Source organism: Acidimicrobiales bacterium, from assembly GCA_035531755.1.
Taxonomy (GTDB): domain Bacteria; phylum Actinomycetota; class Acidimicrobiia; order Acidimicrobiales; family UBA8190; genus DATKSK01.
This window is the reverse complement of sequence record DATKSK010000030.1, coordinates 1-181,100: the sequence shown is the minus strand read 5'-3', so window position 1 is coordinate 181,100 and position 181,100 is coordinate 1. Positions and strand designations below refer to the sequence as shown.

At 72.9% G+C, this 181,100-nt stretch carries 160 protein-coding genes, 1 tRNA gene, 1 pseudogene and 1 riboswitch; of the genes and pseudogenes, 109 read left to right on the top strand and 53 right to left on the bottom strand.

Annotation, left to right across the window (positions count from 1 at the left end; all coding sequences use genetic code 11):
* Together VMV22_06850 and VMV22_06845 are read right to left on the bottom strand one after the other, a co-directional pair.
* The coding region (locus VMV22_06850; protein HUY22042.1) for a hypothetical protein at positions 1 to 540 on the bottom strand (540 nt) is incomplete at its 3' end.
* Between the two features lie 728 nt (positions 541 to 1,268).
* Positions 1,269 to 1,535 carry a hypothetical protein gene (locus VMV22_06845; GenBank protein HUY22041.1) on the bottom strand — a complete coding sequence of 89 codons (267 nt, stop codon included), beginning with the start codon at positions 1,533 to 1,535 and terminating at the stop codon, positions 1,269 to 1,271.
* 368 nt (positions 1,536 to 1,903) lie between these two features.
* Here VMV22_06845 and VMV22_06840 point away from each other — a divergent pair, with 368 nt between their 5' ends.
* The 3 genes from VMV22_06840 (at position 1,904) to VMV22_06830 (ending at position 5,941) form a co-directional block, all read left to right on the top strand.
* Positions 1,904 to 2,710: a hypothetical protein gene (locus tag VMV22_06840; GenBank protein HUY22040.1), complete on the top strand. Its 807-nt coding sequence runs from the start codon at positions 1,904 to 1,906 to the stop codon at positions 2,708 to 2,710.
* A 291-nt stretch (positions 2,711 to 3,001) separates the two neighbouring features.
* Entirely contained in the window at positions 3,002 to 5,032 is a 2,031-nt protein-coding gene (locus VMV22_06835; protein HUY22039.1) for a right-handed parallel beta-helix repeat-containing protein, read from the top strand.
* Positions 5,033 to 5,443: 411 nt separating this feature from the next.
* Entirely contained in the window at positions 5,444 to 5,941 is a 498-nt protein-coding gene (locus tag VMV22_06830; protein HUY22038.1) for a VOC family protein, read from the top strand.
* 77 nt (positions 5,942 to 6,018) lie between these two features.
* Here the strand turns inward: VMV22_06830 and VMV22_06825 are convergent, their stop codons facing one another.
* Both VMV22_06825 and VMV22_06820 read right to left on the bottom strand, forming a co-directional pair.
* Positions 6,019 to 7,218, bottom strand: a complete 1,200-nt coding sequence (locus tag VMV22_06825; protein HUY22037.1) for an aminotransferase class V-fold PLP-dependent enzyme — start codon at positions 7,216 to 7,218, stop codon at positions 6,019 to 6,021.
* Positions 7,187 to 7,933 (bottom strand): helix-turn-helix domain-containing protein, encoded by a 747-nt coding sequence (locus tag VMV22_06820; GenBank protein HUY22036.1) that lies wholly within the window; start codon positions 7,931 to 7,933, stop codon positions 7,187 to 7,189. Before VMV22_06820 ends, VMV22_06825 begins: the two co-directional genes overlap by 32 nt.
* Before the next feature lie 73 nt (positions 7,934 to 8,006).
* Between VMV22_06820 and VMV22_06815 the strand changes: the two genes are divergently transcribed.
* The gene (locus tag VMV22_06815) at positions 8,007 to 9,197 is read left to right on the top strand and encodes an Mrp/NBP35 family ATP-binding protein (protein HUY22035.1); all 1,191 of its coding nucleotides are present in this window, start codon (positions 8,007 to 8,009) and stop codon (positions 9,195 to 9,197) included.
* Here the strand turns inward: VMV22_06815 and VMV22_06810 are convergent.
* On the bottom strand, positions 9,184 to 10,341 hold the full coding sequence (locus VMV22_06810; protein ID HUY22034.1) for an HD domain-containing protein: 1,158 nt from the start codon (positions 10,339 to 10,341) through the stop codon (positions 9,184 to 9,186). The two genes, VMV22_06815 and VMV22_06810, sit on opposite strands and share 14 nt — an antisense overlap.
* Positions 10,342 to 10,421: 80 nt before the next feature.
* Between VMV22_06810 and VMV22_06805 the strand changes: the two genes are divergently transcribed.
* The 5 genes from VMV22_06805 to VMV22_06785 all read left to right on the top strand — a co-directional run bounded on the left by VMV22_06805 (position 10,422) and on the right by VMV22_06785 (position 13,943).
* Positions 10,422 to 10,658 (top strand): DUF3107 domain-containing protein, encoded by a 237-nt coding sequence (locus VMV22_06805; protein ID HUY22033.1) that lies wholly within the window; start codon positions 10,422 to 10,424, stop codon positions 10,656 to 10,658.
* 13 nt (positions 10,659 to 10,671) lie between these two features.
* Positions 10,672 to 11,652: an ArsA family ATPase gene (locus tag VMV22_06800; GenBank protein ID HUY22032.1), complete on the top strand. Its 981-nt coding sequence runs from the start codon at positions 10,672 to 10,674 to the stop codon at positions 11,650 to 11,652.
* Positions 11,652 to 12,851, top strand: a complete 1,200-nt coding sequence (locus VMV22_06795; protein HUY22031.1) for an ArsA-related P-loop ATPase — start codon at positions 11,652 to 11,654, stop codon at positions 12,849 to 12,851. The genes VMV22_06800 and VMV22_06795 overlap by 1 nt, the downstream gene beginning before the upstream one ends.
* A 100-nt stretch (positions 12,852 to 12,951) precedes the next feature.
* Positions 12,952 to 13,161, top strand: coding sequence for a hypothetical protein (locus tag VMV22_06790; GenBank protein ID HUY22030.1), 210 nt, complete (start codon positions 12,952 to 12,954; stop codon positions 13,159 to 13,161).
* 56 nt (positions 13,162 to 13,217) lie between these two features.
* Positions 13,218 to 13,943 (top strand): DUF4232 domain-containing protein, encoded by a 726-nt coding sequence (locus tag VMV22_06785; protein HUY22029.1) that lies wholly within the window; start codon positions 13,218 to 13,220, stop codon positions 13,941 to 13,943.
* A 145-nt stretch (positions 13,944 to 14,088) separates the two neighbouring features.
* On the opposite strand, the gene VMV22_06780 is transcribed toward VMV22_06785, so the two are convergent.
* Together VMV22_06780 and VMV22_06775 are read right to left on the bottom strand one after the other, a co-directional pair.
* Positions 14,089 to 14,589, bottom strand: a complete 501-nt coding sequence (locus tag VMV22_06780) for a nuclear transport factor 2 family protein (protein HUY22028.1) — start codon at positions 14,587 to 14,589, stop codon at positions 14,089 to 14,091.
* Positions 14,590 to 14,659: 70 nt separating this feature from the next.
* On the bottom strand, positions 14,660 to 15,901 hold the full coding sequence (locus VMV22_06775; protein ID HUY22027.1) for a diguanylate cyclase: 1,242 nt from the start codon (positions 15,899 to 15,901) through the stop codon (positions 14,660 to 14,662).
* A gap of 715 nt (positions 15,902 to 16,616) precedes the next feature.
* On the opposite strand from VMV22_06775, the gene VMV22_06770 reads away from it, so the two are divergent.
* The 6 genes from VMV22_06770 to VMV22_06745 all read left to right on the top strand — a co-directional run bounded on the left by VMV22_06770 (position 16,617) and on the right by VMV22_06745 (position 22,624).
* Positions 16,617 to 17,207 (top strand): hypothetical protein, encoded by a 591-nt coding sequence (locus VMV22_06770; GenBank protein ID HUY22026.1) that lies wholly within the window; start codon positions 16,617 to 16,619, stop codon positions 17,205 to 17,207.
* Positions 17,208 to 17,307: 100 nt separating this feature from the next.
* Positions 17,308 to 17,973 carry a class I SAM-dependent methyltransferase gene (locus tag VMV22_06765; GenBank protein HUY22025.1) on the top strand — a complete coding sequence of 222 codons (666 nt, stop codon included), beginning with the start codon at positions 17,308 to 17,310 and terminating at the stop codon, positions 17,971 to 17,973.
* 42 nt (positions 17,974 to 18,015) lie between these two features.
* Positions 18,016 to 18,903 carry a histidinol-phosphatase gene (locus VMV22_06760; protein ID HUY22024.1) on the top strand — a complete coding sequence of 296 codons (888 nt, stop codon included), beginning with the start codon at positions 18,016 to 18,018 and terminating at the stop codon, positions 18,901 to 18,903.
* Positions 18,903 to 20,495, top strand: a complete 1,593-nt coding sequence (locus VMV22_06755; GenBank protein ID HUY22023.1) for a histidine kinase N-terminal domain-containing protein — start codon at positions 18,903 to 18,905, stop codon at positions 20,493 to 20,495. Before VMV22_06760 ends, VMV22_06755 begins: the two co-directional genes overlap by 1 nt.
* Before the next feature lie 250 nt (positions 20,496 to 20,745).
* On the top strand, positions 20,746 to 21,267 hold the full coding sequence (locus VMV22_06750; GenBank protein ID HUY22022.1) for an RNA polymerase sigma factor: 522 nt from the start codon (positions 20,746 to 20,748) through the stop codon (positions 21,265 to 21,267).
* Positions 21,257 to 22,624 carry a hypothetical protein gene (locus VMV22_06745; GenBank protein HUY22021.1) on the top strand — a complete coding sequence of 456 codons (1,368 nt, stop codon included), beginning with the start codon at positions 21,257 to 21,259 and terminating at the stop codon, positions 22,622 to 22,624. Before VMV22_06750 ends, VMV22_06745 begins: the two co-directional genes overlap by 11 nt.
* 29 nt (positions 22,625 to 22,653) lie before the next feature.
* On the opposite strand, the gene VMV22_06740 is transcribed toward VMV22_06745, so the two are convergent.
* The 3 genes from VMV22_06740 to VMV22_06730 form a co-directional block, all read right to left on the bottom strand.
* On the bottom strand, positions 22,654 to 23,355 hold the full coding sequence (locus VMV22_06740; protein HUY22020.1) for a response regulator transcription factor: 702 nt from the start codon (positions 23,353 to 23,355) through the stop codon (positions 22,654 to 22,656).
* Positions 23,356 to 23,554: 199 nt separating this feature from the next.
* Positions 23,555 to 26,407: an ATP-binding protein gene (locus VMV22_06735; GenBank protein ID HUY22019.1), complete on the bottom strand. Its 2,853-nt coding sequence runs from the start codon at positions 26,405 to 26,407 to the stop codon at positions 23,555 to 23,557.
* Positions 26,408 to 26,585: 178 nt separating this feature from the next.
* Positions 26,586 to 26,867 (bottom strand): WhiB family transcriptional regulator, encoded by a 282-nt coding sequence (locus tag VMV22_06730; GenBank protein HUY22018.1) that lies wholly within the window; start codon positions 26,865 to 26,867, stop codon positions 26,586 to 26,588.
* Between the two features lie 192 nt (positions 26,868 to 27,059).
* On the opposite strand from VMV22_06730, the gene VMV22_06725 reads away from it, so the two are divergent.
* From VMV22_06725 to VMV22_06700, 6 genes are all read left to right on the top strand, one after another.
* Positions 27,060 to 27,815, top strand: coding sequence for a glycerophosphodiester phosphodiesterase (locus VMV22_06725; GenBank protein HUY22017.1), 756 nt, complete (start codon positions 27,060 to 27,062; stop codon positions 27,813 to 27,815).
* Positions 27,816 to 27,899: 84 nt separating this feature from the next.
* A complete protein-coding gene (locus tag VMV22_06720; GenBank protein HUY22016.1) occupies positions 27,900 to 28,679 on the top strand; it encodes an electron transfer flavoprotein subunit beta/FixA family protein in 780 nt (259 codons plus the stop codon).
* 83 nt (positions 28,680 to 28,762) lie between these two features.
* Positions 28,763 to 29,734: an electron transfer flavoprotein subunit alpha/FixB family protein gene (locus VMV22_06715; GenBank protein HUY22015.1), complete on the top strand. Its 972-nt coding sequence runs from the start codon at positions 28,763 to 28,765 to the stop codon at positions 29,732 to 29,734.
* Positions 29,735 to 29,898: 164 nt separating this feature from the next.
* The gene (locus VMV22_06710) at positions 29,899 to 31,323 is read left to right on the top strand and encodes an MBOAT family protein (protein HUY22014.1); all 1,425 of its coding nucleotides are present in this window, start codon (positions 29,899 to 29,901) and stop codon (positions 31,321 to 31,323) included.
* A gap of 80 nt (positions 31,324 to 31,403) precedes the next feature.
* Entirely contained in the window at positions 31,404 to 32,951 is a 1,548-nt protein-coding gene (locus VMV22_06705; GenBank protein ID HUY22013.1) for a DUF459 domain-containing protein, read from the top strand.
* Between the two features lie 14 nt (positions 32,952 to 32,965).
* On the top strand, positions 32,966 to 33,493 hold the full coding sequence (locus VMV22_06700) for a histidine phosphatase family protein (protein ID HUY22012.1): 528 nt from the start codon (positions 32,966 to 32,968) through the stop codon (positions 33,491 to 33,493).
* A 4-nt stretch (positions 33,494 to 33,497) separates the two neighbouring features.
* Here VMV22_06700 and VMV22_06695 read toward each other — a convergent pair whose 3' ends face one another.
* The 3 genes from VMV22_06695 to VMV22_06685 are packed head-to-tail and all read right to left on the bottom strand — an operon-like array spanning position 33,498 to position 35,319.
* On the bottom strand, positions 33,498 to 34,184 hold the full coding sequence (locus VMV22_06695) for an SCO1664 family protein (protein ID HUY22011.1): 687 nt from the start codon (positions 34,182 to 34,184) through the stop codon (positions 33,498 to 33,500).
* Positions 34,181 to 34,678 carry a DUF3090 family protein gene (locus tag VMV22_06690; GenBank protein ID HUY22010.1) on the bottom strand — a complete coding sequence of 166 codons (498 nt, stop codon included), beginning with the start codon at positions 34,676 to 34,678 and terminating at the stop codon, positions 34,181 to 34,183. The genes VMV22_06695 and VMV22_06690 overlap by 4 nt, the downstream gene beginning before the upstream one ends.
* A complete protein-coding gene (locus tag VMV22_06685; protein HUY22009.1) occupies positions 34,675 to 35,319 on the bottom strand; it encodes a histidine phosphatase family protein in 645 nt (214 codons plus the stop codon). Before VMV22_06685 ends, VMV22_06690 begins: the two co-directional genes overlap by 4 nt.
* Before the next feature lie 25 nt (positions 35,320 to 35,344).
* Here VMV22_06685 and VMV22_06680 point away from each other — a divergent pair, with 25 nt between their 5' ends.
* A complete protein-coding gene (locus VMV22_06680; protein ID HUY22008.1) occupies positions 35,345 to 36,028 on the top strand; it encodes a uracil-DNA glycosylase in 684 nt (227 codons plus the stop codon).
* Between the two features lie 95 nt (positions 36,029 to 36,123).
* Here VMV22_06680 and VMV22_06675 read toward each other — a convergent pair whose 3' ends face one another.
* Complete coding sequence (locus tag VMV22_06675; protein HUY22007.1) at positions 36,124 to 37,245, bottom strand: Coenzyme F420 hydrogenase/dehydrogenase, beta subunit C-terminal domain; 1,122 nt, start codon at positions 37,243 to 37,245, stop codon at positions 36,124 to 36,126.
* A gap of 25 nt (positions 37,246 to 37,270) precedes the next feature.
* Here VMV22_06675 and VMV22_06670 point away from each other — a divergent pair, with 25 nt between their 5' ends.
* A complete protein-coding gene (locus VMV22_06670; protein ID HUY22006.1) occupies positions 37,271 to 38,062 on the top strand; it encodes a DNA-formamidopyrimidine glycosylase family protein in 792 nt (263 codons plus the stop codon).
* A 23-nt stretch (positions 38,063 to 38,085) separates the two neighbouring features.
* Here VMV22_06670 and bcp read toward each other — a convergent pair whose 3' ends face one another.
* Positions 38,086 to 38,562: a thioredoxin-dependent thiol peroxidase gene (gene bcp, locus VMV22_06665; protein ID HUY22005.1), complete on the bottom strand. Its 477-nt coding sequence runs from the start codon at positions 38,560 to 38,562 to the stop codon at positions 38,086 to 38,088.
* Positions 38,563 to 38,707: 145 nt separating this feature from the next.
* Positions 38,708 to 38,817: riboswitch (TPP riboswitch) on the top strand.
* On the opposite strand from bcp, the gene thiC reads away from it, so the two are divergent.
* From thiC to VMV22_06630, 7 genes are all read left to right on the top strand, one after another.
* Positions 38,808 to 40,604, top strand: coding sequence for a phosphomethylpyrimidine synthase ThiC (gene thiC, locus VMV22_06660; protein HUY22004.1), 1,797 nt, complete (start codon positions 38,808 to 38,810; stop codon positions 40,602 to 40,604). Its footprint overlaps the riboswitch before it by 10 nt.
* A gap of 209 nt (positions 40,605 to 40,813) precedes the next feature.
* Positions 40,814 to 42,052: a DEAD/DEAH box helicase gene (locus tag VMV22_06655; protein HUY22003.1), complete on the top strand. Its 1,239-nt coding sequence runs from the start codon at positions 40,814 to 40,816 to the stop codon at positions 42,050 to 42,052.
* Between the two features lie 46 nt (positions 42,053 to 42,098).
* On the top strand, positions 42,099 to 43,373 hold the full coding sequence (locus VMV22_06650) for a C69 family dipeptidase (protein ID HUY22002.1): 1,275 nt from the start codon (positions 42,099 to 42,101) through the stop codon (positions 43,371 to 43,373).
* Between the two features lie 34 nt (positions 43,374 to 43,407).
* The gene (locus tag VMV22_06645) at positions 43,408 to 44,169 is read left to right on the top strand and encodes a PIG-L deacetylase family protein (GenBank protein HUY22001.1); all 762 of its coding nucleotides are present in this window, start codon (positions 43,408 to 43,410) and stop codon (positions 44,167 to 44,169) included.
* A complete protein-coding gene (locus VMV22_06640; GenBank protein HUY22000.1) occupies positions 44,166 to 44,846 on the top strand; it encodes a type 1 glutamine amidotransferase in 681 nt (226 codons plus the stop codon). Before VMV22_06645 ends, VMV22_06640 begins: the two co-directional genes overlap by 4 nt.
* Before the next feature lie 236 nt (positions 44,847 to 45,082).
* Positions 45,083 to 45,445, top strand: coding sequence for an EthD domain-containing protein (locus VMV22_06635; GenBank protein HUY21999.1), 363 nt, complete (start codon positions 45,083 to 45,085; stop codon positions 45,443 to 45,445).
* 438 nt (positions 45,446 to 45,883) lie between these two features.
* Positions 45,884 to 47,545, top strand: a complete 1,662-nt coding sequence (locus tag VMV22_06630; protein HUY21998.1) for a diguanylate cyclase — start codon at positions 45,884 to 45,886, stop codon at positions 47,543 to 47,545.
* 33 nt (positions 47,546 to 47,578) lie between these two features.
* Here the strand turns inward: VMV22_06630 and VMV22_06625 are convergent, their stop codons facing one another.
* From VMV22_06625 to VMV22_06615, 3 genes are all read right to left on the bottom strand, one after another.
* Entirely contained in the window at positions 47,579 to 49,336 is a 1,758-nt protein-coding gene (locus VMV22_06625) for a family 43 glycosylhydrolase (GenBank protein HUY21997.1), read from the bottom strand.
* Between the two features lie 64 nt (positions 49,337 to 49,400).
* Positions 49,401 to 52,094 (bottom strand): aconitate hydratase AcnA, encoded by a 2,694-nt coding sequence (gene acnA, locus VMV22_06620; protein HUY21996.1) that lies wholly within the window; start codon positions 52,092 to 52,094, stop codon positions 49,401 to 49,403.
* A gap of 63 nt (positions 52,095 to 52,157) precedes the next feature.
* Complete coding sequence (locus VMV22_06615) at positions 52,158 to 53,612, bottom strand: PQQ-binding-like beta-propeller repeat protein (protein HUY21995.1); 1,455 nt, start codon at positions 53,610 to 53,612, stop codon at positions 52,158 to 52,160.
* 126 nt (positions 53,613 to 53,738) lie between these two features.
* Between VMV22_06615 and VMV22_06610 the strand changes: the two genes are divergently transcribed.
* Entirely contained in the window at positions 53,739 to 54,476 is a 738-nt protein-coding gene (locus VMV22_06610; GenBank protein ID HUY21994.1) for a hypothetical protein, read from the top strand.
* Between the two features lie 44 nt (positions 54,477 to 54,520).
* On the opposite strand, the gene VMV22_06605 is transcribed toward VMV22_06610, so the two are convergent.
* From VMV22_06605 to VMV22_06590, 4 genes are all read right to left on the bottom strand, one after another.
* Complete coding sequence (locus tag VMV22_06605) at positions 54,521 to 55,522, bottom strand: NADP-dependent oxidoreductase (GenBank protein ID HUY21993.1); 1,002 nt, start codon at positions 55,520 to 55,522, stop codon at positions 54,521 to 54,523.
* Entirely contained in the window at positions 55,519 to 56,547 is a 1,029-nt protein-coding gene (locus VMV22_06600; protein ID HUY21992.1) for an LLM class F420-dependent oxidoreductase, read from the bottom strand. Before VMV22_06600 ends, VMV22_06605 begins: the two co-directional genes overlap by 4 nt.
* 89 nt (positions 56,548 to 56,636) lie before the next feature.
* The gene (locus VMV22_06595; protein ID HUY21991.1) at positions 56,637 to 57,407 is read right to left on the bottom strand and encodes an SDR family NAD(P)-dependent oxidoreductase; all 771 of its coding nucleotides are present in this window, start codon (positions 57,405 to 57,407) and stop codon (positions 56,637 to 56,639) included.
* Positions 57,408 to 57,455: 48 nt separating this feature from the next.
* The gene (locus VMV22_06590) at positions 57,456 to 58,298 is read right to left on the bottom strand and encodes a M15 family metallopeptidase (protein ID HUY21990.1); all 843 of its coding nucleotides are present in this window, start codon (positions 58,296 to 58,298) and stop codon (positions 57,456 to 57,458) included.
* Positions 58,299 to 58,335: 37 nt separating this feature from the next.
* Here VMV22_06590 and VMV22_06585 point away from each other — a divergent pair, with 37 nt between their 5' ends.
* The 7 genes from VMV22_06585 (at position 58,336) to VMV22_06555 (ending at position 65,970) form a co-directional block, all read left to right on the top strand.
* Complete coding sequence (locus VMV22_06585) at positions 58,336 to 59,235, top strand: L,D-transpeptidase family protein (GenBank protein HUY21989.1); 900 nt, start codon at positions 58,336 to 58,338, stop codon at positions 59,233 to 59,235.
* 10 nt (positions 59,236 to 59,245) lie between these two features.
* On the top strand, positions 59,246 to 59,854 hold the full coding sequence (locus VMV22_06580) for a nitroreductase family protein (GenBank protein ID HUY21988.1): 609 nt from the start codon (positions 59,246 to 59,248) through the stop codon (positions 59,852 to 59,854).
* On the top strand, positions 59,836 to 60,441 hold the full coding sequence (locus VMV22_06575; protein HUY21987.1) for a hypothetical protein: 606 nt from the start codon (positions 59,836 to 59,838) through the stop codon (positions 60,439 to 60,441). Before VMV22_06580 ends, VMV22_06575 begins: the two co-directional genes overlap by 19 nt.
* Before the next feature lie 211 nt (positions 60,442 to 60,652).
* Positions 60,653 to 61,057: a PaaI family thioesterase gene (locus tag VMV22_06570; GenBank protein ID HUY21986.1), complete on the top strand. Its 405-nt coding sequence runs from the start codon at positions 60,653 to 60,655 to the stop codon at positions 61,055 to 61,057.
* Between the two features lie 168 nt (positions 61,058 to 61,225).
* On the top strand, positions 61,226 to 62,233 hold the full coding sequence (locus tag VMV22_06565; protein HUY21985.1) for a lysophospholipid acyltransferase family protein: 1,008 nt from the start codon (positions 61,226 to 61,228) through the stop codon (positions 62,231 to 62,233).
* Entirely contained in the window at positions 62,230 to 63,234 is a 1,005-nt protein-coding gene (locus tag VMV22_06560; GenBank protein HUY21984.1) for a hypothetical protein, read from the top strand. Before VMV22_06565 ends, VMV22_06560 begins: the two co-directional genes overlap by 4 nt.
* Before the next feature lie 243 nt (positions 63,235 to 63,477).
* Positions 63,478 to 65,970, top strand: a complete 2,493-nt coding sequence (locus tag VMV22_06555) for an ABC transporter permease (protein HUY21983.1) — start codon at positions 63,478 to 63,480, stop codon at positions 65,968 to 65,970.
* 28 nt (positions 65,971 to 65,998) lie between these two features.
* Here the strand turns inward: VMV22_06555 and VMV22_06550 are convergent, their stop codons facing one another.
* The 8 genes from VMV22_06550 to VMV22_06515 all read right to left on the bottom strand — a co-directional run bounded on the left by VMV22_06550 (position 65,999) and on the right by VMV22_06515 (position 72,447).
* Positions 65,999 to 66,196 carry a helix-turn-helix domain-containing protein gene (locus VMV22_06550; GenBank protein ID HUY21982.1) on the bottom strand — a complete coding sequence of 66 codons (198 nt, stop codon included), beginning with the start codon at positions 66,194 to 66,196 and terminating at the stop codon, positions 65,999 to 66,001.
* Between the two features lie 230 nt (positions 66,197 to 66,426).
* Complete coding sequence (locus tag VMV22_06545) at positions 66,427 to 66,636, bottom strand: ferredoxin (GenBank protein HUY21981.1); 210 nt, start codon at positions 66,634 to 66,636, stop codon at positions 66,427 to 66,429.
* Between the two features lie 11 nt (positions 66,637 to 66,647).
* Positions 66,648 to 67,979, bottom strand: coding sequence for an NADH-ubiquinone oxidoreductase-F iron-sulfur binding region domain-containing protein (locus VMV22_06540; protein HUY21980.1), 1,332 nt, complete (start codon positions 67,977 to 67,979; stop codon positions 66,648 to 66,650).
* 16 nt (positions 67,980 to 67,995) lie between these two features.
* On the bottom strand, positions 67,996 to 68,598 hold the full coding sequence (locus VMV22_06535) for a ferric reductase-like transmembrane domain-containing protein (protein HUY21979.1): 603 nt from the start codon (positions 68,596 to 68,598) through the stop codon (positions 67,996 to 67,998).
* The gene (locus tag VMV22_06530) at positions 68,595 to 69,587 is read right to left on the bottom strand and encodes an FAD:protein FMN transferase (protein HUY21978.1); all 993 of its coding nucleotides are present in this window, start codon (positions 69,585 to 69,587) and stop codon (positions 68,595 to 68,597) included. The genes VMV22_06535 and VMV22_06530 overlap by 4 nt, the downstream gene beginning before the upstream one ends.
* 45 nt (positions 69,588 to 69,632) lie before the next feature.
* Entirely contained in the window at positions 69,633 to 69,923 is a 291-nt protein-coding gene (locus VMV22_06525; protein ID HUY21977.1) for a hypothetical protein, read from the bottom strand.
* A gap of 157 nt (positions 69,924 to 70,080) precedes the next feature.
* On the bottom strand, positions 70,081 to 71,769 hold the full coding sequence (locus tag VMV22_06520; GenBank protein HUY21976.1) for a HAMP domain-containing sensor histidine kinase: 1,689 nt from the start codon (positions 71,767 to 71,769) through the stop codon (positions 70,081 to 70,083).
* Positions 71,770 to 72,447 carry a response regulator transcription factor gene (locus tag VMV22_06515; GenBank protein ID HUY21975.1) on the bottom strand — a complete coding sequence of 226 codons (678 nt, stop codon included), beginning with the start codon at positions 72,445 to 72,447 and terminating at the stop codon, positions 71,770 to 71,772.
* Between the two features lie 561 nt (positions 72,448 to 73,008).
* On the opposite strand from VMV22_06515, the gene VMV22_06510 reads away from it, so the two are divergent.
* Positions 73,009 to 73,569: a hypothetical protein gene (locus tag VMV22_06510; protein ID HUY21974.1), complete on the top strand. Its 561-nt coding sequence runs from the start codon at positions 73,009 to 73,011 to the stop codon at positions 73,567 to 73,569.
* Positions 73,570 to 74,080: 511 nt separating this feature from the next.
* The gene (locus VMV22_06505; GenBank protein HUY21973.1) at positions 74,081 to 74,902 is read left to right on the top strand and encodes a hypothetical protein; all 822 of its coding nucleotides are present in this window, start codon (positions 74,081 to 74,083) and stop codon (positions 74,900 to 74,902) included.
* 34 nt (positions 74,903 to 74,936) lie between these two features.
* Here VMV22_06505 and VMV22_06500 read toward each other — a convergent pair whose 3' ends face one another.
* Positions 74,937 to 75,263: a hypothetical protein gene (locus VMV22_06500; protein ID HUY21972.1), complete on the bottom strand. Its 327-nt coding sequence runs from the start codon at positions 75,261 to 75,263 to the stop codon at positions 74,937 to 74,939.
* A gap of 384 nt (positions 75,264 to 75,647) precedes the next feature.
* A tRNA-Arg gene (locus VMV22_06495) sits at positions 75,648 to 75,719 on the bottom strand.
* A 159-nt stretch (positions 75,720 to 75,878) separates the two neighbouring features.
* Between VMV22_06495 and argS the strand changes: the two genes are divergently transcribed.
* The 10 genes from argS (at position 75,879) to VMV22_06445 (ending at position 87,218) form a co-directional block, all read left to right on the top strand.
* Positions 75,879 to 77,615 (top strand): arginine--tRNA ligase, encoded by a 1,737-nt coding sequence (argS, locus tag VMV22_06490; protein ID HUY21971.1) that lies wholly within the window; start codon positions 75,879 to 75,881, stop codon positions 77,613 to 77,615.
* 50 nt (positions 77,616 to 77,665) lie between these two features.
* Complete coding sequence (lysA, locus tag VMV22_06485; protein ID HUY21970.1) at positions 77,666 to 78,997, top strand: diaminopimelate decarboxylase; 1,332 nt, start codon at positions 77,666 to 77,668, stop codon at positions 78,995 to 78,997.
* Between the two features lie 74 nt (positions 78,998 to 79,071).
* Positions 79,072 to 80,463, top strand: coding sequence for a homoserine dehydrogenase (locus VMV22_06480; GenBank protein ID HUY21969.1), 1,392 nt, complete (start codon positions 79,072 to 79,074; stop codon positions 80,461 to 80,463).
* Positions 80,460 to 81,500 carry a threonine synthase gene (gene thrC, locus VMV22_06475; protein ID HUY21968.1) on the top strand — a complete coding sequence of 347 codons (1,041 nt, stop codon included), beginning with the start codon at positions 80,460 to 80,462 and terminating at the stop codon, positions 81,498 to 81,500. Before VMV22_06480 ends, thrC begins: the two co-directional genes overlap by 4 nt.
* A gap of 304 nt (positions 81,501 to 81,804) precedes the next feature.
* A complete protein-coding gene (gene rho / locus VMV22_06470) occupies positions 81,805 to 83,589 on the top strand; it encodes a transcription termination factor Rho (protein ID HUY21967.1) in 1,785 nt (594 codons plus the stop codon).
* 37 nt (positions 83,590 to 83,626) lie between these two features.
* Positions 83,627 to 83,854 carry a 50S ribosomal protein L31 gene (rpmE, locus tag VMV22_06465; GenBank protein ID HUY21966.1) on the top strand — a complete coding sequence of 76 codons (228 nt, stop codon included), beginning with the start codon at positions 83,627 to 83,629 and terminating at the stop codon, positions 83,852 to 83,854.
* Positions 83,855 to 84,054: 200 nt separating this feature from the next.
* On the top strand, positions 84,055 to 85,137 hold the full coding sequence (gene prfA / locus VMV22_06460) for a peptide chain release factor 1 (GenBank protein ID HUY21965.1): 1,083 nt from the start codon (positions 84,055 to 84,057) through the stop codon (positions 85,135 to 85,137).
* Positions 85,134 to 86,072: a peptide chain release factor N(5)-glutamine methyltransferase gene (prmC, locus tag VMV22_06455; GenBank protein ID HUY21964.1), complete on the top strand. Its 939-nt coding sequence runs from the start codon at positions 85,134 to 85,136 to the stop codon at positions 86,070 to 86,072. Before prfA ends, prmC begins: the two co-directional genes overlap by 4 nt.
* Entirely contained in the window at positions 86,069 to 86,698 is a 630-nt protein-coding gene (locus VMV22_06450) for an L-threonylcarbamoyladenylate synthase (protein ID HUY21963.1), read from the top strand. Before prmC ends, VMV22_06450 begins: the two co-directional genes overlap by 4 nt.
* Positions 86,699 to 86,807: 109 nt before the next feature.
* Positions 86,808 to 87,218 (top strand): limonene-1,2-epoxide hydrolase family protein, encoded by a 411-nt coding sequence (locus tag VMV22_06445; protein HUY21962.1) that lies wholly within the window; start codon positions 86,808 to 86,810, stop codon positions 87,216 to 87,218.
* Positions 87,219 to 87,221: 3 nt separating this feature from the next.
* On the opposite strand, the gene VMV22_06440 is transcribed toward VMV22_06445, so the two are convergent.
* A complete protein-coding gene (locus tag VMV22_06440; GenBank protein HUY21961.1) occupies positions 87,222 to 88,742 on the bottom strand; it encodes an acetyl-CoA acetyltransferase in 1,521 nt (506 codons plus the stop codon).
* A gap of 68 nt (positions 88,743 to 88,810) precedes the next feature.
* Between VMV22_06440 and rpiB the strand changes: the two genes are divergently transcribed.
* The 13 genes from rpiB to atpC all read left to right on the top strand — a co-directional run bounded on the left by rpiB (position 88,811) and on the right by atpC (position 99,997).
* Positions 88,811 to 89,251, top strand: a complete 441-nt coding sequence (gene rpiB / locus VMV22_06435) for a ribose 5-phosphate isomerase B (protein ID HUY21960.1) — start codon at positions 88,811 to 88,813, stop codon at positions 89,249 to 89,251.
* Positions 89,252 to 89,288: 37 nt separating this feature from the next.
* Entirely contained in the window at positions 89,289 to 90,641 is a 1,353-nt protein-coding gene (gene glyA / locus VMV22_06430) for a serine hydroxymethyltransferase (protein ID HUY21959.1), read from the top strand.
* 4 nt (positions 90,642 to 90,645) lie between these two features.
* Positions 90,646 to 92,019: an MraY family glycosyltransferase gene (locus tag VMV22_06425; GenBank protein HUY21958.1), complete on the top strand. Its 1,374-nt coding sequence runs from the start codon at positions 90,646 to 90,648 to the stop codon at positions 92,017 to 92,019.
* Positions 92,020 to 92,223: 204 nt separating this feature from the next.
* Complete coding sequence (locus VMV22_06420; GenBank protein ID HUY21957.1) at positions 92,224 to 92,427, top strand: AtpZ/AtpI family protein; 204 nt, start codon at positions 92,224 to 92,226, stop codon at positions 92,425 to 92,427.
* A 31-nt stretch (positions 92,428 to 92,458) separates the two neighbouring features.
* Positions 92,459 to 92,911 carry a hypothetical protein gene (locus VMV22_06415; GenBank protein ID HUY21956.1) on the top strand — a complete coding sequence of 151 codons (453 nt, stop codon included), beginning with the start codon at positions 92,459 to 92,461 and terminating at the stop codon, positions 92,909 to 92,911.
* Positions 92,908 to 93,666: a F0F1 ATP synthase subunit A gene (atpB, locus tag VMV22_06410; GenBank protein ID HUY21955.1), complete on the top strand. Its 759-nt coding sequence runs from the start codon at positions 92,908 to 92,910 to the stop codon at positions 93,664 to 93,666. The genes VMV22_06415 and atpB overlap by 4 nt, the downstream gene beginning before the upstream one ends.
* 63 nt (positions 93,667 to 93,729) lie before the next feature.
* Entirely contained in the window at positions 93,730 to 94,002 is a 273-nt protein-coding gene (locus tag VMV22_06405; GenBank protein ID HUY21954.1) for a F0F1 ATP synthase subunit C, read from the top strand.
* 128 nt (positions 94,003 to 94,130) lie between these two features.
* The gene (gene atpF / locus VMV22_06400; protein ID HUY21953.1) at positions 94,131 to 94,661 is read left to right on the top strand and encodes a F0F1 ATP synthase subunit B; all 531 of its coding nucleotides are present in this window, start codon (positions 94,131 to 94,133) and stop codon (positions 94,659 to 94,661) included.
* Between the two features lie 31 nt (positions 94,662 to 94,692).
* Positions 94,693 to 95,613, top strand: a complete 921-nt coding sequence (locus VMV22_06395; GenBank protein HUY21952.1) for a F0F1 ATP synthase subunit delta — start codon at positions 94,693 to 94,695, stop codon at positions 95,611 to 95,613.
* Positions 95,613 to 97,136 carry a F0F1 ATP synthase subunit alpha gene (atpA, locus tag VMV22_06390; GenBank protein ID HUY21951.1) on the top strand — a complete coding sequence of 508 codons (1,524 nt, stop codon included), beginning with the start codon at positions 95,613 to 95,615 and terminating at the stop codon, positions 97,134 to 97,136. The genes VMV22_06395 and atpA overlap by 1 nt, the downstream gene beginning before the upstream one ends.
* Before the next feature lie 3 nt (positions 97,137 to 97,139).
* On the top strand, positions 97,140 to 98,060 hold the full coding sequence (gene atpG / locus VMV22_06385; protein ID HUY21950.1) for an ATP synthase F1 subunit gamma: 921 nt from the start codon (positions 97,140 to 97,142) through the stop codon (positions 98,058 to 98,060).
* Between the two features lie 10 nt (positions 98,061 to 98,070).
* Positions 98,071 to 99,528 carry a F0F1 ATP synthase subunit beta gene (gene atpD, locus VMV22_06380; GenBank protein ID HUY21949.1) on the top strand — a complete coding sequence of 486 codons (1,458 nt, stop codon included), beginning with the start codon at positions 98,071 to 98,073 and terminating at the stop codon, positions 99,526 to 99,528.
* Positions 99,529 to 99,553: 25 nt separating this feature from the next.
* Positions 99,554 to 99,997, top strand: coding sequence for an ATP synthase F1 subunit epsilon (atpC, locus tag VMV22_06375; GenBank protein HUY21948.1), 444 nt, complete (start codon positions 99,554 to 99,556; stop codon positions 99,995 to 99,997).
* Here the strand turns inward: atpC and VMV22_06370 are convergent.
* On the bottom strand, positions 99,994 to 100,830 hold the full coding sequence (locus tag VMV22_06370; protein HUY21947.1) for a methyltransferase domain-containing protein: 837 nt from the start codon (positions 100,828 to 100,830) through the stop codon (positions 99,994 to 99,996). The genes atpC and VMV22_06370 overlap by 4 nt on opposite strands.
* Positions 100,831 to 100,853: 23 nt before the next feature.
* On the bottom strand, positions 100,854 to 101,849 hold the full coding sequence (glpX, locus tag VMV22_06365) for a class II fructose-bisphosphatase (protein HUY21946.1): 996 nt from the start codon (positions 101,847 to 101,849) through the stop codon (positions 100,854 to 100,856).
* Between the two features lie 136 nt (positions 101,850 to 101,985).
* Between glpX and VMV22_06360 the strand changes: the two genes are divergently transcribed.
* The 7 genes from VMV22_06360 to VMV22_06330 all read left to right on the top strand — a co-directional run bounded on the left by VMV22_06360 (position 101,986) and on the right by VMV22_06330 (position 111,280).
* A complete protein-coding gene (locus VMV22_06360; protein HUY21945.1) occupies positions 101,986 to 103,671 on the top strand; it encodes a methylmalonyl-CoA mutase family protein in 1,686 nt (561 codons plus the stop codon).
* A gap of 17 nt (positions 103,672 to 103,688) precedes the next feature.
* On the top strand, positions 103,689 to 104,993 hold the full coding sequence (gene murA / locus VMV22_06355) for a UDP-N-acetylglucosamine 1-carboxyvinyltransferase (GenBank protein HUY21944.1): 1,305 nt from the start codon (positions 103,689 to 103,691) through the stop codon (positions 104,991 to 104,993).
* A 48-nt stretch (positions 104,994 to 105,041) separates the two neighbouring features.
* Entirely contained in the window at positions 105,042 to 106,079 is a 1,038-nt protein-coding gene (gene meaB, locus VMV22_06350) for a methylmalonyl Co-A mutase-associated GTPase MeaB (protein HUY21943.1), read from the top strand.
* A 68-nt stretch (positions 106,080 to 106,147) separates the two neighbouring features.
* Positions 106,148 to 106,939 carry an enoyl-CoA hydratase-related protein gene (locus VMV22_06345; protein ID HUY21942.1) on the top strand — a complete coding sequence of 264 codons (792 nt, stop codon included), beginning with the start codon at positions 106,148 to 106,150 and terminating at the stop codon, positions 106,937 to 106,939.
* Positions 106,940 to 107,039: 100 nt separating this feature from the next.
* Complete coding sequence (gene treS, locus VMV22_06340) at positions 107,040 to 108,920, top strand: maltose alpha-D-glucosyltransferase (GenBank protein HUY21941.1); 1,881 nt, start codon at positions 107,040 to 107,042, stop codon at positions 108,918 to 108,920.
* Positions 108,917 to 110,221 (top strand): hypothetical protein, encoded by a 1,305-nt coding sequence (locus tag VMV22_06335; protein HUY21940.1) that lies wholly within the window; start codon positions 108,917 to 108,919, stop codon positions 110,219 to 110,221. Before treS ends, VMV22_06335 begins: the two co-directional genes overlap by 4 nt.
* A 9-nt stretch (positions 110,222 to 110,230) precedes the next feature.
* The gene (locus VMV22_06330; GenBank protein HUY21939.1) at positions 110,231 to 111,280 is read left to right on the top strand and encodes an ATP-dependent 6-phosphofructokinase; all 1,050 of its coding nucleotides are present in this window, start codon (positions 110,231 to 110,233) and stop codon (positions 111,278 to 111,280) included.
* A gap of 51 nt (positions 111,281 to 111,331) precedes the next feature.
* Here VMV22_06330 and galT read toward each other — a convergent pair whose 3' ends face one another.
* On the bottom strand, positions 111,332 to 112,312 hold the full coding sequence (galT, locus tag VMV22_06325; GenBank protein ID HUY21938.1) for a galactose-1-phosphate uridylyltransferase: 981 nt from the start codon (positions 112,310 to 112,312) through the stop codon (positions 111,332 to 111,334).
* 239 nt (positions 112,313 to 112,551) lie between these two features.
* On the opposite strand from galT, the gene VMV22_06320 reads away from it, so the two are divergent.
* From VMV22_06320 to VMV22_06275, 10 genes are all read left to right on the top strand, one after another.
* Positions 112,552 to 113,106, top strand: coding sequence for a hypothetical protein (locus VMV22_06320; GenBank protein ID HUY21937.1), 555 nt, complete (start codon positions 112,552 to 112,554; stop codon positions 113,104 to 113,106).
* A gap of 9 nt (positions 113,107 to 113,115) precedes the next feature.
* Positions 113,116 to 114,261, top strand: a complete 1,146-nt coding sequence (locus VMV22_06315) for a cysteine desulfurase family protein (GenBank protein ID HUY21936.1) — start codon at positions 113,116 to 113,118, stop codon at positions 114,259 to 114,261.
* Between the two features lie 253 nt (positions 114,262 to 114,514).
* The gene (gene mnmA, locus VMV22_06310; GenBank protein HUY21935.1) at positions 114,515 to 115,693 is read left to right on the top strand and encodes a tRNA 2-thiouridine(34) synthase MnmA; all 1,179 of its coding nucleotides are present in this window, start codon (positions 114,515 to 114,517) and stop codon (positions 115,691 to 115,693) included.
* 20 nt (positions 115,694 to 115,713) lie between these two features.
* Positions 115,714 to 117,855, top strand: a complete 2,142-nt coding sequence (ligA, locus tag VMV22_06305; GenBank protein HUY21934.1) for an NAD-dependent DNA ligase LigA — start codon at positions 115,714 to 115,716, stop codon at positions 117,853 to 117,855.
* A 77-nt stretch (positions 117,856 to 117,932) separates the two neighbouring features.
* Positions 117,933 to 119,870, top strand: a complete 1,938-nt coding sequence (locus tag VMV22_06300) for a PASTA domain-containing protein (protein HUY21933.1) — start codon at positions 117,933 to 117,935, stop codon at positions 119,868 to 119,870.
* A 46-nt stretch (positions 119,871 to 119,916) separates the two neighbouring features.
* A complete protein-coding gene (locus VMV22_06295) occupies positions 119,917 to 120,240 on the top strand; it encodes a hypothetical protein (protein ID HUY21932.1) in 324 nt (107 codons plus the stop codon).
* Positions 120,237 to 120,926: a phosphoribosyltransferase gene (locus VMV22_06290; protein HUY21931.1), complete on the top strand. Its 690-nt coding sequence runs from the start codon at positions 120,237 to 120,239 to the stop codon at positions 120,924 to 120,926. The genes VMV22_06295 and VMV22_06290 overlap by 4 nt, the downstream gene beginning before the upstream one ends.
* A complete protein-coding gene (locus tag VMV22_06285; GenBank protein HUY21930.1) occupies positions 120,923 to 121,990 on the top strand; it encodes a DNA adenine methylase in 1,068 nt (355 codons plus the stop codon). The genes VMV22_06290 and VMV22_06285 overlap by 4 nt, the downstream gene beginning before the upstream one ends.
* Positions 121,991 to 122,103: 113 nt before the next feature.
* The gene (locus tag VMV22_06280) at positions 122,104 to 122,982 is read left to right on the top strand and encodes an SDR family oxidoreductase (protein HUY21929.1); all 879 of its coding nucleotides are present in this window, start codon (positions 122,104 to 122,106) and stop codon (positions 122,980 to 122,982) included.
* A 130-nt stretch (positions 122,983 to 123,112) separates the two neighbouring features.
* Positions 123,113 to 124,660, top strand: a complete 1,548-nt coding sequence (locus tag VMV22_06275) for an MFS transporter (protein HUY21928.1) — start codon at positions 123,113 to 123,115, stop codon at positions 124,658 to 124,660.
* Here the strand turns inward: VMV22_06275 and VMV22_06270 are convergent.
* Positions 124,650 to 125,057, bottom strand: a complete 408-nt coding sequence (locus VMV22_06270) for an SCP2 sterol-binding domain-containing protein (GenBank protein ID HUY21927.1) — start codon at positions 125,055 to 125,057, stop codon at positions 124,650 to 124,652. The two genes, VMV22_06275 and VMV22_06270, sit on opposite strands and share 11 nt — an antisense overlap.
* 123 nt (positions 125,058 to 125,180) lie before the next feature.
* Between VMV22_06270 and VMV22_06265 the strand changes: the two genes are divergently transcribed.
* The 7 genes from VMV22_06265 to ilvD all read left to right on the top strand — a co-directional run bounded on the left by VMV22_06265 (position 125,181) and on the right by ilvD (position 132,869).
* Positions 125,181 to 125,933 (top strand): alpha/beta fold hydrolase, encoded by a 753-nt coding sequence (locus VMV22_06265; GenBank protein HUY21926.1) that lies wholly within the window; start codon positions 125,181 to 125,183, stop codon positions 125,931 to 125,933.
* Entirely contained in the window at positions 125,930 to 126,241 is a 312-nt protein-coding gene (gatC, locus tag VMV22_06260; GenBank protein ID HUY21925.1) for an Asp-tRNA(Asn)/Glu-tRNA(Gln) amidotransferase subunit GatC, read from the top strand. The genes VMV22_06265 and gatC overlap by 4 nt, the downstream gene beginning before the upstream one ends.
* Complete coding sequence (gene gatA / locus VMV22_06255) at positions 126,238 to 127,695, top strand: Asp-tRNA(Asn)/Glu-tRNA(Gln) amidotransferase subunit GatA (GenBank protein ID HUY21924.1); 1,458 nt, start codon at positions 126,238 to 126,240, stop codon at positions 127,693 to 127,695. Before gatC ends, gatA begins: the two co-directional genes overlap by 4 nt.
* 16 nt (positions 127,696 to 127,711) lie before the next feature.
* The gene (gatB, locus tag VMV22_06250; GenBank protein HUY21923.1) at positions 127,712 to 129,148 is read left to right on the top strand and encodes an Asp-tRNA(Asn)/Glu-tRNA(Gln) amidotransferase subunit GatB; all 1,437 of its coding nucleotides are present in this window, start codon (positions 127,712 to 127,714) and stop codon (positions 129,146 to 129,148) included.
* Between the two features lie 80 nt (positions 129,149 to 129,228).
* A complete protein-coding gene (locus VMV22_06245; GenBank protein HUY21922.1) occupies positions 129,229 to 130,458 on the top strand; it encodes a hypothetical protein in 1,230 nt (409 codons plus the stop codon).
* An 84-nt stretch (positions 130,459 to 130,542) separates the two neighbouring features.
* Positions 130,543 to 131,130 (top strand): hypothetical protein, encoded by a 588-nt coding sequence (locus VMV22_06240; GenBank protein ID HUY21921.1) that lies wholly within the window; start codon positions 130,543 to 130,545, stop codon positions 131,128 to 131,130.
* An 11-nt stretch (positions 131,131 to 131,141) separates the two neighbouring features.
* On the top strand, positions 131,142 to 132,869 hold the full coding sequence (gene ilvD / locus VMV22_06235; GenBank protein HUY21920.1) for a dihydroxy-acid dehydratase: 1,728 nt from the start codon (positions 131,142 to 131,144) through the stop codon (positions 132,867 to 132,869).
* Between the two features lie 100 nt (positions 132,870 to 132,969).
* Here the strand turns inward: ilvD and VMV22_06230 are convergent, their stop codons facing one another.
* A complete protein-coding gene (locus tag VMV22_06230; protein ID HUY21919.1) occupies positions 132,970 to 133,731 on the bottom strand; it encodes a class I SAM-dependent methyltransferase in 762 nt (253 codons plus the stop codon).
* Between the two features lie 262 nt (positions 133,732 to 133,993).
* On the opposite strand from VMV22_06230, the pseudogene VMV22_06225 reads away from it, so the two are divergent.
* From VMV22_06225 to VMV22_06205, 5 genes and pseudogenes are all read left to right on the top strand, one after another.
* Positions 133,994 to 135,760: pseudogene (locus VMV22_06225) on the top strand (acetolactate synthase large subunit).
* Positions 135,761 to 135,786: 26 nt separating this feature from the next.
* Positions 135,787 to 136,416, top strand: a complete 630-nt coding sequence (gene ilvN, locus VMV22_06220) for an acetolactate synthase small subunit (protein HUY21918.1) — start codon at positions 135,787 to 135,789, stop codon at positions 136,414 to 136,416.
* A 1-nt stretch (position 136,417) separates the two neighbouring features.
* Complete coding sequence (gene ilvC, locus VMV22_06215) at positions 136,418 to 137,443, top strand: ketol-acid reductoisomerase (protein ID HUY21917.1); 1,026 nt, start codon at positions 136,418 to 136,420, stop codon at positions 137,441 to 137,443.
* Between the two features lie 11 nt (positions 137,444 to 137,454).
* On the top strand, positions 137,455 to 138,975 hold the full coding sequence (locus VMV22_06210) for a TldD/PmbA family protein (protein HUY21916.1): 1,521 nt from the start codon (positions 137,455 to 137,457) through the stop codon (positions 138,973 to 138,975).
* Between the two features lie 2 nt (positions 138,976 to 138,977).
* The gene (locus VMV22_06205) at positions 138,978 to 140,393 is read left to right on the top strand and encodes a metallopeptidase TldD-related protein (GenBank protein HUY21915.1); all 1,416 of its coding nucleotides are present in this window, start codon (positions 138,978 to 138,980) and stop codon (positions 140,391 to 140,393) included.
* Here the strand turns inward: VMV22_06205 and serC are convergent, their stop codons facing one another.
* Complete coding sequence (serC, locus tag VMV22_06200) at positions 140,394 to 141,593, bottom strand: phosphoserine transaminase (GenBank protein ID HUY21914.1); 1,200 nt, start codon at positions 141,591 to 141,593, stop codon at positions 140,394 to 140,396.
* Here serC and VMV22_06195 point away from each other — a divergent pair.
* The 5 genes from VMV22_06195 to VMV22_06175 all read left to right on the top strand — a co-directional run bounded on the left by VMV22_06195 (position 141,568) and on the right by VMV22_06175 (position 148,343).
* Complete coding sequence (locus VMV22_06195) at positions 141,568 to 142,785, top strand: pyridoxal phosphate-dependent aminotransferase (GenBank protein ID HUY21913.1); 1,218 nt, start codon at positions 141,568 to 141,570, stop codon at positions 142,783 to 142,785. The two genes, serC and VMV22_06195, sit on opposite strands and share 26 nt — an antisense overlap.
* A 17-nt stretch (positions 142,786 to 142,802) precedes the next feature.
* On the top strand, positions 142,803 to 144,371 hold the full coding sequence (gene serA, locus VMV22_06190) for a phosphoglycerate dehydrogenase (protein HUY21912.1): 1,569 nt from the start codon (positions 142,803 to 142,805) through the stop codon (positions 144,369 to 144,371).
* Between the two features lie 18 nt (positions 144,372 to 144,389).
* Complete coding sequence (locus VMV22_06185; protein HUY21911.1) at positions 144,390 to 145,151, top strand: sigma-70 family RNA polymerase sigma factor; 762 nt, start codon at positions 144,390 to 144,392, stop codon at positions 145,149 to 145,151.
* Positions 145,148 to 146,161 carry a zf-HC2 domain-containing protein gene (locus tag VMV22_06180; protein ID HUY21910.1) on the top strand — a complete coding sequence of 338 codons (1,014 nt, stop codon included), beginning with the start codon at positions 145,148 to 145,150 and terminating at the stop codon, positions 146,159 to 146,161. Before VMV22_06185 ends, VMV22_06180 begins: the two co-directional genes overlap by 4 nt.
* 550 nt (positions 146,162 to 146,711) lie before the next feature.
* Entirely contained in the window at positions 146,712 to 148,343 is a 1,632-nt protein-coding gene (locus VMV22_06175; GenBank protein HUY21909.1) for a 2-isopropylmalate synthase, read from the top strand.
* Between the two features lie 37 nt (positions 148,344 to 148,380).
* On the opposite strand, the gene leuD is transcribed toward VMV22_06175, so the two are convergent.
* Genes leuD through greA form a run of 3 tightly spaced genes read right to left on the bottom strand, consistent with a single transcriptional unit; the run spans position 148,381 to position 150,864 of the window.
* Positions 148,381 to 148,977: a 3-isopropylmalate dehydratase small subunit gene (gene leuD / locus VMV22_06170; GenBank protein ID HUY21908.1), complete on the bottom strand. Its 597-nt coding sequence runs from the start codon at positions 148,975 to 148,977 to the stop codon at positions 148,381 to 148,383.
* Positions 148,974 to 150,386, bottom strand: coding sequence for a 3-isopropylmalate dehydratase large subunit (gene leuC, locus VMV22_06165; protein ID HUY21907.1), 1,413 nt, complete (start codon positions 150,384 to 150,386; stop codon positions 148,974 to 148,976). Before leuC ends, leuD begins: the two co-directional genes overlap by 4 nt.
* 1 nt (position 150,387) lies before the next feature.
* Entirely contained in the window at positions 150,388 to 150,864 is a 477-nt protein-coding gene (gene greA, locus VMV22_06160) for a transcription elongation factor GreA (protein ID HUY21906.1), read from the bottom strand.
* A gap of 324 nt (positions 150,865 to 151,188) precedes the next feature.
* Between greA and VMV22_06155 the strand changes: the two genes are divergently transcribed.
* The 7 genes from VMV22_06155 (at position 151,189) to VMV22_06125 (ending at position 159,270) form a co-directional block, all read left to right on the top strand.
* Positions 151,189 to 152,223, top strand: coding sequence for a 3-isopropylmalate dehydrogenase (locus tag VMV22_06155; protein HUY21905.1), 1,035 nt, complete (start codon positions 151,189 to 151,191; stop codon positions 152,221 to 152,223).
* 4 nt (positions 152,224 to 152,227) lie between these two features.
* Positions 152,228 to 153,157, top strand: coding sequence for a branched-chain amino acid transaminase (locus VMV22_06150; protein HUY21904.1), 930 nt, complete (start codon positions 152,228 to 152,230; stop codon positions 153,155 to 153,157).
* Complete coding sequence (gene cimA / locus VMV22_06145) at positions 153,147 to 154,934, top strand: citramalate synthase (protein ID HUY21903.1); 1,788 nt, start codon at positions 153,147 to 153,149, stop codon at positions 154,932 to 154,934. The genes VMV22_06150 and cimA overlap by 11 nt, the downstream gene beginning before the upstream one ends.
* A complete protein-coding gene (locus VMV22_06140) occupies positions 154,858 to 155,385 on the top strand; it encodes a hypothetical protein (protein HUY21902.1) in 528 nt (175 codons plus the stop codon). The genes cimA and VMV22_06140 overlap by 77 nt, the downstream gene beginning before the upstream one ends.
* A gap of 11 nt (positions 155,386 to 155,396) precedes the next feature.
* Entirely contained in the window at positions 155,397 to 156,272 is an 876-nt protein-coding gene (locus VMV22_06135) for an alpha/beta hydrolase (protein ID HUY21901.1), read from the top strand.
* 31 nt (positions 156,273 to 156,303) lie between these two features.
* Positions 156,304 to 157,455 carry an acyl-CoA dehydrogenase family protein gene (locus VMV22_06130; GenBank protein ID HUY21900.1) on the top strand — a complete coding sequence of 384 codons (1,152 nt, stop codon included), beginning with the start codon at positions 156,304 to 156,306 and terminating at the stop codon, positions 157,453 to 157,455.
* Positions 157,456 to 157,677: 222 nt separating this feature from the next.
* Entirely contained in the window at positions 157,678 to 159,270 is a 1,593-nt protein-coding gene (locus VMV22_06125) for an IPT/TIG domain-containing protein (protein ID HUY21899.1), read from the top strand.
* A 225-nt stretch (positions 159,271 to 159,495) separates the two neighbouring features.
* Here VMV22_06125 and VMV22_06120 read toward each other — a convergent pair whose 3' ends face one another.
* Positions 159,496 to 160,878 (bottom strand): hypothetical protein, encoded by a 1,383-nt coding sequence (locus VMV22_06120; GenBank protein HUY21898.1) that lies wholly within the window; start codon positions 160,876 to 160,878, stop codon positions 159,496 to 159,498.
* 60 nt (positions 160,879 to 160,938) lie between these two features.
* On the opposite strand from VMV22_06120, the gene VMV22_06115 reads away from it, so the two are divergent.
* Together VMV22_06115 and VMV22_06110 are read left to right on the top strand one after the other, a co-directional pair.
* A complete protein-coding gene (locus VMV22_06115) occupies positions 160,939 to 161,715 on the top strand; it encodes a glucosamine-6-phosphate deaminase (GenBank protein HUY21897.1) in 777 nt (258 codons plus the stop codon).
* Positions 161,716 to 161,725: 10 nt separating this feature from the next.
* Entirely contained in the window at positions 161,726 to 162,829 is a 1,104-nt protein-coding gene (locus tag VMV22_06110; GenBank protein ID HUY21896.1) for a hypothetical protein, read from the top strand.
* A gap of 7 nt (positions 162,830 to 162,836) precedes the next feature.
* On the opposite strand, the gene VMV22_06105 is transcribed toward VMV22_06110, so the two are convergent.
* Both VMV22_06105 and VMV22_06100 read right to left on the bottom strand, forming a co-directional pair.
* Positions 162,837 to 163,919 (bottom strand): alpha/beta hydrolase family protein, encoded by a 1,083-nt coding sequence (locus VMV22_06105; protein ID HUY21895.1) that lies wholly within the window; start codon positions 163,917 to 163,919, stop codon positions 162,837 to 162,839.
* On the bottom strand, positions 163,909 to 165,387 hold the full coding sequence (locus tag VMV22_06100) for an ABC transporter substrate-binding protein (protein ID HUY21894.1): 1,479 nt from the start codon (positions 165,385 to 165,387) through the stop codon (positions 163,909 to 163,911). The genes VMV22_06105 and VMV22_06100 overlap by 11 nt, the downstream gene beginning before the upstream one ends.
* 158 nt (positions 165,388 to 165,545) lie before the next feature.
* On the opposite strand from VMV22_06100, the gene VMV22_06095 reads away from it, so the two are divergent.
* Positions 165,546 to 166,391: a TauD/TfdA family dioxygenase gene (locus VMV22_06095; GenBank protein ID HUY21893.1), complete on the top strand. Its 846-nt coding sequence runs from the start codon at positions 165,546 to 165,548 to the stop codon at positions 166,389 to 166,391.
* 15 nt (positions 166,392 to 166,406) lie between these two features.
* On the opposite strand, the gene VMV22_06090 is transcribed toward VMV22_06095, so the two are convergent.
* The 8 genes from VMV22_06090 to VMV22_06055 all read right to left on the bottom strand — a co-directional run bounded on the left by VMV22_06090 (position 166,407) and on the right by VMV22_06055 (position 177,460).
* On the bottom strand, positions 166,407 to 167,258 hold the full coding sequence (locus VMV22_06090) for an ATP-binding cassette domain-containing protein (protein ID HUY21892.1): 852 nt from the start codon (positions 167,256 to 167,258) through the stop codon (positions 166,407 to 166,409).
* Positions 167,255 to 169,300 carry an ABC transporter permease gene (locus VMV22_06085; GenBank protein HUY21891.1) on the bottom strand — a complete coding sequence of 682 codons (2,046 nt, stop codon included), beginning with the start codon at positions 169,298 to 169,300 and terminating at the stop codon, positions 167,255 to 167,257. Before VMV22_06085 ends, VMV22_06090 begins: the two co-directional genes overlap by 4 nt.
* Positions 169,297 to 171,537, bottom strand: coding sequence for an ATP-binding protein (locus tag VMV22_06080; protein HUY21890.1), 2,241 nt, complete (start codon positions 171,535 to 171,537; stop codon positions 169,297 to 169,299). Before VMV22_06080 ends, VMV22_06085 begins: the two co-directional genes overlap by 4 nt.
* Positions 171,538 to 171,602: 65 nt before the next feature.
* The gene (gene larA, locus VMV22_06075; GenBank protein ID HUY21889.1) at positions 171,603 to 172,895 is read right to left on the bottom strand and encodes a nickel-dependent lactate racemase; all 1,293 of its coding nucleotides are present in this window, start codon (positions 172,893 to 172,895) and stop codon (positions 171,603 to 171,605) included.
* Positions 172,892 to 174,412: an FGGY family carbohydrate kinase gene (locus VMV22_06070; GenBank protein HUY21888.1), complete on the bottom strand. Its 1,521-nt coding sequence runs from the start codon at positions 174,410 to 174,412 to the stop codon at positions 172,892 to 172,894. Before VMV22_06070 ends, larA begins: the two co-directional genes overlap by 4 nt.
* The gene (locus VMV22_06065; GenBank protein ID HUY21887.1) at positions 174,409 to 175,203 is read right to left on the bottom strand and encodes a hypothetical protein; all 795 of its coding nucleotides are present in this window, start codon (positions 175,201 to 175,203) and stop codon (positions 174,409 to 174,411) included. Before VMV22_06065 ends, VMV22_06070 begins: the two co-directional genes overlap by 4 nt.
* Before the next feature lie 11 nt (positions 175,204 to 175,214).
* Positions 175,215 to 176,102 (bottom strand): NAD(P)-dependent oxidoreductase, encoded by an 888-nt coding sequence (locus VMV22_06060; protein ID HUY21886.1) that lies wholly within the window; start codon positions 176,100 to 176,102, stop codon positions 175,215 to 175,217.
* Positions 176,103 to 176,113: 11 nt separating this feature from the next.
* Positions 176,114 to 177,460 (bottom strand): hypothetical protein, encoded by a 1,347-nt coding sequence (locus VMV22_06055; protein HUY21885.1) that lies wholly within the window; start codon positions 177,458 to 177,460, stop codon positions 176,114 to 176,116.
* A gap of 150 nt (positions 177,461 to 177,610) precedes the next feature.
* Between VMV22_06055 and VMV22_06050 the strand changes: the two genes are divergently transcribed.
* Both VMV22_06050 and VMV22_06045 read left to right on the top strand, forming a co-directional pair.
* Positions 177,611 to 178,771 (top strand): steroid 3-ketoacyl-CoA thiolase, encoded by a 1,161-nt coding sequence (locus VMV22_06050; protein HUY21884.1) that lies wholly within the window; start codon positions 177,611 to 177,613, stop codon positions 178,769 to 178,771.
* A 75-nt stretch (positions 178,772 to 178,846) separates the two neighbouring features.
* Positions 178,847 to 181,081 (top strand): PQQ-binding-like beta-propeller repeat protein, encoded by a 2,235-nt coding sequence (locus VMV22_06045; GenBank protein ID HUY21883.1) that lies wholly within the window; start codon positions 178,847 to 178,849, stop codon positions 181,079 to 181,081.
* Positions 181,082 to 181,100: the final 19 nt, after the last annotated feature.

Genomic DNA, 181,100 nt, shown 5'->3' with positions numbered 1-181,100 from the left:
CAGCGAGCGGTCGTCTCCCCAGTGCAGTTGGCGCAGCCGGTGGAGCAGGAAGCCGCACACGACCACTTCCTCCAGCACCCCGTTCTCCACGGCGACGAGGACGAGAACGGGGATGCGCCACCACACCGCCGGCAGACTGGTCGGCACGACACGCACGTTCAAGCCAGCGTGATATGCGCCGATGTACAGCGCGAGCCCCACGCCGCCGACCCCCGCGGCCAGAGCCGATCCCCACAGCACCTCTCTTCCCACTCGGGCCGTGTCGATGCCGATGTTCGAGACCTGCTCGCCCGATCGGGCGAGCAGGTACACGACAAGCGCCACCGGCACAAGGGCGACGAGGATGCCCACCACCTGGTAGGCGAGGTTCAGCAGTGAGCTGTTGGCCACGGCCGGTGCGTTGATTACGGCACGCTGTGAACGCAGTGGGATGCCGATCGTCAGTGAGTGGAGCAGATCGAGCACGGCGTAGGCGGCAGACGCGCCGAGAGACAGTGCCAGGACGATCCAGACCTCCGCCACCAGGGCCCTGCGGCTCACCACCTGCGATGGTGGCGAAGCCGACGAATCCAGCCGCGTGTCAGGGGCATCGAGCGTCTCGCGGCTCGTACCGCGCTCGGATTCTTCGCTATAGGCCATTCCGTCACCCACGGCGGTCGACGCTAATGCGAGGGAGGGAGCCTCGACCTGTCGTGTCGCCACAAACCGGGGGACATCGCCGGGGTGTCCCTCCGAACAGGGCAGCCCGGCCCGGGAGCAGACAACCCGGCCATCACCAGCTGCAGTGATAGCCCGTCCAAATCGATGCACGAGGGGCCAACGTAGGATTGTCCAGGACGCCCGATGCAGCCATGCGGCCAGTGGGCCGCGCCCGACCAGAGGCGTCGGGGCTCAGGAAGAAGACGACGTGGTTCATGAGGGAGAGGAGTCGAAGCGGGTACTCGGGATACCCCAGCTCCCGGGCGGCTTGCGCCGTGCGGACTACCAAACCCGTGTTCTCGGGATCCCCCGAGTCTGGATCGGCCCTCGTACCTTTGACGTCCGTCGGATTGCCCATCCCGCGCGATGGTGGAGGTGGCGTCGTCAGGTCCACCGCCTGGGGCCATACGCACCCGACTTCGACGACCGTGTTGCGTGCCCTGAAGCGTGCCCTGAGGCGTAGACAGGGACTCGTTCGGGACATCGGCCAGACCCGCGGGCCCGCAACGGATGGAGGGCCGGACCGCTCGCATCGAGCGCTCAGATAGGACTGCACACCCGTTGCGAACTCACGGGCCGATTTCCGAGACGATGGTGAGAACCAGCCATGCCGCCCCCGCAACTGCCCCGATGACGACGGGGATCAGCGCCCGCCGGGCCCCGGCCCGCTTGGCCTCGGCGCCGAAGATCACCGCTGCAACGCAAGGGACCAGGACCACCGCGACGGCAGCGAGGTCGGAAAGCAGGCTCACCCACCACGGATAGTCACCGCCGACCGGATAGCCGAGCCCGGAGATCGTGCCCTCACCCGCGGCCATGGCGACCACGAAGAACACCGGTATCAGCGCAATCGCGGCCCACGCACGAGCCAGAGAGCTCGTCGGCTTACGAGGAGCCTCGACAGGCTGGCGTCCCTGCTCGATTGTTCTCATGGTCCACCTTCCGCTCCACTTCCAGTGTTCGCCGGCCCTGTTGGGCGTGCCAGGGTCGAACGTCCTGGTTCGGGGCTCGGGAGCGACCCGGAGACGGTGGTCGACGGGCGTCTCACGCTTCATCGGAACCGGCATCGTGCTGGCTGTCCCACTACCACACGTCGGGAATCGGGCACCGATCGTGGGTGGCCCGAGCCTCGGCGGGACTTCCGGCCCTGCCGTCAGAGGCGCGCCTGACAGACGATGGGTCCTGCGGCGGAAGAAGGTTCGCGGTGCGCAGAGCAGTCGTGGCGATGGTGCTGGCGGTCCTCGTCGGTGCTTCGTGCACGAGCACGTCTACAACGAGTCCGAGTCGCACCGGCTCGACTTCGGCGAGTACGACATCTACCACCCGACCGCCGAGTGCACTGGACGATCTCACCGCGTTCTTCACCGCCGCAACCGACATCGACCAGAAGCTGAAGGCCGCGGCGACCGATGCCAACAGGGCTATCGGGACGACCGAGATCACGATCAGCCAGTCGACGCTCGACGCCATCGCCGCCGCCGACCCGACCCCGACGGCGCAGGACATCCCCGCCGGGCTCCCGCCGGACGTGTTGCTGCCCGTGCTGACAGTCCAGAGCGACCTGGTGTCGCGCTACTACGCCTTCCGTGGTTTCGTCGAGGCCCGGCCGGGAACGACGATCCCCCGAGCCAATCCCATGCCCGGCTCCCTGTCCGCCGCCGACTACCTGCTGACCTGCCTGGGCAGCGGGAGCACGGCAGCCGGCTCCTTCTCGGCCGACATGGCCGCCGCTCGCATAGCCGCGTCCCACGCACAACCCGTCGCCCCCGTCGACCCCGGCTCGCAGGCTGCCGCCGATCTCGCCATATGGCTGCGTCACATTCTCGAGGCCAACTCGGGATGTGGAGAGTGCGGCGGTTCCCGGTTCATCGCCCTTCTGCCGATCACCTGGCACCACGTCGCACCACTGGCTCCGGGAAGCGGCGCGTGGGACGGCGACATCGGGGGACTCCTGTTCGCCGCCCGATACACGCAGGCCCAGGGCTGGACCGTTCAGCTCAACGCCTGTTGAACTCCACGCCTGTTGAACTCCATGCCGACCTCACCTCGTCGAGCGCCCCTCGTATGACCGCTCTACGGGTCGCCTTCAGCACGTCGAGCGAGATCAGGTTTGCTCGCCGGGCCGGACGTGGAGCACAAGGGTCAAATGGCCCTAACGCGTGGGGCGCGAGGAGTCCTAGGGTGCCGCTACAGTGACCAGCCGGCCGACGGCTCGGGAGAATGCCACCGCGAAAGCGGGCTGCACCCCGACGCCCAATGACATCGGCTCGACGTGGTGAGAGCGAAGCGGAGGATGAGTGGTATGAACGAGAAACGATCGCGCCGAGGCATCTTGAGTGTCGTCACCGGACGCCGACTGGCCGCCGTGCCGCGCCGTTCGCCCGGACGGGCGTCGAGGCTCGTCGGGACACTGGCCATGGCGCTCGGCCTCCCGTTGCTCGTGGGCGTGGCCCTGACCGCCTCACCCGGGGTCGCTGACGCTGCGGTCTGCACGGCCAACGCGGGTGGCACCGGCCTGAGCGCGGCGCTCGTGGCCACCGCCTCGCAGCACATCACCGCGAATGTCGATGCCACCGGCTGCGACGTGGGGATCTTCGTCGGGTCCGCTGCCACGAACGTGAACATCGACACCATTACGGTGTCGGGCGCGAACGACCACGGCATCCTGGCCGTGGACACCACCGGCCTCACCATCCAGAACTCGACCGTAACGGGTAACGGGGTCGCGCCCACGAGCGGGATCGCCGAGAACAAAGGCATCGAGCTGGCCGGGACCAGCAACTCGACGATCACCGGCAACACCGTCACCGGCAATCTCGCCGACGGCGGCATCGGCATCGCCGACGACGCGGCCTCGCCCGGCATCGATCCCGGTGCGCCGAACCCCGGGACGAACAGCCCCGCCACCAACGACGTCGTGACGAACAACACCGTCTCGGGCAACTACGGCGGCTGCGGCATCGTGGTGGCTTCGTACAACCCGAGCGGAGTGAGCAACATCACCGTCGGCGGCGCCTCGGCCGGGACCGCGAACACCCTCACGGGCTCGCCGGGCCAGTTCGGCCCGCACGGCCCGGTCATCGGCGGCATCGTGGTGGCGGCGGACGCCCCGGGTGGCAACGTCGCCAACGTGACCGTGCAGGGCAACAGTGTCACCGGCTCGGGAATCCCGGGCGTCGTCGTCCACTCCAACGCCCCGGCGGCCGGACCCCTCGCCGCCGACCTGGTGACGGGCGTCAAGGTCCTCGGCAACACCATCTCCGGCAACGACTGGCTGGCCACCGACGGGCCTCCGCAGCCGGCCGGCATCATCGTCGCCGCCACGGCGGTCCCGCCGCCGGCCGGGCCGAAGCTGACCGCCACAGTGGTCAGCGGCAACACCGTCACCAACGAGTTCTACGGGGTGTGGGTCGCCGGTGCCCCCGACACCAACGCCACCACGGCTCAGAACACGATCACGGTGACCCCCGGGGGCCAAGCCGTCTTCTTCGTGCCCGACGCGGGCACCGGCTACTGGATGACCGCAAAGGACGGAGGCGTCTTCAACTACGGGACGGCCGGCTTCTACAACTCGCTGCCGGGCTTGGGCGTCCACCTCAACAACATCGCCGGCATGGTGCCCACCGCCGACCAGGGCGGCTACTGGATGGTGGGTTCCGACGGTGGGGTGTTCGCCTTGGGCGACGCCCCCTTCGTGGGCTCGATGGGCGGAAAGGCCCTCAACACCCCGATGGTGGCCATGGCCGGCACTCCCTACGCACCAGCCGTCCCGCCGGAGCAGCCGGTCACCCAGGGCAAGGGCTACTGGCTGGTGGGAGCCGACGGCGGTGTGTTCGCCTTCGGCGACGCCAAGTCCCACAACTCGCTGCCGGGGCTGGGCATCCAGGTCAACAACATCGTGGGCATCACCCCGACGTCGACCGGCCTCGGCTACTGGCTGGTGGGATCCGACGGCGGCGTGTTCGCCTTCGGCGACGCCAAGTCCTACAACTCGCTGCCGGGGCTGGGCATCCACGTCAAGAACATCGTGGGCATGGTCCCGACGTCGACGGGCAAGGGCTACTGGCTGGTGGGATCCGACGGCGGCGTGTTCGCCTTCGGCGATGCCGCCCAGCACTTCTACGGGTCGATGGGCGGCAAGAAGCTGAACGCCCCGGTGGTGGGCATGGCGGCGATGCCCGGTGACAGCGGCTACTGGCTCTTCGCCACCGACGGCGGCGTGTTCAGCTTCTCGGCCTCGTCGCCCAGCCCGTTCTTCGGGTCGCTCGGCGGGACCAAGCTCAACCAGCCCGTGTCGGGTGGCGGGGCGGTGGGAGTGACCACGGCCGCTTGACGGCACGCAGGCACCTGGCCGCAGCGCCCGGGCGCAGTGAGAGAACCTCTCAGGCGCCCGGGCGTCTGTGGCCCGGCACGTCGTTCTCCTTCGGTCACGCCCCACCCTCGAGGCCACGTGGCTCGTGGTCGGCAACCCCTCGGCATCCGCAGGCTGGTGACCCACGGTCGGGCTCAGGCGATCAGGCCGTGACCCTTCGGGCAGTGCGGACCACTCCGGTGCTCGACGATCTGCCCGACCCGGATGCGCAGGATCGCAGTGCCGTTGATCGTCACCCGCCCCCGAGCGAGTCGGCACCGACCTGCGCGGGGTCGGCGGGGTGGCAGCATCCAACGAGGTCGTGCATCGCCGGTGCCCGCTCGACCTCACGGCCGTCCCACTGAGTACAGTCCGGGGAATGCAGGCGAGCCGATGACCGAGCACGGGAGCGACATCGACCGAGGCGAGGAGTGGGAGGCCTTGAAGGCCCGCCACCTCCGGCCCCGGGGCGAACGACCAGCCTCAGCAGCCAGGGGTCTGCACCACTTCGCCCTGCTCTGTAGCGACGTCGAGCGGACCATCACCTTCTACCAGGATCTCCTGGAGTTTCCTCTGGTCGAGCTGTTCGAGAACCGCGACTACCGGGGGTCCACGCACTTCTTCTTCGACGTCGGCCACGGGAACTATCTGGCGTACTTCGACTTTCCCGGCCTGGACGTGGGGGAGTACCGCGAGGTGTTCGGGGGCCTGCACCACATCGCCATCTCGGTGACCCCCGAGCAGTGGGACCGGCTCGTGGCCAAGCTCGAAGCATCCGGGATCGAGACGCACATCGTCGGGTCCTCGGTCTACTTTCCCGGGCCCGACGGCGAGAGGCTCGAACTGCTCTCGTACCCGCTCAACGACATGTACGGCACGGTCGTGGGCTGAGCACCGCGAACACGGGAGGTCCTGGGCGATCCGCCTCGGGCCGGCGGTCGACCGCCGACCGCCGTACGCAGGGCGCGTCAGGACCGTAGGGCGCGCAGCTGGTCGACGACGCGTGGGAACGCGGCGGCGAACGCGTCGACGTCCGCGTCGGTCGTCGACCAACCGACCGACAGTCGCAGCGAGCGCTCGGCGTCGGCCCCCATGGCCTCGAGGACCGGGGAGGGCGCCAACGACTCGGACGAGCACGACGAGCCCGAGTGCGCGGCGATGCCGGCCTGGTCGAGCGCGAGGAGGACGGGCTCGGCCTCGACGCCGCCGACGGCGATGCACACGACGTGCGGCACCCGGTCGTCGGGGTCGCCGAGCACCGTGACGTCGTCGACGGACCTCGCCACCTGCAGGATCCTCGCCGTGCGGCGTCGGGCGTCCGCGGCCTCGCGGCCGAACCGGCCGGGGTCGGCCAGGACCTCGGCGGCGGCCCCGAAGCCGAGGATCCCCGGCACGTTCTCGAGGCCGCCGCGTCGGGCGCGTTCCTGCTCCCCGCCCACGAGCAGGGGGTCGACGCGCGTGCCGCGCCGGACCACCAGGGCGCCGATCCCCGGCGGCCCCCCGAGCTTGTGCGCGCTCACCGACACCAGGTCGGCGCCGAGGTCATCGAGGGCCAGGGGCACGTGCCCGGCCGCCGCGCAAGCGTCGACGTGGACGACCACGTCGTGCCGGCGGCAGACCTCCACGACCTCGGCGACGGGCTGGGTGGTGGCGACCTCGTGATTGGCGGCCTGGCAGTGGGCGAGCGCGGCACCAGGACCGTCGCGCCGCGCCCGGTCGAGCGCCTCCTCGACGACGGCCGGGTGAATGCGTCCCGTGCCGTCGACGGCCACCGCCACGACGGGCCCGGCCCGGGCCGAAGCCTCGCGCACGCTGGAGTGCTCCACGTCGGCCAGCACCGTCGGGCGCCCCGGTCGGGCCCGGGTGGCGCCCCACACCGCTGCGTTCACCGCCTCGGTGCCCCCGGACGTGAAGACGACCTGGCGCGGGCGGGTGCCGAGCAGCGCCGCCACCTGCTCGCGTGCCGCCTCCACCGCGGCGCGCACGGCGCGCCCTTCGCTGTGGACGCGGCCGGGGTCGCCGACGAGCCCGCCGGAGGATTCGAGCCAGCGCATGACCGCCGCCACCACCTCGGGGCGCGGCGGCGAGGTCGAGGCGTGGTCGAGGTAGTGGCGCGGCAGCGTCGGACCAGCTGGGTCAGACCAGCGCGGCGCAGGCGTCGTCGCCACGGGCCCTCGACGACAACACCACGGGGATGGGCCCCTCGGTCGTCGAGCCGCACAGCCCCGCCAGCAGCCCCCGCACCATGCCCCGGTCCACCGCGCAGATGACAGGGTGCGCGGTGGCCGCCTCGCCGAAGGGGCAGTGCTCGGCCACCACGGCGGTCGAGTTGCCGCGGTCCTCGGCATGGGCGGCGAAGCCGTGGGCCGTCAAGGCGTCGGCGATGGCATGCATGGCGGCGCGCAGCGACCGCTGCCCTTCGCCGGGCTCCATGCGCTCGGCCAGGACGCGCCCGTAGTCCTCGCCCACGCGCTCGGCCATGCGCTCCGCATCGGCGGGCCCCAGGAGCTCGAGGGCTTCGGCGAGGAGGGACACCAGCAGGTCGTCGCGATGCGTGACCAGGTCGAGGGTGGGGTCCCCGCCGGGCCCGTCGGCGGCGCGGAAGCGCTTGGAGGGCCGGCCCGCGCCGGCCGAGGGCGAGCGCTCGAGGCTCACCTCGAGGTAGCCGCCCGATGCCAGGCGGTCGAGGTGGTGACGGGCGACGTTCGGGTGCAGCGAGAAGGCGGCCGCCACCTCCGACGCCGTCACGCCGGGGTGCGACCGCACGTGCAGGTAGATCTCCCGACGGGTGGGATCGCCGAAGGCGGAGGTCACGGCCGCCACCGCGGCGGAGAACCGGCGGTCCGCGGGCGCGCCGGGACCGAGGTCGGGTGCGGTGTGCACACGGCTAGTCTACCTGGTGAGCCGGCCGAAAACCCCTGGTCGCGCCGCCCGACCCCCTTCGGAGAGACGCCCCGTGGCCCCCAGCGAAGCCGAAGTGCGCGACGCCGCGGCCGCGGTCGAGGACCCGGCGCTTCGGCGCAGCCTCGGCGAGCTCGGCATGCTCCGCTCGGTGCGGGCCGGGCGGCGGGAGACCTCGGTCGTCGTGGCGCTGCCCGTCGACGCCTGGCCGGCCGCCGACGACCTGGTGGCGCTGGTCGGGCAGGCCGTCGGCTCGGTCGCCGGGGCCGGCCCCGTCCGGGTCGAGCTCAGCGTCATGACCACCGACGAGCGCGCCGAGCTGCATCGCCGGCTGGCGCTCGGGCCCGGCGGCGAGCCTGTCGAGCACCTCGTGCCGGCCCGGGGGGGCCACGTCCACGGTGCCCCGGGCGGGCCTCCGGGGCCCCTCGGCCACGAGGAGGGCCGGCCCAACCGGTTCATGGCGCCCGGCTCGCGTACCCGCGTGGTCGGGATCTCCTCGGGCAAGGGGGGCGTGGGCAAGTCGTCGGTCACGGTGAACCTGGCAGTGGCCCTCGCCGCACGCGGCCACGACGTCGGGCTCCTCGATGCCGACGTCTACGGATTCTCGGTGCCGAAGATGCTCGGGGTCGGCCGGCCCCCCACGGCCATCGACGACCTGTTGGTGCCGCCCATCGCCCACGGGGTGCGCTGCCTGTCGATGGGCTTCTTCGTCCCCGACGAGCAGCCGGTGATCTGGCGCGGGCCCATGCTGCACAAGGCGCTCGAGCAGTTCCTCGTCGACGCCTATTGGGGGGAGCCCGACTTCCTCCTCGTCGACATGCCGCCGGGCACCGGCGACGTGGCCCTGTCGCTCGGGCAGTACCTCCCGCGCACGGAGATCGTGGTCGTCACCACGCCGCAGGCCGCCGCCCAGCGCGTCGCCCAGCGATCGGCGTACGCGGCCCGCAAGCTGAAGCTGTCGGTCCGGGGCGTCGTCGAGAACCTGTCGTGGTTCACCGGCGACGACGGCCGGCGCTACGAGCTCTTCGGCGCCGGCGGCGGCCAGGCGCTCGCCGACGACCTCGAGGTGCCGCTGCTCGGCCGGATCCCCCTCGTGCCCGCGGTGCGCGAGGGGGGCGACGTCGGGGTCCCGGTGCTCGTGTCGGAGCCCGGTGGGGAGGCCGCCGCCGCCTTCGACGCGCTGGCGCAACGCATGGAGGAGCTCGGGCCGGCGCGCATCTACCGGCGGGAGCTCAACGTCCGCTGACAGTGCCGATCCCGCGGGGCAGGCGCTCGGGGTCCCATCCGAGGTCCGACACGGCGATGCCCAGGGCGAAGCGGTCGGTCATCCCCGCCACGTAGGCGACGGCTTCGACCACGGCCGCGTCGCTCCCGCCGGCGAGGCCTCCGACGCCGCTGACGTCGGGGATGCGGTTGGGGTGGTCGGCGAAGTGCGACACGAGCGCCCGCAGCACCGCCACGACGGAGGCCCCCTGGGTCACCGATGCGGGGCGCAGGTAGACGTGCTCGTAGTTGCAGCTCCGGAACGCCGCCAGGGCCTCGGCGAGGTCCTCGTCCATCCCCACCCGCCCCGTCTGCAGCATCGCCCGCACCATGCCGTCGATGAAGCTCCCCAGCTGGCTCGACCGGGTGTCGCCGCAGCGGCGCAGCACCACGTCGGGGAGCAGGGCCGGCGTGACGATCCCGGCCGACACGGCGTCCTCCCAGTCGTGGCACACGTAGGCGATGCGGTCCGCCCAGCTGACGACCTCCCCTTCGGGGGTCCGGGGGGCGGGGCGCGACCACGAGTGGTTGCGGATTCCGTCGAGGGTCTCGTCGCACAGGTTGAGCCCGCTGAGCGAGACGTCCGCGCCCCACACGGCGTGGTCGAACCCGCCGGGCAGGAACACACCCAGGGCGTCCTCGCTCATGTGGCCGCCGGGGCCGTGCCCGCAGTCGTGGCCGAGGGCGATGGCCTCGGTCAGCGCCACGTTGAGGCGGCAGGCCCGGGCGATCCCCGTCGCCACCTGGGCCACCTCGAGGGCGTGGGTCAGGCGGGTGCGTTGGTGGTCCGCCGGGAAGATGAACACCTGGGTCTTGCCGGCCAGGCGGCGGAAGGAGGACGAGTGGAGGATCCGGTCCCGGTCACGCTCGAAGCAGGTGCGCAGGGCGTCGGGCTCCTCGGGCAGGGTGCGCCGGCCCCCGCCCGCCGCCCGCGTCGCCCCCGGGGCGAGGACGAGGTCCTCGACCTCCTCGCGGGCCTCCCGGCCGTGCGCGGGGACGGGGCCGTCGATGCCGAGGGTCGCACCCGAATCGGCGTGCGCCGTGCGGACGCCCTGGTCGCCGTGCCCGGCCATGGTGGCCGCCCACCGGCGGGCCCGCTCGGTCGTCGTGACCGGAGTCGGCTCCATGGGCTTTAGTGTGGCCCACAGTTGTATGGTCGGTCGCCACCCGGGCGGGGGCATGGTCAGAGCGGAGGAGCGAGGCACAGGTGGACGTGCGCATCGGGATCGTGCAGAGCGCCAAGGAGCTCGAGGTCGAACTGGGCGAGGACGCCGACCGCGACGCAGTCATCGCGCAGATCGAGTCCTCCCTGAGCGGGGACGACGCCGTCCTGTGGCTGACCGACCGCAAGGGCCGGCGTGTGGCGGTGCCCGTGGCCAAGGTCGCCTACATCGAGGTCGGGGCACCCACCCACGAGCGCCGGGTCGGCTTCGGCGCCCCTTGAGCCCGACCGGTCGGTGCCTCGACCGGTGACCGGCGCGGCGCGCCCCATGGTGGGGCTCCTCGACCGCAGGCTCCTGTTCGTCACCGGCAAGGGGGGCGTCGGCAAGACCACGGTCGCCGCCGCCCTGGCGCTGCACGCCGCCGAGCACGGGCGCCGCACGCTGCTGTGTGAGGTCGACGCCAAAGGCGACGTCGCCGCCTACCTCGAGACGGGCCCCACGAGCTTCGCGGCTCGCGAGGTGCAACCGTCGCTGTGGGTGATGTCGATGGACACCGAGGCTTCCCTGCGCGAGTACCTGCGGCTCAACCTGCGGATCCCGGTGGTGGGCCGCATCGGGCCACTGGCGAAGGCGTTCGACTTCGTGGCCACGGCCGCCCCCGGGGTCCGCGAGATCCTCACGGTGGGGAAGTTCTGCTACGAGGTCCGCGAGCGCCACTACGACCTCGTGGTCGTGGACGCCCCCGCCACCGGGCACATCGTCGGGCAGCTGTCGGCCCCCCAGGCGATCAACGAGCTCGTCAAGGTCGGGCTCATCCGGTCGCAGACCGACTGGATGCTCGACATCCTGTCGGACCCCGCCACCACCGGGGTCGCCATCGTCACCACGCCCGAGGAGATGCCGGTCAACGAGACGATCGAGCTCGCCGGCCGGGTGGCGGCGGAGACCACGGTGCAGCTGGCCTCGGTGATCGTCAACCGCGTGCTGCCCGAGCTGTTCGGGCGCAGCGAGGAGGAGGTGTTCACCGAGCTGTGCCGCCCGGAGGTGTCCGCCGAGCTCGGGCGACTGGTGCAGGGCGACGCGTCCCCCGTCCTCGACGCCGCCCGCCTGGCTGTCACCCTCCGGCGGACGCGTGCGGCGCACCTCGAACGGCTGCGCGCCGGCATCGACCCCGCCGTGCCCATGCTGTACCTGCCGTTCCTGTTCACGCGCCTGCACGGGCTGCGCACGATCCGCCAGGTGGCGCGCTCGCTCGGTGAGGAGCTGGGATCCTGATGGCGACGCGCCGGGGGAGGGCGCCCGACCATCGGGGGGCGTCGCTCGACGGCCTGCTGGCCTCGAAGGAGATCGTGGTGGCCTGCGGGCCCGGTGGTGTCGGCAAGACGACGACGGCGGCGGCGGCGGCGGCCATGGCGGCCGCCCGGATCGGCGGGAAGGTGCTGGTGCTCACCGTCGACCCCGCTCGGCGGCTGGCGAACGCCCTCGGCCTCGAGGGCATCGGCAACACCGAGCGCCGGGTGCCCGACGCCGCCTTCGTGGACGCCGGCGTGAAGCCGATAGGCGAGCTGTGGGCGGCGATGCTCGACACCAAGGAGTCGTGGGACGCGCTGGTCCGCCTGCACGCGCCGGACGAGCGGACCCGTGACGAGATCCTGTCGAACCCCCTCTACCGCAACATCTCGGGGCGCTTCGTCCAGAGCCACGACTACATCGCCATGGAGCGGCTGTTCGAGATCCACGCCGAGGGGACCTACGACCTCATCGTCGTGGACACGCCCCCGACGCGCAACGCCCTCGACTTCCTCGACGCACCCGAGCGCATGGCGGAGTTCTTCTCGAGCCGACTGCTGCGATGGCTCATCGTGCCGTACCGGTCCAAGCTCGTGAACCTGGCGTCGAGGCCCTTCTACCAGGTCGCCGACCGGATCCTCGGGACGCAGTTCCTCGAGGACATCGCCCAGTTCTTCATCCTCTTCCAGTCCATGTACGGCGGTTTCGTCGAGCGGGCGCGCGCCGTGCACCGGCTCATGGCCGACCGCCGGACGTCGTTCATCGTGGTGTCGACGCTCGAAGCCGTCCCGCTGCGCGAAGCGGAGTTCTTCGCGCAGGCCCTCGTCGACCGGCGCCTGCACCTCGGGGCCATCGTCCTCAACAAGGTGCTGCCCGACTACCTGCGCGACCCGACCGGTCTGGTCGTGGCGCAGAGCGTGCGCGATCGGGCCGACGAGCTCGCCGCCGCACTGGCGCCCGAGGTGGGCGGGGGCGACGTCGACCAGATCCGGCGCGTCCTCACCGAGATCGGCCAGAGCTACCTCGACTACCGCATCGTGGCCCAGCGCGAGGACGAGCAGCGGTCCGAGCTGGCCACGGTGCCCGAGTCGCTCGTCAGCGTCCCCTACTTCGAGACCGACGTCTACGACCTCGCCGGCCTGCTGCGCCTGGGTGCGCAGCTGTGGGGGCCGGAGATCGCGTGACGCCCGCGACCGGACCTGCGGACGCCACCGCGCCCGAGCTCCCGGTCGACCTCGGCCGCTCCCCGGTCCCTCGGGCGTCCCGTGGGCCGTCGCCGACGACGTGGTCCCCGCCCCCCAGGTCGACGACCTGCCGGTGTTCGCGTCCGGTGGGGTCGACCCCGAGGCGGAGGCCGAGGAGCCGGCCTCCGAGAACCGCCGCCACGCCACCCGCCTCGCCCTCGACCAGGGGCGCCCTCGGCGCCCGCCGCCCGACCACCTCCCGGCCGTCGCCGACCCACCGGAGAACCCCCTCTTCCGTTCGTCGCGGTAGCGGCGTCGACACCGTGGTCGCGCCCGAGCCGCTGATGCGGCACTCTGGTGTACCCCATGGAGCAACGCAATCCCCTCGTCACCCAGCAGAGGGTCCGCCGCATGGTGCGCCATCGCCGCCGGATCCGCCGGGCCAAGGTCACCACGCTGACGGTCCTGATCGTCGTCGCGCTCGGTGCCGCCGCGTTCGGGATCGACCGCGGCGTGGTCTTCGCCCACCACCTCTGGGCCGAGCACCATCGGCCGGTGGCGCAGCCGGTGGCGACCACGACCGCCCCGACCACCACGACGATCCCCGGACCGCCGCGCTGCACCACCGCACAGCTCAACGCCTACCTCTACAACTGGCGGATCACTGCGGGAACCCTCTACGAGGTCGTGGCGATGACCGACACATCGGCGGCGCCGTGCACCCTGGCGGGCTACGTCGGCCTGTCGGTGACGGCCCCCGGGGGCGGAACGCTGGCCGCCCCGGTCCACGACGACCCGACCGTCGGCAGCGCGGCGGGGGCGGCGACCGCGCCGGTCCCCATGACCAGCGGGCAGCGGGCCTGGTTCGAGTTCACCTACCCGGTGACCTGTACCTCGGTGCTACCCGCGGGCCAGCAGTCGTCGGGCACCCCGGGCGAGTGCTACCAGGGCCTCTCGCTCGGCGTCGTGGCGCCCCAGGCGGCCACGCCGATCCTGGTCGCCCAACCGCTGCGTTTCACCTTCGGGACCGCCGGGTTCACGGTCGGGCCCTTCGGGCCCGGGACCCCGCCGTCCTCGCCGCCGGTGGGCTAGCGACACCCATCAACCCGACCGGGTCGGCGCGTACGGCACGGCGCCGGGCGACGGTCGGGGCCACCGGACCGAGGATCAGGCGGTCGGTGTGGATGCACCGTGCGGCGGGCACGCCCGCCTGCGGGCGCAACGGGCGGTCCGGCGGCTACGGCAGCGCCCAGTTGCGATCGGGGTGCTGGGGCGGCAGGTTCATGGGCTCGGTGGGCGCCCACCCGCTGGCGGCCACGTCCTCAAGGACGTGAGCCATGTTGTACGTGTCCTCCTCGTACGAGAACCTGCCGTCGCCGGCGTAACGCAGGCGCGAGTACGCCGACTGGGTGTACGGCGAGCCGTCGGCGCGGGTGCCTGGGATGATCTGGGTCCATTTCACGACGACGTCATCGCCGTCGATGGCCGTGAACTCGACGGGGAATTTCCAGTCCCCCAGGCCGACCATCGAGTGCTCGAGCCAGTGGGCGATGGCCGCCCTGCCCTCGATGCGCCCCCAGGCGGCGTCCACGTAGACGGCGTCATCGGTGTAGAAGTCGGCCAGGGCCCCGAACCCGTCGGGCTCGAGGCCCTCGTCGATGCGGCGCCGCAATTCGTGGTACCGGTCGACGGCGGCCTGGATCTCTTCACGCGGATGGGGACGAGCGCGGGACGTCATCCCAGCGAGGGTAGTCCGGGGCGACGGCGAGGTCCTCCCGGGGCACGCCGAGGACGTCGGCCGGGGCGCCCTACTGCTCGGTGTAGCTGCCGCCGCCCTCGGAGTGGTGCTTGGCGATCGACATGGCGGCGTCAGCCCGGCCGAGCAGCGTGGCGGCGGTGTCGCCGGGCCCGGGATAGGCGAGCCCGACGCTGGCGCTCAGGCAGAACGTGCCCTCGGGCAATTCGACCGGCTCCTCGATGCCCCCGGCCAGCCGGGCGGCGAGTGCTTCGAGCTCCGCGGGGTCGCTGATGGCGGCCACCACCACGAATTCGTCGCCGCCGTAACGCGCCACGACGTCGCCCTTGCGCACCGACGACTCGAGGCGCTTGCCCAGATGCCGCAGGATCTTGTCCCCCGTGGCCTGCCCGTACTGCTCGTTGATGGGGCGGAAGCCGTCGAGGTCGAGGAAGACGACGGCCGTGAGGGGATTGTCCAAGCAGCGTTCGAGGTGGGCGCGAAGCGTCGCCCGGTTGGCGAGCCCGGTGAGCGGGTCGAAGGTGGTGAGCTCCTCGAGCGCGTCACGCGTGGCGCGCAGCTGCGTGATGTCGTGCCCCGACACCACGAGGCCGCCGACCGTGGGGTCGTCGAGGAGGTTCACGATGCTGAATTCGAAGGGCACGCCGTCGGTTCCCCCACGGCGGAGGAGCTCGACCTCGACGACGGTGGGGGAGCGGCTCCACGACGGCTCGTCGACGGAACGGGCCAGCGCTGCGGCCATGGCGCCGCGGTCATGTGCCGTCACGAACTCCACGAGCGGCCTGCCTTCCACGAGCTCCTGGTCGTGGCCGAGCAGCCTCGTGATGGCGGCGGAGACGGACTCGATGCGGCCGGCGGCGTCGAGCAGCATGATGACGCTGGCGGCGTTGTGGACGAGCGACCGGAACTTGCCGATCTCGTCGGAGGCGACCTCCCACCGACGGCGCTCGGTCAGGTCGCGCAGGCTCAGCACGAGGCCCTTCACCGACGGCCGGTCGAGCAGGTTGGCCCCGATGACCTCGACCAGCCTCCAGCCGTCGGCCGCCCGCACCCGGATCTCGATGGGCGTGCCGACGGTCTTGCCCTGGATGCTGGTCATGGCGACGGCCGCCACTTCCTTGTCGTCGGGATGGACGAACATCAGGCAGTCGGTGCCCGTCAGGTGCGAGCTGTCGACCCCGAAGAGTCGCTCGGCGGCCTCGTTCGCCCAGATCAGCTTGGCAGTGTCGTCGATCACGACGACCGCGTCGGGGAGCCAGACGGCGATGTCGAGTAGGCCCCGGGATTCGATCATCAGGAGTCCATCGGCCGCCGCCGACCCGCGCCTTAGTTCTTTGGGCCTTCGCGCCGGTGCACACGGGCCCAAAGAACTCAGGCACCCGGCGGCCCGGCCCCGACGCTCGCGGGAGCAAGCGCACGCCGGCGGGGCGCGGGCAGGGCCTGTCCGCGCGGCGTCGCATGCGGACGCTGGCCGGGGCTCGCCCGATCAGCCTGGTGCACGGGGGGTACTCCGCACCGAGCGCCGCCGGGGGGTGGCGCGCCCGAACGCCGTCCTGAGGCGTGCACCACCGAGGGCTCGGGGCTTCCAGGGGTGTCGTCGTGTGCGACGGCGTCCGGCCCACGGGTGGGCCCGTCGTTGCGTCGTGGACGGTGCCGGAGGATTGTGCAGTCCGCGATGAAGTCCGGCACCGTCGATGCCGACATCATGGCGTGAGGAAGCGGAAGCGAGGCGGACGAGAGGGGCTCGACCCGGCACGGCCATGGTGACGACGGCGAGAGCGTGCGGCTTTGCGTTCACGACTACCGGTCGGCCCTGCGCCAACCGCGTGGGCCCCGGCGTCCCATGGTGCCGGGCGGGCCATCCGTGCCCGACTCCCGGTGAGCGCGACGACGAGCTCGAGGACGCCCTCGACAGGTCGGGCGTGCGTCAGCCGGTGACGCCGCGCGCGGGGTGCGGGCGACGGGCGGCGAGCCGCCACCGGCGTGCCACCGAATTGCTCCGGCAGGCGATGGCGAGTGAGGACGCCGAACAGCTCGGTCTGCGTGCCGAGCACATGATCGCCGATGTCGCCACTGCGCTGACCCTGTTGGGCGACCCCGACGCCTCGCCGACGGCACGCGCCGCGGTGGTACAGCGTTTCGGCCGGGTCGGCGCCATCCTGGTGCTCGGCTACGAGGACCGGTGGTCACGGTGCCGACGCCTCCGGGGCGGCGGGCAGGCCGGCTCCGACGATTCCGTCGGTCCCGACGATTCCGTCGGTCTCGCCGATTCCGTCGGTCCCGACGGTGCGGCCGGTCCCGACGGCGCGGCCGGTCAGATCGAATTCGCCGACGTCGCCAGCGTCGCCGGGGAGGACCGGGATCTGGAGCGGATCGTGCGGGACTTCGCCCGCCTCGATGCCGCCTGTCTGTACGAGCTGCTGGGCGAGATCGACCGGGAAGAGGGGGTCGGCGCCGAGGACGACAACGCTGCCGCCCACCGCTGGCTCCATGCCACCTACGCGGTGGCGGCACGGGACGGGACCCCCGCCGCGCACTACGCCTACATGCGTGCGCTCGACGACGTCATGCGCCTCGTGCGACCGCTGGTGCCCTCCTAGCGCCGCTCGCGCCGCCGCCCGCGCCGCCTCCGCGCCGCCTCCGCGCCGCCTCCGCGCCGCCGCCCCGCTCCGGGGGCCTACGATGCGCCCGGAGGACGACATGACCGACATCGCAGACCCCGTGCTCGAGGCCTACGCGCACGCGCACACCACACCCCCGCCGGCCCACCTCGCCGCGCTCGCCGAGGAGACTCGCGCCACCCTGCCTTCCCCCCAGATGATGGTGGGCGCGCTCGAAGGCAGGTTCCTCGAGATGCTGGTGTACGCGCTGCGGCCGCACTGGGTGCTGGAGATCGGGACATACAGCGGCTACTCCTCGCTGTCGATGGCCGCCGGCCTGCCTCCCGGGGGCCGCATCACGACGTGCGAGCTCAGCCCCGTCCACGCCGCTGCGGCGCGGTCGCACATCGCGTCGAGCCCCTACGCGGATCGCATCGAGGTCGTGGAAGGGCCGGCACTGCAGACCGTCGAGCGCCTCGCGGGGCCCTTCGGACTGGTCTTCATCGACGCCGACAAGTCCAACTACCTCGCCTACTACCAGGCCGTCCTGCCGAAGCTCGCCCCCGGCGGGATCATCGCCGCCGACAACACCCTCTGGAGCGGGCGTGTCGTGGACGAGGGTGACACTTCGACGGACACCGTCGCCCTGCGGGCGTTCAACGACGCCGTGGCGGCCGACCCCCGCGTGGTGTGCGTGCAGCTCACCGTGCGCGACGGCGTGACCCTCGTCCGCCGGGCCGACGACACGCCACCGACCGGCGCCTGACAGCCCGCGCCCGAGCCCGAGCCCGATCCCGATCCCGATCCGATGCTCGATTACCACCTCCATCTGTGGCCCCACGGCCAGCGCGACACCGCGCCCACACTCGAGCAGGTGGCCGACTACTGCGAGCGGGCCCGGTCGGTCGGCGTGGGGGAGATCGCCCTCACGGAGCACCTCTTCCGGTTCTCGCAGGCGGACCGGCTGCTGCGCGGCTTCTGGGACGACGAGCCCGACGAGGCCCTGCGGGCGTCGATGGCGGCGTACTGGGACGACCATGCCCGCGCCGACCTCGACGCCTATGTCGAGTGCGTGCTGGCGGCCAAGGACGCCGGCCTCCCCGTGGTACTCGGGCTCGAGGTGGACTACTACCGCGGCCGCATGGACGATGTGGCCGCACTGCTCGCCGGGTACCCGTTCGACGTCCTGCTCGGGTCGGTCCACTGGATCGGCGTGTGGCGGTTCGACGACCTCGGCGACCCCGTGTCCATGGCGCAGTGGTCGACACGTGACGTCGATGCCGCCTGGGGCGCCTATGCGGCGGCGATCGAGGAACTGGCCGCCACCGCCACGTGCGACGTGCTCGCCCACCCGGACCTGATCAAGGTCACCGGCCACCGGCCCGTCGCCCCCGAGGAGTGTTGGGACCGGCTCGTCGAGGCGGCCGTGACGTCGGGCATGGCCGCCGAGGTGTCGTCGGCGGGTTGGCGCAAGCCCGTGGCCGAGGCGTACCCCGCCCCGCAGCTGCTCGAGCGGTTCGTGGCACGAGGGGTCCCGCTGACCACGGCGTCGGACGCCCATCGCCTCGCCGACGTGGCGGACCGGTCCGCCGAGCTCGCCGCCATGCTCGACCGCCTCCACGTGTCGACGCTGCGGGCGTTCCGCGCCCGGCGCGGGGTCGACGTCCCCGTGGCGTCGCCCGCCCTCGAATCGTGATGACGACGCCCGGCGAGGCGGCCGCACGGCACACCGGGCTCGATGCCGGCAGCCTGGCCCACCTGCAGCGGCTGCTGGGGTCGTGGGGCGTGCTCTCCGACCTGTCGTTCTCGGACCTGCTGCTGGTGGCGCCCGTGGCGGGCACGGACGGCGCCCGGCTCGTGGTCCTGGGCCAGATCCGCCCCACCACGTGGGCGACCCTCCTGCGGGCGGACCTGGTGGGCCAGATGGTCGAGGCCGCCGACTGGCCCGTGGTGGGCGAGTCGATGGCGAGCGGCTCCGTGGCGTCGGGGTTCGCCGTCATCCCGGTCCCCGTGCACGCCCGCCTGACGTCGGCCGACCCCGACTCGCGGGACACCGGGGAGGTTCCCGCCGTGCCCGACACCGCCCAGCTCGAGTGCATCCCCGTGCGCCACGGCGGCGACCCCATCGCCGTCGTCGTGCGCGTGGCCCCCCTCGAGGACCGGCGCCCGGGGCGCCTCGAGCGCGTCTACCGCGACCTGTACACGCGGCTGGCGGGCATGGTGGCCGCCGGGGACTTCCCGTTCGCGGGCGAGGAGTACACCACCGAGGACGCTCCACGTGTCGGGGATGGGCTCGTGCTCATCGACCCCGACGGCTTCGTGCGCTACACGTCACCGAACGCCATGAGCGCATTGCACCGCATGGGCGTGACCGACGTGGTCGAGGGTCGCCGCCTGTCGGATCTCGGCATCGACGACACCGCCGTCGACTACGCCTTGCGCGCCGGGTGCCCCGTCACCGAGGAGGTGGAGCGGCGGCCGGACGTCATCGTGATGCTGCAGTGCACCCCGCTGCTCGAGCAGGGGACCGTGACGGGCGCCATGGTGCTGTTGCGCGACGTCACGGACCTGCGCCGCCTCGACCGGCTGCTGCTGTCGAAGGATGCCGCCATCCGCGAGGTGCACCACCGGGTGAAGAACAACCTGCAGACCATTTCGTCCCTCCTGCGGTTGCAGGCGCGACGGCTCGAGCCCGGCAAGGGCCAGGAGGAGCTGCGCGAGGCCGAACGACGGGTCCGGTCGATCGCCCTCGTCCACGAGATCTTGTCGCGCGAGCCCGGCGACCAGGTCCCCTTCGACGAGATCGTGGGATCGCTGGTGCGGATGGCGGAGGACTCGGTGGTCTCACAGGGCGACATCGTCATCCGGGTCACCGGGGACGTGGGGGAGGTGGCCGCCGACGTCGCCACGCCGCTCGCCGTCGTGCTGGCGGAGCTCCTCCAGAACGCGGTGGAGCACGCGTTCCCGTCGATCGGGGCGGACGCCGACGCCACCGACGGCGCAGGCGCCGCGCCGGGCCCCGGCGACACCGGGCCGGAGGCGATCGGGCACGTGGACCTCGTGCTCGTAAACGACGGCGAGCACCTGACGCTGCAGGTCCGTGACGACGGGTGCGGCCTGCCGCCGGGCTTCGACATCGACCGCACGACCAGCCTGGGGCTCTCGATCGTGCGCGACCTCGTCACCAGCCAGCTCGACGGCTCGATCTCCATGCAGAGCACGCTCGGCACCCTCGTCACGATCGTGCTCCCCGTCCGGGACCCCGCCGGCGGCAGCCCCGCGCCCTGAGGAATCGGGTGACGGTGCAAGGTTCGCGCCCCGTCGTGCGTCTGACCAGGCGATGGCACCTCACGGCGCGACGGCAGGGTTCGGCGGGGTCGTCGTGACCGGGTCCGGAGCCGGGCCCGCGTCGTCCCCCGATCCGGGGCCGGGCCCCGCACCCCGCACCGGCGTCCGCCCCGGCCCGGGGGAGCACGACCGCGATGGGTCCGGGACGCCGGGGACGGCGGCGGCGGCCCCGGGTCGTGGCGACGCCCCCGTGGCTTGCGCCTTCGGCGACCTGTACCTGGGGTCGTTCGCCGACATGGTGCGCCTCGCCCGCGTCCTCGTCGACTCACCCGAGACGGCCGAGGACCTGGTCCAGGACGCCTTCGTCCACCTGCACCGCCGCTGGGACGGCGTCCGCGACCCGCGCGCCTACCTCCACCGCTCGGTCGTGAACGCCTGCCGCTCGCACCACCGCCGGGCCTGGCGCGAGCGCCCGCGCCCGCCCGGGGAGGACCACCACCTGCCGCCGCACCGCCGCGGCTCGGGGGCGGCCGGCGACCCCGAGGCCGCCGCCGCCGAGGCCGAGCAGGCCCGGGCCGACGACGCCGGGGTCCTGGGCGCGGCCCTGGGCACGCTCCCGTACCGGCAGCGGGCGGCACTCGTGCTCCGGTACTACGCGGACCTGCCCGACGCCGAGATCGCGGTGGCGCTCGGGTGCCGTCCCGGCACGGTGGCGTCGCTCGTGCACCGTGGGCTCGAGCGCTTGCGAGGAGTGGTTGACGATGGACGATGACACGGCGATGACACCGTCGGGGGCTCCCGACATCGAGGCCCGCCTGCGCCAGGCGTTGGCGCAGCGCGCCGGCGGCACGCCCGTGACCGCCGCCAACTGGGGGGACCTGGCAGGCCGGCTGGCGGCGGCCACGCGCCGACGCCAGCGGCTGCTGGCCGGGGCCGCGGCGCTGGCCCTGGTGGTCGGGGCGGCCGGTGGGTACTTCGGCGAGGCGGCCGCCTCCACCGGGACCACGGCGTCGCGCGCCGGCGCCGGCCCCGTCTCCTCCACCACGGTGGTGGGCGGGAAGGCATCGCCCTCCGTCGCGGCGCCGGGCACGGCCACGATCTGCCCGGGCGGCGCGGGCACCGGCGGCGAGGTGGGCTCGGCCACCAAGGTCTTCAGCCGGACCACCGCCGACGGCGTGACCGTGCGCGTCTACCGCCTCGCCCCGTCGGGATCCCCGTGCGTGCCCTCCCCGTCGGCACCCGTCGCGGGAGGCTCGACCGACCCGTCGCCGGCGACGACGCTGGCCCCGAACCTGCCCGTGTCCCCGGGCTCGCCCGGATCCACCGGGACGACGACCACCGAGGTGTCGCCCTACGTGTCGGTCGGGCCCTCGTTCAGCATCGAGCTCTCCGACGACAGCGCCGTGGGACAGGGGGTCGTCTCGTCGCCCGTCTGCGTCGGGTCGCCGGCCGCCGGCGCCGGGACGGGGATCGGAGCGGCGTCCGGTTCGGCCGGGGGCACCTCCACGGGGCCGGCCGAGACCGCACCCGAGCCGGTGACCGTGCCCGGGTCGATCCTGCCTCCCGTGACCACGATCGTGCCTCCCGTGACCACGACCACGGCGCCGACAGGCGGCGGCAACGCCGCACAGGAGCCGCAGCAACTGTCGGCCGGGGCGTTCGGCGTGGTCGAGGGCGATCCGGTGTGGTGGGTGGCCGTCGAGGTCGGCAGCGACGTGGCGTCGGTCCGGATGACCTTCGCCGACGGCTCGGTCGACCAGATGGCGCCCGTCGACGGCATCGCCGTCGTGGCGCACCGCGTCAGCGCGGCGACGGCGTCGACGGGCACGGGCCCGTACGACGTGCGCGGCACCCTCGACCTCCTCGGTGCCGACGGTGGGACCGTGGCGACCGCGGGCCTACCGCAAACCCCGCCCCCGACCCCGACCCCGACGCCCACACCGGTCCCCGTCCCGCTCCACTCGGTGGCGCCGGGCACGGCGGTCCCGGGCGGCACGGGCAGCACGATCCCGGGCGGCACGTCCTCGGGCTCGGCGTCCTCTGGCTCGGCGTCCTCGGGCTCGGTGTCCTCGGGCTCGGTGTCCCCGATCGTCGTCTGCCCGCAGCCGTCGTCGACGACGGCCCCGTAGGCCCAGCCGTCGACGGCTGGGCCGCAGCCTCAGTCCCCGGCCATCACCGAGAAGCGGTAGCCGATTCCCCGCACCGTGTGCAGCCAGCGCGGCGTCGCCGGGTCGGGCTCGAGCTTGAGCCGGAGCCTGCGGACGTGCTCGGTGACCGTGGCCGGGTCCTGCCACTCCTGGGTCGAGCCCCAGACGTGCTCGAGCAGTTCCTCGCGTGTGAAGACCTGCTCGGGGGTCGCCGCCAGGAACACCAGGAGGTCGAACTCCTTGGGCGTGAGGTCGACGCCGCGGCCGTCCACCTCGACGCGGTGCGCGGCCCGGTCGATCACGAGGCCGTCGTGCTCGATGCGGTTCGCCGGCTGCGTCGGCTGGCCGCGGCGCAGCACCGCCCGGATGCGGGCTTCGAGCTCGGGGAGCGAGCACGGCTTGACGACGTAGTCGTCGGCGCCGAGGTTGAGGACGCGGACGCGTTCGGACTCCTCGGAGCGACCGGTCAGGACGATGACCGGCAGCGCGCTGTCGCGACGCAGCCGGGCGAGCACCTCCTCGCCGTCGAGACCGGGGAGCCCGAGGTCGAGCAGGACCAGGTCGTAGCGGCCGAGGCTCGCCTCGCGCAGCGTGGCAGGCCCGTCGGTGGCCTCGCCGACGCGGTACCCCACCCGTTGCAGGAAGAGCCTGGTCGCGGTGCGGCTGGCCGAGTCGTCCTCGGCCACGAGCACCATGTGGTCTTCGTCGGTCAAAGTCACGGACCTACCTCCGGGTCGTCCTGCGCCCGCCTACCGGTCGTGCTGCCCCCCACCACCGCACGTGCATTGTTGTCGTTGTCGACCCGGGCGCGGGTCGCGGGGCTCTGCCCCGACGTCGTCCACCCCGGGTGACGGGGCGACGCCCACCCCGGGCTCGTGGGCACCTGCGTGCCCTGCGACCTCTGGTCGACGTTCACCCTTGCTTCGCTCCGATCTCGTGGTCCACGAGCCGCAGGAGTGCTCCGACATCCACGGGCTTGGTCAGGTATCCCTCGACACCGAGGTCGAGCATCTCCCTGATCCTGCCCGGAGTGGCGTCCGCACTCACGACGACAATCTTGGTGTCGACCAATTCGGGCACTGCCTTGAGCCGGTGCAGGAGCTCGTCACCGGGGAGATCGGGCAGGTGGAGGTCGAGGAGGACCAGGTCAGGGCGGTGCTGGCGGGCGAGCTCGAGCCCGGAGCGGCCCTCGGCGGCCCCGATCAGCCTGACCCCGGGGCGCTTGGCGAGCACCTGCTCGACCAGCGAGGCGTTGGAGGGGTTGTCCTCGATGTGCAGCACGACGATGCCCCGGTGCCCCTCGTGCCCGGCCCCGCGCCCGTTCCCGGTCGGCGTTCGAGGACGTCCCGGCGCCGGTGCGGCGGTCGCCGCCGCCCCACCCGTCGCGTCGGCGCTCCGCACCGCACCGCCGTGGCCGTCGGGCTCTGCGGGGGAGGGGACGCGGGTGAGCTCGACCCAGAACGTCGACCCGTGGCCCGGGGTCGACTCCACGCCGATGGCGCCCCCCATGACCTCGACCAGCTGCTTGGACAGGGCCAGGCCGACGCCCGTCCCCTCCACCGCGGAGCGCTCCGCCCCCAGCCGCGAGAACGGGATGAACAGCTGGTCCTGCTGCTCGAGGGGGATGCCGGGCCCCGTGTCCCTGACCTCGAACCGGATCCGGCCCTCCCCCCGGGCATCGGTCCGGAACGACACCGCGCCGCCCCGGTTGTTGTACTTCAGGGCGTTGGACCCCAGATTGAGCAGCACCTGCAGGAGGCGCTGGCGATCGGCGCGCACCCGCAGGGCGCGCCCGGCGCCGACGTCGACCGACAGCTCGATGTCGGCGGCCTCGGCCACCGGTGCGAGGAGCGTGGTGACCTCGTCGAGGACCTCGCCGACCTCGACCGACTCCGTCGACAGGCTCAGTCGTCCGGCCTCGATGCGCGAGATGTCGAGCACCTCGTTGATGAGCGACAGCAGGTGGCGTCCCGCCCGCTGGATCTGGTCGATGCTCGACGCCTGGTCGTCGGGGAGGTCGTCGAGCTCGAGCAGCTGGGCGAAGCCGAGGATGGCGTTGAGCGGCGTGCGCAGTTCGTGGCTCATGCGCGACAGGAACTCGCTCTTGGCTTCGCTGGCGCGCTCGGCATCGCTGGAGGCGAGGCGCAGGGAGTGCTCGAGCCGCACCTGGTCCGTCACGTCGCGTGACACCGTGACGGTCCCGGTGACGTGGCCCGACCGGTCGAACACGGGCCGGGCTCGGGTCTCGAAGGTGCGGACCTCGCCGGTGGCCAGGCGCGCCGTCGTCACGACGGGCTCGGGGATGCGCTCGCCGGCGATGCAGCGGGCGATCAGTTGGTCGAGCACGGCGCGCTCGGCGGCCGGGACGCTGCCCAGGCGGTCGGCGCGCTCGATCAGGTCGTCGGGCGAGGGGCCGCTGCCGGGCCGGTCGGCGGCGCCGATCACGCCGGCCAGGTCCGAGCTGGCCAGGACGACGCGCCCGGTTGTGTCGCGCACCACGATCGTGTCGGGAGAGGCGTGGACGATGGACTCCAAGAGGAACCGGCGGTCGTCGGCGGCGCGCTGCGCCACGTGGCGTTCGGACACGTCCACGAGGTAGGCGACGATCGCCTCGATCCCGCCCCCGGGGCCGGTGTCGACCGTGTACACCCCGTCGACCTCGTGCCACTCCTGCGATGCCGGGTCGCGGCGGAACCGCAGCAGGATCTCGAGACGGTCGCCGCCGCGCCCCGCGCCCGCCACCAGCGCGTCGCGCAGCTCGAGGGCGGAAACCGGATGCAGCCGGTCCACGATGGTGCGGGCGTCGGCGAGGACGTCCGCGGCGGAGATGCCGAGGAGGCGCTCGATGTTCGGGCTCGCATACGAGAAGCGCCGGCTGCCGACGTCGTAGCGCAGTGACACCACGGGGCTGGCGGTCAGGATGTCCTCGAGCTCGCGCCGCGCCCGGTCGCGCTCTTCGACCCGGTCTCGCATCTGGGTGGTGGCGTCGAGGAGCCTCGCCGACAGCCTGCCGATCTCGTCGCGACCGGTCGGCACGTCGACCGGCGTCTCGCCGCGCTCGAGTGCCTCGGTGGCGCGCTCGAGGCGACGCAGCCTCGTGACGACACCGGCGGTGAACAGCTGGGACACGATCACGCCACCGGCGAGGGCGAGGACGACGGCGGCGATGGCGATGGCGGGCAGCACGGCGTTGGAGGTGCGGATGGCGACGCGCTGGTCGGCGATGACGGCGGATTCGACCGCGGTCAGCGACGAGACGTCCGCACGCAGCTGGACGGTCTCGGCCTGGCTGAAGCGCAGGAGCGTGCGTGCCACCGCCGACGGTGCGGGCCGCACCGTCTGCAGCGTGAGCTGGGTCATGTCGAAGAGCAGGCGGTTGGTGTCCCGGTCGATGGCACGTCCCCACCGCCGACCGACGGGCGTGTCGGCGGTCAGCGCCCTGAGCCCGCCGAGCTGGGCGGGGACCATGGCCTGGGCGCGTGCGTATGCGGCCTGGAACGCCGGCTCGCCGGTCAGGAGGTACCCGCCCACCCCGGTCTGCGCCGAGAGCAGGCCGTTCTCGAGCGTGGTGGCGGCGTCCACGATCTGGCGGGCGTGGCTGGCCACGTCCTGGGCCCGGTCGTCGACGTGGGTGAACCAGAAGGTCGACGCCAGGACGACCACGAGAATCGTGATCGGTACGGCGATGACGACGAGACCCTTCGACCCGATGGAACGGTCGACCCACCTGGTGGCGAGCCGCCGGCCCACCGGTGCGTCATCCATGGCGGCACCTCTCGCCGAGGCAGTGAGAGGGAAGAAGAATTGCGTCCCGCCTCGGGAACGAGGATATCCCCCGGCTCGCCGGGACACGCCCGCGACGGGTGACGGGACGCGCAACGGCCCCGGAGGGATCTCCGGGGCCGGGTCGGTGATCGGGGGCGACCGGTGTGCGGGGGAGCGGCTAGGAGGCTCGACGACGGGCGGCCAGCCAGGCCTTGCGGAGCTTGCGGCGCTCCTCCTCCGAGGTGCCTCCCCAGATGCCCGACTCCTGGTTCGTGGCGAGGGCGAACTCCAGGCACGGCTCGATGGCCTCGCACGCCCGGCATACCCGCTTGGCCGCCTCGATCTGCTCGATCGCCGGGCCGGTGGTGCCCACGGGGAAGAAGAGGTCAGGCTCGGTGTGCCGGCAGGCTGCCAGCTTGCGCCAGTCGTCCGCGTCCCATTCGACCGAGCGGTTCCACATGAGTGCCACGACTACCTCCTCCGGTACCGTGCAGCGTTCGCCGTCCGCCCACTTGTGAACCCGTTCACTTGGCTGGCCACGAGGGTTGACCGCCAGGAGTGATCGGTGAATGTGAAGCTACTCCCAAGCGCTCACCCCCGCAAGCGCGAAGATTCGTTCGATAGGCCTCAGAAGGCAAGGAAGAACAAGGAAATGACCGAAGAGCAGTTCGGGTGGCCGCGCCGGGGCGAGGGCGCCCCGGTGGCGGTCCTGGCCCACCGGGGCGGGACCGGGCCCTGGCGCGAGAACACCCTCGAGGCCTTCACCGGCGCCCTGGGGGCGGGGGCCGACGGCGTCGAGCTCGACGTCCGTCGGAGCGCGGACGGCGCCCTCGTGGTCCACCACGACGCCGAGGTCCCGGGCTCGGGCGCCGTCGGGGCCACACCCGCCGACGCCCTCCCACCGTGGCTGCCCACGTTGGGGGACGCCCTGGCCACGTGCGCCGGCGCCCTGGTCAACGTCGAGATCAAGAACCTGCCCACCGAGCCCGGGTACGACCCCTTCGAGCAGGTGGCCACCGACGTCGCCGTCGTCCTGGCCGCCGGCGGGCCCGCGTGGCCGGCGCACGTCGTGGTCTCCTCGTTCTGGCCGGGGACCCTGACGGCGCTCAGAGACGCCGACCGCGGACGTGCCGCGGCCGGGGCGGTCGAGCTCGGGCTGCTCGTGCACCCGTCGCTCGACCCCCTGCCGATGCTCGAGGTCGCCTCCGGCCTGGGGTGCGCGGCGCTGCACCCCCACCACTCGCAGGTGACGGCGTCGCTCGTGGCCCGGGCGCACGATCTCGCCATGGCCGTCGTGACGTGGACGGTGAACCTCCCCGGGGACCTCGACGCCGTGGTCGCCGCCGGCGTCGACGGGGTGATCACCGACCGGGTGGCCGACACCCTCGGCGCCCTCGGCCGGGCCTGACGCCGTCGCCGCCCCGGCCGCGGCGCGGGCGACCACCCTGCACGGATTGGTCGAGGGGCGGGGTTCTCGGGAACAATCGCGCCCATGAACGTCGTCGTCTGTGTCAAGCAGATCCCCGATCCGGCCGCGCCCCAGGCGCTCGACCCGCAGACCCACACCCTGGTCAGGGAGGGAAAGCTGATCCTGGACGACTCCGACGCCTACGGCGTGGAGATGGGCCTCCAGCTCGCCGAGCAGGCCGGCGGCGGGGAGGTCACCCTGGTCTCGATGGCGCCCGCCGGGGAGACCTCCGGGCTCCGGACCGCCCTCGCCATGGGCGCGGCCAAGGCCATCCTCGTGAGCGACGACGCCCTCAAGGGCTCCGACGCGCTGTCGACGGCCAAGGTCCTCGCCAAGGCCATCGAGCGCGCCCAGCCCGACCTCGTCATCGCCGCCACCGAGTCCACCGACGGCTACACCGGGACGACGCCGGTCCAGATCGCCGAGCTGCTGGGCCTGCCCTCGGTCACGTTCGCCAAGAAGGTCTCGGTCGGCGACGGCCGCATGCGGGTGGAGCGCCAGACCGAGGCCGGCTACGACGAAGTCGACTGCCCGCTGCCCGCCGTGGTCACCGTGACCGCCGGTGTCGTCGAGCCGCGCTACCCGTCGTTCAAGGGGATCATGGCGGCCAAGTCCAAGCCGGTGGAGCAGCTGACCGTGTCGGACCTGGGCCTCGACGCCGGCCAGGTCGGCGCGGCGGGCGCGCGCCAGGAGGTCTCCGAGGTCACCCCCGCCGACGAGCGCAAGGCCGGCGAGATCGTCGTCGACGAGGGTGACGGCCACGAGCACGTGGTCCGGTTCCTCGAGCAGCTGAAGCTCGTCTGAGCCCGGCACCGCCCGCACTCCGCACCCCCCGCCCACCCGCGCACCGGCCCCGCCACCGAAACGCACGGCTCCAGGAGAAGAGAATGTCGATCGACAAGGTATGGGTCCTCGCCGAGAGCGCCGAGGGAAGCCCCACCAGCACCACGCTCGAGCTGCTCACCCAGGCCCGCTCGATGGGGACCACCACCGAAGCCGTGACCTGGGGCCCCGGGACCGCGGCGGTGGCCGCCGAGCTCGGCAACTACGGCGCCGCCACCGTCCACGACGTCGGCGACATCGGCGACGCATTGCCGGGGGCACCGGTCGCCGCCGCCATGGCCGCACTGATCGGCTCGGGCAACCGCCCCGACGTCATCCTGGTCCCCGCCAGCTACGACGGCCGCGACATCGCCGGTCGGCTGTCGGTCCGGCTCGACTCGCCGGTGATCACCAATGTCGTCAACCTGGTCACCGAGGGCGACGACGTCCGCTCCCAGCACGGCATGTTCGGGGGCGCGCAGGTGGCGACGGCCCGCTTCACCGGTGAGCGGCCCTGGATCTTCGTGGTCCGGGCCAAGTCCTTCTCGGCCGAGCCCGCCGGCGGCGGCGGCGCGCAGGTGGTCCCCGTCCCGGTGCCCGAGCTCGGTGCCAGCAACGGCGCCACCGTCGTCGCCCGCCACGCCGAGGAGCGCAGCGGGCCCAAGCTCGACGAGGCCGCGGTCGTGGTGTCGGGAGGCCGCGGCCTGGGCGGGGCCGAGCACTACGCCCTGATCGAGGAGCTGGCCACGCTGCTCCGGGGAGCGGCGGGCGCCAGCCGGGCCATCGTGGACGCCGGCTGGGTCCCGTACTCCCACCAGGTCGGGCAGACGGGCAAGACCGTGAAGCCCACCGTCTACATCGCCTGCGGCATCTCGGGCGCCACCCAGCACCTCGTGGGCATGAAGGGCTCGAAGAACATCGTCGCCATCAACAAGGACCAGGACGCGCCCATCTTCTCGGTCGCGGACCTCGGCATCGTGGGCGACGTGCACAAGGTCGTCCCGAAGCTGATCGAGGCCCTGAAGGCGCGCCGCTGATCCCGGCGGGCCCCTCCGGGCCCGCCACCCGCTCCCGTGCGCGCGCCCCGGCGCGCGGGTTCCGGAGGTGCGGCGCGCCGCGTCGCGTGCGGTAGCCTGCGCGGGGTTCGGTCGGCCGTGCGATCCGGGGGTGCGACCGCGCCGGACAACGGGTGATCGCACACATGCTGTTCCCCACCATCGACTTCGCGATCTTCTTCGCCGTGGCATTCACGGCGAACTGGCTGCTGAACCCGTACCCGCGCGCGTGGAAGGCCGCCATGGTGGCTGCGAGCTACGTCTTCTACAGCTGGTGGGACTGGCGGTTCGTGTTCCTGCTGGGTGGGGTGACGCTCGTCGCCCATGTCGGCGCCACCGCGGTGCAGCGGTTCGAGGACGATCGCCGGCGACGCCTCGCTCTCGGGACGAGCGTGGTGGCGCTCCTCGGCATCCTCGGATGGTTCAAGTACTACGGCTTCCTGGCGGTCAACCTCGACAACCTGCTCCACTCCCTGGGCGGGGGGCGTGTGGCGCCGCTCCTGGCCGTGACGCTGCCCGTGGGTATCTCGTTCTTCACGTTCATGGCGCTCAGTTACGTGATCGACGTGTACCGGCGCACCATCGAGCCGGCCCGGCCCGTCGACCTGGTGGTGTACCTGTCGTTCTTCCCTCATCTGGTGGCCGGCCCCATCGTCCGGGGGCAGGAGCTCCTCCCCCAGATCCGCCGCCGGCGCGACCCCGCCGGGATCGACTTCGGCCGGGCCGCGTGGCTCGTCGCCGCCGGCCTCTTCAAGAAGGTCGTGATCTCGTCGTACGTCGAGTCGGCCATCGTGCGCCCGGTGTTCTCCGCTCCGCACCAGCACTCGGCGCTCGAGGTCCTCTTCGGCATCTACGGGTTCGCCGTGCAGATCTACGCGGACTTCAGCGGGTACACCGACATCGCCATCGGCCTGGCGCTGTTCCTCGGGTTCCGCTTCCCGGACAACTTCGATGCGCCGTACACGGCCCGCAACCTCCAGGACTTCTGGCGGCGCTGGCACATGACCCTGTCGCGGTGGTTGCGTGACTACCTGTACATCCCGCTCGGGGGCAGCCGGGGGTCGCGGTGGCGGGTGGCCAGGAACATCATGGTCACGATGGTCCTCGGGGGCCTGTGGCACGGTGCCGCCTGGACCTTCGTCGCCTGGGGGGCGATTCACGGGTTCGGCCAGGTGGGAGGCCATGTCCGGCGGGCCCGCCGGACGGCCGCCGGGCTCGAGCCGCTCCCGGGGGGCACCCTCCGGGTGGCCCTGCAGCGCGTCGTCACCTTCCACATCGTGTGCCTGGGCTGGGTGTTCTTCCGAGCCGACTCGTTCTCGACGGCGACCACGCTGCTCGGGCGACTGTTCACGGCGTGGGGCCGCGCTCCTCTCGTCACGCCGCTCCTGGTGGTCGCGATCGCGGGCACCATCGCCCTGCAGTACCTGCCCACCGATGCCGTGGGCCGGACGCAGCGCGTGTTCGCGCGTCAACGGCTGGGTGTGCAAGGGGCCATACTGGGGGTGGCGCTGCTGGTGATCACGACGCTCGGGCCGCAGGGCGTGGCGCCGTTCATCTATTACCGGTTCTGAGGGCGAGTGCGAGGCACGACCCGAGACGACCAGATCCCGCTGACCAGATGACCGAACCCACTGCCGGTACCGACGTATCCGTGGCCACCGAGGAGCGCGACGCCTCCCGTGCCGGCGACGCCTCCCCCCGCACCTCCACCGGTGGGCCCTCGACGGGCGGCGCCAACGGGCACGGCGCCAACGGGCACGGCGCCAACGGAGTCCGTGGCGCCAACGACAGCTCGGGGGCGAACGGCAACTCGGGCGCGAACGGACGTGTCGACACCGAGGGAGGCGACAGCGCGTCCGCGGGAGGCGACAGCGCGTCCGGCGACGGGGGCGTCCGGGTCGTGAGCCGCGGTGCGCGCGTCACCGGCCGTCCCACCCGAAGCGTCCGTTCGACGCACCGTCGCCAGCGGACACGCGTGCGCCCACCGGCGCGCATCGGTCCGCCGACGCGCATCGGTCCGCCGACGCGCGTCGACCGACCCTCCAAGGCGCCACCCGCGCCGGGCCCGACGGCCGTCACCTCCCTCGACCCCACAGACCTCGGTGCGGCGGAGCCCGGCCTCGTGCTGCGGACGGCGCGGGCCGTGGCCCCACGCCGGCACGCGCCCGATGGCGCGGCGCCGGGGCAAATCCGTGTCACGTGGCGCCACGCGCTCGCCGCCGGCCTGGTGTGCTTCGGGACGTGGCTCGTCCTCGACGCGCCGTCGCTCATGCGATCGGCGCAGGCCGGACCGCTCGGCACCCGCCGCTCCGTGGCCATCGCACTGCTGCGGCCCATCGACGAGGTCTCCAAGGCGCTGGGCCTGTCGCACGTCGTGGGCGCCGCCGACCGGGTGATCGGGCGGACCGGCAGCGGCGTGCTCCAGGTCGGGGGCCCGGTCCCGCACGGGCGGGTGGCTATCGGGGTCCGGGGCCGGACGGTACCGCCAGTGGCCATCCGGCCGGTCCCCACAACCCCGGTCACCGCTCCCGACGGCCTGGCGCCGCTGCCAGCGCCCACGGCGGCGGCGCCGCTGCAGCTGCTCACGGTGGGCGACTCCCTCGGCATCGACTTCGGCCAGTCGTTCGTGAACGACCTCGCCGCCACCGGCGTGGTCCACGCCGTGCTCGACGGCCGGATCGACACCGGCCTCTCCCGGCCGGACTACTTCGACTGGCAGGCCGAGCTCCGAGCCGACCTCTCCCAGTACCACCCCCAGGCCGTGGTGGTGTTCATCGGGGCCAACGACCCCCAGAATTTCATCGACGGCGGCACGGTGTTCACCTACGGGTCCCCGTCGTGGAGCGCGGCCTACGCGTCGCGCGTCGGCGCGTTCATGAAGGCCGCCACCGACGCCGGCGCGCGCGTGCTCTGGGTCGGCATGCCCCCCATGGCCGATCCCGCGTCGAACGCCAAGATGCAGGTGCTGAACGGCATCGACCAGGGCCAGGCGGCGCTGCACGCGGGAGTGACCTTCCTCGCCTCGTGGCCGGTGCTCTCCGACCCCCAGGGCCGCTACACCGCCTTCCTCCCCGACGCCGCTGGCAACGAGGTGCAGGTCCGGGAGCCCGACGGCACGCATATCTCGACCCCGGGGGCCGAGCGACTGTCCCGGACCGCCGTCGCCGCCATGGACCACGCATGGGGCCTCGGCCTGTAGCCACCGGCCGGGCGGTGTGGGTGCTGCGTCACGCCAAGGCGGCGCAGCACGCCGATGACGACCACAGCCGCCCGCTCACGTCCCGCGGTACACGCCAGGCCGCCGAGCTGGCCCGCTACCTTGCCGCGTCCCCGGTGGCGGGTGTCGCGCTCCCCGGGACGGTGGTGTGCTCGTCGGCGCGGCGCGTCGTGCAGACCGCGGAGCTGGTCGCGGTGGGCCTGGGGCCGGACGTCGAGCTGTTCGTCGAGGACGCGCTGTACCACGCCGATGCCGACGACGTCCTCGACCGCCTGCGCGCCCTGGCCGACGACGGCGCCTCGGTCATGGTGGTGGGCCACAACCCCACGCTCCACGACGTGGCCCTGCTCCTGCTGGCCGGCGCGGACGACGCAGGCCGTTCCCGACTGGAGCAGGGGTTCCCGACGGCGGCCCTGGCGGTGGTGGCGCTGCCCGCGGTGTCGTGGGGAGCGGTGGCGCCGGGCACCGGAACCCTGCTCGACCTGTGGACGCCGGGCCGCGCCGAGCGCGGCCGGCCGGAGTGACGGGTCAGACGAGCGGCCAGGGGTAGTGGTGCTGGTCGGGGTCGGGTACCGGGAACCGTCCCACCGCCACCAGCTCGGCGGCGCGCCGGCGCAGCGCCTCGACCTCGCGCCCCGACAACAGCGGCCGGATCGTGGCAGGCACGGCGTCGGCGATGCGGGCCACGTCCTCGAGCAGCGCGGCCGGGACCGGCTCCCCTGCGAACTCCCAGATCACCGTGCGGAGCTTGGGCTCGACGTGGAAGCACAGCCCGTTGTCGATGGCCCACACGCTCCCGTCCTCGCCGAGGAGGCAGTGCCCGCTCTTGCGGTCGGTGTTGTTGGCCACGACGTCGAACGCGCAGATCGTCCGCAGGCGGTCGTGGTGCTGCTCGTCCTCGACGAGGGTGAAGTGGTGCTGCGAGAAGTCGGCCGGGACGAAACGCTGCAGCGAACCCGGTCCGAGGGGCGCGTCGTCGCGCTCGACCGTCTCGGGGACGATGCCCCATCCGAGCGCGCTCGACAGCTCGTAGGCGGCGACCTCGCGCCGGTAGATGCCTTCTGGGAAGTCCCACAGGCGCCGCTCGCCCTGCACGGGCTTGTAGACGGCGCCGATCTCCTCGTCGCCCAGCACGCACGTGGCGAGGAACGTTCGGTTCGAGCTCCACGGCAGGCGGCCGACGACCTCGACCTCGCCCTCCGTGAGGAGCCTCACGTAGTGGGCGGCCGGTGGCCGTTGGTCCTGGGGCACTCGTGTCCGGACGGGTCGAGCGGCCCTCCGCACAGCGGGCACGGCGGCCGGCCCGCTTCGACGAGGGACGTGGCGCGGATGGCGAACGCGGCGGCCTGGGCGCGCGTGATGGTGAAGCGCGCCATGTCGCCCTCCTCGTCCTCGGCGACGAGCTCCTCGGCCACGAGGACGATGCGGTCGAGGGCGTCGTCGTAGCTGACGCCGAGCGTGCCGACGACCCAGTGCGGCTCCGTGGGCTCCTCGAGCTCGAGGTCGACCGGGAGGTCCTCGGGGCGGTCGAGGTCGGCGAGCAGTCGACCGAGGTACTCCGACAGCACCGACACCTGCTGCTTCTCGGCCTTGAGCGTGACGAGCGTACCGCCGCTGCGGCACTGCAGGAGGAAGACGCGCTGGCCGACGGGGCCCTGCGCGCCGACGGTGAAACGGTCGAGGTCGCCGAGGTCGAGGGCGGGGCTCATGACAGCGAGAGCTCCGACAGCGAGGCCGTGACGTTGAGGCACAGCACGTGGGCGGCGGCGTCGCCGCGGACGAGCGCCGTCACCGAGCACGGGGACACCACCAGCCGCTGGAACAGGTCGAGCGGCACGCCCGCCGTCGCCGCCACGGCGGCCTTGATGGGATCGGCGTGCGACACGGCCACGAAGGTCTCGCCGGGGTGGCGCTCGGCGAGGCGGTCGAGGGTGGACAGCATGCGCGCCTGCATCTCCGTGAACGACTCGCCGTCGGGGAAGCGGAACGAGCTCGGGAAGGTCACGACGCTGCGCCACTCGCGCCGGCGCCGCAGGGTGCTGAGCTTGGCGCCGGTCCACGTGCCGAAGTCGCACTCCAGCAGGCCGCGCTCGACGCGCACCCGGAGGCCGAGTCGCCGGGCGATCGGCCTGGCCGTCTCCACGGCCCGCTCCAGGGGCGAGGCGTAGACGGCGACGGGTGCCTTGCCCAGGGACGCGATGCGCTGCGCGGCGCTCTCGGCCTGGGCCCGGCCCTCGTCCGACAGATGGAGCCCCGGGGCCCGCCCGGGGAGCACGGACCCCGTGGTCGGCGTGCGCCCGTGGCGGACGAGGAGCGCGACGGCAGGGGCCGGAGAGCGGCGGGAGGGCACGGCGCGCCATCGTACGCTGTCGGCCGTGCGCCGCCCGCCGCTCCAGGTCCTGACCAGCGAGATCGTCGGCTGCCGGCGTTGCCCGCGACTGGTGGCGTGGCGTGAGCAGGTGGCGCACGACCGGCGGGCGGCGTTCGCCGACCAGGAGTACTGGGGTCGGCCCGTGCCGGGTTTCGGCGACCCCGCCGCCAGGATCGCCGTCGTGGGGCTGGCACCCGCTGCGCACGGCGGCAACCGGACGGGTCGGGTGTTCACCGGCGACCGGTCGGGCGACTGGCTCTTCGCCGCCCTGTGGCGGGCGGGCCTGGCCAACCAGCCCACGAGCGTGTCGGTCGACGACGGCCTCGCCCTGCGCGGTGCGTACGTGCTGGCGGCGGTGCGGTGCGCTCCCCCCCGGAACAAGCCGACGCCGGTCGAGCGCGACACCTGCCTGCCGTTCCTCCGGCGCGAGCTCGCCCTGCTCGACGAGCTCCGGGTCGTCGTCGCCCTCGGCCAGTTCGCCTACCAGGTGGTCGCCGACGAGGTGGGCGTGCGCCCGCGTCCGCGGTTCGGCCACGGCGTGGAAGTGCCTGCCCCCGGTGGCCGGACCGTCGTGTGCTCGTACCACCCGAGCCAGCAGAACACCTTCACGGGGAGGCTGACCGAGCCCATGTTCGACGCCGTGTTCACCCGGGCGTGCACCCTCGCCGACGCCCCGCCGGGCGGGTGAACCGCAGGGGCCGTCGGGTGGAGCGGTGGCAGAGAGCGCGCCGGGCGGACGGGCGGGCGGGCGCGACCGACCGGCGCGACGCGGTGCGGGGCGGGTCAGACCGCTGAGGAGGTGCGCTCCGGCCCGGCGACTGCGGTCCCGGGCCAGCGGCGCCGGCTCACACGCGCGAGCTTGCGCAGCAGCTCGAGCGCCCCGGGGTCGTCGTCGCCCGGCCTGGTCTCGACGGCCCCGTCGGCGGCCATGCCCGCCATGATCTCGCGCCCCTGGTCGGTGCGCACGATGGTGAGCGTCCAGTCACCGAAGGCGCCGATGCCGCCGGTGGAGATGTCGGCGTGCTCGGCCGAGAAGTCCGGGCAGGCCTTGCAGCCCTCGCGCGTCCAGGCGTGGCCCTCCTTGAGCGGGACCTCGTGGTACCCGCCGTCACTCGTCCAGATCTGGAACACGCCCTTGATGTTGATCTTGGTGATGGCGCTGCGCTCCAGGCCGTACTTGGCCTCGAAGAGCTCGGGGAAGATGGCGTCGTCGAAGGTCTTCGAGCACAGTAGGCCGATGGTCAGCGCCAGGCGCCGGGCCACCTTGCCCGCCTTGCGTGCCGACATCACGGCGGGGACCGAGGCCTGGCAGCTCATCCCCACGAGGGCGATGCGCTCGGCCCCGTCCTCGATGGCCCGGGGGTAGGCGAGCGTGTTGGCGCTGTAGGTGTAGCGCGACCCGGCGGCCGCCAGGACCTCGTCGCGGGTGCGGGCCACGGCCGGCACCGCCTTCCACGTCCCCTCGCCCTCGAGGGCGGACACCAGGGCGGCGTCGATGCGGTCGTGCTCGAGCGCCCAGATGAGGATGGCCGACACGAGGCCGCCGTCCTGCCCGGTATCGCGGACCACGGGGTCGGTCGCCCGGGCCAGCACGATGTCGCCGGTGAGGCCGGCCACTTCGTCCGGCGTGCGCTCGCGCCCGAACATGAAGGTGTCGATCTCGCTCTCCCAGGTGCGAAAGCGGGGGCAGGCGCGGGTGCACATCGTGCAGCCCTTGGCGCCATGGGTGCAGTCGACCGGGCCGCCGTCCTCGTCGACCTTCCACGGGCGGTAGGCGCCGTCCTGGTCGTTGTACTTCAGGACATCGTGCGGGCAGGCGATGATGCAGCCGGCGCACCCCGTGCACAGCCCTGACGTCACCACCTCCTGGTACAGCTGGGCCCAGTGGGGCTTCTCGGGAGGCACGGCGCCCACAGTAGCGTCGGGCACCGTGCCCGAGTTGCCCGAGGTCGAGGCGTACCGGCGGCTGGCCGAGGGCGCGCTCGGGCGGCGGGTCAGGCGCGCCGAGCTCGGTGACCGCCGGTACGTACGGGGCCAGGCGTCGCCCGAGCACCTCCTCGCCGCGCTCGATGGGGCCTCGTTCACGGCCGCCCGGCGCCACGGCAAGCTCCTGGTGCTCGACATGGGCGACGCCGGGGATGGCCGCCGGCTGGGGCTGCGGTTCGGCATGACCGGCCGGCTCCTGCTCGACGGCCGCGCCGGCGTGGACCGGCTCGTCTACTCGAGCGACCGCGAGGAAACCGTGTGGGACCGCTTCCTCGTCCGGTTCGAGGACGGCGGCGCCATGGTCGTGCGCGACCCGCGGCTGCTCGGGGGGGTGGAGCTCGACCCCGACGAGTCCGTGCTGGGCCCCGACGCTCTCGTCGTCACCGCCGCCGCCCTGCGCCGGGCGCTCGACGGCAGCGAGGTCGCCGTGAAGGCGCGGCTCATGGACCAGCGCCGCCTGGCGGGCGTGGGCAACCTCATCGCCGACGAGGTGCTGTGGCGCGCCTCGCTCGCCCCGCAGCGGCGTTCCGGTTCACTGACGCCCGCCGAGCACCGCCGCCTCCACCGCCACCTCCGGGGGACCCTGGCGCTGCTCATGGCCCGCGGCGGGTCCCACCTGGGCGACCTCATGCCCGAGCGGGTCCCCGGCGGCCGCTGCCCTCGCGACGGCACCGAGCTCGTGCGCAGCACGGTGGGCGGCCGCACCAGCTGGTGGTGCCCTCGCCACCAGCGCTGAGCGCAGACGCGGGCGGCCCCGGCTCAGCCCCCCAGCTCGGCGAGCACCTTGTCGGCGTGGCCGTCGGCCTTTACGTGGTACCAGGCGCGTCGCACCGTGCCGTCGGCCCCGACCAGGAAGGTGGAGCGGATGACCCCCACCGACTTCTTCCCGTAGAGGGTCTTCTCGCCCCAGGCGCCGTAGCGCTCCATGACCTTGTGGTCGGTGTCGCTGAGCAGGGGGAAGCGCAGCCCGTACTTCTCACGGAACCGGGTGTGGGCCTCGGCGCCGTCGGGCGAGACGCCGACGACGGGGACGCCCGCCCGGGAGAAGGCGCGGAGGTTGTCGTTGAATTGGCACGCCTCCTTGGTGCAGCCCGGGGTGTCGTCGGCCGGGTAGAAGTAGATCACCACCGGCGCGCCGGCGAAGGCGCGCAGTGACACTTTGGAGCCGTCCTGGTCCGGCAGCGTGAACGCCGGGGCCCTGTCGCCCGCCTCGAGCCTGGTCTTCTCCGGTGCCAACGGGATGCTCCTCCCTGATCCGTTCCCTGATCCGTGTCGCCACGGGTGCTTTTCGTGTCGTCGGGGTGAAACCGCCCCCCGGGCGCCGCGCCCGCCCCACGATGGCACAACGCCACGCCCCGCGGGCGGGAGCGCCGTGCGCGAGACTCGGTGGCGCGGGAGCTCGGAGGTACCGGGCTGAGAGGGCGCCTCGCCGGCGCCGACCGTCGACCTGATCCGGGTAATGCCGGCGGAGGGAGTACGACATGCGCGTGACGGACCTGACCGATCAGGCCCCGGCCGGCGCCGGGGCCGGGGCATCCGACCACGGCGGGCACAACCGCCGCAAGGTGTACGTCGAGGGCGCCACCCCGGGTGTGCGCGTGCCGTTCACCGAGGTGGCCCTGGGCGACTCGCCGGGCCGCAGCGGGCCCGTGCCCAACGCGCCGGTCCTGCTCTACGACACGTCCGGGCCCGGCTCCGACGCCCATGCCGGGCTCCCGCCGCTGCGGCTGGCGTGGATCGCGGCGCGCGGCGACGTGCGCGAGCACGACGGGCGGGCGCCGAGCCTGCGCGACGACGGGCGCGCCGCCGTTCGGCGCGGCGCGGCCCCCACCGCGTTCCCCGGGCCGGGCCGCCGCCCGCTCGTAGCCCGCGGGCCCGAGCCGGTGACGCAGCTGCACTACGCGCGGCGCGGCGAGATCACGCCCGAGATGGAATTCGTGGCCCTGCGCGAGCGCATGGACCCGGCGGTGGTGCGCGACGAGGTGGCCGCCGGCCGGGCCATCATCCCCGCCAACGTCAACCACCCCGAGGCCGAGCCCATGGCCATCGGTCGTCGGTTCCTGGTGAAGGTGAACGCCAACATCGGCAATTCGGCGGTGTCGTCCTCGGTGGCCGAGGAGGTCGAGAAGCTGACGTGGGCCACGCGCTGGGGCGCCGACACCGTGATGGACCTGTCGACGGGACCCGACATCCACACCACCCGCGAGTGGATCGTCCGCAACGCCCCGGTGCCGATCGGCACCGTCCCCATCTACCAGGCCCTCGAGAAGGTCGACGGGCGCCCCGAGGAGCTCACCTGGGAGATGTACCGCGACACGATCGTCGAGCAGGCCGAGCAGGGCGTCGACTACGTGACGGTCCACGCCGGCGTGCTCCTGCGCTACGTGCCCATGACCGCCCGCCGCGTCACCGGCATCGTCAGCCGGGGCGGGTCGATCATGGCGGCATGGTGCCTGGCGCACCACGAGGAGAACTTCCTCTACACGCACTTCGAGGAGCTGTGCGAGATCCTCGCCGCCTACGACGTGTCGTTCTCCCTCGGCGACGGGCTGCGCCCGGGCTCGGTGGCGGACGCCAACGACGAGGCGCAGTTCGCCGAGCTGCGCACGCTCGGGGAGCTCACCGAGGTGGCGTGGCGCCACGACGTGCAGGTCATGATCGAGGGCCCCGGGCACGTCCCGCTGCACCGCATCGCCGAGAACGTCGTGCTCCAGCAGGACGTGTGCCACGAGGCCCCCTTCTACACGCTCGGGCCCCTCACCACCGACGTCGCACCGGGCTACGACCACATCACCTCGGCCATCGGCGCCGCGGTCATCGGCATGCACGGCACGGCCATGCTCTGCTACGTCACGCCGAAGGAGCACCTCGGGCTCCCCGACCGCGACGACGTCAAGGCGGGGATGATCGCGTACAAGATCGCCGCCCATGCCGCCGACGTGGCCAAGGGGCACCCCGGCGCCCAGGAGTGGGACGACGCGCTGTCGGCGGCGCGCTTCGAGTTCCGGTGGGAGGACCAGTTCAACCTGGCGCTCGACCCGGGGACGGCGCGCTCGTACCACGACGCCACCCTCCCGGCCGAGCCGGCCAAGACGGCGCACTTCTGCTCGATGTGCGGCCCGAAGTTCTGCTCGATGCGCATCAGCCACGACGTGCGCGCCCTCGCCGACGAGCAGGGGGTGTCCCCCGAGGAGGCGCTCGAGCGGGGGATGGAGGCGAAGGCGGTGGAGTTCCGCCGCACCGGCGCCGAGCTGTACCGGGCACCCACGGGCGCCTGACCAGGGCGGGCGCGGCAAAGGTCCTGTTCGCAGGCCCGAACCGGTACACTGGGCGGTGCGTGCCGCGGCCAGCGCCGCGAGCACGGGGTCTTCCTCACCTGTTTCTTCGAGGGTCGCGGACACCACGACCAGGGCGGAGTCACCCGAGGCGGGCCCGCCCCCGACGGCCGATGGGCGGCCGAACGAAGAGCAAGTGAGCAGAACGACAGATGACGCAGACCTCCGAACGCCTCGCGGAGGGTGAATCCTCCGCAATCGACACCGACACGCCCGAGCCCGTCCCCGCCGCCACCTTCGGCGAGCTCGGCGTGGCACGGGAATTGGTGGACGTGCTGTCCTCCCAGGGGATCAACGCACCCTTCCCCGTCCAGGCGCTGACCATCCCCGACGGCATCGCCGGCCGTGACGTGTGCGGCAAGGCCAAGACGGGCTCGGGCAAGACCCTCGCCTTCGGCCTGCCCATGCTGATGCGGGCGGCCAAGGGCGCCCCCAACCGGCCCCGCGCCCTCGTGCTCGTCCCCACGCGCGAGCTCGCCGTCCAGGTCGCCGACGTCCTGCAGCCGCTCGGCGACGCCGCCGGCCGCCGTGTCGTCGTCGTCTACGGGGGCGCCGACATCGAGCGCCAGATCAAGAAGCTCACCAAGGGCGTCGACGTCGTGATCGCCACCCCGGGCCGCCTGATCGACCTCACCGAGCGCCGTGCCGTGTCGCTCGCCGACATCGAGGTGGTGGTGCTCGACGAGGCCGACCGCATGGCGGACATGGGATTCCTCCCGCAGGTGGAATGGGTCCTGCGCCGGATCGAGGGCCGGCACCAGACGATGCTGTTCTCGGCCACCCTCGACGGCGACGTCGACCGTGTCATCAAGCGCCACCTGCACGACCCCGTTCGCCACGAGGTCGCCTCGGCCAAGCCGACGGTGGACTCCATGGAGCACCGCTTCCTCCAGGTCCACCAGATGGACAAGGTGAAGGTGGCGGCGTCGATCTGTCACGGGGCGACCAAGGCGCTCGTCTTCGTGCGCACCAAGCGCGGCGCCGACCGCCTGGTCGAGCAGCTCGGGCGCGAGCGCGTGCGGGCCGCGGCGATCCACGGCGACCTCCGGCAGTCGAGCCGCGAGAAGGCGTTGGAGGACTTCACCGCCGGCCGCCTGCACGTCCTCGTGGCCACCGACGTGGCGGCACGCGGCCTCGACATCGAGGACGTCGACGTCGTGGTCCACTACGACCCGCCCGAGGACCACAAGGCCTACCTGCACCGGTCGGGCCGCACGGCCCGCGCCGGCGGCACGGGCGTGGTGGCCACCCTGGTGCTGTGGAACGAGATCCTCGACATCGAGCGGATCCAGAAGCGCCTGGGCCTGCGGGCGCCGATCATCGAGATCTTCTCGAACGACCCCCGCCTCGGGGACCTGGCGGGCTGGCAGCCCGACGAGGGCGCGGCCTGAGGCCGCTGCCCCCCGGGGGCTGAGCGGCGAGGCGGCGCCGGGCGCCGTGTGCGACACCTTGTGCCTCCTCGGCGACGGCGTGACGCTGTTCGCCAAGAACTCCGACCGGCCGGTCACCGAGCCGCAGGTCGTCGAGGCCCACGGCCGCCGGGCACCGGGCGGCATCGTCCGCACCCAGTACCTCGAGCTCGACGACACCGGTGCGGCGGCCACGCTGCTGTCCCGGCCGCTGTGGCTGTGGGGCGCCGAGCACGGGGTCAACGAGCACGGCGTGGCCATCGGCAACGAGATGGTCAACACCGTCGACGACCCGGCCCTGGTCCCGCCCGCGCTCATCGGCATGGACCTCGTCCGCCTGGGCCTCGAGCGCGCCCGCAGCGCGGCGGAGGCGGTCGACGTCATGACGTCGCTCCTGGAGCGTCACGGCCAGGGCGGCATGGGCGACGAGGTGCATGCGCTCGCCTACTGGTCCTCGTTCCTGGTCGCCGACCCTGTCAGCGCCTGGGTGCTCGAGACCTCGGGACGGCGGTGGGCGGCGCGCCCGGTCGTCGGCGGCGGCGCCATCTCGAATCGCCTCACCCTGCGCGCCGACTGGACCCGGGCCTCGCCCGACGTCGCGCCCGGGACCGACGTCGACAGCTGGCGCGACCCGGCCACCCCCACGGGGTTCGCCGACGGGCGCCTGGCCGCCAGCCGCGCCTTCGTCGCGGGCCGCCCGGCGTCGGGCGCCTCGCGGGCCGATCCCCGCGCGGCTGTGGCCCACCTGCGCGACCACGGATCGGGCCCGTGGGGCGCGCCGGGATCGGGCGGCCCCGTGGTCGACCCGCCCACGGCCGTCCTGGCCGACGGGACCGGGGTCACCGTGTGCATGCACGTCCGGGACTTCGAGGCGACGACGGCGTCGATGGTGGCCGAGCTGCATGCCGGACGATCGGGGCCGGCCCGGGCGTGGGTGGCGCTGGGCAACCCCTGCGCGTCGGTGTTCGTGCCCGTCCTCGCACCGGCACCCGACACCGCCGGCGCCAGACCCCGGGCCCGTGCGAGACCCCGGGCCGGCGCGCCGGCGCCGATCCCCGGCGCGCTCGGCCGCGAGCCGATGGCGGCGCGCTTCGCGGCGGTGGGCCGTGCGGTGGAGGCGGAGCCGGGCGCGCTGGCGGCGGTGCGCGCCGTGCTCGCACCCGTCGAGGACGCGCTGTGGGACGAGGCCGACTCGCTCGGCACCGGTCCCGCCGGGTGGGCGCCGTTCGCGGCGCGCGCCGAGCAGGCGCTGGTCGCCGGGCTCGACCAGCTGGCCCGCATCGGGATCGGCTCGCCGCGCTGACGGCCCGGGGAAGGCCACCGGTAGGATCGCCGCCATGGCGAACGACGGGATCGAGAACCCCATGCTGCCCCTCGAGGGGGCCGACGAGGCCGACGGGGTCGAGCGGATCCTGGTGGTGACGGCCCACCCCGACGACGTCGACTTCGGTGTGGCGGGATCGGTGGCGACGTGGGTCAAGGCCGGCATCGGGGTGGCGTACTGCATCGTGACCGACGGCGATGCGGGCGGGTCCGACCGCTCGGTCAGCCGCGCCGACATGGCCGTGCTGCGGCGCGAGGAGCAGCGGGCCGCGGCGGCCGAGGTGGGGGTGACCGAGGTGGTCTTCCTCGGCTACCCCGACGGCCGGCTGACCCCCAGCATCGAGCTGCGGCGCGACATCAGCCGCCAGATCCGGCGCGTGCAACCCCAGCGCCTGGTGTGCCAGTCGCCCGAGCGGATGTGGGACCGCATCGGCGCCAGCCATCCCGACCACCTGGCGGCCGGCGAGGCCGCCGTGTCATCGGTCTATCCCGACGCCCGCAACCCGTTCGCCCATCCCGAGCTGCTCGAGGAGGGCCTCGAGCCCCACGCCGTCCCCGAGATCTGGCTGACGGCGGCGCCCACGCCCAACCGGGCCGTCGACATCACCGACACGTTCGACACCAAGATCGCCGCCCTGCGCCGCCACCGCAGCCAGGTGGGCGAGGGGGAGTGGCTCGACGAGCGTCTGCGCTCCTGGGCCGAGGACGGCGGCCGCCGGGCGGGCCTGCCCGCGGGTCGCATGGCCGAGACGTTCCAGGTCGTCCTCACCCCTTGACGGCGCCGGGGCCGTGGGTCGTGGCGCAGCACGCCCCGCACGAGGGGCCCGGACTGCTGGCCGGGGTGCTCGCCGACGCGGGTGTCGCGGTGGCGGTCGTCCGCCTCGACCTCGGCGAGCCCCTCCCGCCGCCCGACCGGTCGGGCGGCGTCGTGGTCATGGGCGGGGCCATGGGCGTGCACGACACCGACGAGCACCGATGGCTCGAAATCGAGCGGCGCTGGATCGGCGACGCCGTGCGGCGGGACGTCCCCGTCCTGGGGATCTGCCTGGGGGCGCAGCAGCTGGCCGCCGCGCTGGGCGCACCGGTCACGACGGGGCCCGAGCCGGAGGTCGGCGTGGGCTCCGTCGCGCTCACCGATGACGGGCGGGCCGACCCCGTGCTGGGGCCCGAGGGCACCACCCTCCCCGTCGTCCACTGGCACGGGGACACGTTCGGGATCCCCGACGGCGCGGTGCGGCTCGCCGGGGGCGACCGCTACCAGAACCAGGCCTTCCGCTACGGCGCCACCGCCTACGGGCTGCAGTTCCACGTCGAGCTGGACGCGGCCATGGCGGCGGCCTGGGCGCCCGAGCTCCCCGAGGGCGTCACCCTCGACGGGCGGGAGCGCCGGGTGGTCGAAGAGGTCGGCCGCCGCGTGCTCGGCCGGTTCGTGGCGCTCGCCCTCGGGCGCTGAGCGGCGCCGCCGCCGGCCTCACACCCGGTGCAGGTCGTCGTCGGCCGGCTCGGCGACCCGCGCGCAGGTCGGCGGTACCAGCGGGGGGTCGCCCGCCCGCGCCCGCGTCCTCGCCCTCGGCCTCGAGCGTGGCGTCGTGGATGGCCCGTGTCTCGGCGCGCGTGGCAACCTTCGGGTCGCCGAAGCGACGTGGCCGCTTCGGTCCGTGCGAGGTCGCCACGACGGAGGAAGCCACCATGGTCAAGCTGACGTGCCTCGTCCGGCGCAAGGAGGGCATGTCGCCCGAGGAGTTCCACGCCTATTGGCGCGACCGGCACGGCCCCCTCGTGGCGTCGACGCGCAGCGGGAGCCACGTCCTGCGCTACGAGCAGCACCACCGGCCGCTCGCCGAGTACGGGGCGGAGGACGACGGCGGGTACGACGGGGTGACCGTGCAGTGGTTCGACTCCATGGACGAGTACCGGGCCCACATCGCCGAGAAGGACTTCGCCGACGTGTGGGCGGACCTGCCCGAGTTCCTCGACGTGGACCGGCTGGCCTTCGTGCTCACCGAGGAGCCCGTGGTCGTGATGGCGGGGAGCGGGCCGATCTCGGGATGACCCGTTCGCCGCGTGGCGCATCACCGTCGCCGTGGGGGAACGGACCGACGCCCACCTCGCCGTAGCGGTCACCCGCCGCGCCGCGGCATCTCGCGGCACGCGGCGTACTCCTCGGGCCGCTCCCGGCGGATCACCGGCGGGCCGTCGCCGGCGACGGTGCTGGTGGCGGCGGTGAGGGTGTCGGGGGGTCGGGGGCGGAAGCCCGGCCGTCAGGTCGACCACGGTGCACCGGACCCGGATCCCGTTCCACGCGACGACCTCACCCACGGGCCACGTCAGCACCGGATTCGGACCAGGGCCGAGCGTACCGGCCCCGCGGGCCCCGGGAATCTCGTCGATCGGCCCCACCGGCGCCCGGCCAACCCCGGGGAGGCCGCGCCGTCCCGCATCGGCGACACGAGGCTCAACGCCGGGCACGGGACGGCCGATATTGAGGTCGTGTGCGCGGGCGAGAACCGGGGATCAGAGACGGTCGCCACCGTGCTGCGCGCGTTGCTCGACCAGCACGCCGCGGCCGCGCTGTGCGCCATCGGGCCCGACGGGATCTCGGTGGCCATGCCTGACTCCGTCCCGACCCGGGGCCACCCGGTGGTCGTGGCCCGCTCACCGCTCGACGTGGTCGCCCCCGAAGACCGCATCGCCGTCATCGAAGCGTGGAAGTGCATCCAGACAACGCCGGCACAACATTCCTCGGTGACGGTGCGGCTGGCCGACGAACCCGGTCGGACGGTGGATCTCCATCTCTTGGACGTGCAACGGCTCCACAGCGTCTTCCTCGCTGTCATCCTCCCGAAGGACGACGGGGCCGACGAGGGCAGCTTCGCGTTCCTCAGTCGGGAAAGGTCGCCGTTGCCACCCCGCACCGCCCGGGTGCGCCAGAACGAGGTGGGCCTCTTCCTCGAGGTCGACGAGGCCATCTCCCAGATCCTGGGGTGGGGCGGGGACGAGCTCTTGGGGCACCTGTCCCTCGAGATCATTCATCCCGACGACCATCAGCTCGCCATCGACAACTGGATGGAGATGCTGGCGGCGCGGGCGGCGGGCAGCCGGGTCCGGCTCCGCCATCGGCATCGGGACGGCTCGTGGGTCTGGATGGAGATCACGAATCACAACATGCTCGACGATCCCGAACTCCGGTGCGTGGTGGCCGAGATGGTGAACGTGTCGGACGAGATGGGCGCACATGAGGCGCTGCGAGCTCGTGAGCAGCTGCTCGATCGTCTGGCCGAGGCCCTGCCCGTCGGGGTGCTGCAGGTCGACGCCGATAGAAGCGTCGTCTACACCAACAGTCGCCTCCACGCCATCCTCGGCACACCGCGGGCAACGAGCGTCGACGAACAGATGGCAACGGTACGGCCCGCGGATCGACAGAACCTCGAGGACGCCTTCGACGCCGTACTGCGCGACCGGCTCGACAGCGACGTCGAGGTCCCCCTTCTGCCTGCGTCGGAGGGCAACGAAACGGTGGTGCGCCGGTGCCTCTTCAGCATTCGTGCCCTCACTACGGAAACGAGCGAGGTCACCGGCGCGATCGTGTGCGTGACCGACGTGACCGAGAGTGCTCGGCTACGCGACGAGCTGCACGTGCGTGCCACCATCGACGACATCACGCAGTGCCGGAACCGGGCCTCGACACTGGCCGCCCTCGAGGACCAGTTGACAGACCACGGTACGGCGAGTCGACCGGCGGTGCTCTTCGTCGACCTCGATCGCTTCAAGGACGTGAACGACAAGCTCGGCCATGCGGCCGGTGACGAGCTCCTCGCGGTCGTGGCCCGGCGCCTGCAACGGGCCGTGCGCGCCGATGACATCGTGGGCAGGATCGGCGGTGACGAGTTCCTCGTGATCCGCCCGCACACGACCAGCGCGAAGCAGGCCATGACAACCGCCAGGCGGTTGGCGGCGACCTTTGGCCACGAGGTCCGTCTGAAGGCGGGGAGCCGGCACTGTCGGGCCAGCATCGGCGTGGCGTGGTCCGCCGATCCCGCCCTCGACGCAGAAGGGCTGGTGGCGATGGCTGATGCGGCCATGTACGAGGCGAAGCGCACCGGCAGTGACGACCCGCTCTTGTACGGGCCCGGGCTGGCGGGCCCGGCCTGACGTGCCGGGCCGGGCCCGACGGGCCCGGTGCGGTCAGGCGGCCGCGCCGCCGACGACGGGCGCGGCCAGACGCGTGGCGCCCATCGACCCCGAGAACGTGGCGTCCCCGAAGCCGAAGACGCCTCCGTCGGACGCCACCAGCCAGTACCCACCGCTCCCGGGCCCGCTGGCGATGGCCACCACCGGCGCGCCGAGGCGGACACCTCCCATGGACCCGAAGGACTGCGCGTCGCCGAAGTTGAAGACGCCGCCGTCCGAGCCGACCAGCCAGTAGCCGCCCCCCTGCGGCATGGCCGCCATGCCCACCACGGGCGCGGCCAGGGGCGTGGCGCCCAGAGACCCGGAGAACGCCGCGTCGCCGAAGGAGAAGACGCCCCCGTCCGACGCCACCAGCCAGTACCCGCCGCCGTCGGCCGTCGGTGCGATGCCGACGACCGGCGCCACGAGGCGCATGGCGCCGGTCGACCCGGAGAACGCGGCGTCGCCGAAGGAGAAGACGCCCCCGTCCGACGCCACCAGCCAGTACCCCCCGCCGTCGGGGGTGGTCGCCATGCCCACCATGGGCGCGGCCAGGGCGCGGCCGCCCATCGACCCCTCGAACGGCGCGTCGAAGGCGAACACCCCGCCGTCGGTGCCCACCTCGTAGTAGCCGCCCGTGGCGATGTCGGCGGCGCCCCCCACCACCGCCCCGGCGAGGCGGGTGCCCCCCATCGAGCCGGCGAACGCCGCCGAGCCGAAGGAGAAGACACCCCCGTCGCGCCCGAACAGGTGGTAGCCCTCGGGGTCCTCGCCCGCGGCGATGGTGGGTGTCCCGGCGGCGAACGTCACGGGGGCCACCCACAAGCTGCGGAACCCCCCGGCGTCGTAGGAGTAGCTGCTCGCCGGGCCGTCCCAGGCGTGATACGCCATCCACCAGTTGCCCGAGGCGTCCTGGAACAGCGACTGGCCGCCCGGGCCGAGCCGGTGCTCGTCGGAGTGCAGCAGTGGCGAGCTGCGGGGCTTCGCGCACGGGCCGAAGGGTCCCGCGCAGTCGGCGTACCCGACGCCGTACCCCGCGCCGTCCCACAGGCCGCCCGAGTAGAACAGCACGTAGGACCCCGAGGCGTCGACCATCGCCGGCGACTCCACCGTCGACTCCCACGGCTGGTCCTGGGCGAGCACCTGCACCGCCGACGACCCCAGGCTCGAGCCGTCGGGGGAGAGGCGCGCCACCCACAGGTACGCCGGCACGCCCATCGTCGCGGCGTTCGACTTCCAGTACAGGTACGGCGTGCCGTCGCCGTCCACGAACGGTTGCGGGTCGATGGAGCCGCCGAGGTCGGCCTGGCAGACGAGGGGTGCTCCCGACGTGTCGACGAAGGGCCCTGTCGGCACGACGGACGTGGCCACCGAGATGCACTCGCCGCCGGTGGCCGCCACCTCGGTCGCGTAGTACATGACGAATCGACCGGCGAGCTCGACGACGCCCGGCGACCACGTCCGGCCCCACACCGACCACGACGGCAGGACGGGGAGCGCGTCGCCGACGAGGGCCCAGGTCTGCAGATCGGTCGACGAGAGCACCGGGATGTCCCGCAGGTGGCTACCGGTCGTGTAGGCGTAGTAGGTCGAGCCCACCCGGATCACGTCGGGGTCGGGGGCGTCGGCGTCGTAGACGGGGGCGAGGACGCCGGGAGCGTCCCGCGGTGCCGGCGAGGCGCCCGCCCCCGGCACGTGCAGTGCCGTCGAGGTCAGGAGGAGTCCCGCAACCGCCGCCAGCGTCAACCCTGCGCGGACCGGGCGACGCGGCATCACCGGGAGTGGGCGCGCCGGGCCATGGACGGTGCCGGGGACGGTGCCGGGGACGGTGCCGGCGTCAGCCGGCGAGCTGGCGCAGCACGTAGGGGAGGATGCCGCCGTGGCGGAAGTACTCCGCCTCCATGGGCGTGTCGATGCGCACGCGTGCGTTGAACTCGATCGTGCCGGCGCGCACGGTGAGCTCCTTCGGGACGTCGCCGGCGCGCAGCGCGTCGAGGCCGGCGATGTCGAAGGTCTCCTCGCCGGTGAGTCCGAGCCCGGCGGCCGTGGTCCCGTCGGGGAACTGCAGGGGCAGGATCCCCATGCCCACGAGGTTGGACCGGTGGATCCGCTCGAAGCTCTCGGCGATGACCGCCCGCACGCCCAGCAGGGCGGGGCCCTTGGCGGCCCAGTCGCGCGACGAGCCCGAGCCGTACTCCCTGCCGGCGAGCACCACCAGCGGGACCCCGTCGGCCTGGTACCGCATGGCGGCGTCGTAGATGCTCATCTGCTCGCCGCCGGGCAACAGCCGGGTGACGCCGCCCTCGGTGCCCGGCGCCAGGAGGTTGCGCAGCCGCACGTTGGCGAACGTCCCCCGCATCATCACCTCGTGGTTGCCGCGGCGCGCGCCGTAGGAGTTGAACTCCGAGACGGCGACGCCGTGGGCGGTGAGGTACTCGCCTGCGGGGGAGGTGGGACGGATGGAGCCGGCCGGCGAGATGTGGTCGGTCGTGACGCTGTCGCCGAGGACCGCCAGCACGCGCGCCCCGACGACGTCGGCCACCGGTGCGGGCTCGGTGCCGATCCCCTCGAAGAACGGGGGTCGCAGGACGTAGGTGGAGGACGGGTCCCACGTGAAGGTGTCGCCCTCGCCGGCGTCGATGGCCTTCCAGCGCTCGTCGCCCTCGAAGACCGACGCGTACCGGGTGCGGAACATCTCGGAGGTCACGGCCCGGGCGATGGTGTCCGACACCTCGCCCGGGGAGGGCCAGATGTCGCGCAGGTACACGGGCTCCCCGTCGGCGCCCGTGCCGAGCGGCTCGGTCGTGAGATCGAGGTCCATCGTGCCCGCCAGCGCGTAGGCCACCACCAGGGGAGGCGACGCCAGGTAGTTGAGCCGGACGTCGGGGTGGATGCGGCCCTCGAAGTTGCGGTTGCCCGACAGGACGGCGGCCACCGACAGGTCGCCCTGGCGCACGGCTTCGGAGACGCCGGCGAGCAGCGGGCCGGAGTTCCCGATGCACGTCGTGCACCCGAACCCGACCAGCTGGAAGCCGAGGGCCTCGAGCGGTTCCCGGAGCCCGGCACGCTCGTAGTAGTCCATGACGACACGCGACCCGGGGGCGAGCGACGTCTTCACCCACGGCTTGGAGCGCAGCCCCCGGGCCACCGCCTTCTCGGCGAGGAGGCCGGCGGCCAGCATCACCTGCGGGTTGGAGGTGTTGGTGCAGCTGGTGATGGCGGCGATCACGACATGGCCGTCGGAGACCTCCACCGGCCCGCCCTCGGCGGCACCCGCCGTGGCGACCTGCAGCGACGTGCTTCCCTCGGCCTGTCCCCGCGCCGAGGCCAAGGCGGCGCGGAACCCCGTCTTCGTGCCCGACAGCGACACCCGGTCCTGGGGGCGAGCCGGCCCCGCCAGGCTCGGTTCCACCGTGGCGAGGTCGAGCTCGACGGACTCCGAGAAGACGGGCTCGGGGTCCCCGGGCCGGCGGAACATGCCCTGTTCCTTCGTGTAGGCATCGACCAGGGCCACGTGGTCCTCGTCGCGACCGGAGAAGCGCAGGTAGCGCAGCGTCACGTCGTCCACCGGGAAGATGACGCACGTGGCGCCGTACTCGGGCGACATGTTGCCGATGGTGGCGCGGTTCTCGAGCGGGAGCTGCGCCAGGCCGGGGCCGTGCACCTCCACGAACTTGCCGACGACGCCGTGGCGCCGCAGCAGCTGCGCGATGGTGAGCACGAGATCGGTGGCGGTGGTGCCCTCGGGGAGCTCACCGGTGAGGCGCAGCCCCACGACGGGCGGCACGAGCATGGTCAGCGGCTGGCCGAGCATGGCCGCTCCGGCTTCGATCCCCCCCACCCCCCAGCCGAGCACGCCCAGGCCGTTCACCATGGTGGTGTGGGAGTCGGTCCCGACGAGCGTGTCGGGGAACGCCCGGCCGTCGGGCGTGGCGAACACCACCCGCGCCAGGTATTCCAGGTTCACCTGGTGGCAGATCCCCGTGCCCGGCGGCACGACGCGGTAGCCGTCGAAGCCCTGCTGCGCCCAGCGCAGCAGCTGGTAGCGCTCGATGTTGCGCCGGTACTCGATGTCGACGTTGGTGGCGAACGAGGAGGCGAGCCCGGAGGACTCGGCGATCACCGAGTGGTCGATGACGAGCTCGACGGGGACGAGCGGGTTGATCGCCGTGGGGTCGCCCCCCATGACCGCCAACGCATCGCGCATGGCCGCCAGGTCGACGATGGCGGGCACGCCGGTGAAGTCCTGCATGAGGACGCGCTCGGGGGTGAAGGCGATCTCCGTGCCTGCCGCCGTGCCGCCCTGCTGCCGGCTGGCCCAGCTCGCCACCGCCTCGATGTCCGCGGCGTGCACGTGCCGGCCGTCCTCGTGCCGCAGGAGGTTCTCGAGGAGGACCTTCATGGCGTAGGGCAGTCGGGCGACGTCGAACCGGTCGTCGAGGGCGCCGAGCCGGTGCACCTCGAACGTGCGGTCGCCGACGGCGAGCGTGGCGCGGCTGGAGAAGCTGTCGGCGGAGGGTCGGGGGGGCATGGTCCCATTCTGCTCCGGCAGGCGCCCACCCGGCACCCCGGCCCCCGGCGGTCCCCGGCGGCCTCAGCGGAACGCTTCGACGGCCCGGGCCCCGGCCACGACGAGCAGGCCCCCGGCGGCGCCCGGCGCCGCGAAGTGCGCCGGCGTCCCCGTGTCGAGCCGGAGCCGGAAGCGGGTCGTCCCCGACGACAGGTCCACCCCGTAGAGGAGGGACGCGTCGAGGTCGACGGTCCACAGGACGCCGCCGGCGATGGTGGGCGAGCCGGCCCCCCCGGTGGGCGAGGACCAGGTCCAGCCCCGGGACAGGCTCGAGCGCGGGCCGACGCGCACCTGCGCGATGGTCCCGTCGTCGGGGCAGACCACGTAGGCGTCCGGGGCCCGGTAGGCGTTGCCGCCCCGTGACTCGCACACGACCACCGACGCCAGCGGGTGGCCCACCCCACCCAGGGCGGTGGCGTCGAGCAGGTAGGCGGTGTGCTGCTTGCCCACCACGAACAGGCGGGAGCCGTCGAGGAGGATCGCCGCGGTCGAGCCGAGGTCGGCGTCGCCGGCGTTGTCCTGCGCCCAGTCGGCCGGGGCGAAGTACTGGCGCTCGGTGAGCCGGGGCGTCAGCTCGATCACGCTGTTGCCGTGGTCGAAGGCGGTCCCGGGGCCGGCGTCACCGTTCCCTGTGACGGCATAGACGTCGCCGGCGGCGTCGACGGAGACGCCGGCGGCCGCCCACACCGCCCCCTCCCGATTCGTGGGCACGCGGTAGGCGAGCAGCGGGCCGGTGCCCGACTCGGGCACCCCGAGCACCCAGCCGTGGTACTCGCCACAGTCGCCGTAGTTCCCGCCGAAGCCGACGATGACCCGCCCCGCCGACAGCGCCAGCGCCGCCCGCTGGAGCTCGGCGGCGGCCGACCAGCCCGGCTGGTCGACGTCGCGACTCCACGACACGCGGTGCGTGGCGATGTCGATGGCGTAGACGGCGTGCCGGACGGCGCCCCCCGACACCAGCGCCGCCGACGCGAACAGCGTGCCCGTGCCGGGGTCGATCACCATGGTGGAGGTCACGCCCACCGACGGGGCGATGTCACCGCACGGCAGCATCCCCGCCGGGACGGCGGTGGCCAGGTGGTCCGACCACGAGATCGTGCCGTCGGCGGCGGACAGGGCGTAGACCGTGTCGTTCTGCGTCGCCACGAGGACCAGGCCGGCGTCGAGGAGGGGCTCGCCGTACACGGGCCCGTCGAGGGGCGGCGACGTCCACGCCGCCGTGGGCGCGTGGACGAACGTGGGGCCCGTGGTGTCGACCGAGGCGCGGGCGAAGCTCCCGCCGTAGGTGAGCCAGCCTGCGGCGGGCGCCGGCGTGGTCGAGGCGCCCGTGCCGGGCGCGGTGGTGCCGGCGGCGTTCGACGTGCCGGTCGTGGCGACGGCGATCGACGTCCGGCCCGCCCCGGGCGACGCCGACGGGCCCGCGCCGCACGCCCCGGCGGCGAGGGACAGCACCGACAGGGCCACGACGGGTGCGAGCATCCGTGGGCGCGGACGGCGTCGTGCTCGGGCTCGGGCTCCTGCTCGTGCTCGGGCCATCGCCCGAGTCTTGCCGTCGGCCGCGCCCGGGCGGGCGCGGGCCGCCGTCGGCGTGATGGACTGCGGGCCATGGCCAAGGTCAGCGTCGGCTTCTTCTCGTTCACCGAGGTGACCGATCCCGCCGAGCACCGCTCGTACAACGCGTGGCACCAGCTCGACCACATGCCCGAGCAGTACCCGCTGCCGGGCGTGGTGTTCGGCCAGCGCTGGGTGTCCACCCCCGCGTGCCGGGCGGCCCGGGCCGTCGACGGCGCGCTCCTGGCGCCCATCCACTACGTGACGCTCTACCTCATGGGTGAGCCTCTCGACGAGACCCTCCGGGAGTTCCGCGCCCTCGGCGAGGAGCTCCACGCCGCCGGTCGGTTCCACGAGCACCGGCGGTCGCGGCTGTCGGGCCCGTTCGACGTCACCGCGATGGCGGCGGCACCCCGGGTGCTGGTGTCCGCCGAGGCCGTCGCCTTCCGGCCCAATCTCGGCGTCTACGTCGTCGTGCGCGAGCCCGACGCCGGCGCGGCGGCGGGCGACACGGGCGACACGGGCGACACGGGCGACGGTGCGCTCCTCGGCGTCGACGGTGTGGCCGGGGTCTGGACCTTCGCGGCGGGCGAGCGGTTCGCGGGGCACCGATGGCGTCCCGGACGGCGTGCGGTCACCGTCTGCTACCTCGACCGCGAGCCGCTGGGCGTGGCCGGCGCGCTCGGCGAGCGGGTCGTCGCCTCGTCGACGGCGGCATCACCGGTCGTGTTCGCCGGCCCCTTCGAGACGATCACGCCGTGGCACTGGGACTGGTTCGACCAGGGCGGATGAGCCCACCCCCCGTCGGGCCACCGGCCGACGGCGCCGGCCACCGGTCAGAGCTTCACGATCACCTTGCCCGTGTTGCCGCCGGTGAACAGCAGGTTGAGCGCGTCGGGGGCGTGCTCGAGGCCGTCGACGACATGCTCGGCGTGCTTGACGCGGCCCTCGCCCAGCCATCCGGCCATGTCGAGCTGGGCCTCGGGGAACCGGTCGAGGTAGTCCAGGACGAGGAAGCCCTCCATGCGGGCCCGCTTGATGATGAGGTTGAAGATGTTGCGGGGGCCCGAGGTCCTGTCCATGTCGTTGTAGACGGAGATGGCGCCGCACATGACGATCCGGCCGCGCAGGGCCAGCTGGGCCAGGCAGATGTCGAGGATCTTCCCGCCGACGTTGTCGTAGTAGAGGTCGATGCCATCGGGGCACAGCGACCGAAGCGATGCCGCCACGTCGTCGGACCGGTAGTCGACCGCCGCGTCGAAGCCGAGCTCGTCGACGATCCACGCGCACTTCTCGGGCGTCCCGGCGAGGCCGACGACGCGTGACGCACCTTTGATCCTGGCGATCTGCCCCGCCACCGACCCCGTGGCCCCGGCGGCGCCCGACACCACCACGGTGTCACCCTCGGCCACCCGGCCGACGTCGATCATCCCGAAGTACGCCGTCATGCCGGTCACCCCGAACACGCCCAGCACCAAGGTCGGGTCGATCCCCGGGGGGATGACCTGCATGGCGGCGGCCCCCTCGTCGGCGACGACGTAGTCCTGCCAGCCCGGCATCCCGAACACGAGGTCGCCCACGGCGTAGCGCTCGCTGTTGGTGGCCAGCACCTCGCCGATCCCGCCGGCGCGCACCACCTCTCCCAGGGCGATGGGAGGCAGGTAGCCCGGCGCGTCGTCCATCCACGTCCGGATGGTGGGGTCGATGGACAGGTAGCGGACCCGGACGAGGGCTTGGCCCGGGCCGGCCTCGGGCACCGGGCCCTCCTCGAGCCGGACGGTGCCGGCGTCGACCATGCCCGACGGGCGCTCGGCGAGGACCATGCGGCGGTTCGTCAACTGCACCACTCCTTCAGCTGTTCGATGGTGGCGAGGGGGTCGGGCCCGATCGGTGCCACGTTGAGCACGGTGACCCCGGCCTCGCGGTAGGCGGCGATGCGCTCCTTCACGTAGCCGGGGGGCCCGACGAGCGACGTCTTCTCCAGCAGCTCGGCGGGCACCGCCGCGGCAGCCTCGACCTTCTTCCCGCTCAGGTACAGGTCCTGGATCAACTCGGCCTCGGCCCCGAAGCCGTAGCGGCGTGTCAATGCGTTGTAGAAGTTGCGCCCCTTGGCCCCCATGCCCCCCACGTACAGGGCCGTCATGGGCCGGGCGAACTCCCGCAGGTGCTCGAGGCCTTCGCCCACCGCCGCCATCCCGCCCGCGGCGATCTCCAGCGAGCCCCTGTCGGCCGAGCGCCGGGCGGCACCGGCGGCCAGGGGCTCGCCCCACACCTCCCGGGCCCGCTCGGGGATGAACAGGAACGGGAACCAGCCGTCGGCAACCTCGGCGGTCATCTCGACGTTCTTCGGGCCCATCGACGCCACCCAGATGGGGATGTCCTCGCGCACGGGGTGGTTGATGAGCTTGAGGGGCTTGCCGAGCCCCGTCCCCAGTCCGGCCGGCAGCGGGATCGGGTACAGGCCCTCGTTGGTCAGGACCTCGCGGCGCCACACCTTGCGGCAGATCCCGATGATCTCCCGCGTCCGCTGCAGGGGCTCGGTGTAGGGCACGCCGTGCCATCCCTCGATCACCTGCGGGCCCGACGCCCCGAGGCCGAGGATGAACCGCCCGTCGCTCAGGGCGTCGATCCCCGCCGCCGTCTGCGCCAGCAGCGCCGGGGTGCGCGAGTAGATGGGCAGGATGGCCGAGCCGATCTCCACGCGCGCCGTCTTGGCCGCGATGTAGCCCATCTGGCTGGGCCCGTCGAGACCGTAGGCCTCCGCCACCCACACGATGTCGAGGCCGGCGCGCTCGAGCTCGGCGACGTGGTCGGCCGACTCCTTGATGCCGCGCGAGTAGTCGAGCATCATGCTGAGCCGCATCGGCCCTCCTCTTTCCTGGTCTTCCCCGTCGGAGTCTGCCCCGTCGGGGTCTTCCCCGTCGGACCGGTCGTCGTCGGCATCGGTCTGCCCTACGTCCCCACGGTGGCGATGCCGCCGTCGACGGGGATGACGGCCCCCGTCAGGTAGGCACCGGCCCGCGACGCCAGGAAGATGGCCGTGCCGGCCATGTCGTCGGGACGGCCGATCCGCCGGAGCGGGGCGCTCGCCACGATCTGCTCGCCGAACGCCTCCAGCGTGGCGGCCATCATCTTGGACTCGAAGGGCCCGGGCGCGATGGCGTTGACCGTGACGTGCGGGGCGAGCCGCTTGGCCAGGTGGCGCGTGAGCTGGTGGACCGCCGCCTTCGACGCCGAGTACGAGTACGTCTCCATCACCGGGACGTGGATGCCGTCGATCGAGCCGATGTTGATCACGCGGGCGGGGTCGTCGTCGCTCGACGCGGCCCGCAGCAGGGGCGCCAGGAACTTGGTGGTGTGGAACACGCCCTTCACGTTGAGCGACAGCACGCGCTCCCAGGCCGCATCGTCGAACTCCTCGAACGGCGCCCCCCAGGTGTTCCCGGCGTTGTTCACCAGGACATGGAGTCGCTCCTCCCGCTCGGCGAGCGTCGACGCCAGCGCGCGGCAGCCGTCCTCGGTGGCCAGGTCCGCGGGCAACGAGATGCACTCACCGACGTTCGACAGCTCGGCGGCGACCTCGTCGCATGCCTCCGCCTTGCGCGACGACACGTAGACCCTGGCGCCGGCCTCCACGAAGCCCGTGGCGATCATGCGTCCGATGCCGCGGGAGCCGCCGGTGACGAGGGCGGTCTTGCCGGCGATGGAGAAGAGATCGGTCATGGTCGTGGCCCCCTCCCCGGAGGCAGGCAGCGACGCTACCGCGGCCGGTCAGCCGCCTGTCGACGAGAAGTGCTGGTAGTCGGGGCTCGCGGTCCACCGCCCGCCCCACGCCCATCCCACCGACGCGAACGCGGCCACGAGCTGTCCGCCGGCCACCGCCATGCCCGGGCGGACGTTCGACCGGTCGGTGAACGGCGCGCCCTGGGAAGGCTGGACCTGGCCACCTTCGATGTAGGGGTTCTCGACCGGGTTCACGTCGATGGCCTCCCCGTAGGCGTGCACCGACCAGGAGGGGGGGCCGGCCGCCACGGCATACCGGCAGTTGAACCCGGAGGTGTTGTCGGCCGCCATGGAGGCGGGGTCCTGCCCGCCGTAGGCGTCCTCCGGCTGCATCCGGCGGATGGGGACGTGCTCGGCGTACAGCCGGCCGAAGACGGCGAGGACGGCCGGGACCACCGCGGCGTTCACGACCATGGTCCCGGTGTGCGGCTGGCCGTCGAAGCCCCAGTAGCCCATGGTCAGCATCCGCAGGGAGGCGGGCCCCACCGGGCAGCCCGGCCTCCAGGTCGAGGGGACCTCGGCGGCCGTGACCGGGGCCACCGCGCCGACGAAGCCCGGGGGTGGCGTGGGGATGGTCGGCCCGGTGGTGGTCGGGCCCGTGGTCGTCGGGGCCCTGGTGGGCGGCCCGGTCCCCCCGGCGCCGGAACCGGGGGGAATAGTGGTGCTGGACTCCACGACGGGCGCCGTGCCCACCGGGGCGGACCCCGACGCCGTGGCGGCGTGCGCGTGCGGGGCCCCGGTCCGGGCCGTCCCCGCGCAGGCGGCCAGGAGCGAGCAGGGAAGGAGGCCGGTGGCGACCAGGAGGGCGAGGGTGCGCCCGGAGCGCGGCACGGACGCGCACGCTAGCCCCGGGCCGCCGACGATCCCCGTGCGCCGGGCGATCCCCGTGCGCCGGGCGATGCGGGTGCGCCGGGCGATGCGGGTGCACGCGGGGGCGCTCGCCGTCGCCCTCGCCGCGACGTCGTGCGGGGGAGCCGCCGCGCCCCCCGCACGTGCCCGCCACCATGTCCCGGTCACGACGATCGTCGCCACGACCACGGCGACGACGCCGGCGCCGCCCACGACCACCCTCGCCGTCGCGCCGACGACCACCGTCGTCGCCCGGCCCCCGACGGCGGTGCCGGCTCCCGCCCCCACCACCTCGCCGTCGCCGCCCGCGCCCCTCGTGACGCGCCTCGCCGGTGTCGGGTCGGCGTCCCAGGTGGTCGCCGTGAGCGCCGCCTCCTACGGTGTGACGGCGGCCACGCTCACGGCCTACCAGCGCACCGGCACAGGGTGGCAGCAGGTCTTCGGTCCATGGCAGGCGAACATCGGCTACCACGGTTTCGCACCGCCGGGGCAGAAGCACGAGGGTGACGGGCGCACGCCGTCGGGGTCCTACCCGTTCGGCTTCTTCTTCGGCGTGCTGGCGGATCCCGGCGTGCAGTTCCCCTACCGGCCGGTGACGGGACCGAGCATCGTGTGGGACGACGACCCCGCCAGCCCCGCCTACAACCAGTGGGTCGACACGAGCACGGCCGACGCCGGCGCCGCGCCCGAGCCCATGGACCAGACCCCCGCCTACGACTACGGCGCCGTCATCGACTACAACACCGACTCCACCGTGCCCGGCGCGGGGAGCGCCATCTTCCTTCACGTCTCCACGGGCGGCGCGACCGCGGGGTGCGTGTCGCTGCCGACGGGCGAGCTGCTGGCGCTGCTGCGCTGGCTGAGCCCGGGGGCGCAGCCCCGCATCGTGATGGGGACGGCGGCCACCATCGCCCCGTAACGTGGGGCCGATGGAGGGCTTCTTCGACGTCGTGCACCGCCAACGCGCCTGCCGGACGTTCGACGACCGACCGGTCGACGACGACACCGTGGAGCGCGTCCTCGACGCGGCCACCTTCGCCCCGAGCGCCGAGAACCGCCAGCCGTGGGTCTTCGTGGTCGTGCGCGACGGCGAGCGCCGTGCCGCCATCGGCCGGCTCACGCGCCAGGCCTGGGAGGGTGGCGGCCGGGCGCACTCCGAGGGACGGCTCGCCCCCGGCCTGCTGGCCGACGTCGAGGTCGGGGCGCAGGGAGGCGTGGCCGCCGCCCCGGTGCTGGTGGTGGTGGCCGGGGACACCGGCGTCGGGGACCGGCGGGTGATGGAGGCCTCGGTGTTCCCGGCGGTCCAGAACCTCCTCCTGGCCGCCACCGCGCTCGGGCTCGGCTCGTCGCTCACCACCCTCCCCCTCGTCTTCGGGGAGGAGCTGGCGTCGATCGTGGGGCTCCCGGCGGAGGTGCTCCCCATGGCCGTGGTCCCTCTCGGCTGGCCGGGGCGGCCCCTCGGGCCCCCCCGTCGCCTGCCCGTGGCCGCCAAGGCCCACCGTGAGACCTACGGCTCCCCGTGGGCGGGAGCGTCGTAGTGCAGGAGCACCGCTACGCCGTGGTCGTGGACGGCACGCCGCGCGAGGTGTGGCGGCTCTTCTGGTATCGCGGCCCCCGCCGGCCCACCTCGTCGGGGGTGTCGATCGAGATCCTCCACCCCGGGGACGACGTGGGGGAAGGCCTCATCCGGCACTGCACCTTCCGGGTGCCGCGCTACCTCTTTTCGGGGGGCGTGGGCTATTCGTGGGAGTGGCTCACCGAGGTGACCCCGCACCGGTCCTGGAAGTACGACGCCATCGGCAAGCCCCTGTGGTCGCGCGCCGAAGGGCGGACGGAGCTCGAGGACCTCGGCGACGGCCGAACCCGGATCCACTTCACCGAGACGTACCACGCCTTCAACCCGGTCCTGCGCGCCCTGTTCGAGCGACGGGTGCACCGCTTCATCTCGAAGGACAACGACCGCTTGATCACCACGGCGATCAACGACGGCATCCGCGCCCTGCGCGCCGCCCGGACGGCGCGCCCCGGTGGCGATGACGCCACCGGGGCGGGCGAGGGCCCGGCTGCGGGCCCGGCTGCGGCCTCGGCTGCGGCCGCCGACGGTGAGGGCCCGGCGTCGTCGTGACCAGGAGCGACTCCTGTGGGCGGTTCGGTGGGGAGCCGAACCTGCGGGTGCCTCGGAGCCTTCCGGAGGTATGGCGCATCCGGTAGGTGTGGAGCATCCCGTCCGGGCGGCCCACCCCGTCCGGGCGGCCCACCCCGTCGCGTACCGCCGCCGGGGGCCTCTGAGCCCTGGTCGTCGACTCCCGCACCGGTACTGTGCGCTGGTGCCCCCGATGAACGCGCAGGAGCTCCAGGTCTTCCTCGACAACGTGTTCCCGGACGCGCCGCCGCCGTACGTCGTGGAGGACGCCGCGGCATGGGGAGCGCTCCTACGGCTCCCCGTCACCGCGTCCCACGGCCGACCCGGTGGCACGGTGTCGGGGCCCGCGCTCATGGCACTGTCCGACGCCGTGGCGTGGGTCGCCATCCTGGCGCAGATCGGCCCGGTGCCTCTGGCCGTGACCACCAGCCTGCACATCGACTTCCTGCGCAAGCCCCCGCTGGTCGACGTGTTGGCCGAGGGGAGGCTGCTCAAGCTGGGCAAGAGCCTGGCCGTGGTCGACGTCGGGCTCCGGTCGGTGGGGGCCGACGATCTCGTGGCCAAGGCGCAGGTCACGTACTCCATCCCGCCCCGGTAGCGGGCCCCGTCCCCGGTAGCGGGCCCCGTCCCCGGCAGCCGCTCCCGCCCCGGACCGGGGCCAGGGCGCCGCGCGGGGACTGTTCCGTTTCCCCCCAAGGTTGGGACGAACTGCTCTTCCTCGCGGGCCGGTCCGGGCGCGAGAACGGGGAGGAAAGCGAGAATCGTCATGACCGTCACAGCGGGACGCACCGGGAGCAACACCGGGGGACACACCGGCGGCCACACCGGCGGCAATGCAGCGGGCCACGCCGGCGGCAACGGGTCGAAGGGCCTCCTCGCGCCGCTGGTGGGCCCCCTGTCGACGCGTCTCGAGCACGAGCGAGCCGAGCCGTTGTTCCGCCGGGACCCCGCCTTCATCGGGCGCAAGCTCGCGGCCGTGGCCCGGTACACGGATTTCTTCTCGCCCGAGGTGAAAGAGCTCGACAACCTCCCGGCGACGGGGCCGGTGCTCCTGGTGGGCAACCATTCGTGCCTCTTCTACATGCCCGACGCCTGGGTCGTCGCCCAGGCCATCATCAAGCGGCGCGGCCTCGAGCAGCCCGCGTACGCGCTCGGCTACGACCTGCTGTTCGGCCTGCCGGTGGTGGGGCCGTTCCTGCGACGGATCGGCGCCATCCCGGCGGGGGGCCGCGAGGCGGAACTGGCGCTGGAGCAGGGCGCCGCCGTGCTCGTGTACCCGGGCGGCGACCTTGAGGCGTGCCGTCCGTGGAGCCAGCGCGACCGGGTCGACCTCGCCGGGCACAAGGGGTTCGTCCGCCTGGCGCTGCACGCCGGCGTGCCCGTCGTCCCCGTCGTCACCCACGGCTCCCACCACGCCGTGGTGGTCGTCTCGCGCGGCGACCGACTGGCGAGCGCGCTCGGGCTCAAGCGGATTCGGATCAACGTGTTCCCCATTCTCGTGGGGCCGCCGTTCGGCGTGACGACCATCCTGGTGCCGCCGCTCCCGATGCCCGCGTCGATCACCGTGGAGTTCCTGCCCGCGCTCGACTGGAGCCGGTACGGGCCCGACGCCGCGGACGACCCCGACGTCGTCGACGCCTGCTACGAGGAGACCACGACCGTCATGCAGGCGGCCCTCGACCGTCTGCGGACTGATTACCCACATCCGGTCATGCGGGGTGTGCGCAACCTCCTGCGGCGCGGCCCGGGGCGTACGGCGGAGCCGGACCCATGACCCGCGTGGTCCACGACGCTCCGGTCTGGGTACGCCCCGAGCCGATCGAGCCGCTGTTCGTCACCATCCCCGCGCTCGTGCCGGGCGAGGGCGTCGGGGCCGGCGGGGACGTGGGTGCGGGCACGGGCGTCGGGGCCGGCGGGGACGTGGGTGCGGGCACGGTCGTCGGGCGGGCGCCGTTCGCCCGACGGCACCGGACGGCACTGATCGTCACGGCGGCGATCGTCACGGTCCTGGTCGTGGGGGCCGGATTCTTCGTCTACACGTGGAACCATTCCGGTCCGCACGAGCTGGCCGGCATCACCGCCTACCAGCGGTTCCGCTCAGGGGCCACGGGCCTGGTGGCCGACCCGGGGAAGCTTCGCCCCCACGAAGGTGTCTACTCCTACACCGGCTCGGGCAACGAGCGCGTCTCGCTCCCGCCGAAGTCACAGGTGGAGGGGCCCCGCATCCCGGGCACGGTCTCGTACCGGCCCGACGGCTGCTGGGTCCTGCGCCTCGACTACAGCGACAGCCACTGGCAGAACTCCACGTACTGCCCGCGCGACGGCAACCTCGTGGAGGTCGCCCGCGCCGGCTGGTACCGGTGGAACTTCATCGCCCTCGTCATCGCCGACACCGCCACCTTTACGTGCACACCGCCGGAGATGGCCATTCCGTCCCGGCTCGTGGTGGGGCAGCGCTTCGCCTTCGCGTGCACCGGCAAGAACGACCCCATCGACACCGGCGTCGTCACGATGACCGGGACCAACCGCTACGTGGGCCCCGAGACCCTGCGCATCGGGGGCCGAGCGGTACCGACGCTGCATTTCCGCGAGGTGGCGACCTTCGGTGGCGGTCAGACGGGAACGAACGTCGCCGATACCTGGTTCTCGACGATCGACGGACTTCCCGTTCGTGGGACGTGGCGGACCGTGGTCACCAGTCCGACCCTGGTGGGCGCGTCGACACTCACCGGCAGCGGGAGCTTCGATCTCGCGTCGCTGACGCCGCGCACGTAGCAGCCGGGGGCCCGGCCGCTCCCTGCCCGGAGTGCCCGGGCCCGCGGCGTGCTTCCCGACGGTACCCGGCCCGGCTGGCACGGTCCGGCCCGGAGCCGGTCGTGCAGGCACGAAGGCAGGACACCGGGTGGCCCCCTTGGGCGCGCCACGCCCCCGAGGCAGACTGATCGCGGCCGGGGGATCGGCGCGACCTGCTGGGAGGTCAACCGAGGTGTGGCGAAGCGTGCACGGCGGCGTAGGCCGGTGAACGGTGGGGCGCTGAGGCTCGCCCTGTACCGGTTCGGTGCGACCTTCCGCGGGCGCGGCGGCAGCTACCTCGCCCTGGTCCTCCTGGTCGGGCTCGTCGGCGGCGTCGCCATGGGTGCCGTCGCCGCCGCCCGGCGCACGCAGTCGTCCTTCCCGGCCTTCCTGGCCAGCACCAACCCGTCGGACATGAGCGTCGGAACCGGGCTGTACAGCCCGGGCCTCGGGTTCGACTCCGGGTACGACGCCGGGCTCGTCCGCACCATCTCGGGCCTTCCCCACGTCAAGCGGGTGGAGAGCTTCGCGGCGCTCAACGCCTACCAGCTGAAGCCGGACGGCTCTCCGAACACCGGTCCGAGCGGCAACATCGTCGGCAGCGTCGACGGGGAGTACTTCGATCAGGACCGCCTGACGGTGACAACGGGTCGGATGGCCGACCCGACCCGGGTCGACGAGATGGTCATGTCGGCGGCGGCTGCCCGCGAATTCAAGCTGCACGTGGGTGACACCACCCCGTGGGCCGTCTACCGAAGCTCGGCGTACGAGCCGACGAAGCCGGCGCTCCGCCTCGAGATGACGCTGGTCGGGATCGTCGTGTTCAACGATGCAGTGGTGCAGGACCAGGTCGACGCGTCCGGCACCCCGCAATCCGTCGTGTTCACGCCGGCACTCTCGAGGAGGATGGTGGCGTGCTGCTCGAACTACGCGTTCAGCTACCTCCAACTGGATCACGGCAGCCGTTCGGTGGCAACGGTGGAGTCCGAGATCGAGCAGATCTTCCCTTCGCGACTCCCGTTCGACCCCCACGCGTCGGCCGTCGTCGAGGCGAAGGCCCAGCGGGCGATCAAGCCCGAAGCCATCGCCCTCGGCGTCTTCGGGGGTATCGCCGCCATCGCCGCGCTGCTCATCGCCGCGCAGCTGATCGTCCGTCACCTGCGCCTCGGCGCCGGCGAGGGGAGGACGCTGCGGGCGCTCGGGGCGGGCCCGAGCATGACCATGGTCGACGGGCTCCTGGGGATCGTGGCGTCGGTGGTCGCGGGCTCGATCCTGGCGGCGGCCGTGGCGGTCGCCCTCTCCCCGTTGGCCCCGCTGGGACCGGTGCGTCCCGTGGACCCGACGCCGGGAGTGTCGTTCGACTGGACCGTGCTCGGACTCGGGTTCCTGGTCCTGGTCGTCGGCCTGGGCGCCATCGCGCTGATCCTCGCCCATCGGTGGGCGCCCCATCGCGTCGCCCAGCGCGACCGCACGACTCGAGCTCGGGGATCCGGTCTGACCGTTGCGTTGGCCGCCGCCGGCATGCCGACCCCGGCCGTGACCGGGGTCCGCTTCGCGCTGCAAGCGGGAGACGACCGCGACCCGGTGCCGGTGCGCTCGGCCATCCTGGGTGCCGTGCTGGCCATGGTCGTCGTGATCAGCACGGTCGTCTTCGGTTCCAGCCTCAACAGCCTCGTCTCGCATCCGGACTTGTACGGATGGAACTGGAACTACGAGTTGAGCGGAGGGGGCGGCGTGGGGGACATCCCCCAACGGCAGGCCGCATCCTTGCTCGATCATGACCCCGACGTCGCCGCGTGGTCCGGGTACTACTTCGGCACCCTTCGGATCGACAGCCAGACGGTGCCGGTCCTCGGCGGGACTCCGGGCGCAACCGTCGAACCCCCGGTGCTGTCGGGGCACGGCCTCCAGGCGCGCGAGCAGGTCGTGCTCGGCGCCTCGACGCTGGCAGCGCTGCACAAGCACGTCGGCGACACCATCGAGGTCGCCTTCGCAGCTGCCGCCCCCACCCGACTCCGGATCGTGGGAACGGCGACGATGCCTACGATCGGGATCACCGGCGTGGACACCAATCACCTGTCCATGGGGACCGGGGCCGTGCTTCGGTACGAGCTCATACCGGCTGCGGTCAGGGACAGCTTCGGCAACGACCCCCCCGGGCCGAACGCGGTCTTCGTCCGCCTGCGCAACGGCGCGGACCCGGCCTCGTCGTTGCGTGCCCTGAAGCGGATTGCCAGCACCTTGACCCTGCCGACGAACTACGGCGTGACCCTGATGACCGTGCAACTGCCTGCTGAGATCATCAACTACCGCTCGATGGGTTCGACTCCGGCCTTTCTCGGCGTCGCGCTCGGTGCTGGGACGGTGGCGGCACTGGGATTGACGCTCATGGCATCGGTGAAGCGTCGTCGCCGTGAGCTGGCACTGTTGAAGACACTGGGTTTCACCGAAGGTCAGCTCGCCGCCAGCATCAGCTGGCAGGCGAGTGTCGCCGTCGCCATCGGAGCCACCGTGGGCGTCCCGCTCGGCATCATCGTGGGTCGCGTGCTGTGGGAGCTGTTCGCCCGCCAGATCGACGCGGTGCCCGCACCGAACGTCCCCACGCTGTCGGTCGTCCTCATCACCGTCGGCGCCCTCGTGCTCGCCAACGTCGTCGCGGCGATCCCCGGGCGCATCGCCGCCCGGACGCCGACGGCTCTGCTCCTGCGCGCCGAGTGACTCGGATGGCGCTCGGATCCGTCAGCTGTCACGGGTCGTCTTCGACGCCTTCCACCCGGGAACCCGCGTTGGTTGCTTCACCCGCCAGACGAGAGGCCAGTTGGCGCGAGATCCCGAGCACCCGCCCCACTTCGCTGATGGACGCACCCTCCTCCTTTCCGACCGCGAACAACGCCAACCGGAGTTGATGGCGGGCGGCCTCGGACTCCTCGATGGCCTCGGTCACCTGCTGGCGCTCGGCAGGGATGCTCGTGCCGCTGGCGCAGGAGCGCCGAGCATGTGATGAGCTCGGCGATCCGGTGCACCAGACGCTCTCTCTCCGTGGACATCGAGGCCTTTCGGAAGAGGACTCGGTCGAACGACGACGACACGACCGGCGGTGGCGGTGGCGGTGGCGGTGGCGGTGGCGGTGGCGGTGGCGGTGGCGTCGACCGACGTCGCCGCGACGCCATTACCTCAGTCGTCGGACGCCTGCTCGAGCACCAGGGCCCGTCGGGGGCAGTCCTTGGCGGCCTGCCGGGCCAGCGCCAGCACGTGACCGGGCACGGGCTGCCCGCCGACGACGGGGTAGCCCCACTCGTCGAGGCTGACGAGCTCGGGGAGCAGCTCGGCACAGTACCCGTACGCGTCACACGCGATCGGATCGACCCTGATCGTCGTCTTCACGACGGCCCTCCTCACGGTCGCGCCGTCGCCGGCGGGAGCAGCGACGGGCGGGCATGGTGGAGGCACGGCCGACCCGAGGCGTGGGCAGCGGCATCGCCGGCGAAGACCGACAGTGCGCTGCGCGCCATGCGGACGACGCCGTCGGGGTGTCGGCAGGCGCCGCGCCCGTTGACGGCGCCGAAGCGGCCCTCCAGGCGCGGGGTCAGCCCGGCGTCGGCTCTCCCGCTCGCCAGCCATGCCAGGTCCTGCGCGATGGCCGGGAGCCCGAACACACAGGGCCCGCACTGGCCGGCGCTCTCGCCCGCCATGTGCCGGGCGATGCGCGCCGTCTCGGCGATCCCGCAGGCGGTGCGGGGGAGCACGACCAGGACCCCGGCGCCGACCACACCGCCGACCGCGGCCATGGGGCCCGGCGCGTACGCGGTCCCGAGGGCGGCGGCGGGGAGCCAGCTCCCGCCGAACCCACCGGTCAGCACGGCCTGGACCTCGTCGACCGGGTGCGCCCAGCCGACGACCTCCGCCAGCGGCGTCCCCAGGGCGATCTCGTAGACCCCGGGGTGCTCCACGCCGCCCGTCACCGTCACCAGGGTCGAGCCCGGTGATCCGGGCCGCCCGGCGGCACGGAAGGCGTCCGGGCCGTACCGTGCCACCAGGGCCATGTGCGCCAGGGTCTCGGCGTTGTGGACAAGGGCGGGACGCCGCCCGATCGTCAGTGCGACACCCTTTCGCGGTCGGAACGTGGGTGCCCCGGGACCGCCGTCCAACCACGAGGCCAGCGCCGACTCCTCCCCGGCGACGTAGCGTCCCGGCGGCCGGACGACGGTGACGGCGACGGGCATGAGCCCGGTGCCGGCGCGCTCCGCCACGGCACGCGAGGCGGCGAGCGCGGTGTCGTAGCGGTCGGCGGGGATGCACAGCGCGATCCGACCGGCGCCGATGGCGGCGGCGACCAGCTGGGCGCCGTCGAGGACGAGGTGGGGAACGCACGACAGCAGCGCCTGGTCCTTGCCGCTGGCCGGCTCTCCTTCCATGGCGTTGACCACGAGCGTCGGCCCGGCCCGGCCGGCGCGCGCCAGCGCGAGCTTGGCGGACGACGGGAACGCCGCCCCGCCGCGTCCGGTGATCCCCGACGCCTCGATCGCCGCCGCGAACCGGTCCGCCCACGACGTGTCCCCAGGGCCCGGCAATGGAATTGGGCCGTGGTGGGCCAGGTGGGCGCCGAGGTCCGCGCTGTGGCGCGCCCGCCAGCTCCCGAGGAGCGTGGACCCGCCAGCGCTGGTCCCGACGCCGGTGCCGGCGCCGTTGGCGACGGCTGCACTGTCGGCGGTTGTCGTGATCGTCATCGGGTGTCCTTGTCGGTTAGACGGAGATGTGCTTGACGGCGACGCCCTGGGGGCGCTCGCGGATGGGAACGACGTCCAACGCCCGGCGCCTGCGGGCCACGCCGAGGGTGATGCGCCAGGTGGCGGCGCCGACCACGGCGGCGATGCAGCCGACGGCGAGGTCGATCACCCAGCCCTGGCGCATGTCGGTCCCGATCCCGAAGGCGTGGGAGAGGGCGACGGGCCAGCAGAGGTACGCCAGCCAGTGCACTGCCCGCCAGGTGCGGGCGGCCATCTTGTGGCGCAGCGCGCTCGTGATGGCCACGGCGAGGAGCAGGTCGACACCCACCGTCCCCAGCGTGACCCATAGGCGCTTGTAGGTCGAGGCGAAGGGAACGACGACGGCGGCCCATCCGATGTGGACGTAGCTGTCCATGACGCTCGTGACGATGTGGGCCCCGAGGAAGGCCATGGTGGTCATGGACACGCGGCGGTGGAGGTCCTGCTGGGCGAAGCGCGGCCACCACCGTGTGGCGAACCGGTTGGCGGTCATGATCCCGAGCACCGTGGTGCCGGTGAGGAGGACCAGCGCCACGAGACCGGTGGCGCGGGTGGCGTACCAGAGGACGGGGGAGGTCATGACCGTGGCCCCCGCTCGTCGGCGGCGGGCCATCCGTTCAGGGTGAGTACCTGTCCGTCGTGACGGACGAGGCGGGCGGGTTGGCCGAGCTCGACGAGCCTGGGCACCGCCTGCTCGCCCCACACCACGGCCGCCGTGCTGGCTGCGTTCGCCTCGACGCAGCTCGCGCCGGACGCCGACACCAGGGTCCAGTGGGGCGCAGCACTGTCGCCGGTCGCCGGGTCGACGATGTGGTGCAGCCGCCGGGCGCCGCGCTGCCACGTGCGCACGGCGGTGCTCGAGCTGGCGATACCGCCGGTCGCGATGGCGACCACCTGGTCGACGGCGTCGACCGCCGCCGAGGAGTCGTGGGCGATGCCGACCGCCCAGCCGCCTTCGGGCGCGGGCCCGGCGACGGCGACGTCGCCGCCGATGCTGACGAGCACGCCGGAGCGCACCGCGTGGGCGATGCGCTGGGCGGCCCGGTCGGTCACGAGCGCCTTGGCGGAGGCGCCGAGGTCGATGTGGGTTCCGGGCGGCACGCGCACCGTCCTGGTGCGCGGGTCGAGGTCGATCTCCCACCAGCCGGGCGCAGGCTGCGGCGGTCGCACCAGCGCCGTGGTGTCGGCGCCGAGTTCCTCGAAGTCGCGGTCATAGCCCAGCGCCTCGATGGCGGCGCCGACCGTGGGGTCGACCGCCCCCCCGGTGCGTTGCGCCACCTCGAGCGCCACGGTGATGGCCTCGAAGAGCAACGCGCTCACGTTCACGGGGATCCCGCCCGCACGGTTCAGGGCCGACAATTCCGAGTCGGGCCGGAAGCGGCTGCACGCCGCGTCGATGGCGACGAGCTCTTCGCCCAGGATCGTCTCGGCGCGCGCCGCGGCCGCAGGCGCCGTGACCGCCACGATCGCCGTGGTGCCGATCGCCCGCATGGAGCGGAGCACAGGCTGGGGCACCGACGTGGACGGTGCCGGCGCGTCGACGTGGTCGTCGTGCGTCTCAGGGGTCATGGTTCGCATTCCGATCTGTGTCCGTCTCTTCGGCGTCGGTGGGGATCAGTGGCCGGTGCCGCCGGTGCCGCCGGAGACGACCGTCGCCGACCCCGAGGACGACGAGGAGCCCGGCGACGACGATGTCGCCGGCGACGAGCTGGACGTGCCCGAGGTGGTGCCCGAGCCCCCCGCCGTCGTGGCGGACGAGACCCCGGACGGGGACCCGCCGGTGGCGGTGGTCCGGGCGGCAGCGGTGGTCCCGGGGATCTCCTTGGACACGACCACGCCGAGCAGCGCGGCGGCGCCGGCGGCCACGATGGCGAAGGTCCTCGAGGCCCGGCGGACCCGGGTCACGGTCACGGCACGTGTCGCCGCTGGCGGGCCCCCGGCCCTGCCGGACGAGCATGCGGCCCCACCGTCGGGGGGTGCCGGGTGGTTGACGACGGCGTCTCCTGTGGGCGTCTCGTTCATTGCTGCATACGACCATCCGAATCTCGCGGCCCTCGCACAGTCAGCTATGAGTCGGCTGAGAATCCCCGGAGGAGATCGGGCCGTCGGCGTTGGCCCCGTCCCCGCTCTCGTCCCCGTCCCCGTCCCCGTCCCCGTCCCCGGCGAGGGGGAGGCGGATGGTGAACACCGATCCTCCGCCGGGTCGCGGCGCGGTGGCGACGGTGCCGCCGTGCGCCTTGACGATCGAGGCCACGATCGACAGGCCGAGGCCGGCACCACCGTGGCGGCGCGATCGGGAGGGGTCGGCGCGGTAGAAGCGCTCGAAGATCCGGGCGGCGAGCTCGGGGTCGAGGCCAGGGCCGTCGTCGGACACGGTGATCAGCGCGTTCCCGGGCTCGCTCGACACCGCCACCACCGTCGACGTCCCGGCGGGGCAATGGGTCCGCACGTTGGCCAGGAGGTTGTCGAGGACCTGGCGCAGCCGCAGGTGGTCCCCGGCGACTTCGACCGGTTCCCGGGCCACCAGCTGGACGGGCCACTGCGGTCCCACGGTGGCCGCAGTCTGGACGGCTTGCGCCGCCACGCCCACGAGCTCGACCTCCTCCTGCTCGAGCGGCCGGCCCTCGTCCAACCGGGCCAGGAGCAGGAGGTCCTCGACGAGGTGGCCCATGCGCGCCGTCTCGCTGCGGATCCCCTGCATGACGCGCTCGAGGTCGTCGGCACGGGTGACGGCCCCCTGCTCGAAGAGCTCGGCGTACGCGGAGACGGCGGTGAGCGGCGTGCGCAGCTCGTGCGACGCGTCGGCGACGAATTGGCGCATGCGACCCTCGGACTCCCGCAGCTCTCGCTCGGTGGCGTCGCGCTGGGCGAAGGCCTTCTCGATCCGGCCCAGCATGACGTTCAGCGAGCGCGCCAGGCGCCCGACCTCCGTCCGGGCCTCCTCGCCGGGGACGCGCTCGGCGAGCTCACCCCGGGCGATCGCCGCGGCGGTGCCCTCCACGGCGCGCAGCGGGCGCAAACCGACTCGCACCAGCCACCATCCGAGGAGTAGCGCCCCGGCCAGCGCGGCGCCCGTCACCGCCAGCTCCACGACCAGCAATCGATCGAGCGTCCCGACAGTGGAATCGAGCGGGACGCCGACGAGGAGCTCCCCCCCGACGTACGGGCCCGATTCGAGGACCGACGCCCGCATCCGGAACTGCGAATCGCCGCCCTTGGCTGCAGCGGCGGTGAAGTAGACGGTGGGCTCCCCGAGGTCGGAGGCATTCTTGGCATATCCGGTGACGCGCGCCGGCAATTTCGGGGTCGACTCGGAGACCGACTCGGCGCTGCCCAGCTCGGGAGGTGCCGAGTACGTGCACAAGGCTGCACCGGTCGCGCTCCGGAGCTCGACGAACGTGCTCGGGGCCAGCTGGCGCAGCACGGGGTCCGACAGCCCTCCGAACCCGGAGCAGGATTCGGTCCCCGACGAGCCCTCCGACACGCTCGGCGTCGATGTGGACGACGTCGTTCCCGATCCGGCGATGCCGTTCCCGGCGCCGACCGGCGCGGGCGCCTCCCTCCCCGCGCCCTGGGGCGACGGGCCGCTGTGCAGGGCGATCTCGATGGGCCTATGGGACTGCTCGAGCGACTGGTCGATCTTGCCGTAGAGGAAGGAACGCAGCTCCTGGTACGTGACGGCGTCGGCGATCACGAGCGCGATGAGCGCAACGGCACCGGCCGCCAGCAGCAGCCGGGTCCTGAGGGACACCTAGGAGGCCTCCGGATCGCGCAGGGTGTAACCGACCAGGCGGATGGTGTGGATGAGCGGTGGCCCGTGACGCTCGAGCTTCTTGCGCAGGTAGCTCACGTAGGTCTCGACCACGTTCGCCTCGCCGCCGAAGTCGTAGTGCCACACGTTGTCGAGGATCTGCGCCTTGGAGAGCACCTGGCGAGGGTTGCGGAGGAAGAAGCGCAGCAGGTTGAACTCCGTGGCCGTCAGCTGGATGCGCGCACCGCCCCGCCGGACTTCGTGCGCGCCCTCGTCCATTTCGAGGTCGGCGAAGCGCAGGATGCCCTCGTCCGCCTGGTCGACACCCGACCGGCGCAGCAGCGCCCTGGCGCGGGCGATGATCTCTGCCAGCGCGAAGGGCTTGGTGACGTAGTCGTCGCCACCGACGGTGAGCCCGGCGATCTTGTCCTCGAGGGAATCGCGTGCGGTGAGGAACAGCACCGGTGCGCGGATACCGTCCATACGCAGTCGGCGCGTCACCTCGAGGCCGTCGAGGTCGGGCAGCATCACGTCGAGGACGATCAGGTCCGGGGGGCGTTCCTGTGCGGCGGCCAGGGCCGCCCGTCCCGAGATCGCCTCCTCCACGTCGAAGCCCTCGTAGCGCAACGAGGTGGCCACGGCGTCGACGATCGACGGCTCGTCGTCGACGACCAGCACCCTGTGACGTTCCGACTTTTCCACGGTCCGACGCACCTCCCGCTCCGAGGATGACGGTCCCGGTTGCAGGGCCACTGTGGGTCGGCTGTGAGCCCCCTGTGAAATCGGGCCGACGGTCGGGAGGGCCCAGGGAGCCCCGGGAACGCCGGAGGGAGATGGTTCTCCCTGGTGAGCGGCCTGGGGAGCGGCCTGGTGAGCGGCCTGGGGAGCGGCCTGGGGCGCGGCCTGGGGAGCGGCCTGGGGAGCGGAACGTCGGTGTCGTGGAGCGGGGCCGCCGGGCGGGGCTCGCGTGGAACGTGGAGGCGCCCCGTCACCAAACCCGGGATCGAGCAGTCCCTTCGCGCCCGGGGTCGGACCGGGAAGGTCCGCCCCCCACTGAGACCACATCAATCCGGCCCCAGACGCGTCGCCGACGCTAGCCCCGATCGACACGCCCGTTGACGCATCGGCAAGACGGACGCTCGTAGGTGACGCACAGCTGGTCGTGCGGGGCACCAAAGGTCCGCGGCCCACGGTGATGAGGCCCCAGATCGGGGACTGCTGTCACGAAGGAGACTGAACATGGAAACGCACGATGAGACGAGCCCCAGGCGCCGTCGACGAATCCCGAAGGCGGTCGCCACCGGTTTGGGGCTGCTCGGTCTCGGTGCCGCCGCCGGTGCGGTGGCGTCCACGACGATGACGGCCAACGCCGCGACGATTCCGACCTCCGTACCCGCGAGCTCCTCCTCGACAACCGCACCCACGGGGTCGTCGCCGATGGCGCCCTCCGGGTCGTCGCCGCTGGCCCCGGCAGGAGGCGGCGTCGGCCTCCCCCTGAGCGGCACCGTCACCGCCGTCGGGACCTCCGACGTCACGATCCGGACGAGAACGGCCACGACCACGTACGCGGTCACCGCCACGAGCGACATCGACAAGAACGGTGAGGCCACCCTCAGCGACCTCGCCGTCGGCGATGCCGTCACCTTCAACACCGTGACCACGAACGGCACCGCGGCCATCGACAAGCTCCACGCCGGGAGCGAGCAGCTGGACCGGCCTCAGGGGCCGGGCCCGGGTGGGATGCCTGGCGACGGGGCCACGGCTGCGGCGGCCACCGCCGGCTCGACGTCGGGGGCCTGACGGGCGAGACCCGCATCGACCGGGTTCCCCGGGCCCGTCGTCGGGCCCGGGGGCCCGGGGGGCCCGGGGGAGGCGACGGCCGCGGCCTCCGCCCACCCCCGGTCGTGGCCGGCTAAAGCACCGGCGCCGACGGGCCGATCGTCACTGGGGGGTGTCACGGCGGATCGGAGGCTGCATGCAGGCGTACGAGGGCTGGGCGCCCGACCCGTCGGGGGCCCATGAAGCTCGCTATTTCCGGCAGGGCCTGCCCACCACCCTGGTCCGAGACGGATCGGTGGAGTCCTTCGACGCACTGCCCGACGGGCCCGGCGCGTCGCCTCACACCGTCGGGTCGGACTGGGGTGCGCGGACACAGGCGTCGGCCTCTGCACCGGGAGCCGCACCTGTGTCGGCGCCAGGGTCGGCGTGGGAATCTTCGTTCGGCCCGGGGTCGTCCGACTTCTCCATGTCCTCGAGCCCGCAAGGATCTCGGCCTCGGACCGGCCGGCCCCGGCGGCGGCTCGTCGCCTCCGTGGCAGCCCTCGTGGTGGTGGCGCTGACCGCGGGCCTCGTTGTCACGCTCGGCGGCGGCAAGAGCGCCGAAGCCGCTGTCATCGACTCCGTCAACAGCACACTGGCGGATCGCACCGCGCACGTCACCATGCACATGTCCGTCGACTCCCCGGCTGCCCACGTGTCCGGGAGCGGCAACGGGAGCATCGACTTCAGCCAGAACGCGATGCAGCTCGACATGGCACTGTCCGAAGGCGATCAGCAGACGCAGGTACAGTTGCTGTACATCGCCGGTGCGGTCTTCGAGCACGTCGCCGGGCTCGACCAGCTCATCCCCGGCAAGTCCTGGATCTCGATCGACCTGTCGTCGCTCGCCGACTCGAGTGGAAAGGACCCGGGTGCGCTCGGGACGGGCACCAACCCCGCTGCGATGCTGCGGCTGATGGCGCAGCAGGGCAACACCATCGTGCCGCTCGGCCCCTCCACGATCGACGGCAGCGCGGTCCAGGGGTACTCGGTGACCGTCGACCCGGCCGCCGTCAAGGCCCGCCTCGCCCATGCCAACCTGCCGTCGTGGATGGAGTCGGCCCTGAGCCACGTGGACTTGGAGAGCGCCTCTGACAAGGTCTACGTCGACGGTGCCGGATTGCTGCGGCGCTTCGGCATCTCCTTGACCGAGAGCGTCACCTCGGTGGGCAAGACCACTGTGGACGACGTGCTCGACCTCTCGGACTACGGCGCGCCCGTCAGCGTCACCGCTCCTCCGGGCGCCCAGGTCGTGAGCTTCGAGCAGTTCATCCAGGACGCGCTGGCCGCACGAGGAGGAAGCACGGCGTCCTGACGGGCGGCGCGTCGTCCCGCCCGCCGGGAAGCCGTCAGAGCTGAGCGTCCCCGGCTCCGTGCTCACCACGGAGCTCGAGCCGGAGCACGTCGTGCGCCTTGCGCGAGGCGCCCGTGCCCGACACCCGGTGCACCTCACGGCGGAACTCGGCGGCGACCTCCTCCGAGTCCTCGAGGTCGCCCTCCCACAGCGAGATCCCCGTGACCTCGGTGCGCGACCCCTGTTGCGATCGCAGCACGACCATCCCGATGAACGAGGGCAGCTCCCGGAAGCTCGGGAGGACTTCCTCGTCTATCGCCCGGAGCAATTCGGGGAGCATCGCGGGTTCGACGAAGAAGTTGACCGTCCGGCCCTTCATCACCGGCGTTCACCCAGGGGTGAGTCAGAGGGGGAGTCCACCTCACCAGGCTACGGCCCATCGCCGGCCGACGAGTGCCTGGATCGTTTCGACGGCGGCGTCGACGGCGTCGACGGCGGCTTCGACGACGGCTTCGACGGCGGCTTGTGCGATCGGGCGGCACCAGACCAGCGGACAGGGTGCGCCGGCACCCCCGGGCACGAGGGATCCAGGGCCCCGCGGCGTCGGGTCAGGCCGACAACTGCCGCTCGATTCGGGCCCGGTCCTCAAGCGAGGCTCCCGGAGAGGCTTGCGGCTGGGCTCGCTGCCGCCCTCGCTGGACCTCGGAGTGCTCGTCCCTTCACCTCGGGCGGCCTCGCAGGCCCTGCGAGCAGGGACTTCGGTCGGCGCCCTCGGCAGGACTCGAACCTGCGCCACCGGCTCCGGAGGCCGGTGCTCTATCCGCTGAGCTACGAGGGCCGATGCACATGCCACCGGCACGAGCGCGGGTCGCGCCCGCGAAGCCGTGACCGAACTGTAGTCGTCACGATGCCGGCAGCCTCCCGACCACGGTCCCGAGGCGCCGCCCCCGCCCGGTAATTGCGCACCAGGCTCCGCCGCGCCATCCTCGGCGGGACCATGGCTGCTCGCCCCCGCATCGCCGCTGCTGTGAGCGGGGCGTTGTCGTCCCTCGGCATCGTCATGGAGGCGGCCGACGTCCATCTGGAGCGCCCGGGCCGTCGCGAGCACGGCGACTGGTCGACCAACGCGGCCCTCGTGAACGCCAAGTCGCTGGGTCGGCCGCCGCGCCAGCTGGCCGAGGAGCTCGCCGGGCGACTGCGGGCGGACCCGCCCCCCCACCTCCGGTCGGTGGAGGTCGCCGGGCCGGGGTTCGTGAACCTCCATCTGGAGCCGGGATGGTTGCACGACACCCTGGCCGAGGTCGTGCACGACGGCGAGGACCGCTACGCCCGCCCCCAACTGGGCGCGGGGGAGCGGGTACAGGTCGAGTTCGTCTCGGCCAATCCGACCGGCCCCCTGCACGTGGGCAACGGGTGGTGGGGCGCGTACGGCGACGCCCTGGCCCGCGTCCTCACGCGGTGCGGGTGGTCGGTGCACCGCGAGTACTACGTCAACGACACCGGTGGCCAGATCCGGGCCCTGGGAGGCAGCGTGCTGGCTCGGCGCCGCGGCGACGAGGTCCCCGACGAGGGGTACCAAGGGGAGTACGTGGCCGAGCTGGCAGCCGAGTACGACGGTCCCGAGGACGTCGAGGCGGCGGGACGGTGGGCGGGCGAGCGTATTCTCGACCACATCCGCGTCACGCTGGCGCGCATCGGGATCGAATTCGACGCGTGGTACAGCCAGGCGTCGGTGGAGGAGAGCGGCGCCATCCGCGCCACGATCGACCTCCTGGCCGCCAAGGGCCTCGTGGACGAGGAGGACGGCGCGGTGTGGTTCCGGTCGAGCCGCCTCGGGGACAATCGCGATCGCGTCCTCGTGAAGTCCAACGGCGACGCCACCTACCTCGCCGGCGATCTCGCCTACCACCGTGACAAGTTCCTGGTCCGGGGCTTCGACCGGGTCATCGACATCTTCGGCGCCGACCACGCCGGGCAGGTCAAGAGCCTCACGCTGGGCGTCGAGGCCATGGGCGTGGACGCCGGACGGCTCGAGGTGAAGATCGGGCAGATGGTGTCGCTCGTCTACAACCAGTCGCTCGAGGCGGTCGTCGACGCGCTGATGCAGGCCGAGCCGGGGCTCACCCGCCAGCAGGCCACCGCGACGGCGGTGGAGGAGCACCCCGAGCTCGGCGGCGCCTCGTCGGACGGGCCGGTCCGCATGTCGAAGCGCGCCGGGAACTTCGTGGCGCTCGACGCGCTGATCAGCGACATCGGGGCGGACGCCACGCGCCTGTTGTCCCTGATGTCGTCGCTCGACCAGGCACAGGTCCTCGACCTCGACCTCGTGCGCAAGCAGTCGATGGAGAACCCCGTCTACTACGTGCAGTACGCCTACGCCCGCATCGCGTCCATCGAGCGCGTGCGCACGGAGCGGGGCATCGAACGCCGGTCGCTCGCCGACGTCGACCTCGCGCCGCTCGTGCACGAGCGCGAGCTCGAACTGCTGCGCTGTCTCGAGCAGCTGCCCGACGTCGTCGCCGACGCCGGCCGGGACCGCGCTCCGCACAAGGTCACCGCGTGGGTCCGGGAGCTCGCCGGTGCGTTCCACGGCTTCTACCACGACTGCCCCGTGCTGGCCGAGAGCGTCGGCGACGGGCTCGTCCAGGCGCGCCTGTGGCTCGTCGAGGCCGCCCGCGTCGGGTTCTCCATCGGGCTCGACCTCCTCGGGGTGAGCGCGCCGGAGTCGATGTAGCGCACTGCCGGCCTGACCGAGCGAACGCCCGGCCTGAGTAGCCTCTTTTCATGGACGGCCTCGTCGAGCACACCTCCGGCACGGGGGCGGCCGCGCCCGACGAGGGCCCGGTGCGCGCCGAGCTCCTGCCGATGTCGGCGCGGGTGGGCCCGACCGGCCGCCTCGAGGTGGGCGGCGTCGACCTCGTGGAGCTGGCCGAGCGCTTCGGCACCCCGCTGTTCGTGTACGACGAGCAGCACCTCCGGGCCCGGTGCCGGGAGGCCGTGGCGGCCTGGGGTGACGGCGTGGCCTATGCCACCAAGGCGTTCCTGTGCCGGGCCATGGCCTCGCTCGCCGTCGAGGAAGGCATGCAGCTCGACGTGTCGACGGGAGGGGAGCTGCACGTGGCCCTGTCGGCCGGCGTGCCCGCGACGCGCCTGGTGCTGCACGGCAACAACAAGTCCGACGACGAGCTGGCCCGCGCCCTCGACGTCGGGGTCGGGCGGATCGTCGTCGACTCGTTCGACGAGATCGACCGCCTGGCGCGCCTCGCCCGTCCGGCCGGCGGGGGAGGCCGGACGGCGGTCATGATCCGGGTGACGCCGGGCGTCGAGGCCCACACCCACGAGTTCGTCCGGACCGGGCAGGAGGACTCCAAGTTCGGCTTCGGGTTGGCCTCCGGCGCCGCCGCCGAGGGCGTGGCCCGGCTGCGCGGCCTGCCGGGCGTCGAGCTCGTCGGGGTCCACGCCCACATCGGGAGCCAGGTCTTCCGGGTGGAGTCCTTCGCGGAGGAGGTCGACGTGCTGGCGGCCTTCTTCGCGCCCCTCGGCCTGTCCGAGCTCTGCGTCGGCGGCGGGCTGGGTGTCCCGTACGTGTCGGGCGAGTACGCGCCGTCCCTTGCCTCGTGGGCCGCGACCGTGCACGAGGCCTGCCGGCGCTCCGGCGTGCCCGAGGGCACGCGGATCACGGCCGAGCCCGGGCGGTCCGTGGTCGCCACCGCAGGGATCACGCTCTACCGGATCGGGACCATCAAGGAGCTGCCGGGTGTGCGGACCTACGTGGCCGTCGACGGGGGGATGAGCGACAACCCGCGCCCGGTCCTCTACGGCAGCGGGTACGAGACGTTCCTGCCGCTGTCGGCGGACGCCCCGCGGCCGCGCGCCGTGACCGTGGTCGGCAAGCACTGCGAGTCCGGCGACGTCGTCGTGGCCGACGCCCGCCTCCCGGCGGCCGCCGGCGTCGGCGACGTGCTGGCGACGCCGGTCACCGGCGCCTACGGCTACTCCATGGCGTCCAACTACAACAAGGTGCCCCGGCCGGCCGTGGTGTTCGTGGGGGACGGGGACGCCCGGGTCGTCGTGCGGCGCGAGACCGACGACGACCTGCTCCGGCTGGACACCTGACCGCCGAGCCTCTCGACCGGGAAGCCGCCCCGCCGGCGTCGGGCCGAGGCGTCGACGGGCGGTAGCGTGAGCAGATGGCGAGGACCGACGCCGGCCGGGTCGCGGCCGAAGCCCCCGGAGCGGACGACGCCCCCGTGCGGGTCGCCGTGCTCGGGTGCGGCAATGTGGGGGCGGCCCTCGTGTCGATCCTGCTTGCCGACGCCGACGCCATCGCGTGGCGGTCGGGTGTGCGCCTCGAGGTCGTCGGCGTCGCCGTGGGCAACCCGTCTCGCCCGCGGCCCGGCGTGCCCGCCGACCTGATCACCGGGGACGCCAAGGCGCTCGTCACCGATCCCCGGGTCGACGTCGTGGTCGAGCTGATCGGCGGCATCGACCCCGCCCGCGGGCTGCTCGACAGCGCCCTGGCGGCGGGCAAGCCCGTGGTGACCGCCAACAAGGAGCTGCTGGCCGCCCACGGGGCCGAGCTGGCGGCATCGGCCGCGGCGGCCGGGGTCGACCTGCTCTACGAGGCGGCCGTCGCCGGGGCCATCCCCATCATCCGGCCTCTGCGCGAGTCGCTGGCCGGCGAGCGCCTGCGCCGGGTGATGGGCATCGTCAACGGGACGACCAACTTCATCCTGACGACCATGTCGGAGGACGGCCTGTCCTACACCCAGGCCCTGGCCGAGGCCCAGCGGCTGGGCTTCGCCGAGCGGGACCCGACCGCGGACGTGGACGGCCACGACGCTGCGGCCAAGGCCGCCATCATCGCCGCGCTCGCCTTCCGCTGCGACGTGGTCTCCGACGACGTGCCGCGGGAAGGCATCGGCTCCGTGCATCCCGTCGACATCTCGTTCGCGGCGCGCCTGGGCTATGTCGTCAAGCTGCTCGCCGTCATCGAGCGCGTGGACGGCACGGGGCCCGAGCCGTCGGACGCCCCGGAGATCTCCGTGCGCGTGCACCCGGCGATGCTCCCCCGGACCCATCCGCTGGCGTCGGTGCGGGGCGCGTTCAACGCCGTGTTCATCGAGGGCGACAACGCCGGCGAGCTGATGCTCTACGGCCGTGGGGCCGGCGGCCGGCCCTCGGCCTCGGCGGTGCTCGGGGACCTCATCGATGCCGCGTACCACCTGCGGACGGGCACCTCGGGGCGGCCGCTGCGGCGGGTGCGCCCCCGGTTCCGGCCGGCCGACGACCTGCGGTGCGCGTGGTACCTGAACATCGACGTGGTCGACCGCCCCGGCGTGCTGGCGGCCGTCGCCCGGGTCTTCGGCGACCACGGTGTGTCGATCCGGTCGATGGAGCAGGTGGGGCTGGGTGACGAGGCCCGGCTGATCTTCCTCACCCATGTGGCGCGCGAGGGTGACGTGCAGCGGACCCTCGACGACCTGCGCGGGCTCGAGGTGGTGGGGCACGTCGGGGGCGTGCTGCGCGTCCTGGGCGACGAGGACAGGGCCTGGGAGACGAGGACAGGGCCTGGGCGATGACGGCATGGCCCGGGGTGATCGAGGCGTACCGGTCCCTGCTCCCGGTGACGGGCGACACGCCGGTCGTGACGCTGCTCGAAGGGGGCACCCCGCTGCTCGAGGCGCCGCGGTTGTCGGCCCGGGTGGGGGCGCGGGTGCTGCTCAAGCTCGAGGGATCGAACCCGACCGGCTCGTTCAAGGACCGCGGCATGACCCTGGCGATCTCGAAGGCCCTCGAGGGCGGGGCGAAGGCGGTCGTGTGCGCGTCGACGGGGAACACCTCGGCATCGGCGGCCGCCTACGCGGCCCGCGCGGGGATGACGTGTGCGGTGCTCATCCCGGAGGGCCACATCGCTCTCGGCAAGCTGGCCCAGGCGCTCGTGCACGGGGCGAAGGTGCTCCAGGTGCGCGGCAATTTCGACGAGGCCCTGGCCATCGTCCGCCGCCTGGGAGAGACGGCGCCGATCACGGTGGTCAACTCGGTGAACCCCTATCGGATCCAGGGCCAGAAGACCGGAGCGTTCGAGGTCGTCGACGTCCTCGGCGACGCGCCCGACGTCCACTGCATCCCCGTGGGGAACGCGGGGAACATCACGGCGTACTGGCGCGGCTACCTGGAGTACAAGGCCGCGGGCCGTGCCACCAAGCTCCCGCGCATGTTCGGGTTCCAGGCCGCCGGGGCCGCGCCGATCGTCGAGGGCCATCCCATCGAGCATCCCGAGACGGTGGCCACGGCGATCCGCATCGGCAACCCCGCCTCCTGGTACGGGGCGACCGCGGCGGCCAGCGAGTCCGGTGGGGCGATCGAGGCGGTGACCGACGAGGAGATCCTCGCCGCCTACCGATTCCTGGCGTCGGAGGAGTCGGTGTTCTGCGAGGCGGCGTCGGCGGCATCGGTGGCCGGGCTGCTCAAGGTGGGGGTCCCGAGCGGCTCCACCGTGGTGTGCGTCCTGACGGGCCACGGCCTCAAGGACCCCGACCTCGCCATCAGCCAGATCTCGGTGCCGGAGTCGGTCGAGCCCGACGACGCCGCAGTGCTCGCCGGCCTCGGCCTCTGAGGGCGGTCCCGGCGCGAGGCCGCTCGCCCCGGAACGGGAACAATCCCCGGGGTGGGAGTGTTGTTGCCTACGAGCCTCGGTGTCCGGTACGATATGGGCACCGCCGCCCCCCGAAATCTTCGGAGCGACGCGGGCGACAGGCTTTCGCAGTCGGTCTTTCCTGAACGGGTCTCCGACGGCGACTTGGTGGGGGCAGCGGTGGACTCGGCGTGACGACACGCCGGGCGCCTTTCCCCCTGTTCGTGCCCCCTGACGTCTGGGCTCTCCCAAACCGATACGGGGACGCAACCTAGCGAGGTGGCTGATGGCTGCAGAGCAACAGCTCGAGCGGTCCGTACTCGAACGAAAAGAGCGAGAAGAGCTCCGGGCGATCGCCCAGGCGATGTCGCTCGACACCAACTCGCGCAGCAAGAAGGCCGACATCATCGACCAGATCCTGCGCGCCGCCGGGGTCGAGGTCGCCGGGCCGAGCGCCAACGGCAGTACCGACGCGCCCGCCCGGACCCGCGCCGCGAGCAGGCGTGCCACGTCGAACGGGGCCTCGGAGGTCGCCGCCGCCGACGAGGACGCCGGCCACGAGGGCAACGGGGTCGGCCCGGACCGACCCGCCGCCAACGGGAGCGCGGACGCCGAGCGCCCGGCGGCGGAGGCGGGGCCCGGTGACCAGTCGTCGGGTGAGCACACCCAGGGTGACCAGGCCTCGGGCGACCAGGCCTCGGGCGATCCCGGTGCCGGGAACCGGTCGGGTGAGCGGTCGGCCAACGGCCCACGCCAGGGTGGGGGCCAGAACCGTCAGCACGTCCAGCAGGGTGCCAGTGCCAACGAGCCCGGCAACCGCCGGGGCCGGCGCCGCCGAGGCCGTGAACGCGGTCCGGGTGGAGGCGGTCCGGGTGGAGGCGGCGGCGGCGAGCGCGAGCTGCAGGGCGGCGGCCAGGAGGCGCAGTACAGCGGCGAGCTCATCCCGGTCCGAGGGTTGCTCGACCTGCGCGACGAGGGATACGGGTTCGTCCGTTCCGACGGCTACCTGCCGAGCTCCAAAGACGTGTACGTGTCGATCAGCCAGGCACGCCGTTTCGCGCTGCGCCGCGGCGACTACGTCGAGGGCGCCTGCCGACCGGCGGCGTCGAACGAGAAGTTCCCGGCACTGATCCGCATCGACTCGGTGTCCGATCTCGCGCCCGACGAGGCGCGCAACCGCCCGCGGTTCGAGGACCTGACGCCGCTGTTCCCCGACGAGAAGCTGCGCCTCGAGACCTCAGGGGCGGCCGAGGTGACGACGCGGATCATCGACCTCCTCTCGCCGATCGGCAAGGGGCAACGAGGGCTGATCGTCTCTCCCCCCAAGGCGGGGAAGACCACGATCCTGAAGCAGATCGCCCACTCCATCGAGGCGAACAACCCCGAGGTGCATCTCATCGTGCTGTTGGTCGACGAGCGGCCCGAAGAAGTCACGGACATGCGCCGTTCGGTCAAGGGTGAAGTGGTGGCCTCCACGTTCGACCGGCCCTCCGACGAGCACACCGCCATCGCCGAGCTCACGCTCGACCGGGCCAAGCGCCTCGTGGAGCTGGGCAGGGACGTGGTCATCGTGCTCGACGGCATCACCCGCCTGGCCCGGGCGTACAACCTGGCGCAGCCGGCGAGCGGCCGGATCATGTCCGGTGGCGTCGACTCCGGAGCCCTCTACCCGCCGAAGAAGTTCTTCGGCGCGGCCCGGAACATCGAGGAGGGCGGCTCGCTCACCATCCTGGCGACCGCGCTGGTGGAGACGGGATCGAAGATGGACGAGGTGATCTTCGAGGAGTTCAAGGGGACCGGCAACATGGAGCTCCGGCTCGACCGGCGCCTCGCCGAGCGCCGCCTCTACCCGTCCATCGACGTCAACGCCAGCTCGACCCGCCACGAGGAGCTCCTCTTCGAGCGGGGCCAGCTCCAGCAGGTCTGGAAGCTGCGACGGGTCCTCAACGCTCTCGCCGCCGACGGCAGCGCCGCCGCCGGGTTGGAGCTGCTCATGGACAAGATCCGCACCACCAAGGGCAACGACGAGTTCCTGGCCGAGATCGCCAAGGGCCCGGCCCCGCCCGTCTGAGCCGGCCCGAGCGACGGCACCTCTACACTGGGGAACCATGAAGACCGACATCCACCCCTCCTACGTCGACGCCAGCGTGCGCTGCTCCTGCGGCAACACCTTCACCACGCGTTCGACCAAGCAAGAGCTCCACGTGGAGCTGTGCAACGAGTGCCACCCGTTCTTCACCGGCAAGCAGAAGCTCGTCGACTCCGGTGGTCGGGTCGAGCGCTTCCAGCGCCGCTACGGCGAGCGCACGACGAAGTCGCGCGGAGCACGCGCCTGACCGGAGGCCGACGGCATCCCCGTCGGCCTCGGTCGTCACCACTTCCACCGCCAAGACCGTTCACCGACGGTCCGGGCCGGCCTTCACCAGGTCCACGCCGTCGTCAGCGGCGGTGGGAGGCCCGGTCGCCCTGAGCGTCGGCTCGTCCGCCTTCCACACCGGCGTCCTGGGGCCGCCGGGCCCGTCGGTACCCTGGTGCCATGGACCCTGAGCGCCTGGCTGCATGGGAACGTGAGTACCAGGCCGTCCTCGACACGCTCGCGGACCCCGCCGTGCTGAGCGACCAGGCGCGCCTGCGCGAGGCCTCGCGCCGGCACAAGGACCTCGAGGCGGTCCTGTCGGTGGGCCGGCGCCTGCGCCAGGCGGAGGACGACGTGTCCACGGCGCGCGAGATGCTGGCCGAGGCGTCGGCCGACGACCGCGAGTTGGTGCACGCCGAGCTCGAGCAGGCCGAGTCGGCGGTCGAGTCGCTCGGGGAGGAGCTCCGAGCGCTCCTCGTGCCGCGCGACCCCAACGACGGGCGGAACGTCATCGTCGAGATCCGTGGCGCCGAGGGCGGCGAGGAGGCCAACCTCTTCGCCCGTGACCTCTTCGAGATGTACCGCCGGTACGCCGAACGCCGCAAGTGGCGGCTCGAGGTCCTGTCGTCGGACCCGTCCGAACGCGACGGCCTCAACGAGGTCACCTTCCTGGTGAAGGGGCCGGACACCTGGGCGCGCTTGAAGCACGAGGGTGGCACCCACCGCGTGCAGCGGGTCCCGGTCACCGAGTCCCAGGGCCGGATCCACACCTCCGCCGCCACCGTCATGGTGCTCCCCGAGGCGGAGGATGTCGAGATCACCATCGATCCCGCCGACCTGCGGGTCGACGTCTTCCGCGCCACGGGCCCGGGGGGGCAGTCCGTCAACACGACCGATTCGGCCGTGCGCGTCACCCACGTCCCGACGGGCATCGTGGTCTCCATGCAGGACGAGAAGAGCCAGATCCAGAACCGGGCACGCGCGCTCCAGGTGTTGCGGGCCAGGCTCCTCAAGCTCGAGCAGGACCGCGTCGCCGCCGAGCAGTCCGAGCAGCGCCGGAGCCAGGTCGGGGGCGGGGGCCGGTCCGAGAAGATCAGGACCTACAACTTCAAGGAGAACCGCGTCACCGACCATCGCGTGAAGCTCACGCTGCACAAGCTGGACCGCGTGCTCGACGGGGAGCTCGACGAGATCGTCGATGCCCTGCTCGCCGACGAACGGGAGCAGGAATTCGAGGGCGGTACCGCGGCGCTGGGGGCATGACCGGGCGCGCCGCGCCGGCCACCGCCCCGACGGTACGAGTGCTGCTCGCCCGCGCCTCCACCGCCCTCGGGCCCGGCTCGGGCCCCGAGGCACGATGGATCGTCGCCCACGCCCTCGGCCGGCTCGCCGGTGAGCTCGTGGCCGGGCTCGACGACGTCGTCGAGCCGACCGCGGTCGACGCCGTGCAGCGCCTGGTCGACCGACGGCTCGCCGGGGAGCCCCTGCAGTACGTGCTGGGCACCTGGGAGTTCCGCACCTTGGAGGTGCACGTCGACCCCCGCGTGCTGATCCCCCGACCGGAGACCGAGCACGTCGTCGCGATCGCGCTCCAGGAGCTGTCGGCGCAGGCGCGGCGTCTGGCCCCCGGCGGCGAGCTCGTCGCCGTCGATCTCGGTGCGGGGTCGGGGGTGATGGCGCTGTCGCTCGCGGCCGAGGGCGCGGCGGCGTCCCCGGCGCTCGAGGTGTGGGCCACCGACGTGTCGGCGGGCGCCCTCGAGGTGCTGGCGGTGAACCTCGCCGCGCTGGCCCGCCGGCTGCCGGAGGCGGGGGGTCGCGTCACGACGGCCCAGGGCTCGTGGTTCGAGGCCCTTCCGCGCCGGCTCGCCGGACGGGTGGCGCTGGTCGTCTCCAACCCCCCCTACGTCTCGGCGCGCGAATGGGAGGCGCTCGACCCCGAGGTCCGCGACCATGAGCCCGTCGGCGCCCTGGTCCCGGGCCCGACGGGCCTCGAGGCGATCGAGACCATCCTGTCGGCGGCGCGGCGCTGGCTCGCTCCGGGGGGCAGCATCGTCGTGGAGCTCGCCCCCACGCAGGCCGCCGCCGTGGTCGCACGGGCGCAGGGGCTCGGGTACGAAGACGCAGCCGTGCGGCGCGACCTCGCCGGCCGCCTCCGGGTGTTCGTGGCGCGCTGGCCGGGGGAGTCCGCCGGCGGATGACGGGGGAGAGCCGCCCGGGCCCGACCGCGATGGCGCTCCAGGATGCCGTCGCCGCGCTCCAGGCCGGCGCGGTGGTGGCGATCCCCACCGACACCGTCTACGGGCTCGCCGTCGACCCGTCGTGCCCGGGCTCGACGGAGACGCTCTTCGCGGTGAAGGGCCGGCCCGCAGGGTTGGACCTGCCCGTCCTGGTGGGGTCCAGGGCGCAGGCCGACGCCCTGAGCGCCGGCGGGGCGCTGCCACCGACGGCGGCCCGGCTGGCCGAGATCTTCTGGCCGGGCGCGCTGACGCTGGTGGTGCCCCGCCGCCACGGGCTCGACTGGGCCCTCGGCGACCACGCCGACACCATCGGCCTGCGCTGCCCCGACCACGAGGTGGCCCGCCGCCTGTGCACGGCGGTCGGGCCCCTCGCCACGACGAGCGCCAATCCGCACGGGGCGCCGCCCTACACCGAGGCGCGGGCCGTGGCGCGCGCCTTCGCCGGCCGGGTGGCCGTGATCGTCGACGGCGGCCGGTGCGCGCGGCCGCCGTCCACCGTCGTGGCGGTGGACGCGGCCGGCCTGCGGTGCCTGCGCGAGGGCGCGCTGTCCTTCGCCGACGTCGTGGCGGCGGCCGCAGCCGGCTGACGTCGCCCCGGGCGCGGGCCGCTCGGTGGCGCGGGCCGCTGTGGCAGGCTCTCGGCCGACGCCACCGGGCCGCGCCGGCCGGAGGTGCGTCCCGACTGGAGGTGCCACGATGCCGAAGGACCACACGGACACGGTCCGCGCCTTTTTCGACGCCTGGGTCCAGCGCGACCCCGAGCGGTTGACGAGCTTCTTCGCGCCCGGCGGCACGTGGAGCGAGGCGAATCGCGCCGCGGCGAAGGGCCACGACGAGATCCGGCCGGTCTTCGAGCTCCAGACCGGCTTCGCCTCTGACTTTTCGTTCGAGTTCCGGCAGCTGGCGTCGGTGGGCGACGCGGCGTTCACCGAGCGCGTGGACCGTTTCGCCATCAACGACGTCCTCATGGAGGTCCCCGTGGCGGGGATCTTCGAGTTCGACGCCGCCGGGCTGATCACCGCCTGGCGCGACTACTACGACTGGGGACTGCTGGAGCGCCAGCTGGTCGCCGCCGGCGTCGACATGAGCGGCCTCGACGAGGGCTGAGACTCAGCGGAACGTGACCCGGCCGTCCGCCGCCAGGCGGACGGCGCGCCCGCAACCCTCGACCTCCTCCAGGCCCTGCATGTCGTCGCCGTCGGTCGTGGTGCCCCACGCCCGTCGCCCGTCGTCGGTCAGGAGGGCAAGGATGGCCCGCTCGGGCCGGCCGTCGCTGTCGTGCACCACCGTGTAGGTCTCGACCGTGGCCGGCCCGACGTGGTCCGATGCCGGCGTGCGCCGGGGGAGGGCGTCCACCGCGTCCTGCGGGTGGGCGTAGCGGAAGCCCGCGGCCGGGGGCTCGGTCGACCACAGCCCCACCGCGTGCTTCGTCGCGTACCACCCCAGGCCGGTGACGAGCCCCACCGCACCCGGCTCGTCCCGGAGGCGCCCGGCCATGGTGGCGATGGAGTGGGTGACGTAGTTGTTGCCCGGGCCTCCGGCGAACCCGAGGCCTCCGGTGACGGTGAGCGGGCGCCCGGGGTCGTCGAGGGGGAGCCCGAGCTCGGCCGCGGCGATCTGCACGGCGCACGGGAAGCAGGAGTACAGGTCGACGTGCGCCACATCGTCGACACCGACCCCGGCGAGCGCCAGGGCGCCCCGGGCGGCGAGGCGCAGTGCCGGTGACGACCGCAGGTCCTGCCGGTGGGAGAGGAACCAGTGGTCGTGGGCGTCGGCCCCGGAGACCGGGAAGACCCAGCGGTCCTCGGGCACGCCCAGCTCGCGGGCCGCGGCCACCGAGCACAGGACGAGCGCGGCGCCCTGGTCGACCCGGTCGTTGGCGTTCATGAGCTTCGGGTAGGGGAACGACACCATGCGGTTCGACGGCCCGACCGACCGGATCTCCTCCGGGCTGCGGGCCCGGCGCGACCATGCGTGGGGGTTGGCGGCGGCCACTTCCGACAGCCGGGCCCACAGCTCCGACACCGAGCGCTGGTGCTCGTCGACGGTCTCGCCCGCGGCGGCGCGCAGTGCGTTCTCGAAGAGCGGGAACACCCGCAGCGGCCGGTCGAGCCCCCGGGACGCCTCCACATCGGTCGTAGGGGACCGGTCGGTGCCGAGCACGACGGGGCGGGGGGTGTCGTCGGGTTGGGAGGTCCACCGCAGCACGGGACGGCCGGGGTCGCGCCGGGCGGCGACGCGGGTGAAGATGCACTCCGCCCCTGCCAGCAGGGCCACATCGAGCTCGCCGGCGGCGATCTGGAGCGCGGTCCGGCTCACCGTCGACTGGGGGCTGTTCCCGCCGATCACGGTCACGGCCAGCTCCCGGGGCTCGATGCCCAGGCGCTCGGCGGCGACGAGCCCCGGGTTCACGTACTGCCAGCTCAGCGGGACCATGATCCGCAGCGACTGCCCCCGCTCCAGCAGAGCGCGGCCCAGGCCGGGAGCGCCGCTGTCGCCGGCGGCGGCCGCCAGCGCCCTCGCCATGAGCTCGGCCGGCTCGGGCCGGTCGGCGACGGACCCCGCCGGGTCGGGCGGCTCGCTCACCTGGCCCACCCCCACCAGGACGGGGGTGCGGGGGTCGAGGGGCACGGCGGGGAGCGTACTGCCGGGCCCGCGCGCCCCCCGGAGCGGCGCGGGGGCATCGGTATGCTTCGCGCATGCGCATCGCCGTCGGCTCCGACCACGCCGGCTACCTCCTGAAGGAGTTCCTCGCCTCCCACCTGGCCGACATGGGCCACGAGGTCGACGACCTGGGGACCGACTCGGAGGCATCGGTCGACTACCCCGAGTTCGGCGCCGCCGTCGGACGCGCCGTGGCGGAGGGCCGCGCCCAGCTCGGTGTGTGCGCGTGCGGCACCGGCATGGGGATCGCCATCGCGGCCAACAAGGTCCCGGGCATACGGGCCGCCGTCGTGCACGACGTCACCACGGCGCGCCTGGCGCGCGCCCACAACCATGCCAACGTCGTGTGTATGGGCGGCCGCATCCTGGGCAACGAGGTCGCCAAGGACGCCATCGAGACGTTCCTGTCGACCGAGCCGGCCGGGGGTCGACACGACCGCCGCATCGACGAGATCGCCGTGCTCGAGACGCGCTGACCGAGACCCGCTGACCGAGACCCGAGAGAGGACCGACATGACCGATGCAAGCGCCGGCGATCGGGCGGCGTCACCCTTCGACCAGTGGCTCACCGGCGACACCGAGGTCGCCGCGCTCCTGCGGGCGGAGATCGACCGGCAGTCGACCACGCTGCAGCTGATCGCGTCGGAGAACTTCACCTCGCTGGCGGTCCTGGCGGCGTCGGGTTCCGTGCTCACGAACAAGTATTCCGAGGGCTACCCGGGACGGCGCTACTACGGCGGGAACCAGGTGATCGACGAGGTCGAGGACCTGGCGAGGGACCGGGCCACCTCCCTGTTCGGCGCCGAGCACGCCAACGTCCAGCCCCACGCCGGGGCGACCGCCAACCTGGCCGTCTACCAGGCCCTGCTCGAGCCCGGTGACACCGTCCTGGCCATGCGCCTCGACCAGGGCGGGCACCTGACGCACGGGTCGCCGGCGAGCATCACCAGCAAGATCTGGCGCTTCGTGGCCTACGGCGTGACCCCGGCCTCGTCGGACCCCGACACCCCGGGCGAGGTCATCGACTTCGACCAGGTGGCCGACGCCGCCAAGCGCGAGCGCCCCAAGCTCATCGTGGCGGGCGCCACCGCATACCCGCGCTGCATCGACCCCGAGCCGTTCCGCGAGATCGCCGACTCGGTGGGTGCCCAGCTCATGTTCGACATCGCCCATCCCGCCGGTCTGGTGGCGGGCGGGGTCCACCCCAACCCCGTCGGGGTGGCGGACGTGGTGACGCTGACCACCCACAAGACCCTGCGCGGCCCGCGCGGCGGCGCCATCCTCTGCCGCCAGGGCCTCGCCAAGGCGATCGACTCGGCCGTGTTCCCCGGGCTGCAGGGCGGCCCCTTGGAGCACGTCATCGCGGCCAAGGCGATCGCCTTTCGCGAGGCCTCGCTCCCGTCGTTCCGCGACTATGCGGCCGCCGTCGTCGCCAACGCCAAGGCCCTCGCCGCCGCGCTCGCCACCGAGGGATTCCGCGTCGTGTCGGGGGGCACCGACAACCACCTGATCCTGATCGACCTCCAGCCCTTCGACGCCGAGCTCACGGGCAAGCAGGCGCAGGAGGTCCTCGACCGTGCCGGCATCACCCTCAACCGAAACACGATCCCCGACGACCCCCGGCCACCGTTCGTGACCTCGGGGCTCCGGCTGGGTACCGCCGCCCAGACGACGACGGGGATGGGCCCGACCGAGATGGCCCGCATCGCCTCGCTGATGGGACGGGCGCTGCGCGGGCGCGCCGACGAGGCCGTGCTCGACGGCGTGCGGGGAGAGGTCCTGGCGCTGTGCAGCGGGTTCCCCCCGTACGCGCAGCTCGTCGGGGGCGGGACCGGGGGCGCGGGCAGCCCGGACGGAGGCGGCTGACGTCGTGCCCCCTCTCGGGGCGTACGTCGTGGTGGCAGTGGTCGCCGCCGTGGCCACCTTCGGTGCGATGTTCCCGATCCGCCGGATGGCGGCGCGCGCCGGGTTCGTCGCCGAGCCCGACGAGCGCAGGGTCCACGCACGCGTCACGCCCTACGGCGGGGGTGTGGCGATGTTCCTCGCCTTCCTGGTCGCCATTCTCGTGGCGTCCCAGCTGTCGCAGCTCCAGGGCCTGTTCCAGGGGTCGTCGGAGCCGCTCGGCCTCGTGCTCGGCGCCACCGTCATCTTCATCGTCGGGGTGATCGACGACGTCCGGGACATGTCGGCCCCCGCCAAGATGGCGGGTGAAGTCCTCGCCGCCATGGTCCTGGTCTTCCTGGGCGTGACCATGTTCCAGTTCAAGGTCCCCTTCGTCGGCTTCTTCGTCCTGTCGCCCGACGTGACGCCGCTGCTCACGGCGCTGTGGGTCATCGTCATCACCAATGCCGTGAATCTCATCGACGGGCTCGACGGGCTCGCCACGGGGATCGTCGCCATCGCCTCGGGTGCGCTCGCCGTGTACGGCCTGCGGCTCGTCTACCTCGGCGTCCTCCCGCCCGACAATCTCGGCCCGCTCATCGCCGTCGTGGCGCTCGGGGTCTGCGTGGGTTTCCTGCCGCACAACTTCCACCCGGCGCGCGCCTTCATGGGAGACGCCGGCGCGTTGTTCCTGGGTCTGCTCATGGCGGCGTCGACCATGCTGATCGGCGGGCGCACGCCCGACGTGAGCGGCCAGACCTACTTCTTCTTCGCCCCGCTGTTCATCCCGCTCTTCATCTTGGGTGTGCCCATCGCCGACATGGCGTTCGCGTTCATCCGTCGCACGGCGCGGGGGACGGGGTTCCACACGCCCGACAAGGACCACGTGCACCACCGGCTCCTGCGCCTGGGGCACGGGCCCCGGCGCACCGTCGCCATCCTGTGGGCGTGGACGGCGGTCCTGTCCGCGTTCCTCCTGTACCCGCTGTTCGACAAGCAGGGCAACGCCGTGATCCCGTTCGGGGTGATCGTCCTGGGCCTGGCGCTGTACACGCTGTTCCACCCCGGCCTGCGCAAGGACGCCGCCGACGGCGCCGCCGGCGCCGACGCGGCCACCGCCGAGGGCCGGTGGGCGGCCGACGACGCGCCGGTGACACGGGCGCTCGGCGTCACCGCCGACACGACCGGCCCCGGTGACGGCCACGCTCGGCCGGCCGTCGACCCGTCCGCGTCCGCGGATACCGCGGCCGGGGGGAGCGGCGCCGCGCCCGGCGCCGAGGCCGGAGCTGCCACGACGGCCCCGGGACCGGCGGTGGTCCCCGGGTCGGTGGTGACCCCGGGATCACTTGTAGAGCGCAAGTAGTCCACGGGGGCCTCTCGTTTTGCCGCGCACAAGCGGCGGATGCGATGATTGTGGTGTGCGCTTCCCGCTCCCAGTCGGTGACGATGAACGGGCGCCGGCCGTCGTTGGAGCCGGTGCGAGCGCCGGGCACGCCGAGTGATCTCGGGCCGGCCCAGGCGATGCACGACACCTGCGCTCTGAGCGACGCGCGCCGAGCGAGAGGCCATGGAGGGAAAGCCCCCGCCGAGGGTCTTCGACCTCATGTCCATCGGCCTGGCGTCGGCGCTCATGATCGGCGGGGGACTGGGGATCGGGTTGGCGATCGACGCCTGGATCGGCAGCAGCCCCATCGCCACGTTGACGGGCCTGGTCGTGGGGATCGTGGCCGCCGTCGGGAGCACGGTGCGCCAGGTCCGCAAGTTCCTGTAGGTGAGCTGCGTCCCCTAGGTGAGCTGCGCTGATGGTCAACCTGTTCGCACACTTCTCGCTGCCCCAGATCTCCACGGTGGCGCGCCGCACCGCGCTCGTGGGCTGCGGCGTGGGCGCGGCGGCACTGGTGGTGGGTGTGGTCGCCGGGTACCCGCTGGTGGGCCTGGGGATCTGCCTCGGCCTGGTGATGGCGCTCGTGAACTTCCGGCTCATCTCCCGCGCCACCGTCAAGGCGGCGGCGTCCTCCGACGAGAACAAGCGCCGCCCTCTGGCCGTCAACACCCTCGGCCGCCTCGGCGTCATCAGCGTCGTCGCCCTGGGGATCACGTTCTTCGTCCGCCAACTCGGTGTCGGTACCCTGATCGGCCTGGCCGTCTTCCAGTTCTCCCTGCTCGCCAACGTGGTGGTGGCTATGCTGCGCGACCCGCTGATGGGTGACACCAGCATGGGGACCGCCCTCATCGACACGGAGGATGACGCGTGACCGGCGCCGTCCACTTCATCGCCGCCGACATCAACGTCGGCACCCACGTCCAGCGGTTCGGCCTCGACCTCGATGTCGTGTGGGCCACGGTCGTCGCTATGGCCATTGTCATCGGCATCGGCCTCACCCTGCGCTCCAGGGCCACAAGCGGGGTGCCGGGCAAGCTCCAACTCGCCTGGGAGATGGTGGTGCAGGCCGTCGGGCAGCAGGTGGAGGGATCGATCGGGCCCCGGGGCGCCGCCGTCGTGCCCCTGGCGGTGGCGCTGTTCTTCTTCATCCTGATCGCCAACTGGTTCTCCGTCCTGGGCATCGGTTCCGAGATCGAGTGGATCGGGCCTCCCACCAGCGACATCAACATGACCCTGGCGCTGGCGTTCATCGTCATCATCCCGGTGCACATCGCATCGATCAGGGCGAGGGGCCTCGGAGGGTACCTCCGGCACTACGTGACGCAGCCGTTCCCGAAGTTCCTGTTCCCGGTCAACATCTTCATCAACGGGGTCGAGGAGATCGCCAAGCCCCTGACGCTCGCCCTCCGGCTCTTCGGCAACCTGCTGTCGGGTGGGCTGATGCTGGCGCTCATCGCCGCGCTGGGGGTGTGGACCATCTTCCACGTCCCGATCGGCTACGTGGCGACGCCTCTGCTCGACCTCATCTGGAAGCCCTTCGACCTCGCCATCGGGGCTATCCAGGCGTTCATCTTCGCCCTGTTGACGATCCTGTACTTCGACAGCGCCATGAGCGAGGCGCACTGATCGCCATGGCGCCCGCACCGACGACCGATCTTCCGACACCAGAGAACAAAAGGAGCATCACCAATGGCAGATACTGGGCTTGACCACGCCATCAGCCTCGCCGGCGCCATGGTCGGCGGCGGGCTTCTGATGGGCGGCGGTGCCGTCGGCGCCGCCATCGGCGACGGTCTCGCCGGCAGCCAGACCATCGCCGGCGTCGCTCGCCAGCCCGAGGCGCAGGGTCGGTTGTTCACGATCATGTTCCTGACGGTGGGCCTCGTCGAGGCCATGTACTTCATCAATCTGGCCTTCACCGCACTCTTCGTCTTCTCGCTCTACAAGAAGGGCGGCCCCTGATCCGACGGACCGGTTCCTCCGCCCCGGGCCCGGGCCCGGTGGCCGGAGCACCGCAGTGACCGGCCGCCACGGCCGATCGTCCACGTGTGGCCGGGGCCGGCCACCGAACCAGAACAGAGGCTGAAGGAATGATCGCCAGCAGCAATTTCCTCGTCCCCAACGCGACGCTGATCGTCGAGATCGTCGCCTTTCTGATCGTCCTGGGGGTGATCTGGAAGTACGTCCTGCCCGTCCTCGACAAGGCGCTCGGGGAGCGCCAGGAGCAGATCCGCACCTCGCTCGAGGCTGCCGAGCAAGCGCGCGCCGAGGCCGACGAGACGCGTGCGCAGCGGCAGGCGACCATCGACGAGGCGCGCCAGCAGGCCCGGGACATCGTGACGCAGGCCAACAGGACGGCCCAGCGCATGCACGCCGACGCCGAGGAGCGGGCGCAGCTGGAGTACGACCGCCTCGTCGCCAGGGCGGACGCCGAGATCACCATGGCCCGGCGGCGCGCCGTCGACGAGGTGAGCGCCCAGGTGGGCGAGCTCGTCCTCTCCGTCGCCCGGCAGGTCATCGGGCGCGAGATCGACGCCTCGAGCCATCGGGCGCTGATCGACGAGGCGGTGGCCGCGCTGCGCTCGTCGGCCAACACCTCGGCGTCGAGCACCCAGAGCTGATCCCGGCGAATCCGAAGGAACAGTCCGAACCGTGCACCAGTCACTTCGCGGGTACGCCGTCGCCGTGCTCGGCGACATCGCCCGGGGCCCCCTCGGCGAGCAGGTCGCCGAGGACCTCAACGCGGTGGCGCACCTGGTGTCACGCACGAACTCCCTCGCCGTGGCCCTCACCGACTTCGCGGTGCCCACCGGGGCCCGCCGGGCGATCCTGGAGGAGCTGCTCGAGTCGAGGGTGCGCCCCGAGGCGATCCGGCTCGTCCTGCGGGCGGTCGACACCGAGCGCACCGAGGAGTTCCCGACCACCCTCCACGAGCTGTACGAGCTGGCCCGCCACCTCCACGAGCTCGAGGGCCCGGAGTTCCGCGCCGAGGAGCCCATCGCCAGCCGGACGGGGTGGCGCCACTTCATGTCGGGGTACGCCGACGCCGTGCTCGAGAGCGCGCCGGACGTCACCGAGCTCGAGGAGATCGAGGACGAGCTCTTCCGCTTCGCCCGGATCGTCGAGTCGAGCCCGACGCTGCGCGACGCGCTGTCGGACACCGGGCAGCCACCCGAGTCGCGCCAGGGGCTCGTGTCGGCCCTGCTCGAGGGCAAGGCACGGCCGGCCACCGTCCGCCTGGCCCGGGTCGCCATGCAGGGCCGCGTGCGCGACGTGGTGAGCTCGCTCGACTGGCTCGCCGAGCAAGCGGCGCGCGCCCGGGGGTGGCGCATCGCCCGGGTGCGCACGGCCCGCCCCATCGACGACGAGGAGCAGGCCGCGCTGGCAGAGGCGCTGCAGCGCATCACCCACCACCCCGTCGAGCTGCAGATGACCGAGGACGCCACGCTCCTCGGTGGGGCCGTGGTCCAGATCGGCGACCTGCTCGTCGACGCCACCGCCGAGCGCCGACTCGAACAACTACAGGACCACCTCCTCAAGCCTGAGGGGGCAACCCGAGGAGCACAGAACTGATGGCAGAGCTGACGATCGACGCCGACGAGATCGCCTCCGTACTGCGCCGGCACGTCACGGACTACACGCCCGAGGTGTCGACCGAGCAGGTCGGGCGGATCACCGAGGTGGGCGACGGCATCGCCCGCATCTCGGGGTTGCCGAGGGCGGCGGTCAACGAGCTGCTCGAGTTCGAGGACGGCACGCTCGGCCTGGCGCTGAACCTCGACGAGGACACCATCGGCGCCGTGATCCTCGGCAGCGACCAGCACCTCGAGGAGGAGGCCCTCGTCCGCGCGAGCGGTCGCATCCTGTCGGTCCCCGTCGGGGACGGCCTGCTGGGCCGCGTGGTGAACCCGCTGGGCGAGCCCATCGACGGCAAGGGCCCCATCGCCAGCACTGAGACGCGCCGGCTCGAGGTCCAGGCGCCCGGCATCGTCGACCGCCAGCCGGTGAAGGAGCCGATGCAGACCGGCATCAAGGCCATCGACGCCATGACGCCGATCGGCCGGGGACAGCGTGAGCTCATCATCGGCGACCGCAAGACGGGGAAGACCACCGTCGCCATCGACACGATCATCAACCAGAAGGGCCATGGCGTGAAGTGCATCTACGTCGCCATCGGCCAGAAGGGCTCGTCGGTGGCCCAGACGGTGGCCACGCTCGCCGCCCACGGCGCGCTCGAGTACACCGTCGTCGTCTCGGCGGCGGCGTCGGAGCCCGCGCCCTTCAAGTACCTCGCCCCGTACTCCGGCTGCGCCATGGGCCAGCACTGGATGGAGCACGGCGAGCACGCCCTCATCGTGTACGACGACCTGTCCAAGCAGGCCGAGGCGTACCGGCAGCTGTCGCTGCTGCTGCGACGGCCACCGGGGCGCGAGGCGTACCCGGGCGACGTCTTCTACCTCCACAGCCGCCTGCTCGAGCGCGCCGCCAAGCTGTCCGACGCCCGGGGTGGCGGGTCGCTCACCGCCCTGCCCATCATCGAGACCAAGGGCGGCGACGTCTCGGCCTACATCCCGACCAACGTCATCTCCATCACCGACGGGCAGATCTACCTCGAGTCCGAGCTGTTCTACGCGGGCGTGCGGCCCGCCATGAACGTCGGCATCTCGGTGTCCCGGGTGGGCGGCTCCGCTCAGGTGAAGGCCATGCGCTCGGTGGCCGGCACGCTCAAGATCGACCTGGCGCAGTTCCGTGAGCTCGAGGCCTTCGCCACGTTCGGCTCCGAGCTCGACAAGGTGTCGCAGGCCCAGCTCGACCGGGGCTACCGCCTGACCGAGCTGCTGAAGCAGCCGCAGAACGCCCCGATGCCCGTCGAGGAGCAGGTCATGGTCATCTATGCCGGCTCCAACGGCTGGGTGGACGATGTGCCGGTCCCGGAGGTGCGTCGTTTCGAGGCGGAGCTGGTCGAGTTCCTGCGGGCCAACCACGCCGCCCTGCTCGACACGGTGCGCTCCACCGGGGCCCTGCCCGACGAGGCGGACCTGAAGAGCGCCCTGCAGGCGTTCAAGGACGCCTTCGTCCCGATGGAGGGCGACTGACCGATGGCCGGTGGCCAGGAACGGATCCTCCGACGGCGCATCCGCACCGTCCAGGCGACCCAGAAGATCACGCGCGCCTTCGAGCTGATCGCGGCGTCGCAGATCGTGCGCGCCCAGGGGCGCATCGCCGGGGCCCTGCCCTACCGGCGCGGCATCGCCGAGGTCCTGGCTGAAGCGGCCGCCGACGCCGGGCACACCGCAGGTCGGGTCCTCGGCGTCCCCGAGGACCCGCGGCGCGTCCTCGTCCTGGTCGTGGTGGCCGACCGCGGTCTGTGCGGCGCCTATAACGCCAACGTGCTCCGCCTCACCGAACGGATGGTGCGGGCGGGCGCGGCCCGGGGGATCGAGTACCGGATCATGACGGTCGGCCGCAAGGCCCTGTCGTTCTTCCGCTTCCGCCGCGTCGATATCGAGCAGTCCTTCAGCGGCTTCTCGGACAGGCCCACGTTCGAGGACGCCCGGCGGGTGGCCGCGCCCGTGACGCCCGTCTTCCTCGACGACGAGGTCGACCAGGTCCTCATGGTGTCGACGCGATTCCTGTCGGCAGGCAGCCAGGCGGTGGAGACGCGGCAGCTGCTGCCCCTCCCCGAGCCGGCCGGCCCGGGAGCCGAGCACGACGCCGCCACCGCCGAGCGGCCCGGTCGCGAGGGGTACACGGAGTTCGAGCCGGCGTCACCCGACCTGCTCGTCGAGCTCGTGCCGCGTTACGTCGAGGCCGAGGTGTTCGGTGCGCTGCTCGAAGCCTCGGCGAGCGAGCACACGGCCCGGCAGCGGGCCATGGCGGCGGCCACCGACAACGCCGACGACCTGACGAAGACCCTGACCCGCATCATGAACAGGGCTCGTCAGGACGCCATCACCACCGAGATCATGGAGATCGTCGGCGGCGCCGAGGCACTGCGCCAGGCCGCCGACGCCGACTAGGAAGCAGAGCATGACAACCACGACAACGGAGCCGACGACAACGGGCAACGGGGCGCGTCCGGACGGGCGCGTGGTGGCGATCGCCGGGCCGGTCGTCGACGTCGAGTTCCCGCCCCACGCGTTGCCCGAGATCAACATGGCCGTCGAGATGGACCTCGACCTCGACGGCTCGAAGGTCACCGTCACCGCCGAGGTGGCGCAGCAGATCGGCGAGGGCCGGGTCCGGTGCGTCTGCCTGAAAGCGACCGACGGCCTCACCCGCGGCGCTCCGGTTCGCAACCTGGGCCGCGGGCTGTCGGTCCCTGTCGGCGACGCCACGCTCGGCCACGTCTTCAACGTGCTCGGCGAGTCGCTCGACACCGACGACATCGGCCCCGTCGAGGAGCGCTGGGAGATCCACCGCGACGCGCCCGCCTTCGACACGCTCGAGCCCCGGGCCCAGATGTTCGAGACCGGGATCAAGGTCATCGACCTCCTGGAGCCTTACGTCCAGGGCGGCAAGATCGGCCTGTTCGGTGGGGCCGGCGTCGGCAAGACCATCATCATCATGGAGATGATCAACCGGGTGGCCACCGGCCACGGCGGCGTGTCGGTGTTCGCCGGCGTGGGGGAGCGCACCCGCGAGGGCACGGACCTGTGGATCGAGATGCAGGAGTCCGGCGTCATCGAGAAGGCCGCCCTGGTGTACGGGCAGATGGACGAGCCGCCCGGGGTGCGCCTGCGCGTGGGCCTGGCGGCGCTCACCATGGCGGAGTACTTCCGTGACGTGAAGAACCAGGACGTGCTCCTGTTCGTCGACAACATCTTCCGCTTCGTGCAGGCGGGGTCCGAAGTGTCCACCCTGCTCGGCCGGATGCCGTCGGCGGTGGGGTACCAGCCGACGCTGGCCGACGAGATGGGGGAGCTCCAGGAGCGCATCACGTCGACACGCGGGCACTCCATCACCTCCCTGCAGGCGGTGTACGTGCCGGCCGACGACTACACCGACCCCGCGCCGTTCACGACGTTCACCCACCTCGACGCCACCACCGAGCTGTCGCGCCAGATCGCCTCGCTGGGCATCTACCCGGCGGTCGACCCGCTGGCGTCCACGTCCAACATCCTGACCCCGGAGATCGTGGGCGAGCGGCACTACGAGGTCGCCGGGCGCACCCAGCGGGTGCTGCAGCGCTACCGCGAGCTGCAGGACATCATCGCCATCCTGGGCCTCGACGAGCTGTCCGAGGAGGACCGGCTGACCGTGAACCGGGCCCGCAAGATCCAGCGGTTCCTGTCGCAGCCCTTCAACGTCGGTGAGGTCTTCACCGGGTTGAAGGGCGTCACCGTACCCATCCAGGAGACGGTCGAGTCGTTCGAGGCGCTGCTCAACGGGGACCTCGACGACGTGCCCGAGCAGGCCTTCTTGAACGTCGGCGGCGTGGAGTCCGTCCTCGAGAAGGCCAAGAAGCTCGAGGCCGGGGCCGAGTAGCCCCGCCGGACGAGGAGCAGCAGCCGTGGCCACCTTCCAGTCCAGCCTCGTCACCCCCGAGAGCGTCCTGCTCGAGGAGGAGGTGCAGGCCGTCATCCTCCGGACCGACGTCGGTGACGCCACCTTCATGCCCGGCCACACGAGGCTCATCGGTGCCATCGTCCCCGGCTCGGTGCGCTTCCAGCGCGAGGACGGCACCGAGGAGCGCGCCGCCGTCCACGGCGGGTTCGTGCAGGTGGACGGGGAGCGTGTCGTGGTGCTCGCCCCGATCGCCGAGCGCGCCGGCGCCATCGACGTCGAGCGGGCGCGGCGGTCCCTCGAGGCGGCCGGCGAGCGGATCGCCGAGCTGGTCGCCCGGTCGGCCGGGAGCGGTGCCGAGAGCACCCCGGCCGACGTGGAGCTGGCGGAAGCGGAAGCCTCCCGCCGCCGAGCCGAGGTCCGCCTCGAGGTCGCCGGAGCCGCCAGTTAGGGCATCCGGGCCGACACCCGGTGCCGTGCCGTGAAGGGCGCGGCGAACTCGGGGTCGTCGAGCAGGGTGAGCATGTCGTCGACGGCCCGGCCGTGGGAGCCGTCGGAGCCGTCGAGGGCGATCGTCTCCATCCGGGCGGTGTCGGTCACGAGGGTGCGGATCGTCTCGAGCGTGTGGCGCCAGAAGGCGGCACCCGGCGTCGCCCCCCTGAGGACGTCCTCGCGCAGGTCGTCGTGCACCTCGACGAGGCCCAGCGCCTCGAGGCGCGCCGCCAGGCCCCGCGCCCACGTCCACCGGGCGGCGAGGGGCACCATGACCCGCAGGAAGGGGATGGGCAGGCCCGGGTCCGGCGTCGATGCCGCCGCCAGGGCGGGGGCGCCGTCCGCCTCCTCGAACAGGACCGCGCCCCCGGGGCGCAGCGAGGGGACGACCCGCGCGACGACGGCGTCGGGGTCGTCGAGGTGCATGAGCACCGAGCGCGAGTGGACGAGGTCGAAGCGCGAGGAGCCGAAGTCCATGGTGGCCAGGTCGCCGGTCACGACCGTGACGTTCGCCCGCCGCCCGAGGCCGCGGAGCAGGCTCGTGTCGCGGTCGACGGCGGTCACCGACCCCTCGTCGCCGACGCGACCTGCCATCCAGCGTGCGATGGATCCCGCCCCGGCCCCGAGCTCGGCACAGCGCCAGCCGGGCCCCACGCCGAGGCGCTCGAGGCCTCGGATGGTGGAGGCGTCGTGCAGCGACTGCAGCGAGCCCAGGCGCTCGGCCTCGCGCTGCGTGTCGTTGCGGAGCGGGTACCGGCCGAGCGCGTGGGGCGCGTGGGGCGCGTCGGGCACCACGCCTCGCCCCGGGCCCAGCCTCAGCCGAACTCGATCTGGCTGAATTCGCGCAGCTTGTCGAGCGCGTGCCGGGCGCTCACGAACCGCACCGTCCCCGAGCGAGAGCGCATCACGAGCGACTGGGTGGTGGCGCCGTAGTCGTGGTAGCGCACGCCCTGGAGCAGCTCGCCGTCGGTGATGGCGGTGGCGGCGAAGAAGCAGTTGTCGCCGCGCACGAGGTCGTCGGTGGTCAGCACGGCCTCGAGGTCGTACCCGGCCGCCACCGCCGCGGCGCGCTCGTCGTCGTCGCGCGGCCAGAGCCTCCCCTGGATCTCGCCGCCCATGCACTTCAGGGCGGCCGCGGCGATCACGCCCTCGGGGGTGCCGCCGGTGCCGTAGAGGACGTCCACGCCCGAGTCGGGCCAGGCCGCCGAGATGGCCCCGGCCACGTCGCCGTCCGAGATCAGCTTGATGCGCGCGCCGCTCGCCCGCACCTCCTCGATCAACTGCGCGTGTCGGGGGCGGTCGAGGATGCAGACGGTGATGTCGCGCAGCGACTTGCCGAGCGCCTTCGCCACGGCGTCGAGGTTCTCGGTCGGCGAGCGACGGACGTCCACCGATCCCACCGCCTTCGGGCCCACGGCCAGCTTCTCCATGTACACACAGGGGCCGGGGTTGAACATCGTGCCCCGGTCGGAGACGGCGATCACGGCCACGGCGCCCCCGCGGCCGAGCGACGTCAGGGTGGTCCCGTCGATGGGGTCGACGGCGATGTCGGTCGGGGGCGGCGAGCCGTCGCCGATGCGCTCGCCGTTGTAGAGCATGGGCGCGTGGTCCTTCTCGCCCTCGCCGATCACGACGACCCCGTCCATGGCCACGGTCTGCAGCACCACGCGCATGGCATGGACGGCGGCGCCGTCCGCGCCCTCCTTGTCGCCGCGGCCCATCCACCGGCCCGCGGCCAGGGCGGCCGCCTCCGTCACGCGGACGAGCTCCATGGCCAGGTTGCGGTCCGGGGCCCGCGGGTTCGGCGCCACGCACCGACCATAACGCGCTCGGCGCGCGTCGGCAGCCCTTGTCGCAGGGAACCGGTGTCGTCACGCCGCCACGCGACGTGGCGCCTGTGCCGCGGCCGCCCCGGGCGGGCGGCGACAGGCCCGTTAGGCTGGTGCCATGGACGCCACGCCCCACGAGGGGCTTTCCGAGGGCATGGCGCGCTGGCAGGAGGACTACGACTCGTCGACCCTGCGGGACGCCGACTTCGAGACGATGTCGGGCATCGGGCTGCGGCCCGTGTACGGCCCCGAGGACTGGCCCGAGCACCGGGCCGGCGAGCAGCTCGGGTGGCCCGGTCGCCCCCCGTACACCAGGGGCCCCTATGCGTCGATGTACCGCTCCCGGTTGTGGACCATGCGCCTGTTCGCGGGCTTCGGGACCGCCGAGGACACGAACGTGCGGTTCCGGGAGCTGCTGCGGGCCGGGAGCGGCGGGCTGTCGGTCGCCTTCGACCTGCCCACCCTCATGGGGCGCGACTCCGACGACCCCTACGCCGAGGGAGAGGTCGGCCGCTGCGGCGTGGCCGTCGACACACTGGCCGACGCCGAGGACCTGTTCGCGGGCATCGACCTGGCCGACGTCACGACGTCGATGACGATCAACTCGCCCGCCCCCGTCCTCCTCGCCATGTACGTGGCGGCCGCCGAGCAGACGGGCGCGTCCCGGCGGGCCCTGGGCGGCACGCTGCAGAACGACATCCTGAAGGAGTACCAGGCGCAGAAGGAGTACATCTTCCCGCCCCGACCGTCGATGCGACTGGTGGTCGATGTCGTCCGCTTCTGCGCCGCCGAGATGCCGAAATTCCACCCGGTGTCGGTGTCCGGCTACCACATCCGCGAGGCCGGCTCGACGGCCGCCCAGGAGCTGGCGTTCACCCTCGCCAACGGGTTCGCCTACGTCGAGGCGGCCGTGGCCGCCGGCCTCGCCGTCGACGACTTCGCCCCCCGGCTCAGCTTCTTCTTCAACGCCCATCTCGACTTCTTCGAGGAGATCGCCAAGTACCGGGCCGCCCGCAGGATCTGGACGCGGTGGATGACCAACCGGTACGGCGCCACGTCGCCCCGGTCGACGCAGCTCCGCTTCCACACCCAGACGGCGGGGGTGTCGCTCACGGCCCAGCAGCCGGAGGTGAACATCGTCCGCACCGCCATCGAGGCGCTCGCCGGGGTCCTCGGGGGCACGCAGAGCCTGCACACCAACTCCATGGACGAGGTCCTCGCCCTGCCCACCGAGAAGGCGGCCCGCATCGCCCTGCGCACCCAGCAGGTCCTCGCCCACGAGGTCGGCGTCACGAACGTCTCGGACCCCCTGGGCGGCTCGTGGTTCGTGGAGTCGCTCACCGACGAGATCGAGCGCCAGGCCGAAGAGGTCTTCTCCCGTCTCGACGACTGGGGCGGCGGCTCGCTGCTCGAGGGTGTGCTCCAGGGCATCGAGGAGAACTGGTTCCAGGGTGAGATCGCCGACGCCGCCTACGTGTTCCAGCGCAAGGTGGCCGCCGGCAGGCGGATCGTGGTGGGGGTCAACGCCTTCACCGAGGGCAACGAGGAGCCCGCGCCCCCGACGCTGCAGATCGGCCCCGAGGTCGACGAGGCGCAGCGCAAGCGCCTGTCCGCCGTGCGCCAGCGCCGCGACCGGGCCGAGGTCGACGCCGCCCTGGCGGCCGTGACCGCCGACGCCGCGGTCCCCGACGCCAACACCATGCCCGCCATCCTGCGCGCCGTGCGCGCCTACGCCACCGTGGGCGAGATCGTCGGCGCGCTGGGGTCGGTGTTCGGCCGCTGGGCCGAGAACCCGGTCGTCTGACGGGCGCGCCGGGCCCGGTGGACCGCTTCGTCGTTCGCCCCGGGGGGCCGCTGCACGGGACGGTGCGGGTCGGGGGCGCCAAGAACTCGGCGCTCAAGCTGATGGCTGCCTGCCTGCTGGCCGAAGGGCGCCACGTCCTGTCCGGTGTGCCGCGCATCGTCGACGTCGAACTCATGGCGGAGGTGCTGACGGCCATCGGCGTGCGCGTCGAGCGGCTCCCGGACGGCCCCGGCGCCGGGGGGGCGCCCGGCCGCCCCGGGGACATCGTCGTCGACACGCCGGCCGCACTGGTCCCCGAGGCGCCCTACGAGCTCGTCGAGAAGATGCGGGCGTCGGTCGTCGTGCTGGGGCCGCTGCTCGCCCGCACGGGACGGGCCAGCGTGGCGCTGCCGGGGGGCGACGACTTCGGCAACCGTCCCATCGACATCCATCTGCACGGCCTGGCCACCCTCGGCGCCGAGTTCGACATGGTGCACGGCAACATCGAGGGCCGGGTGCCGGGCGGCGACGGTGGCCGGCTCGTCGGGCACCGCGTGGTGTTCGAGTACCCGAGCCACACGGCGACCGACAACGTCCTCATGGCGGCGGTCCTCGCCAGGGGGACCACCGTCATCGAGAACGCGGCGCGCGAGCCCGAGGTCATCGACCTCGCCGACTTCCTCACGCACATGGGGGCCCGCATCCGGGGGGCGGGCACCTCCCACATCGAGGTGGACGGGGTGGACGAGCTGCACCCCGGCCCCGCCGCCCATCAGGTCGTCCCCGACCGCGTGGTGGCGGCCACGCTCCTCGCCGCGGTCGGGCTGGCCGGCGGCGAGATCGTCGTCGAGGACGGCCGGGCGGACCACATGGACATGGTGCTGCGCAAGATGGGCGAGATCGGCGTGGCGGTCTCTCACTCGCCCGAGGGCCTGCGGGCGACCTCGAGCGGGCGGCTCCACAGCGTCGACGTGGCCACCCTCCCGTACCCCGGCGTGGCCACGGACTACAAGCCGTTCCTGGTCACCATGCTGAGCGTCGCCGACGGCGTCGGGATCGTGACCGAGAACCTCTTCTCCGGCCGGTTCCGCTACGTGGACGAACTGCGGCGGATGGGCGCCGACATCCGCACCGAGGGCCACCACGCCGTGGTGCGCGGTGTCCGGCGGCTGTCGGGCGCCCCCGTACGCGCCCCTGACCTGCGGGCCGGCGCCGCGCTCGTCCTCGCCGGGATGGTGGCCGAGGGGGAGACGGTGGTGTCCGACGCCCGCCACATCGACCGGGGCTACGAGGACCTCGCCGCCACGCTGCGCTCGCTGGGTGCCGACGTCTCACGGGGCTGAGGCGATTTCCCGACCCGAGCGCGCCTCTCGTACGCTCGGTCCCGCTCCATGACCCCGTCCGACACCTCTCCCGCCGGCGCCGGGCCGCCGCCGGCGCCCCCGCCCCCGCTCACGCTCACGCGCGGGTCGGACCCGGCCGCGCTCCTCGACGCGGCGACGACGGGCGACCGGGTGGCGCTGGCGCGGCTCGTCACCCAGGTCGAGCGGGGCGGGCCGCCGGGGCGTGCGGCCGCCTCCCTCGCCTACACGAGCGGCTGCGAGGCCCGGACCGTCGGCCTGACGGGGCCGCCCGGGGCGGGCAAGTCCACGCTCACCGACCGGCTGATCGCCACGGTGCGCGCCGCGGGCGTCGAGCAGGTCGCCGTGCTCGCCGTCGACCCCTCGTCACCCTTCTCGGGCGGTGCCATCCTCGGTGACCGGGTCCGCATGCAGGACCATGCGCTCGACACCGGGGTGTTCATCCGGTCGATGGCGTCGCGCGGCCATCTCGGCGGCCTGGCCGTCGCCGTGCCGGAGACGATCCGGGTGCTGGCCGCCGCCGGCTTCCCCCTGGTGCTCGTGGAGACGGTGGGCGTCGGGCAGGTGGAGGTGGAGGTGGCCGGCGCCACCGACACCACGATCGTCGTCCTCAACCCCCGGTGGGGCGACGCCATCCAGGCCAACAAGGCGGGTCTGCTCGAGGTGGCCGACATCTTCGTCGTCAACAAGGCGGACATGCCCGGCGCCGGCGAGACGCGCCGCGACCTCGAGCAGATGCTCGACCTCACGGCGCTCGGCGACTGGCGGCCGCCGGTGGTCGAGACCACCGCCACCACCGGCGAGGGGGTGGACGCCCTGTGGGAGGAGATCGTCCGCCACGGCCGCCATCTCGATGAGAACGGCTCCCTCGGCCCCGACCGGGCCGCCCGCCTGGGCCGCGAGTTCCGGATCGTGCTGGCGGCGCGCATCGAGCGCGAGGTCGACCGGCTGTGTGCCGAGGAGGAGTTCGCGGGGCTGGCGCAGGCCGTGGCCGAGCACCGCATGGACCCGTACGACGCCGCCGACCGTCTGCTGGCCCGCGTGGCCGAGGAGGGCGTCCCGGACTGATCCGGCGGCGTCGGCGCATCCGGGTGTCGTGGCGCCCGGCCCCGTGCCGGGTCGGGTACGGTGCGCGCATGGGGGAGGGTGCCACCGACGATGGGACGGTGACCGTCGACAGGCGCGCCGACGGCGTGGCGCTGGTCACGATCGACCGGCCCACGATGAACGCGCTGTCGGTCTCGCTCCTCGACCGCCTGCGCGACGCCGTGGCCGCCTTGCGCCACGACCCTCCTGGGGCCGTGGTCCTGTGGGGCGGGCCGCGGATCTTCGCCGCCGGCGCGGACATCGGCGGGTTCGCGGGGCCCGGAGCGGCCGAGCGCATCAACCGCTCCTTCATGGACGCGACCGGCGAGCTCGCCGCGCTCGAACGGGTGAGCGTCGCCGCGGTCTCCGGCTACGCGCTCGGGGGAGGGCTGGAGCTGGCGCTCGCCTGCGACCTGCGCGTCGTGTCCGACAGGGCCCGCCTCGGTCAACCCGAGATCCTCCTCGGCATCATCCCGGGCGGCGGCGCCACGCAGCGGCTGCCGAGGCTCGTCGGGGTGGCCCGGGCGAAGGACATCATCTACACCGGCCGCCAGGTGGGGGCGGACGAGGCGCTGCGCATCGGCCTGGTGGACCGCGTCGTCCCCCGCGACCGCGTGCTCGACGAGGCCCTGACCCTGGCGGCGGGATTGGCGTCGGGGCCGCTCGTCGCGCTGGCCGCCGCCAAGCGCGTGATCGACGACGGCTCTGAGGAACCTCTCGACGCCGCCCTGCGGCGCGAGGGCGCGGCCTTCGTGACCGTGTCCGACACCGAGGACGCCCGCATCGGCGTCGCCTCGTTCCTGGAGCACGGCCCCGGCCGCGCCCGGTTCGTCGGCCGCTGATGCCCGTCGTGCGGAGGGTGTGACCGTGTCCCGGCCGGCCAGGGCGCCGCGGGTCCGGCGGGCGCCCTCCGGGGCCCCGACGGGCCGACGTGCCGGCGGGGTGCGCCTACCGGGGATCCGGCCCACGGCGCTGCCCGCCAAGGGCGGCGCCGACTGGTACCGGCGCGGGGTGTTCTACGAGGTCCTCACGCGCGGGTTCTTCGATTCCAACAACGACGGCATCGGTGACCTCGCCGGCCTGCGGGCCAAGCTCGACTACCTCGAATGGCTGGGCATCGACTGCCTGTGGCTCCTGCCCTACTACCCGTCGCCCATGCGCGACGGCGGCTACGACATCAGTGACTTCTTCACGGTGCACCCCGAAATGGGGTCGCTCGACGACCTGGTCGAGTTCCTCGACGACGCCCACCGGCGCGGCATCCGGGTGATCGCCGACCTGGTCATGAACCACACCAGCGACCAGCACCCGTGGTTCGCCGAGTCGCGCGCGTCGCGCGACAACCCCAAGGCCGACTGGTACGTGTGGAACGACGACGACCAGCGCTGGCCCGAGGCCCGCGTCGTCTTCGTGGACGTGGAGACGTCCAACTGGACGTGGGAGCCGCAGCGCCAGCAGTACTACTGGCACCGCTTCTACTCGCACCAGCCGGACCTCAACTACGAGAACCCCGATGTCGTCAACGCCATGTTCGGCGTCGTGCGCTTCTGGCTGGACCTCGGGCTCGACGGGTTCCGCCTCGACGCCGTCCCGTACCTGTTCCAGCGCGACGGGACCACCGGCGAGAACCTCCCCGAGACCCACGCCCTCTTGCGCCAGCTCCGCAAGGAGGTGGACGCGGCCCACCCCAACCGGGTGTTGCTGGCCGAGGCCAACCAGTGGCCCGCCGACCTCGTCGACTACTTCGGCGACGGCGACGAGTGCCACATGTGCTTCCACTTCCCCCTGATGCCGCGGCTGTTCATGGCCGTGCGGCGCGAGCAGCGTTTCCCCGTCACCGAGATCCTGTCCCAGACGCCGGGTATCCCCGACGGCTGCCAGTGGGCGATCTTCCTCCGGAACCACGACGAGCTGACGCTGGAGAAGGTCACCGAGGAAGAGCGCGACTACATGGTCGCCGAGTACGTGAAGGACCCGCGCATGCGCCGGCACATGGGCATCGGGCGGCGCCTCGCCCCGCTGCTCGACGGCGACCGGCGCCTGGCCGAGCTCCTGCACGCCGTGCTGTTCTCCCTGCCGGGCAGCCCCGTCATCTACTACGGCGACGAGGTGCTCATGGGCGACAACGTCTACCTCGGCGACCGGGACTCGGTGCGCACGCCCATGCAGTGGAGCCCGGACCGCAACGGCGGCTTCAGCCGCGCCGACTTCGCCCAGCTCTACCTGCCGCCGCTCATGGACCCGGTCTACGGGTACGAGGCGGTGAACGTCGAGGCCCACCAGCGCAACCCCAGCTCACATCTCCACTGGCTGCGCACGATCCTGCAGACCCGCAGGCAATTCCCGGTGTTCGGGACGGGTGCGTTCGACCTGGTGCCGTGCGCCAACCCCTCGATCCTCGCCTACGTCCGCAGCCCGGAGCCCGAGCGCGCCGGGGTCGGCGGGCGCGCCGGACGCGTGGCGCGACCCGGGCGCACCGGGCGCGGGGCGCGCCGCGCCGCGGGCCTCGCCGACACCGCGGCCGGCACCGCGGCCGGAACCGGTGCCAGGCCCGCGGCCGGCACCGGTGCCGGGCCCGAGGCCGGCGGCCAGAACCCCGTCCTGTGCGTGCACAACCTGAGCCGTTTCGCCCAGCCCGCCGAGCTCGAGATCGGCCGTTGGGCGAACCGCACTCCCGTCGAGTTGCTCGGGCGGATACCGTTCCCGCCGGTGGGCGGAGGGAACTACAGCGTGACGCTCGGCCCCTACGGCTTCTACTGGTTCGAGCTCCTCGAGGAGCATGCGGCCGACCTCGGGGGCCCCGCCCCCGGTGGCCCGGGATGACACCCGCCGACACCACCGTGGTCGACGTGTCCGACGCGGCACGCGCCGCGCTCGCCGGCCTGTTGTCGGCGTACGCGGCGCGCCGGCAGGGCTGGGACGCCGGCGCGCCCGTCCGCGTGGTCAGTGCCGAGGTGCTGGTGCCCGGGCGGCCCGGGATCGTCGACGTGGTGGCCGAGCTGGGCGAGCGGATGGTGCATGTCCCCATCGGCCTGCGCGCCCCCGGTGACGACGTCCGTTCCATCCCCGAGGGGGAGGACGCCGTCGTCGGCGAGTTCGAGGACGACGCGGGGCCGGCCGTGGCGGTCGACGCCATGCACGACGCCGGGATCGCCGCCCTGCTCCTGCAGTTGGTGGTGGTGGACGAACCGGTGACGGACGCGGCGATGCGGTTCCTGCGTGACGACGAAGGGTCGATCACCCTCGTGGTCGACGAGCGCGTGGCCTTCACCGTGTACAACCACGTGCTCGACGGCCCCCGCCGCGACCTCGAGCTGTTCCTGGCCCTCGACGAGGTGGGGTTCAACCACCTGGCCGCGCCGCTCGGGGTGTGGCGGCGCGCCGGGCGCGACCTCGGCGTCGTGCAGGAGTACCTGCCCGGCGCGTCGTCGGGTAACGCCCTGGCGCTGACGTCGGTGCGCGACCTGTACGCGTCGGGCGGGCCCCCGGAGCTCGCGGGCGGAGACTTCGGTGCCGAGGCGCACCGTCTCGGGACGATGGCGGCGCGCATGCACGTCGGCCTGGACAAGGCGTTCGGCCGCCGCCCCGGCGACGTCGGTCAATGGGCCCGGGAGATCGACGCCGCCCTGAAGGCGGAGGGCCCCGACGTGGTCGACCGCCCCGACGTCGGACACCTCCTGGGCGAGCTGCGGGCCCTGCAGGTCCCGTCGCCCATGATCCGCACGCACGGTGACTTCCACCTGGGTCGCACCAGGCGGACCGAGCAGGGGTGGTACGTCGTGGACTTCAGCCCCGGCGGCACGCCGGTGTCCGCGGTGGGGGCGTCCACCGACCCCGGCGACGACGGTCGCGTGTTCCGGTCCCCGCTCGCCGACGTGGCCGACATGCTCTGGTCGTTCGGGCACGTGGCGAGCACGGCCGCCGACGAGCGCGACCCGTCCGGGCGCGAGGGCCTCGGCGAGCTCGCGCACGCCTGGGAGGCCCGCAACCGGCGGGCGTTCCTGGCGGGCTATCTGGGGGTCCCGGGCATCAGCGGCCTGGTCCCGCCCGGCCGCGAGGCGCTGCGCGTCCTGACGTCGTCCTTCGAGATGGTGCGGGCCGCGGTCCACGAGTCCCGTTCGTAGGATGGGTCGATGCGCATCGGGATCCTGACCGGGGGCGGAGACTGCCCAGGGCTCAACGCGGCCATCCGGGCGGTGGTGCTCACGGCCCAGCTCGTCCACGGTGACGAGGTCATCGGCTACCTCGACGGGTGGAAGGGCGTCCTCGACGACGACTACGTCCCGCTCGACGTGCCCGAGTGCCGCGACATCCTCGCCGTCGGCGGCACCATCCTGGGGACGTCGCGCACGAACCCCTTCACGGTCGACGGCGGCGCCGAGCGCGTGGCCGGCAACCTCACCGCGCACGGCGTCGACGCTCTCGTCGCGGTCGGCGGGGAGGACACGCTCGGCGTCGCCAACCGGCTGGGCGAGTTCGGCGTCCATGCCGTGGGCATCCCGAAGACCATCGACAACGACCTGTCGGGCACGGAGGTGACGTTCGGGTTCGACACCGCCGTGCAGATCGCCACCGAAGCCATCGACCGGCTGCGCACCACCGCCGAGTCTCACCACCGGGTCATCGTGTGCGAGGTGATGGGTCGCCACGTGGGGTGGATCGCCACCCACGCCGGGATCGCCGGCGGTGCCGCCGAGATCCTCGTGCCCGAGGTGCCCTTCGGGCTCGACGCCGTGTGCGACCGGTTGCAGCGGCGCCATCTCGGGGGTCGGTTCTCGTCCATCGTGGTGGTGTCCGAGGGTGCGGTCCCCGTCGAGGGGCCCGACGCCGAGTCGTTCCGCCTGGCCACGTCAGGGGCGTCGGTCGACCAGTTCGGCCACGCCCGGCTGGGCGGCATCGGCGCCTGGCTGGCCGAGGAGATCGAGCGGCGCACGGGGTTCGAGGCCCGGGTCACCATCCTCGGGCACATCCAGCGGGGCGGGTCACCGTCGGCGTTCGACCGCGTCCTGGCGACGCGCTTCGGTGTCGCCGCCGTGACGGCCGTGCACGACGGCGCCTTCGGGACGATGGTGGCGTTGCAGGCCGGCCAGATCGTCCGCGTGGCCATCGCCGACGCGGTGTCCAAGGCGAAGACGGTCGACCTCGACCTCTACCGGGGCGTCGCCGGGATCTTCCTCGGGTAGGGGCCGGGGCGCCCCCGGTCTTCCTCGCACGGGCTGGGTCCGGCCGCAGCCTCAGGCGGGGACGACCACCCGGAGCTCTTCGGTGGCCTGCTCGGGGGCCATGATGTTGATGAGGACGCCGGTCCCCGCCTCGAACCCGGCCGTGGTGGTGAGCTTCGGCCACACGTGGGCGTGCCAGTGGTAGGGCTCGGGCGCACGGTAGGGCGCAGAGTGGAAGACGACGTTGTAGGACACGTCGCCGAGGCGGTCGTGGAGCGATCCCAGCACGGTGCGCAGCGCCCGTCCCACCGCGGCGAGGTCCGACGGCGTGGCCCGGTGGAGGTGCGGCCCGTGGGTGCGCGGGATGACCAGCATCTCGTAGGGGTAGCCGCTCCAGAAGGGGCACACCACGAGCACGCGCTCATTGGCGTACACCACGCGGTGGCGGGCGTCCTCCTCGGCGTCGACGGTGGTGCACAGCAGGCACCGGCCGGCGAAGCGTGCGAACCCCGCCTGTTCCTCTGCGAGCTCGCGCGGCACGAACGACATCCCGAGAAGCTGCCCGTGGGGGTGCTCGATCGACGCCCCCGCCTCGCGCCCCGAGTTCACGATCGCCTGGCTGTAGCGCAGGCCCGGGACCGTGGAGTGCTCCTCGATCCGGTCACGGATGGCCGCCATCACGAGCACGGCCTGCTCGTCGGAGATCCCCTCCCAGCCATGGTCGTGGTCGGGGGAGATCACGAGGACCTCGTGGATCCCGCCCGCGGTGGCCTGGGTGAAGACCGGTCCCCGGTTCTCGACCACGAACGGGTGGTCACCCTCGAAGGCGGGGTAGAGGTTGGGGACCACCCGGACGAGCCACGAGCCGCTCGAGCCGTAGGTCTCCAGAGCCGGCGGCGTCGACTCCTCGTTGCCGGCGCAGAAGGGGCAGGGCCGGCTGGTGTCGGCCTGGATGGGCGTGGCCGGGGGCGCGAAGGCGAACGGGCGTTGGGAGCGGTCGACGCTCACCACGACCCACCGTCCGGTGAGCGGGTCCAAGCGGAGTTGGTTCATCCCGTGCCCCCCGGGCTGCTCTTCTCTGTCACGGTACCCGTGTCGACGCCCATTGCCTCATTACCCATCGGTAACCCTACCGGGCGGCCTGTGGCCTCGTGCTCGCCACGCCCAGTGCCCCGGTGCTCACAGCCCACGCTACTCCGGGTCCGGGTGACGTGGATCGATGTCCACTCGTTGTGTCGTCGGCGGCCGGGGTCCCGGCGGGGACCTGCCCGCCAGGGCAATGTGTCGGAGTTGTGTCGAGCGTGGTCGTGGTGGGGTCGGAGTGGCCGTTCGCAACGGTGCCCGCCGTGCCGACCGGCGCGCTCTACAGCATCCTGCTCGTCCTCCACGTGCTGTGCGCGGTGGTGGGGTTCGGGACGCTGGTGGCCACCGGGGTGCAGGCGGCGCGGGCCCGGCGCGGGCCCGGCGCGGGCGGCGCCGAGGGTGTGCGCCGGTACTTCCGGCCCGGCGTCAACTGGGCCGGCCGCGCCCTCTACGGCGTGCCCGTCTTCGGCGTCGCCCTCCTCGGCGCCAGCGCGGGCGCGTTCGAGGCCGGCGACGGGTTCGTGGTGGTGGGCATGGCGCTGTGGCTGCTCGCCGCCGTGATGGCCGAGGCCGTGGTGTGGCCGGATGAGCGACGGGTCCAGGCGGCGCTGCCCGGGCTCTGGGCGCGCCATCCCGGTGCGGACGGGGCCGGTGCGGACGGGGCCGGTGCGTTCGATCGGACGTGCCGCCGGCTGGCGCTCTCGGCGGTCGTCCTGGCGTTCGTGTTCGTCGCCGCCGTCGTGGTCATGGTGGGCAAGCCGTAGCCTGGTCCCGTGCAGGCGTACCTCGACCACGCGGCCACGACGCCGCTGCGGCCGGAGGCGCTGGCAGCCATGCTCCCGTACCTCACGGAGCACTTCGGCAATCCCTCGGGCTCCCACGCCGTCGCCCGCCGCGCCCGGACGGCGGTCGACGAGGCGCGTGACGAGGTGGCGGCCTGCCTCGGGTGCGAGCCCGGCGAGGTCGTGTTCACCGCCGGCGGCACCGAGTCCGACAACCTCGCCGTGCTCGGCGCGCACGCCGCCGGGCGCGGCACGGTCGTGTGCTCGGCGGTCGAGCACCATGCCGTGCGCAACGCGTGCGCGGCGCTGGGTGGCACGGTCGTGTCCGTGCGGCCGTCGGGGGTGGTGGACCTCGAGGCGCTGGCGGGCGTGTTGGGCCCCGACGTCGGGCTCGTGTCGGTCATGCTCGTCAACAACGAGGTGGGCACCGTGCAGCCCGTGCGGGACGTGGCGGCGATGGTGCACCAGCGCGCCCCCGGCGCGCTGGTGCACACCGACGCCGTCGCCGCCGTGGGGTGGCTCGACGTCGCCGAGGCGGCCGCCGACGCCGACCTCGTGTCGGTGAGCGCGCACAAGTTCGGCGGCCCCAAGGGCATGGGCGCGCTGGTGGTGCGCGGCGGCGCGTCGCTGGGGCCGGTGCTCCACGGCGGGGCCCAGGAGCGCGGCCGGCGCCCCGGGACCCACGATGTCGCTGGGATCGTCGGCATGGCGGCCGCCCTGCGCGCTGCCACCGACGGCCGCGTCGACGCCGTGCCCCGGGTGGCGGTGCTGCGGGACCGGCTGGCGGACGGGTTGCGGGCCACGGTGGACGGCATCGGGGAGACGGCGGTGCACGCCGGAGTCGGTGGAGTGGCTGACCGCGTCGCGAAGGTCGCCGCCAGCTGCCACCTCTGTATCGCCGGCGTCGACCAGGAGGAGCTCCTCGTGCTCCTCGACGATGCCGGTGTGGGTGCCTCGGCGGGCGCGGCGTGCGCCAGCGGCGCCGTCGAGCCGAGCCACGTCCTGCTGGCGATGGGCCTCACCGTCGCCGAGGCCAGGACGGCGGTCCGTTTCTCCCTCGGGCCCACCACCACCGCGGGCGAGGTCGACCACGTGCTCGGTGTCATGCCGAAGATCGTCGAGCGCCTGCGCGCCTGAGCCGCTCCGGGGCCTCGTGGCGATCGTCGTCGCCGCTGTCGCCGCCCGGACCGGTGGCCGGCGGGCCCGCCCCGGCGGTGGTCCGCGTGGGGGCCGGGCGGGCCGGCGCCAAACGCGCCGACGACGGGGAGGCCGTCGGGATCTCGGCCGTGCCGCCCGGCCCCGGGCAGCGTGGAAGAGCTCGTGGTGGCGCAGCGGGCGACCAGGCTCCGTGCTCGGTTCGATTCCCCTTTCGGGCACCACCCTCCGCACCATGATCATCGCATTGCGTCGTATCTCTTCCCGGGAGGTGCATCTCGTTCGCCTCTCATCACCCCGGGGCCGCCGACACCTCACCTCCCGGTGGGTACGCCACCGGCACCGTCACGACGTCGCCCTACGCTTGACCCCCGTGCGGGTGCTCGTGGCCATGTCGGGCGGGGTCGACTCGTCGGTGGCCGCCGCCCTGACGGCCGAGGCGGGCCACGCGGTCGTCGGCGCCACGCTCAAGCTGTGGGGCGGGCCCTCCGACAGCGGGTGCTGCTCCGTGGCCGACGTCGAGGACGCCCGGCGGGTGGCCGGGCAACTGGGGCTCGACCACCACGTCTTCAACTTCACCGACGCCTTCGAGTCCTCCGTGGTCGCCCCCTACGTCGCCGACCACGCCGCGGGCCGCACGCCCAACCCGTGCATCGAGTGCAACCGCCGGATCAAGTTCGGCCTCCTCCTCGACCGCTGCCTGCGGCTGGGCTTCGACGCCCTGGCCACGGGTCACCACGCCCGGGTCGTGGCCGGCGCGGGCGGCCCCCGCCTGCGCCGGGGGGCCGACCGGGCCAAGGACCAGTCCTATGTGCTGTCGATGCTCGGCCGCGACGAGCTCGCCCGGGTCGTCCTGCCGGTGGGGGACCTGACCAAGGCCGAGGTGCGGGCCCGCGCCGCGCGCCTCGGGCTGCGCACGGCGGACAAGCCCGACAGCCAGGACGTGTGCTTCGTCCACTCCGGCGCGGGACGGCGCGGGTTCCTCGCCGAGCGCCTGGAGCTGCACCCCGCCGACCTGGTCGACGCGGCGACCGGGGCCGTGGTCGGCAGCGTCCCCGCGGCCGAGCTCGTGACGGTCGGCCAGCGGCGGGGGCTCGGGGCGGCACCCGACGGCCGGCGCCGGTTCGCGCTGTCGGTCGACGTCCCCGGCCGCCGCATCACGGTCGGGGGGGCGCAGCAGGCCGTGGCCGCCCGCGTCCCCGTCGGGCCGGCGCGCTGGGCCGGCGCGGCGTTGGCGGTGGGGGGCCGCGCCCGTGCCCAGACCACGGCGCACGGTGCCGCCGCCCCGTGCACGTGGGACGGCGACGCCGTGGTGTTCGACGAGCCTCAGCCCTTGGTGGCGGCGGGCCAGACCGTCGCCCTCTACGACGCCGCCGACCCCGACGTCGTCGTGGGCGCGGCCGTCGCCGGCTGAGCGCCGGTACGCTCCCGCGCATGGCGGAGGTCCCGAGCGCCGCGTCCGACGCCCGCCGGGCCGAGGAGCTGCGCGAGCAGATCGCGTTCCACGACGAGCGCTACTACCAGCTCGACGCGCCCGAGATCGCCGACGCCGACTACGACGCGCTGGTGCGCGAGCTGCGCGCCATCGAGGACGCCCACCCCGACCTCGTCACACCGGACTCGCCGACGCGTCGGGTGGCGGGGGCGCCGTCCCCCCTGTTCACCCCGGTGCAGCACCGCACGCCGATGATGAGCCTCGACGACGCCTTCGGGATCGACCAGCTCCACGCGTGGTTCGAGCGCATGGCGCGCATCGCGCCGGAGACGGCCGACGCCGCTTTCGTCTGCGAGCTCAAGATCGACGGGCTCGCCATGTCCCTCGTCTACGAGGACGGGCGCCTGGTGCAGGCGGCCACCCGGGGCGACGGGGTGACCGGCGACGACGTCACCCTCAACGTGGCCACCATCACGGCGGTTCCCGCCACCCTGTCGTGGCCGAGGGGTCGGGGGCCGAGGCCGTCGCTGCTCGAGGTGCGCGGCGAGGTGTACATGCCGGTGTCGTCGTTCGAGCAGCTCAACCAGCGCCAGATGGCGGCGGGGCTCAAGACGTTCGCCAACCCCCGCAACTCGGCCGCCGGGTCGCTGCGGCAGAAGGACCCCGCCGTGACCGCCTCGCGCGACCTGTCGTTCTGGGCTTACCAGCTCGGCATGGTGGAGGGCGGGCCGGCGGTGGCGAGCCACAGCGAGGCGCTCGAGTTGCTGCGCCGGTGCGGCCTCCCCGTCGACCCCGAGGTCGAGGTGGTGCGGGGCACCGCCGACGTGGAGGCGTACTGTCGCCGGTGGGAGCAGCACCGCCACGACCTCGACTTCCAGATCGACGGCGTGGTCGTCAAGCTCGACGACCTGGAGCTCCAGCGCCGGTTGGGCTCGACGTCGCGCGCCCCGCGCTGGGCCATCGCCTTCAAGTTCCCACCCGAGGAGCGCACCACCACGCTGCAGCGCATCATGGTGTCGATCGGTCGCACCGGCCGGGCGACGCCGTTCGCCGTGTTGGAGCCGGTGTTCGTCGGGGGCTCCACCGTCGGCCTCGCCACCTTGCACAACGAGGACCAGGTCCGCCTGAAGGACGTGCGCCCGGGCGACACCGTAGTGGTGCGCAAGGCGGGGGACGTCATCCCGGAGGTGGTGGGGCCCGTCCTCTCGGCGCGCCGACGCGGCGCGCGCCGGTGGGTCTTCCCGACGGCGTGCCCGAGCTGTGGCGGCCCGCTGGTCCGGCTCCCGGGCGAGAGTGACACGTTCTGCACCAACATCGACTGCCCGGACCAGCGCGTGCAGCGGATCGTGCACTTCGCGTCGCGCGGCGCCATGGACATCGAGGGCCTGGGTGACAAGCGCGTGGTCCAGCTGGTCGAGGCGGGCCTGCTGTCGGACCCCGGCGACGTCTACGCGCTGCGATCGGCGCCGCTCGTGGCACTCGAGCGGTTCGGCGACCTGTCGGTCGACAACCTGCTCGCCGCCATCGAGGCCTCGAAGGGCCGACCGCTCAGCCGCCTGCTCGTGGGGCTCGGCATCCGCCACCTCGGGCCGACCGGGAGCCGGGCGGTGGCGCGCGCCTACGGGTCGCTCGATGCCCTGGTCGGGGTCGAGGTCACGGAGCTGGCGGCCGTGGAGGGGATCGGCCCCGTCATCGCCGACAGCGTGGTGGAGTTCCTGGCGTCGCCGGCGAACCGGTCGGTCATCGACAAGCTGCGCGCCGCGGGGGTCGGCTTCGTCGAGCCGGGCGCCCGCCCCGTCGCCGGGTCCGCCGGCGTGCCCGACGCTGCGCTGGCCGCCGGGTCCGCCGGCGTGCCCGAGGCTGCGCTGGCCGCCGGGTCCGACCTGCCCCAGACGCTGCAGGGTCGCTCGGTCGTGGTGACCGGCGCCCTGGAGGACTACACCCGGGAGGAGGCCGAAGAGGCCATCCTGGCCCGGGGCGGCAAGTCGCCGGGGAGCGTGTCGGCCAGGACGTGGGCCGTGGTGCTCGGCGCCGAGCCGGGTGCGGCCAAGCTGAAGAAGGCCGAGGACCTGGGAATTCCGATCGTCGACGGTGCGCGCTTCGGCGAGCTCCTCGCCACCGGCGAGCTGCCCGGGGCCTGATCCCCGCGGTGGACGGCCACGGGCCGTGGCTGGTCCACCGATCCGCGCGGCGCCGTCGGTAGCCTGGGGATGGACCCATGTCGACCATCACCGAATCAATCGGTCGGGTCCTTGCCGGCCGCTACCGGATCGAGTCCGCGCTCGGGAGCGGGGCGTCTGCGAATGTGTTCGCGGCGTTCGACACGACGCTGCAGCGTCGTGTGGCCGTCAAGGTCCTGCACCCCGCACTGGCCGCCGACAGCGCCTTCCTCCGCCGCTTCCGCTCGGAGGCGCAGTCGGCCGCCGCGCTGGCGAACGCGCACGTGCTGGCCGTGCACGACTGGGGCGAGGACGACCAGGGGCCCTTCCTCGTGCTCGAGTTCCTGGGCGGGGGCTCGCTGCGCGACATGTTCGACGAGGGGACGCGCCTGAGCGTGCCGCAGGCCGTCGCCGTCGGCATCCAGGCCGCCGAGGGGCTCGCCTACGCGCACGGCCGCGGCTTCGTCCACCGTGACGTCAAGCCGGCCAACCTGCTCTTCGACGAGGAGGGGCGGCTGCGGGTGGCCGACTTCGGCCTGGCCCGGGCGCTGGCCGAGGCGGCCCTGACCGAGCCGGCCGGGGCCACGGTGGGCACCGCCCGGTACGCCGCGCCCGAGCAGGCCCTCGGGCACGTGGTCGACGGCCGGGCCGACGTCTACGCACTGGCGCTGGTCCTCTACGAGGCGGTGACCGGGGTCGTGCCCTTCACCGCCGACACCACCATCTCGACCCTCATGGCGCGCGTCGACGCCGACCTCCCCGGCCACGACGCCCTGGGCCCGTTGGCGGCGGTGCTCGACGACGCCGCCGCCGCGGACGCCGAGCACCGGCTCGACGCCGCCGCGCTGGCGGCGCGCCTGCGGGACCTCGCCGCCGAGCTGCCCGCCCCTGAGCCGCTCCGGCTCGCCGGCGCCGGCGGCGCCGGTGTGGTGGCGCGGCCCGTGGTCGCGCCCGAGCGCCACGACCTCACCGAGCACGGGATGTCGGCGCCCCCCGCCCATGCGCCGGCGTCCGGCCGGCGCATGGGCCGCGGTGGCGAGGACCCCGACGTCCTGGCCTTCGCCGCTGCCGTGGGCCTCACCGACGCCGCCTCCACCGTCCGCCGCCGCCGCCGCCGGCGCTGGCCATGGGTGGTGGCCGTCCTCGTGGTGGTCCTGGGACTGGCCGCCGCGGGCACCATGTACGCCCTGCGGGAGACCAAGCTGCTGACCCCGAGCCACAAGCTCCCCGTCGTGACGGGCCTGACGACCGGTCAGGCCGACGCCGCGCTGCGCAAGGACCACTTCCACGTCACGCTGACCCGCCAGCGCTACTCGATCACCGCGCCCGTGGGGCAGATCCTGCGCCAGATCCCGGCAGCGGGGACGAAGCTGAAGGAGGGGAGCGCGGTGTCGGTGGTGGAGTCGAAGGGGCCGCCCCCCGTGCCCGTGCCGGTGCTGTCGACGGTGACCGGCGACTGCCCGAACATCACCACCGTCCTCGCCCAGGCGCATCTGAAGGCCGCCTGCACCGACCCCAACTCCACGAGCGTGCCCAAGGGCACCGTCATCGACTGGAACCCCAAGGGGACGGCGATCTACGGGTCGATCATCACGGTGACCGTCTCCGCCGGGCCGCCCATCGAGAACATCCCGTCGCTGACCGGGCAGACGTGCTCGGGGGCGACGACCACGCTGCAGGCGGTCGGGCTCGTCACCTCGTGCGTGAACGAGTACACGGAGTCCGGGGTGCCCAGCGGGCAGGTGATCGACTGGAGCCCGACCGGCCAGGCGCCGCAGGGTGCGACCGTGACGGTGCACATCTCCCAGGGGCCACCCCTCGTGACCGTCCCGAGCATCATCGGCCAGACCGTGGCACAGGCCATCACGATCCTGCAGAACGCCAAGCTGGTGCCGGGGACCGACCAGGGCCCGCTGGGTGGCAAGGTCTTCGACGCCAACCCCGGCCCGGGCACGCAGGTCCCCGAGGGGACCACGGTCACGCTCTACAGCAAGTAGGCGGGCGTCGTGGCCCGGGTGCGACGACGGCCCCCGACCATGCGGGATGACGCCCATGGGGTGTGAGCTGTGCGAGGCGGCGCGCCTCACCACCTGGTACCACGAGGACGACGTCTGCTGGGTGGCGGACTGCGAGGTGTGCGCCGTGCCGATGGTGGTGTGGCGGACCCACGGCACCGACCCGCCGCCCGAGGATCGTGCCCACATGGTCTCCGAGCTCGGCCGGGTGGCGGACGAGGTCCTCGGCGCCGGGACGTGGACGCTCGACGACGTGATGCGGCAGATCCCGGACCACTTCCACGCCCATGCGCGCGACCCCGGCTGGTGGATGCGCCGCGCCGGGCGCGCCGGGCGCGCCGGGCGCGCGTGACCTTCGTCGACCGGCGCGACGCCGGGCGCCGGCTCGCCGCCCTCCTGGCGGGGGTGACGGGGGAGGGCGAGGCGCCGCCGGTCGTGGTGGGCATGGCGCGAGGTGGCGTCCCCGTGGCGTGCGAGATCGCCCGGGCGCTCGGTGCGCCCCTCGACGTGGTGGTGGTCCGCAAGCTGGGGCACCCCGACCAGCCCGAGCTGGGCCTGGGGGCCATCGCCGAGAGCGGGGTGCGGCTGGTCAACGCCGTGCTCGTCGAGCAGCTCCACGTGACCGACGCCGTGATCGACGCCGTGGCGGCGCGCGAGCTCGACGAGCTCGAGCGTCGCCTGCACGTCTACCGCGGCGACCGTCCGCCCGTGGCGGTGGCCGGGCGGACGGTGGTCCTGGTGGACGACGGGCTTGCCACCGGGTTCACCGCCCGCGCCGCCGTCGAGGTCATGCGCCGTCGGGGCGCGGCCCGGGTCGTGCTGGCCGTCCCGGTGGGGCCGCCCGCGGCCGTCGCCGCCCTGGAAGCGGTCGCCGACGAGGTCGTGTGCGCCGAGGTGACCGAGCAGTTCTTCGGCATCAGCGAGTGGTACGAGGACTTCCACCAGGTCGGCGACGACGAGGTCGCCCGCCTCGTGGCCGACGGCCCGCAGGGGGCTCCCGGGACTCCCGGGACCCCCGGCGGGTCCGGCGCGCCGTGATCAAGTACCTCGGTTCCAAGCGGCGGCTCGTGCCCGTCCTCGGGGCGATGGCCCGCCGCGCCGGGGCCCGCACCGCCCTCGACCTCTTCACCGGCACCACCCGCGTGGCCCAGGCGTTCAAAGCCGAGGGTGCGGTGGTGACGGCCGTCGACGCCACCCGGTGCGCCGCCGTCCTGGCGGCGTGTTACGTGGCCACCGACGGCGACGCCGTCGACGCCGTCGAGCTCGAGCGGGCGGTGGCAGCCCTCAACGCCGTGCCCGGCCGGCCGGGGTACGTGACCGAGACGTTCTGCGAGCGCTCCCGGTTCTTCCAGCCCGCCAACGGCGCCAGGATCGACGCCGTCCGCGGCGCCATCGCCCGGGACCACGCGGGCAGCCCTCTCGAGCCGGTGCTGCTGACGAGCCTGCTCGAGGCGGCTGACCGCGTCGACTCCACCACCGGCGTGCAGATGGCCTACGTGAAGCAGTGGTCCGACCGCTCCTTCCGCCCGCTCGAGCTACGGGTGCCCGAGTTGTTGCCGGGGCCGGGTGGTGCGGTCCGGGGCGACGCCTGCCTCCTCGCCCCGACCCTCGGCGCGTTCGACCTCGCGTACCTCGATCCGCCCTACAACCAGCACCGTTACGAGGCGAACTACCACATCTGGGAGACGCTCGTGGCCTGGGACGCGCCCGCCCACTACGGCGTGGCGTGCAAGCGCACCGAGGTGCGCGACGGCGGTCGCAGCGCGTTCAACTCCCGCCGCACCATGCCCGGCGCCCTCGCCCAGGTCGTCCGCGACGTCCGCGCCCGGCTCCTGGTGCTGTCGTACAACGACGAGTCGTGGATGGGGCTCGACGAACTGGTCGAGATGTGCCGGGTGCGCGGGCACGTCGAGGTGCTGGCGTTCGACTCCACCCGCTACGTCGGCGCCCGGATCGGCATCCACAACCCCGCGGGCGAGCGGGTCGGCACGGTGGGGCGGCTCCGCAACCGGGAGTACATCCTGGTGGCGGGCGATCGGCCCGATGTCCGCCGTGTCGTGGCGCCGTGGCGCGACTCGGCGCGAGTGGCCCTGGCCGGCTGATCGGCGGGCCCGACCGGCAGACGGCCCCATCGGCTTGCTTGACCCCCCATCGTCGTCCTGTCAACGTTGGCACGCCCGCGGGCGGGAGGCCCCCGGGTGAGGAAGGGGAACGCATGGGTGCGCTCGAGGGGAGGGTGGCGATCATCACGGGTGCGGGCCGCGGCATCGGCCGCGAGCACGCCCTGCTGTTCGCCGCCGAGGGCGCCAAGGTGGTCGTGAACGACCTCGGAGGAGCCGTCGACGGGTCGGGGGACGACCGCACGGCGGCCGAGCAGGTGGTCGACGAGATCCGGGCCTCCGGTGGCGAGGCCGTCGCCAACGGGGACGACGTGGCGTCGTGGGACGGGGCCCACCGGCTGGTCGACGCGGCCGTCGAGGCCTTCGGCGACCTGCACGTCCTCGTGAACAACGCCGGGATCCTGCGCGACAGGATGCTCGTGAACATGTCCGAGGAGGACTGGGACGCCGTCATCCACGTGCACCTGAAGGGCCACTTCCTGCCGACGCGCTGGGCGGCGTCGTACTGGCGCGAGCAGGTCAAGAGCGGCCGGGAGGTGAGCGCCTCGATCGTGAACACGTCGTCCACGTCGGGCCTGCTCGGCAACCCCGGGCAGACCAACTACGGGGCGGCCAAGGCGGGCATCGCGGCGTTCACGGTCATCGCCGCCCAGGAGCTCTCGCGCTACGGCGTGCGCGTGAACGCCATCGCGCCGGCGGCGCGCACGCGCCTGACCGAGCAGACGCCCGGGCTGGGCGACATCGTGAAGGCGCCCAACGACCCAGGGACCTTCGACACCTGGAACCCGGCCAACATCTCGCCGCTCGTGGCCTACCTGGCCACCGCGGGGTGCCCGCTCACCGGGCGGGTGCTGTTCGTGCAGGGCGGCAAGGTCCGGGTGTTCCAGCCGTGGACCATGACCGAGACCCTCGAGAAGGACGACCGCTGGACGGTGGGCGAGCTCGCCGAGGAGCTCCCCACCCTGTTCGACTGACAGCCCGCCGGCCCCCGGCGACCGCTCCCGACCCCGGCGGTAGCCTGGGCTCGCCGTGAGCCCCGCCGTTCCACCCTCTTCCGAAGGCCGTCCCGAAGGCCGTCCCGAATGCCGCGCCCGCTGGTCCGTGGTGCGGACGCGGCTCGAGTCGCTGGGGGCCCGGGCGCGCTCGAGCCCGCACTACCGGTGGTGGGTCCTGTGGGTGGCCTTGTCGGGCCTGCTCGCCACCAACCTCCTGTTCACCGTGTTCGTGGTGGCGCTGCCCGAGGTGGCCCGGGGACTGCACACGAGCATCGGCACCATGACGTGGGTGGTCACGGGGCCGATGCTGGCGTTCGGTGTGGTGGCGCCGCTCGTCGGCAAGGCCGGCGACGTCTTCGGGCACCGCCGGTTGTTCATGATCGGGATCTGTGCCGAGATCGTGGCCGCCGCCCTGTCGGCGCTGGCGCCGAACGTGGGGATCCTCATCGCGGCGCGCGTCCTGGGCGGCATGGTGGGCGCGTCCATCGGGGCGGCCTCCATGGCCCTCGTGATGTCGGTGTTCGACAAGCGCGACCGCGTGAAGGCGCTCGGCTTCTGGTCGCTCGTGGGCGCGGGCGGGCCCGTGATCGGCGTGGCGGTCGGGGGTCCCGTGATCCAGCTCTTCGGCTGGCGGTGGATGTTCTTCCTCCAGATGCCCCTGCTCGTGATCGCCGCGTCGCTGGCGATCGCCGTGCTGCCGGAGCGGGCCGCCGGCCGCCGCCGCATCGTCCGGGGCGAGCTCGACCTGGACTGGGCCGGCGCCCTCGCCATCGCCTGCTGCGTGGCCGCCTTCCTCCTGGCGTTCACGTTCATGCCGGGCCACGGGGTGTCGAGCCCGGTCGTGCTCGGTCTGCTGGCGGCGTCGGCCGTCTCGGGCGTGGCCTTCTGGGCGGCCGAGCGGCGGGCGGTGGAGCCCATCCTGGCGCTGCGCCATCTGCGCAAGCGCAACTTCGTGTTCCCCATCGCGGCGCAGACGCTCTCCAACTTCGCCTACCTCGGCGCCTTCTTCCTCACCCCGCTGCTGTTCGAGCAGGTCTTCGGCTACGCCCACAACCAGTCGGCCGTGGGCTTCCTGGTGCTGCCCCGGCCGATCGTGTTCTCGGCCATCGCGCCCTTCGCCGGCTACCTGGCGGTGCGTATCGGCGAGCGGACCTCGGCGATCGTGGGGACGTCGGCGGTCGTGCTCTCCATGGGTGTGTTCGCCCTGGCCGGGCACTCGACCGGCCTGGCGTTGGTGGAGGTGGCGCTCGTCCTGTCGGGGATCGGGCTGGGCGTGGCGTCGCCCTCGCTGTCGGCGGCGATCGCCAACGAGTTCGCCCCCGAGGACCTCGGGACGGCGGCGGCCTCCCAGCAGCTCATGAACCAGGTGGGCACGGTGGCCGGCATCCAGGTCATGGAGACGATCACCGAGGCCGCCGGCCACGCCCACAGCCCGCTGCTGGCCGCATTCCACCGCGCCTACCTCGTGGGCGGGGCGCTGGCGCTCGTCGGCGTGGCCGCCGCGGCGATGACCCGCTCGACCAACCGTGCCGCGGTGCCGTCGGTGGGGCCGGTGCCGTCGGTGGGGCCGGTCGAGGCGTTCGACGCCGGTGACCGCCCACCCGTGGTGGGGCCTGCGCCCGCCCCCGTCCCGGAGGCGGCGCCGGCTAGGCCGTGATCTCCCGGAGGCGCTTGGCGACCTCCTGCGCGGACTCGTCGGGACTGGCGCCCTGGAGCATCATGAGCTTCGCCATGTCCCCCTCGACCTTGACCTTGCCGGCCATGAAGGCCTGCATGCCGACCGAGGGATTGCCTTCGACGAGGATGGCCTTGGCCGTGGCGTAGTCGAGCGTGACCTTGAGGTCCACGGGGTCGATGTGGCCCGTCTCGAGCTTGAGGCGGCCGTCGGACGTGTCCATGTGGGCGTCGATCGCCCCGTCGCCGAACGGGACCTCGGTGATGACGAGGTTCATGCGCATCTGGTGGGCGACCGCCCCGCCGCCCCCGCCGTACTCCTCGCGGATCCTGCGAGCCTCACCAACCCACTCGTCACTGAGGAACGGGAACTGGGTCATCGCTGCTGTGCTCCTTGCTGCTCACCTGCGGCCGTCACCCGTGCACGGCCCCCGACGTGGTGCCTGGCACCCTACCTGCCGTCCAGGCCCGGTGGCTCCCGGGCCGTGACCTAGCATGCCGTCGTGGCCGCCCCCGTGATGCCCGGAGCCGAGCCGTACACGCACGACGGCGGGTCGTCGGGTGTGCTGGTGCTGCACGGCTTCACGGGCAACCCGCAGTCGATGCGCCCGCTGGCCGAGGCCCTGGCGGCCGAGGGCTACACGGTCGACCTGCCGCTCCTGCCCGGGCACGGCACGGCGGTCGAGGACATGGTCCCGACGCGCTGGTCGGACTACGCCGAGACCGCCGAAGAGGCCTTCGGGCGCCTGGCCGGCCGCGGCGGCGACGTCGCCGTGGTGGCCCTGTCGATGGGAGGCACCCTCGCCTGCTGGCTGGCCGAGCACCACCCCGAGATCCGGGGGCTCGTGCTGGTGAACCCCTTCGTGGACCCACCGGCCGACAGCTTCCGCGACGTGCTGCGGGGCATCCTCGACGCCGGGACCGAGATCGCCCCGGGGGTGGGCTCCGACATCGCCAAGGAGGGCCCGGTCGAGCTGGCGTACACGGGCTCCCCCATCGCCGCGGCCCTCAGCCTGTTCGACGGCATCGACGGGGTGGCCGCCCGCCTCGACCACATCCGGTGCCCGGTGCTCCTGCTGTCGAGCCGCGAGGACCACGTCGTGCCCTCCTCCTCGGGCGACGCGCTCGTGGCCAAGGTGTCGGGTCCGGTCGAGCGTGTCTGGCTCGAGCACAGCTACCACGTGGCCACGCTCGACCACGACGCCCCCATCGTCGAGGCGCGCACGGTGGCGTTCGTGCGCGACGTCCTCGGGTGACGGCCGACGAACGCCACCTGACGCGCGACGACGCCGCCTACGTGGCGCGCCTGGCGCGCATCGCGCTGACCGAGGAGGAGCTCGACCGCTACGCCGCGCAGCTCGCCACCGTGCTGGCCCACGCCGCCCAGGTCGCCGCCCTCGACACCGAAGGGGTGGCGCCCACGGCCCACCCGCTCCCGCTGCGCAACGTGACGCGCCCCGACGAGCCCCGCCCGTCGCTCGACCGCGACGAGGTCCTCGCCCAGGCCCCCGCCGTCGAGGACCGGCGCTTCAAGGTGCCCCGCATCCTGGGGGACGCCTTGTGAGCCGCCCCGCCCCCGCCCTCGACATCGCCCGCAGCGTGCGCGACGGGTCGGTGCCGGCGGCCGACGTCGTCGAGCGCTTCCTCACCGCCATCGACGCCACCGACCCGGAACTGCACGCCTTCCTGACGGTGTTGCACGACGCGGCGCGCGCCGCCGCCGCCGTCGTCGACGCCACGGTGGACGCCGGGGGGGACCCCGGACCGCTCGCCGGCGTTCCCGTGGCGGTGAAGGACAACCTGTGCACCCGGGGCATCCCCACCACCTGTTCGTCGCGCATCCTGGACGGTTGGTGCCCGCCGTACGACGCCACCGTGGTGGAGCGGCTGCGGGCCGCCGGCGCCGTCGTGATCGGCAAGACGAACCTCGACGAGTTCGCCATGGGATCGTCCACCGAGAACTCCGCCTTCGGCCCCACCCGAAACCCGCACGACCCGGCCCGCGTGCCGGGTGGCTCGTCGGGCGGCTCGGCGGCGGCGGTGGCCGCCGGGCTCGCCCCGCTGGCGCTCGGGTCGGACACCGGGGGCTCGATCCGCCAGCCCGCGGCGCTGTGTGGCGTGGTCGGGATGAAACCCACGTACGGCACCGTGTCGCGCTACGGGCTCGTGGCCTTCGCCAGCTCCCTCGACCAGGTGGGCCCCATCACCTCGACCGTGACGGAGAGCGCCGCGCTCTTCGACGTGATCGGCGGGCAGGACCCGCTCGACTCGACGTGCCTGGAGCGGCCCTCGCCCCGATCGGTGGCGGCGCTGTCCGACGGCGTCGACGGCCTGCGCATCGGCGTCCCCGCCGAGCTGGTGGACGACGTCGATCCCGCCGTGGCGGCGCGCGTGCGGGAGGCCGCCGACGCGCTGGCAGGCGCCGGCGCGACCGTCGAGGAGTGCTCGGTGCCGGAGCTGCGCCACGGGCTGCCGGCGTACTACCTGTTGGCGCCGGCGGAGGCCTCGTCCAATCTCGCCCGCTACGACGGCGTGCGCTACGGGCTGCGGGTGGAGGCCGACACCGTCGAGGCCATGAACGCGGCCACGCGCGCCGCGGGCTTCGGGCCCGAGGTCAAGCGGCGCATCATGCTCGGCACCTACGCGCTGTCCGCCGGCTACTACGACGCCTATTACGGCCAGGCCCAGAAGGTCCGCACGCTCATCGTCGAGGCGCTGGCGGCCGCCTACCAACGCTTCGACGCCCTGCTGGGCGCCACCACGCCGACCACGGCGTTCGCCATCGGCGCCAAGGTCGACGACCCGTGGGCCATGTACCTCTCCGACGTGTGCACCGTCCCGTCCAACCTCGCCGGCCATCCTGCCATCAGCGTCCCGTTCGGCCGCGACGACGGCGGCCTGCCCGTGGGGGTCCAGGTCCTGGCGCCCGCGCTGGGCGAGCCGGTGATGTTCCGGGTGGCGGCCGTCCTCGAGGACGCCGCCCCCGTGCCCGTGCCCCCCCGGGTGCACGCCCCGTGAGCGCCCGAGGTCCCGCATGAGCGAGGGCTGGGAGCCGGTCATCGGGCTCGAGGTGCACTGCGAGCTGAAGACGCAGACGAAGCTGTTCTGCGGGTGCCGCAACGCCTTCGGTGACGAGCCCAACACGAACGTGTGCCCGGTGTGCCTCGGCCTGCCCGGGTCCCTGCCGGTGCTCAACGCCCGGGCGGTCGAGTACGCCATGCGCATCGGTATCGCCCTGCACTGCGAGATCCGCCCGTCGCTGTTCCACCGGAAGAACTACTTCTATCCGGACATGCCGAAGGACTACCAGGTGAGCCAGTACGACGCGCCGATCAACGTCGGCGGGTGGCTCGAGCTTCCCGACGGCAGCCGCGTGGGCATCGAGCGCGCCCACATGGAGGAGGACACCGGAAAGACGTCGCACATGGGCGGCGGGGGCAGGATCCACGATGCCGAGCACGCCCTCGTCGATTACAACCGCGCCGGGGTGCCGTTGGTCGAGATCGTCTCGGCCCCCGACATCCGCTCGTCGGCGCAGGCCCGCCTGTACGCGTCGGAGTTGCGCGCCATCCTCGTGGCCACCGGGGCGTCGGACGGCCGCATGGAGGAAGGGTCGATGCGCGTGGACGCCAACGTGTCGGTGCGCCGGGCCGGGACGGCGGAGCTCGGGACGCGCTGCGAGATCAAGAACCTCAACTCGCTGCGGTCGCTCGGGAGGGCCATCGAGTTCGAGATCGAGCGGCAGGTGACGCTGCTGGAATCCGGTGGCGTGGTCGTCCAGCAGACGCGGCACTGGAACGAAGACGCCGGTGAGACGGTCGCCCTGCGCTCCAAGGAAGAGGCGTTCGACTACCGCTACTTCCCCGAGCCCGACCTCGTCCCCGTCGTGCCCGACGCGGGCTGGCAGGCGGAGGTCGCCGCGTCGCTGGGGCCGATGCCCGCCGACCGGAGGGCCAGGCTGGCCGCGCTGCTGGGGCCCGCCCCGGCGACCGACGCCCGCACCGGCCAGATCGCCACCGTGGTCGAGCTCGAGCTCGACGGGCTCGTCGTGGCGGCCGCCACGGCGGGGGCCGACGCCGGCCTGGCGCTGGCGCGCGCCGCCAACGAGGCGGCCGCCGACGCCGACGCCGCCCGCCGCCTCGACCCCGCGGCGTTCACGTCCCTGATCCGCATGGAGGAGCAGGGGGCCGTGAGCGCCACGCAGGCCAAGGCCGTCCTCGCCGACATGCTCGACGCCGGGGGCGACCCCGCCGAGATCGCCCGGCGCAAGGGCTTCGAGGCGCTCGAGGAATCCTCGCTGGCTGCCGTGGTGGCGGAGGTGGTGGCCGCCCACCCCGACGAGTGGGAGCGCTACCGCTCGGGGACGGAGGACAAGCTCGTGGGCTTCTTCACCGGCCAGGTGATGCGGGCCACGCAGAACCGGGCCAACGGCAAGGCCGTCGCCGAGGAGCTCCGGCGCCTGCGCGGCTGATCCCCGGGCGCGGCTGTGCCCCTCGACGTCTTCTGATTGCCTCTTGATATATCTCATGTTCTTCTGGCATTGTCTGGGCCATGACGATGGTGCTCGAGTCCCCGAGGGCGGCGGTCGCCGAGATCGCCGACTTCGTGGCCCGGCTCGCGCCCGAGGACATCGCGCCCGCCCGGGCGGCGGAGCTGTTCGAGGCCTTCGCCGAGCTGACCCGCTTGGGGTCGGCCGCCCAGGTCCTGCTGGCGCCGCTCGTGGCCGAGTCGGACACCTGGCGCCGTGCCGGCCACGGGTCGGCGGCATCGTGGATGGCCAGGGCCACCGGGACGCCGACCGGTGATGCCGTCGCCACCCTCGAGACCGCCGAGCGGCTGGAGTCCCTGCCCCGGACCGAGGCGGCGCTCCGCCGCGGCGCCCTCTCGGTCCCGCAGCTGCACGCCATCACATCGGCCGCCACCACCGACCCCGCCGCCGAGGTGGAGCTGCTCGACGTGGCGGGCACCTGCGGCCTCGAGGGCCTGAGGGGCTTCTGCCGGCAGGTGAAGGCGGTGGCGGGCTCTGCCGCCGCGGAGATGGAGCGGTACGAGTCGGTCCGGCGGGCCCGGTTCCTCCATCACCGCAGCGGTCCCGATGGTGCCGTCCGTGGCGAGTTCTCGCTCGCACCCGATGCGGGCGCCAGGTTCCTGGCGTCGCTCGAGGCCCGCGCCGGAGAGCTCGTCGCCGCGGCGCGCCGCGGCGGCCGGCGCGACTCGGTGTCCGCCTGCGCGGCCGACGCGCTGGTCGACCTCGTCACACGGGGCGCCGGCCCAGCCACGACGCCGGAAGGTGCCCACCCGCTCGGCGCAACCGCCACGTCCGACGACTCCGGGACGACCATCGTCCACCTGCACGTGGACGCCACCGCGTTGCGACGAGGCCATGTCGAGCGCGGTGAGGTGTGCGAGATCCCCGGCGTGGGACCCGTTCCCGTGGCCACGGCCCGTGCACTCATCCCCGGGTCCTTCTTCGAGCTCCTGGTGGCCGACGGGTTCGACGTCGTCTCGGTGTGCCATGCGGGGTGGGGAGTGCCCGAGCACGTACGGGACGCGCTCGTGGGACGCGATCCCCGGTGCGTCGTGCCGGAGTGCCACGTGGCCTGGGACCTCGAGATCGTGCAGGTGGACACCCCCGAGGCCGACGGAGAGCCGATGGCGCTCGCCCGCCTGGCGAGGGTGTGCGCCTACCACGACGCCCTCAAGACCTATGAGGGCTACACGCTGACGGGCGGCCCGGTCAGGTGGGAGTGGAACCCACCCTCCGAGCTCGACACCGGCTGATCTCGGTCGTGGTCTGGGCGCAGGGCGCCCGGGGTGGCATGGGCGCGGACCGGTGCCGGAGTGCTGCGCCCTAGCCTGGAGGTCGTGCGCGTACGACAGGCGGCTTCCGGTGGCGGCGTACCGACCGGACGGGCCGCACGCCCCGATGTGGTGTGGCGGTTGCGGCAGTCCCGGTTGGTGCGGGGCGCGCTCCGCTCGATCGCCGTCGCCTGCCTCGGGATGCTGGCGGTGGTCGCGCTCTTCACCCTCTTCTTCGTGTGGGCCTTCGGCCACCCGGTGGCGTGGAGCGTCGTGGGGTGCCTCTTCGCCGCGTTGCCGTTGGCGGGACTGGTCCTGACCGTTGGTGTGGGACTGCGCGCCGCCGTCGCCGCCGGCCCCCGGTGGGTGGCGGTCAGGATCCTGCGGGGCTGGCGCGTCGTCGACCTCGGCCAGGTCCGGGTGGTGCGGTTGGCCGACGACGGCCCCGTGCCGGGGTTCGCATTCAGCGGCTGGGGAGGGTTCGGCGGGCCCGGCTCCGGCGGGCGCGCCCTCGTCCTCGAGGACGCCGCCGGTCGGCGGGTCGACATCGGGGTGGACGCCCTCGAGTCGGGCCTCGTCGACGTGGTGCGCCAGGGCCTCGGCCCCGATGTGGAGGTGGACCCGGCCGCCGCCCGGGCCCTCGGCCGGCCCTAACCTGTCGGCCCATGGCTGACGACCGGAACGATCCCACCGCCCCCCCGGGGCCGCACGGCATGAAGATCCGCAGCTTCGAGGTCACCGACGGCCCGACGCGCGCCCCGGCCCGGGCCATGCTGCGGGCGATCGGCATGACCGACGACGACTGGACCAAGCCGCAGGTCGGCGTGGCGTCGTCGTGGAACGAGGTCACACCATGCAACATGCCGCTCGACCGTCTGGCCAAGCGCTCCAAGGACGGTGTGCGCGAGGCCGGAGGCTTTCCCATCGAGTTCGTCACGATCGCCGTTTCCGACGGCATCTCCATGGGTCACGAGGGGATGCGCGCCTCGCTCGTGTCGCGTGAGGTGATCGCCGACTCCATCGAGACGGTCATGCACGCCGAGCGTTTCGACGCCCTGCTGACGTTCGCGGGGTGCGACAAGTCGCTCCCGGGCATGCTGATGGCCGCCGCCCGGCTCAACCTCCCCGCCGTCTTCCTCTACGGCGGGTCGATCCTCCCCGGGTCGATCCCGGGCAGGCCCGGCGCAGAGTCGCTGGACATCGTCAGCGTGTTCGAGGCGGTGGGCGCACACGCCGCCGGGTCGCTCTCCGACGAGGAGCTCTCGCTCATCGAGCACAACGCCTGCCCCACGGCAGGGTCGTGCGCCGGGATGTTCACCGCCAACACCATGGCGTCGGTCGCCGAGGCCATCGGCATGTCCCTGCCGGGCTCGTCCTCGCCCGCGGCCGTCGACCCCCGGCGTCAGGCCTTCGCCTACGAGACCGGCCGCGCCGTGATCGGCTTGCTCGAACGCGACATCCGGCCGCGCGACATCATGACCAAGGCCGCCTTCGAAAACGCCATCGCGGTGGTCATGGCCCTCGGAGGCTCGACGAACGCCGTGCTGCACCTCCTCGCCATCGCCAACGAGGCGCGCGTCGAGCTCGACCTCGACGACTTCAACCGGGTGGCCACGCGGGTGCCCCACATCGCCGACACCAAGCCGCACGGCAAATACCACATGGTCGACATCGACCGCGTGGGGGGTGTCCCCGTCGTGATGCGGGAGCTGCTCGACGCGGGGCTGCTGCACGGCGGCTGCCTCACGGTGACGGGCCGAACGGTGGCCGAGAACCTCGCCGCCCTCGACCCTCCGGCGCCCGACGGCGAGGTCGTGCACCCGTTGTCGTCGCCCATCCACGCCGACGGTGGCATCGCCGTGCTGCGCGGCTCGCTGGCACCCAACGGCGGCGTCGTGAAGGTGGCGGGCATCGACTCGCCGCGCTTCGAGGGCACGGCCAGGGTGTTCGACGGGGAGCAGGGTGCGCTCGACGCCATTCTGGCGGGGCAGATCGATCCCGGCACCGTGGTCGTCATCCGCTACGAGGGGCCCAAGGGCGGCCCCGGCATGCGCGAGATGCTGGCGGTGACCGGTGCGATGAAGGGAGCCGGACGAGGTGGCGACTGCGCCCTCGTGACCGACGGGAGGTTCTCGGGCGGGACCCACGGGTTCTGCGTGGGCCACGTCGCCCCCGAGGCCGTCGACGGTGGTCCGATCTGCCTGGTCGCCGACGGCGACCCCATCGTGATCGACGTCACCGCCAAGCGCATCGACCTCGGGGTGGACGACGCCGAGCTGACGCGCCGGCGCACCCAGTGGAAAGTGCCCGAGCCCCGCTACACGACTGGGGTGCTGGCCAAGTACGCGCGCCTCGTGACCGGGGCCGAACGCGGGGCGGTCACCGAGCCCTGAGCCCGGGCCGGGTCCACAGGTCGGGCCCGGGTCGGGCCCGGGTCACCTCCCGGCCGTGCCCGGTCCGGTCGGGATCGCCCACCGGGCCAGCCGTGTCCGGCTACGCCCGGGTCGCCCGCCAGCAGCTCGTGACGTACGGGACGACGATGCGCCCCCGGCCGGCGACGGCGGGATGGCTCTCGACGAAGTCCCCGACGCGGGCGAGCACCCGGCTGCGCTCGTCATCGGCGAGCACCTGCACGTGGCTGCGGGTCGCCACGAGATCGACGATGTCGGTCGGCGCCAGCTCCTGCGACCACCGGAAGTCGCGTGCTGCCGTGGCGGTGAAGGGGGCCCCTGGCGGCAGGGCCACCCGGGCGGCACCGCCGTGAACGTCCTCGCCGCCGAAGACGGCCCCGAGCTCCGCCATCCACGGCACCCGCTCGTCGCGCAGGTTCCACAGGAGCCCGAGCGTCCCGCCGTGGCGCAGCACCCGGGCGACCTCGGCGGTGGCCCGGTCGAGCTGTACCCAGTGCCACATCTGCGCGCCCAGCACCACGTCGACGTCGCCGTCGTCGAGCGGCAGCTCCTCGGCCGTCCCGCCGCGCACGTCGGCGGTGGGCACGCGCTCCTCGAGCACGGCCCGCATGTGCGGGTCGGGCTCGACCGCCACGACGTCGAGGCCTCGGGCCACGAGGTCCCGGGTGAGCGCGCCGGTGCCCGCACCCAGGTCGAGCACGCGCCGCCGCGACGTCCGGGCGGTGCCGGAGGACTCCTCGAGCAGCCACGACACGCCGTCGGGGGGGTAGCCGGGGCGTACCCGGTCGTACACGGCCGCCACCGGCCCGAAGGACTTGGCGCGCCGTGCGGTCAGCTCGTCCACAGGGGACACCCTATGGGGGTGCGTCGCAGGCGCCCATTCCGGTGGGGTTGCCGCGCACCCCGACCCGTGCAAGACTGGTGGGACCATGTACGGAGAGCCCGCCACGCCCGACATCACCCTCGTAGTTCTCCGGTAGCGCACGGCGCCGCGCCCGCGGCTCCCTGCGCCTTTCGACCTCCCCCACGGGAGGTCGTTTCATTTCCGGGGCCGTTCCCGCCCGGACCCCGGACCCCGAACCCCGAACCCCGAACCGGCACAAGACACGAAAGACAGGAAGGCCATGCGACTGACAGGGGCCCAGGCCCTCATCAAGAGCCTCGAGATGCAGCACGTGGAGGTCATCTTCGGCCTCCCCGGCGGGGCCATCCTGCCGGTCTACGACCCGATCCTCGACTCGTCGATCCGACACGTCCTCGTGCGCCACGAGCAGGGGGCGGGGCACATGGCCGAAGGCTACGCCCACGTGACGGGCCGTCCCGGCGTGGCCATGGTCACGAGCGGGCCGGGCGCCACCAACATCGTGACCCCGCTGGCCGACGCGGCCATGGACTCCATCCCGATCGTGGTCATCACCGGCCAGGTGGCCACCACCGCCATCGGCACCGACGCCTTCCAGGAGTGCCCCATCACCGGCGTCACGATGGACATCACCAAGCACAACTGGCTCGTCACCGACGCCCAGGACCTGCCGAGGGTGATCGCCGAGGCCTTCCACGTCGCCACCACGGGCCGGCCCGGCCCGGTTCTCGTCGACGTGCCCAAGGATGTGTCCAACGCGCAGATGGACTGGTACTGGCCGGCCGGGCTCGAGGACCTCGACCTTCCGGGCTACCACCCGCAGACCGAGGGAGACCCCGAGCAGGTCCGCCGGGCCGCCGAGCTGATCCTGGGCGCCACCAGGCCCGTCATCTACGCGGGGGGCGGCATCCTGAAGGCGAGGGCCGCCGGGGCACTGCGCGAGCTGGCCGAGCGCACCGGCATCCCCGTGGTGACGACGCTCATGGCCCGCGGCGCGTTCCCCGACCGGCACCCCCTGTGCCTGGGCATGCCCGGCATGCACGGCAATTACACGGCCGTGACCGCCATGCAGCGCGCCAACCTGCTGATCGCCCTGGGCAGCCGCTTCGACGACCGCGTGACCGGGAAGGTGAGCGCCTTCGCGCCCGACGCCAGGGTCATCCACGTCGACATCGACCCCGCCGAGCTCGGCAAGGTCCGCCGCCCGGACGTGGCCATCGCCGGCGACTGCCGGGTCGTGATCGAGGAGCTGCTCCGGGCGCTCGAGACGCTGGGCCTCGGCCCCTCGACCGGCTCGCCGGTGAGTGGCACCACGTCGGCGCACGACGGGGGGGAAGGGCGCGACCTCGGCCCGTGGATGGCGCAGGTGCACGCCTGGCAGGAGCAGTTCCCGCTCTCCTACACCCAGGAGGACGGCGGAGCGCTCAAGCCCCAGTTCGTCGTGGAGACCCTGCGGGACATGACGCCCGACGACACCATCGTGGCGGCGGGCGTGGGCCAGCACCAGATGTGGGCGTCGCAGTACTGGAAGTTCGACAACCCCTACACGTGGGTCAACTCCGGTGGCGCGGGCACGATGGGTTTCGCCGTCCCGGCCGCCATCGGGGCCAAGGTGGGGCGGCCCGACAAGATGGTGTGGGCAATCGACGGCGACGGCTGCTTCCAGATGACGGCCCAGGAGCTCGTGACGGCGTCGGCCGAGCGCATCCCCATCAAGGTGGCCATCCTCAACAACGCCTACCTGGGCATGGTGCGCCAGTGGCAGGAGCTGTTCTACGAGGAGCGCTACTCCGAGGTGTACCTGTCGCCCGACCTTCCGGACTACGTGAAGTGGGCGGAGGCCATGGGGTGCGTGGGGCTCAAGGTGGAGTCCGCCGAGGAGGTGGCGCCCGCCATCGAGAAGGCCAACGGGATCGACGACCGCCCCGTGGTGATCGACTTCCGCACCGACGCCTTCGAGAAGGTGTACCCGATGGTGCCGGCGGGGTCGTCCAACGACGACATCATCGTCCGGCCGTCCGAGGGCGAGGGCGGCCGATGAGCGCCGGCCCCGTCCCGTCAGCCGCCGTCCCCGCGGTCGGCGGTGGCGCCCCGCCCCGGCACCACATCGTCACCGCCATCGTCGAGAACAAGCCCGCCGTCCTCACCAGGGTCGCCAGCCTCTTCAGCCGGCGCGGGTTCAACATCTTCTCGCTCGTGGTGGCCCCGACCGACGACGAGCGGTTCAGCCGCTTCACGATCGTGGTGGACGTGGAGTCCGCGCCGCTCGAGCAGATCATGAAGCAGCTCGACAAGCTCGTGAACGTCGTGTCCATCACCGAGCTGGCGCCCGACGAGGCCGTCGAGCGCGAGATGCTCCTCGTCACCGTGGAGGCGGGCGCCGCGGCGCGCGACGAGGTGGCCGCGCTCGTGCACCGGTTCGGGGGCACGGTCCTCGACGGCGCAGGACAGGGCGGGGGCGCCGCGGGCGACCGCATGACGGTGATGCTGGCGGCCACTCCCGGTGCCATCGATGAGTTCGAGCACACGGTCCGGCCCTTCGGGATCGTCGAGCTCCAGCGGACGGGCCGGGTCGCCCTGCCTAAGCTGGGGCCCCGCACCGCCCCGGTGGGCGACACGACCCCGCTGGGGGGCGTCGCCGGGGCTCACCAGGGAGAGGCAGGCTGAGATGGCCAAGCTGTACTACGAGTCCGACGCCGACGGGAGCCTGATCCAGGGTCGCAAGGTGGCGATCATCGGCTACGGGTCCCAGGGGCACGCCCACGCCCTCAACCTCGCCGAGTCGGGCGTGGACGTGCGGGTGGGGCTGCGAGCCGGGTCGTCCTCAACGCAGAAGGCCGAGGAGGCCGGGCTGCGCGTGCTCTCCGTGGCCGACGCGGCCGCCGAAGCGGACCTCATCATGATGCTGCTGCCGGACACGGAGCAGGGCTCGGTGTACGAGGCGGAGATCGCCCCGAACCTGCGCCAGGGCGACGCGCTGCTCTTCGCCCACGGCTTCAACATCCGATTCGGCCAGATCGTCCCGCCGCCGGGCGTCGACGTCGCCATGGTGGCGCCGAAGGGCCCCGGCCACCTCGTGCGGCGCACCTACACCGAGGGCGGCGGCGTGCCCTCGCTCGTGGCGGTGGCCCAGGACGCGTCGGGCAAGGCGCACGACCTGGCGCTGTCGTACGCCTATGCGCTGGGCGCCACGCGTGCCGGGGTCCTCGACACGACGTTCGAGGAGGAGACCGAGACCGACCTTTTCGGCGAGCAGGTCGTCCTGTGCGGGGGGCTCACGTCGCTCGTGCAGGCGGGCTACGAGACGCTGGTGGACGCCGGGTACCAACCCGAATCCGCGTATTTCGAGTGTCTCCACGAGCTCAAGCTCATCGTTGACCTCATGTACGAGCAGGGCATCGCCGGCATGCGGTACTCGATCTCCGACACCGCCGAGTACGGCGATCTCACCCGCGGCCCCCGGGTGATCGACGCGCACGTCCGGGCCGAGATGCGCCGGATCCTCGACGACATCCGGTCGGGGGCGTTCGCCGAGGAGTGGATCGCCGAGAACCGCTCGGGTCGCACGCGCTTCGAGGAGCTGCGGGCCAAGGGCGCCGTGCACCCCATCGAGAAGGTGGGCGCCGAGCTGCGCGCCATGATGCCCTTCATCAGCGCGGGCCGCCAGCGCGTCCAGGACGTCTCGGGCGGCTGAGGCTCCCGGGCGTGGTGTCCGGGGGCGGCCCGGCCGAGCTGGGCGACCTGCCGCTCGAGCAGGTGCGAACGGCCGCGCTGGAACGGGCCGCGGCGCTGGGGTGCAGCCATGCCGAGGTGCGGGTGGAGCGGCTCCGCTCGCAGTTCGTGGCTCTGCGCGACGGCCGCGTCGAGACGACGGTCGACGACACCGAGGTCGGCGTCGGCCTCCGGGTCGTGCGCCGCGGGTCGATCGGGTTCGCGGCGACGGTGGACCTCCATCCCGATGCCGCCGCCGGGCTCGCCGACGAGGCCGCCGGGCTCGCCGACGCCACCGCGGCCGCCCTCGGCAGGCCCGTGGAGCTGGCGGACGAGCCGCCGCACGGCGAGGTGCAGTGGTCGTCGCCCTACGAGGTCGACCCGACGACGGTCGCCGTGGCCGACAAGGTCGCCCTCCTGGACGACTGGAGCGGGAGGCTGCTCGGGGCCCCGGGGGTCGACCACGTGGCTGCCCGCGTGCTGGCGGTGGTGGAGGACAAGCACTTCGCCGACCTGACGGGCACGGTCACGACCCAGCGGCGGGTGCGCGTCTTCCCGGTGGTCGAGGTCGTGGGGGTCGACGAGGGGTCGGGGACCTTCGAGTCCATGCGCACGCTGGCGCCGCCGGTCGGGCGCGGCTGGGAGTACACCGCCGGCGCCGGATGGGACTGGGACGCCGAGCTCGACCAACTGCCCTCGCTGCTCACCGAGAAGATGGCCGCCCCCTCCGTCGAGGCCGGCACCTTCGACCTCGTGATCGACCCGTCGAACCTGTGGCTCACCATCCACGAGTCGGTGGGCCATGCCACCGAGCTCGACCGGGCGCTCGGGTACGAGGCGGCGTACGCCGGGACCTCGTTCGCCACCGTCGACCAGCTCGGCTCCCTGCGGTACGGGTCGCCGGTGATGCACGTGGTGGGGGACCGGACGACGCCCCACGGCCTCGCCACGGTCGGCTACGACGACGAGGGCGTCGCCGGCCAGTCGTTCGACATCGTGCGCGACGGCGTCCTCGTCGGCTACCAGCTCGACCGGCGCATGGCCGTCGACAACGGGTTCCCCCGCTCCAACGGGTGCGCGTTCGCCGACTCACCGCTGCACGTGCCGATCCAGCGCATGGCCAACGTCTCGCTGCAGCCCGCTCCCGGTCCCGGGCCGGGACCGACGACCGAGGACCTGGTGTCGGGCGTCGACCGGGGCGTCTACGTCATGGGGGACAAGAGCTGGTCCATCGACATGCAGCGCCACAACTTCCAGTTCACCGGGCAGCGCTTCTACCGCATCGAGGGTGGGCGCCTGGCCGGCCAGCTGCGGGACGTCGCCTACCAGGCCCAGACCACCGAGTTCTGGGGCTCGCTCGAGGCCGTCGGCGGCGCCTCGACCTACGTGCTCGGCGGGGCCATGAACTGCGGCAAGGGGCAGCCCGGCCAGGTGGCGCCGGTGAGCCACGGGTGCCCGTCGGCGCTGTTCCGGGGGATCCGGGTGCTGAACACCCGGGACGAGGCCTCGCGGTGAGCATGTCGCCCCCGCACGAGGTGGTCGAGCGGGCCCTGGCGGCCAGCCGCAGCGACGGATGCACGGTCATCGTCGAGGACGTCAGCCAGGCCGAGGTCCGCTTCGCCAACAACACCACCACCACCAACGGCATGCGTCGCGACCGGCGCGTGGTCGTGGTGAGCTTCCGCCTGGTGCCCGGGGCTCCCGCCGCCCCCGTCGGCGCCGCTCCCACGGCGGTCGGGGTGGCCAGCGCCAGCGGCGACGTCGACGTCGAGGAGCTGGTGCGGACCAGCGAGGGCGAGGCGGCCCGGGCGGGGCCCGCCCCGGACGCCGCACCCCTCGTCGACCCTTCCGGCCCCCCTGGTGGCGGGGGCGGGTTCGACGACCCCCCGGTGCTGACGTCGCCGGCCGTCCTCGACGGCGTGATCCGAGGGCTCGGTGACGCCTTCGCCCGGGCCCGGTCCGCCGGGAACCTCATCGCCGGGTTCGCCACCCACGGCGTCGAGTCCGTCTACCTCGGGACCAGCGCGGGGCTTCGTCGCCGCCACGTCCAGCCGGCTGGGACCATGGAGCTCGTCGCCCGCAGCGCCGACGGTCGGCGGTCGGTGTGGTCGGGCGCGGGGACCTCGTCGTTCGACGACATCGACGTCTACGCCTTCGAGGAGCGGCTCGACCGACGCCTGGGGTGGGCGCACCGGCAGGTCGAGCTCCCGGCGGGACGCTACGAGGTGCTCCTGCCGCCCGACGCCACCGCCGACCTGATGGTGTCGCTGTCGGAGGCGATGTCGGGGCGCGACGCCGAGGAGGGCCGCAGCCCCTTCTCGGCGGCGGGGGGAGGGACGAAGGTCGGCGAGCCCCTGTGCCCCATGCCCTTCGAGCTGCGTGGTGACCCGGCCGAGCCCGGCCTGGAGTGTTCGCCCTTCCTGACCACGGGCGCGTCCGGGACCGACGTGTCGGTGTTCGACAACGGCCTGCCCGTCGGGGCCACGCGCTGGATCGAGCGCGGGACGCTGCGCCGGTTGCGCTACCACCGGGCCGCCGCCGGGCGTGCCGGCGTCGACCCGGCCCCGCCGGTCGGCAACCTGGTGCTGACACTCCCCGGTGCCAGCCGCACGCTCGAGGACATGATCGCCTCGACCGAGCGCGGGCTCCTGCTCACCTGCCTCTGGTACATCCGGGAGGTCGACCCGGTGACGCTCCTGCTGACCGGGCTGACGCGTGACGGGGTCTACCTGGTCGAGCGGGGCGAGGTCGTCGGGGCGGTCAACAACTTCCGCTTCAACGAGAGCCCGCTGGAGGTCCTGGCGAAGGCGGTCGAGGCCGGGTGCACCGAGCGGGCGCTGTCGCGTGAGTGGGGCGAGTGGATGAACCGCACCGCCATGCCCGCCCTGCGCGTGGCCGACTTCAACATGAGCTCCGTCAGCCCCGCCACCTGATCAGGAGGCGAGGGCCCCCACGACGTGGTTGATGCACGCGCACAGCGCGGCGACGTCCTCGGGGTCGATGGCCGGGAACATCGCCACCCGCAGCTGGTTGCGCCCGAGCTTGCGGTACGGCTCGGTGTCGACGATCCCGTTGGCCCGCAGCACCGCGGCCACCGCCATGGCGTCGACGGATTCCACGAAGTCCACCGTCCCGACGACGTGGCTGCGCTCGGAGGGCTTGCCGACGAAGGGCACGGCGAAGTCCGACCGCTCGGCCCAGGTGTAGAGGATCTCGGCGGAGCGGTCGCACCGGCCGGCGGCGAATTCCAGCCCACCGCCGGCGTTCATCCACTCGACCTGCTCGGCGAAGAGGAGCAACGTCCCCAGTGCAGGGGTGTTGTAGGTCTGGTCCTTGGCGGAGTTGTCGATGGCGGTGGTGAGGTCGAGGAACGCCGGCACCCACCGGCCGCCCGCATCGATCCGGGCCACGCGCTCGAGGGCTGCCGGTGAGAGCAGGGCGACCCAGAGCCCGCCGTCGGCGGCGAAGCACTTCTGCGGCGCGAAGTAGTAGGCGTCGAACTGCGCCGGGTCGACCCGTAGCCCCCCCGCCGCCGAGGTGCCGTCGACGGCCACGATGGACCCCCCGGCGCCGGCCGGGCGGCGGATCTCCATGGCCACCCCGGTCGAGGTCTCGTTGTGGGTGAGCGCGTACAGGTCGACGTCGTCGGCCGCCGCCGCCTCGGGATGGGTTCCGGGTGGGGACTCGATGACCTGGGGGTCCAGGAGGTGCGGCGCCGCCGCCGCGGCCGCCGCGAACTTGGACGAGAACTCGCCGAACGACAGGTGCTGGCTGCGCTGCTCGATCAGGCAGAACGTGGCGATGTCCCAGAAGCAGGTGGTCCCGCCGTTGCCGAGCACGACCTCGTACCCGTCGGGGAGCGAGAACAGGTCGCGGAGCCCGGTCCGCAGCCGGCCCACCACCTTCTTCACGGGAGCCTGGCGGTGGCTCGTTCCCAGGTAGGTGGTCGCGGCCGCGGCCAGTGCCTCGACCTGTGCCGGGCGGACCTTCGAGGGGCCACTGCCGAACCGCCCGTCGGACGGCTTCAAGGCGTGGGGGATCCGGATGTCGGGGAGGGGTGCGTGGGGGGTGGCAGCGGCGCTCGTCACGTGTGCAAGCATGGCAGCCATGGTCTCCTCCGGCGAAAAGCGCATCTCCGCCAGGGTGGCGGCGGTGTCCCCGTCGGCCACGTTGGCCGTCGACGCCAAGGCGAAGGCGATGCTGGCCGGGGGGGCGGACGTGATCGGGTTCGGGGCCGGCGAGCCGGACTTCCCGACGCCCGAGCACATCGTCGAGGCGGCCGTGGCGGCCTGCCGCGACGCCGCCAACCACCACTACACCCCGACCGCGGGGCTCCCCGTGCTGCGCGAAGCCATCGCCGCCAAGACGGAGCGCGACTCCGGGCTGTCGGTCAGCCCCTCCCAGGTCCTGGTGACGAACGGCGCCAAGCAGGCGGTGGTCGAGGCGTTCGCGACGCTGCTCGACCCCGGTGACCAGGTGCTCGTGCCGGCGCCGTACTGGACGACGTACCCCGAAGCGGTCGCTCTGGCCGGCGGCGTGCCCGTCGCGGTGCCGACGGCCGAGATCAACGGGTTCCACGTCACGGTGGAGGCCCTCGAGGCGGCACGCACGCCGGCCACCAAGGTCGTCCTGTTCGTGTCGCCCAACAACCCCACCGGCGCGGTGTGCGGGCCCGACGAGGTGGCCGCCGTCGGCCGGTGGGCGGCGGAGCACGGCCTGTGGGTCGTGACGGACGAGATCTACGAGCACCTCGTCTACGGGGACAACGTCTTCACCTCGATCGTGTCGGCCGTGCCGGAGCTCGTCGACCGGTGCATCGTGATCAACGGCGTGGCCAAGACCTACGCCATGACCGGGTGGCGGGTGGGCTGGCTCATCGGGCCACCCGACGTCGTCGAGGCCGCCGCCAACCTGCAGTCGCACGCCACCTCGAACGTCTCGAACGTCTCGCAACGCGCCGCGCTGGCGGCTCTCCGGGGGGACCTCAGCGCCGTGGCCGGCATGCGCGCCGCCTTCGACCGCCGTCGCGTGACGATCCACCGCTTGCTCAACGACTGCCACGGGGTGACGTGCGTCGAGCCGGAGGGCGCCTTCTACGCCTTCCCGTCGGTGCAGGCACTGCTCGGCGGCACGGTGGCGGGGCGCCCCATGTCGACCTCGTCCGACGTCGCCGAGGTGGCCATCGACGAGGTCGGTGTGGCTGTCGTCCCGGGTGAGGCTTTCGGCGCTCCCGGATACCTGCGGCTGTCGTACGCACTCGGCGAGGACGCCATCGTCGAAGGGGTCACCAGGCTCGGCAAGCTCTTCGCCACGGCCGAGCCGTAAGCGCACGAAGGACACACATGGCACGAGTACTGATCACCGAGAAGCTCGCGGCCCGCGGGCTCGAGCAGTTGGCGGCGGCGGGGCACGACGTGGACGTGCAGCTCGACCTCACGCCCGAAACGCTGCTCGGCGCCATCGTCGGCGCCAACGCCCTCATCGTCCGCTCGGCGACCCAGGTGACCGCCGAGGTGCTCGAGGCCGGCACCGATCTGGCTGTGGTGGGGCGGGCCGGCATCGGTCTCGACAACGTCGACGTGGAAGCCGCCACCCGGCGCGGCGTGATGGTCGTGAACGCACCCGAGTCGAACGTGCTCTCGGCGGCCGAACACGCCATGGCGCTGCTCCTCGCTCAGGCACGCAACATCCCGCAGGCGCACGCCGCGCTGATGGCGGGGAAGTGGGAGCGCACCAAGTGGGAAGGCGTGGAGCTGCACGGCAAGACACTCGGCGTCGTCGGGCTCGGCCGGATCGGCGCGCTGGTCGCCCAGCGGGCGCTCGCCTTCGGGATGCGCTTGTGCGCCTACGACCCGTACGTCTCGCCCGACCGGGCCCGCCACATGGGGGTCGAGTTGCTCCCGCTCGACGAGCTCGTGGCCGAGTCTGATTTCCTGACCATCCACCTGCCGAAGACGGCGGAGACGGCAGGGCTCATCGGCGCCGACCTGCTGGCCAAGGCCAAGCCCGGCATCCGCATCGTCAACGCGGCGCGGGGTGGCATCGTCGACGAGGACGCTCTGGCCGAGGCGCTGCGCGCGGGAACCGTCGGGGGGGCGGCCATCGACGTGTTCGCCTCGGAGCCCTGTACCGAGTCGCCGCTGTTCTCGTTCCCGAACGTGGTCGTCACGCCGCATCTCGGGGCGTCCACGGCGGAGGCGCAGGACAAGGCGGGCGTGACCATCGCCGAGCAGGTCAACCTGGCGCTCGCCGGGGACTTCGTTCCCTTTGCAGTCAACGTGGCGGCCACCGAGGTATCGGAGACCGTTCGCCCGTTCCTCCGCCTCGCCGAGGAGCTCGGCCGGTGTTTCGCCTGCCTGAACGACGGGCTGCCCGAGCGCCTCGAGGTCGAGTACCAGGGCGGACTGGCCGGGACCAACACGTCGATCCTGACCTTGGCGGTGCTCAAGGGGATCTTCGCGGCGGGGACCGAGGAGCCCGTCTCGTATGTGAACGCACCGCAGCTGGCCGCCGAGCGCGGCCTCGAAGTGCGCGAGGTGTCGACGTCGACGGCCCGGGACTACGTGAACCTCGTCACGCTGCGCTCCCCCGAGCACTCCATCGCGGGGACGCTGACCGGGGCGCGCTCCGAGGCCCGCATCGTCCTGGTGGACGATCACACTGTGGAGGTCCCCCCGGCCGAGCACATGCTCATCGTGCGCAACGACGACAGGCCCGGGATGATCGGCGTCGTGGGGATGGCGCTCGGAGAGGCGGGCGTGTCCATCTCGTCGATGGACGTCGACCCGTCACGCACCGAGGGCACGGCCCTCATGGTGCTGTCCACGGACCAGGCCATCCCTGACGACACCTTCGCCCGTCTGCGCGCCACCGACGGCATCCTCGACATCCACCGGATCACCTGCGTCTGATCCCCGGCGCGCGCTTCGGTGGTCCACGAAGGCGATCTCGATGCGGCGCGCGGCGGTGACCCCGAGGCGCTCGAAGCGCTGATCACGGCCCAATACGACCGCGTGCACGCATTGTGCCGCCGCATGTTGGGTAACGAGGCGGACGCGCTCGACGCCACGCAGGACGCCATGGTGGCGGCCATCCGGGCGCTGGACCGGTTCGACGGCAGGAGCTCGTTCGGCACCTGGCTCTACCGCATCGCCACCAACTCCTGCATCGACGAGCTGCGCCGACGCCGACGCCGACCCCGACCCCTGCCGGGTCTCCTGGAGGGACACGGGTCGGAGGGCGGCGCGTCGGTCGGCGGCGGGGGTGGCGGGGGTGGCGGGGGCGTCGGCAGGGGCGTCGGCGGGGGCGTCGGCGGGGCCGGACCTGGGGCGGACCTCGACCCGGCGGACGCGGTCTCCGCCAGGATGGACGTCGACGTCGCCCTGCGTCGACTCCCGATCGAGTTCCGCACCGCAGTCGTGCTCCGCGACGTGTGCGACCTGCCCTACGACGAGATCGCCGCGATCCTCGACGTGCCGGTCGGCACGGTGCGCTCGCGCATCGCCCGCGGGCGGGCGTCTCTGGCTGCGATGTGGGGCTCGGAGACTGCGGGCCAGAACGGTCCGGCGGGCGAGGTGGCAGCCGGGAACTCTGCCGCCGGTCCCGTCGTCAGAACGAGCAAGGACCGTGCGCCGGCGAGCCGGGAGGCGCTCTCCTGCGAACCGGCGGAGCAGGAGGAGCGAAGCGAATGATCGACGTGTACCTGAGCGACGGGCACCGCCCCGCCGGGCACCTCGGCGTCGAGCAGTTGTCGGCATACCTCGACGGCGAGAGCGCTACGCCGCGAGTCGATCGTCGGCACCTCGAGGGGTGCGCGGCGTGCCGTGGCCGGTTGGTGGCCCTCGAGTTGGTGCGCGATCGGGTCCGGGCCGTGGTAACGCCCGTGGCGCCGCACGTACGGACAGCCTCGATCGCCGCCATCGTCGACGCCGCCGGGATCGACTCTCCTCGGGACGACGCTGCCGGGACCGACCGCGACCAGATCAGGCACCGCAAGGCGCCCGAGCGCGCACCGGCGCGGATCCGCCCGTACCGCCGTCCGCCAGTCGTCATCGGAGCAGCCGCCGCAGTCGTGGCCCTGGCCGTTGCCATCGGGGCCCCGTTGGCGCGGTCGTCGTCGGGCCCATCGGGCCATTCGACGGCTTCCTCGGCGCACTCCTCGCCGAACTCTGCGGCGACCCCGGTTACGGCCCCGAGGAGCTCGCCGCGATCGCAGTCGTCAACAGGCGCCACGGAGCCGCTGTCGTCTGCGAAGAACCAGCCGTCGGCGGCCGGTGGCGGTGCGTTCGCGTCCGACGGGGCCGAGCCGGACGCCGCCACCGCCGGCGTGGTCCTCGGCACGATCGACACCCGGGGCGCGCTGCGGTCTCGCATCATGGCCTCCTTGTCGGACCAGGCGGACGCCGCACGCCCGGGGACGTCCCCACCTCCGGCCCACTCCGGCGGGGCGGCGGAATCCGACGGGTACCGCGCCGCCACGACCAGCGCGCCGTTCGAGCGCTGCCTGTCGGCCGCCGTCGGCGCCGCGGGATCGGATCGGACCCTGCAGCTCCTCGCCTCGGTCCTGTACCGGGGAAACCCGGGTCTCGTCTACGTGTTCAACCCCGCCACCGGCGGGCATGGCAGCGCCGTCGCCTCGCATCGGCTGGCGGTGGTGACGGCTTCCTCCGGGTGCCGCGTCCTCACGACCACGTCCCTGTAGGCGTCGACGGCCCACCGTGTGGCTCCCCGGGTCGCGTCCCGGCGCCACTCCCGGCGTCAGCTTCCCGTGCCACTCCCGGCCGCCGCGCTCGAGCCGTTCGGGCCCCCACGGTCAGGTGCCTGCGGGACGGCGGGCCACGAGTCGAAGCTACCCCGGAGGCTCGGCGCCCCGGGTTCTCCGGCCAGACGGGCCAGCAGGGCGCGGACCGCGGCGACCACCCCGGCGCCGACGGCTACAACGACAGCCACCCGTGCCACTGCCCGCCCGACGCCTCGCATGGCGCCCGAGCGTAGATGCTTCTGACGCCCCCGGCGACGGGTCCCCGGGGTGGTGCTTGACCGGCGCCGCCCGGTTCGCGAGCATGGGGGGCACCATGCGTGTGCGTGTTTTCGCTGACGACCTGCTTCTTACCTGACGGCGAGCGCCACAACGCGCTCGCCGAGCCCGCCCCCTGTGCCACCACGGCCAGGGGGTTTCTTCTTGGGCGGTCGGTGAGTGGGAGCAGCACCACGAGGAACCACGAGGAACCACGAGAGCAAGGGACTTGGCGATGAGCGAGAAGCCAGAGGCCACGGGAGCTTCGGAACGATCCAGCCGGCCGGCGTCGAGCGCCGTCCCGGCGGGCGATTCCGGGCACCTCGTGGTGTTCGACACGACGCTGCGCGACGGCGAGCAGTCACCGGGGATCTCGCTCGATGCCGCCGAGAAGCTCGAGATCGCGGAGCAGTTGGCGAGAGTCGGGGTCGACTACATCGAAGCCGGGTTCCCGGTCGCCAGCCAGGGGGATTTCGACGCGGTGGAGGCGATCGCCCGCGCCGTCGGCAACGGGCCGGACGCGCCGGCGATCTGCGGTCTGTCCCGCACCCACCTGTCGGATGTCGACCGCTGCTGGGAGGCCCTCCGGGACGCGGCACGCGCCCGCATCCACGTCTTCATCTCCACAAGCCCGCAGCACATGGAGCACATGCTCAAGATGACCCGCGCACAGGTGTTGGGCGAGACGCGCGACGGCGTGGCCAGAGCCAGGGAGCACACCGGCGACGTCGAGTTCAGCCCGCAGGACGCCACCCGCACCCCGGTCGATTTCATGTTGGAGGTGCTCGCCGCGGCCGTCGAGGCGGGTGCCACGACGCTGAACATCCCGGACACCGTGGGATACGGGATCCCTTGGGATTTCGGGGCCCTGATCCAGTACATCCGCAAGCAGGTTCCCGGCGACTACGTGCTCTCGACGCACTGCCACAACGACCTGGGCCTTGCCACGGCGAACACGCTCGCCGGCGTGCAGGGGGGAGCGCGTCAGGTGGAGGTTTGCGTGAACGGCCTCGGCGAGCGCGCCGGGAACGCCGCACTGGAGGAGGTCGTGATGGCTGTCCAGATCCGGCCCGACCAGTTCCCTGGGATCACGACGACGGTGCGCACCGAGGAGCTGGCGCGTGCCTCGCGTCTCGTGGCCCGTCTCACCGGCTATCCCGTGCAGTACAACAAGGCCGTCGTCGGGCGCAACGCCTTCGCTCACGAGTCGGGCATCCATCAGCACGGAGTGCTGGCCGATCGGTCGACCTACGAGATCATCGACGCCGCCAGTGTCGGGCAGGTCGGCCGGCAGATCGTCCTCGGGAAGCACTCCGGGCGCCATGCCTTCGCCGACAGCCTCGCCAAGATGGGCATCCACGTCCAGGGCGACGGGCTGAACCAGGCATTCAGGCGGTTCAAGGAGCTGGCCGACCGGAAGGTCGAGATCACCGAGGCCGACCTCGAAGCGATCGTGGCCGAGGAGCTCGGCCAGGACCTGGTCGAAGGTTTCCATCTCGAGGCGCTCGAAGTCGCCGGGGGGACGGTGGGGATGCCGCGGGCCCGGGTCGTGGTGAGCCGGTCGGGCGACAAGGTGGAAGCGTCGGCCGAGGGCAACGGCATGATCGACGCGGCCTGCACCGCCATCCGCTCCGCGACGCGCGTCGACTCGCGGCTGATCGGGTTCAACGTCTCGTCGGTCACCGGCGGCGTGGACGCCCTCGGCGACGTCGTCGTCCAGCTCGAGGCGGACGGCCTCAAGGTTTCGGGCCGTGGGGTGTCGACCGACGTGGTCGAGGCGTCAGCCCGCGCCTACCTCGCGGCCGTCAACCGACTGGTGAGGATCACGGCTCGAAACGAGCAGCGCGAGGTTGAGATCGGCCCGTGACGGGGCCTGGGCCGTCAGGCCGTGGGCTGGGCCCCGCTCAGCCGGTTGCCGAGGGCATCCAGGGGGCCCGGCCGGACTCGTAGGCCGTGATGGCGTCCTGGTGCCGGAGCGTGAGGCCGATGTCGTCCCAGCCGTTCAGGAGCCGCTCGCGGGTGAATTCGTCGAGCGGGAACGACCCGGCCAGCCCTGCGGCCGGCGCCTCGACCGTCCCGCGGGCGACATCGATCGTGAGCTCGATGGACGGATCGGCGGCGACCGCGTCCAGCAATGCCCGCCCGAGTACCGGGTCGACTTCGACCGGGACCAGGCCCTGCTTCGTGCAGTTGTTGCGGAAGATGTCCGCGAACCGCGGGGACACGACGGCTTCGAAGCCAAAGTCGAGAAGCGCCCACACCGCGTGCTCGCGCGAGGACCCGGTGCCGAAGTTGGGGCCGGCGACGAGGATCGTGGCTCCGGCGTACTGCGGCTGGTTGAGCACGAATTGACGGTCGTCCCGCCATTCGGAGAAGAGCCCGGCGCCGAACCCTGTGCGCTCGACTCGCTTGAGCCAGTCCGAGGGGATGATCTGGTCGGTGTCGACGTCGGACCGGTCCAAAGGAACAGCCCGCCCAGCGACCACGGTGACCGGCTTCACGGCGTCAAGTCCTCGGGCGTGGCGAACCGTCCCGCCACGGCGGTGGCCGCGGCGACGGCGGGAGAGACGAGATGGGTGCGGCCCCCGCGACCCTGGCGACCCTCGAAGTTGCGGTTGGAGGTGGAAGCACAGCGCTCGCCGGGCGAGAGCTTGTCGGGGTTCATGGCAAGGCACATCGAGCACCCCGGCTCGCGCCACTCGAAGCCGGCGGCGACGAACACGGCGTCGAGCCCCTCGGCCTCGGCCTGGGCCTTCACCCGGTGGGAACCCGGGACGACGAGGGCGCGCAATCCGGGGCGCACGTGCCGTCCGTGGAGCACCGACGCCGCGGATCGGAGGTCCTCGATACGCGAGTTCGTGCACGACCCGATGAATACGGTGTCAACCTGCACGTCCCGGACCGCCGTCCCGGGCTCGAGCCCCATGTACTGCAGTGCCCGGGCGGCCGCCTCGCGCTCGGCCGGCTCGGCAAAGGACGAGGGGTCGGGGACGTGGCCGTCGATGGCGACGACGTGGGCCGGGTTGGTGCCCCAGGTCACGTTCGGCTGCAGTGTGGCCGCGTCGAACGTGACCGTCGAGTCGAACCGGGCGCCGTCGTCGGTGCCGAGGCCACGCCACTCGTCGAGGGCCTGCTCCCACAGCGTGCCCGTGGGGGCGTGGGGACGGCCCTCCAGGTAGGCGAAGGTCGTGTCGTCGGGGGCGACCATCCCGGCCCGGGCGCCGGCTTCGATCGACATGTTGCAGACCGTCATCCGCCCTTCCATCGATAGCGAGCGGATGGCCGAGCCGCGGTACTCGATGACGTGGCCCATGCCTCCGCCGGTACCGATCCGGCCGATGATGGCCAGCACCAAGTCCTTGGCCGTCGCACCGACGGGCAGCTCACCCTCCACCTCCACCGCCATGGTGGCCGGCCGTCGCTGGGGGAGCGTCTGCGTGGCCAGGACGTGCTCGACCTCGGACGTCCCGATGCCGAACGCCAGTGCACCGAACGCGCCGTGGGTGGACGTGTGGCTGTCGCCGCACACGATGGTCATCCCCGGCTGGGTCAGGCCCAGCTCGGGCCCGATGACGTGCACGATGCCCTGATTGGCGTCGCCCATCGGGTAGCAGGTGATCCCGTACTCGGCACAGTTGGCGGCGAGCACCTCGAGCTGCCGGGCCGAGACCGGGTCGGCCACGGGCTTGTCGATGTCGGTGGTCGGGACGTTGTGGTCGGCCGTCGCCACCGTCAGCTCGGGGTGGCGCACGGGCCGCCCCGCCAGTCGCAGGCCGTCGAACGCCTGGGGCGACGTCACCTCGTGCACGAGGTGCAGGTCGACGAACAGGAGATCTGGTTCGCCCTCGGCGTGGTGGACGACGTGTCGATCCCACACCTTGTCGGCGAGAGTGCGAGGCCCGGCGGCCATGTCAGACCCCGATCTGGACGATCTCGACGCGCAGCGTGCCGCCCGGGGCCTCGTACTCGACGACGTCACCGGGGCGACGGCCGAGCAGGGCCAGCCCGAGCGGCGAACCGGGGGAGACGACGTTGAGCTCCTCGTGGCGCTCCTCGATCGAACCGACGAGGAACCGCTCGACCTCGTCGTCCCCTTCGTAGCGGATGGCGACCACCGTGCCGGCCGTGACCGTGTCGGAGCCGCCGACGGCCTCCCGGTCGACGATGACGGCCTGGCCCAGGGTGTGCTGGAGTCGGCGGATCCGGGACTCCATCTTCCCCTGGGTGTCCTTGGCGGCGTGGTAGTCGCCGTTCTCGGACAGGTCGCCAAGGGCCCTCGCGGCCTCGATCGCCCGCGCGATCTCGACCCGGCCCCTTGTGGTCAGGTCCTCGAGCTCGGCACGCAGGCGATCGAACGTCGCCTGGGTGAGGTGGGTCTCGTCGGTCACGCTGGTAAAGGGTACCGGCTCGACCAGGGCGGCTCCGCAGGTCGCCCGGGCCACCGCCGGCTCCCGCCGGGCCACCGCCGGCTCCCGCCGGGCCACCGCTCGGGCCCTGACCGGCTGTCCGGGCCCGGGACGTTGTTGACGTCCTCGACAGGGCGCGGGAGACTGGTTGCTCGATGAGAACCTCCACCGCCCCCGTAATCGTCATCGAATAGGCGCACACCCACCGGTGTGCGCCGCCTCGACCGTCCACCTGGTGGGCGGTTTTTCAATTCCGGGACAGGCACAGGATCGACAGGCACAGACCATGAGCACGGGCAGGGCGCTGTGAGCGCCGACAGAATCCACACGGTGGCCGTCATCGGCGGCGACGGCATCGGCCCCGAAGTGGTCGCCGAGGCCCTCAAGGTCGTGGCCGCGGCCGGGGTCAGGCTGGACACCACCGAGTACGAGCTCGGTGCGGCCCACTATCTGCGGACCGGCGAGGTGCTGTCGGACGCAGTCCTGCAGGAGCTGCGGTCATTCGACGCCATTCTGCTCGGCGCTGTGGGGCCACCGGTCGGGTCCACCGACGTCCCGTCGGGGTTGCTCGAGCGCGGCCTGCTCCTGCGGCTGCGCTTCGAGTTGGACCTGTACGTGAACCTGCGACCCTTCGTGGGGACCCCGGACGCTCCGGCGCCCGACTGCGACTTCGTAGTCGTGCGCGAGAACACGGAGGGGACCTACGCGGGCGAGGGGGGATTCCTGCGCAAGGGAACCCCACACGAGGTGGCCACGCAGGGCTCCGTCAACACTCGCATGGGCGTGGAACGGTGTGTGCGCTTCGCCTTCGAGGTGGCGGCACGGCGCCCGCGCCGGCACCTGACCCTCGTGCACAAGACGAACGTTCTCACGTTCGCGGGAGACCTCTGGCAGCGCGTCGTCGACGAGGTGTCCAAGGAATTCTCCACGGTGACGCACGACTACAACCACGTGGACGCGGCGTGCATCTACCTCGTCGAGCAGCCAGGTCGCTACGACGTGGTTGTCACAGACAACCTGTTCGGTGACATCCTCACCGACCTCGCGGGTGCCATCGCGGGCGGGATCGGGTTCGCCGCTTCGGCGAACCTGAACCCCTCGCGCGTGGGCCCCTCGCTCTTCGAGCCGGTGCACGGCGCAGCCCACGACATCGCCGGGACCGGCAGGGCGAACCCGCTCGCCGCCGTGCGGTCGGCGGCGTTGATGCTCGAGCACCTCGGCGAGCCCGACGCCGCAGAGCGCATCTCCAAGGCTGTCACCACCTACCTGACCGAACAGTCGCCCGGATCCACCGTGCCGTCCACCGTCGCGGTGGGCGACGCCATTGCAGAAAGGCTCTGAGCCCGTGCCAATCACACCGACCGAAAAGATCTGGCTCGACGGTAAGCTCGTCGACTGGGACCAGGCACGAGTCCACGTGCTCACGCACTCGCTCCACTACGGATCGGGTGTGTTCGAGGGCATCCGTGCCTACCCGACCACCTCCGGGGTGGCTGTCTTCCGGCTCACCGACCACATTCGGCGCCTGTTCACGTCGGCGAAGGTCTTCTTGATCGACGTCCCCTACGGCGTCGACGATCTGGTGTCGGCCACCAAGCAGGTCGTCGCGGTCAACGGCCTCGACGACGGGTGCTACATCCGTCCCATCGTCTACCTGGGGTACGGCGAGATGGGCCTCAACCCCCTGCCGTGTCCCGTCAGCGTGGCTATCGCGGCGTGGCCCTGGGGGACGTATCTGGGTGACGAGGGGGTCGCCAACGGCATCCGCCTCAAGGTGTCGTCCTGGCAGCGGCACGACCCCAACGCCGTCCCCACAGCGGCCAAGGGCACCGGCATGTACGTGAACTCCTCGCTGGCCAAGGTCGAGGCACTCAAGGCGGGTTACGACGAGGCCCTGCTGCTCGCCCCCGACGGCCGCGTGTCGGAGTGCACGGGGGAGAACATCTTCGTGGTGCGAGGCGACCGCATCGTCACCCCTCCGACCTCCGAGTCCGGCGCGCTTGCCGGGATCACCCAGGATTCGGTCCGGACCATTGCCACCGACCTGGGCTACGAGGTCGTCGACGAGGCCCTGGTGCGCACCGACCTCTACACCGCCGACGAGGCGTTCCTCACGGGAACGGCGGCCGAGGTCGTGCCGATCCGCGAGGTCGACGACCGCACCGTCGGGGAAGGTCGCCCGGGACCGGTCACCCAGAAGATCCAAGAGACCTACTTCGCAGCCGTGCGCGGCCAGGTCGACCGGTACAAGGACTGGCTCGAATATGCCGAGTGACCGTCATGCCCACGGGACCGGCAGCCATGCCCACGGGACCGGCAGCCATGCCTTCGATCTGCCGGTGCTGCCGGAGGCCGTCGACATCTTCGACACCACGCTGCGCGACGGATCCCAGCAGGAGGGCCTGTCGCTGACGGTCGACGACAAGCTGCGCGTGGCCGAGCAACTCGACCATCTCGGCGTGACGTTCATCGAGGGCGGATGGCCCGGGGCCAACCCCAAGGACGAGGAGTTCTTCGCGCGCGCACCGGCGGAGCTCCGGCTGTCGACGGCGACGCTGGTGGCGTTCGGGTCCACCCGGCGGTCCGGCGTGCGGGCCGAGGACGACGAGGTGCTCCGCCAGCTGGTGAAGGCCAACACCAAGGCGGTGTGCATCGTGGCCAAGGCGTCCGAGCTGCACGTCACCGAGGCGCTGCGCACCACGCTCGACGAGGCGGTGGCGATGGCCGCCGACTCCGTGCGGTTCCTGCGGGAGCACGACCTGCGGGTCTTCTTCGACGCCGAGCACTTCTTCGACGGCTATCGGGACAACCCCGAGTTCAGCCTGCGCGTCCTGCGGGCGGCGGAGGAGGCCGGCGTCGAGGCGCTCGTCCTGTGCGACACCAACGGGGGGACCCTCCCGCACGACGTCGAGCGGATCGTCGCCGGCGTCGTGCGGGATTTCGAGTGCCAGGTCGGGGTGCATTTCCACAACGACTCGGGCTGTGCCGTGGCCAACTCGATCGCGGCTGTCCGTGCCGGGGCCACCCACGTCCAGGGGTGCGTCAACGGGTACGGGGAGCGCACGGGCAACGCCGACCTGTCGGCGACGATCCCGAACCTCTCTCTGAAGCTCAGGGTCCGGACCATCCCGCCGGACCGTCTGGAGCGGATCACGCCGGTCTCCCACCACATCGCGGAGCTGGTGAACATCGCCCCCAACCCGCAGCAGCCGTATGTCGGGTCGGCTGCCTTCGCCCACAAGGCGGGCCTGCACACGAGCGCCATCGCCCGCCGACGCGACGCCTACGAGCACGTGGCCCCCGATGCCGTGGGCAACGGCACGCGTTTCGTGGTGTCGGAGATGGCCGGGCGTTCGACGCTGGCGTTCAAGGCCCAGGAACTCGGCCTCGAGCTCGACTCCGACGCGCTGTCGAACGTCCTCGACACGTTGAAGGCCCTGGAACACCGCGGGTACCACTTCGAGGTGGCCGACGGTTCCCTCGAGCTGCTGCTGCGGCGGGCGACGGGCTGGGTACCCCGGTTCTTCGAGGTCGAGTCCTTTCGCGTGATCTCTGACCACGCCGACGGTGCAGGCATCGCCGGGCACGCTGACGGCAAGGGTCGGGACACCACCGAGGCCACGGTGAAGATCCTCGTCGGGGACACGAGGGTGGTGGCGACCGCCGAAGGCAACGGACCGGTCAACGCGCTCGACTCGGCGCTGCGCCAGGCGATCGGCGCGCATTTCCCGAGGCTCTCGGGTATCCACCTCACCGACTACCGCGTTCGGGTGCTCGACACGGGCCGGGGGACCGGGGCCGTCACCCGCGTCCTGATCGACACGACCGACGGCGAGGCCGTCTGGACCACGATCGGGGTGTCGGAGAACATCATCGAGGCTTCCTGGCAGGCCCTTTTCGACTCCATCGTCTACGGTCTGGTCCACACCCGAGCACCAGAGACCCCGAGCACCAGAGGAAGCAGCACAGACCCCGATGACACAGCCCAGCTACGTGCCGATCGTCGACGCGGACCAGGTCCGGCCGGCATACCGCCTGCGCACCCCGGCTGACTGGCGGGCGAGCCGGGTCGGCGAGATCGTGGCACCGGAGCACCCTCACGGCCGACACCTCGGGATCCCGGGGCCCGACCAGGGATACGCGCTCCTCATCGCGCACTCGCTGTTCGAGGACCGGCTCGCCCTGACCCACGGCATATCGGCCGAGGACGTGCTCGTCGGTTGCGCGCAGGTGGGGAGCGCGCGCGCCGCCCTGTTCGGCCGGGCGCCCGTGGGCAAGGACGTCGAGCTGGCGCTCGAGCTGTTCGGGTTCCTCGGCGAGGCTCCCGGCGACCTGGCAACCTGGCGTGCCCCACTGTTCGGGGCTGCCGCCCACCACTACGACCAGCAGCGGCGCATCGTCGAGGTTGTCCCGCCCGCGACGCTCCGGCTGAGTCCGGCAGAGGTGCACGCCCGTCACGACGAGTGGCGCTTCCTGCTCGACGTCTCGGACGCTCGCGCCTGACCGTCCCGCGGATGGAGCGCCGGGAGATCGTCGCCGACGGCCTCACGTTCGAGACGGTGGCGTACGGGCCGCCGGGCGGCCGCCCCGTGCTCTTCCTGCACGGCTTCCCCCAGACCGCATACTCGTGGCACCACCAGCTCGAAGCGGTGGCGGCAGCAGGGCACCGGGGCCTCGCCTTCGACCAGCGCGGCTACTCGCCCGGGGCGCGGCCCCTGAGCGTCGACGACTACCGGGTCGAGGCGCTGGTGGGCGACGTGCTGGCGGTGGCCGACGCGTTCGGGGTGGACCGCTTCGACCTCGTCGGGCACGACTGGGGAGCCATGGTCGCCTGGGCCGTCGCCGACGCTCACCCCGACCGGGTACGGACACTCACCGCCGTGTCCGTGCCCCACCCGCGCGCCTTCGCGGCGGCATTCGGGGGCGGTGAGGGCGCTGAGGACGACCAGCGCCAGCGTTCGTCGTACATCGACGTCTTCCGGGCCGAGGGCGGCGTGGCGGAACGCGCCCTGCTGGGCGAGGACGGCTCGGGTGACGGGTTGCGGGCCATGTTCGACGCCAGCGGCCTGCCCTCGGACAGCGACGAGGTGCGGGAGTTCGTCGCCGCCATGGTCGAGCCGGGGGCGCTGACAGCCGCCCTCAACTGGTACCGGGCCACCGAGCCGCAGGCGCTCGCCGGGGTGGGGCCGATCACCGTGCCCACCCTGTATGTGTGGTCCACCGAGGACGTCGCCCTGGGCCGCACCGCCGCCGAGGCGACCGCCGACTGGGTCACGGGCCCGTACCGCTTCGAGGTCCTGGAGGGCGTGAGCCATTGGATCCCCGAGACCGCGCCGGGCGACCTGAACCGGGCCCTGCTCGAGCACCTTGCGGCACACCCGGCGGACTGAGGACCCTGGTCCGCGGCGCGAGACTGTGGACATGGACCAGAACGCATTCGCTCTCGCCGATACGCAGAAGCAGTTCCGGGGCGTGATGCGCCAGCTCTGCGAGGAGCGCGTCTCCCCGCACGCCGCCGAGGTCGACCGGGACGCGGCGTTCCCGTGGGACGGATTCAAGGCATGCGCTGAGATGGAGCTTCCCGCCCTCGGGCTCCCGGTGGAATTCGGCGGGGCGGGCGCAGATCACGTGACGCAGGCGATCATGGTCGAGGAGCTGGCCCGGGTATGCGCCTCGACCAGCGTGACCATGCTCATCTCGAAGCTCGGGATGATCCCCATCATGAACTGGGGGTCGCTCGAGCTGAAGCAGACCTACATTCCGCGCGTGGCGTCGGGGACGGCCCAGGCCAGCTACTGCCTGTCCGAGGCGGACGCCGGCAGTGACGTGGCGGCCATGCGGTGCCGGGCGGTGCGCGACGGGGACCACTACGTGCTGTCGGGCACGAAATACTGGATCACCAACGCCGGGGTCTCCGACATCTACGTCGTCTTCGCCAAGACGGACCCCGACGCCGGGCACCGCGGGATCAGCTGCTTCGTGGTCGAGGCCGATTGGGGGGTCCGGGTCGCCAAGCTCGAGCACAAGATGGGCCTGCGGGGCAGCCCGACCGGCGAGGTCGTCTTCGACGACGTCCGTGTCCCGGTGTCGAACCGCGTCGGCGAGGAGGGCCAGGGCTTCACCATCGCCATGCACACCCTCGACCGAAGCCGGCCCACTATCGGGGCCCAAGCTGTCGGGATCGCACAGGGCGCGGTCGACTACGCGGCGCACTACATGGAGCAGCGCAAGGCGTTCGGGCAGCCCATCGCCGAGTTCCAGGGGCTGCGCTTCATGCTCGCCGACATGGCCATGCGGACCGAGGCCGCTCGTACCCTCGTGTACCGGGCGTGCTCGGTCATCGACGCCGGCGACCCCGACGGCGAGCTGACGATGGTCGGGGCGATGGCCAAGTGCTTCGCGTCGGACACCGCCATGGCGGTCACCACCGACGCGGTGCAGCTGCTCGGGGGATACGGCTACACGACCGAGTTCCCCGCCGAACGGTTCATGCGTGACGCCAAGATCACCCAGATCTACGAGGGCACCAACCAGATCCAACGGGTCGTGATCTCGAAGAAGCTGCTCGGCTGAGGCTGAGGCTGAGGACCGCGAAGCCATGGGGCTCGAACTCGTGTCGGTCCGCCCATCTGCGCCGGGCCCGTGTGCTGCGCCGGACTTGGGGATACCATCGCGCCTGGAAGACAGGCTGATCGGCCTGACGGGTGGGTGACGGGGGGTCGAGGTCCATGGGCGTCAGCACGGAGCTGCGGGGCCGATCGACAGCCTGCCCGGGCGCGAAGGTGAATCTGTAGAGTGGTCACGAGAGCGCGGACCGTCACGGTCGTGGCGGCGGCCGTGGCCGCGGCGGTGGGAACGATCACCGCGGGATCCGTCCTCGGAGCGCCCCCCGCAGCGGCGTCGGCGGCGGCGTCCCAGGTCCTGGCGACCGTAGCCGGCGACGGGGCCACCGGCGTCCTGGCGACCGGCGTGTCGGGCACGTCCACCCCACTCGGGTCGCCCGTCGGTGTCGCCGCCGACGCCCAGGGCAACATCCTGATCGCCGACCAGAACAACAACGTCGTCCGCGTCGTGGCCGCGTCGTCGGGCACCGCCTACGGCAAGGCGATGTCCGCTGGCCACATCTACACGATCGTCGGAGACGGCAACAGCGGATACGCGGGCGACGGCGTGGCGGAGCCGCTCACGTCGGTCGAGCTCAGCGACCCGAACGGTGTCGCCGTCGACCCCCAGGGCGACATCGCCATCACCGACTCCGGAAACGACGCGGTGCGCCTCGTGTCCGCCATCTCCGGGTTCCGGTACGGGACCTTCATGTCCGCGGGCCAGATCTACACCATCGCCGGAGGTGGGACTCCCGGGACGATCGCCGACGGTGGCCAGGCAACCTCGGCGGGCCTCGATACCCCCGACGGCGTGGCCTTCGACTCCCACGGCGACGTGGTCGTGGCGGACACCAACAACGACGTCGTCCGCTTCGTTCCCCAGAATGCCGGCACCTATTACGGCCGGGCGATGCAGCCCGCGCACATCTACACCCTCGCCGGCACCACCGTCTACGGGTACACCGGCGACGGAGGGCCGGCCAGGGTGGCGGAGATCTCGATCGAGCCCTTCGCCGGAGTGGCCGTGGACCCGTCCGGCAACGTCGCGTTCGCGGACGCCGACAATATGGTGATCCGCGTCGTGGCCGCCGTGACCGGCCAGTACGACGGGAGAACCGTGCAGGCCGGGTCCATCTACACCATCGCCGGCAACGGCACCGAGGGCTACTCGGGGAACAAGAAGCCGGCCACGCGCGCCGAGCTCGACACCCCCCAAGGCGTCGCGTTCGACGCCTCCGGGAACCTGTACATCGGCGATTCGTACAACAACATGGTGCGCCTGGTCCCGGCGGTGGCGGGGTCGTTCAGCGGGAAGGCGGTCAAGCCCGGCAAGATCTACACGATCGCCGGCAACGGGAACGCCGGTGATACCGGCAATGGGGGGCCGGCCACGGCTGGCACGCTCAACGGGCCCGCAGGGGTGAGCGTGACCCCGTCCGGCCACGTGGTGATCGCCGACAACGGCAACAACGTCATCCGCGAGATCACGGACCCGTTCCCGGCGGTGCGCGCCGTGAAGGCCCGGTCCGGGCCGAGCTCGGGCGGTCGCAAGGTCGTCATCGTCGGTTCCAACCTCGCCGGGGCGACATCGGTCCTCTTCGGGCCCCAGCGCGCGGCCATCGTCTCAAGGTCGTACAAGCGGGTCGTCGTCCTCTCGCCGGCGTCGGCTCCCGGGACGGTGGTCGTCGTCGTGAACACGCCGTCGGGACCGAGTGTGGCCGGCCCCGGCGACTCCTACACGTTCCTCGTCGCGGCGGTGCCTGCGACCAAGCACCGCCACTGACCTCTCCCGCCACGCGCCACCGGGCGACTACCCCGGCTCCCCTGTGCTCCTCGATGGCGGTGGCGCCGGCCGCCAGCCCGGACAGGGCTGCGAGATCCACACGCAGTTGAGGGCGCGGAAGGCGGACTGTCGACGGGCGGTCCCGCTCCGGGGCCAGCGCCGGGGTGTGGCCCGTGGCGGTGAACCAGACCCGAGCCGGTCTGTCCGCCACGGGCGATCCCGACGTCAGCCTTGTGTGGCGAACTGGGGCAGCCAGGCGGTGGTGGCGGCGATGAGCTCCTCGGTCATGGCCACCACGTGCTCGTAGGGCAGCGCACCGGCGAGCGGGTCGGCGAGCATCGCCTCCACGACCGTGGCCGGGTCCCCGCGTACCGCTGCCTCGACGGTGAGCTCCTGCGAGCTCACGACCCGGCGGAGGTGCTCGCCGAGGTACGTGGGCACGCTCGCCCGGTCCCGGGCGCGCACCCCACCCGTGCCGGCCACCGCCATGCACTCCACGACCACGTCGTCGGCCAGGTTCCCCACCTGCCCGGCGTTGGGGAGGTTCGCGGGCAGGTCCCGGTCCTCGCCCGTGACCAGTCCCTCGAGCAGCGATGCGACGAACTCGCCCGAGGGCCACGTGGGGATGGCCTCTGCGGCCAGCAGGGTGGCCATGGCGGCGTCGTCGTCGGTCTTGTCCGAGCGGTGGCCGTGCATGCCGTAGTGGTGAATCCCCCAGTCGCGGCCGTAGTCGGACGCCGGGGTGACGAAGCCCGGGAAGAACTCGACCACATGGGTGTCCGACGACCCCGGCAGGACCCCGAAGCGGCGGAACAGCTCGAACTTCACCTTGTTGTTCGACAGGATGTCGGACTTGGCCCATCCGTGGTCGGTGTCGCCCATCTTCCAGTGCATGGCGGCGGGTGGCTCCATCCACATCGTCGCTGACAGGTCGAGCTCGCCGTCGAGGGCACTGCGCAGCATGGCGAACCCGTCCCGGTCGCTGATGCGGAGGGAGGTCACGAGCGGCAGGTGGTTGACCCCGGCGACGACGGGGTCGATCGAATTGAAGTCGGCGTCGAAGAGGAGGCTCAGGACGAACTTGAGGCCGACGATCTCCGCGCACAGGCCGACGGTGCGGATGGCCGTCTCCCGGGTGACGGCGCGGCACAGCGCCGTCAGGGGATTGCTGACGTTGACGAGCAGCGCTTCGGGGCAGTGCCGTTCCATGGCGCGGGCCACGTCCAGGATCACCGGCACGCTGCGCAGCGCCCGGGAGATCCCGCCCGGCCCGACGCTGTCGCCGACGGTCTGGCGGATCCCGAACCGGGCCGGGATCTCGATGTCGTGCCGCATGCTGGCGAACCCGCCGACGGAGAATCCCGCGATCACGAATTCGGCCCCGGCCATGGCGTCGTCGACGTCGGTCGTCCCCCGCGCCCGGAGACCGATCCCACGTCGCTCGGCGATGTGCTCGACCAGCTTCAACACGGGCGGCAGGGAGTCGGGGTCGAGGTCGAGGAGGACCACGTCGGCGTCGCGCAGCGCGGGGGTGTTGGCAAAGTCCACCATGAGCAGCGGTGTCCAGTGGGTGCTGCCACCGCCGACCAGTGTGATCCGCGCCCCCATCACCCGCCGACGCTACCGCGACCACACCGACCGTGCCTGCCGTCACCTACCATGCCTCGCATGGCCGGAGCACAGCAGCGCACCGTCGACCGCCTGCGCGTGTGGGCCCATCCCGACACCGCCTCGATGGCGCGGGCGGCGGCGGACGCCGCCGCCGCCGCCATCCGCGACGCGGTGGTGGCAGGGGGTGTCGCCAACGCCATGTTCGCCACCGGGAACTCCCAGCTCGAGTTCGTCGACATGCTCGCCACCGCCACCCCCGATGTCCCGTGGGCCGACGTGGTGGTCTTCCACATGGACGAGTACGAGGGGGTGGGCCCGGACCACCCCGCCGGGTTCCAACGCTGGATCCGGGAGCGCATCTCCGACCGAGTGCATCCCCGCGCGGCCCACTACGTCGACGGCCTCGCCGATCCCGCGACGGAATGCGACCGCTACGCCGAGCTGCTCCGGCGCAACCCGCTCGACCTGTGCTGCGTGGGCATCGGCGAGAACGGGCACCTCGCCTTCAACGACCCGCCGGTGGCCGACTTCGACGACCCCGTCGACGTCAAGGTGGTCGAGCTCGATGGCGCCTGCCGACTGCAGCAGGTGAACGAGGGGCACTTCCCGGACATCGACGCTGTGCCGAGGCACGCCCTGACGGTGACCATACCCGCCCTCCTGCGAGCGCGCCGGGTATTGGCGGTGGTCCCGGAGCAGCGCAAGGCCGCGCCGGTGCGGGCAGCCCTGACGGGCCCGGTCTCCACGGACTGCCCCGCCTCGATCCTGCGCACCCGGGACAACGTCGAGCTGCACCTCGACGCGGCGTCGGCGTCGGCGCTCGGGTGGGCGTGATCGGGCGCTCGTGACCCGGCGTCGGCCGCGGGCCATTTCGGCCGCCGCGGGCCTGGCGGCGGCCTGCGCACTGGCGCTGGTGCTGACGGGGTGCACCGGTGGTTCGAACGCGACGATGGCCGGCGCCGACCACACCTGCATCGTCCCGGGATCGGCCGGCCCCCGGATCCGCTGGGCGACTCTGCACAACCCGATCGAGCGTGACCCGGCGGCCGGCGTGAAGGACCAGGCGCTGGTGTGGACGAGGGGCCGCTGGCACATGCTCTTCAGCATCGTGACCAACGACGTGCCCACTCCCGGAGACGAGCACTGGGACATCGCCACTGCCACCAGCCCCGACCTCGTGCACTGGTCGCAGCCGTCATCGTGGCCGGCACAGCCGGGCGTGGTGGGCGTGGGGTCGCCCGACGTCGTCCGCAGCCCGTCGGGGTCGTTCGTGGCCACCTACGACTCGGGCCCGGGCGAGATCGGCGGCGGGCAGTCGAAGCTCTACTACCGCACATCGCCCGACCTGGTGAGGTGGTCGGCGCCCCACCCGCTGGCGCGCAGCCTCCATCCGACGCCCGGCGACCGCATGATCGACCCGGCGCTCGCCTGGACCGGCCACGGGCTCATCCTCGGGTACAAGGCCGGCACCGTGTCGGGCACCACATCGCAGCACTTCGAGGTCGCCTGGTCGCCGAGCGGGTCGCTCGACGGGCCGTGGACGTTCGTGGGCCGGCCCGACGTCGTCGTCTACGGCGACACGGTGGAGAACCTGGAATTCATCGCGGTCAGGGGTCGGTGGCGGCTGGTGGCGACGTCGAACACGTTCGACCAACCGTGGATGTTCGACCTGTCGGGCGATCCGTCCGTGCCGTCCTCGTGGCTGCACTGGACGCATGCCACGATGCTGTCGATCCCCGGCCAGGCGTGGGACAGCGGCCGGGGCCTGTCGAGTGTGGGGTTCGAGCACGCCAATTCGGTGTTCCTGTGCGACGCCACCGCCACCGACGGCTACTACTACGCGACCTATTCGGGCAGCGACGAGCTCAGCCACTTCGGGGGCTGGGGGCACGCCGAGATCGGCATCGCCCGCAGCAAGGACCTCGTCCACTGGCGCATCCCCGGGTGAGAGCCCCTCACCGACGCCGGGGCGGTACGACGGGGCCGATCCACCGGTCCAGGAACGGGTACGCCTCGACTCCGTGCCACTCGTGGCCGCCCGCGAACACGTCGTGCACGAGCCGGTCCCCGGCGCCGAGCGACCGGTAGACGCCGCGCAGCTTCCCCATCTCAGCCGTCGCCACGGGCGCGGGGAAGAGGTCGTCGTCGGTGCCGGTCTCCACCAGCAGCGGGCGCGGGGCGACCAGGGCGCCGAGGTCCACGTGCTCGATGTTCCCGAGCATCCCCGGGAGCACCTGGGAGCCGCACATGTTCCAGGGCATCTTGTGGGACTCGGTCCACGACGAGAAGTACCCGCTCACCACGGCGGCTGCCACGCGATGGTCGGTGGCGGCCAGGAAGAGCGTCATCGTGCCGCCGTAGGAGAGGCCGGCCACCCCCATGCGCCCGGGGTCCACGAGCGGGTCGGCCTCCAGGACGTCGAGCGCGCGGGACAGGTCCCACAGGTTCTGGGCGAGCGGGTTGAGGCCGGCCATGACGGCGTGGACCAGGTTGGTGTCGCAGGCGTAGTGGTCGGGCGGGTTCCAGTCGACGCGCTCGCCGAAGCAGCGCAGGTCCGGGGCGAGGACGACGTACCCGAGGCGGGCGAGCTGGTGGGCGTAGTCGGCGTTGGGCGTGCCCGTCCGCTCGAGCCCGCAGGCCTCGGCCTTGCCAGGACCGTGCCCGTGGACGGCCAGGACCGCGGGGCCGGGCGCCACGCGGCCGTGCGGCACGAGGCGGTAGGCGGGCACGGACATGGTCTCCTCGACGTCGAACACGACTCGCTCGCGGCGATAGCCGTCGCACTCGACGGACTCCGTCGTCTCGAGCGCGAGGGGCACCCGGGTCGGCGGCGGGCCGAGCATGTCGTCGAGGCGGCCTCGGCACCGCGCCCGCCAGTCGTCGAGCGCGGCACGGCGGCCGGGGCCGCCGGGACCGCCGGGATCGCCGTCACCCAGATCGGCCGGGAGGGGATCGGACTGGCGGATCTGCTGCAGCCGCACCATCCACGAGTGCCAGGGCGAGAAGTTGCGGGGACGGACCTCCGGGTCAGCCGGCAAGGGGCGCCCAGGTCTGGACCACGTGCCAGCAGGTGCCCTGCGGCTTGCCCGTGTAGGTCGGCACGCACAGCGCCGACGGCGGCACGTTGTTGTGCAGCTGCACGATCTGGTACTGGGTGGGCCCGGCGTACTTGTCCGGCCCGTAGCTGAGGGTCGGCGTGTAGGTCCCGGGGAAGTTCTGGATGCCCGCCATCGCCTGGACGAAGGTCCGGCGGGTGAGGTTGCGCCCCGCGTTCGTCGCCGCCCGGGCGAACAGGCGGATGCCCTGGCACCATCCGACGATCGGTCCCTGCTCCTCGATGTAGGGGGACACCGACGGGTCGGTCGGCTTGTTGTGGGCCTTCCAGGTGTCGTAGCAGCTGCTGACGCCGGGGTTGTAGCCGCCCTCGCTCTCGGGGACGGCGGCGTCGGTGCCTCCGAGCGTCTCGACGGTGACGCCTTCCTGGCCTTCGAGGCCCTTCTCGTACGGGATCGGGATGAGGCCGAGGGCCACCTGGATCGATGACTCGTAGTCCGACAGGAGGAGCTTCGGGAAGTAGTCCTGTGCGTTCTCCTGGGAGAGGAACGGGAAGAACGAGTTGAACGGCATGAGCGGGATCACGGACTGGACGCCGGCGGTTTTGAGCCGCTGCACCACCAGCGGCGCCGCGGCGTTGCTGGCGGCGGTGTCGGTGGGATTCGAGGGCAGCGTCTCCACGAGCGGGTCGGTGATGCCGGCTCGCCGCAGGTCGGGCAAGAGGTACTGGTTCAGGGCCACCTGGTCGCTCGTGCGGTCGCCCGCCACGATGCCGACCCTCGGCGAGTTTCCGAGCAGGCCCGAGTTCGTGCCCCAGGCCACGACGGTGCTGAGGATCTGCGACTGGTCTGGGCCCGTCCACCATAGGTAGGGAGCGCCCTGCTGCGTCCAGTTGGTCACCGTCGTCCACTGCCCGATGAACGGCGTGTGCCCCTCCTGCGTGACGCACAGCTCGTTGTCACCGGTCCACGACCCGATCCCGTCGATCACCGCGAAGACAGGGGGGCTCCCCTCGGTCCACTGCTTGCACAGGGACCGCATGTTCGTCTCGCTGGTCGGGTCGAAATGCACGATGATCGGGTTGATCTTCCGGCCGTTGATGCCGCCGGCGGCGTTGACGGCGTTCACGAAGGTGTGGATGGCGGCGGGCTGGGCGGCGAACTCGGTGTCACCGGCGAAGCCGAAGTTCGACGCCAGCGACGTCAGGTTCGACACGGGGAACGCCACGTTGATCGACGTCGCGGTCACGCCCCGGCTGCTCGTCGACGCCTGGTTCACGCCGACACCACTCGGTGCGCCCAACCCGTTGGCGCCCGAACCTGCCCCGGCACCGCCGCTCGTCGTCCCGCTCGAGCCCGTGCTCGAGGACGTGCTCGAGGACGTGCCGGCCGTGACCCCGTAGACGGCACCGCCCACGACGGCGAGGACCAGGACGAGGGCCCCGACCTGCATGCCGGGAGGCCGGCGGCGCAGTCGACGCCAGGACCGCTTCAGGACCGCCCCAGGACGCCCGCTCGCCATCCTCCGCCCCTTCCGTCCGCCCGTGCGCCACACGATATGCGTCCCGGGGCTGCTTGTGGCGGGGTCGGGCCTGGGGCACCATTGTCGGCGTGGACGTGGCGACGGGGCTCGACATCAGGGCGGTCTCACCGAACGTGGGCGCCGAGGTGCGCGGGCTCGACCTCTCCAAGCCGCTGGGCGACGCGGTCGTGGCGGAGGTGCGTGCCGCGCTGTGCCGGCATCTCGTGTTGTTCTTCCCCGGACAGGACCTCTCCCCGGAGAAGCAGGCCGACTTCGCCAGGCAGTTCGGCGAGGTCACGCCGGCGCACCCCGTGATCCCCTCCCTCGAAGGGCATCCCGAGGTGCTGCCGATCGACGGCCGGGAGGACCGCGCGTCGTGGTGGCACACCGACGTCACCTTCCTGGAGACCCCGCCGCTCGGCTCGATCCTCCACATGCGCGAGGCACCCGACGTCGGGGGCGACACCATGTGGGTCAGCCTGCAGGCGGCCTACGACGCGCTGTCCGAGCCGGTGCGCGCCCTGTGCGACACGCTCGTGGCCTGGCACCACGACCCGTGGTTCGCGGCGGACGTCGACGCCAAGGGCGGCTACGAGTGGGACGGAACGTGGCACGAGAAGCTCTATCCGGTGTCGCATCCCGTGGTCAGGACACATCCCGAGACGGGGCGCAACGGCCTGTTCGTCAACTCGCAGTTCACGCGCTTCGTCGAGGGCGTCTCCAAGATCGAGAGCGACTCCCTCCTCGACATGCTGTACCGCCACTGCCAACGGCCCGAATTCAGTTGCCGGTACCGGTGGGAGGTGGGCGCGGTGGCATTCTGGGACAACCGGGCGACGCTCCACTACGCGCTCGACGACTACGGGCAGGCACTGCGCATCGCCCACCGGGTCACGCTGCGAGGCGACCGCCCCTTCGGCCCCGCCCGCCTGTAGCGCCTGGGACGGCCGTCAGGGCGTCGTGCCCGCCGGGCCCGGGGTGTGGACCGGCCCGGTGACGTGAAGCGCCTCGTCGCTCGCCCCCAGGTAGGCGGCCAGCGCACGGGGGTCCTCGCGCACCACGTCGGGGCTCCCCGACGCCACGACCGTCCCCGTCTGCATCACCACCACGGTCGAGCACAACTCGAACACGAGCGGGACGTCGTGCTCGACGAGGAGGATGGTCGCGCCGGTCACGTCGTGGAGCCGGCGCAGGAGCGGGATGAACGCCTCGGCCTCGCGCTGGGCGATCCCGGCCGTGGGCTCGTCGAGGAGGAGAAGGCGAGGGCCGGCGAGGACGATGGACGCCAGGTCGACCACCCGCCGCGTCCCCGTCGAGAGGTGCCCGGTCATATGGTGGCGGAAGCGCTCCAGCCCGAACGAGGCGATGGCGCGGTCCACGGCGCGCCGCTTATCGCGCTCGGACCGGCGCGCCCAGGGCATCTGGAGCGTCGTCGACAGCACGCCCACCCGCCGCCGGGCGTCCTCGCACAGCAGCAACGTGTCTTCCACGCTCAGCTCGGGGTACAGCCGGCAGTCCTGGAACGACCGGACCACGCCGAGCGCGGCGCGCTCCTCGGGGAGGTAGTCCGCGAGGTCCTCGCCGTCGAGGAGGAGGAGGGTCCCCGGCGCCGGCACCACCAGGCCGGATACGGCGTCGAGCAGCGTCGTCTTCCCCGATCCGTTGGGCCCGATGAGGCCCACGATCGAGCCCGGCTCGACGGTGACGTTCACACCGTCGACCGCCCGGAGGCCGCCGAACGCCACGACGAGGTCGCGGATCTCGAGGCGGGCGGGCCCCTCGTGCTCGGCCTTCGGGCTCACGTGGTGGCCTCGGCCACGGTCCCGGCGTCCGTGGCGGGAGACATCCGGGCGTCGGGCGCGGCGCCCCTCCCACCGATCCCCGCCGGCGCCCCACCCCGCCACCGGGCCTTGCGTCGGACCACGCCGGCCGTGACGAGGTCCCCCAGCCGGTGCATCACCTCGGCCATGCCACCCGGCAGGTAGAGGATGAACGCCATGAGCCCGATGCCGCTCGTGAGGAATTGGATGGTCGTGGTGGTCCCGAAGACGGCGGGCAGCCCGACGAGGTACACCGCCCCCAGCAGCGCGCCGGGGATCGAGTCGAGGCCGCCGATCACGACCATCGAGACCACCAGGATCGAGAACGTCGGGTCGAAGGTGTCGGTGCTGAACCGCTCCGTGGCGAAGGCCAGGCACACCCCGGCATAGCCGGCCATGAACCCCGACAGCGCGAAGGCCATGAGCTTCGTGCGGATGATGGGGATGCCCGCCGCGCCGGCGGCCACCTCGTTGTCGCGCACGGAGATCAACCGGCGGGCGATGCCCCTGTCGCGCCAGACCCGCACCATGAGTACCGACAGCACCAGCACCGCCAAGGAGAACCAGGCGAAGGCGCGCTCCGAGGTGAGCCCGAGCCCGAACAGCGTCGGGCGCGCGATCAGCGTCGACTGGGGATCAGGCAGGCCCGAGCAGATCCTGCGGTGCAGGAGCGGCACGGTCCAGCACGGGGTGGCCAGCACCGACGTCTGCATGAACAGGGCGAACCCGAGCGTGCTCACGGCCAGGTACAGGCCGCGGATGCGCAGGGCGGTGAGCCCCACCAGGACCGACACCACTGCCGTCACCACCCCCGCGAACGGCAGGAGGAGCACGAGGGGCATGCCGGACCCGAGGTGGGCGGTCATGTCCGTCCCCACCGCCACCAGGGCGAACTGCCCCAGCGACACCTGGCCGGCCCACCCGGTGAGCACCGTCAGGGAAAGGGCGATGACACCGTAGATGCAGATCTGCGACATGAGGAACGAGCGCCCCACGCTCAACGTCAGGGGCAGCAACGCGGCCACCACCACCGTGGCCAGCACCCCGGCGGTCCCGACGCGGTCGCGCAGCCCTTCACCCACCCGCCGGAACGACATCGTCCCCGACATCCACGACGTGCGCTCGGCGGTGCGCGTGCCCTTCTGCAGCGACGCCGCCCGTACCAGCAGGGCGGCCTGCAGGAGGACGAAGAGGATCAGCTCGACGGTGGCCGTCCCGGTGGAGGGGTTCGTGATGTTCCACTGCAGGAGGTCCTGCACGATGCCGACCCCCACACCGGCGGCGAAGGCCACCGGCAGGCTCACCATGGCGCCGAGCAGGGCGGCCAGCAGGGCCAGGAGGAGGAGCCCGGGGCTGAGAACCTGCGTGAGGGCGCTCGTCTGGGCGGGCGAGGCCAGGATGGCGGTGATCGCCGACAGCGCGCCGGCGATGGTCCAGGCGACGGTGGAGGTGCGTCGGACCCAGACGCCCGACAGGCGCGCCGACTCCATGTTCTCGGCGGACGCCCGCATGGCCAGGCCCCACGGGGAGAAGCGGATGAAGGCGGCGAGGCCGAGGGCGACCACGGGCGCCACGATGAGCGTCAGGACGTCGCCGGGGGGGAAGAGGAAGGTCCCGATGTGGAACGACCAGCTGACCGGGACCGGAAAGGCCCGGAAGAGCTTCTTGGGGCGGATGAACGGCAAGAGCGTGAAGAGGAACAGGACCTGCGACAGCCCGATCGTGGCCACCATGACCATGACGCGGGGACGGGCGAACAGGCGGCGCAGGACGAGCTCGGACAGCGCACCGGCCCCGGCCGCCAGGCCGATGGCCGCCACCGCCGCGGCCCAGTAGTCGATCCCGAAGTCGTAGTAGAGCTTGACGAGGAAGACGGCCGCCACCACGCCCAGCTGTCCCTGGGCGAAGTTGACGACACGGCTGGTCCGGTAGATGAGTGCCAGGCCGACCGCCAGCAGCCCGTAGTTGAGCCCGAGGATCGCTCCCTCGAGGATCACGGACGGGGGGAGGGACACGGCGATCATGCGTCGCCACCCGCCCCGGCCAGGAACACGGGCCGCAGGAGGTCGTCGCGCCCCAGGAGCTCCGAGATCGAGCCGTCGAACCGAACCTCACCACGCTCGAGGAAGAAGGCGCGCTCGGCGAGCGTCATGGCGCGGTTCACGCTCTGCTCGACGAGGACGACGGTGGCGCCCTCGGCGTTCACGCGCCTCACGATCCCCATGAGCCGCTCCACCGTCATCGGGGCCAGGCCGAAGGCGAGCTCGTCGATCAAGAGCAGTCGGGGCTTGGTCATCATGACGCGCGCCAGGGCGAGCATCTGCTGCTCGCCTCCCGACAGCGTGCCCGCCGGCTGGTCGATGCGCGCCTCGAGCTCGGGGAACAGCCCGATGGCGTCGTCGAACGCGGCCCGGGCCCTGGGCAATTCGCGGCGGAAGGAGTGCTCGCCGATGCGCAGGTTGTCCCGGACGGTGAGGCCCGGGAACGTCATCTTGCCGCCGACGAGCAGCGCTGCGCCCAGATCGATGACCTGCTCGGGCTCCAGGTAGGTGCAGTTGGTCCCGAAGATGCGGATCACGCCCCGGTGGGGGTGGTCGAGGCCCGACACGGCCCGCAGCAAGGTGCTCTTCCCGGCGCCGTTGGTGCCGAGGAGCGCCACGATCTCACCCTCGGGCACTTCGAGGTTGACGTCGAAGAGGACCTGCTGCGTCCCGTAGAAGAAGTCCATGTTGTGGATCTGCAGCGCAGGGATGGCCCCGCCGGACTGCCGGCGCTTGCCCTCGGCGTACCGCTCCAGGACGTCCTCGATGACGAGGGTGATGTCCCGGCGGACGAAGCGTGACCCCACCACCAGCAGCGCACCGCCGAGCGCACACACCGGCCCGATGAACGTCAGCGCCGTCGTGACGTTGCTGGCATCGCTGATGGCGCCGAGGATGATGCCCCCCGCGAACCCTCCGAACACGGCCGAGTAGACGCCGAACATGGCGAAACAGATCGACCGCATCTCGGGCGGGGCCGTGGCCGCCAGCGTCTGGAAGATGGCGATGGCAATCGGTGCGACGGCCGCGTTGGCGAGGAACTGCAACGCCACCACCAGCCACAGCCTCGGCATGTACAGCGACACGGTGAACAGGAGGCCGTACACGGTGATGCTGGCCCCTGCCAGGATCAATGGTGCCTGCGGGTTGCGGCGGAAGAGCCTGTCCCCGACCGAGTAGGCGATCGGGAGCCCGATGAAGGCGCTCAACCCGATGATGGCGTAGACGTGGCTGCGGTCAGCAGTGTGCAGATGCCACACGCGCACGAAATAAAGGTTGCCGAACAGCGACGCGCTGACTCCGACGAAGCCCAGCACCGCCACGGCCACCAGCTCGTAGTAGAGCGAGCGGATGCGCAGCAGGCGGGTGATGGCCGGGCCCAGCAGGACGCGGGGGGTGTGCTCCTGCTCCGAGTGGATGTCCATGCCCGAGGCCTTCAGGATGTGGCTCGACTCGTTGGTGCCCTTGTCGGGCTCCCTGATGGTGAAGAGCAGCAGCCCGATGGGGATGCCTGCCGCCCCCACCGCCAAACCCCACCGCCAGTTGTTGGTCAGCGCCACGATCCCCCCGAAGACCAGGATGCCCAGGGTCTGGGCGACGGGGTCGTTGAGGTAGTGCCAGCTGAAGACGCGGCTGCGCCCCTCGGTCGGGTAGGCGTCGGCGAGGTAGGAGTTGTGCACCGTGTTGTTCACCGCGCTTCCGACCGCGGCCAGCAGGTACAACACGACGAACCACCACACGTTGGGGGCCAGCGCCATGAGCGGGGCCAGCACGGCGAAGACGAGAAGAGCCAGGGCCGACACGAGCTTGCGGCTGCCACGGTCGGCCCACAGGCCGAGGGGCACCGCCCACAGCAGCTGGGCCACGGACGCCACGAAGGCGACGGCCCCGAGGCCGGCATCGTGGAGGTGGAACGACTGCTCGAGGTTGTTGCCGATCAGGTTGATGCCCTGGCCGAACATGTTCGGGACGATGGCCGCCAGGGTGAGCAGGACGAGTGGGGCGTAGCCGCTCGTACGCAGGATCCCCCGCAGGGGTGGCGGTTTGCCTTCTCCGACACCGGGCATGAGGGCGACGTCGGCTATCGCCTCTTTGTGCCGGCTCTTGCTGACGGCCTCCTGGAGCAGCTCGTCGGGGACCGTGAACGCGAACAGCGGTTCGTCCCCGCCGTACAGGGCCGCTGCCCCCTCCCCGACGAGCCGCTCACCCGTTCCCGACATTGCCGCCTCACGCTAATCCCTGACGCGTGCGTCAGACAGAGAGAACCCGGGCGATGCGGCCCTGATCAGGGAGCGGAGGCGACGGTGAGCGGGCCGAAGGGCAGCACGCACAGGCGGGCGCCCGGCCCCGCGGCACCGAGGGCCTCCGCCACCGCAGCCGAGACGTCGGCGACGGGGCGGAGGAACGCGGCCCGCACCTCGTCCTCGGCCAGGCCCTCGGCGTGTATCCACACGTCCGCCCGCCGCAGGACGCGGCCCAGCACCTGCGTCTGCCAGCGGTCCGTCTCGGACGGGCCGTCGACGGTGTCGAGCGCGTCGGGCCCGCGGGCGCCGCCGAGCAGGCGGGCGAATGCGCCGCCGCCGGGGGTGCCGTCGGTGCACGCCGCCGCCATGACGATCGTCCCGCCCGGCCGGACGACGCGCTCGGCCGCCGCCATGCCCTTGACCGCCTGGTACAGGTTGCGGTCGAGCGGGTAGCCGCCGTTCGTGCTCAGGACCACGTCGAAGCGGTCGTCCACGTGCTGCACCACCGTCTGTTCGACGAAGTGGCAGGCCGCCGCGTGTCCGTCGGGCAACGGGCCGGCGAACACCGCGGTGATCCGGCGCGTGCCGTTGATGGCGACGTCGAGCGAAAGCGTCGGCGGGGCCAGCGCCACGGCCGACCGCACGAAGTCGTGGACGGGGTTCCCCTCGGTGACGAGCCACGTCGCCCTGGGGTCGGCGATCCGGGCCGGGCTGTGCGCTTCGAGGACCGTCTCCAGCGCGGCCAGGCCCGGGCATGCGCCCTTGGGACCGCCGCTGAAGCCCGCGAAGAAATGGGGCTCGACGAACCCGGTGAGGATGCGCACGTCGGCCTCGACGTAGCGGCGGTCGAGCCGGACCGCAGCCCCGTCGACCCGCCCCACCTCGACGTGCGTGTCGGCCGGCGCCGGCCCGGCCCCGCCGGCGCGGTGCTGGTGGACGCGGTACCGGCGGGCGATCTCGGGACCGATCAGCTCCACCATCTCGTCGGGCGTCGCCACGCGGTGTGTGCCCGTGGCGCACAGCAGCTCCACGTGCTCGGGCCCCATGCCGAGCCGCTCGAGCTCGGCCAGGAGCGGAGGCAGCACGGTCCGGTTGGGCATGGGCCGCGTCACGTCCGGGAAGACCACGGCCACACGCGGACGCGCCGTCGCGCCCCGAGCCGCCCCGACCAGTTCGTCGAGGGACGGCCCGGCCACCGGCGCACGCAGCGCGGCCACGACGGCGCCGGCCTCGTCGGGGAGCCCCGGCAGGTCGGTGGCCGTCACCACGACGGCGTCGTCGGGCACCTCGGCCACGAGGCCGTGTCGGCCGTACTCGAGCCGGACGTGCTTCACGGGCCCACCTCCCCGCCCCCGGCCCCGTCCCCGCCCCCGGCCCCGGCCCCGGCCCCGTCCCCGTCCCGGGCCCCGATCCCGATGATCGCCGTGGCGGCCTCGTCGACACGCGGGCGCAGGGCGCGATAGCGCTCGGCCCACGACTCGTCGGGGTGCGTCTCGGCGACGACAGGGTCGAAGCGGTCGAGATCGAGCGGCGAGCCGACGGCGCGGGCGACCACCATCGCCGCGCCCGCCGAAGCCGCCTCCCCCGACAGTCGACGGCTCGCCGCCAGGCCCGTCACCGCGGTGAGGACGTCGACCCACACCGCGGCGGCGGCGCCCGCCCCGCCGAGGACCAGCCCCTCGAACGACCCGTGTGCCGAACCGAGGCACCGCGCCACGTCCCAGGCGACCGACTCGACGACGGCGCGCGCCAGGTCGCCGGCGTCGTGGTCGTGGGAAAGGCCCGTCAGCGCGCCGCGCGCCCCGTCGCGCCACCAGGGGGCGCGCGCCCCACCGAACCACGGCAGGGCGACGACGCCACGTGCCCCCGGTGGGCTCACCGCGGCCCGCGCCAACAGCGTGTCGGCGTCGAGCCCCGTCAGGCGCGCCAGCCAGGCGACGAGCGATCCCGCGGCCGACAGGCCTCCTTCGAGCAGCCACCCGCCCAGCGCGCCACGCGTGACGATCATGGCATCCGGAGCCGGGTGGGGGCGGTGTGCCGCCGGCACCGACACGTTCGCCGTCGTCCCCCACGACACCATCGGCCGCTCGGCCGAGGCGCCCGCCCCGAGGACCTCGCAGGCGCGGTCGCCCGCGCCGATGACGACCGGGATGCCGGGGGGGAGGGCGAGCTCGGCGGCGGGGCCAGCGAGGAGGGCGCCGACCACGCTGTCCGACGGGTGTACCGCCGGGAGCCGGTCGCCCGAATCGCCCACGAGCGCCGGCACCGCCCGACCGGTGTCGTCGTACATCCCGGTCGCCGAAGCCAGGGTGCGGTCGGTGCACACCTCGCCGGTCAGCCGCCATGCCAGCAGGTCCCGGGGCGACAGCAGCCACCGGGCCTGGCGGAGTCGTTCCGGCTCGTGGCGCTCGAGCCACGCCACCTTGGCCGCCACAGAGGCGGCGTCGAGCACGACGCCCGTCTGCTCCCGGACCGGCGACGCGCCCCCGCACGATGCCGCCAGCGCCGCCGCTTCGGCGCCCGCCCGCCGGTCCGACCACACCATGGCCGTCCCGAGCGGCACCCCCGCCGCCGACACAGGGACGAACGTCTGCCGTGCCGCCGAGAAGCCCAGCGCCCGCACCGCATCGCCACGACCACGACCACGACCACGACCGCGACCACCGGCGCCGGCCCGGGCCGCCTCGCACGCGGCCACGACGGAGGGCCACCAGGACCCCGGATCCTGCTCGACGCGGTTGCCGGGTCCGTACTGGCATTCGAGCGGTGCCCGCCCGACGGCGGCCAGGCCGTCGTCCCGCCACAGCGCCGCCTTGGTGACGCTGGTGCCGAGGTCGATCGTCAGGATCATCCCCGGACGGCGTCGGCCACGAGACCGGCCATGACCCCCGGCTCGGGGTCCTGGAACACGACGCGCCCCACCGCCAGCCCGGCACCGCCGCCGTCCATGGCGTCGCGCACCTCGGCCAGCACCGCTTCCCTGGCGCCGCGCACGTCGCCTGCCGTGCCGCGACGCCCCCCGGCGGGCTCGACGCGAGGCCCACCGAGGAACAGGACGGGCACCCCGACGCTGGCCACGACGCGGGCCACGGCGTCGACGCGCGCTGCGCCCGGGGCGGCGTCGGGGACCGGCACCTTGAGCACGGGCGCGCCCATGTCGTGGGCGACCACGGCGGCGAGGACGATCGAGTCGGTGTCACGGGCCACGTGCCCGTCGCGCCACGACAACGGCTCGACGAGCGCTTCCAGTCCGGCGGCACGCGCCTCCTCCAGCACCCGCCCCAGCAGCTCGAGGGCCGGCGCCGTCATGGAGTCCGACAGGTCGATGCGCGTCATGTGCTTCACGCCGGTCCATCCCTCGGCCGCAGCGCCCGCTACGCTCGCCACGAGACGATCATCGAGCTCGAACACGCTCCCCGCCAGTCCTGTGCGGTTGATGGAGAGGTACGTGCGGTGCCGGGGCCCGAGCGCGCCGACGGCCGCCAGGTCGCGCAGCGGCTGGGTGCTCGCCAGGACCCCGTCGCAGCTCGGCAGGGCGGCGCGCAGCGCGTCCAGGTAGCGCGCGTAGTGCTCGACCGTCATGACCCCCCGGGCGCGGTGGTCGGCGGCGAGGATGACCACGGGAGGTTCGAGCGCGCCCATCGGGGCCCGCTTCACTCCACGCCGGCCAGGCGGAGCACCACCTTCGCCAACGCCGAGAAGTCCTCGCGCCCGAACCCGGCCGTCGCCGCCGCCGTCAGTGCCTGGCGCGCCGTGGCGGTGGTGGTCATGGGGACGCCGGCCCGGGCCCCGTACGACAGGGCGAGGTCGAGGTCCTTCGCCATGAGGTCGGTCATGAACCCCGGCTTCCACCCGTTGGAGGCGGGGCTGTCGGCGACCACGCCGGGGACCGGCAGCCGCGTGCGCACGGCGGTGCAGTCGCCGGTCGAGTGGAGCAGCACCTCGAGGAGCTTCGCCATGTCCACCCCCGAGCGAACCGCCAGCGCGGTGGCCTCGGCCGTGGCCACCATCTGCGCCGCGTAGATCAGGTTGTTGCAGAGCTTCACGACCTGGCCCATCCCCGGGCCGCCCACGTGCACGATGAGGCCGGCCATGGGTTGGAGAGCGGGCGTGGCATCCGCCAGGGTCGTCTCGTCGCCGCCCACCATCAGCGTCAGGGTCCCGTTCTTGGCGCCCACGGTGCCGCCCGACACCGGGGCGTCGAGGTAGCGCGCGCCGGTGGCGTTGACGCGCTCGTGTTGCGCCCGCTCGACGTCGGGGTCGATGGTGGAGCAGTCGACCACGATGGTGCCCGGGCCCAGGGCGGGGAGCACGGCGTCGACCACCTGCACGACGTCGGGGGAGCTGGGGACACACAGGACGAGGACCTCGCTGGCCGCGGCCACGTCGGTGAGGGTGCCACCGTCGGCTGCGCCGAAGGCCACGGCCTCGTCGACCGGCGGTCGGCTGCGCGAGGCCACCGTCACATGGTGCCCGGCCTCCACGAGATTCCGTGCCATGGGTAGGCCCATGGCACCCAACCCGACGAAGCCGACCTTCACGCGAATCGGGCTCACGCGAATTGCGGGAGCCACTGTGCGGTCCCCGCCAGCAGCTCGTCGACCATGGTCTCGGTGTCGTGCAGGTCGCCCCGGCCCGCCAGCGGGTCGAGGGCGAAGGCGGCGTGGGCCAGGCCGCGGTCGCCGCTCAGCCCGGCCTCCACCGTCATCTCCTGGACAGCGGCGTGGCGCCGCAGCAGCTCGGCCAGTGCCGCGGGCGGCCGGGCCACGTCGCGCCCGCGCATGCCGTCACCGTCCACCACGCACATGGACTCCACGACGGCGTCGAGCGGGAGGTCCGGGCACTGACCCGTGTTGGGGAGGTTGAGCGGCAGCTCGCGCCGGGTGCCGGTCACGAGCGAGTCGATCACCGGCGCCACCAGCTCGCCCGAGTCCCAGGTCGGGAGCTCTTCCTTGCCGGCCAGCACGTCGTCGACCCCGGCCACGTACTCGTCCTGGTGCTTCTGGCGCTGGGCGATCGACGTCAGCTCGATGCCCCACGCCGCCCCCCACCCCGACGCCTCGGTGAGCACCGACGGCACGAACTCCGCCAGGTGGCGGTCGTTGGCGCCGGGCAGCGCGCCGTAGCGGTCGAGCATGGCGAGCTTGAGCACGTGGTGCACGGCGAAGTCGAGCTTGGTAAAGGGCTCGGGCTCGGGGCGCGCCGGGTCGGGGGCGATGGCGTCGAGGCCGCCGAGCTCGTCCACCAGTTCGGCGATCTGCGCGAAGCCCTCCGCCCCGTCGATCTCGAGGTCGCAGATGACCGGGAAGTGGTTGACGCCGGCCACGACCGGGCGGATGGCGGTATGAGGCTTGCCGAAGGCGATCGCCAGGACCATGGCGAAGTTGCCCACCTCGTGGCACAGCCCGACCGTCTTCACCGAGGTCTCCCGGCACACCGTGCGGGTGAGCGTGGTCATCGGATTGGTGATGTTGAGGAGCCAGGCGTCGGGGCAGATCTCCTCCATGTCGCGGCCGATACCGGCCAGGACGGGGATGTTCCGCAGGGCCCGGTTGATCCCGCCTGGTCCGACGCTGTCGCCCACCGACTGGCGGATGCCGTGGCGGGCGGGCACGTCGAGGTCGACGGCCATGCTGTCGAACCCGCCGGTGGAGATCGTCACCACGACGAAGTCGGCGCCCTCCAGCGCGCGGCGCTGGTCGGTCGTGGTGGACACCGTGGACTTGGCGCCCAGCTTGTCGTCGGCGATGCCGGCGATCGCCGCCATCTTCTCGAGCGGTGCCGGGTCGATGTCCTCCAGGACCAGGTGCATCCCCGCCAGTGACGGGGTGCCGAGGAGGTCGGTGATCAGCGTGGGTGCCCACTGGTAGCTGCCCCCGCCGATGATGGTGACCTGCACGTCCTCATCCTTCCACCGAACCCTCGGGGACGGGGGCGCCGCCGGGCGCCGCCGGGCGCCGCCGGGCGGCGTACGTAGAACACGTTCTATACTTGGCCCCCGGATGAGGCGCACGGACGCGCACGGCCCGGATGACGCGGAGGTAGGCAGATGGCACGACCGGTGATCGTCGAGGCGGTGCGCACCCCGATCGGCAAGCGCAACGGGCTGCTGTCAGGCTTCCACGCCGCCGAGCTGCTGGCCAGCGCGCAGGTGGAGGTGGTCAAGCGGGCGGGGATCGAGCCCTCCGAGGTCGAGCAGATCGTGGGCGGCTGCGTCACCCAGGCGGGGGAGCAGGCCTCCAACGTCACTCGCACGGCGTGGCTGAGCCAGGGCCTTCCCTTCGAGACCGCCGCCACGACCGTCGACTGCCAGTGCGGCTCCGCGCAGCAGGCGAACCACTTCGTCGCCAACCTGGTGGGCGCGGGCGCCATCGACGTCGGCATGGCCTGCGGGGTCGAGGCCATGAGCCGCGTCGGCCTGGGCGCCAACGCCATCAACGGTCCGGGCAGCTCGCGGCCCGACGACTTCCCGTGGGACATGCCCGACCAGTTCGGCGCGGCGGAGCGCATCGCCGCCAAGTACGGCATCACCCGCGCCGACGTCGACGCGCTCGGGCTCGCCTCCCAGGAGAAGGCCGCCCGCGCCTGGGCCGAAGGGCGCTTCGACCGCGAGGTGTTCGCCGTCGAGGCACCGGTCGTGGGGCCCGAGGGGCCGACCGGGGAGCGCCAGATCGTGCAACGCGACCAGGGCCTGCGCGAGACCACCGCCGAGGGCCTGGCCGCCCTGAAGCCGGTGCTTCCCGACGGCATGCACACCGCCGGCAACTCGTCACAGATCTCCGACGGCGCCGCCGCCGTGCTGTGGATGTCCGAGGAGCGCGCCGCCGCGGCGGGGCTGCGCCCCCGGGCGCGCATCGTCGCCCAGGTGCTCGTGGGGTCGGACCCCTACTACCACCTCGACGGCCCCATCGCCGCCACCGAGCGCGTGCTGGCCAAGGCCGGCATGACGGCGGACGACATCGACATCTTCGAGGTCAACGAGGCCTTCGCGTCGGTGGTGTGCTCGTGGCAGAAGGTCCACGGCATCGACTGGGACAAGGTCAACGTGAACGGGGGCGCCATCGCCATCGGCCACCCGGTGGGCTCGACCGGGAGCCGGTTGATCACGACCGCCCTCCACGAGCTCGAGCGGCGTGACGCCAACCTGGCTTTGGTGTCGATGTGCTGCGGCGGGGCGCTCGCCACCGGCACGGTCATCGAGCGCCTCTGATCTGACCCGACCCGAGTTGTCCCCCGGTTGTGCCCCGTACGCGCATGGGCGCGTGGGGGCGGCCAGGATGGGGGGATGGCGATCACGGGCCCGCGCCCTCTGCCGCCGCTGCGCCGCCGATCGCCTCGGTGGCGCCGTCTGCCGGCGCTCGCCGCGTGCGGCATCGCCGTCGTGCTGCCGTCGGTCGGCGCCGCCGCCCCCGCCGGCAGGGCGGCCGTGGCCCACACGGTGTTCGGCTCCAACTGGACCGTCTACCACCACGACGGCCTCGGCTCGGGGGTCGACGCCACCGGCACAGACCTGAGCCCGGCCACCGCGGCGTGGTCCTCGGCCGGCCTCGACGGCGCCGTCTACGGAGAGCCCCTCGTGCAGGGTGGCCGCGTCGTCGTCGCCACCGAGAACGACACCGTCTACGAGCTGGCCGCCAACACCGGTGCCGTGATCTGGTCGACGCACGTGGCCCCGGCCGTTCCGTCCGGGAACCTGTCGTGCGGGAACATCTCCCCGACGGTCGGCATCACGGGCACGCCGGTGATCGACGCCGCCCGGGGCGAGGTTTTCGCCGTCACCGACGAGCAGGCTGGTGGCAACGCCGCCCAACACTTCCTGGTCGGCCTCGACCTGTTCACGGGGGCCGTCCTCCTCCACCAGGCCGTCGATCTTCCGGGCTCCAACCAGCTCGACCAGCTCCAGCGGACCGGGCTGGCGCTCGATGCCGGCAACGTCGTCGTGGGGTTCGGCGGCAACGACGGTGATTGCGGCACCTACCACGGCTGGGTGGTCGCCATCCCGGAGAGTGGGGGGGCCCAGCTGTCGTTCGAGGTGGCCACGAACCCCGGCGACCGCGAGGGCGCCGTGTGGATGGGCGGGGCCGCCCCGGTCGTGGACGGTCAGGGAAACGTCTGGGTGGCCACCGGCAACAGCGCCGTGACGTCGTCGGGCCAAACCTACGACAACGGCGACGGCGTGCTCGAGCTGTCACCGTCGATGCAGCTCGAGCAGTCCTTCGCACCCGGCAACTGGTGGATCGACAACGCCGGTGACGCCGACCTGGGCTCGAGCGCGCCCGCGCTGCTCGGCAACGGGCTCGTCTTCCAGGTCGGCAAGTCCAGTACCGCCTACCTGCTGTCGCAGTCGAGCCTGGGCGGTGTGGGCGGCCAGCGGGCGTCGTTCTCGTTCTGCTCCGGGCACGACGTCGACGGTGGCGACGCCATCGTCGGGTCGTCGGTCTACGTGCCGTGCCAAGGGGGCCTCATCAGGGCCGACACCGTCGCTCCCAACCAGCTCAACGCCGTGTGGCAGACGAACACGGGCTCGGGCGGCCCGGCCGTCGTGGCCGGGGGCCTCGTGTGGACGATCGCGCCGGGCAGCGGCACCCTCTACGGGCTCGACCCCTCCACGGGGAACATGGTCCAGCACTTCTCCCTGGGGTCGGAGGCCAACCACTTCCCCACGCCGACGGTGGCCGACGGCCTGCTGCTGGCGGCGTCGTCCACCCAGGTGCACGCCTTCGCCGGGCCTGCCGGGCTCCCGCCGCCGCCCACACCCCCGCCACCACGGGCCGGGTACTGGACGAGCGCCTCCGACGGCGGGGTCTTCAGCTTCGGCGGTGCCCCGTTCTTCGGGTCGATGGGGGGGACGCGCCTGGTGGCCCCGGTCGTCGCCATGGCCGGCACCTCGGACGGGGGCGGCTACTGGATGGTGGCCGCCGACGGGGGTGTCTTCGCCTTCGGCGACGCCGGCTACTTCGGGTCGATGGGCGGCCGGCACCTGGCCCAACCCATGGTGGGCATGGCCCCCGCGCCCGAGGGCTACTGGACGGTGGCCTCCGACGGAGGAGTCTTCGCCTTCGGTGGTGCCGGCTACTTCGGGTCGATGGGCGGCCAGCGGCTCAACCGCCCGGTGGTGGGAATGGCTGCGACCCGCGACGGGGGCGGGTACTGGTTGGTGGGCTCCGACGGCGGCGTCTTCGCCTTCGGCGACGCCCGCTTCGAGGGTTCGATGGGCGGGCAGTGGCTCAACCAGCCGGTGGTGGCGATGGTGGCCGCCCCGAGCGGGGGGTACTGGGTGGTGGCCTCCGACGGCGGGGTCTTCGCCTTCGGTGGCGGCGGGTTCTTCGGGTCGATGGGCGGCCGGGCGCTCGTCCGTCCCGTGGTGGCCATGACGCCGACCTCCACCGGCCAGGGGTACTGGGAGGTGGCCTCCGACGGCGGGATCTTCGCCTTCGGCGACGCCCCCTTCGAGGGTTCCGAAGCCGGGGCCCGGCTCGTCGCCCCCATGGTGGCCGCAGCCGCCCCCCCGCTTCCCTAGGAGGGTTCGGCCTAGCCTC

Excerpts from the sequence above, each read along its gene's own strand:
- VMV22_06835 (HUY22039.1), top strand. The coding sequence starts at position 3,002 with ATGAACGAGAAACGATCGCGCCGAGGCATCTTGAGTGTCGTCACCGGA.
- VMV22_06830 (HUY22038.1), top strand. The coding sequence starts at position 5,444 with ATGACCGAGCACGGGAGCGACATCGACCGAGGCGAGGAGTGGGAGGCC.
- VMV22_06810 (HUY22034.1), bottom strand. The coding sequence starts at position 10,341 with ATGGAGCCGACTCCGGTCACGACGACCGAGCGGGCCCGCCGGTGGGCG.
- VMV22_06795 (HUY22031.1), top strand. The coding sequence starts at position 11,652 with ATGGCGACGCGCCGGGGGAGGGCGCCCGACCATCGGGGGGCGTCGCTC.
- VMV22_06785 (HUY22029.1), top strand. The coding sequence starts at position 13,218 with ATGGAGCAACGCAATCCCCTCGTCACCCAGCAGAGGGTCCGCCGCATG.
- VMV22_06780 (HUY22028.1), bottom strand. The coding sequence starts at position 14,589 with ATGACGTCCCGCGCTCGTCCCCATCCGCGTGAAGAGATCCAGGCCGCC.
- VMV22_06775 (HUY22027.1), bottom strand. The coding sequence starts at position 15,901 with ATGATCGAATCCCGGGGCCTACTCGACATCGCCGTCTGGCTCCCCGAC.
- VMV22_06770 (HUY22026.1), top strand. The coding sequence starts at position 16,617 with ATGGCGAGTGAGGACGCCGAACAGCTCGGTCTGCGTGCCGAGCACATG.
- VMV22_06765 (HUY22025.1), top strand. The coding sequence starts at position 17,308 with ATGACCGACATCGCAGACCCCGTGCTCGAGGCCTACGCGCACGCGCAC.
- VMV22_06760 (HUY22024.1), top strand. The coding sequence starts at position 18,016 with ATGCTCGATTACCACCTCCATCTGTGGCCCCACGGCCAGCGCGACACC.
- VMV22_06755 (HUY22023.1), top strand. The coding sequence starts at position 18,903 with ATGACGACGCCCGGCGAGGCGGCCGCACGGCACACCGGGCTCGATGCC.
- VMV22_06745 (HUY22021.1), top strand. The coding sequence starts at position 21,257 with ATGGACGATGACACGGCGATGACACCGTCGGGGGCTCCCGACATCGAG.
- VMV22_06735 (HUY22019.1), bottom strand. The coding sequence starts at position 26,407 with ATGGATGACGCACCGGTGGGCCGGCGGCTCGCCACCAGGTGGGTCGAC.
- VMV22_06730 (HUY22018.1), bottom strand. The coding sequence starts at position 26,867 with ATGTGGAACCGCTCGGTCGAATGGGACGCGGACGACTGGCGCAAGCTG.
- VMV22_06725 (HUY22017.1), top strand. The coding sequence starts at position 27,060 with ATGACCGAAGAGCAGTTCGGGTGGCCGCGCCGGGGCGAGGGCGCCCCG.
- VMV22_06720 (HUY22016.1), top strand. The coding sequence starts at position 27,900 with ATGAACGTCGTCGTCTGTGTCAAGCAGATCCCCGATCCGGCCGCGCCC.
- VMV22_06715 (HUY22015.1), top strand. The coding sequence starts at position 28,763 with ATGTCGATCGACAAGGTATGGGTCCTCGCCGAGAGCGCCGAGGGAAGC.
- VMV22_06710 (HUY22014.1), top strand. The coding sequence starts at position 29,899 with ATGCTGTTCCCCACCATCGACTTCGCGATCTTCTTCGCCGTGGCATTC.
- VMV22_06690 (HUY22010.1), bottom strand. The coding sequence starts at position 34,678 with ATGAGCCCCGCCCTCGACCTCGGCGACCTCGACCGTTTCACCGTCGGC.
- thiC (HUY22004.1), top strand. The coding sequence starts at position 38,808 with ATGCGCGTGACGGACCTGACCGATCAGGCCCCGGCCGGCGCCGGGGCC.
- VMV22_06655 (HUY22003.1), top strand. The coding sequence starts at position 40,814 with ATGACGCAGACCTCCGAACGCCTCGCGGAGGGTGAATCCTCCGCAATC.
- VMV22_06645 (HUY22001.1), top strand. The coding sequence starts at position 43,408 with ATGGCGAACGACGGGATCGAGAACCCCATGCTGCCCCTCGAGGGGGCC.
- VMV22_06635 (HUY21999.1), top strand. The coding sequence starts at position 45,083 with ATGGTCAAGCTGACGTGCCTCGTCCGGCGCAAGGAGGGCATGTCGCCC.
- VMV22_06625 (HUY21997.1), bottom strand. The coding sequence starts at position 49,336 with ATGCCGCGTCGCCCGGTCCGCGCAGGGTTGACGCTGGCGGCGGTTGCG.
- acnA (HUY21996.1), bottom strand. The coding sequence starts at position 52,094 with ATGCCCCCCCGACCCTCCGCCGACAGCTTCTCCAGCCGCGCCACGCTC.
- VMV22_06615 (HUY21995.1), bottom strand. The coding sequence starts at position 53,612 with ATGCTCGCACCCGTCGTGGCCCTGTCGGTGCTGTCCCTCGCCGCCGGG.
- VMV22_06610 (HUY21994.1), top strand. The coding sequence starts at position 53,739 with ATGGCCAAGGTCAGCGTCGGCTTCTTCTCGTTCACCGAGGTGACCGAT.
- VMV22_06600 (HUY21992.1), bottom strand. The coding sequence starts at position 56,547 with ATGCGGCTCAGCATGATGCTCGACTACTCGCGCGGCATCAAGGAGTCG.
- VMV22_06595 (HUY21991.1), bottom strand. The coding sequence starts at position 57,407 with ATGACCGATCTCTTCTCCATCGCCGGCAAGACCGCCCTCGTCACCGGC.
- VMV22_06580 (HUY21988.1), top strand. The coding sequence starts at position 59,246 with ATGGAGGGCTTCTTCGACGTCGTGCACCGCCAACGCGCCTGCCGGACG.
- VMV22_06570 (HUY21986.1), top strand. The coding sequence starts at position 60,653 with ATGAACGCGCAGGAGCTCCAGGTCTTCCTCGACAACGTGTTCCCGGAC.
- VMV22_06565 (HUY21985.1), top strand. The coding sequence starts at position 61,226 with ATGACCGTCACAGCGGGACGCACCGGGAGCAACACCGGGGGACACACC.
- VMV22_06560 (HUY21984.1), top strand. The coding sequence starts at position 62,230 with ATGACCCGCGTGGTCCACGACGCTCCGGTCTGGGTACGCCCCGAGCCG.
- VMV22_06540 (HUY21980.1), bottom strand. The coding sequence starts at position 67,979 with ATGACGATCACGACAACCGCCGACAGTGCAGCCGTCGCCAACGGCGCC.
- VMV22_06535 (HUY21979.1), bottom strand. The coding sequence starts at position 68,598 with ATGACCTCCCCCGTCCTCTGGTACGCCACCCGCGCCACCGGTCTCGTG.
- VMV22_06530 (HUY21978.1), bottom strand. The coding sequence starts at position 69,587 with ATGACCCCTGAGACGCACGACGACCACGTCGACGCGCCGGCACCGTCC.
- VMV22_06510 (HUY21974.1), top strand. The coding sequence starts at position 73,009 with ATGGAAACGCACGATGAGACGAGCCCCAGGCGCCGTCGACGAATCCCG.
- argS (HUY21971.1), top strand. The coding sequence starts at position 75,879 with ATGGCTGCTCGCCCCCGCATCGCCGCTGCTGTGAGCGGGGCGTTGTCG.
- lysA (HUY21970.1), top strand. The coding sequence starts at position 77,666 with ATGGACGGCCTCGTCGAGCACACCTCCGGCACGGGGGCGGCCGCGCCC.
- VMV22_06480 (HUY21969.1), top strand. The coding sequence starts at position 79,072 with ATGGCGAGGACCGACGCCGGCCGGGTCGCGGCCGAAGCCCCCGGAGCG.
- thrC (HUY21968.1), top strand. The coding sequence starts at position 80,460 with ATGACGGCATGGCCCGGGGTGATCGAGGCGTACCGGTCCCTGCTCCCG.
- rho (HUY21967.1), top strand. The coding sequence starts at position 81,805 with ATGGCTGCAGAGCAACAGCTCGAGCGGTCCGTACTCGAACGAAAAGAG.
- rpmE (HUY21966.1), top strand. The coding sequence starts at position 83,627 with ATGAAGACCGACATCCACCCCTCCTACGTCGACGCCAGCGTGCGCTGC.
- prfA (HUY21965.1), top strand. The coding sequence starts at position 84,055 with ATGGACCCTGAGCGCCTGGCTGCATGGGAACGTGAGTACCAGGCCGTC.
- prmC (HUY21964.1), top strand. The coding sequence starts at position 85,134 with ATGACCGGGCGCGCCGCGCCGGCCACCGCCCCGACGGTACGAGTGCTG.
- VMV22_06450 (HUY21963.1), top strand. The coding sequence starts at position 86,069 with ATGACGGGGGAGAGCCGCCCGGGCCCGACCGCGATGGCGCTCCAGGAT.
- VMV22_06445 (HUY21962.1), top strand. The coding sequence starts at position 86,808 with ATGCCGAAGGACCACACGGACACGGTCCGCGCCTTTTTCGACGCCTGG.
- rpiB (HUY21960.1), top strand. The coding sequence starts at position 88,811 with ATGCGCATCGCCGTCGGCTCCGACCACGCCGGCTACCTCCTGAAGGAG.
- glyA (HUY21959.1), top strand. The coding sequence starts at position 89,289 with ATGACCGATGCAAGCGCCGGCGATCGGGCGGCGTCACCCTTCGACCAG.
- VMV22_06420 (HUY21957.1), top strand. The coding sequence starts at position 92,224 with ATGGAGGGAAAGCCCCCGCCGAGGGTCTTCGACCTCATGTCCATCGGC.
- VMV22_06415 (HUY21956.1), top strand. The coding sequence starts at position 92,459 with ATGGTCAACCTGTTCGCACACTTCTCGCTGCCCCAGATCTCCACGGTG.
- VMV22_06405 (HUY21954.1), top strand. The coding sequence starts at position 93,730 with ATGGCAGATACTGGGCTTGACCACGCCATCAGCCTCGCCGGCGCCATG.
- atpF (HUY21953.1), top strand. The coding sequence starts at position 94,131 with ATGATCGCCAGCAGCAATTTCCTCGTCCCCAACGCGACGCTGATCGTC.
- atpA (HUY21951.1), top strand. The coding sequence starts at position 95,613 with ATGGCAGAGCTGACGATCGACGCCGACGAGATCGCCTCCGTACTGCGC.
- atpG (HUY21950.1), top strand. The coding sequence starts at position 97,140 with ATGGCCGGTGGCCAGGAACGGATCCTCCGACGGCGCATCCGCACCGTC.
- atpD (HUY21949.1), top strand. The coding sequence starts at position 98,071 with ATGACAACCACGACAACGGAGCCGACGACAACGGGCAACGGGGCGCGT.
- VMV22_06360 (HUY21945.1), top strand. The coding sequence starts at position 101,986 with ATGGACGCCACGCCCCACGAGGGGCTTTCCGAGGGCATGGCGCGCTGG.
- meaB (HUY21943.1), top strand. The coding sequence starts at position 105,042 with ATGACCCCGTCCGACACCTCTCCCGCCGGCGCCGGGCCGCCGCCGGCG.
- VMV22_06345 (HUY21942.1), top strand. The coding sequence starts at position 106,148 with ATGGGGGAGGGTGCCACCGACGATGGGACGGTGACCGTCGACAGGCGC.
- VMV22_06335 (HUY21940.1), top strand. The coding sequence starts at position 108,917 with ATGACACCCGCCGACACCACCGTGGTCGACGTGTCCGACGCGGCACGC.
- VMV22_06330 (HUY21939.1), top strand. The coding sequence starts at position 110,231 with ATGCGCATCGGGATCCTGACCGGGGGCGGAGACTGCCCAGGGCTCAAC.
- galT (HUY21938.1), bottom strand. The coding sequence starts at position 112,312 with ATGAACCAACTCCGCTTGGACCCGCTCACCGGACGGTGGGTCGTGGTG.
- mnmA (HUY21935.1), top strand. The coding sequence starts at position 114,515 with ATGATCATCGCATTGCGTCGTATCTCTTCCCGGGAGGTGCATCTCGTT.
- ligA (HUY21934.1), top strand. The coding sequence starts at position 115,714 with ATGGCGGAGGTCCCGAGCGCCGCGTCCGACGCCCGCCGGGCCGAGGAG.
- VMV22_06300 (HUY21933.1), top strand. The coding sequence starts at position 117,933 with ATGTCGACCATCACCGAATCAATCGGTCGGGTCCTTGCCGGCCGCTAC.
- VMV22_06295 (HUY21932.1), top strand. The coding sequence starts at position 119,917 with ATGACGCCCATGGGGTGTGAGCTGTGCGAGGCGGCGCGCCTCACCACC.
- VMV22_06280 (HUY21929.1), top strand. The coding sequence starts at position 122,104 with ATGGGTGCGCTCGAGGGGAGGGTGGCGATCATCACGGGTGCGGGCCGC.
- VMV22_06270 (HUY21927.1), bottom strand. The coding sequence starts at position 125,057 with ATGACCCAGTTCCCGTTCCTCAGTGACGAGTGGGTTGGTGAGGCTCGC.
- gatB (HUY21923.1), top strand. The coding sequence starts at position 127,712 with ATGAGCGAGGGCTGGGAGCCGGTCATCGGGCTCGAGGTGCACTGCGAG.
- VMV22_06245 (HUY21922.1), top strand. The coding sequence starts at position 129,229 with ATGACGATGGTGCTCGAGTCCCCGAGGGCGGCGGTCGCCGAGATCGCC.
- ilvD (HUY21920.1), top strand. The coding sequence starts at position 131,142 with ATGGCTGACGACCGGAACGATCCCACCGCCCCCCCGGGGCCGCACGGC.
- ilvN (HUY21918.1), top strand. The coding sequence starts at position 135,787 with ATGAGCGCCGGCCCCGTCCCGTCAGCCGCCGTCCCCGCGGTCGGCGGT.
- ilvC (HUY21917.1), top strand. The coding sequence starts at position 136,418 with ATGGCCAAGCTGTACTACGAGTCCGACGCCGACGGGAGCCTGATCCAG.
- VMV22_06205 (HUY21915.1), top strand. The coding sequence starts at position 138,978 with ATGTCGCCCCCGCACGAGGTGGTCGAGCGGGCCCTGGCGGCCAGCCGC.
- VMV22_06195 (HUY21913.1), top strand. The coding sequence starts at position 141,568 with ATGGTCTCCTCCGGCGAAAAGCGCATCTCCGCCAGGGTGGCGGCGGTG.
- serC (HUY21914.1), bottom strand. The coding sequence starts at position 141,593 with ATGCGCTTTTCGCCGGAGGAGACCATGGCTGCCATGCTTGCACACGTG.
- serA (HUY21912.1), top strand. The coding sequence starts at position 142,803 with ATGGCACGAGTACTGATCACCGAGAAGCTCGCGGCCCGCGGGCTCGAG.
- VMV22_06180 (HUY21910.1), top strand. The coding sequence starts at position 145,148 with ATGATCGACGTGTACCTGAGCGACGGGCACCGCCCCGCCGGGCACCTC.
- VMV22_06175 (HUY21909.1), top strand. The coding sequence starts at position 146,712 with ATGAGCGAGAAGCCAGAGGCCACGGGAGCTTCGGAACGATCCAGCCGG.
- leuC (HUY21907.1), bottom strand. The coding sequence starts at position 150,386 with ATGGCCGCCGGGCCTCGCACTCTCGCCGACAAGGTGTGGGATCGACAC.
- cimA (HUY21903.1), top strand. The coding sequence starts at position 153,147 with ATGCCGAGTGACCGTCATGCCCACGGGACCGGCAGCCATGCCCACGGG.
- VMV22_06140 (HUY21902.1), top strand. The coding sequence starts at position 154,858 with ATGACACAGCCCAGCTACGTGCCGATCGTCGACGCGGACCAGGTCCGG.
- VMV22_06135 (HUY21901.1), top strand. The coding sequence starts at position 155,397 with ATGGAGCGCCGGGAGATCGTCGCCGACGGCCTCACGTTCGAGACGGTG.
- VMV22_06130 (HUY21900.1), top strand. The coding sequence starts at position 156,304 with ATGGACCAGAACGCATTCGCTCTCGCCGATACGCAGAAGCAGTTCCGG.
- VMV22_06120 (HUY21898.1), bottom strand. The coding sequence starts at position 160,878 with ATGGGGGCGCGGATCACACTGGTCGGCGGTGGCAGCACCCACTGGACA.
- VMV22_06115 (HUY21897.1), top strand. The coding sequence starts at position 160,939 with ATGGCCGGAGCACAGCAGCGCACCGTCGACCGCCTGCGCGTGTGGGCC.
- VMV22_06100 (HUY21894.1), bottom strand. The coding sequence starts at position 165,387 with ATGCAGGTCGGGGCCCTCGTCCTGGTCCTCGCCGTCGTGGGCGGTGCC.
- VMV22_06085 (HUY21891.1), bottom strand. The coding sequence starts at position 169,300 with ATGATCGCCGTGTCCCTCCCCCCGTCCGTGATCCTCGAGGGAGCGATC.
- VMV22_06080 (HUY21890.1), bottom strand. The coding sequence starts at position 171,537 with ATGTCGGGAACGGGTGAGCGGCTCGTCGGGGAGGGGGCAGCGGCCCTG.
- VMV22_06070 (HUY21888.1), bottom strand. The coding sequence starts at position 174,412 with ATGATCCTGACGATCGACCTCGGCACCAGCGTCACCAAGGCGGCGCTG.
- VMV22_06065 (HUY21887.1), bottom strand. The coding sequence starts at position 175,203 with ATGGGCGCGCTCGAACCTCCCGTGGTCATCCTCGCCGCCGACCACCGC.
- VMV22_06050 (HUY21884.1), top strand. The coding sequence starts at position 177,611 with ATGGCACGACCGGTGATCGTCGAGGCGGTGCGCACCCCGATCGGCAAG.
- VMV22_06045 (HUY21883.1), top strand. The coding sequence starts at position 178,847 with ATGGCGATCACGGGCCCGCGCCCTCTGCCGCCGCTGCGCCGCCGATCG.